Below are 230,686 nucleotides of genomic sequence, written 5' to 3' on the forward strand. Positions count from 1 at the left end.
TCCCACTCGCGAATCAGCCGGGCCCACAGCGTCGGCACCTGAGACACAACACCGATCCGTGCCCGCACGTCCTCGCCGCGTTTGGTGTCGTGAGTGGACAGACTCGTCATCGCGCGCGGCCACCGCTTCGCTCGGTCCGCGTTGTGGAGATGGAATTCGGCGACGGAGACGGCAAGCGATGCCGGGTTGCCGCCGACTTCCTGACGTGAGACCAGGCGCGCCGTCCGATAGAAGAGTCGATCTTCGACGGACTTGGCCATGACAGCGCCACACACCTGCTGGAAGCGAACTGAGGCTTCACCGCTGTTCACCAGGGATTGCGCCAACACGTTGAACGATGGTTCATGTCCGGGAGCCAATTCGTGCATGTCGCCGACGATCCGAGCGGCCAAACCGGCGAGGGGACTGTAGTCGGATCGGTACACCGGCATCCGAGCGATCGCGACGACAACTGCGTCGTTCAGTTCGGTCTCACTGCAACGACTTCCGGTTTCGCGTCGGATTGCACGCACGAGCCTGCGAACCTCCGGTGCCAGGTCACCGCGCCCGGTGTCGCGTTTGAACTGACGTTCGGTGTGATGCAACCACGTACTGTCCCCGTCGTCGCCGGTCAGATCTGCCGAGAGTTCGGTCAATTCGAGTTCGGCGGCGGGATCGACGAAAATGCCGCCCAGCTGATTGAGGGCGTCGTATCCGGTGGTGCCGTCGATCGGGAGCATCGGATCGAGTGGTTCCGTATGGCCGAGGATCTTTTCGATCACGAGCCACTGATCTGGTCCGATCAGTTCTCGCAGGCGCCCGAGATATTCCGCCGGATTCGCGAGTCCGTCCGGATGATCGATGCGAACGCCGTCGATCAGTCCTTCGTCGACCCACGACTTCACTTGCCGATGGCAGAGTTCGAAGACTTGGGGGTCCTCCTGGCGCAGCGCAGCGAGTTCGTTGACGGCAAAGAACCGTCGGTAGTTGATGATTCCGGCGTTCCACGGTACGAGTCGGTACGACTGCCGGGAGTGCACCTCCTGTGGGGATCCGAGTTCAGTACCGGCAGCGATGGGGAAGCGGTGCTCGTAGAACGCGAGAAGTGTTTCCTCGCCATCTTTCTCGACAGTCAGTGCGTCGAGATCGTCCGGGCTACCCAGTACCGGGAGTGAGAGTTTGCCGCCGGCGCCGTTGGCTCCGTTGTCCTCGGCCCAATCGACGTCGAAGAAATTCGCGTACTCCGACGACTGCCCGTGCGTGAGAACGTCCCACCACCAAGCATTTTCGCGAGGTTTGGCGACACCGACATGGTTGGGGACCAGATCGACGATCAGGCCCATCCCACGTGATCGAACGGCGCGCGAGAGCTCCACCAGGGCTTCGCGGCCACCAAGTCCTTCGGACACGGTTGTCGGATCGGTGACGTCGTAGCCATGCGTCGATCCGGACGTTGCCGTGAGGATGGGGGAGAGATAGAGATGTGAGACCCCCAATGCCTCGAAGTAGTCCACCTGTGCGGCCGCATCACGAAGAGTGAATGCATCCGGTCGCAACTGCAGTCGGTAGGTGCTGGTTATCGGGGCCATGTGCACGTCTCCCTCAAGCGGTTCTGCGAAGTACCGTCAATGCTCGCGCTTTTACATCCAATGTTGTTCCGGCTTTGATCACGGTATCGCTCTCACCGGTGGGGACCGAGGTGTCGAGTACGACGGTCCACTCCGAGGCGTAGTCCGCGTTGGGGGTGGAGAATTCGAGATCTTCGTAGTGGGCGTTGAAGCAGAGAAGGAACGAATCTCCCGTGACGCGCTCGCCACGGTAGTTCGGTTCCGGGATCGCGTCACCGTTGAGAAAGACAGCCAACGACTTGCCGAAACCGCTGTCCCAGTCGGCCGGAGTCATCTCTTCGCCAGACGGCGTGAGCCAGGCGATGTCGCGACTCTGATCGCCGCTTCGAATAGGTCGCCCCTCGAAGAATCGACGACGCCGGAAGACCGGGTTCTTGGCGCGCAAGGCAATTGCGCGCTTGGTGAACTCGACGAGGTCGGCGTTGGTTTCCGCGAGAGTCCAATCCATCCATGACAGTTCCGAATCCTGGCAGTAAACGTTGTTGTTACCCTGCTGAGTTCGGCCCATCTCGTCGCCGTGAGCAAGCATCGGGGTGCCCTGGCTGAGCATCAGCGTAGCCAGTATGTTCCGGCTCTGACGGCCACGCAGTTCGAGGATTTCCGGGTCGTCGGTGGGGCCTTCGACTCCGCAGTTCCACGATCGGTTGTGCGATTCGCCGTCGTTGTTGTTCTCACCGTTGGCTTCGTTGTGCTTCTCGTTGTACGAGACGAGGTCGTGCAGGGTGAAACCGTCGTGAGCGATGACGAAGTTGATGCTCGCGCCAGGGCGACGTCCGGTGGCCTCGTAGAGATCAGAGGATCCGGTGAGACGGGAGGCGAACTCCCCGAGCGTTGCCGGCTCACCACGCCAGTAGTCGCGGACGGTGTCGCGGTATTTGCCGTTCCATTCGGTCCACAGGCCGGGGAAGTTGCCGACCTGGTAACCGCCTTCGCCGACGTCCCACGGTTCGGCGATCAGCTTCACCTGACTGACGATCGGATCCTGCTGCACGAGATCGAAGAAGGCCGAAAGGCGGTCCACGTCGTGCAGTTCACGGGCGAGTGTCGAGGCGAGGTCGAAGCGGAAACCGTCGACGTGCATCTCCGTGACCCAGTACCGCAGAGAGTCCATGATCAATTGCAGCGTATGCGGATGACGGGCGTTGAGGCTGTTGCCCGTTCCGGTGTAGTCCATGTAGTGCTCTTCGTCGCCGTCGACCAGGCGGTAGTAGGCGGCATTGTCGATTCCGCGGAAGCTGATGGTCGGCCCCATGTGATTGCCCTCGGCGGTGTGGTTGTAGACCACGTCGAGGATCACTTCGATACCCGCCTGGTGGAAGCTGCGCACCATGGCTTTGAATTCCGCTACGGCCGCATCGGGTTTCGTGGCCGAGGAGTAGTCGGTGTGTGGAGCGAGAAAGCCGAAGGTGTTGTAACCCCAGTAGTTTCGCAGACCTTGGTCGAGAAGCACCTGATCGTGCATGAACTGGTGGACCGGCATCAGTTCGATCGCCGTGACACCCAGATCGGTGAGGTGCTCGATGATCACCGGATGAGCGAGCCCCGCGTACGTGCCGCGCAATTCCTCCGGAACTCCGGGATGCGTCGCGGTCATACCCTTGACGTGCGCTTCGTAGATGACCGTCTCGTGATACGGACGCTTCGGCGAGTGGTCGGACGCCCAATCGAAGAACGGGTTGATGACGACGGTCGACATCGTATGGCCGAGCGAATCATGTTGGGGGAAAGGGATGGTGGCGGGTTCGTCGACGAGTGGTTCCGGCTCGAAGGGTTCGGGCTCGAGGATCTCGTCCGATTCCTGATCGCCCGTGGGCGAGTCGTCTTCGAGGCCCACCTCGTCCGATTCGGCTTCCGAACTCGTTTCGTCGATAGCCTCTTGCGGCTCCACGGCGGGAGATTCGTCGTCTCCTGAAGGTTCGGGGTCCGCCGCCGATTCGACGTCGTACGAGAACAGCGAACGGTCTCCGTCGAAGTCTCCGTCGAACGCTTTTCCGTACGGGTCCAGCAGGAGCTTGCTCGGATCGCATCGCAGACCTGCAGCCGGATCGTACGGCCCGTGTACGCGGTAGCCGTATCGCTGGCCGGGGGATACCGACGGAAGGTACGCATGCCAGACGTAACCGTCGACCTCGTCCATCCGAATGCGGGTTTCGGTTCCGTCCTTGGCGATCAGGCACAGCTCGACGGCCTCGGCGACCTCGGAGAAGAGCGAGAAATTGGTCCCCGCGCCGTCGTAGGTGGCACCGAGTGGGTACGCACTGCCAGGCCATACCGGGATGGGAGTGGCTGAGGTCTCGCTCGGCGGTTGATCCATGAATCAGACCCTATCGGGTGCAGCCGATCGAATCTCGTCGACTGTCTACGGTGCCGATCACCGTTTCGCCTGGCTGCGGGCGGTTGCAAGCATTCCGGCTGTGATCTGTTCCACCTCTGCCTCCGAACACAGGTACGGAGGCATCGCGTATACGAGGTTGCGGAACGGCCGGAGCCAGACGCCGGCGTCGACGGCTGCATCGGTCGCGCTCTGCATGTCGACCGGCTGTTCGAGTTCGATCACTCCGATTCCGCCTTTGACGCGGACGTCGACGACCCCGGGAATTGTGACGGCTTCGGCGAGGCCTCGAGCGAGGCCACGTTCGAGGGTTGCGACGTCACGCCGCCAGTCCATCGCAAGCAGAAGTTCGGTCGACGCCACCGCGACGGCGCACGCGAGTGGATTGCCCATGAAGGTGGGGCCGTGCATCAGCCCGCCGCCCTCACCGGCAGTGATGGTCTCCGCGATCTCCGTGGTGCACAGCGTTGCCGCCAGACTCATGTACCCGCCGGTCAGTGCCTTGCCGACGCACATGACGTCGGGACTGACGCCGGCGTGATCGGCGGCGAACAGTTCACCGGTGCGTCCGAATCCGGTCGCGATCTCGTCGAAGACCAGGAGGACTTGGTATTTGTCGCAGAGGTTACGGAGGTCGATCAGGTATGCGGGGTCGTGGAAACGCATTCCGCCGGCGCCTTGGACTACCGGTTCGACGATCACCGCGGCGAGGTCCTCGTGATGCTCGGCCAAGAGCGATTCCAACTCCTGCACGTATTCGGGGAGATAGTCCGCCGGGGGAGTCTGCGCGAAGACCTGAGGGCGAAGGACGTCGGTCCAGAGAGAGTGCATGCCGCCGTCGGGGTCGCAGACGCTCATGGGGGTGAAGGTGTCGCCGTGATATCCGCCGCGCCAGGTCATCAAACGATTTTTCGACGGTTTTCCGAGGCTCCGCCAGTACTGCAGGCACATCTTGACTGCTACTTCGACGGCCACCGAACCGGAGTCGGAGAGGAACACCTTGTCGAGGTGAGGCGGTGTGATGTCGACGAGTAGTCGCCCGAGGCGAGCGGCGGGTTCGTGCGTCAGTCCGCCGAACATGACATGACTCATCTTGCCCAGCTGCCGTGCAGCAGCAGTGTCGAGCACGGGATTGCGGTATCCGTGAATGGCGGCCCACCACGAGCTCATTCCGTCGACCAATCGGCGGCCGTCGGAGAGCGTGAGTGTAGCCCCCTGCGCAGAGTCGACGATCAGCGGACGAGTCGACGCGGGAAATGATCCGTACGGATGCCAGAGGACATCGGCATCGATGGCGGAGACGTCATGGGGATCAAGTCCGGTTGTGAGCACGGATGCACCCTAACCATTGAGTTGAACGGTGTTCAAGTATGGTCGGAAAAGTGAACACCTCGCTGAATTGGCTCACTGCCGTCGAAGCGGACCGTAGGGCCGCTGGACTGCGCCGCGAACTCCGTCCTCGCACGGTCGACTCCCCGTTGATCGACCTGGCGTCGAACGATTACCTCGGACTCGTGCGGCACCCCGACGTGATCGAGGGTGCAACGGCGGCTCTGCGCCGTTGGGGCGCGGGCGCCACGGGTTCGCGTCTGGTCACCGGCACCACCACCGAACACGAACTGCTCGAAGTCGAACTGTCCGAGTTCGTCGGGGCGGACTCCGGACTGGTCTTCTCTTCCGGCTATACAGCCAACCTCGGCGCGGTGACGGCGCTCTCGGGTCCCGGATCGTTGATCGTCTCCGATGCGGGATCGCATGCCTCACTCGTGGATGCCTGCCGCCTGTCACGTGCCCGGGTCGCGGTAGCTCCGCATTCGGACGTGAGCTTTCTCGCCGACACGTTGCGCAGCAGAGTGGAAGAGCGAGCGCTGGTCGTCACGGATTCGGTCTTCAGCGCCGACGGAGACCTCGCGCCGCTGCGGGAGATGCATCAGGTGTGCCGCGAGTTCGGGGCGATCCTGTTGGTCGACGAGGCGCATGGCATCGGTGTGCGCGGTGCCGGTGGACGTGGACTCGTCCACGAGTCGGGCCTGGCCGGTGAACCCGACGTCGTCGTGACGGCAACACTGTCCAAGTCGCTCGCCAGCCAGGGCGGAGTCGTGCTCGGTGACAACAAGATCCGCGCGCATCTCATCGACGCGGCAAGAACGTTCATCTTCGACACCGGTCTCGCACCGGCCGCCGTGGGCGCAGCCAGGGCTGCACTCGCAGTACTCCAGCGTGAGCCGACGCGAGCGCTCGACGTCCTGGCCCGGGCATCCGAGCTGGCGGACGTCACCGGTGCTCCGTCGCCTGAATCTGCTGTCGTCTCAGTCGTTCTCGGTGATCCGCAGCGGGCGTTCGATGCCGCGTCCGCGTGCCGGGACCAGGGGTTGCATGTCGGTTGCTTCCGCCCGCCGTCGGTTCCGGAAGGAACGTCACGGCTGCGTCTGACTGCACGAGCGACGCTGTCTCCTTCCGAGATGGAACAGATCGCTCTCGTACTTCGCGAGGTATTGGCCGGAGCCCGAGCATGAGCATTTTCCTGGTGACCGGAACGTCGACCGACGTCGGAAAAACAGTGGTGACAGCCGCATTGGCATCGGTGGCCTTGCAGTCGGGAAAGTCGGTTGCGGTGCTCAAACCGGCCCAGACCGGCGTCGACGTGGACGGTGCGGGTGATCTGGCCGAGATCGAGCGTCTGACCGGCGGCGGCGTGACGCTGGTCGAGTTGGCGCGGTATCCCGAACCTTTGGCGCCGGATACTGCTGCCCGTCGAAGTGGTCTCCCGTTGTTGGCGCTCGACGACGTGGTTCGGGTCGCCTCCGACCTGGACACCACCCACGACCTGACCCTGATCGAAGGCGCCGGCGGCTTGCTGGTCCGCTTGGGCGTCGACGGGTTCACCGCTCGCGATCTTGCCGCGGCTCTGGCAGCGCCAGTGGTGCTGGTGGTTGCGTCCGGCCTGGGCACGCTCAATCACACGGCACTGACCGTGGAAGCCCTACGTGCATCCGGCGTGGACTGCGCCGGGTTGGTGATCGGTTCGTGGCCGCAGGAACCGGACCTCGCCGAGAGATGCAATCGCGAGGATCTGGTTTCGGTCAGCGGTGTTCCCCTTCTCGGGGTAATGCCTGCCGGAAGTGGGGGCGCGAGTGTCCGAGAGTTTGCTCGCACCGCTTCGATCACGCTCGGTGAACTTCATTTGACCAACTGACGACGTAACATCCGATTTGTCCGCATCGATAGCCAAGGCACAGTGGGGCGCCTTGGGTTTCGACGTCCCTCGCGTACGATTCCGGTCGGTATATTTCGACGGGTGTCTTGCGGCGACCCTGCATCCGGGGCGCCTTGGTCACCGACAGTGGTTGTCGAATTGTGAGTAGGTCAGTCGAATGTAGGTGGTGAGCACGGTCGAAAAGTCGTTGTCGTCATCGGCCGTACGTCGCGCACTGCTTATCGGCGTAGTCGTCTTCGTCTCGTGCCTGGTCGGAATTCTGAGCCGTCTGCCGGGCACGCTTGCAGTCTTCTGGCCGGCCAACGCGCTGCTACTCGGGATCCTCTTTCGGTCGCCGCGTTCCGCCACACTGCTCACCTGGATCTGCGTCGTAGTCGGTTATGTCGGAGCCGACCTGATCACCGGTGGGGCATGGGAGTCCACGGTGTGGCTCAACGCGGCCAACATCGTCGGGGTTGCGAGCGGCTTCTACGCCTTTCGCTGGGTCGACAGTGAGGACCGTCGACTGACCAGTATTCAGTCCGTCGGCTATCTCGTGTCGATGACTGTCGCCGCCGCGTCGATGGCGGCGCTCGTGGGCGGAATCGCGAACCGCGTGCTGTTCGGCGGGCAGTGGTGGGACGGCTGGTTGCTCTGGTTCTCGAGTGAGTTCGTCAACTACATGACCATCGTCCCCTTGGTGCTGACATTCCCTTCGCTTCGACGAGTGGATCGAGAACCGAAAGCTGTTGCCACGCTTGTGCGTCGATCAGTCGTTCCGACGGCGCTGCTGGCCGTCTGCATCATCTTGGAGTGGGTGATAGGCGGTGCCGGAGCGATCGCGTTTGCCATGCCGGCGCTGGTGACTGCAGCCTTGCTCACCAATGTATTTGTCACGTCGGTGCTCACCGCTGTGTCAACTGCCTGGACGTTGGTACTGACGGCCGACGGCCATCTCGGATTGTCCAGCGAGGGCGTCTCGCCGGTCAGCGCGTCGGTCCAGATCGGATTGTCGCTGCTGGCGGTAGCGCCGATCGCGGTGGCCTGCGTGATCCTCGAGCGTCGCCGCGCGCTCGAGGCACTCACCCAGGCCGTCACCCACGACGATCTCACCGGTGCGTTGCGCCGGGACGAATTCTTGCGGCGAGGCGGCAGCGTGACGGGTGCGACCGATCCGCGTCGCCACTCTGGACGTCCGGTCAGCGTCCTGATGATGGATCTGGATCACTTCAAGATGGTGAACGACAACCTCGGTCATCGTGCCGGCGATACGGCGTTGGTGAGTTTTGCCGATCAGGTGCGGCGGCACCTCGATGACAAGCATCTCTTCGCCCGATTGGGCGGCGAGGAGTTCGTCGTACTGATGGCCGGCGTCGATCTCGAGGGTGCGACCGAAACAGCCGAGATGATTCGACGCGCGCAAGCGGAGAATTCGTCGGCAGTATTGGGTGAATTCGGGCCGACGGTCAGCATCGGCGTCGCGTGTTCACCCCACGGCGACGCAGACCTGACGCAATTGGTCGATTGCGCTGACGAGGCGTTGTATCGAGCGAAGAAGTTGGACCGCAATCGAACCGTGGCGCTCACGGTCGGTAGCTGAAGAAATACGTGCGGACCCGCAGTTTGTTGCGGGTCCGCACGTGGTGGTGGAGTCGACCGATTCAGAACAGATTGATCAGCGCAGGAACACTGAACAGCGCTACGTAGTAACCCATGAACAGAACTCCGCCGTGAATCTTGAACAGGCGCCCGAGAAGACCACCGACCAGGCCGACCGTCACGGTGATCAGAAGCCCGAGGATGCCGCCCTCCCAGATGCTGATGACGACGACGAGTCCCGTGAACACCGCGATCACAGCTTCGTGACTGATGTGCTTGACCACCGCTGACGCAGCGCGGTACGCGTAGTTCATGGCAAACGGGTATGCGATGACCGTTGCCGTGACCACTGCGAGCAGTCCGTAGAGCAGGAACTCCCACTGCGTCAGGTACGTGGAGAGATTGTTGATCACTCCGGTTTCCTGATTGGTCTCGAACACCGGTGGAGCGTTGAACAGAGGGGCTGCGGGGCCTGCCGCGAGCGGGCTGAGCGGAAGGCCGAAAGCGACGAGTGGGATGAGGGTTTCCGCGATGTAGGTGGATTCCGTCGTACCGTTCTTCGCCGAGACCATTGTGGTCAGTCGGTGATAGCCGTTCTTGATCCGCGCACCTACCAGCTCACCCATCAGAACAGTCATGGCGACCGGGCTGAAGACGAAGGTTGCGCTCGACACCGTGGAAGCGGCGGCGGTGTAACCGATCTGCTTGCGATCGAGGACCTTCAGAGGATTGGGGAAGTATCCCTTCCATCCTTTGATGTCCGGGGCCAATGCAACGGTTTTGGGTTCACTGCGTTCCATGTCCTTACGGCTAGACGGGCCCAAGGTCAGTGCGAGGTCCGCGATCAGCGGCCCGACTGCGATCGCAAGGAAGTAGCTGATGTTCAGCGACACATCGTAATTCGACGTCAACGCGCGGGCGCCGAGGATCAAGATGACGAAGGGAACGAGGGCGACAACCCCGGCCCAGCGGCCTGGTGAGGCGTAGGCGATGCCGATGGCGGCGACCAGGAACAGCCACGGTGCTATCGACTGAACGGTGTCCGCGAACGGCGCGAGGATGGTCGCGAACAAAACGGCAACCGGCACAGCGACGAACGCCGAGATCACTGCTCCCGAGATCGCCTTGCGGAGTGCGATGTGCGGGATGCCGAGTGAGCGCATCATCTGCGCTTCCGGCAAGAGTGGAATCGCCATCGTGTCGCCGGGAATGCCCAGCAGCATCGTCGGCACCGCGTGAGTCATGTGTTTGGCGATCGCACCGGAGAGGAAGAACGTGAAGACCGCCGCCGGGGGAGCGCCGAGCAGAATCACGAGCAGAGTCAGCGGTGCGATCGTGGCGGTCTCGTCCGTGCCGGAGATCAATCCGATGAACGTGAACGCGACCGCACCGATGATGCCGAAGAGAACGGCAATCAGAATTTCGTTGGTCAGAACCGAACTCATGCGCGCCCACCGTCCTTCGGTGTGTTCGAGACCCGTGCGTGCTCGGCCTCGGCAGCGGCGAAGTGGTCGTACAGACCCAGCTCGCGAAGTTCCTGTCGGCTCTGCTCCGGAATGTCGGCGAGAGTGCCCAGACCCTGGCGCTGTTCACTCATCGTCGTGATGACACCGTCGATCGACTCCGCGTCGGCGGCGGCCAAGGCGACTATCCGCTTCGGCTTGATGAAGATTCCGCAGACCACGCCGGCGAGCAGGCAGGCCGCGATGCCGACCAGAAGGCTGTACGCCTGGGCCAACGACGGTTCGCTGACGACCCGTTCGAACAGTGCCTGGGCCGCGAGAAGGGCCGAGGCGCCGACGACACTGCCGACTGCAACGGAGATCGCGAGGTGTCGACCGTTGACGGTGTCACCCCAGACTTCGAGGTATGTCTGCTGCTCGGTCGGCTCGGTCGTGGTGGTCGGCGTCGTTGCCGGCTGCGGTGGTGACATCAGTCTTCTCCAGTGTCATGCATGGCGGGGTCGTACAGGGAGGGGCTTGCGAGATGAGGGGCTTGCGTTGCGGGTGTCAGGTGCGTGCTGCGCGGAGGGCGGTGACAACTCGGGACGGGCTCGAGTGGCCGATCTGTTCGGCCATCCAGCTGCTTGTATCGGTGAGCGAATCCAGGTCGATGCCGGTGTCGATCCCGAGGCCGTGGAGCATCCACACCAGATCCTCGGTGGCGAGATTTCCGGTCGCGCCCTTGGCATATGGGCACCGTCCGAGACCACCTGCGGAACTGTCGAATTCGGATACCCCAGCGGTCAACGACGCATAGACGTTCGACAGCGCCTGGCCGTAGGTGTCGTGAAAGTGCATGGCGATCTGCGATATGGGGATGCCACGTTCTCGGAGGGCGCCGAGCAAAGCGAGCACATGGCCAGGTGTGCCGACGCCGATGGTGTCGCCGAGTGAGAGTGACGTGACACCGCTGTCGATCAGGGTCTTTGCGATGTCGGCGACACGCTCGACGGGCACGGAGCCTTCCCAGGGGTCGCCGAAGCACATGGAGATGTAGCCGCGGACGGGAAGTCCCAGGGCTCGGGCGGCCGTAGTGACCTCGGCAGCCGCGGCGATCGCGCCGTCCACCGTGGAATTGAGGTTGCGTTTCGCGAATTCCTTTGTGGCGCTGACGAATACTGCAACCTCGCTTGCTCCGGCGGCGACGGCCCGCTCGAGACCCTTGCGGTTCGGGACAAGAACGACCGTACGTACCGAGTCCGGCAGGTGCAGCCGACCCATCAATTCTTCCGCGTCCGCAAGTTGCGGGATCCATCGAGGTGAGACGAAACTCGTCAATTCGACAGTGCGGGAGCCGGCCGCGACCAGGCGTTCGATGAACTGGGCTTTCGTCTCGGTCGGGATCACCGCTGTTTCCGCTTGAAGTCCGTCGCGTGGCCCGACTTCGTAGATCCGGACCGAGGTCGGCAGCCCCGGCGCCGGCACTCGATGAGGCGCCGGCTTCCACACCGGTGATCCTGCAACTGTTTCGGTCATTGTCGTCAGTTTCCGCCGCGGATCTCGGCGAGAACCTTCTCGGCATGCTCGACGCGAATGCTCTTGTCCGCGATCAGGCGTGCCACCACGGCGTCGATCTCGCTCTTCTGCGCTCCGGCGGTGGCAGCGATGTTGCGGGCGTGCAGCCCCATGTGTCCGCGCTGGACACCCTCACTGGCCAGAACGCGGACAGCAGCCAGGTTCTGCGCCAGGCCGACTGCCAGAATGATGCCGGCGAGTTCCTCGGCGCTCTCGACGCCGAGCATCTTGATTGCGGCCTGCGCTACGGGGTGCACTTTGGTGGCCCCGCCGACGAGGCCGACCGGCATGGGTAGCTCGAGGGTGCCGACGATGTTTCCGTCGGCATTCTTCTCGAAATGCGAGAGCGACGAGTAGATCCCGTCGGCGTTGACTGCATGGGAGTGGCACCCGGCTTCGACTGCGCGCGTGTCATTTCCGGTCGCCAGCACCACGGCGCTGATGCCGTTCATGATGCCCTTGTTGTGCGTCGCGGCGCGGTAGGGATCCAGCTCCGCCAAGCGTGCGGCATGGATTAGGTTGTCCACAACCTCTGCGCCGCCGATCAATTCGGCGTCGAACACGGCGCGAACGCGTGTCAGCCGCAGATCGGCCTTGTTGGTGAGGATGCGCAGGACGACGTGTCCGCCGCCGATCTCGGCGACTCGATCCGCGATTGCCTCGGCCATCGTGTTGACGGCGTTGGCGCCCATCGCATCTCGTACGTCGACATGAAGGTGGAGGACGACGTAGGCGGCCTTGTCCGAGGACACGATGCGAACCGAAATGTCCTTCACGCCACCCCCGACGCTGACCAGCTTCGGGTCCTGCTCGTTGGCGAGTGCAATGATTTCTTCACGTGCCTCGAGGAGTCGGATGCGGGCAGCTGCCGGATCCACGACGTCGACGAGTTGAATCTGGGCTTGCATGATCGGCTGCGTGCTCGAGACGTGAAAGCCCCCGAGTCCGCGTGCGATGCGAGCAGCGTTACTCGCGGCGGCGACCACCGACGGCTCCTCGGTGGCGAGGGGGATCAGGTAGTCCGTGCCGTTGATCGTGAAGTTGGTGGCCACGCCGACCGGGATGCCGATGACGCCGAGGACGTTCTCGACCATGCGATCGGCCTGATCGATGGTGAGGCCGTCGGCAGCGTCGTAGACCGCGATGTCTGCTTCGGTCAGGTCGGTCTGGCGAACGATCTCGGCGCGCCGTGCGGCGACGTCGTAGGACCGGAAATCGGCGATGCGGCTGTTGGTTGATCGGCTGCTGGTTGATGACACGGGGGGTCGTCCTCCTGAAGTGGTTCTGTGCTCCGCTTCACAGTAGGGAGGTTGATGCCTGCCAGACCACGTGCCCACAACACATCCATTGGTCGAAATTGTAGTGTCATGCACCATCGCCGCTGTCGTTGATGTCGCTTCCACCCTCTTCGGGTCCCACTTCTCGAAGTTCGTCGAGCCTCGTCGCCATGGACACGCGAAAGAAGTTCTCGTCTTCACGCCACGAGTGACCGAGGAGCGTGCGGATGCGGTCGAGACGCTGAACGACGGTGTTGGGGTGGTAGTTGAGTGCGCGGGCAGCCTTGGTCGGGCTGCCGTCGTTGCGGACCAGAGCCCGAAGGGTCGCGGTGAGATCGGTGTCCTTGTCGCGGTCGTACGCGAGTACCGGGCCGATTACTTCGTCGATGAACTGATGAAGTGATTCCGGATTTTCGCCGAACAGAACGGTGTACGGCAGATATGACGCCGTCGTGACCGCGCCGTCGGTCTTGCCCAACGCCGACAGTAGGCGGGCCGTGCGCAGCGCCGAGGTGAAGCGCGCCGGGAGCTCTTCGGGGCGTTCCGCCGTCGCCGGCGCAATGACTACTGCGTGCGGTCCTACCGAACCGGTGATCTGACGGTGAATGACCGTCGCCGCGGCTGCCGGGTTTCCCGAGCGCGAGACCACCGCGATCAATCCGGCATGCTGCGCCGCCAACCCCGCTACCGGCAGAGACTGCCCGATTGCGCGGAGCGCGGCGGTGCGGAGTTCCGGAGCGACCGACACCACGAGGACGGTGTCCAGTTCGCCGAGGGAGATGCCGAGGTTTCGGGTCCTACGTTCGAGATCGCGCCTGCGCTCGGGCGCAGTGCTCAGCAAGTCGGCGACCAGTTCGTCACGTGCACGCCGGTCCGCTGCCGCCGCCGCCGAGTGTTGCAACACGAGGATGGCAGTGACCTGAGCTGCCCGTTCCACGGTCCGGAGTTCGACGGGGCCGATCGGCGCGTCCGAATGATTCAGCAAGATGGCCCCGAGGAACGATTCTCCGGCGGTTACGGCGCTGACGAGTTGGATCACGGTCTCACTGTCGGCGACGAACGTGCATCGGCCGCTTCGGCGACTCTGGTCGATGGCCTCGGACACGGCGGGAGGAAGAGACATCGGCACCGTCGTGATCTGCTCGCCAGAGGATTTCACGAGTGGGCGTAGCTCACTGTCGACGACGACGGTGCTGCGCTCGAGAGAGCTGCTGAGAGTTCGTGCAACCTGGGCGTATCCGCCGCCGCGGAGAACGGCGTGGATCAGATCCTGGTGGACGATGTTCGATTTGTCCCGCGCGGACACGTGTTCGCGCAGCTCGTCGAGTGCTCGCCCGGTCTCGGCAGCGGATTCCTCGGCGCGGTCGAGTGCCCGCGCGGTTTGCAGGACCACCGAGGCGTGATCAGCCAGCGCCGAGAGCAGGGCGATCTGATCTGCGGTAAAACGCCGTTCCCGGCGGTCGGCGGCAAACAGGACTCCGAGGATCTGGCCGTCGGAGAGCATCGGCACGCCGAGAATCGCCACCAGACCCTCGGCGACGATCGCGGCATCGACCACTTCGTCATGGCGCGACTGCGTGTAGTCGCTGTAGTTCTGAACCCATTGGGCTGCTCGAGATTCGGCAATCGCGCTGACCAGTCCCGCGCCGGCAGGAACTTGCAGATGCTGGAGTTCCGGCGAGACCGCGCCGGCCGTCTTTCGAACATTCAGGTCACGAGTGATCACGTCGAACTCGGACAGGTACGTGACGTCGGTGCCCATGATGTCGTGTGCGCGGTTGACCAGCCTCTGCAGCAGTGTGTCCACGTCGCGAACCTGCGCGAGCTCACGTGCACTCGAATAGAGAACCGCCAATTCGTTCTCGCGACGGCGAAGTCGCCGAAATTCCGACCGACTGGCCCGGATGCGGGCCGCGGTCTCCGCGACCTCCGTTGCGCCAAAGCCGAATTCGGCAAGTACCTGTTCGACATGTTCGTCGCCGACTGCATCGGACGTCACGTCGAACAGCGCGGCAATCACGTTGGGCGCTGAGTCGGAGTCTGAATCAGGGGCGGTCACACCGAACAAACTACAGACCGGTGGATCCACCGAATTCGTCGAGCGGTGTGGATATGTGATTGTTGTTTGTTTCCAATGCATTCCGAGTCGTGCTCGTGTCTCCCGTTTCCCGTCTCAGTCTGTTCACGTCCTTCTCGAGCGCGCTGACTTCTGTCTCGAGGGCACTGATTTTGCGGTTCAACGCTTGGATGCTCGCCATGCAGACGCCGTTCGCGTCGACGGCGGAGATCCGGCGGGCGTTGGATCCCAAGCCGAAAATCGCCGCAAAGTCTTGCGCCATCGGACCCAGGTGACGGACCGACTTGTGGTCGAATCCGTAACTCCACGTACTTATTCGGAGTGCCGTCAACCGGTCGAGCACGTCCTGCGCGCTCGTCGGAACATCTACGCCGGTATGCACGCCACGTCGATGCGCGGCCCGTGCGAACACCCACTGCGCGGGGTGTCGCATCGCGGCGTTCACCCGAATACCGACCCGAGTGCCCAAAAATTCAGTGCGCTCGCCCTCGTCAGGCGGTGAGTTCACGTCGTGCGGTTTTGACGGTCTTGTCGCTCAGCAGAATTCCCGCTCCTGCGCCGAGCAGTCCGAGGCCGATTCCGACAGCGGCGCTGCCGAGGCCCAAAGCAATTCCCAACATGATTCCTCCAAAAATTGTGCGGTGAATTGAGGGGCCAGGTGTCCGACGAAAGTGCTGCCGACCTGCTCCGCGCTCATCTTTCACATTGCTCCGCCGTGCGGGCGATGACAACCCGTCTGGACCGAATTTCTCGTGGAAAACACAGGCGTGCAACACTGGGTGAAGAACTGCTGAGTCATCGGCGTCTTGTCGGCGCCGTACGAGCGGCAGTAATTGAGTAGCCATCGACCGATCTCTAACGCAGGTTTATCTGCGCGCGGCAACGATGACCAGGCAAAAGGGTGGCATGTGAACGAATCGAGCAGTGGCTTGTTTTCCGACCTCAGCGCGTCGGAGCCCGTTGTCGACGCAAAAAGCGCCGAGCAACTGGCTGCCGAGCGTGAAACTGCGGCAGCAGAACGCTCCAACACCGACACCGCTGAACAGCGGCAGTCGCGGCTGTTCAGCGGTTAAGCGCGTCAGGACTCCTTGATCACCGACAGAACATTGCCGGCGGGATCGGTGAACCACGCGATGTCGGGGCCGTTGCCACGCATGATGCCTCGCTCATCCTGGGGGAATCCGTCGTATTTGAGAAACTCCACGCCACGTGCGGTCAGTTGGTCGACGGTTGTGTCGATGTCGTCGACGACGAAGTTGAGAATTGTGTAGGTCGCCGCTTCGTGATTCGGCTTCGGATAAACGAGGATCTCGGTTCCGCCGGCAAGATGTAGGCGAATCAGTCCCATGTCTCCGTCGGTTACCTTCAACCCGAGTGTTTCGCCGTAGAACTTCTTTGCAGAGTCGATGTCTGTCACCGAAAATCCGCTGAATGCTTTCGTGTCTGTAAGCATGACTATCTCCGTTCCCAGCGGTTGCCGGACTAGGTGGTTTGGGAATCCGTCATTCCGGATTCCATCTCGGCCCTGGCTTCCTCGCTGAACTCGATGATCTGAACGTAGTTTCCGTCGGGGTCGATCGCAGTGGCGAACAAACTGCCCCCGCGGTCTTCGAGTGGAGCGTGCCATTTTCCGCCGAGCGCATCGATGCGCTGTGCGATCGACCGGGCGTCGTCGGTTTCGACGTTGAGGAACATGCGACCCGGCTGGGGGTTGGTCTCGCCGACGTCGTCGCGTCTGTCGAGCATCACGTAGAAACCGTTGAAGTCGAGCACGTCGTAGCCGGGTTCGCCGGGAGTCCGGTCGACCTTCGGGGCGAACGCCTCGGCGTACCAGTCGCGCAAGCGTTCGGGGTCGGTGCTCGAGAGCAAAATGCTGCTGATGCTGGATCCGGACATGGGTCCTCCTGCTGTCGGTCGTTACTGTCTTCGGCAATCGAGGCTCTGGCCACATCACCTCCCAGATACAGACTTCCCGCAGCGGCGAAACTCATCGCGGCTCAGGTGTGTTCCGACACCAAGATCGCTGTCGTCCCGGGCTCGAGCGCCCGAAAGATGTGCTCCTCGTCGCCGGGATAAGCAAGATAATCGCCCGGTCCGAGTTCGATCGGATTTGCAGTGGGCCCGACCTCCGCCCGTCCGGTGCCGATCACGACGTGTTCGGTGGTGCCGCGTGCATGCGGAGTCGAAATACGCGGCTCGCCCGGTTCGGCGACTATCCGATACAGATCGCGTCGTGCGTTCGGTGGGCTCGGCGCCAAGAGTGTCGCGATGTACGACGCGTTTGCCGACGCAATCGCGGGACCTTCTCCGGCTCGAATCAACTGAACGGTCTGTGCCTGAGAGTCGACGAGTTGTGAGAACGGCACGCCCAATGCGTTTCCGAGTGCCCACAGTGTTTCGAGGCTCGGATTTCCGAGTCCGGATTCGAGTTGGGAGAGTGTGGACTTGGCGATATCGGCGCGCCGGGCGACCTCCGAAAGGCTCAAGCCTGCTCGGGCACGTTCGCGTTTGAGTGCGACGGCGACCAGTTTCTGAGGAGTCTCCGCTGTATCCGTTTCATTACTGGGCATCGTTCGATTCTCCGATCGATCGTTCTACTTGACGAACGGTGTCACTTCGTTCAACATAGAATACATGCGTTCTTTATGGCGAACAGTTGATCGAGACACGGTTCGGGTGAGCGTGCTGATCTGTCTCTCCGTGGCCATCGTCGGTGTGTCCTACGGTGTGACGGCGGGATCGGCTGGATTCTCGTTGTGGCAGCTTTTGGCGTTGGCTGTACTCGTTCTGGGAGCGTCTTCGGAGTTCTTGTTCATCGGAATCATCGCGGCCGGAGGCGGCGCCGTCGCTGCAGTTGTAGCCGGCTTGCTGATCAACTCCCGAAACTTCGCCTACGGATTGGCAGCGGGATCTTTTCTCGGCGAGGCTCGCCACACGGATTCAGGCTGGCGCAGGGGCTCGGGCTGGCGCAAGTTGGTCGGCGCGCACCTGGTCAACGACGAAAGCGTCGCGGTTGCCATGGCGCAGGGCTCGGTGAAGCAGAAGCGTGCGGCCTTCTGGTTCTGTGGGATCGGGATCGCGGTGTCGTGGCCGATCGGAGCTCTCCTGGGCGGACTGCTCGGCAGAGTCGTCCGAGACCCCGGCGCGTTGGGATTGGATGCCGCGTTTCCGGTTGTCATTCTGGCCCTTGTCTTGCCTGCGCTGAAGGAAAAGGTGACGCTGCTTGCCGCCCTGATCGGTGCAGCAGTCGCGGTGGCCACGTCGCCGTTCCTGCCGTCGGGTACCGCTCCGCTCGTTGCGCTGCTGAGTATCGCGGTGACGATACCGTTCCGGGAGAAGGTTCGATGAATACCGCGTCGGTCTGGATCGGTATCGTCGTGTTCGCTTGCGGTTCTTACGCTTTGCGGGCAAGTGGCATTCTGCTCCGCGCTCGGGTGAAGCTTTCGGTTTTTGCCGAGAAAACCCTCGATCGTGCTGTCGTGGTCCTGCTGCTCGCAGTGGTTGTGACATCGACGGTCTTCACCGGGCATGACGTTGCGGGGCCGGCGCGGATGCTCGGCGTGGTGGCCGGAGGCATCTGCGCCTGGTTCAAGGCGCCGTTGGTGGTCGTGGTGATTGTCGCGGCCGGCACTACTGCAGTACTCCGACTGTCAGGAGTGTCGTAGAGCCGATTCGGTGCGCGTTGAATGTGTGGTCGAATTCAGGCGAGTGCGGATGCCGTCGATGAACAGGTCCAGGCCGAACTGGAAGCGCACTGTCGGATCGCCGTCGAGGAGGTCCTCGTCGGAACCGCCGCCGATCACCTCGGGGGAGTCGGGGGAAATGGGCGCTCGGGTCAGTGCCCCCATTTCTTCCATCTGCGCTCGGGACTGCTCGTCCACGGTATGGCCGAGTACGTAATACAGCAGGGCGTACGCCGCGAGTTGGGCGTGCTCGCGTGAGAGACCGGATTCTTGCCCGGCTTGTACGAAATGCTCGCGCACCTTGCTGTTCGTCATCCGCGAGGCGAAGGTGGCGCTGACCAACTCGGCGCCGTCGCGGTGCGCCAGTAGGGCAGACCGAAGTCTGTGTGCCAGTTCGGAATACGCTTCTTGCCACGTGTCTGCGTCGACGGGGGCGTCGAGGTCTTCGAGGATCTTGTCGACGACCGCGCCCAGCAAGGTCTGTTTGTTCGGGAAGTGCCAGTAGAGGGCGCCGGGTTGGACACCTAGTGAGGTTGCGAGCCTGCGCATCGTGAGGTCGGCAAGTCCGAACTCGTCGAGTATCGCCATGGCGCCGTCCAGCACGTCGCCCCGTCGCAACTGCACTTGTTGTTCCCCTCGTTTCGTCCCGCTGTGGACCGCTCGCAATCGGATGTCGATCGGATGTCGATCGGACCCGCCTTTGACAGTATTCCACCACGTCTCTAACGTGAACACCGTTCAACTTGTACGGTGTTCAATTTTGTTGGTTTCGAAGGAGACGTCTGTGACCCCGCCCCCGATTAGCACGGCCCCTGCGACGGTCGACATCCTCGACCAGGCGCGCGAGCAAGTTCTCGAAAGAGGAGTTGGCCTGACCGAAAGCCAGGTGCTCGACGTACTCCGACTCGACGACGACAGGCTCGAAGACCTGCTGGCTCTCGCCCACGATGTGCGTATGAAGTGGTGTGGACCGGAGGTCGAGGTCGAGGGCATCATCAGCCTGAAGACGGGCGGCTGCCCTGAGGACTGCCATTTCTGCTCGCAGTCCGGACTCTTCCAGTCGCCGGTTCGCGCGGCGTGGTTGGACATCCCGAGCTTGGTGGAAGCTGCCAAGCAGACTGCGAAGTCGGGCGCTACCGAGTTCTGCATCGTGGCCGCCGTCCGCGGACCCGACGCCCGGTTGCTCGCTCAGGTTGCCGCAGGCATCGAGGCGATCCGCAACGAGGTCGACATCCAGATCGCCTGCTCGCTCGGCATGCTCACCCAGGAGCAGGTCGACCAACTGGCCGCCATGGGTGTGCACCGGTACAACCACAACTTGGAAACTTCGAAGTCGCATTTCCCGAACGTCGTGACCACGCACTCGTGGGAAGAGCGGTGGAACACGCTTCGGATGGTTCGCGAAGCAGGCATGGAAGTGTGCTGCGGCGGAATCCTCGGCATGGGTGAATCGCTGGAGCAGCGCGCAGAATTCGCGGCCAACCTGGCTGAACTGGAGCCGGACGAGGTCCCGCTCAACTTCCTCAACCCGCGTCCGGGCACCCCGTTCGGTGATCTGGACGTGCTGCCCGCCAGCGAGGCGCTCAAGTCCGTGGCGGCATTCCGTCTCGCGCTGCCTCGCACGATCCTGCGCTTCGCGGGTGGACGCGAGATCACTCTCGGCGACCTGGGTGCCAAGCAGGGCATCCTCGGCGGAATCAACGCCGTGATCGTCGGCAACTATCTGACGACCCTCGGACGTCCCGCCGAGAAGGATCTGGATTTGTTGGTGGATCTGCAGATGCCGATCAAAGCACTGAACGACACTCTGTGAGCACTCCGGTGACCGAGCGGTACAACCCGTTCACCGGGCGTCGGATCGTCGACGGCGTCGACGATCCGACGCCGACTGCGGCGTCGATGGGGCTCGAGCCTCCTCGCTTCTGCGAGCAGTGCGGGCGCCGCATGATCGTTCAGGTCAGCCCTGACGGATGGTGGGCGAAATGCTCCCGACACGGTGTCGTCGACTCGATCGACGTCGCCCGCAGGTAGCGTCACTCTGTGTGATCTCTCTTCGGCAGATTCGTCTGCGCACCGCGATCGTGATCGCCGCAACCATTGCGGGCGTGAGCGTGCTCGTCGGTGTGCTGTGGGCGTTCTTGGCTCCGGCCGAGCACCTGTTGGTGGTGTCCGAGGGGCGCGGCGTCGCGTTGACGGGTGAGAGCCTTCATCCGTTCGACGCGAGCGCCGTGTTCATCTGGCTGGCACTGATCGTCGGTGTGCTGTCGGCGGTGGCGGCCTGGTTGGCACGCCTGAGTCGAGGTCCTTATGCCCTGGGCGGGTTGATAGTCGGTTCAGTGGCAGGTACCGGACTGATGGCACTCGTGGGTTCGGGCGTGACAAAACTGCGTTTCCCCACGGCCGACAATCCGGCGGTCGGGGAGATCATTGCGCGGGCCCCGAACGTCGGAACTTTGCTCGTGCTTCTGTTTCAGCCGCTCGCGGCGTGCGTCGTGACATTGGTTCTTGCAGTGCTCAATCCGTACGACGACCTCGGGGTGGGGGACCACCCGGAATCCGGGGATCCGGAATCTGGGGATCCGGCCACCGACACCGAACAGGCCGAAGTCGAGAGCCAGCCGAAACTTCCGTAACTGTTGCGTCGCTACGCCGCAGACGTCGACGAGCGCTTGGTTTCGGCTTTCATTCGCACGTCACCCAACAGTCGCCCGGAAATCAGCGCGCCCAACCGGCGGGTTGCGAAGCGAGTGCTGATCGAGGACACCCAGTTCGGCAGTCCCGATACGACGGTCGGCGGCGCGTAGCGTCGATCCAGTGCTCGGAAAGCGGTGTCCACCACCTGAGTTGCCGTCTGCATTCGCCCGACCGCCGCGTCTTCGGAGCCGACTACGTCGAAGAACTCGGTGCGCGTCGGACCGGGGCACACCGCCAATACAGTCAATCCGCTGCCGCGAGCTTCGGCCCAGAGTGCTTCGGTGAAGTTGAGTACGAACGCCTTGGACGCGCCGTAGACGGCCATGCCCGGTGTCGGCTGGAACGACGCTGTGCTGGCGATGTTGACCAGTGCTCCGCGGCCGGTGAGAAGGTCGGGCAGGAATGTGTGTGTCAGCTCGACCAGCGTGGCGATGTTGAGCTGAATCTCGGACGTGACGCGCTCGAGATCTTCGTCCACGAATGCCCCGTGTGTTCCGAATCCGGCGTTGTTGATCAGCGAGTCGACGGTGATGCCACGGTTTGTCAGCTCCTGGTGCAGCGATGCACCGACGCCGGGTGCGGCCAGGTCGGCGGGCAGGACTGTCACGATGATGCCGTGGGCGCCACGGAGTTCGGTGGCGAGTGCCTCGAGGCGGTCGGCCCGCCTGGCGACCAGAACCAGGTTTGCGCCGCGAGCGGCAAAGCGATGAGCGAATTCCACTCCGAGCCCAGCGCTGGCTCCGGTGATGAGGACGGTGGTTCCGGCTACGTCGATGGCCATGGTGGCTCCTTCGGTTCGGGTGATCCCAAATGTAGGCACTGACACCATAGTTGTCAATGACAACATTTTGATATGGTGCCACCATGCCCGCCCACGAACAGCCGTATCATCACGGCAGCCTGCGACAGGAACTCCTGGCGTCGGCCGAAGCAACACTCGAACGAGATGGCGTCGACAAGTTGTCGCTGAGGCAACTCGCGCGTGAGGCGGGCGTGAGCCACGCGGCTCCGGGCAAGCACTTTCGTGATCGCCAGGCTTTGCTCGATGCCTTGGCCGAAAGTGGATTCCATCGGATGACCGGTGCGCTCGAGCGGGCAGTCGCGGATGCTCCACCGACCGCGAGGGCCCGGTTCTCCTCGCTCGCCAATGCCTACGTGGATTTTGCGCTGGAGCATCCGGGCCTGCTCTCTCTGATGTACAGCAACAAGCATGCGCCGGGCGCCGCCGAAACTGTCGTCAACGCGGGGCACGCGACGATGGACCTGACCGTCCGGCTCGTTTCGGAAGCTCAGGCCGCCGGTGACATTGCCGCCGGTGATCCGGAAAGTATTGCGCTGGTTGCCTTTGCGACGTTCCACGGCGTCGCGACGCTTGCTGCGGGCGGAATGTTGGGCGACGTGCCGGTGGGCGAGGTGGTGAACGCGGCCTCGACGGTCTTCTGGGCGGGCCTTTCCAGGGCAGTCTGAGGTGGGGCGCGCAATTCCCCAGAGTTCTCACAGAACCAGCACAAGGGAAGCACAAGATTGCGGACTTACATAGGAGTCAAGAAGTTTGATTCCGAGTGGAGGTTCGGCAATGAGTGTTTCAGAGATCGCCCCCAACAGGGGAGTTGTACTTGTCACGGACATCGGATTCGAGCACGGTGCGCGCACGGCCGCCGAGTTTCTCGACGCTGGTTGGAGCGTGGCAGTCACGGCCCGGACGGTCACCGAATTGGTTCGCGTCATGGCGGGAAAACCTGCCCATCGCTTCTTTGCGATTGTCGCCGATCCGACGGATCGTTGGCAGGCCGATCGGATTCTCGATCGGGTGACGACTCGGTTCGGTGTAATCAACCGGGTCATCGATCCGGCCGGCGCCGTGACCTCGGTGTGGTTGCAGCGCGGAAGTCTCGAAGCTGTTGCCTGACAGTGCGATCGGTGTCAGCTTGGCGGCCGTAGTGCGGCGAATTCGTCGGTGACCCGCAAGGTGGAGTCGGTGAAACGGTACAGGGCGGGTGGACGTCCACCCGACTTGCCGGACGGTGCGGTGTTGCCGGTGGGAGTCAGAACGCCTCGACGCCCCAGCACGCGTTGCAAGTTGGTGGCATCGACCTGGTAACCGAGGGCAGCGCAGTAGATTTCGCGCAGTGTCGACATCGCGAACTCTTCCGGGGCCAGCCCGAATGCGATGTTGGTGTACGAGAGTTTCGCGGCAAGTCGATTGCGCGCGTGCCGTACGACGGTTCCGTGGTCGAACGACATCTCCGGCAACTTCGAAACGGGGTGCCAGGCTGTGTCCGGTGGCAGTTGTGGGTCGGCGCTGAGGGGAACGAGTCCGAGGAAGGTCGACGCGATGCGGCGCGGACCCGGCACGCGCTGTGGATCACTGAAGACGGAGAGCTGTTCGAGGTGGGCGACCTTTCGTAGGTCGACCTTCTCGGCGAGGAGTCGTCGAGCGGAGGTCGTCAGGTCCTCGTCGTCGCGCAGAGTGCCCCCGGGCAGGGACCACGTGCCCTTCTGTGGGTTGAGTGCACGCTGCCACAGCAGCACGGCCAACTCTTCACGACCTTGCGGGCAGTGATCGCCGTCACCTGCGGCGATGCTTGCGGGGAAGGTGCGAACTTGGAACACCGCTGCAAGCACTTCGTGGGTGGTGTTACTATTGGGCACGTTTTCGATCCTAAGTCGAAAACCTCGAATACGGAAATCCGGGCCAGCCCGTCCGGATTTGAACTGGGTGACGAGCCCGGGTTCACGGTGAAGGAGAACGCCATGACGACCACGACGTTATGGGAGGGATCGGCCTCGCAGATTCACGACGGCCCCGGCGGATACAACGGAGTCGAAGCGACCCCCGAGTGGGCCGCTGAGATCAAACGTCTGGCTCGCGAACGCGGCGCGACGATTCTTGCGCACAACTACCAGCTGCCTGCGATTCAGGACGTCGCCGATCATGTCGGTGACTCCCTGGCGCTGTCGCGAATCGCTGCCGAGGCGCCCGAGGACACGATTGTCTTCTGCGGTGTGCACTTCATGGCCGAGACCGCGAAGATCCTGTCGCCGTCCAAGACCGTGCTGATCCCGGACGAGCGAGCCGGCTGCTCTCTGGCCGACTCGATCAATGCCGAGCAGCTTCGTGAGTGGAAGGCCGACAACCCGAACGCGCTGGTGGTGTCGTACGTGAACACAACCGCAGAGGTGAAGGGTCTCACCGACATCTGCTGCACCTCGTCCAATGCCGTCGACGTGGTCAACTCGATCGATCCCGACCGCGAGGTTCTGTTCCTGCCGGACCAGTTCCTGGGAGCTCACGTCAAGCGCGTGACGGGCCGTACCAACATGCAGATCTGGGCTGGTGAGTGCCACGTGCACGCCGGCATCAACGGTGACGAGCTGACGGCCAAGTCCAAGTCGCACCCGGACGCCGAGCTGTTCGTGCACCCTGAATGTGGTTGCGCTACTTCGGCTCTGTACCTCGCCGGTGAAGGCGCGGTCCCCGCGGACAAGGTCAAGATTCTCTCCACCGGCGGAATGCTCGACGCGGCCCGCGTCACCAAGAGCAAGCAGGTTCTGGTCGCGACCGAGATCGGGATGCTGCACCAGTTGCGCAAGGCAGCGCCCGACGTCGATTTCCAGGCCGTCAACGACCGCGCGTCGTGCCCGTACATGAAGATGATCACGCCTGCCGCGTTGCTTCGCTGCCTTCTCGAGGGCAAGGACGAGGTCCACGTCGATCTCGAGATGGCCAAGCGTGCACAGAAGTCGGTGCAGCGCATGATCGAGATCGGTAATCCGGGCGGCGGCGAGTGACCAGCCCTGCCGGGCGTTTCGCCTGGGAGGCTCATGCCGACCTGGTCGTCGTGGGAGGCGGTGTCGCGGGCCTCACCGCTGCGCGCACCGCTTCTCTGCGGGGACTGAAAGTACTCACGGTCAGCAAGGGCGGTCCGACGGACACCGCGACTCAGTACGCGCAGGGCGGCATCGCGGTCGTCGACGATCTGAATACCGATTCCGTCGAGTCGCACGTTTCGGATACGTGTGAGGCCGGCGTCGGTTTGTGTGACGAGGAAGCTGTCTATTCCATCGTCGAAGCTGGTCACGACGCTGTTGCTGCGCTGGCCGCGTTGGGAGCGGTCTTCGATCGCGGGCGAGACGGCGAGGTGTCGCGCACCCGCGAGGGTGGGCACAGCACGCGTCGGATCATCCATGCCGGCGGCGACGCCACTGGCGCGGAAGTGCAGCGGGCTCTCAATGCTGCCGGGCTCCCCGTTCTGTTCGGTGCAGCGGCAGTCCAGGTGGTGACCAACCGGCGTGGGGTGTGCGGACTCATCGTCTCCTCGCCGGAAGGCCTCGGAGTGATCCATGCGCCCGCGGTGCTGCTCGCTACCGGCGGACTCGGTCAGCTGTATGCCTGCAGCACAAATCCGCCCGGAGCGACTGCCGACGGAATCGCGTTGGCACTCGAAGCCGGTGCGGCGATTGCGGACCTGGAGTTCGTTCAGTTCCATCCGACGGTGCTCTTCACTCCGGGCGGGGTAGGCCGCCGACCCCTGATCAGTGAGGCGGTCCGCGGCGAGGGCGCGATTCTTGTCGACACCAACGGTGATTCGGTCACCGCAGGTGTTCATCCGCTGGGTGATCTCGCCCCGCGTGACGTGGTCTCGAGGGCAATCGCAGCACGCCTACGCGCTCTCGGCACTGATCACGTCTATCTCGACGCTCGCAAGCTCGACGGTTTCGATTCGAGATTCCCGACCATCACGGCGTCCTGCCTCGAAGCGGGCATCGATCCACGCACCCAATTAATTCCGGTCGCTCCGGCCGCGCACTATTCGTGCGGCGGAGTCGCCACCGACGTCCATGGACGAACGGGAGTGCCTGGTCTCTACGCAGCAGGCGAAGTGGCTCGCACGGGATTGCACGGCGCGAATCGTCTTGCGTCCAACAGCCTTCTCGAGGGTTTGGTAGTCGGGGAGCGTGCAGGAATCGCAGCTGCCGAGCGTCGCGAGGTTCATGCCGAAGTGGTCAACGTGGTGCGCAAGCCGATGCCGATCCTGCCGCGAGAGACCGTGCAGTCCGTCATGACGGCACACGCGTCAGTGGTTCGCGACGGAGGCGGTCTCCAGATTGCGCGAGCCGCGCTTGCCGACGCCGAACAGACAGTGGCGGTGGCTGCTCCGGACCTCGAAGACGCGGCGCTCACGTTGACCGCGACTGCATTGGTCGACGTGGCCGTGGCGCGAACCGAGAGCCGTGGCTGCCATACCCGCATCGACTATCCTGAAACAGATCCGAATCAGCGTCGCAGCACTCGGATCAAGATGGGTGCCGACGGAGCGCTCGAAATACCCGACATGTTGTTGACAGGAGTTCATTGATGACCGAGCAGAAGATCCTGCCCGCGCCGCTCGACCGTGACGAGCTGCTCACATTGGTCAGGCTCGCTCTGGACGAGGATCTGCGCTATGGCCCCGACATCACTTCTACCGCAACGGTTCCCGCCGATGCGGTCGCGAAGGCGTCGGTCGTCTCACGCTCCTCGGGTACTGTCGCCGGCATCGACGTCGGACTGCTTGTTCTCGACGAGGTGATCGGCGCGGGTAACTACGAGGTCGTTGATCGGGTGGCCGACGGAACTCGGGTTGCGCCAGGTCAATCGGTGCTCACCGTTGTCGCACCCACCCGCGGACTTCTCACGGCAGAGCGCACGATGCTCAACCTCGTCTGCCATCTCTCGGGAATCGCCACGGCGACATCACAGTGGGTCGACGCCATTGCCGGCACTCATGCCAAAGTGCGGGACAGCCGAAAGACGCTGCCCGGACTGCGTTCTCTGCAGAAATATGCAGTCCACGTGGGCGGAGGCGTCAACCACCGTATGGGATTGGGCGACGCGGCGTTGATCAAGGACAACCATGTTGCTGCTGCCGGTTCGGTGGTCGCAGCACTTCGTGCGGTCCGTGAGCTCGCCCCGGACATCGAGTGCGAAGTTGAGGTCGACAACCTCACTCAGCTCGATCAGGTGCTGGCGGAGAACGTGGAACTTGTTCTGCTGGACAACTTCCCGCTGTGGCAGACGCAGATCGCGGTCCAGCGCCGAGACGCTGTTGCTCCAGAAACCAAACTCGAGTCATCCGGTGGTCTCACCATCGACGTTGCCGCAGAGTACGCCCGAACCGGCGTCGACTACCTCGCTGTCGGTGCCTTGACGCACTCGGTGACGGTCCTCGACCTCGGGCTCGACATGTAGGTGTCGCTATTGCTCGGCGTCCAGCAGTTGCGGGACGGCCGAGCGAAGCGCGTTTGTCACGGTTGCGACCGCCGGGTGAGCGTCGGAGCCCGCTCGGTGTGCAATCTTGGTCCTTCGTCGAATGGGCATCGGCGTCAGGCGCACACCTAGCGGCGGATGGATTGCTCCGAGTTCAGGAACCAGCGAAACACCCTGTCCCGCAGCGACGAGGGCGAGAACGGTGGCGAATTCGTCGATGTGGTGTCGCACTTTCGGGGTGAATCCAGCTGCCTGGCATGCGCGAATAGTCATTGCATGACAAGCAGTTCCGGGAATTGCGGTAATCCAGGGACGTTCTACGCAGTCGGTCAGCGATGCGACAGCGTCGTGGGGATCTGACTCGATGTCACTCGATGCGAGGTACACGGCTTCGCTGCACAGCGGCAATGTCGTCAGGCCCGGTTCGGTGGGGCGAGGGACGAAGTCGTAGTCGTGAATCAACGCCAAGTCCAGAGTCCCAGCTCGTAGGTCGTCGGCGACGTCCGCCGGGTCGATCTCCGAAACCATCGGTTCCAACCCGGGATGCTCGCGAGACAGGGCGATCAATGCCGCCGGGAGGATCGCCCGTGCCGCGGTCGGGAACGTTCCGATGCGCAGCGGCCCCGCCAGTCCACGACGTGCGTCGACCAATTCACCTGACGCCTGCTCCAGGCGTTGCAGGATGGCTTCGGCATGACGTGCGAGGTTCTCACCGGCGGGTGTGAGTCGGACGCGACGGCCTGTTCGTTCCAGCAGCGGCACGCCGGCTTCACGTTCGAGGACGGCCAACTGCTGCGACACCGCGGAGGGACTGAACGACAGCGCCTCGGCAACGGCAACGATGGTTCCGCGCAGCGCTAGTTCGCGCAAGAGCTTCAGTCGGCGAACATCGAGCATCAGCTCAGCTTACGCTCGACGATGGAAATGCGAACTAGACCTACAAGGTTTGTTCGGTGAGGCTGAGTTCTATGACTACGACTCGAGTTGACCTGGCCGGAATCCATGTTCCACTGATCACGCCCTTCGAGAGCGACGGTCGTATTGCAACCGATGCACTCGAACAGCTTGCGCACCAGGTCCTCTCCGAGGGTGCGGTCGGACTCGTTGCGCTGGGGACTACAGCGGAAGCCGCAACACTCACCGAACAGGAGAGAGTGACCGTTCTGGATATCTGTGCGAATGTGTGCCGTGCGAGAGGTGCGACGTTGATCGTCGGCGCGGGCAGTAACGACACGGCGGGCAGTGCGCAGGCGCTCGGGAGGCTGGCTCGGTGGCCTGAGGTCTCGGCGGCCTTGGTGCCGGTTCCCTCCTTCACGAGGCCGTCGAAAGCCGGTGTGGTGGCGCATTTCGCGCATCTGCAGTCGTCGAGCCCAGTGCCGCTGATCGTCTATCACGTGCCGTACCGAACTGCGTGCGATCTGGACAGCGGCACTGTGCAGGAGGTGGGTACTTTGCCCGGGGTTGTTGGTGTGAAGTATGCCGCGGGCGGTATCGACGCAGCTGCCGTCGAACTCCTCGCGGATCTTCCAGGCGACTTCGCCGTACTGGCGGGGGATGATCTGTTTCTCGCGCCTCTTCTGGCCTTGGGTGCGGCCGGTGGCATCTTGGCGTCCGCTCATGTGTCGACCGCTGAGTTCGTCCGCTTGGTAAAAGCTTGGGACAGTGGCGATGTGGACGGCGCCCGTGACCTCGGGCGGAGTTTGTCGAAGCTGTCCGGAGCTCTGTTTTCCGAACCGAACCCGACTGTGATCAAGGGCGTATTGCATGCGTTGGGACAGATTCCGACTCCCCATGTGCGACTGCCGTTGCTACCTGCGGGTGACGAATCGGTAGCGCGGGCGCTCGAGGTCTACCACTCTTGACTCGAACGGGTGTTCGAGTATGATTTGGGGAGGGGATCGGGGGATTCAATGAGTGTCTTGTTGTCGGATGTGGTGTCGGGTTCTGCGGTGGGGTTACGCGGACGGTTGTGGCAGTTGTCTGCTGCGGAGTTGCGTGCTGCTGCTGTCGAGGCGAGTGCGGAGATTCTGCGCCTGGAAGCCGTTCGTGTGGCGGTGGTGGACGAGTTGTCGTTGCGCCCGGATGATCAGGTGATCGCCAGCCGCGGGACGGGTGCGTGGTTGGCGGCCAACACGATGCTGCAGGTTCGGGACGGGAAGAAGATCGCCGCGCTGGGTGCGGCTTTGCGGCCGTTTCCTGCGGTGGCTGCTCGGTTCGATTGCGGGGACTGCTCGTTCGATCATGCCGTGTTGATCGTGGCGTTCTGCGAGTCACCGCCGAAAGGCATGCCGGAGGAGGCGCTCCCGAAGTGCATCGATTTGTTGTTGGCTGCTGCGTCGGGTGTGGAGGCGACGACGACGAAGGTGCGGAACGTGATCGCGACGTTGGAGCGGTTGTTCGAATCGGATGAGATCCCGCCCGCCGAGGATGTCGATCTCAATGAGTTGCGGATCGCGTCGACGCTCAATGGTCGGGTGGTGGTGCGTGGTGATTTCGACGCCCTGACCGGTGAAATGCTGCTGTCGGCGTTGTCGAATCTGACGATGCCGACCCCAGCACCGGACGGGACGCCGGATTCTAGGTCGGCGGCGAAACGCACCGCGGACGGGTTCACGGAACTGATCCGCCGGTATCTGGACTGCGCGAAAACCGGTACCGATGGTGGCCAACGCCCGCACGTGAACGTGCACATCAACGCTCGGGATCTCGCTGAGCATCGGGACTGCGCCGCAACACCCTCCATGGCTGATGGTGGAGTGGCTGTGTCTGATCTTGATGTCGGGCACATGCCCTGGCTCGGACCGCTGTCGGTGTCGCAGACCAGGCTTCTCGGGTGTGACTGTTTCCTGTCCACGGTTCTGCTCGACGATCACGGCGCGCCGTTGGATGCGAAACCCGGGAAACGGTTGGTCACCGCCGAACAGCGAGTGGCGTTGATCGCCCGGGACAAGGGCTGCGCGTTCCCGGGTTGCACATGTGTACCGGCCTGGACGGATGCGCACCATATCCGGCACTGGGCGAACGGTGGGCCGACGGTGATGAACAACCTGGTGCTGCTGTGCCGTTCACATCATCGGTTGATGCACCGGAAAGCCGGGTTCGTCGGGAAGTGGGCGATTCGGATCGGTGTCGACAACAAGCCCTGGTTCATTCCGCCGCCCTCGATCGACCCGCAGCAGCACCCACGGCCGGCGAACACCACATTCAAAACCTGACTGAGTGGTGACACCCGTTCAGGCGCACAACTTCACGCCGATAGGCTTCAACTCGGAGATACACCCGGGTTGGGGCCTGGAGGCCGTGTTGTTGTGAACGGCTGCAGATATGGGGGAGGTCATATGGTTGTGGACGTTGTGCAAGCGGTCGAGACCGATGGGCCGGAGATTCTGGCGCTGCGGCACGCGGCAGAAGACTGGTTGGCAGAACGCGGAATCATCCAGTGGCGCCCGCGTGAAGTGTCTGTCGAGCAGGTCGAGCAGCAGATTTCGAGAGGGGAGTTCTTTGTTGCGCGAGACCGGGAGCAGTCGAGGATTGTCGGTGCCCTGCGGTTGATCTGGTCAGACCCCGTGGTCTGGCCCAATTCGAACGATCCTGCCGGCTACGTGCACGGATTGGTTATCGATCGAGAATTGTCGGGCACCTCGATGGGCGAACGCTTACTCGTCTGGGCCCATCGACGGTCCGCGGACGAGAACGCGCAGTACCTGCGGCTCGATTGTGTAGAAACCAACGTGCGGTTGCGCCGCTACTACTTGGACGCCGGTTTTACCGAGGTAGGGCGTCGTGACTTCGGAGACGATGCCGACACCGGTTGGTTCAGCGTCGTGCTGTTCGAGCGCTCCCTGACCTGAGCCATTCACAGCAACTTTCCAGCCGGCTCCCAGTGCCGCCAGGGTTGGAGACGCGATCGTTGGCAGGACAGTAACTCGTGAAGGGACTTCCTGATGACCGCCGTTCTGCATCCGGCCCCGCGTCAGCGGCCGGCACCAACTGCCCATCGCGCGGAGCCCTCGCCGTCGTGGTTCCGCACGCGCAGTACAGGATTGGCGCTGACGATCCTGTTGGCAGCAACGGCAGTCCTGTATTTGTGGAATCTGACCGCGAGTGGCTACGCCAACACCTTCTACGCTGCGGCGGCGCAGGCCGGCTCCCAGAATTGGAAAGCGTGGTTCTTCGGTTCCCTCGATACCTCGAATTTCATCACTGTCGACAAACCGCCCGCTTCATTGTGGGTCATGGGTGTGTCCGGACGAATCTTCGGATTCTCGAGTGCCAGTCTTCTAGTTCCGCAGGCGTTGATGGGCGTCGGATCAGTTGCGCTCGTGTATGCGGCCGTCAAACGAGTGGCGTCGCCCGCTGCGGGTTTGGTGGCGGGAGCTGTGTTGGCAGCTACGCCCGCTGCCGCCCTGATGTTCAAGTTCGACAATCCTGATGCACTGTTGGTTCTGCTCATGACTCTTGCCGGCTACTTCGTGATTCGGGCTATGGGCACGGCGATCGGTCGTCGAGCCGCGATGTGGGTGGCGCTCGCAGGAGTAGCGCTGGGGTTTGCCTTTCTCACCAAGATGCTGCAAGGGCTGATGGTGTTGCCTGCATTCGGTGCCGCGTATTTGATCGCCGGACAGGTGCGCTTGCGGACTCGCCTGGTCCACCTGGTGATCGGTGCTGCGTCCGTTGTCATATCGGCTGGGTGGTGGGTGTTGGCAGTGTGGCTGTGGCCCGCTGATTCTCGCCCGTACATCGGCGGATCGACCAACAACAGCGTCATGGACTTGGTACTGGGATACAACGGATTGGGTCGACTTTTCGGGAGCACCGGTGGCGGTGGCGGAATGGCCGGTGGCAGTGCAGGTTCGAGCTTCGGGGGAAGTGCCGGACTCGAACGGCTGTTCGGCAGCGAGATGGGTATCCAGATTTCCTGGCTTATTCCTGCGGCTTTGATTGCGTTGGTGTTCGGCTTACTCGCCTGTGGGCGCGCACCGCGCACAGATCTTGTCCGTGCGTCGTTGATCCTTTGGGGTGGCTGGTTTCTCGTTACCGGCCTGATCTTCAGCTACATGTCCGGCACGATCCACCCCTATTACACAGTTGCGCTGGCGCCCGCCGTCGCGGGGATGATCGGGACCGGTGGATACGCTCTGTGGTTGGTCCGTGCCCGTTGGATCGGACGTTGCGGCTTGGCTGCGACGATGCTGGCCGCAGGAATCTGGAGTTGGGTGTTGTTGCACCGCAATGCCGACTGGCTGCCGATGCTGAAGTGGATTCTGTTGGCGGGCACTGTCGTCGGCGCGATCCTGGTTCTCGTGGGAGCCAAGGATCGATTCCGCAAGCTCGCTGTCGCTGGATTGATTCTTGGATCGTTGGCAGGGATAACCGGTTCTGCGTCTTACGCGATTGCCACTGCCGCAACAGCGCACGGCGGATCCATCCCGACGGCCGGACCAACCGGCGCCGTGTCCGCCTCCGGAATGGGCGGGGGAGGAGGTATGGGTGGGGGCCCAGAGCTGCAAAACGGTGACGCTCCGCCGAATTCTTCTGACGCGACTGTAAATCCGGCGTCGAACGGGCAAGAACTGAGTAGCGGCAGCGAAAGTACTTCCGAGTTGACGGCAATGCTGGTCAATGCGGGCACCACGTGGTCGGCCGCGACCAACGGCTCGCAAAGCGCAGCAACCTACGAGTTGGCCAGCAATACCGCGGTGATGGCGATCGGCGGTTGGAGTTCCGATCCCGCACCGACATTGGATCAATTCATCCAGTACGTGGCAGACGGAAAAATTCACTACTACATTGCCGGTGGCCAGGGCGGAAGCCAGCGAGAGGGCCAAAGCGGGGACAGCACGTCGAGTGCCATCCAGGAATGGGTCGAAGCCAATTTCGCATCGACGACCGTGGGAAATTCCACGGTTTACGACCTCACTGGGTATGTCGGATAGTGACGTAGTTGTTGCCGTAGGCAATGATCGAGAAATGTCTGGGCGCACCGCACACGAGTCGAACCGTCGCCGCGAGCAATGGACCTGGCGCGACGGGTTGGTGATCGTCTCGATCGTCGCCTTGGGAACTGTTGTCGCGGCGGTGACGAACGAGGACACGGGCGCGTCGATTCCCGGATGCGAGTCTGTGGAATCGCCGGGTCCGCCGGTGCGATTCAACTACGGTTTTGCCGGTGAGCCCGGTTATGGCGACCCGGACTATCCGTGGTTCTCGGGTCCGAAGGCCACCGCCATGAGCGATGCACTACTCGAATCGTTGCCTTCCGATGTGGAGGTTGTATTTGCGAGTCCGTCGCAATCGCTCGAGTTTGCGCCGATCCAGAATTACCGGGGGGCTTCGTTTCCTGACGGGGTCGACCCGATCGAGTTCAGCGGTTCTACGTCGGCGAAGGGAACCTTGACTCGCGTCGGGCGGACTGCGGATATCTCGGTTCAGGTGCGTGCATGGGATCAGCCGGTGCCGCCGTGCTTGGAGGGTCTGGTGGATCGGCGGGAGCATCTCGAAAACGGAACAGTGCTCGACATCGCCGATTTCGAGGACAGAGCCGATTTCGAAGACAAAGACGGTTCGGAAGTCGGGGGCGAGCGCGGAGTCGTCGCGTATCTCGGTGATGGATCCCGGGTTGTTGCCAGCGTCGACACGTCGACCGGAACTTCGTCGGATGCTTCCCCGCTCTTGACGATGGACGAACTGATCGCGTTAGCGACCGCGCCGGGGCTTGCGGTGACTGCGCCGGTTCCAGACTCGACGCCGCCGCCGATGGCATCCTGCTACACCGATTCTGTGAATGCCGGTCCACCTGCGTCGCGCATGGATATCGACCGACTGAATCAGTTGCTCGATGCACGTTGGAAGGATCTCGGCGCGGCAGGCGTCACTTTGGAGCGCCCGCTCGGTTCGTTGGTTCCAGATGATTACGGACAGGGAGGAGTGTGCGAGCGGATCGTCGCCTCGACAGCGGACGGCAGCAGCGATGTCGAAATATCAGTTGGTACCGCTGTGCCGGAACCGGGTGACACACTGACGTTGCCAGGCTCCACCACCGTGACTCGCCTGGTCGATCCCGATGGCTCGGGCGATGACACGGTCCGGGTTGTTCACCCCTCCGGCGAAACAGTAGTGGTGACCCAGTTCGTGACATCGGCTGGCTCCACATCGGCGTCGCCTTTGACAATCGAACAGCTCGAGTTCATCGCAACCACTCCAGGGCTGGTGATTTCGGCTCGGTGACGGTGGTGCTGGCACAATAGTGGCGAATTGTTCGTACCCAGAGACGTCGGAGGCTCAACGAATGGGCGATGCCAGCCCTGCTCGCGGTGACGATTTCTCCACCTGGTTCATCGATCAGTTCTCCGTGTACTGGCAGTCCGGCGGTGGGGCCCGCATCGAAGGACGTATTGCGGGCTATCTGTTGATCAGCGAGTCGCCAGGGGTCAGCGCCGAAGAGTTGGCGCAGGCACTCGGAGCAAGTCGCGGATCGGTGTCCACCTACATTCGTCGGTTGATCGACCGGGGGTTCGTCAAGCTCACGCGCAAGCCTCGGGATCGGACTCACTACTACGTCATGGATTCCGACGTGTGGGGCGGATTCCTCGAAACAGAGCACGTGTATCTCGAGAATCAACGCAAGCTTGCGACCGAGGCCCTGCAGTACGCAAATCCCAACGGTCCCGCGTACATTCGTGTGCTCAACATGCGCGATTACATGGGGTGGATCATCGACAATCGCATGCTGAGCAGTGAGTGGATGCGATTCAAAGCTGAACGCGACGGCAAGAAACCCGCGTCCGAATAGGACGCGGGTTTCTCGATCGCACGATGCTGATCTACATCACTTGTTCAGCTTCGCGATTGCCTCGTCGATCATCGGCACGTAGCGCTCGAGCGACCAGGGCACGGTCAGAGGGTTGATCATCGAGGAACCGGTGACGAAGGGCTGTTCGGTCGGAGCGATGACAGTTCCCCGAGCCACAGCGGGGATTGCCTGGTAAGCGGGCTGCGCTTCGATCTCGGCCCGGTTGGCCGGGTCCGAGTAGAAGGTGAAGAGCAGGTCGGACTTGTCGAGGAGGTTTGCGTTCTCGAGGCCGATGACGGCGGAGTCTGTTCCTTCAGATTCCGTCAAGGTGTAGACGACGGGATCCACCTGCAGGCCAAGTGCGCGGACCATGGCCACACGCTGCTCTTCGGCGAAAAAGACGCCGAGGGTTCCTGGGCCCGTGTTGTAGATGAAGGAGAAGCTGACGTCGGCGTAGTTCGGATGTGCTGCAGTCGATTCCGCGAACTGCGACTTGATCTTGTCGATTTCGGCTGTCGCCTTCTCGGATTCGCCCATGGCTTTGCCGATGACGTTGATCTGGTCTTCCCACGTGATGGTCCAGGGGCTCTCGGCGTAGGCGACGGTCGGCGCGAACGCGTTGAGCGAGTCGAACTGCTGCTGTGTGATGCCGGACCAGGGGGCGAGGATCAGGTCGGGTTCGAGAGCGATGATCGCCTCGATGTTGAGATCGGTTCCGCCGGTGAACTGCTCTGGCAGTTCGCCACCTTGCTTCGTGACCGCTTCGTGGACCCACGGCAGATACCCGGTGTCGTCGCTGCCCCATGCGTACTTTTCGACGCCGACGGGGATCGTGCCGAGCGCGATTACGGTCTCCGCCGACCCCATGCCGAGAGTCACGATTCGCTCGGGCTTTTCGGTGATGACGGCGTTTCCGAGCGCACTTTCGATGGTGACGGTTTCGAAGTCGCTGCTGCTCGATTCGGTTGCGGTGTCGTTGTTACTGCATCCGCCGATTACCAGGGCGGCAATGACCAATCCACTCAGCGCCACAGTTCGGCGAAGTGAGCGCACACGGGCGTATCGCATGGGGAACCTTCCGTTGTCGATGCGCCGAGGAGTGAGACTCCGACGGATCGCAGCCGACGGCCGGTTCCAGGCGCGTCAGGAAGCATAGGCTAGCCTTCGCCAAAGTTTCAAATCTGCTGAAAGTTCACGAGCCCGACAAACGGCGACATGCCAGGGGCCTCGTCGACGTTTGCCGGTCAAGCTCAGCAGGTAGGCACGTCGACGGTAATCTTCGGGTCGTCGACCAGCGGCTGGACCGGTACGCGAGCTTCGCCCTCGGCTGTGGGCTCGGTCAGATCGAACTTCAGCTCAACCGTCTGGCCTCGCGGAATGACGGCCCTGGTCATGTAGGCCGGGTGACCCTGTTCAGTTCCGTTGACGGCAAACGAAATCTGTCCACCCACGGAGACGGCATCGAGTTTGGCGCCGGCTGTCGCAAGCAGAGTGACTGCAGCCACATTGGTGCCATTGGGCAGTCGTCCGGGGTTGTCGACGATCCCGCTGACATATTCGGTCAGGTCGGCGTCGGGCGCGTTGTTGGTCAGTCGAACGGTGACCGTTGTCTTTCGGGTGTCGCCGGTGCACGTCTGGGCTGTGTAGTCGATTTCTCGTGTGAGGTAGTAGTCGAGCTTGTTGCCGGCTTGGTTGTTGATCACCACACCGGCATACGGAGCCGCATCATCGGGAATGGTGTGCCCGAGGACGGTGTCGGCAAGAACCGATTGTTCGTCGGGGTGAGAGCTCCACACTGCGATTCTGCCCTCGCTGACGCCCTTGCCCAGAGCTTCCAGCAGTGCGCTCGGCGACTTGATGTTCCCGGTCATCTTCTCCACGACACGAGCTGCGATTGTCTGCAGATACTGCTTTCGTGCCTTGTTGTCGGAAGGGAAGCGAGCGTACGCAGTCGACTCGGTCAGTTCCACGACGTTGTCGGCGGTGACCGACTCTCCGTCGGGCATCTTGATCGGTCCTACCGCTTCGAGGATGTAACTCAGGGCGATCGGATCGGTCGCTATCGCACCGTCGACCATCTCACCCCCGGACTCCTGTGACCACAGGGACTGCCAGATCTGCGCTGCGTAGGGAAAGTGCGAGCTGAGGTTGCTGTTGCGAGAATCGGTGGTCGGGCGACTGTTTCCGTACAGCTGGTTGAAGTCAGGACCAAGGTCTATCGGTTGATTGTCCAGTGTTAGTTCGGAGTTGGGGGAGAGTGTGTCCACCCGAGCGGCGCCGTCGTCGACTCGGACGATGCCGTATCCACCCAACAGGCCGCCGGTTCCTCGCGCTTCCGCATTGGTCTGGAAACCGATGAAGTAGTTGCGCGGTCCGTCGGTGCCGAGCATTGCCGGTGCGATGCGCGCCGCGGTGGCGGTGTTCGTCAGGAGGGTAGCCAGTTCGCTTGTCTGCGACTGTAATTCTGCTCTGGCATCGTTAACTCGGCCCAGGTACTTCGATTCGGGAACTTCCTGTGCCTGCGACGACAGCAATTCCGCGGCGATAGCTGTTTCGGCCAGTTTCGGTTCCGCTTCGCGTAACGGTGCGAGTGCCAAGCGCCCACCGGGCTGCACCAATTCCGTTGGTGCGAGTGAAGTTCCGGTAGTCACGGCAGGGCCGAGAACGTCACGCGTAAGCCCCTGAACGACCTCGGTCATCTGGCGCGTCGACTCGAACGGCGACCCGATGACGGGAATTGCGGCGGTGATGTTCCAGGGGAGTGAATGGGTGTTGTCGTATGCGTCCGATGCTTCGCGATCGGCTTCCGCCGCGGCAGACTCTGCGACTCCCGTATCTCCGGCCAGGAGAGCGCTCTTCGCCGACTGTGCGTGGTCGCGAGCCGCCTCCAGGTTGTCTTTCGCCTCGTATGCCGTGTACCCGAGCCATGCCACGAAACCGCCCACTACCAGCGTCGTTGCGGTGATCGCGACTGCCGTTCTACGGCTTCGGAGAAAAGCGGCCGCCCCCTTGGTTTCGCGCTCCGGGCCCCTCGGTGGGATGGTGTTGGAGCCGCTCGGTTCAGCCCCGGAATCGTCGTCGGACTTTGGTCCCACCGTGTCGTTGTTCATCCGCTGAAGCTCCTGACGTTTGAGTGCGTGAAAGCTGCGTCGACATGTCTAGCAGTGTTGGCCCAGTGGTGAAAACTTAGACGAGACAGTAGGGTTCGGTTCGGCCGTTCGTGGTGTTCGCTCCCATGGATTCACGTGATCAGCCACCGAACGTTCGTGAAAAACAAGGCTGGTGAAATGTGAGGTGACGGGTTGAGTGCTTTTCCGTTGTCTCGGGCTCAGCTCGCGCTGTGGTTCGCGCAGCAATTGAGTCCGTCAACTCCGTTCGTGGTGGCTCAGTACGTGGAACTACGCGGACCGGTTGACGTCGACGCGCTGATCGAGGCAACGAATACGGCATGTCATGAATTGGAGTCGCCGTTCGTTCGCCTCGTCGCTACCGATGCCGAGCCGGCACAGGTCGTCGATCATTCGATCGTCGACGATCTCGCATACCTCGACTTACGCAGCGACCGCGACCCGGTTCAGCGCGCGAACGAGTGGATGACAGCGGAATACTCACGGCCACTTGACGTGATGTCTGACCGCCTGATCTCGGCGACCTTGCTTCACCTGGCAGATGAGCACTACTACTGGTACTCGCACGCCCATCACCTCGTGCTCGACGGACATGCGGCGATGACACTCACCGCTCGGGTGGCCGAGCGCTATTCGCATCTGGTTCATGGCAAGACGCTGACTCCTTTCGGTGGTCTCGGGGTACGTGCACTGCATGACCTCGACGTCGACTACCGATCCTCGTCGCGGTATCGATCGGACGAGCAGTACTGGACGGAGATGTCCGAAGGCCTGCCCCGCCCGGTTCGCCTCGCCGACGGCGCCGGGCTGACGTCCATGCCGCAGCGCATGATGGTTCGGACACTGAATCCAACTCTTGCAAAACAACTTTCGGATGTCGCGACCGAGTGGACTACGTCCGAGGTGGCGGTCCTCGTCGGTGCATTCGCGTCCTATCTGGGTCGCATGACTGATTCCGATGACGTAGTCCTCAGCTTGCCGGTGTCCGGCCGCACCACGGCGACGTCGAGACGTTCAGGTGGGATGCTGTCCAACATCGTGCCTGTTCGTGCGCAACTCGAACGGGATCTGTCGCCACGAGAACTGGTGCGTCAGATCTCGGTTCAGATGACCGGTGCACTACGCCACCAGCGATTCCGCTACGAGGACATGGGCTTCCAGGAGGGTCAGGGCGGATCCCGTGAGGCGGCGGGCCCGGCCGTGAACGTCATGATGTTTCACGAAGCGATTCGGCTCGGCGACGTCGTCGGCGAGTTTCACGTCCTCACATCCGGACCCACCGAAGACCTGTTCTTCAGCATTTATCCGTCGATCGCGGGGGAGAACGTTCGCCTTTCCTTCGAAGCCAATCCGCACCTCTACAGCGAACGTGACCTGGCGATGCATCATCGTCAGTTCGTTCGGCTACTCGAGGGGTTCCTCGACTCGGCTACCCGTGCGCTCGGTGACCTCCGCATCCTCTCGACGGACGAAGTGAAGGATCTGGTCCCCGCGCTGGGTCCGCGGACGGACGGATTCGCGACGCTCGATTCGGTCATCACAGGCGGCGCAGGGCAGGGGAGTGCTGTCGCGATCCGCGAGCAAGGTGTGGACGTCACTTACGACCAGCTCGGCGCTCGCGCGGATGCACTCTGCGCCTTGCTCGTGGAGAACGGAGTCGGACGAGGCGACGTCGTCGGGATCCTCACCGAGCGCTCGACCGATTCCGTAGTTGCATTCCACGCGGTAGTGCGGGCTGGTGCTGTCCTTCTTTACGTGGATCCTCAAACACCCTCCGAGCGTGTCGCTTTCATTCTCGACGACGCCGACGTGTCGGTTGTGGTCGGTGGCGAACTCGTGGACGTGCCGGCTTGGGTGTGCGTCGTTGATCCCAGTGGCGACGAGACCGTCGAAGGGCCGGTGGATCGACGCGTGGGGGCGGGTTCATCTATCGCCGATCTGTCTCTCGACGACACCGCCTACGTGGTCTACACCTCTGGTTCTACCGGGCGACCGAAGGGTGTCGCGGTCACGCACCGAGGCATTGTGCCGTTGCTGCGTTCTCACGCACGGCGTCTGAACATCGATAGTTCCTCCCGCGTCGCGCTCCTTGCAAACACATCGTTCGACGTGGCGATCCTCGAGATTCTGCTTGCACACGGCTGCGGCGCGACCGCAGTGATCGTTCCTCCCGGATTGATCGGCGGAGTGGACCTCGAAGACTATTTGCGGCTCGAAGGTGTCACGCACCTGAACTCGACGCCATCGGTTCCGTTGACGATGGATCCTCGGGCTTTGCCGGAACTTCGAGTCCTGAACGTCGGCGGCGAGCGACCGCCGGGAGCGCTAGTGGATGCGTGGTCGAGTCACGTCGACATCGTGAATTCGTACGGGCCCAGTGAAGCAACCGTCGCGGCATTCATGAGCGAGCCGCTCGAGCCTGGTGGTGATACTCCGATCGGGCGCCCGATCGACGGCGTTTCCGCTGTGGTGTTGGATTCGTCGTTGCTGCCCACTCCGGTCGGCGCCGCGGGGGAGCTGTACGTGATGGGACACGGACTGGCGCGAGGGTACCTTTCTCCGACGCTCACCGCGGAGCGTTTTGTCGCTGCGCCCTTCGGTGCTGCCGGCGCTGGTGAGCGTATGTACCGCACCGGGGACATGGTGCGATGGAACGCTGCCGGTCAACTCGAGTTCTTGGGCCGCTCTGATCAACAAGTCAAGATCCGTGGAGTACGCGTCGAACTGGGCGAGATCGAGGCTGTGCTCCTGTCGACTCCCGGCGTTGCGCAAGCAGCGGTGGTCGAGCGATCCGGGTCGCTTGCGGCGTATGTGACCGTGGCCGAAGGCGCAGCTCATCCGTTGAGCCAGACGATGGTGCTCGATCATCTGGCTTCCCGACTTCCTCGTTCCATGCTGCCGAGTTCGGTGACCATTTTGGCAGCATTGCCCGTCACGAGCCATGGAAAGACTGACCGTTCGGCGCTCCCCGAACCGGCGTCGTCCGCGCCGGCCGAGCAGCGCGCGGCGGTCAACCGTCCGATCGAGTACGACGAGGAATTGATTGCCTCGGTGATGGCCGAGGTCCTCGGCGTCGGAGTTCTCGGACCGCACTCCGACTTGTTCGCCTGGGGCGGTAGTTCACTCGACGCCGTGTATGTTGCCGCGCGAGTGAGTTCCGCTCTCGGAAGACGGGTTGGTGTCAGGGACGTGTTCGGTGCCCCGACGCCGGCGCGCCTGGCCCGGGTGATCCGTGCGGGGCGGGCGGAGTGGATGGTGGAACCCCAACGCATTTCGGACGACCTCGTCGTGGAAATCGCACCGGCGCAACAACGCCTGTGGTTACTCAACCGTCTGGATCCCCAGTCGTCGGCGTACAACATTGCGTTCGAGGTCGCGTTCAGTGGTGCTCTGGATATCGAGGCGATGAGGGCGGCGGTAGGTGACCTGACCGATCGCCATCTCGTCTTGCGTACTGTTTTCTCGTTCGACCAGAATCACGATGCGTGGCCGATCCAGGTTGCGACCGCGACTCCGGTGACTCTGATCGAGGTTGCGTCCGAGGATTACGAGGCTGCGTCAGCGGATTTGGTTGCGGCGGGTTTCGACCTGGCGACCGATGCGCCTCTTCGCTTGATCCTCGCCTCCGGCAGCGACGCCGACCACCGCATGACCGTGGTTGCCCATCACGTCGCCCTGGACGGCCTTTCGTTCGCGACGATCGTCTCGGACCTCGTCGCGGCGTACGACGCTCGCGCCGACGGACGGTCGCCGATCTGGCCTTCGCCCGCTCTCGACTACCGCGACTATTCCGCTTGGCACAGAACCATTCTCGGTGATCCCGCGGATCCACAGAGCTTGGCAGGACGCCAGCTGGAATTCTGGTCCGACACACTCGCCGGTGTTGATCCGACTCTGGCGCTTCCCGTGGACAGATCCCGCCGGCCGGACCAACCGTCGTCGGCGCGGGACGTGGCGTTCGAGTTGCCCTCACCTATCCATGCGGCGCTGAACGAGATCGCTCGCGCGCACGACTGCACAACCTTCATGGTGTTGCACGCCTGCCTTGCGATCGCACTGAGCAAGATCACCGGTGCGTCCGATGTGGTCATCGGGACCCCGACCTCCGGACGAACGCATCCTTCGTTCGACGGTGTCGTCGGTATGTTCGTCGGGACCGTCGCGCTGCGAACGCTCCTTCGCGGCGGAGACACGTTCGGTGAGTTCTTGACTCGGGTGCGCGAGGTTGATGTGGCGGCCCTGTCCAATGCCGACACCCCTTTCGACTGGGTGGTCGACCGTGCGGTCGGTGGGGGCGTAGGTGAGAAGAATTCCTTCCTCCGAGTTGTTCTCGCTGTCGATCCGGTAGCGCCCGACTCCGAGATCGCGATGGGAACTCTGACGGCGCACGGCACTCCGCTACCCCCCGTGCACCCTCGCTTCGACCTCGAAGTGACTGTGCGCGAGGATCGTACGATTGACGGAGACGCGAGCGGTATTCGCGGTACATTCCGATATGCCGACGATTTGTTCGATGCAGGCACCGTGCAGAGCTGGGTCGAGCGGCTTCGTCGAGTGTGTGGCTCGATTACCGAGAACTCGTCAATCATGCTGCGTGACATCGATGTTCTCAGTGTTGCGGAACGCGAAGAATTGTCGGCTCGGGTGCCGGCGCCGTCGATTGTCGCGCAGTCGCTGCCTGACCTCTTCGGGGCCGTCGCAGCCCGGCATCCGAATGCAATCGCGGTGTCGAGTGGCGATACTCGTTTCACCTATGAAGAGGTGCGAGTTCGTTCGGAGGGCCTTGCCGCTGTCTTGATCGATCGAGGAATTCGAGTCGGTGATCGCGTGGCGGTCGCCCTGCCTCGATCGGTCGACCTCGTCGTAGCCATCATCGCTGTCGTTCGCGCGGGCGCGACGTACGTACCGATCGACTTGCAGTATCCCGACGCTCGTATCCACTACGTACTTGCCGATGCAGGCCCGAAAGCGATTCTGTCGACGGACGAATCTGCTGGGCGGTTCGTTGGGTACGAGCAACTTGTCATCTTCGTGGACGAGACGACTGACGCTACGGCCGACTGGCCCGTTGCACAGTCGGAGTCCGCCGCCTACGTGATCTACACTTCAGGATCAACTGGAGCTCCCAAAGGCGTAGTGGTGTCTCAGGACAACGTGTTGGCGCTGCTCGCCTCGACCCGAGAGATCTTCGACTTCAACGCCGAAGATGTGTGGACGATGTTTCATTCGTACGCATTCGACTTCTCGGTCTGGGAGATGTGGGGTTCGTTGACCACTGGCGGATCCCTCGTGATCGTGGACGGTGATGTCGCGCGCTCACCCGAAAGATTCGCGGATCTGATTGTGCGGGAACGAGTGACCGTTCTCAATCAGACCCCGGCCGCCTTCTATGCGTTGGCGGAAGTCACGCAGGAAATGCTGCTTCCGCTCCGGACGATTGTTTTCGGCGGTGATCGCCTCGACGCCGGGCGCGTGGAGGCTTGGTTCGATCGGCACCCGGACGTGCGGGGCGTCAACATGTTCGGAATCACCGAAACCACAGTCCATGTCACCAGTTTCGATCTTGTCCCCGGTGACGAGACTGTCTCGCCGATCGGGTCCCCACTACCAGGGTTGCGCAGCTACGTACTGGACGCGTCGTTGAAGCCCGTCCCTCCGGGATCTGTCGGCGAACTGTATGTTGCGGGTCCGCAGGTGGCCGAAGGCTACTTGGGTCGACCCGCGATGACGTCTTCGCGATTCGTGCCTGAACCCGGATTCGATGGATCACGGATGTACCGCAGCGGCGATCTGGTCCGTTGGCGAGCCGGCCGACTCGAATATGTTCGCCGCGCCGACGGTCAGATGGCACTGCGCGGTTACCGCATCGAACCGGGCGAGGTCGAATCCGCGCTGTTGGCTCACACGTCGGTGGAGCAGGCCGCGGTAGTGGTGAGAGAACTCGACAGCGGGCCGACTTTGGTCGGTTACATCACCCCGGGGAGCGGACACGACCTCGACGGCGTCTTGCGGACTGCTCGTTCGTTGCTGCCCGCGCACATGGTTCCGTCGGCTTTGATGGCGCTCGCGTCATTACCGGTCACGATCAACGGCAAAATCGACCGAGCATCGTTGCCGACCCCGGTGTCTCTCACGCAGCCGACTCGGCAGTCGCGAGACTTCTTCGAGCAGACAGTCGCAGCTATTCTGAGCGATTTGATGGAAGTTCCGCATGTCGATCCGGTCCGGAACCTCTTCGATCAAGGCGCCAATTCCTTGATCGCCACTCGTCTTTCGTCGCGTCTGAACTCCGCCCTGGGCTGCAACCTCGACGTCCGCGATGTGTTCGAGCACCCATCCGTCGATCAGCTCGCAGACATCGCTGCTGCGCGGATAGGTGTAGGGCGAACCGGCGCGGAGCACGCGTCTGACGTGTCCTTGGGGCCTCGTTCGGACAACACGGAAGTGCACCTGTCAGCTTCCCAGCATCGAATGTGGATTCTGAATCAGTTGGATACAGACTCCGCCGGATACAACATCCCGATCGTGTTGCGCTTGGCAGGCGAGCTGGACGTGGTTGCGGCCGAACTGGCAATTCGTGACGTGATCAATCGCCATCGCACTCTGCGGACCGTGTACCCGGTTGTCGGCGGCGGCCCGGTTCAGACGGTGCTCGACGCCGAGGATGCGCTTCCGGCCTTTCAGCTCGAGGCACTCGACGGCGGCGACGCCGAGAATTGTGTAGCAGAACTGGTGGGTTCGGGCTTCGATGTCACCGTCGATCCGCCCGTACGTGCGGCACTTCTCCAGGTTTCACCTGTCGAGCACATCCTGGCTGTCGTCGTCCATCACATTGCCGCCGACGCTCGATCACTCGAATTGTTGGTCCGCGACTTCACTGCGGCGTACATCGCCCGCTCGGCGCAGCACGCTCCGCAGTGGTCGCCGCTCGCGCTCGAATACTCCGATTACAGTGCATGGCAAAGGGAATCGGGGATTCCCGAGACGGTACGCAGCTACTGGATGCAGGCTCTCGAAGGACTTCCCGAGCAGGTGACGCTTCCCCTCGATCGTCCACGTTCGACGTTCGCCCGTGCGTCGAGCTGTCGGGTGGAGATCTCAGGTTCGGTACGAACGGGCCTTCAGACACTCGCACGATCGAACAACGCGACCATGTTCATGGTTGTACACGCCGCTCTCGCGGCGCTGTTGGCGAGGTACAACGGTAGCGATGACGTAGCTGTCGGCACTGTTGTGTCCGGACGCGTCACACCTGAACTCGACGAGCTGGTCGGCATGTTTGCCGGCACGATTGTTCTTCGAACCGAAGTCGATCCGTCGAACTCGTTCGGCCGGTTGGTCGAGCAGGTTCGTCAGCGTGACGTAGCGGCGTTCGCGCACGCAGAGATGCCCTTCGAATCGCTGGTCGATCTGATCGACCCACCGCGATCGCGTTCGCGACATCCGTTGTTCCAGGTGGCGCTCTCGTTCCGAACTGCTGAGACCGCCGCGTGGTCGATACCAGGGCTGGACATCACACAGATTGCTCCTGAAGTCAGGCACGCAAATTTCGATCTGCAGGTCAACGTCACGGACGAGGGGGTCGGGGGCGAACTCGGTCTCGAATTCGTCTACAACGCTGATCTATTCGATGATCTGACGGTATCGAGCTTTGCGGGCCGGTTCGAGCGCTTCCTGAATCAAGTGTCTGTCGACCCGAATGTCGCCGTAGGGCAAATCGACCTGTTGGACAGTGCGGAACGAGCTCTTCTCGTCCCCGCACACGGCGCGGTCGACCGGCCTGATCGATCTCGACTTTCCGGTACGACACTTGCCTCCATGCTGCGCTTCGGCGTCGAATCCGCCCCGGACGCTGTGGCGGTCGAGGGTGAGGGCAACACACTGACTTACCGGGAACTCGATGCCCAGTCGGATGTCGCAGCCGACGAGTTGCGCTCCCGGGGAGTTGGAGTCGACCAGGTCGCTGCTTGGACTGCAGATCGGTCGATTGCGTCGATCGTGCAACTGTGGGCAATCGCGAAGGTCGGTGCAGCTCCGGCATTGACGGACCCGGAACAGCCGCAGGCGCGAGTACGCGATGTCCTCGAAACACTGGGCACCGGAGCGATCGGCGGCCGCAACGCTGGTGGTGAAGACGCTGGTGGTGAAGACGCTGGTGGTGAAGACGCTGGTGGTGAGAAAGTCACCGACTCGGTGCGCGAATATTCCGAGAACCTGGCGGCCTACGTAGTTTTCACGTCAGGAACGACCGGAACCCCCAAGGCTGTGGTCGTGACCAACGGCGGGCTCGGTGTGATCGCCGAAGACCTGCCCGGTCGATTCTCGGCTGGGCCAGGTTCTCGCGTATTCCATCGCGGAGCGCCAGGATTCGACATGACGTTGCTCGAGGTGCTCATCGCGAGTGCGTCCGGGGCCACGCTCGTTCTGGCGAAGAACGAAGAACAGTTCGGCTCGGGACTCGCATCAGCACTGAGGCGCGAGCGAATTACTCATCTGTGCGCCACACCTACTGTCGTCGCCTCGATCGGCGATCCTTCGCTGCCGGACCTTTCCACGGTGATGTTCGGGGGCGAGCGACTCGGCGGCGCGTTGGCGAAGCGCTGGCAAGCCGGACGCCGAGTCATCAACGGATACGGACCTGCCGAGTCGACGATGTATTCGCTTGCTACCGAACCACTGTCGATCGAACAACTGTCGGGTGACACTCACGACGGATCGATCGGGTATCCACTGGCCGGGGTCGACGCCGTCGTGCTCGATGATCGACTCGAACCGGTGCCGCCGGGAGTCGCCGGCGAACTGTATCTCTCAGGTCGAATGCTCGCTCGCGGTTACGCCGGCCAACCGGCCCGAACTGCGGAACGATTCGTGGCAACCGGTTCAGGCGCCCGGATGTACCGGACGGGCGATCTGGTGATGTGGAAGCCGGAAAGCCCCAAATCCGAGGGAAATACGTATCGCCTGCATTATCTCGGGCGAACCGACGTGCAGGTGAAGGTCAACGGTGTCCGGATCGAACCGGGTGAGATCGAGGCAGTCATTCAGTCTGTCGCGAACGTCGACTTCTGTGTCGTCGGGGTTCGGTCGGCCGAAGGTGGAAGTCCTCTGTTGGTCGCCTACGTGAGAAGTTCAGGTGCCGAAAGAGTTGACACTGGTCAACTTCGCGCTGCCGTCTCAGAAGTCCTTCCGACGTACATGGTTCCGCATGTCATCGTCGACATCGAGGGCGAGCTTCCGATGCGGAACGGCAAGGTCGACTTCGCCCGTCTCCCGTCGCCGACACTGGATGCTTCCCGTGCAGAGGGGCCGGCCACCGCCACCGAACGTGTTGTAGCCGGAGCTTTTGGTTCCGTCCTCGGTGGGAATGAGGACGACCGCGACGCAGACTTCTTCTCGCTCGGGGGCAACTCGCTGTCGGCCGCGGAGGTTACCTCGCTCTTGAGTAGTACTCTGGGGCTGGTTGTTCCGCTCAGGACCGTATTCGAGCATCCAACAGTTGCGGCGTTGGCAGCCCGGCTCGATTCGCTCGAGCAGAACGACTCGGTGAACGATCTTGTCCGACTGGAACCGCGCCGCGACCCCACGCCCGCACCCCTGTCACGAAACCAGCGTGCGATGTGGGTACTGAATCAGCGGAACACGGCGAGCGGCGCGTACAACCTGCCGATCTGCATCGAGATCGACGGCGAACTCGACGCGGCCGCGCTGCGTCAGGCAGCAACGGATCTTGTCGGTCGTCATGATGTCCTCAGAACCCGGTATCCGGGCACTCCACCGGTTCAGGTCGTGGATCCTCTGACCTCCGTGACAATGGAAACGCGGCTGGTCGCCGACATCGAGGTCGAGGTGCTGCTGCGAGAGTTCGGCTCGCGCGGTTTCGATGTATCGGCAGACCTGCCGGTGCGCTGGATGATGCTCCAGGTGTCACCGGTCAGGCACGTTCTGGCAGTGAGCTTTCATCACATCGCAGTCGACGGGGTGTCGATGCGAACGGTGGTCGGCGACCTGCTGACCGCGTACGGCAAGCGACGAGCTGGACTGGATTCGCAATGGTCTCCGTTGCCGATCCAGTACGGGGATTTTGCCGCGTGGGAGGCAGCACGTGACGTTTCCCCTGGCGTCGAGCAGTTCTGGCGCCGAACGCTCGACGGTGTGACATCTGTGTCTCCGCTCACGGTGGATCACTCCGATGGCGGGCCGGATACCTTAGCGCAGCGAGTGAACTTCGTGATACCAGCCGTCATCACCTCGGCACTGCAGGCGCGAGCCGACCGATTGAAGGTCTCGCTGTTCGCGGTGGTTCATGCGGCGTTGTCGGTGGTGCTTGCCAAGCTGAGTGGAAATCCCGATGTCGTGATCGCGACAGCTGTCGACGGACGGCGGGCGCCTCAGCTCGACGGCGTGGTCGGCATGTTCGTGGATACGGTGCCTCTTCGCCTTCGGATCGACGGGGACGTGCCGATCGATCTTCTGTTGGGTGCAGCTTTCGATGCTGATGTGGCAGCGTTCGAAAACAGCTCTGTTCCTGCCGAGTTGGTTGGTGAGCTGCTCGGTGGACGAACTCCCCAGATTGCGCTGGGTCTGCAGAACTTCGCGATCCCTGCCGTGGAGGTTTCCGGCCTCACGATCGAGGCTCGCGAAATCGAGACCGCGACAACGAAGTTCCCCATGCATGTCTCGCTCGCACCCGCTGACGACGGTTCATTGACCGGAGCGCTCATCTATGCCGCGAGCGCATTCGATCCTTCGAGCGCCGACGCGGTTACCCGACAGCTGTCGAGAGTGCTCACCTCGATTGCCGAGGATGTACCAGTACTCGTTTCGGATCTCGTGGTGGGCGCGGCGCCCAGTTGGACTGCTGCCGAGGTCGATTCGTCCCGCACACTGACCGAGATCTTCGCCGCCACCGCGGCGCGATTCCCGAACAACATTGCTCTCGACGACGGACACCGCACGGTGACGTATGCCGAACTCGACTCTGCCTCGGATGCCCAAGCCTGGGAACTGGTGGCTCGGGGAGCAGGACCGGGTGCCGTGTACGAGATTCCGGCGGTGCGGACTATCGCGTACCTGGTCCGAATGTTGGCGATCTCGAAAACGGGAGCGGCATTCGTGCCGATCGACCCCGACCTGCCACCGGCACGTCTGAAGCAGCTGCGCACAGTCCTCTCCGATCGCAGCCCTGTTCCCGGTCGGCAGTATCCGGATTCAGTCGCGTACGTTGTTCACACGTCCGGGTCGACCGGTGAACCGAAAGGCGTTGCAGTCACCCACCGAGGACTGGGCCTGCTGACCGACGATGCTGTCCGCAAGTACGGCGTGACCTCGGACTCGGTTGTGCTGCACGGTTACAAACCGACGTTCGATGCAGCAATCCTCGAGATGATGTTGGCGATCGGCGCCGGGGCTACCTTGGCGGTCGCTCCTCGGGAGGCTTTCGGCGGAAGGGCACTCGAAGAATTCGTCGCAGAACGCGGCGTCACTCACATGTTGTCCACTCCAGCCGTACTCGACACGATGGCTCCAGAGCGGTTCGATTCGCTCGAGGTGGTGGCAGTCGGTGGCGATGTGCTCTCACCTTCCACCGCGCGTGCGTGGAGTCGCCGCGCGCGAATGCTCAATGCGTACGGACCGACGGAATGCACGGTGGTCACCACTGTCGCCGAGGTGGATCATCGGGTCACCATCGGAGTCCCGCTCGCCGGAATCGGTGCAGAGGTGCTCGATACGCGACTGCGTCCGGTGCCGTGGGCCGGGATCGGTGAGTTGTACGTCAGCGGGCCCGGGCTTGCGATGGGCTATGCCGGAGATCCTGCCGGCACCGCCACGTCGTTCATCGCAGCACCCGGCGGGCACCGCCGTTATCGGACCGGTGATCTGGTTCATCGCCGCACGGATGACAGGCTCGGATTCGTCGGACGCTCCGACCGTCAGATGAGCGTGCGAGGAATCCGCGTCGAGCCCGCCGAAATCGAATCAGCTCTGCGTCGGTGCACGGGCGTCGAGGCTGCGGCGGTTGTCCTCGTCGACGACATCGCCGTTGCGTGCGCGGTCGGCGATGGTGTGGAGGCGGATCAGCTGACAATCGAGTTGGCCGCGATGTTGCCTGCGTATCTGATGCCCGGCCGCGTGGTCGTATTGGAGTCGATCCCGCTCACGACGAACGGAAAACTGGACGCAGATGCGTTGCGGCGCCATGTGTTCGAGAGCCAGGCGCCCGATGCAGCAGTGACGGTTTCGGAGGAACTCGTCACCGCTGTCATGTCGGAACACGTGTCCGGAAGTTTCGGCGCTCTGCACAACCTGTTCGAATCAGGTGGTGATTCGTTGGCTGCGGCAGCGGTGGCAGGTCGACTCGCCTCGATCTTCGCGCGAGATGTGCCTGTTCGCGCCGTCTTCGACAATCCGTCGCCGCGAGCGATGTCTCAGTGGCTGTCGGCGAGCGCGTCCGATGGCAAACGCCGCGAACTGACTCGACGTGATCCCGGCAAGCCGGCCCCGCTGGCGCCCTCGCAACAACGACTCTGGCTGATCAATCAGCTTCAGCCGGAATCGACTGCGTACAACCTGACGTTTGCAGCGGTCCTGGCAGACGACATCGATCGTTCGGTCTTGAGCAGCGCGCTCGGCGACGTCGTCGATCACCATGCCGTATTGCGAACTGTCTGTGTTCCGGGTGAATTCGGTCCGCAACAACTTGAAATGGACTCTGTTGCATTCGATCTCACTGCGGTACACGTCGGCGATATCCGTGCGAGCGCTTCGGCATTCGCGACTGTGCCGTTCGATCTCGAACGAGATGTTCCGTTCCGTGTGCGTGTGTTCGCCGAAAAGGCAGGAGTCGACTCTGCAGGACTGACGGTCCTGGTCATCGTTGTTCACCACATCGCGATCGACGGAGCGTCGATGGGCCCGATCCTGACCGATTTCGTGGCAGCCTTCGAGGCCAGGTCGGCAGGTCTTCCCTGGGATTGCTCGTCGGGGGAGATCAGCTACGGCGACTACAGTTTCTGGGCGAGAGAGAGCTTGGGTGACCCCGAGGATTCTCTCAGCATGGCTCACCGGCAACTCGACTATTGGTCGGACGCACTTTGTGGCGTCGAGGATGTGTTGGCTCTACCCGTCGACAACCCCCGGAGTCCCGTGTCTTCACGATCCGAGGAGATGGTGACGGAAGTCCTCGACGGCGCCACCTACGACGCGTTGTCGGCGTTGGCTCGTTCGCATGGCGTCACGGTATTCATGGTCGTCCACAGCGTGATTGCCGTGCTGCTCGCTCGCGAGTGCGTCACGGACGACGTCGTGGTGGGAGCAGCTGTGAGTCTGCGGAACGATCCGGCGCTGCTGAGCGTCGCCGGAATGATGGTGGGTACTGTCGCATTGCGCACGAGGATCAACTCCACCGATCGCTTCGCTGCTGTTCTGGACGAGGTTCGCCGTGTCGATCTGGAAGCAATGGCGAACGCGGACGTCTCGTTCGACGACGTCGTTGCGAAGGTCGATCCGCCGCGCAGGATGAACGAGCATCCGCTGTTCACGGTCATGCTGGCGTACCGGCGAGCGCTGGAGTTGCCGCAGATCGACGGCATTACCGTCTTCGACATCGACAATTCAGGGGCGTCGACCGGTTACGACTTGACGTGGGACCTGGTCGACACCGGTGACAGTCTGACTATTCGATTGCTGTATGCGACGGACAAGTTCCGCGAGTCGACCGCGGAACTGTTCATGCAGCGGGTGAGACGTATCGCCGAATCAGTGACCGCGGAACCCGAGATTGTGATCGGGGAGATCGAACTGCTGTCCGGACTCGAACGCTCGGCGCTGACTGCTGCGAATCCTCGCCACGTCGAACCTCTGACGATTGCCGACATTTTCGAACGCGCTCTGCGTCAGGCGCCCGACGGCGTCGCGCTGGAAGAGAACGGCAGACGCTGGACTTACCGCGACCTGCACGAGGAGTCGTCGCACTGGACACGCGAGTTGGTGGTCCGAGGAATCGGACCCGACGACGTGGTGGCCGTTGCGCTCGGGCGCGGGCATCTGTGGATCGTTGCGTTGTGGGCAGTAGCGCGTGCAGGCGCAGCGTGGCTGTCGCTCGATCCGGCGCTGCCGACAGCGCGCCGGCAGACGATGGTCGAGGAATGCGGTTCGGTTGTCGGTTTGACAGCGGGAGGTGCATCCGAGAGTTTGCCCGAGTGCGTCGAGTGGGTGGCGATGGACGAATCCCGCACTGCTGGTGGCGCTGCCGAGGTATCGGCAACACCGGCTCACCCCGACAACCTCGCCTACGTCATCTACACGTCGGGTTCCACGGGAAGACCCAAGGGCGTGGAGGTTTCACACCGCGGAATCATGAACGTCTGCACCGCACACGCCGAGATCGCCGAGCTCGAGCGTGGCCCCCGAGTCCTGCAATTGGCGTCGTCGACCTTCGACGCGTCGGTGATCGAGATCCTTCTCGCGGCTGCAGGGTGTGGAACGCTGATTCTGACTCCCGACTTCGTCTACGGGGGAGAAGAACTCACGAATCTGCTGATAGCCGCCGACGTAACACATCTGATCGTGACGCCGACGGTCCTGGCGACAGTCGATCCGGATGCAGTGCAACCGTTGATCGTCGAATCGATGGGGGAGCCGCTCTCTGCGCGCCTTGCGTCGGCGTGGTCACCCCGACATCGCATCGTCAACGGATACGGACCGACCGAATCAACGATCGCGGCATCGATTTCCGCACGGATCACTGACGCGGACGTCACTGTCGGCACTCCAGTCCCTGGTACGACAGCATTTGTTCTCGATCAGAGGCTCCGACCGGTTCCGGATGGCGTTGCGGGAGAACTGTTCCTCGCCGGTGAGAATGTGGCACGGGGGTACGTCGCTTCCCCGGCTCTGACTTCCGAGCGCTTTGTTGCCAATCCTCATGCGGTGGGGACTCGGATGTATCGCACGGGTGACCTCGTGCGTCGTAGGCGTCACGACCGAGCGCTCGAGTACCTGGGTCGCAACGACGCGCAGGTGAAGGTGCGGGGTGTCCGCGTGGAACCGGCGGAGGTCGACGCGGCTCTGTCAAGCCATGGAGCAGTGGCCTTCTCGGTAACCGTTGTCTGTGACGACGGGCACGGATCCGCTGAGCTCCGTTCGTATGTGACGTTGGCGGAAAACGGTTCGGCGACGGAATCGGAGCTTCGCGGGTTCGTCTCCGGCCTGCTGCCGAAGCACCTGCTGCCTTCGTCGGTGACGATAGTGGGCGAGGTACCGTTGCTCGCTTCGGGGAAGATAGACGCAGCGGCACTTCCTGCTCCTTCACCGCAGCCAGGGTCGAGTGTGGATCGACCCATCTCGGATACCGAACGTCACGTGGCACAGGCATTCGAGGGCGTGACCGGCGCGATATCGGTCGGCCGCTACGACGACTTCTTCGAGCTCGGCGGGACATCGATGGGTGCAGTTCGAGTGGCGACGCGCTTGCGTGAGAGCCTGAACAGGGAATTCCCGGTTCAATGGATCTTCACCGACCGAACTGTGGCGGAGCTTGCCTCTCGGATGGATCTCGTTCATGCCGATGTCTTCGAGGGTGATTCGCTTCGTTCGGATCCGCTGGACACGGTCGTCATGCTCGGCGGCGACCCCGATGACCAACGGCCGCCGTTGTTCTGTGTGCATCCGGTCAGCGGAATCGCCTGGTGCTACGCCGGACTCGTCGGTCAGCTGCGGGGTCGACGGGTGTACGGCATCCAGGCAACGGGAGCAGGTGAATTGCCAGGCACGGTGGCGGAGTTGGCGTCGGGGTACGTCGATGCCGTACGGACGGTGCAGCCATCGGGTGAATACCATCTACTCGGTTGGTCTGCCGGCGGAACGATCGCGCTCGAGATGGCGAGCCAACTCGAAGAGGCCGGCGATCTGGTCGGTTCGGTTGTCATGCTCGACGCGCTGTTACCGGAGATGATGCCATCGGTACAAGCGGCTCCGAAACCTTCCGAACTATTCGCGCAGATCGGGCTATCCGAGGTTGAAACTGAAACTGCAGCACTGACTTTCACAGACGTTGCGACAGAGATCCGAAGGCAGACCGGTATGGATTTCCTTTCCGATACGGTACTCGAATCCGTAGTGGGTCGGGTGGAAAAACTGTCGCGAATCGTTCGGGACCACACGCCGAGGCACTATTTCGGGTCAGTGGAACTGTTTGTGGCGCAGCATGATCTGCCTGAACATCGTCACCTGGTCGAAAGGTGGTCCGAACTGGTGGGGCCGTTGCGGGCGTACCTGGTCGACTGCTCCCACTCGGAAATGTCGAGCACTGAGGTGTTGGCGGAGGTCGCCCAAGTTCTCGTCGGCTATCTCGAAGGTGTCGATTCGGATTCGAAGGATCGCAATCATACTGGGGTGCAGTAGATCTAACGGGCCGGGACTTTGGTCCGGAATTGTCACTCCCGTGGTCCCCTTGCTTCAGTTCCGCAAGTGGAATCGGTATCATTTCCCTTGTGGCAGTAAGCCATTCAGAAACTATCTCCGGAGGATCGTATGTTGGGTTCCCTTTTTTCCATCAGCTCTGAAATCGGTGTTCCGTCCGTCGACGCGCTCTTCGAGGCTGCTCGGACCATCATCGGCGCGCTCTTCGGCCTGAGCTGACACGTCGCAGCGACCTTCCCCCGCGGTGAAGAAAGTCCCTGTTCTCCGACAAGGAGGACAGGGACTTTCGTGCAGCCTGCCGGTGAGCGTTTGCGTGGCGGTGAGTGAGTGACCTACCGGCCGTTCTGTTGATACGCGATCGCTGTCAGCGATCCGACTTCGTCGTTCACGTCTGCGGTGCTGCTGAGCCCGATCTTGTGGGTCGACTGCCCGGGAGCTTTGGCCGGGACAAGAAGTTCGGATTCGGGGGCCTCGACAAAACGTAGTCCGAGGTCGACTCGGGCCTTGGTGGCCGCTGCGATGGCGGCGAATTGGCGAGCGCGAACGAAGGGCGTGTAGGTTCCGCGGCCTTCGACCCGAACATCGGTTCCGAGTTCGTCGATCAGACGTCGGGCTGCATCGAAGATCGGCCGCAGTGCCGCCTTCGGGCCGCTGTACTGCTGGTCGATGTATTGCTCGACGGTCGGCTCCACCCATCCGGACTGTTCGGCAGACTCGAATGCAATTGCCCACTGCGAATTCTGCGGCACACCGTGCTCTGCTTTCAGCCACTTGCGCACTTCGTTCTGATCGAGCGGGTCGACCCCGGACGTCCGTACGGCCTCAACCCATTCTTCGAGGGTGCGCCCGGTACGGTCGCGCATGGACGAGGTGACTGCGGCCATCATGTCGGAGGGTTCCATGTGTCTGTTCTACCGGTTGTCACTGTTCTACTGGTTGTCGCTGCTCTCTCGGTTCTCACTGTGCACGGGGAGCTCGCTCAGTCGATGCCGAGCATCGTCTTGAACGCGCGCACGCCGGTCACTTCGACGGGATACGGCGGTGCGACAAAATCTTCGCGGCTGAGGGTGAAGAGACGACGCACGGTCATGCGACCGTCGGCAGCCAACTCCTCTACTGTGCCGTCTGCGCGGTACCCGACTTTGGTGGACACCGTGATCGAGGCGGGGTTGTCCGTGAATGCCGACGACACGACGCTTCGTGCACCCAAAGAGTCGAATGCGAATGCGCAGATTGCCTGTCGGGCGAGAGTGCCGACACCCCGGCCTTGGAACCCGCGTCCGATCCACGAGCCGGTTTCACCGGTACGACTGGTAGGAAAGTCCGTCGCGGCGAACGCCTGGCAGCCGACGATTTCTCCGTCGACGACAATGGCTGTTTCGAATTTCCAGTCGGTCATGGTCATCGCTCCGCGGACCGACCAGTGGTATTGGATGAATCTTCGCGACACTTCGTCGGGAGTGCCCACCGTCCAGGGGACGAGAAACGGCATCTGTTCGGCAGGGTGAATGCCGGCTCGGACCAGCGCAGTGAGTTCGGGGAAATGATCGTCGCGCACAGGGAGCAAGGTGATGGGCCCACACGTGATCGTGACTCCGTACGGAGGCCAGATCTCTCGCAGTGGGTCAACCATCGTCTTCAGACCTTCGTTTCGTGTGCGAATCGGGTCACAGTCTGGCATGCCAGGCACGTCCGAGTGAGCGACTTCTGGTCATCGGGATTCTTTTGCCCTCGCGGTACGGAGTCGTGACATTAGTGTGTGGACGGTGACTACAGACAAACCGGTACGTCTTCGTGAAGGTAGATCGCCTGACAGGCTTTCGCGTGGTGTGGTGGCCGGATACGCAGCGGGAAGTGTCGGTACGGGTGGATTCGGTGTTCTGCCAGGTCTGGTACTGGCGTACTACCTGACCGACACGCTCGGCGTTGCCGCGGCGCTCGCGTCGCTTGTGGTCATTGTCCCGAAAATCGCCGACGTCCTGATCGATCCGCTGATCGGGTCGATCAGCGACCGAAGCTCTCATCGAACTGGTACGCGAGTGCCACTCATGCTCGCAGGCGCTCTGGGACTGCCGTTGCTCTTCATTCTCACGTTCTCGGCCCCGGTGTCGGCCGGCCCCGGAGTCGGGGCGATGTGGGTGCTCGTCTTCTTCCTGCTCGCGGCGAGTGCCTACAGCCTCTTTCAGGTGCCGTACATCGCGTTGCCGACCGAGTTGACCGGCGATTACCACGAGCGCACCCGGTTGGTATCGGTTCGAATTGCGGTGTTGGCCCTGACAATTCTGGTCATCGGCGCCGGCGGACCCGAGCTACGCGACGCTGCCGGGGGCGGAGCACGCGGTTATCTGGTCATGGCGATCGGGGTGTCGGCGCTGATGTGCGGGGCAATGATCTGGGCAGTTCGCGGAGCCGCGCGCCACACGGTGACTCACGCGGACGCGCCGGTCGGCTCGTTGCTCTCGCAGTACCGGGACGGGTTCGACGCGATACGACGTACCCGCGCGTTCCGATTGCTGGTCATCGTCTTTGTGCTCCAAGCTCTTGCCACCGCTGTGATGTTGGCGGGTGCGCAATATCTGGCGACCTATGTGATGGGCAACGAAGGTGCGCTCACCGGTCTGTTCGTTGCACTCGTCGGACCAGCTCTCGTCGTCATGCCGCTGTGGTACCGGTTCTCGCATCGGTACGGAAAGCTTCGCGGTTACGTGGTGTCTTCGGTTCTGTTCGTCGTCGCCACGGCGTTGTTGACGCTTGCGGCTGTCGACGCGGGTTCGTGGATCTACGGTGCCGTCGCGCTTGCCGGCGTCGGCTACGCCGGCATGCAGGTGTTCCCGCTGGCGATGCTTCCGGACGTCATCGAGGACGACGCGCGAATCGGTGGGCGCCAACGCGGTGGTTCGCTCAGTGGTATCTGGACCGCCGCGGAAACCGCAGGCCTTGCCCTGGGACCCGCGGTGTTCTTGGGTGTACTCGCGGTGACCGGCTTCGTCTCGAAAACTGCGGGCGAGACTGTCGTGCAACCGGAATCGGCGCTGACCGGAATTGCCCTCGGCTTCTCGGTCGTGCCGGCGATCCTGGTTGCGATCAGCCTGGTCGTATTGCGGAATTACCGCACCGAACAAGAATCCACTCACGAGAACGAAAGGTGAACGATGAGTTCCACTCGGGCCGAGGAACTTCAGGGCAAGATCGTCGAGAGCGCAAACCTCGAGAAGAGGGCGGCCGACATCTTGACTCGGTTGCGTTCGCTTCGCGAGCAGGACGCTCCGACGCACGGAGGCCGGGTTCTGTCGTACGTGTACGACAGCGGCCTCGCAGCGCTCGACGAGTTGGCAGCGGACGCAGCTCGATTGGTTCAGCCGGTCAACGGTCTCGACCCGACGGTGTTCCCGTCCACCGCGGTGATGGAGCGTGAGTTGGTTGCGTTCGCACGCGAGTTCCTCCATGGAGCTTCAGACCCAGCCGCAGATACAGACGCCGGAGGCGTAGTCGTCGGCAATGTCACCAGCGGCGGAACGGAGAGTTGTGTGTTGGCCGTCAAGGCAGCTCGCGACTTCCGTGGGCTCCCGCCGGGTGAGGGTTCGCTGGTTCTTCCGACCACCGCGCATGCCGCTTTCCACAAGGCAGCTCACCTGCTCGGACTGGAACTGATCCTGGTACCAGTAGATCCCACGTCGGGGCGCGTCGGCGCACAAGATATTGCGACGGCAGTTCGGAAAGACACGGTCTTGATCGTCGTCTCCGCGCCCAGCTACCCGTTCGCGGCGCTCGACCCGATCGCCGATGTCGCGGAAGTTGCTCGTGCACATTCGATTCCACTGCATGTCGACGCCTGCATCGGTGGGCTTGCGTTGCCGTGGTGGGGTGATCTGCCACCCTTTGATTTCCGGGTGCCCGGGGTCACCAGCATGTCGGTCGATTTCCACAAGTACGGATACTCGCCCAAAGGCGTTTCGGTCCTGCTGCACCGAGGGCGAGATCTGCATCGCAAGCAGTATTTCGGACTCACGGACTGGCCGGGGTACCCGGTGGTCAATCCCACGCTTCTCGGTTCCAAATCCGTTGCTGCTCTTGCCGGTGCTTGGGCGATTTCGCAAGTCCTCGGGCAATCCGGGTACGCCGAATTGGTGTCCCGGGCGCAGCGGGCCACTCGTGCACTGATCGGCACGGTCGAGGCAATCGAGGGTCTTCGCGTCGTGGGCTCGCCGGTGGGACCACTGTTCGCGGTCGCTACCGACGATTCCGTGCCGCTCGAACGGCGAGTGGATCCGCATCGCTGGGTGAGCGCTGTCGGTGCTCGCGGCTTCGTCCTTCAAGGGCAGCCGGCGTCGACGCAACCTGACGGGACGACGTTGCCTCGAACAACCCACCTCACCGTCACCCCGGTGACGGAATCTGTGCTCGGCGAGTTGACCAGCGCACTCGTCCTCGGTGCCGACGACGTTCGCGGCTCGGCGGCAGCCGAGGCGCCGCCGGCCCTGGCAGAGTTGGCCGGAGCATTCGAACGTGGCGATGTCACCGTCGCCGATGTTCTTGCGTTGCCCAGTGACGCCGTCGCGGCAGCGTTGACGTCGGCGGGGCTGGATCCTCGGGGCTCTTCCGATTCTCCCTTGGACATGGCGGCCGTCCTCGCGGCAGTGGAATCGCTGCCACGTGAGGTCACGAAGAGACTGCTGGTGGAATTCCTCGCCGGAATGGTGGAGCCCTGAACTCGGCGATGAATACCGAAACCGCGATGAACACTGTCCAAAACTCGGACAAATGGCGCGAAAGATTCGCGAATCGGGCGTAAGTTTTCTGTCATCGGCTAACCATCTTTTGTCGGAGGGTTGATCAGTGACTGGTGCCGCGGCCAAGATTTTGACGGTGTTCGAGGAAGTGATCGGGGTTCCGCTTCCGGTTCGCGTGCGATGTTGGGACGGTTCGGAGGCAGGGCCACCGGACGCCGCTGCGCAGGTTCACTTCCGGAATCGGCGTGCCCTACGGCGGGTCCTCTACTCTCCCAACGAATTAGGGCTGGCGAGGGCGTACGTTTCCGGCGATCTGGACGTAGACGGCGATATCTTCGCGCTCCTCGACGTTCCGGAACTGGTCACGCGGCTCGGTGAGAATCGTTTGTCGACGTTGCCGCTGCGCTCGATTGTTCGCGCCGCCGGTACTTTCGCCGGCTTGGGAGCGGTGGGTCCACCACCGTCACCCCCGGCGATCGAGATGCGTAGTAAGCGAGGCAAGCGGCACAGTAGATCACGCGATTCGGCGACTGTCTCCCATCACTACGACGTCGGGAATCGCTTCTACGAACTGTTCCTCGGGCCGAGCATGGTCTATTCGTGCGGATACTGGCCGGAAGGTGTCGAATCCCTCGAAGCTGCTCAGTACGCGAAGCTGGACTTGATTTGCCGCAAGCTCGATCTGAAGCCGGGAATGCGACTGCTCGACGTCGGCTGCGGTTGGGGATCGATGGCATTACACGCCGCCCAGAACTACGGCGTCGACGTCGTCGGAGTCTCGCTGAGCAACGAGCAGGTCGAATACGCCAAGGGGCGAGTTGCTGACGCGGGTTTGACCGATCGCATCGAGATTCGGGTGCAGGACTACCGCGACGTCGACGATGGCCCTTACGACGCGATTTCGAGCATCGGCATGTCCGAGCACGTGGGCCTGGTCAATTTGCCGGTGTACACGGCAAAACTCTACGACCTGCTCGTGCAGCAGGGTCGTCTGCTCAATCATGCCATCGCCGCGGTGAAGTCGTTGTCGGACAACGTCGATGACGGTCCCAGCTTCATCGACAGGTACATCTTCCCGGACGGTGAGATCCTTCCTTTGAGTAAAACCATTGATGCGCTGGAACTTTCGGGTTTCGAGACGCGTGACAGCGAAGCGTTGCGCGAGCATTACGCACTGACACTGCGCGCGTGGGTGCAGAACCTTCGCGAGAACTGGGACGCATCGGTCTTACAGGTCGGTGCTCCCCGGGTGCGTACCTGGTTGCTGTATCTCGCTGCCAGTGCCCTGGGTTTCGAGGAGCCGCACAGGCTTACGATTCATCAGGTTCTGGCCGTGAAACCAGGGGATCGGGGGGCCAGCGGCATGGCCCGCTCGCGTGACAGTTGGTATCGATCGATTGAAGTCCCGCAGATCGAAACCGGTCCGCGCGTCGACTGAGGCCTATACGTTGGATTTCCATGAGCACCCGGAAGGTTGTCCTCGCGGCACTGAAGGTTACGGCCGTTGCGGTATCAGCGCTGTTGCCGACCTCGCTGCTGTTCACACCGATGTCGAACGCCGAACCTGTGAACGATTTCTACGATGCGATTCCGGGCGACGTCGGTGATCCGGGTTCGGTGATTCGGACGGAACCGCTGGCTCTGGCCGGTGCCGTCGGCGGAGTGCCTGGTGTGGGGACCCGGATCCTGTATTCGAGTACCGACACCCACGGATCCAAGGTTGCTGTGTCGGGCTCGTACCTGGAGCCGGCTGCCCCGTGGTCAGGAGCGGGCCCCCGCCCGACGGTGGTGATCGGTCCGGGTACGCAGGGCCAAGGTGATCAGTGCGCGCCGTCGAGGATGTTTCCCACTGCCGGTCAGCTCCGCCTGGCGGAACCCGGGAATCCGTCGAACTACGGTGCCGGTGTGGACAGTGTCGGTGTCAACTACGAGTCAGCTTTTGCTTTCGCTTTCCTCACCCAGGGCGTTCGTGTATTCGTCACCGACTACATCGGACTCGGAACACCCGGCGTTCATACCTACGTCAATCGCGCCGAGGAAGCCCATGCGATGTTGGACGGTGCGCGCGCTGCCCGAGCCCTCGCGCGGGCAGGAGAGGACGATCCGATAGCGCTGTGGGGCCATTCGCAGGGCGGCGGCGCCACTGCCGCTGCAACCGAACTGGCACCCGAATACGCGCCTGAGTTGAATCTGGTCGGGAGTTACGCGAGCGCGCCCCCGGCAGACCTGGCAAGCGTTCTGCGTCATATCGACGGTACCGGCCTGATGGCCGCGATCGGTTACACGATCAACGGCGTCCTCGACCGCTATCCCGCCGCCCGAGAGCCGATCGAATCTCGACTCAACGACTACGGCCGGTCCGTGCTCGCCGACGTCGCCGGGCAATGCCTCATCGATTCCCGAACCAAGTACGGGAAGCAGTCGACGGCGTCGTGGACCACAGACGGACGACCACTCGCCGACGTGGTGGAATCGGTACCGGAGATCCAACAGGTGATCGAGGAACAACGCATCGGGTGGCGAACCCCGGCCTCGCCGATTCTGGTCAACGGAGCGCTCAACGACGATTTCATCCCGTACGAGCAAACCCAGCGCCTGGTTCAGGACTGGTGCGCGCGCGGGGCCGAGGCGACGTTGTTCACCGACACCCTGCCTGCGGTGAATCCGGGGAGCGGCAACAACCACCTCGCGCCGGCCGTAGCGGATTTCGGCGTCGGATTGCAGTACGTGCTGGACAGATTCAACGGCAAGCCGATAGTCGGTGCGTGCAACGCCTGAGTCGCCGTGTCACGTAACCACCGTCTCACTTCTAACAGTGGTTGACTGAGCCCGTGAACGATCGACCGCACGACCTTCCGATCAACCCGGTTCCACGGAGCGCCCTGGGTGCCGGGCCGGCGCTGAGAGTGTCGACGGGTCTGCTGCTCGGTGTGGCCGCCGGTGTCGTCACGGCGTTGGTCGGCTATCCCCGATTCGCGTTTCTGATCGGCTGGGATGTGGCGGCGATGGTGTTCACGGTGTGGACGTGGATTCTGGTCTGGCCCTTCGACGCGACGCTCACCGCAAGCCACGCAACGCGCGAAGAGCCGGCCCGAAACGTCGCGCACCTGCTGATTCTCGGTGCCGCCGTCGCGAGCCTGGTCGGTATCGCGTTCTTGCTCCTGGCGGCACCCGACGGACATCACTACCAAGTAGTGGCGGCATCGGTTGCAGTCGGCAGCGTCGTGATCTCGTGGCTGGCGGTCCACACGCTCTTCGCCCTCGGATATGCACGGCTGTACTACTCCGGCCCCGACGGCGGAATCGATTTCAATCAGGAAGAACCGCCGAGGTACAGCGATTTCGCCTACGTGGCGTACACGGTCGGGATGAGCTTCGCGATTTCCGACACCAACTTGAAGTCGTCGGACATGCGCGCGATGGCACTCGGCCACGCATTGCTGTCGTACCTGTTCGGTTCGGTGATCGTGGCGTCCGTCGTCAACTTGATTGCGGGCCTGTGATCTCTCGAGCCGTGTGACCGATCAAGCCGCTGCACGCCCGATGCTCGAGAGGAAGCCGGCGGCTCCGAAGAACAGACCGGCGAACACTCGATTGGTGGTTCGCTGCTGTTTGGGGGAGCGCATCAAGGTGAGCACCCGGGCGGCCAGGCCGGTGTATCCGGTCATCACGATCACGTCGACTGCGCACATCGTGGCGGCGATGATCAGATACTGCGGCAGCAGCGGGGCCGACGGGTCCAGGAACTGCGGGAGCACTGCGAGCATGAAAACGACGGCCTTCGGATTGCTCGCGTTCACGAGAAATCCGCGAAGCATCATCATCGGACCGGAGCTGCTCGCGGCTGCCTCGTCGGTCTCCACCTCGGTGGGCGCCGATCGCCACTGCCTGATCCCCAGGTAGACGAGGTATGCGACACCGAACCACTTGATCAAGGAAAAGGCCACGGTCGAACTGGCGAGAATTGCACCGACCCCCGCCGCGACAATTCCGATCTGCAGCAACAATCCCAACTGCAGCCCGAAGATGTTCCAGTATCCGCGTCGCAAGCCGTAGGCAAGTCCCGACGACATCGACGCAATGGCGCCGGCCCCCGGCGACAGGCTGATCACCCAACTTGCTCCGAAGAACGCCAACCAGACGTGCCAACTCATGTCGAAAGTCCTTTGATCGGGAAATACTCCCGACAACGAGCACGCACGGGATCAGAAAAGTGTAGACGGACAGTCCTGCTCACTGCTCGCGACAGTGCAATGATCGGGAGATGACGTCGTATCCCGTACTGGACCTGACACCCGACGAATTGCTGACCACAACGCGGACCGTTCGAAAGCGTCTGGATCTGACCCGTCCCGTGCCGTTGGACCTGGTGAAGGAATGCCTCCAGATCGCCCTGCAAGCGCCCTCCGGTTCGAATCGCCAGGGCTGGCAGTGGATGGTGGTGACCGATCCGGCACTGCGTGCAGCAGTCGGGCAGATCTACAAGGAAGTCACCGACGAGTACCTTGCCTCTCACGGTTCGGCGGCAAAACTCTTCGCCGATGATCCCGATCGCGCGCCGATTCAACAACGCGTGGGCACCAGCGTCGCGTGGCTCGGTGAGCACATGGGTGAGGTGCCGGTCCTTCTCATTCCGTGTATCAAGGCGGGCAAGACGCTGCCGGAGGGGAACCAAGCCGGCCTGTGGGGTTCGCTACTCCCGGCTGCGTGGAGTTACGCGCTGGCCGCGCGGGCACGTGGGCTCGGTACGGCGTGGACGACATTGCATTTGCAGCGTGAAGCGGAAGTTGCCGAGCTGCTGGGCATTCCGGCCGGATTCCATCAGGCTGCGCTCATCCCGACGGCGTACTTCACCGGCGAGACGTTCAAACCCGCCGCCCGTGAACCGGTCGACAACGTGCTGCACGTGGACCGATGGTGAGCCTGATCTACTCGGCGATCTGCTCGATCGACGGGTATGTGGCCGATGAGCAGGGGAACTTCGACTGGGCGGTTCCCGACGCGCAGGTCCACGCGTTCGTCAACGAGCTAGTGAGGGGAGTCGGCACGTACCTGCTCGGGCGCCGGATGTACGAGACGATGATTCCCTGGGAAACAATGGCGTCCGAGGATCTCGAGCGTTCTTCGGTGGCAGGAGGACCTTCGGCTCCGGGCGAGTTTGCCGGTATCGAGGCGGCGACCGCCGAGTTCGCTCAGATCTGGCGTGGAATCGACAAGATCGTGTACTCCACGACGCTGAACGAGGTGTCGACCGCACGTACCAGGATTGTCCCGAGCTTCGATGAAGACTTCATCCGTTTGCTCGAGAGTGAAGCGGTACAAGATATCTCGATCGGTGGACCGACGGTTGCGGTTAGTGCTTTCGCGGCGGGTTTGGTCGATGAAGTCAGACTGTTCCTGTGTCCGGTCAATATCGGTGGCGGATTGCGAGCTCTCCCGGAAAGCCGGCTTGATCTGCAACTGCTCGAGGAGAAAACCTTCGACGGCGGCGTCATCTATCTGCGATACGCCGTTCGCTAAGCAATCACCATCACTGCCGTGACGACGCCGAGTAGAGCGATGTAGGCGGCGGCATGGACTCGGTCCGGTATGGCACCGACGATTCGTCGGCTCAGCGCGATCGCCGGTAGGGAACCGGCGAGTAGTGCACAGACGGCCAGAAGGTCGACAGCGCCGACTCTGCCCGCCGACAGATCCGAGGCTGAACTGTGCCCTGATGAGACCGCATACACCGCAGTCGCGACGACGGCGACAGGCAAGCTCAACGGGTTGGCGCTCGCGGCGGCGTCGGCCATCGGAACTCCGCCGCGTCGCATCATCGGAACCGTCATGACGCTCCCGCCGACTCCGAGGAAACTTGCGACGGCACCGATGCCTATCCCGACAGCGCGGACGCCGTGACGGTCAAGATGTTCGCGAGGTTCAGATGGTGTCAGAAACCCTTGTCGCAGAAGACTGTCCAGGATTGTCACCAGCAGGTAGAGCACAAACAGAATCCGGACGACGCCGTCGTCTACGTGGCCCGCCGCAACCGCTCCGAGCCCGGCTCCGAGTGCGACGGGACCGATCAGAGGTCTGATGTACTCCGTCCGTAGCCGTCCTGACTTCCTGAATGCGACTGTGGCACCGAGTGAATTGACCACCATCACGGCCGCCGAGGATGCTACGGCGACATGCATCGGATCGATGACGTCCGGCCGCAGCGTCGATGCAGCGTAAACGACTGGGACAGTGACGAACCCGCCACCGAATCCGAAAAGAACGGTGGTGACTCCGGTCAAGGCGCCGAAAGCGAGCAGGATGAGGGAGTAGTGAAGCACTTGATGAACGTTAGCGATTTCTCCGTTGGCGCACATTCGAAGGTTCGCCACGTTCCATTGTGAATCGGACACAGACTCGGTAGGTTCCTCCGGTGCGCAACATCTCGATCAACGACGTCGATCACTCACCCCGCGGTGTTCTCGCAATCGGAACCGACTACCCACCCGGTCACGTGCTGGCCGCCCACGAACATCGACGAGCCCAGTTTCTCTTCGCTGTGAACGGTGCGATGAACGTCGAAACCGAAGACGGTGAGTGGACGGTTCTGCCGTCCAATGCGGTCATGATTCCCGCCGGTGTCGCTCATGCCGTGACAATGGACGGCGTCAGCACGCGAAGCCTCTACATCGAACCGTCCGCAGCGCCGTGGTTCCCGGTCAGGTGCCGAGTCGTCGCAGTATCGTCGCTCCTGCGTGAGTTACTTGTCGCTGCAGTCGACATGGATGTCGAGCTGAATGTGGAGGACGACTTACCCGCACACGGACGCAGCGCCGCGGTATTTCAGCTGATCCTGCACGAACTTCGCGATCTTGCGCCCCTACCTGTGGAACTCCCGCTGCCTCGGCACCCGGGATTGCGGGCGTTGTGCGCGCAGTATCTCGCAGCCCCGTCGATCCATGACTCGCCCACGCGGTGGGCTGACCGACTCCACGTCAGTGAACGGACACTGCACCGCTTGCTGATCTCGGAAACGGGGATGAGCGCGTCGTCGTGGATGCAGCGTGCCTGCATTCTTCACGCGCTTCCGAAACTTTCTGCCGGGGCCAGTGTGACGGCCGTTGCGTCTGAACTCGGATACTCGACGCCGGCTGCCTTCGCGGCGATGTGCACCCGAGTCTCGGGTGCACCGCCCAGTAGCTATCGGGCGCGCGTCACGACACAGACACCGGGATGATGTCGGCGACGACGTCGTGGATGAGACCGTCACGGACTTCGAAGGTTTCACGAATCTCCACGGTCATGAGGCGAGTGCCGCCGATTCCCGCGTCCAGCAGGTAGGTGGTCGAGACGATGTCCCCGGCCTCTGACATCTCGAGGTCTCGGACGCCCTGGATAACGCGGTATTGGATGCCGTGTTCGAGGTCGGCGGACATCTGTGGTCCGGAGAACCCCGTCTTGAGTCCGGCTTCGACGCGGGTCGCATCCGGGGCGAAATGAACATCGGAGACGTCATGGGAGACGAGGGCGTCGATGTAGGCGCGTGCTTGCGCCTCGCGGGGTGAATCGGCCGGGTTCGGGGCTGCCGTCGCAGCGCCTCCGGCAACCAGGATCAGGACAGCGGTGGCAGCGGCAGTTCCGGCGATATTTCGCAGTGTTCGCATGGGACATCCTAACGACGAGGAGTGGAGGAATTTCGGAAAACGGCCCTCATCGAGTAGCCGTACAGCTGCGGGGAGGATCGACGAGCGAGCAGAAAGCCGGGGCCATGACGGGCACGTAGTCGGCCCCGACGCCGTTCTCGTGAATGATCCGGCGGTAGGCGTCGACGCCGTCGGTCGGGATTCGCGCCGCAGTGGGATCGCCGAGAACATCGACCGTGTAGAGGCCGAATCGAGGTCGGTACGAACCCCATTCGTAGTTGTCGGTGATGGACCAGTAGTTGTAGCCGATCACGTCGGCACCGTCTTCTCGGGCGCGTTCCATCCAATAGATGTGATCGCGTAAGTGATTCGCGCGTGTGTATCCGTCGGCGCGCGGCGCTCCGTTGTCGGTGGGCATGCCGTTCTCGACGATGTAGAGGGGGAGTTCCGGGTACTTGCCCGAGTACCGCATCAATGCGTCGTACAGGCCTTCGGGCTGCGGCGTGACGTTGTAGAACTCGTCGAGTGCGGCGTACGCGGCAGTCGGATTGTTCAGGGCCACACCGTAGTAGTAGTCGATGCCGAGAAAGTCGAGCTTGTCGCGCACTCGATCCGTGAATACCGAATCGATCGCCTCGGACACGCCGGGAATGAAGGAGAAATTACTGCTTACGCGGGCACCGGGATCGAGAACATGGATGCGGTCGTAGATCGCCCGGTGGACTCGGACCAATGAGTCGAACATCGACGGCGCCTGGGTGAGTGCGATTCCGCCGTAGGTCAATTCGCGCTGAACGTACACAGTCGGCTCGTTGATCGTGATCCAGAGCGCCCCGATTCCGGAGTACCGCTCGACTACCTTCTCTGCGTTGACGAGCCAATCGGCTTCCGTCTTCGGATTTGTCCAGCCGCCTTGATCGACAACCCATCCCGGATACACCCAGTGGTCGAGTGTGATCATCGGAGTCATGCCCCGCGCGCGGATGTGAGCTACCACGTCGTCGTAGTAGGCGAATTCGGTCTCGTTCCAGCTCCCGGCGGCGGGCTGAACTCGCGCCCACTCGACGCCGAATCGGAAAACCTTCGATCCCAGATCGGCCGCCCGGTCGATGTCCTCGGCGTAGCGATGACGGAAGTCGACCGAGTCACCGATCTTGTCGTGGGTTCGTCCGGAATCGGAGTATCGAGACCAGTTGCTGTCCGGCGACGAACCTTCCGATTGGAACCCGGAGGTGGCAACGCCCCAGAGGAAGTCATCCGGTACCTCAGCCGAGGCGTGAGCGGGAAGGGCCAGCACCCCGAACAGGCACGTCAGTGCCATCAGCGCAGGCGCAATAGACCGTGACAGGGCTCCCATGCCTGGGAGACTAAGTCATACAAGTGTCCAGTCGCAGGCGTTTCGTCCGATCCGCCCGCGGCAGGACCGTGTCACTCAGTGACCCAGCCGCTCAGAAATTCCGCTCAGAAAACCATGGTCATCGATCCCGGGTTCCACGTCCCGGAGCGCTGAACGGTCGTTTCGTCGACCTGGGCAGGTACTGCACTCGGATCGATCGGTGTGTACTTCTCGATCGAACCCCAGTCGCGAGCCCAGTCGTTGTCGAGATACGACGGAATGGTCTGAGCGGTCAGGAGCAGATCGATCCACCCCAACGGTCCACCACCGTAGTGGTCCTGCCAGGCACTGGTCACGAGCGCGCCGGAATGGTCGGGAAGGATCCGATACTCGGGGACCTCGGCGACACCGACCCGATGATCGAAGGGGCGTTGGCATGGGAATGCCAGTCCGACAGCCCAATCCAGCATGACGGGCGCCTGTGAACCGACGACGTCGTTGAGCTTCTGGGTCTTCGGAACCCGCGGCGGGGTGACGGCCACCCATTGGTCGGGCTTGCTGTCGTAGTCGCTGACGACCAGTCGAATGCTGTTGGCTTCGACGGGAATCTGATCCAACGGCACACGCAGGTTCCGCCATGACGGCGCCGGGCCGATGTCGAGGGGCGCGATCTTTCCGAGTGTTTCGACAGCGTCTGTTTCGGCATCGTCGACGCCACGCGCTGTGCCGTACTCGACCTCGACGTTCTGGCCGTAGGTGACGATTCCGTCCTTGTCGACGGACCGAACACGACCAGCCGCGGCAATCGAGATGATGTCGCCACGTGTGGCGTTCTCGCCCACGTCGGGGAGTTGGTACCAGTCACTGGTCAGAGTGCCGGGGGAGGGCTGACCGTAACTACCCATGACGGGTGTTGTCGCCGGGTCGAGACCGAACGGCAACGCGACCGAACTGCCGTTGACTCCGGTCTGTCCGGCGCCACCGCCGGTTCCGGCCGAGTTGCCTGCGGTGTCCTCGGAGGTGTCGACGGTGTTCGCGCCGCCGGTAGCCGTGGCTTCCTTGTCTGCTCGAAGGTCGGAGGCGACGCCATTCGGATCGAATCCCGTAGCCCCACCGGCGGACAGTCCTGTGGCGACGCTGCCCGAGAGGGGCGTCAGCATCGAGGCGTTCGGATCGGTCTCGAGCAGAACGTCGTTGGCGAGTCCGCAGTGTTGGCCGAGAACGGCGTCGACGTTTGCACGGCCCACCGAATAGGCCGGGTACTGGGTGACCGCGCCCTTGGCCATGGACAGCAACTCGAAGAGGACCATGGCACCTGCGGCAACCGTCAGTGGCGAGATGGCAAGCAGTCGAGCGTGCTTCGCGGACGGTTCCTTCCCCGCGGTGTACGGCTCACGGAAGAAGTACCACGCGGCGACGCCGAGCATCAGCACCGTCAGCCCGAGGAGGACGGTGCTCGCGCCGAGTCCGCTGATGGACACAGGCTTGTCCCACCACGGAACGCTGTAGCTGGACACGTAGTAGTAGCTGTTGCTGCCGGTGAATGCCACCGCGAGGAGGAACAGGACGGCCGCCGCGAAGAGGGCCCGATTGCGCGGCGAGCGCAGGAGTTTTGTTCCCACGGCGACGGCCGTCATCATCGCCAGAACGGCGGTGAGTCCGGCAAAGATTCCGAAGTGGTGCGTCCACTTGGTCGGCGAGAACATCAGCAGTGGCAGTGCGCCGATCGTCAGCCCCACGACGCGGCGTGACGGGCCAGCGGCCAAACCGGGAATCCGGCCCCCCTTGCGCAGCATCATCGCGGTGCAGACGCCAAGGCACAGAACCATGACGAACACACCGAATCTGCGAGTCAGGGAACCGTCGACGGAGATGTTGAAGAGGTACTGATAGCGGAGGTACTCGTCGAACCAGGGCTGATTCGGTGAGATCGAGTGCACGCGTTGCATCTCGATGACGGCGGCCAGACTTTGATCGCCGAACGCGGGGATGAGAATCGAGAGTCCGGCAGCTAGCAGTGGCCCGACAGCCGCGACGTAACCGGTGGTGCGCGCACGTTCGATGATGATGCGCATGATCGGGCGTATTCCGGCGATGAGTGCGGCAAAGCAGATGAGGCCGGAAGGGCCGGCAGTCAAGGTGAATCCGGCGATCAGGATCGCGACTGCGACCGGCAGAAGTCGTCTCGTCGCGACGGCGCGTTCGATCGAGCACCAGGTCAGCAGCACGCCGAGGGCAACGATCGGTTCGGGGCGCAGTCCGTTGTTGAACGGAAGCCAGAATGCGAGGAAGACAAGCGCGCCGGTCCAGAGGGCGAGTCGATTTCCGCGAATGGCGGCGCCCAGCCGAGGCGCAACCTCCCGGCTGATGACGAGCCAGGTGATGATGCCTGCCAACAGAGCAGGCAGACGGACCCAGGGGCTTGCGGTGCTGACGTGGGCCAGGAGTCCGAGGATGTTGTAATACGGCGTTCCGAACGGGGTTTCGGGGACCGCGAACCACCGGAAGTAGTTGGACATGTAGCCCGATTGCTCGGAGGCTCTTGCCATCGTGAACTGGTAGCCGTCGTCGGTGGTGGTAGCGCCGATGAAGTGCCACAGCACCAGAGTTCCGACGACGACGCCGTCGAGGACGGTGAACTTCCACCATCGGGCGGGCAGAAATTTGCGTGTGCCCCGGCCGTCGCGGTTGTCGAGGCGGTGCAGCGCGAAGAGGGACACGACAGCCGTGAGTGCCCCGAGAATCATGGCGAGAGTCTTGATCACCGACGGGCTCGACGTGAAGCGAGAGTCCGCCTCGATCGAGACGTTCAAACCGGCTGCCGCCGAATCGAGGTCGCTGAAGACGCCGACTACCTGTGGCCGGCTGTCGCCCTCGATGACGCGCGGTTCGGAACCGGTGGCACTGAAGGTGGTTCGGGTCGGCTCGGCGGCGAGCGTGAGTGCGCATCCACTCGGCAGATCAGCGACGGGTGTCGAGAGCAACACTCGATCGCGTAGGACAACGTCGACCCGAGCGGGAGCGTCGGCGGATTCGGGGGAGACAGTGGCAACAAATCCGTAGCGGCGCGCATCGGCGGCACCCGGGGGAGCAGTCGAGACGAGCGTTCCGCCGGTGGCAGCCAACTCACTGATCGACGCGCACGGAATCGATGACTCCATGCGCAACGGTGTGTACGAGACCAATGGCGCCTCGACGCTTGTCGTCGACCCGGCCTGCGGCCAGTTGACGGCGGCGGTGTCCTGCTCGATCGGCAGGAACGGCACTGATCCGCACAAAACTATGCCGAGGATCGATGCGACAATCGCAACGATCCGTGCTCGGTTCGGTCCGCTGGATCGCTGAGGGGTCGGCAAGGCCGGAGGTGCGGTCGTGGCCACGTCACTGTCTGTCACGACTTTGGACCCTAGCTGTGCGTGACGTGTTTGTTATAAAAGCGCGAGTAATGGGATGGTCGTGTTCCCGGTGTCATTCCTCGGGGTGGGGTTGTCGGCGATCGAGGCGGGGGTGCTGTGCGCGAATTTCACGAGTCCATTCCCCTGAGCCCACTACTGCGGCGGTCGGCGGTCGCATTGTGCGTCGTCCTCGGAATTGTCCTGGTAATTGTCTGCGGGTTCGCGGCAATCGTGGATCGCGACTCGGCGGGCTACGTCGGCGCCGTGTTGTCCACGGTCCTGTCCTTCGGGTTGGCCGCGTACATGTGGAAGGTGCGCGTGATCATCACCACAGACGTCGAACGAGTGTCGATCGCGCTGTCTCCGGGGCTGCGTCAGGTATTTCGGTGGGACGAAGTTGTGTCTGCCACTGCAGTACATATCGGGATGGGCTCCGGAATCGGTTATCGAATGACCGGCCCAGGTTTGCGGGTAATTCTCGCATCTCCCGGCGACGGGGTCCGCTTTCGTCTGCATGACGGCCGTGAAATCTCGGTGGCAACACCTCGAAGGGACGAGCTGATCGAACTCGCCCGGCGGCGGGCGCCGGACCTGCAGTGAGCGTTGCAGGTGGACCGGTGAAAAACGGGGTGCGCCTATCCTGGATAATTGACATCAGTTCTGTGTTTCAGGCGCGCTGTTCAGGGCCTGTGATGCCGGACCGGTTTGCTGCCGCTTGCACAGGCACCCCGTTTGCGTACGAGAGGAACTCTCATGCTTGCCCGCACCGACCTGCGTGGTCGTACCCCATCCACGGCCGAACTTCGCGCCGCGCTTCCCCGAGGTGGAGTGGATGTGGACGCGGTACTGCATCAGGTTCGCCCGATGGTCGAAGCCGTCCGTGATCGCGGGGCAGAAGCCGCCCTCGAGTTCGGCGAGAAGTTCGACGGCGTTCGTCCGGCTTCGGTTCGTGTACCAGCAGCCGAGCTCGAGCGCGCACTTCGTGAACTCGACCCCGCAGTCAAGGAAGCCCTCGAGGTTGCGATCGAGCGCACCCGCAAGGTGCACGCCGATCAGCGTCGCAAGGACACCGTCACCGAGGTCGTTCCGGGTGGCACGGTCACCGAGCGTTGGGTTCCGGTCGAGCGCGTCGGGCTGTACGTGCCCGGCGGCAATGCCGTGTACCCGTCCAGCGTTGTCATGAACGTCGTGCCGGCTCAGACGGCCGGCGTCGGATCGCTTGTTGTCGCCTCGCCGCCCCAAGCCGACTTCGGCGGATTGCCGCACCCGACCATCCTTGCCGCAGCAGCCATGCTCGGCGTCGACGAGGTGTGGGCCGTCGGCGGCGGACAGGGCGTCGCCCTCCTTACCTACGGCGGAACCGACACCGATGGAACCGAGCTTGTCCCGGTCGACCTCATCACCGGTCCCGGCAACATCTACGTCACTGCCGCCAAGCGTCTGTGCCGCGGACTGGTCGGCATCGACGCAGAAGCCGGCCCCACCGAGATCGCGATCCTCGCCGACCACACCGCTGACCCGGTCCACGTTGCCGCCGACCTCATCAGCCAGGCCGAGCACGACGTGATGGCCGCCAGCGTTCTTGTCACGACCAGCGTCGACTTGGCCGACGCGGTCGACAAGGCTCTGGCTGCGCAGCTCGAGATCACCAAGCATCGCGAGCGCGTCACCACGGCACTGACCGGCAGCCAGTCGGGCACGGTGCTCGTTTCTGATGTTTCCGCTGGTCTGCGCGTCGTCAATGCGTATGCGGCAGAGCACCTCGAGATCCAGACCGAGGATGCAACGGGGGTGGCAGCTCAGGTCACCAGCGCTGGTGCCGTGTTCGTCGGCCCGTGGGCGCCGGTCAGTCTCGGCGACTACTGCGCCGGCTCCAACCACGTTCTGCCGACGGCCGGGTGTGCACGCCACTCCTCCGGTCTGAGTGTGCAGACGTTCCTTCGTGGAATCCACGTGATCGACTACTCCGAGTCTGCACTGAAAGACGTTGCCGGACACGTCATCACGCTGGCCAATGCGGAGGACCTGCCGGCTCACGGCGAGGCTGTGCGTCTGCGATTCGAGGCTCTGCGATGAGTAGTGCTCCTGGAGAGTCGATTTCGGTCGACGCCCTTCCGATTCGCGAGAACCTGCGTGGAAAGTCGGCGTACGGCGCACCGCAGTTGACGGTTCCGGTTCAGCTCAACACGAACGAGAACCCGCATCCGCCGACCCAGGCGCTCATCGACGATGTGGCCGAATCCGTGCGCGAAGCCGCGAAGGAACTGCACCGCTACCCCGACCGTGACGCTGTCGCATTGCGGACGGATCTGGCGGCGTACCTGGCGAAGCAGACAGGTGTACCGGTCACCGTCGACAATCTGTGGGCGGCAAACGGATCGAACGAGATTCTGCAGCAACTTCTTCAGGCGTTCGCAGGTCCGGGACGTAGCGCGATGGGTTTTGTGCCTTCGTACTCGATGCACCCGATCATCGCCGACGGTACCGATACCGAGTGGGTCGAGGTCTTCCGTCGGGACGACTTCGCACTCGACGTGGATGCTGCCGTCACCGTGATCGCGGAACGTCGACCCGACGTCGTGTTCGTGACCAGCCCCAACAACCCGACCGGACACAGCGTCGGCATTGCGGAACTGCGACGCATCCTCGACGTGGCGCCGGGCATCGTGATCGTCGACGAGGCGTACGCGGAGTTCTCCGCTGCCCCCAGCGCGATGACGCTGATCGAGGAGTTCCCAGCCAAGCTGGTTGTGACCCGCACCATGAGCAAGGCTTTCGCGTTTGCCGGTGGCCGACTCGGCTACCTCGCCGCAGCTCCCGCGTTCATCGACGCACTGTTGTTGGTGCGCTTGCCGTATCACCTCTCGGTGGTCACGCAAGCGGCGGCACGTGCCGCCCTGCGTCACGCCGACGAGACCCTCGGCAGTGTGCACGCCTTGTCCGCCGAGCGCGATCGAGTGTCGAAGGCGCTGGCGGACACCGGTTTCCGAGTGATTCCCAGTGACGCGAACTTCATCTTGTTCGGTCAGTTCACCGACAGTGCACAGGCGTGGAAGGAATACCTCGACCGCGGGGTTCTCATCCGCGACATCGGCATCCCCGGATATCTGCGGGCCACCGTGGGACTCGAAGCCGAGAACGACGCGTTCATCAAGGCCAGTGACGAAATCGCAGGCACCCAGCTGGTCGACACGAATTCAGGAGAGACGGCATGAGCGATCGCATCGCGCGGATCGAACGAACAACTCGGGAATCAAGCATCGTCGTCGAACTGAATCTGGACGGGACCGGCATCGTCGACGTCTCCACCGGCGTTCCGTTCTTCGACCACATGCTCAACGCGTTGGGTACTCACGCCAGCTTCGATCTCGACGTCAAGGCGAAGGGTGACGTCGAGATCGACGCTCACCACACCGTCGAGGACACCGCGATCGTCTTCGGCCAGGCGCTCGGCCAGGCACTCGGCGACAAGAAGGGCATCCGTCGTTTCGGCGACGCTTTCATCCCGATGGACGAAACGCTGGCGCACGCGTCGGTCGACGTCTCCGGTCGCCCTTACTGCGTGCACACCGGGGAGCCCGACTACATGGTGCATTCCGTCATCGGCGGGTACCCGGGCGTTCCGTATCACGCGGTGATCAACCGCCACGTGTTCGAGTCGATCGCATTGAATGCACGTATTGCACTGCACGTTCGGGTTCTGTACGGCCGCGATCAGCACCACATCACCGAGGCGGAGTACAAGGCCGTTGCGCGAGCTCTGCGTGAGGCTGTCGAGCCGGATCCGCGCGTGAGCGGCGTGCCGTCGACGAAGGGCACACTGTGAGCGTCCTCTTCACCTATCTGCTGTTCATCGGTGCGGGAATTGCCGTGGGCGGCGCCTACTCGATGTTCAAGGTCAACAAGCTTGCGTCGGGAATCCTTCTGGCGTTGGCGGTTCTGGCGGCGGTAGCGGGCGCACTGCGTCTGTGACGCGAAAAGTGACTGTGTCTGAGACGCAAGATCCTGTTCCATCACCGGGGTTGTTTCGCACTCCGGGTATGATCGGTGTCCTGATCATGGCGGCAACAGCTTTCGGTGGCTGGTCGTTGCTGTTGCCGGTGGTGCCGTTGCTGGTTGCGCAGTCCGGCGGATCGGATGCGCTAGCCGGATCGGTGACCGGTGTCTTCATGGCGGCCACGGTCTTGACGCAACTGCTCGTGCCTCGGTTGTTGCGGACGCAGGGCTACCGGCGCGTGCTGGCAGTCGGGTGTTTGCTCCTCGGCCCACCGTCGTTGGTGCTGTTGATCTCGGCCGACGCCGGCCCTGTCCTGGCGGTTTCCGCGGTGCGTGGCATCGGTTTCGGCATGCTGACGGTGGCCGGCAGTGCACTGGTGGCGGAGTTGGCGCCCAAACGAATTCTGGGCCGTGCCACCGGTGCTCAGGGAATCGCGATCGCAGCGTCACAAATGGCGGGGCTTCCGCTGGGGCTTGCGATCATGGAACGGTGGTCGGCGACACCGGTGTTCGTCCTCGGTGCGCTGATCCCGGCGCTCGCGCTGGTGGCCATTGCCGGGTTGCCGAAGATCTTCGCCCAGCCGACCGGGGAATCCGTTCGACTGAGTGTGTTCGCCGTCTTGGTTCCGGTGCTCGCTCTGGCGTGTGTGTCCGCCTCGTTCGGCGGATTGTCGTCTCTACTGCCGATCGCAATCTCGGAGCGTGCGGCCGTTGCTGGAGTGGTGTTGGCGACTGCCAGTGGGTCGATGTTGGTCGGCCGGTACTCGGCGGGCCTGATCGCCGATCGTCTCGGCAGTGGTCGGACACTCGCGCCGGCATTGGCGTCGTCGACCATCGGATTGGTGCTGCTCGCGATCAACGTCGACGGCGGGTCGACGCCGGTCTTGTTCTGCGCGGCGGTCCTTTTCGGGCTGGGGTTCGGGGCGGTGCAGAACGAATCCTTGGTCATGGCGTTTCAGGCTGCCGGCCCGAGGCAACTCGGATCCGCCAGCGCGATCTGGAACATCGGCTACGACGCCGGCACCGGAATCGGTGCACTGGCGTTGGGATTCGTGGCCACGACTGCCGGCTACGCATGGGTGTTCGCGGTCTCCGCGGTAGTTGTCGCGCTCCTCCCGGCACTGGCCGCGGGCGGCAAAGTGATCGGCAGCAGGGTTGCCCGATAGAGTTGGGGCATGAGCGCTTCCACGATTGCTGTACTCGATTACGGCTCCGGCAACCTGCATTCGGCCACTCGCGCACTGGCGCGCACCGGGGCGCAGGTGGAGGTGACCAACGACATGAAGGTTGCACTGGCGGCCGACGGTCTCGTGGTGCCCGGCGTCGGCGCGTTCGCGGCCTGCATGGAAGGTCTGCGTGCAGTGCAGGGTGACCGAATCATCGGCAGACGCCTGGCCGGTGGCCGACCGGTGCTGGGCATCTGCGTCGGCATGCAGATTCTGTTCGACCGGGGAGTCGAATTCGGTGTCGAGGCGGAGGGCTGTGGCGAATGGCCCGGCACCGTCGAGAGGCTGCAAGCAGAGGTTTTGCCGCACATGGGCTGGAACACCGTGGAGGCGCCGGAGTCCAGCACCCTGTTCAAGGGCATAGACGCCGATACCCGCTTCTACTTCGTCCACTCCTACGGTGTGCAGAGTTGGGAGCTCGCGCCGTCCGAGCACATTGCACCCCCGAAGCTGACATGGGCCGATCACGGCGGAAAGTTTCTCGCCGCCGTCGAGAACGGTGCGTTGTCGGCAACGCAGTTCCACCCCGAGAAATCCGGTGACGCAGGCGCCGAGTTGCTGAGCAACTGGGTGCAGAGTTTGTGACCGGGGGATCCGGACCGAACGGCGGTGACGATTTCTCCCTCGCCCGTCTGGCGTTGTTCTCGCTCGGCGCCGCTGTGGCTGCGCTGGCGGTCGCAACTGTCGTCATCGTTGTTCTCAAACCACCGCCGGGCGTCGGCCTCGTGATCGGTCTCGTGGGGGTCGCCGCTGCGATTGCGGCAATGGGCGTCGTATCCAAGCGGATGACCCGAAAAGCGTTCGGTGACCCGGAAGACGGTTCGAGGTCCTGACCTACTAGGGTTACCGCACGTGAGCCTGGTCCTTTTGCCTGCTGTAGATGTCGTCAACGGTGAAGCTGTTCGCCTCGTGCAAGGAGAGGCGGGAAGTGAGACCGGTTACGGGTCGCCCCGCGACGCTGCTCTTGCGTGGCAGAACGACGGTGCCGAATGGGTGCATCTTGTCGACCTCGACGCTGCTTTCGGGCGTGGGTCCAACAGTGAACTGTTGGCCGGCGTCATCGGCGACCTGACGGTCAAGGTGGAACTGTCCGGTGGAATCCGCGACGACGCTTCCCTGGAAGCCGCACTGGCCACCGGCTGTGCTCGCGTGAATCTCGGTACTGCCGCTATCGAGGATCCCGAGTGGTGTGCGCGTGCATTGGCCAAGTACGGCGACAAGATCGCTGTCGGCCTCGATGTTCGTCTCGTCGACGGTCAGTACCGCACCCGTGGTCGCGGCTGGGTCACCGACGGCGGCGATCTGTGGGAGACCCTCGCGCGTCTGGACCGTGACGGCTGCACTCGTTACGTCGTCACCGACGTCTCCAAGGACGGCACACTCACCGGTCCCAATCTCGAACTTCTCAGCCAGGTCTGCGCGGTCACCGACGCGCACGTCGTCGCCTCCGGTGGTGTGTCGACCATCGAGGATCTACTCGCCATTTCCAGCCTGGTTGATCAGGGTGTCGAGGGCGCGATCGTGGGCAAGGCATTGTATGCCGGTCGCTTCACTCTCCCCGAAGCACTGGCAGCAGTTTCCGGATAGATTTTCCAGATGACTCCGACGCGTGACCTCGACGAACTTCTCGCGATTGCGGGTCGGCTTCTCGACGGCGTCCACGATCAGTTCGTCTCCGGTGTCGGCGCCCCGAGTGCGGTCCGCAAGGGCTGGGGTGATTTTGCCACCGAGGTCGATCTTGCGCTCGAGAAGCGGTTGACCGCGGAGTTGTTCGAGCAGACCGGCATCGAGGTGCACGGCGAGGAATTCGGCGGTCCCGACGTCGGTTCCGGGCTCGTCTGGGTTCTCGACCCCGTTGACGGTACTTTCAACTACTCGGCCGGATTGCCCACTGCCGGAACGTTGTTGGCGCTTCTCGACGACGGTGTCCCGGTGCTCGGATTGACCTGGCTTCCATTGATCGGTCACACGTACGCGACTCGCGCCGGCGGTCCGTTGTTGGTCAATGGAATCGCCGTACCGCCGCTGGAGCCAACCGATCTGGCGTCGTCGATCGTCGGCTTGGGTGCGCTCAACGTCAACAGTCGAGGGCGGATCCCCGGCAGTTTCCGTCTCGACCTCCTCGCCGAGATCAGCAAGGTGTCCTCGCGGATCCGGATACACGGTTCAACCGGAGTCGATCTGGCCTTCACCGCGGCCGGCATCCTGGGCGGTGCGATCGTCTACGGCCGCAACGCGTGGGACAACGCGGCCGGGGTCGCGCTCGTTCGCGGTGCGGGCGGGGTGGTCACCGACCTGGCCGGCCGCCCGTGGACCGTAGAATCGGAGTCGGTGCTCGCTGCCGCTCCGGGCATCCACGGTGAGATTCTCGATATCCTCAACGCGCTCGGTGATCCGCGCGCTTCGTCCTCAGGAGGACCACAGTCATGACCCTCGCAGTTCGTGTGATTCCGTGCCTCGACGTCGACGCCGGGCGAGTGGTCAAGGGTGTCAATTTCGAGAATCTTCGCGACGCCGGAGATCCGGTGGAACTCGCGGCAGCGTACGACGCTCAGGGCGCCGACGAACTGACCTTCCTGGACGTGACCGCCTCCACGTCGGATCGCGGCACGATGCTCGACGTCGTAAGTCGCACTGCCGAGCAGGTTTTCATTCCTCTGACCGTCGGCGGTGGAGTGCGCACGGTCGCGGATGTCGATCGTCTGCTGCGTGCCGGTGCCGACAAGGTCAGCGTGAACACCGCGGCGATTGCGCGCCCGGAACTGCTGAAGGAACTGAGTGAGCGTTTCGGCTCGCAGTGCATCGTCCTCTCGGTCGATGCCCGCACCGTTCCCCAGGGGCAGCCGGACACACCGTCGGGGTGGGAGGTCACCACGCACGGGGGCAAGCGCGGCACCGGGATCGACGCTGTCGAGTGGGCCGAGCGTGGTGCAGAGTTGGGAGTGGGGGAGATCCTGCTCAACTCGATGGATGCCGACGGCACCAAGGCCGGCTTCGACCTTCTGATGATCCGCGCTGTCCGTGCAGCGGTCCACGTACCGGTGATCGCCAGTGGCGGTGCCGGCCTGGTCGAGCACTTCGCCCCGGCTGTCGAAGCGGGCGCGGACGCAGTTCTCGCAGCAAGTGTCTTCCACTTCGGCGATCTGAGCATCCCGGAGGTCAAGGATGCGATGCGTGCCGAGGGGATCGTCGTTCGCTAGGCGTTCTCGGCGCGGATTCCGTCGAACATGAGGCGGCTGATGGCTTGGTTCAACGCCGTGCAGTCGACGGACGAACCGGCTCGCAATCCTTGAATCGCACTTGCCAGCATCATGCCGTTGACAGCCTGTGCAGTGTTGTCGACATCGAGGTCGGCGCGTAGATAGCCGCATTCGACTCCGTGGTGCAGGTACGCCGCGGTCAACGATGCCGACTGGTCGAGTAGATCGAGCATCCGGCCCGTCAGATCGGCGTCGACGCCCGTCGTCTCGAACAGCAGAACCCGCGGGATGCGGGGGTCGTCGAAGAAGATGCGGGGGAGCGCCTCGGCGATCCTTCCCACTTGGGCGCGGTACTCGTCCAGTGTGCTGGCGGCGTCGGGAGCATTCTCGGTGGCCAGTGCGCTGATGATCTTTGCGACGAGGTCGTCGATGACGTGATCGATAATGTCGCGCTTGTTCTCGAAGTACCGGTAGAAGGTCCCATGGCCGATTCCGAGAGTTGTTGCGATGTCGGCAATTCCGGTTGCGTGATAGCCGCGCTGGGCGAAGCACTCGAATGATGCGTCGATGATCTCGCGGCGCAATTCCGCCTTTTTTCGTTCCGCTCTGGTCATGGCCTTCGTCACATCAGGAATGATACCGTTCTCAATAACGGAATGACGTGTCAGTTTCTGATGTGCAGTTTTTCTGATGTGCAGTTCACGAGAGGGATTCTCCGATGGCAGTGCAGTACGACGCAGTAGTAGTGGGGGCGGGCTTCGGCGGAATGGGTGCGGCCATTCAACTCAAGCGGCTGGGCCTGAACAACCTGGCGATCCTCGAGCGCGAGGACGATCTGGGTGGAACCTGGCACGTCAACCGCTATCCCGGTCTGGCTGTCGACATCGCGTCGGTCACCTACTCGTATTCGTTCGAGCCCAATCCGAACTGGTCCAGGCTTTTCGCACCGGGCGCGGAACTGAAGAAGTACGCCGATCACGTCGCGGACAAGTACGATCTGCGGAAGCACGTGACGTTCGGTGCCGTGGTCAACGGAGCCCGCTGGGACGAGGATTCCTCGCACTGGGTCGTATCCGTCGAAGGCGCGCCGGACATCACTGCCAAGTACCTCCTGACTGCGACGGGTTTCCTCTCGCAACCTCATCGGCCCGACATCTCCGGTATCGACGACTTCGCCGGCAAGATCATCCACACCACGGCCTGGGACGATTCCTACGACCTGTCCGGCACCAAGACCGCAATCATCGGAACCGGCGCCACCGCTGTGCAGTTGATCCCCGAGGTGGCGCGTCAGGCCGCAGAGTTGACCGTCTACCAACGCACCCCGATCTGGGTGGTTCCAAAGATCGACGTCCCCATTCCGAATGCAGTGCAGAAGCTGTTCTCGCGTATTCCGCTCACCCAGCGAATCGCGCGCGCTGTCAGTTCGTCGATCCTAGAAATGATCATGGTCAGCGCGGTCCTGCACTACAAGCAGGTCAAACTGTTGAACAAGGGCGCTGCAGCCGCATCACGAGCGTTTCTGCGGTCCCAGGTCCGTGACGCGCATCTCCGCGAGCAACTCACACCGGACTACGACTTCGGGTGCAAGCGACCCACATTCTCGAACAGCTATTTCCGTACCTTCACCAAAGACAACGTGCACCTCGAAACCACGTCGATCGACCACATTGCTGCAGACGGAATCGTCACGGCCGACGGCCGCAAGACCGAGATCGACACCCTGGTGCTGGCAACGGGATTCAACCTCTGGGATGTGAACTTTCCGGCCATCGAGGTTATCGGCCGTGAGGGCCGAAACCTCGGTAAGTGGTGGCGCGACAACCGTTTCCAGGCCTATGAGGGGGTCGCGGTTCCCTACTTCCCCAATTTCCTCACGCTCGCCAGTCCGTACTCGTACAGCGGGTTGTCCTACTTCACGACTATCGAATCCCAGATGCAGCACATGGATCGACTGTTCGGTGAGGTGAAACGGCGTGGCGCGGAAACATTCGAGGTCACCGAAACCGCCAACGCCGAGTTCCTGGACCGGATGACGGAGAACCTCGCGGACTCCGTCTTTTACGGCGGCAGTTGCCAGACTGCGCGGAGCTATTACTTCAATCAGCACGGCGAGGCGGCGATCCTGCGGCCCACGTCTACACGCAATGCGTTCGTCGAAGCGAAACGCTTTCCGCTCGAGGATTATTCGATCAGCTAGGCGGGCATGCCCCGTGTTCGGCTATCTCGCCGATCTGACTCCGGTCGGAACCGATATCACGGGATAACGGTTCTGCCGGTTCAGTCGGGAAGTGACCGAGATGTGCATCAGTCGGCTCACCGCGGAGGCAGCGCCTTTTCGTGGAGATCCGATCACGATGGTAAATGCGTCGTATTTGTCCGCGGTTGCGAGAATGACACCGGCCGGGTCTCCATAGGTGCAGTCGTACGTCCAGGTGTCGGCGTGCGAGGCAAGTGCCGAGGTTGTCTGCTCGCGTTGCGACACCATCTCGTCGTGCAGACGCGTTTCGAATTCTGGTGAGTCGGTTTCGACAGGTAGGTCCTCGGACGTGATGCAGTGAACGACGTGGAGGGCTGAATCCTCCTTGGCGGCAAGCGTCAGTGCGTAGCTGAGTACATTCTTGCTGGTAGCACCTGGGCCGATGCCGAGAACGACGTGGCGGGTTCGGACGCGATCGGTACTCGGGTTCGCGAGATGGCAGGTGTACTCCGGGTGCGGACCGTCATGATGCTGATGGTTCATGTCGGATCTTCTTCCACGGTGACAGCGAAGGAACTTCCATTCTAGGGCGGCCGTGCAGGGGAATTCCACGGAAGTCACAGGTGGAAGGTATAAACGTCATATGAGCCTTGATCCCGCAATCGCGGCGAAGCTGAAGCGAAACGACGCCGGACTGTTCAGCGCGGTTGCGCAGGAGAAGTCGACCGGTGATGTGCTGATGGTCGCGTGGATGGACGACGAAGCGCTCGCGCGAACACTGGAAACCCGTAAGGGGACGTACTATTCGCGCTCGCGGCAGCAGTACTGGGTCAAGGGAGAGACCTCCGGGCACACCCAGTACGTGCACGAGGTGCGCCTCGACTGTGACGGCGATTCCGTCTTGCTGATCGTCGATCAGGAGGGCGCCGCGTGCCACACCGGCACTCACACGTGTTTCGACACCGACGTCCTGCTCGCTGCTGAACAGTGACGCGAGATGGCCACTGACAAGACTCCACAACCGCTCGATTACTCGTTCACCGCTCCCATCGAGAAAGACGGTGCGTTCGCAACGTTCTTGACCGTGCCCGGCTCGGCGGAACTTCTGGGAACCAGACGCGCTGTGAAGGTGCTCGGAACCCTCGATGGTGAGCATCCCTTCGAGGCGACGCTGATGCCCTCCGGCGACGGACCGCACTGGCTTCCGCTGCGCGTGGCGCTGTGCAAGGCGATCGGCAAGAGCGCCGCTGGAGAAGAGGTAGCGGTACATCTACAGCAGCGCCTGAGCTGAAGTTTTCCCGAACCAAGGAGCGCCGTCGTGCAATTCTGTTCGACTTCGCACACGCCGCGGACGTGGAGCCGGATCGGTGGGCCGAGTACGGTCCAGGTGCCGTCGGCGTCGGGTGGGACATGGGACTGCTCGGGCTGGCTCGACACGTGGAACTGGGGATCGCGACGCCACTCGAGACACCCGAGTGGTCGGCGAGCGACGAGGCCAAGGCATTCATCGCGGGAAGCAGTGAACTGTGGGCCGAAGCTGCGATCGCATCGGGCGACGACCCGGATGCGGCTGCAGCCGCCGCTGCTCGCACGACCGCTGCATACACCGGGTAGATCACCTCTACGAGGACTAACATCGGATTAGTCTGGTTGTTGCGGGACTTCCGCGCCACGAGCGGAGACGACGATGGTGTATCGGCTCATCGAAGTAGTGACGGTGTTCGTTCACTTCGGGTTTGTCCTCTATGTGGTGCTGGGTGGGTTCGTGGCGTGGAAGTGGCGTCGTACCATCGGTTTTCACCTTCTTGCAGTCGTCTGGGGAGCCGGTTCGATAGCGGTCGGATATGACTGCCCGCTGACCAATCTCGAGAACTGGGCCCGCCGGATGGCCGGGATCGCGGAGTTGCCGTCCACCGGATTCATCTCGCACTACATCACCGGCGTGTTCTATCCGGCGAGTATCGAAGGCCTGGTACAGGCGCTCGCGGCGACAGTGGTTGTCGGATCCTGGGTAGGATACGTGCTGCTCGGACGGCATTCGAAGGCTGAGGTCAAAGCGTCTTCAGTGTCGTGATTCCGTACAAACGATCCCTGCCGTTTCCGGATGGAAACGGCAGGGAGGCGCGATCAGGATTTACGCGCGAGTCAGTGCCACCACCGGAATTGTGCGGATCCCAGCTGTCTTCTCCGCGTATTCGGCAAATCCCGGGTATCGACTGGCCTGTTCGTCGTAGATGCGGTCACGCTTCTCGCCGGTTACTTCGCTGACGGAGACCGGGTATGTTTCGGTGCCGATCTCGACCTCTGCCTGGTCGGTGGCAACGAGGTTGTAGTACCAGTCGGGATTGGTCGGGGCACCGGCCTTGGATGCAAAAACGTAGATGGTCTTCGGATCCTGCTCGTCTGCCAGATACATCATGGGACTCACGAAATCGCGTCCGGATTTGCGTCCTGTGTGGTGGACCAACACCATGGGCGCACCTTCGAAGGGGCCGCCTACCTTGCCCTCGTTCTCCCGAAATTCCGCAATGATTCCTGCGTTCCAATCGTCGGTACTCATCGTTGTCTCCCGGTCTGCGAGTGGCGAAGGGCTCTGCCGCCAAGCTTTGCACAACTGGTGAATCGACGAGAGGTCATCTTCGGCGTCCAGCATGATCTACTATCTACGTATGAACGCAGATAGTGGTGTTTGTCGCCGCAAGCTTCCCGATGATCAAGTCGACCTCGTCGTCGAGGTGTTCCGCATGCTGGCCGACGCAACCCGTGTGCAGGTCTTGTGGGCATTGGTCGACCGCGAGTGCTCGGTGAACGAACTGGCGGAACGCGTCGGCAAGCCGGCGCCCTCGGTGTCGCAGCACCTGGCGAAATTGCGCATGGCAAGGTTGGTACGAACCCGCCGCGATGGTACGACGGTGTTCTATCGCCTGGAGAACGACCATGTGCGCCAACTGGTTACGGACGCGGTCTTCAATGCGGAGCATGCCGGACCCGGATTGCCGGGGCATCACCGTAGTGAAGGTGAGCTTCGGGAGATACACCCGGAGCGCTCGGCGAACGTCGATCGGACCGATCAAGAAGAAGGTGCGTCGTGACGCACGAACCCAAGACGTCCCACGGCCACGGCCACACCCATGGCCACGGGCCGAAGGGATTTCGATCGGCAGTCCGCGAAGTGTTCTCGCCGCACAGTCACGACGCTGCCGACAGTGTCGACGACGCATTGGAATCGAGCGCAATCGGCATCCGGGCGGTCAAGATCAGTCTTGTTGCGCTCGGAGTCACCGCAGTTGCTCAGGTCGCGATCGTGGCGATCTCGGGTTCGGTGGCGCTGCTGGCGGACACCATTCACAACTTCTCCGACGCGCTCACGGCAGTCCCACTCTGGATTGCCTTCGCGCTCGGTCGGCGCGCTGCGACCAGGCGCTATACCTATGGTTTCGGGCGTGCGGAGGATTTGGCCGGACTGTTCGTGCTCGCCATGATCGCACTGTCGGCAGTGATCGCCGGTGTCGAGGCGGTGAGGCGATTGATCAACCCGGTCGAGATCGAGCACCTCGGTTGGGTAGCGGCGGCAGGTTTGATCGGTTTCATCGGAAACGAATTGGTGGCGTTGTATCGGATCAGGGTCGGCAGGCAAATCGGTTCAGCGGCCCTGGTGGCCGATGGATTGCATGCTCGGACCGACGGATTCACTTCGCTCGCAGTCCTTCTGGGGGCGGGGGGAGTTGCGCTGGGTTTCCCGTTGGCAGATCCGATCATCGGCCTTGTCATCACCGTTGCCATCGTGGCGGTGCTCAGGACTGCAGCGCGAGACGTCTTCCGGAGGTTGATGGACGGCGTCGAACCTGAGTTGGTGGACGACGCAGAGCATGCATTGATGCACGAACCTGGAGTCCTCGGTGTTCGTGATCTGAAGATGCGGTGGATCGGACACCGACTGCATGCCGATGCAGAACTCGACATCGATCCCCGGGCAACACTTGCCGAAGCTCATGCGATTGCACACAGCGCCGAGCATTCGCTCACTCACGCGGTGCCCAAACTCGCTACTGCCTTGGTGCATGCGTACCCGGCGCATGACGCGGCCAACTCCGAAGTCTGATACCGGCCGCCTTCCCGGTGATCTGTGCTTGATGTCAAGCGCAGGCGGCTTCCCAGGCGAAACCGTCTGGGTCTGTGAAGGTTTCAGACGCGCCGGCAACGGTCAGACGGTGTGATCCGGTGCCTTCCGGAGCAACCCCGGCATCCTTTGCCAAAGCGCGGCGACCATACAGTGCGAGTGTCACATTGTTTGCTGCACTGGTGAATTCGACGTACTTGCGACCGAAGCTCTTGGACACCTCGAGTCCGCGGTCGAGGTAGAACTGCTTGCTGGCCTTGACGTCTTCGGCGCCGAGCAGCAGCACGAGGCTGTCGATCGTGCGGGTGGCCGGCCCGTCGTTCTTCTTCGACGACGTGGCGATCTTCCAGATGGAACCGTCTGGAGCCTGGACGACTCCGCCGTATCCCCAGAGGGATTTCTTGACAGGCTTCAAGGCGGTGGCACCGGCTGCGAGTGCGGCGCCGACGAAGGCGTCGACGATGTTCGGTTGGGAGACGACGAGCGAAATGGTGTACCCACGAAACCCGGTTGTCGGTTCGTTCGATTCGCGTAGCTGGATTCGATCTCCGACCCCGAGAGCGTTGTAGAAGGCTTCGGCTGCGACGAGGTCGGGTACGTCGAGGATCACGGATTGCGCGGTGGTCATCTGGGCGCTCCCTGCTGATGCGTGGATTGACGACGTGTGGTCGGAAGTGGACTTCTGTGGTGTGTTCATGTGTTTCAACGTAATTGCGGGTCCCGTGGCTGTGCTTCTCGATTTCTGATCGGTTTGCTGAGACTGCTTGCAAGGTGCAGCACTCACGCAGGCCTTAGGTGGGCGATTTGTCGTGAATATCCTGTTCACCCGATGTTTTCTCGATAGGCTGGTGAGCGCTGATCGGACGTACCTCACGCCACCATGGAACGGGGAAACCAGTGATCGCACTGCGAGGAAAGTCGTTAGCCGCAGCAGTAGTGGTGTCCATGACGATGGCGTTGGCCGCGTGTACCTCCGGTGAATCGGCGCCCGAGGTGGGCGGCAATTACGGCTCTGGCGGAACCGCCGTCGACTATCGGGAGCCGGTGAAACTGAGTAGCCGAGATGGTGTTCTCGAGGTGCGCTTGTCCGCTCATCAGGGAGTGATTCCGCTCGATACCGCTTCGGCGCCCGTGTCGAATTTTCTGCTCTTCGGGTACGAGGTCATCCGCGGTACGGCGTCGGACGGATCGACCTCGGCGAGTGACGTCTATCCGGCGCCGACTCTCCGCGTCAATCCCGGAGAGCGATTGATCATTCATTACGACAACGATTTGCAGGATCTCACGATCCAGGACTTCTACGATCCGGCATTCACACCGGCGGGCGGGGACGTGCCGATCTATCCGCCGGCGCTGACGTCGGCTCCGCTGAATCTGCACACGCACGGAGTGCACGTGAGTCCGGACGGCAATGCGGACAACGTGTTGCTCAACATTCCCGCCGGCCAGGGAAACGTGTACGACTACGCGATTCCGGGGACGATGCCGAACGGTCTGTACTGGTATCACAGTCACCGGCACACCCTCACCGCCCAGCAGACGTACATGGGCCTGGCCGGGCTACTGGAAATCGGCCGGCCGGACGGCAATCTGCCTGTCGTGACGGCAAACGACGTTCCGATTCGCGATATGGCACTGCAGTACAACTTCGTATTCGACCGCAAAGGAAAGGGCCGACAGCTCAACGACGCGAACTGGCCCCAATTCGTCAGTACGTTGACGCCACCCGCCGGTACGGAACTAGCCGACGGGACGTACCGTCCGAGCCTTGCTCCGGTGAATTTCTCGGACACCACCGAGGGCGCGCAGTATTTCACCAACTGGTACACCGGACCGTTGTCCCCGGCCAATCATCGTGGACAGAATCAATTCGTTCCAGGCAATCTGCAGAGCTTCGTGGGTGAATCGACGACTGTACCGGCCGATCCCTCACTGCCGGACAACCAACGCGATGTGCAGTACACCGTGAACGGTCAGTTCCAGCCGTCGCTGAAACTGAAGCCGGGGCAGACCGAGATCTGGGTGCTTGCCAACATCAGCGACTTTGCCTACATGCCGGTCACGTTGACGGAAACCGCAACCGGCGCCCATCCGAAGTTCGCCATCGTAGGGCAGGACGGAAACCCGTTCGACGAGGTCAGGCCACCCGTGGACGGGGACGGAACCAGGCTGGTGATTCCGCCGGCCTCGCGATACGCAATCGCAGTGACGATGCCGGAGTCCGGCGATCTGGTGCTGGAGATGCCACCGCTCGAAGGTGCAAAGCCGGTGAGCAATCCAGGCATTCTCTACACCAACAACGGTACCGACAATCCGCCCGCCGAACTCGGAACCGTCACCGTCGACCCGTCGGTGATCAGTTACGCGGACGGATTCTTCACGTTCCCGACTCAGCAGTTGATCCGTGCGACGCCAGACGAGGGTGAAGGAAAGACGACCCCCTTCGAGTTCGGACAGAAGCTCGATACCTACACCTCGTTCGTGGATACCGCAGCGATGACGCCCGACGTGACCCGCAACCTCACAGTGTCCGGTGGGTTCGGAAACGAGAAGGCCAGCAACAGTGATCCGAAGGCCTTCACCTACGAATTCGCCGACAACACGTTCCCCAACATTCCGCTGATTCAACCGCGACTGAATTCCGTTGAGGAATGGAAGATCACGAACCTCAACAACGACGAACACCCGATGCATATTCACGTCAACGACTTCCAGGTAACGGAAGTTGTGGATCCCGTCGCAGGTACCACGACGGGCGTTCAGCCCTGGGGAATCGACAACGTGAACGTGCCCGCTCCGGTGACTGACGAGAATGAGAATGCTCTCGAGCCTGCGTCAGTGACGTTGCGAACGAAGTTCACCGAGTACACCGGAACCTTTGTGATTCACTGCCACCGACTCAATCACGAGGACAACGGTTTGATGGCGACTGTCAACGTGATTCCCGAGGTATCGACATATGCCGTCGCGATACCTGGTTCGGCCGGCGTGCCCGCCAAGGTGCAGATATTCGATGCCAACGGCGACAAACTGATCACTGCTGTGACGCCCTTCCCGTCGTTCGAAGGCACCCCGAGTGTTGCGATGGCGGACGTGAACGGAGACATGGTGCTTGATCTGGTCGCTGGAACAGGTGCAGGCTCGGCTCCGGAAGTGGTGGCGTACAACGCAGTCGGCGGCGTGCCGTTCACCGACGAGTTGGCAAGATTCGCCCCCTTCGATGTGGGTTTCCGCGGTGGAGTGAACGTCGGCGGTGTCGACATCGACGGAAATGCACTGGCAGACAACATCATCGTTGCATCAGGCCCAGGGATGGAGTCGCAGGTCAAGATCTACTCCACCGACCTTCCGGCGGACAAGAGGTCCGCACCCACAGAATTCGGTTCGTTCTCGCCGTACCCGGGATCGAGTAGCGGAGTCACGTTCGCAACCGGAATGGTTGACAGTCACTCCGGTCGAGCGAGCATCGTGACAGCACCCGGTGCGGGCGAGGAGCCGTTGATCAAGACGTTCCGCTACGACCTGTACGAACCGACGGCGGCTGCGCAGGGCGGCTCCGATGAACACGCAGGTCATACGGCTGGTCCGGCAACGACATCACAGTTCTTGGCATTCGATCAGGACTACCGCGACGGGGTGTCTCTGTCGACGGGTTGGGTGGCCGGCGCCGAGGGCGGAGCAAAGTCGATAGTGGCAGGCATGCTCGGAGGCGAAGGATCCGTCCGCGTCTTCTCGAGTGGATCGAGGCTCGACGGTGCACCCGAGATGTACCTCGAGAGTCCAGATCACCATTCGACGGACGTGGCGTTTCGGGAGGTTGCAGCTTTCGACCCGTTCACCGGTCCAGGTTCGGGTGTCGGAGTGGCCACGACGAGCACGACCACCGGCGCGGACCTCCTCGTAAGTGGCAGCAACGGAAAGGGTGCCGAAGTTCGGAAACTTACGCTGGGTCGCGCCGATCCGTCTGCGACCACATTGACACCGACGCTTGTGGGAACGCTCCCTCCGTATCCTGTCGGCGGGGGAGTTCTGCCGCTCGGTGGTCGATGATCAGGTTTTGAGAGTTTCTGAAAGTAGTTACATATCAACCGGTCTCGAGATCGATGTTTCTTGAAACCTGTCCGTTTTGTCTCTGGTTATCGAAAGTGTGTTCGATTAAACTTTGAGCATGGACAGTCGGGGAGCGTGGCAGCTGGATGGCGAGGGCCTCAAGGGGGAGGTTCTGGATCTGGTGCGTGTCCGGCACGAGTCGCAGTCGCGGTTGGTGTTGTTGATCGTGGAGGTGTTTTCCCGTGAGGTTCTTGGCGGGAAGGGTTTTCGGGCGATCGCGCTGTGGTTGCATGGTTCGACGAATTTGGAGATCGGTGAGTGCAGTCTGCTGGTCGGGTTGGCGCGGTTGTTGATGCTCGAACCTGTTGTCGCGGATGCGTTTCATCGCGGTGACGTGGATGCGTTGAAGGCGCGGCAGGTGGCGTCGTTTTGTCAGCATCCGCCCAAGAACATGACCCTGGCGGATGTGGACAAGGCCCGCGGGATCTTGTTGGGGTTGGCGTCGAAGAACATCGCCGATTGTGATGCGGTGCGGGCGGCGATCCGGCGGATCGAGAAGCAGTACGGCAAGCGTGAGGACGGCGTTCCGGTGGGTGAGGATTCGGAGCGTAACGAGTTCTACGCCTCGAAAGGCTTGTACGGGCGCGTGTCGGTGAAGGGTGATCTGGATGCTGTGAACGGGGCGCGGTTGATCACGTTGTTGTCGAGTCTGTCGGCTCCGACGCCGGAGAAGGACGGCGTCAAGGACACGCGTACTCCGGCATTACGACGGGCGGACGGGTTCTGCGAACTACTGCGCCGGTACGAGCGGGCGGGGTTGGGTCCGATCGAAGGCGGAGTGAAACCGCACATCACGGTGACCGCGTCGGCAAAAGATATGACGGACCTTAAAGCCTTGAAAGACCTCCTGCCGTCCACTGAGGAGTTGGGATTTGCGTGGGCGGATTGGGTGGGCCCGATCAGTATCGATACCGCGCGGATGCTGGCGTGCGACTGCACGATCACGCGGATTTTGTTGGACGAGAACGGTGTTCCGCTCGACTGCGGCAAAGAAGCGAGAACAGCGACGGTGCCGCAGCGGCGGGCGTTGACGGTTCGCGATGGTGGGTGTGCGTTTCCGGGGTGCGGGACACCGTCGGGGTGGTGCGATGCCCACCATATTGTTCACTGGAACGATGGTGGCCCAACAGATCTCGACAATCTGATCTTGTTGTGCGGTCATCACCACCGGACGATGCACCACACCGAATGGAGGGTGGAGATCGGACCCGACCGAAAAACCGTGTTCTATCCACCGATGTCGGTTGATCCGTATCAACAGCCGATCGGCGGGAACGGCCCACCGACGGCCGCCTGAACGGCCAAAACTGAAAATGCCAGCGTATGCACCGGGGAAGAATCATGCCCCGTTACATGCGCTGGCATTTCGTGTTCCGGAGAGTTCAGGGCAGCGACCAGAACTGAGTAGTCACGAGGTAGAAGACGACAACCCAGAACAACGTCACAGTGGCGACGATTGCCACCCCTTGTGCGTTGGTTTTTGCGACAGGAATCCCCTGAGGTGGACGCAGCCAACGGTGCAGGAGCCGATTCACGTAGTACGGCATCGTGAAGAAACTCATGATGAAGCTCGACAACAGGTTGCCGATCAACAATCCGAGCCAGAGTGGCAGCTTCAGCGGTGACAGCGCCAAAGTAAGCAAGACGACAGTCGGGTAGAGACCGACCCAGACCGCGATCGAGGTTTTTGTCTCCGAAGGTGGAGGGGCCTCGTTTCCGTTCTCGTCGAAGGCGAACCAACTGCCGAACGAATTGTCCACGGTTCGCAGTTCGAAGTCGTGGAACTTGCGACCCTCGGCGAGAAGTTGTTGTCGCTCAGGGGAAGTCAGCCACGTGTCGAGATGGGCAGCATTGTCGAAGCGATACAGCAGGGTCCACTCATCCTGCACACCGTCGACTGGGCGAAACAGTTCGGTGCCGCGGAATCCGTCGAAAGCACTCTCCACCTCCCGAAGGCGATCCTGCCAGGCAAGGAACTCGTCGATGCTGTCGTCACCGACTCGGTGCGTCACTACGACAGTCAGCAGTGGGTCCGGAGGCCTGATCCCGCCGCTCACTACCTGCTGCGTGGCCGGGCCGTCGAAGAACTGACGACCGCTGTCGAGGTAGTCCTGCCTCGTCGCGCTGTTGATCCACGCTTGAACATGAGCGATGGAGTCGAATCGATACACGATCACCCAATCGGGTTGGGTGGGCGTCGGAGCCGCGATTTCTGCCCCGAGGAAGCCTGCATAATCTGCGGCGGCCCGGTTGAGATCTTTCTGCCAGACCTCGAATTCTTTCTCCAGTCCGGCACGCACTCGCTGGCCGATGATGACCGTCGCGGCGCTGTCCGCCGACGTGTTCGCGGTCATCGGTTCAGGCCTGAGTAGATGCGTTCCGGGGTGAGCGGTAGTGACCGGAATCGTGACCCGGTTGCATCCTGCAGTGCGTTCGCCAATGCAGGGGCAACCGGATTGATGCAGCACTCCGCCATGCCCTTGGAGCGGAGTGGGCCGACGGAGTCTGATGACTCGACGAGGATCACCTCCGTGCGTGGGATATCTGCATATGTCGGGATCCGGTAGTTACGTAGATTCGGGTTCATCATCGCGCCGTTTGCGTCTACGTGGAAGTTCTCGGTGAGTGCGAAGCCGATGCCCTGGGCGACGCCACCTTCGATCTGTCCCCGCACCTGCGCCGGATTGATGATCACCCCAGCGTCGGTGGCTTGGACGCTGTAGAGAATGCGGATCTCGCCTGTGACGCGATGGACGGCAATCCGGAAGCCATGAGTGTTGGACACCACGCTGCGCGGAGATCCGTATGCCTTCCGCGCCTCGGTGAATCGGATCCCGCGCGGGCGTGCGGCCTCGAGTATCTCTTGCAGTGTTAATCGAGTACTACCGCAGACGATCTTGTCGTCGTCCATCGAGCACTGGTCAATCGACACGCCGGTGTGGTGCGCGGCGAAGGCAAGTAGGCGATCGCGGAGCGCATTCGACGCGCGAAGTACCGCGTTCCCAGCGACAAACAGGCCGGCGCTGGCGAAAGCGCCTGTATCGAAACCGGTTCGGTCGGTGTCCGACTGAATGATTCGTACACGTGACGGTGTTGTGCCCAGCTGATTCGCGGCGATCTGCACGTGGGCGGTAGAAGTTCCCTCACCGAATTCGACTGTGCCGATGGCAAGTTCGTATACACAGTCTTCGCCGAGGGTGAGCCAAGCCTCGGAAATGTGCTCGGTGGGTGGCGCGGTCTCGTGTAGCGAACTGGCAGTGCCGGTGCCGATCAGCCAATCCGCTCCGAGCGAGGGAACCGGTTGGCGCTTCAACGCGGCGTCGATCAGATCTATGCATTGCCCCAGTCCGTCTTCGGTGAAGATCACGTCGTCTGGGCCGTCTTCGAGTGCGACGAGCGAATCGCCCGGTCGGACGATATTGCGTCGACGCAGTTCGAGCGGATCCATGTCCAGCGCGATGGCCAATTCGGTCATGGCCGATTCCACGGCGAAAGCGGGCTGAGTCATGCCGTACCCACGTAGAGCGCCGCTCGGAACATTGTTGGTGTACACGGAATACGCATCGAACTTCTTGTTGGCGCAGCGGTAGAGCGAGACCGCCGCGCCGCCGGCAAAGAGTGTCTCTCCACCGTGGTTTCCGTACGCACCGGTGTTCGAGATGTTTCGGTACTGAAATGCCGTGAGGGTTCCGTCAGACTTGGCACCGAGCTTGATCGTGAGCTTCATCGGATGACGCGGCGACGCGGTGGTGAACTCTTCTTCTCGGGTGAACTCGAGGCAGACGGGACGACCGGTGTCGAGGGTGGCGAGCGCCACCAGATCCTCGCTGATCACTTCCTGTTTTCCTCCGAACCCGCCGCCCACGCGTTTGCAGAACACGCGTAGCTGATCCGGGCGGAGGTCGAAGAGATGGGCGAGTTTGACCTTGGCGATGGAGGGGGACTGCGAACTTGTGCGAACGTGAAGGCGTCCGTCTTCCATCCAGGAGATCGAACCGTGCGTCTCGAGGTGCGCGTGCTGAACCCGCGGCGAGAAGTAGGTGCCTTCGTGGATGACGTCGGCCTCGGCGAACCCGGCCTCGACGTCGCCCACATGACCGTGAAGTTCGAGCAGGATGTTGTGCTCGGGATCTCGAACAAAGGGATCGTCGGATCCGTGCAGGGCTGGAGCGCCGTCGGCCATGGCCTCTTCCGGATCGAACACGGAAGGCAGGATCTCGTAATCGACCTTCACCTTCCGACGGCCTTCTTCCGCAGCGACGACGGAGTCGGCGAGGACGGCCACTACACGCTGACCCACGAACCGCACGACGTTGTCGAGAATGTAGGTGTCGTCCGGATCGACAAGGTGGTCGGTATGTATTGCCGTGGTGAAGAGCTTGCGCGGCACGTCTTTCCAGGTGTAGACGCGATGGACACCGGGGACGGCGAGCGCCTCGGTGGTGTCGATGGAGGTGATGCGGGCATGTGCGTGAGGCGAGTGCAGCACTTTCAGGTGCAGCATGCCGTCGATCGCGGTGTCCATAGTGTATTCGGCTCGGCCGGTCACCACGTCGGTGGCCGCCGGCGCCCCGACGCTGGTTCCGACGGCCTGTCCCGGGAGGGCAACTTCGACAGCACCGACACCGTTGACCGCGTCTTCGATGGATCGGTAACCGGTGCAGCGGCACAGGTTTCCCTTGAGCGCTCGCGGCAAGTCTTCTTTCTGCGCGTCGGTGAGCGCCGCCGAGGTCATGATCATCCCGGCGGTGCAGAACCCACACTGAAAGCCGGGTGCATCCCGGAACTGCTGCTGAATCGGATGGAGATCTTCGGGCGTGCCGAGTCCCTCGATCGTGGTTACCGCGCGACCGTCGGCGCGAAAGGCGGGCGTGATGCAGCTGTGTATCGGTGTTCCGTCGAGCCACACTGTGCACGCCCCGCAGTCCCCGCCGTCGCACCCCTTCTTCACCCCGTGGTGTCCGAGGTGCCGAAGAAACGTCCGGAGACACTGTCCCGGGAACGGCTCCTCGTGGAACTGCCGGTCGTTCACCGTGTAGCTCATGACTGGCTCCCCGTGAGTTCGTTTCGGAGCTCGTCGGCGTAGTGGCGGGCGAGGTGGAGGCGGTGGTCTGGGGTTCCGTTGGGATCGTCGAACCAAATGTCGGCCGAAATGGAGTCGACGGCTCGTCGCAGAGAGTGCTCGTCCGGCATGGTGTCGAACGTCAGCCGGATCGGATGGGTGGTGCCGGCGGTGATGGTGAGGTGAAAGTCGTCGGCGCCAGGAGTCTGCGTCGCGATCATGAAGATCGTCGAACGGCCGAGGTGCGTGAGACTGAAGCGGCGGTGGGCGTGCCGTTTGGTGAGTGCGTGCACCGGGAACTCGATGCTCCGAAGGACTTCGCCCGGCTCCAGGACATTCTGGTGGTCACCGGTCACGAAGTCGCACGCGTCGACGGTCCTCACTGTTCCGTCGGTAGCCCATAGTGTGAACGAAGCCTCGAGTGCAACTGCCAGGGTGATCATCGGTCCGGCCGGAAGCGACATACAGATGTTGCCGCCTACGGTGGCCGAATTCCACACCTTGAAAGACGAGAGGAAGTACTCGCAGCTGACGCGAATAAGTGGACTCGCACGCCAATTGTCCGGCGGGACAAACGCATACAGTTCGGCAACGGTGCACGTAGCTCCGACACCGAAATGAGTCGGGCCGACCTCCAGTGGTGTCCAACCGAGCGCGGTGAGGTCGACCAGTCGACGCGTGTCGGGTTGTTCTGCTGAGAACAGCCACGTTCCTCCCGCGAGCCAGGCGTCGCCGGGACGCCACACGTCCCCTGGGCGATCCGGTGGTCGGCGTATCACGTCGGTAATGGTGGTGATGTCCATGCGCCTGCTCCCCTCGGGGGATGTGTCTTCTCGGAGTGGGACATTACCGAGGTGACGAGACGCATTCACACTTTTAGTACATATCGGGCACGCGAAACATGAGCGATACGTACGTGACATCGACTGGTGGGGCGGTGCATGCGCTTGCCGATTCTGGGTACGACTGCTTGAGAGGCGCGATCAGCCTCTTGCTTTCGCGCTGTTGATTCGGACGCGGCTACGCACTCGGCGGCCGCGGAGATCATGCGGGGCGGGGCGCTGTGAAACCCTTCGAGGTAAGTCGGACCGACCCTTCTGATGAGACGCTCTTTCCGCTCTCGGCCGCCCAACGGGCAACCTGGTTCGCTCAGCAATTCGATCCCGAAGTCCCGATTCTGATAGCGCACTACGTGGAGCTGCGCGGCGAGCTCGACGTCGAACTGCTGGATCGCGAAACGCGAGCGGTGGCATACGAGTTTCAATCTCCTTTGCTCAAAGTGATCGAGATCGACGGTCACCCGATGCAGTACGTGGATGAGAAGGCCGAAATCTCGGTCGGTTTGGTCGACTTCCGTGGGTCCCCCGATCCGATCGAGGATGCCCTCGGGTGGATGCGCCGAGATTGCCGGACGCAGCTCGACCTGGCAGTCGACGGAATCGTCGCGACCGCTGTGCTGCGCGTGGGTGACGCGCACTATCTGTGGTACAGCCGCATCCATCATGTTGCGCTCGACGGTTTCGGCGCCATGACCATGATGAACCGCATTGCGCATCGGTACTCGGCCTCGGCGGCGAGAAAGGACTCGCAGCCGAGTCGTGCCGCGACACTGCGCACGCTGTACGACATCGACGAGCGGTACAGAATGTCGGATCGATTCGCCGCCGACCGGGAGTACTGGGCTGAGCGCAATACCACCCTCGCTGGATCCAGCCTGGCGGAGGCTTCTGGGCCCGCGCAAACCGAGAGCCGACTCGAAAGCACACTGATCTCGGACCGAAGTTGTGCCCTTCTCTACGAATCCGAGAACCACGCTGCCCCGGTCATCGCTGCGCTCGCGTTGTACCTCGCGCGGATGACGGCGAAAGAGACTGTCCAGATTCATGTTCCGATGTCCGGACGGACTACGGCGGTGCTGCGGGACTCGGGCGGCATGATGGTGAACGTCACGCCACTGCTCATCCGTGTCGCAGCGGTCGACACCGTCGGTGAACTCTTCGCCCAGGTCCAGCATGAGCTCATGGGTGCATTGCGGCACCAGCGCTGCAGCCTCGACGACATCCGTCGGGACGCAGGCGTGACGAGCGGTCTGGAAGGCGAAGACTCATATGCCGGGCCCATGGTCAACGTCATGCTGTTTCGCCAGGAGGTGCAGTTGGGCGAGGTGGTTGGGGAGTATCACATCGTCACCTCCGGGCCGGTGGACGACCTTCTGGTCAACGTGTATCCGAGCGGCGACAGGCTGCGTGTCGACTTCCGGGCAAACCCGATCCGATACGAGGAGGCGGGTTTACGCGAGCACCACCGGAACTTTGTCGGCTTGCTGGAAGAGTTGATCGCGTCTGATTCCGGTGCCGAACTCGCAGACATTCACGGCCCGACGGCCCGAGAGGGCGAGCGACGACAACGCGAAGTCCGGCACCTCGAGTATTGGAGACATGAGCTCGCCGGGGCGCCCGAACTTTTGCAACTTCCCTTCGATCGACCCAGGCCTGCAACGCAATCGCTGGACAGTGCACAGGTTGAGGTCCTGATCGCCGCCGACACCCACGCGCGGATCACGGCGATGGCGAGTGATCTCGGGACGGACACTCGTGCGGTCTTACATGCGAGCTTTGCTCTCCTGGTGAGCCGGTTGTCCGGTGCTTCGGATGTTGTGATCGGTACGCCCGCGGGATCCGACGCGAACATCGTCGCCATCCGGAGTCGCGTCGATCTGGAGACGCCGTTCACGGCACTCTTGGGCAGTGCCGTCGAGGTCCGAAGTAATGCGCTGCCGCACAGTGGGATACGGCTCGAGCAGGTGGCGGAATCGCTCGAGGTGGAGGATGTACCTGCGTATGCGCCGGTGATACAGGTGACGTTCGAGTCCGTCGCCAGCGCTGACGAGCACCTTCCCGACCTCGGCCGCTTCGATCTCGGAGTGTCTGCAGTCGAGACTTTCGACGAGGTGGGTACGCCGTCCGGAATCACGGTGACGCTCGCGTTTGCCACCGACCTGTTCGACGCCGAGACGGTACGTGGCCTCGGTTTGCGGTTCGCGCGCGTCCTGGAATCCGTCACCACAGATCCGACAATGATGGTCGGCGACATCGATATCTTGTCCGACGACGAGCGATCCGCGATGCAGCCTGTACGCAGTGACCCTCGCGCTTCGCACCGCACCCTGGCCGATTTGTTCGACGGTGCGGCGCGCACACACCCCGACGGCGTGGCCCTGTCGTATCTCGATGCCGAGTTGACGTATCGAGAACTCGACGAGCGTTCGTCGAAGTTGGCCAGAGAATTGATCGACCGCGGCATCGGTCCGGAAAACAGTGTGGCGCTGGGTTTGACGCGTTCGATCGAATCGGTTGTCGCGATGTTGGCCGTGAGCAAAGCCGGCGCGGCATTCGTGCCGGTGGATCCGACCTATCCGGATGAACGTGTTCGCTTCATGCTGACCGATTCCGGCGCCGTACTGGGACTCACGGTCGTCGCGGAACTTCATCGCTTGCCGGATTCGGTTCCCTGGTCAGCGATCGACGACGCTGAGTTCCGTGGCCGACTTGCACGGTTGTCCGTGCGTTCCATCTCCGATGTCGATCGGGTGCGCCCGATCCGGCCCGACAATCTCGCATACGTGATCTACACGTCCGGGTCCACCGGACTCCCCAAGGGGGTGACGGTCTCGCATCGTGGACTGGAAGCGCTTGCTGCCGAACAGCGTTCGCGGTTCGGTGCGACCCAGGATGCGCGAACGTTGCACTTCTCGACCCCGAGTTTCGACGCCTCGATTTTCGAGTATCTTCTGGCTTTCGGTGCCGGAGCGACCATGGTGATTGCGCCGAGCACGATCTACGGCGGTGACGAGTTGTCTCGCTTCCTCGAATCCCAGCGTGTCACGCATGGTTTTGTCACTACTGCGGCGCTCGGAACAGTTTCTCCCGAGGGCCTTTCGGGCTTCGGCGACGTGGTGGTCGGTGGTGAGGCCTGCCCGCCGGATCTTGTGCAGCGGTGGGCTCCTGGTCGCCGGCTGTGCAATGCGTACGGGCCGACCGAGACCACCGTCATGTCGAACATCGGCGAGCCGATGGTGTCGTCGGAGAACATCACAGTGGGCGGTCCGCTCCGCGGTTTCGAGGAGATCGTGCTCGATCAGCGATTGCACCCCGTCCCCGACGGTGTTGTGGGCGAGCTGTACATCTCGGGAGACGCGCTCGCACGTGGATATCACCGAAAGTATGCGTTGACCGCAGAACGATTCGTGGCAGACCCCTTCGGCCTCCCCGGGCAGCGGATGTATCGAACGGGGGATTTGGTGCGGTGGCGCCGTGGCCGTGGACTCGAGTACGTCGGTCGTAGTGACTTCCAGGTGAAAGTTCGCGGATTTCGTATCGAACTCGGGGAAATCGACAGCGTCGTGCGGTCGTGTCCGCAGGTCGAGAATGCAGTCACCGTGGCGCGGGCGGCTCCCTCCGGGACAGCGATGATTACCACGTACGTCGTGCCTGCCGGCGGAAGTGCGCTCTCGACGGCCGAGCTGACGCGGTACGTCGCGAGCCGTGTTCCGTCGTACATGGTTCCTGCGGCATTTGTTCTACTCGACGAGTTGCCGGTAACTCCGGCGGGAAAGGTCGATCGCGCTGCGTTACCTGCACCTCGGCTCGATGCTCGGTCGGACGACTTTCGAACGCCCGAGGGCGCTGAGGAACTAGTGCTCGCCGAGATTTTTGCCGATGTTCTAGGTGTCGAGACGGTGGGTGCGGGTGACGACTTCTTCGATCTGGGCGGGAACTCACTGATTGCCACGAAGCTGATCGCTCGCGTAAATGCCGCTGAAGAAATCGATTTCGGGGTGCGGACTTTGTTCGAAGCACCGACTATCGAATCATTGGCCCGTCACGTGCGGGATGCGAAGTCATCCCGCGTTGATCGCACGCGTTCGAAGCGTCCAATCCTGCAGGCGCATTCGTACAGGGACAAGATTCCGGTGTCTGTGGCACAACGACGCCTGTGGTTCGTCAATCAGTTCGACACGTCGTCCCCGGCCTACAACATTCCGATGGTGGTCCGACTGTCAGGTGCCTTGGATGTCGCTGCGATGCAGCGCGCGGTGGGAGATGTTGTCGATCGGCATGAATCGCTCCGTACCGTCTACCCGGCGTCGGTCGACGGCCCCCATCAGGTAGTAGTGCCTTCGGAACGCGTGACGTCGAAGATCGCGTGGGAAGTATCCGTGGACGAGGAAGCCTTGGACAGGCGCATCGCCGATCTCGCTCGCGAGGGGTTCGACGTGAGCGCGAACGTGCCCCTGCGCGGCTCCCTTTTTCGGGTCACGCCGGACGATCATGTCCTTGCGCTGGTGGTTCACCATATTTCGGCGGACGGAGCATCCCTCGAGCCGCTGGCCCGCGACCTGACCCGCGCCTACGCGGCGCGGGCTGCGAAACGGGCACCGGACTGGTCGCCTTTGCCTGTGCAGTACGCCGACTACAGCCAATGGCAGATCGAACTGCTCGGCAGTGACGACGATCCGGACACGCTCGAGGCGAAGCAGTTGGACTACTGGACGTCCACCCTGGCCGGTCTACCTGACGTGATCGACCTTCCGCTGGATCGACCGAGACCGGCGGAACGATCCATGCGCGGTGAATCGGTCCGATTCTCGGTGCCCGCAGACGTGCACAGTGAACTCCTCGAACTCGCTCGGAATCACAACACGACACCGTTCATGGTGATGCACGCAGTGCTGGCGGTTCTGTTGGCACGGCTGAGCGCCTCGCCGGACATAGCGATCGGGACTCCGGTAGGAGGGCGCGCCGAGCAAGTCCTCGACGATCTGGTCGGGATGTTCGTCAACACGGTCGTCCTGCGAATCACCGTTGACACCGCCGCGACTTTCGAGGAGATCCTTTCACGAACTCGCGAAGTCGATCTGGCAGCGTTCGGACAAGCCGAGGTGCCGTTCGAGCGAGTCGTCGATGCAGTTGCGCCGGAGCGTTCGTCATCTCGCTCACCGCTCTTCCAGGTTCTGTTGGAATTCCAGAACACCGCAGATCCCCACCTCGAACTACCCGGACTGGGTGTCGATGTTGTTCCAGTCGACGTCGGTGTCGCCAAATTCGACTTGCAACTGTCGCTCACCGAGCAGCGTGGCAAAGACGGCCTCCCCATGGGTTTCGATGCCGCCTTCACCTATGCCTCCGATATCTTCGAGCGCACCACAGTCGCCGAGTTCGGCGAGCGTTTCGTCCGCCTCCTCCGGTCGGTCGTGTCGGATGGGTCTGTCCAGAAAACGGTGTAATTGATTGGTTTCTAACTACTTTCGTCCGGCAGACAGCCGTCCGTCGAACGTTATCTCGAAGGCATTCAGTGCTGCCTTCCATCGGTTGGACCAGCGCCTGCGGGCGGTGCCTTTGGGATCGAGGCTCATGATGGCCAGATACACGCATTTCAAGGCCGCGGCCTCGGTCGGAAAGTGTCCACGGGCCTTGACAGCCCTGCGGATTCGAGCGTTGACACTCTCGATGGCGTTGGTCGTGTAAATGACCTGCCGGATGGCGTTGTCGAATTGTAGGAACGGCACGAACTCAGCCCAGGCGTTAGTCCAGAGCCTGATGATCGCGGGATAGCGTTTCTCCCATTTGTCACTGAACTCTGCGAATCGGTCGAGCGCGGCCTGCTCCGACGGAGCCGTGTAGACGGGTTTGAGGTCCTTGGCGATCTCGGACCAGTCCTTGCGGGAGGCATAGGCGTAGGTGTTACGGAGAAGATGGACCACACAAGTCTGCACGATGGTCTGTGGCCACACTTGCTCGATCGAGTCGGGTAGATGCTTGAGACCATCGCACACGACGATCAGAACATCCTGCACACCACGGTTTTTCAGCTCGGACAACACCCGAAGCCAGTACTTCGCTCCCTCCCCGTCGCCGTGCTCACCGACCCACAATCCGAGGATGTCGCGGGTGCCGTCGACAGTCACCCCCATCGCGACGTAGATCGGCCGGTTAGCGACGTTGCCCTCGCGGATCTTGACGTGGATGCAGTCGATGAACAACACCGGGTACACAGGATCCAACGGCCGGTTCTGCCACTCGGCCATGCCTTCCATCACCCGCTCGGTGATCGTCGAGATCGTCTGCTTGGACACATCAGCTCCGTACACCTCGGCCAGGTGTGCAGCGATCTCACCGGTCGTCAAACCCTTGGCCGACAATGAGATCACCATGTCCTCCACGCCTGAGAGCCGACGCTGCCGCTTGGCCACGATCTTCGGCTCGAAGGAGGAATCCCGGTCACGGGGCACCTCGAGTTCGACCGGGCCGGCCTCGGTCAACACGTTCTTGGCTCGTCTGCCGTTGCGGGAGTTGCCGCTGCCCCTCCCTGCCGGGTCGCTCTTGCCGTATCCGAGGTGGTCGTCCATCTCGCCTTCGAGCGCGGACTCCACGACTAGCTTGGTCAGCTTCGACAGCAATCCACCATCTCCGGTCAACTGCAGCCCTTCGGCTCGCGCCTGCTCGACCAGCTCTTTGAGCCGCGCATCGCTGATACCCGGCTGAGCCGAGTTCGTCTCTGTCTCACGTTCAATCACGTCAGTCATAGTGGCGTATCTCCTTTCAGAGTTACACCGTTGTTCTTACAGTCCCTGTCGGATCCAACAGTGCCAGTAGGGGATACGGAAATTTTGGGCGTGCCCGAGCGTGGGTTGGTGGTGGGTGGTTGGGATGGTGTGGGGGTTGTGGTGGGGGGTTTGACGTTGGTGGATGTGTTGGATGGGCGGTTTGCTGGTGTGGGTGGTGGGGGGTTGGTGTGTGGTGGGGTGGTGTTGTCGTGGGGTGAGTTCGATGTTCGGGTGAATCGTTTTGCGCGGTTGTTGATTTCGTTGGGGGTGGGTCCGGAGTCGCGGGTGTGTGTGGCGTTGTCGCGGTCGGTGGAGTTGTTGGTGGCGGTGTTTGCGGTGGTGCGGGCTGGTGGGGTGTTTGTTCCGGTGGATGTGGGTGCGCCGGTGGAGCGGGTGGGGTTTGTGGTGGGTGTGGTGGATCCGGTGGTGGTGTTGTCGCGGGTTGGTGATGGTGGGTGTTTGCCGGTGGGGGTGGGGTTTGTTGATGTGGGTTGTGTTGATGTTTCGGGTTTTTCGGGTGGTCCGGTGGGGGTGGGGGATCGGTTGGGGGTGTTGTTGCCTGAGCATGCGGTGTATGTGATGTTCACGTCGGGGTCGACGGGTCGTCCGAAGGGGGTGGTGGTGTCGCATGCGGGGGTGGTGAATCGGTTGTTGTGGATGCAGGGGGAGTTTCCGTTGGGTGTGGGGGATGTGGTGTTGCAGAAGACGCCGGTGTCGTTCGATGTGTCGGTGTGGGAGTTGTTTTGGCCGTTGATGGTGGGTGCGCGGTTGGTGGTGGCGGATCCGGGTGGGCATCGTGATCCGGTGTATTTGGTGGGTGTGATCGAGCGGTGGGGGGTGTCGGTGGTGCATTTTGTGCCGTCGATGTTGGAGGTGTTCGTGGGGGAGTTGAGCGTGGGGGAGTTGGGGGTGGGGTGTTCGGGTTTGCGTCGGGTGTTTGTGTCGGGTGAGGGGTTGTCGTCGGTGTTGGCGGGGCGGTTTGCGGGGGTGTGTGGTGCGGAGTTGGTGAATTTGTACGGGCCGACGGAGGCGTCGGTGGATGTGACGTTTCATGTGGTGGAGGGTGTTGTGGGGGTGGGTGTTCCGATTGGTCGGCCGGTGTGGAATACGCGGGTGTTGGTGTTGGATTCGCGGTTGCGGCCGGTTCCGGTGGGTGTGGTGGGGGAGTTGTATGTGGGTGGGGTGCAGGTGGCTCGGGGGTATGAGGGTCGTGTGGATTTGACGGTGGGTCGGTTTGTGGCGGATCCGGTGTCGGGTGTGGTGGGTGCTCGGGTGTATCGGACGGGTGATGTGGTGCGGTGGGGGCGTGGTGGGGTGTTGGAGTTTGTGGGGCGCACGGATTTTCAGGTGAAGGTGCGGGGGCAGCGGGTGGAGTTGGGTGAGGTGGAGGCGGTGTTGGCTGCTCAGGTGGGGGTGGCTGGTGCGGTGGTGGTGTTGCGGTCGGGTGTGGGTGGGGATTTTTTGGTGGGGTTTGTGGTGGGTGAGGTGGGGGTGGTGGTCGATGAGGTGGTGGTGTTGGAGGGGGTGCGGAGGTCTCTTCCGGGGTTCATGGTGCCGTCGGTGGTGGTGGTGTTGGGGGAGTTTCCGGTGACGGTGCATGGGAAGTTGGACCGTAAAGCCCTCCCGGACGTCAACTTCGAACCTCAACCGCTGCAGTATGTTGCGCCACGAACGCCGGTCGAGGAGACGGTTGCCGCAATCTTCGATGATCTGCTGGGAACGTCGACGGTGGGCGTGAACGACGACTTTTTTGCCCTGGGTGGGAACTCTCTCAGTGCGGCCAGGCTGGTTGCGCGATTGAATTCTGTTCTCGGCGAACGGATCAACATTCGTGACGTCTTCGATGCTTCTACCGTTGCAGCGCTGGCTGAATTGGCGCAGTGTCGCGGAGGAGAGGGGGCCAAGCCGGCGTTGACGCCGCGGGGTATGACGACGGATATCCCACTTTCACCGGCGCAGGAGCGAATGTGGTTTGCGAATCAGTTCGCCCCCGAGTCCGCCGCCTACAACGTCGCGTGCGCGTTGAGGCTCGAAGGTGCAGTGAACGTGAGTGCGCTTCACGCTGCATTTGTCGACGTCGTCGAGCGGCACGAGTCCTTGCGCACTGTTTTTCCTCTCACTGACGACGGCCCGCGTCAAGTGATCATGTCCACCTCACAGGTGGTATCGGATCTTGCACCGATACTTGTGCAGGGAGAGGAAGAGCTGCGCGAGCGTAGCCGGCAGATCGCTTCGGATGGTTTCGACGTCACGCAGCAGGTCCCGATGCGCGCCACCTTGTTGCGGCGAGATGACCAGGTCCACTCGCATGTCCTGGTGATCGTGATTCACCACATCGCCGCCGACGGATTCTCGACGGTACCGCTGGCCCGAGATCTCATGAGCGCATACTCCTCCCGTGTGAACGGTAAGGCACCGCAGTGGGCGCCGCCCGGGATCCAGTATGCCGACTACGCGTTGTGGCAACGTGGTTGGTTGGGCTCGGAATCGGACTCTCGGTCTCTGATCTCGAAACAGCTCGGCTATTGGGCCGAGAATCTTGCGGGCGCACCTGAGGTTCTCGACATTCCGACCGATCGACCGCGCGGTGATGTGCGTTCGCTTCGACGCGGACGGATCAGGTTCGAGTTCGGTCCGAAGGTGCATGCCGGTGTGGTTGCCCTGTCGCGCAAACACAACGCCACGGTCTTCATGGTTGTGCACGCAGCCTTGGCAGTGCTGCTGGCGAGGCTCAGTGATGAGGACGACGTAGCCGTCGGAACTCCCATCGCCGGGCGTGGGGAGCGCGAACTCGACGACCTGGTGGGCATGTTCGTCAACACGTTGGTCTTGCGCACTGCAGTGGACCGCGGCGCAACTTTCGGAGACTTCCTCGACCAGGTCCGAAACGTAAATCTGAGCGCCTTCATTCACGCGGAGGTGCCGTTCGAAAGAGTCGTCGAGATCGTGAATCCTTCACGTTCGACGGCGTACTCGCCCCTGTTTCAAGTCATGTTGGAGTTCCAAGACATCGAACGGCCTGCACTCGAACTCCCCGACCTGCAGGTGACCGACGTGGGCGTCGAGATCGACACCATCAACTTCGATCTTCAGTTGACGGTGACGCGGAACGCCGGCGCAGCCGGCGAATACGACGGTCTTCGCGCCGAATTCGGATATGCCACAGATATTTTCGACGAGGAAACGGTAGCGGGCTTCGCCGACCGCCTGCAACGGATTCTCGAGCGCGTTATCACGTATCCGCAATCACGGATCGGAGATATCGAGATCCTCGACGCCTATGAGTCAGCCGAACTGGTACCCGTGCGAGGTGAGATTTCCGCCGCTGTTCAGACCCTTCCGGATTTGCTGACTGCAGCAACAGATATGGCGACCGCCCAGGATCCCGGCGCCATCGCGCTGGTGTTCGAGGAACGTGAAGTGACCTATCTCGAACTCGACGTGCGGTCGAACCGCTTGGCCCGCATGCTGATCGAATCCGGAGTGGGTCCCGAATCGGTGGTGGCGTTGTGTCTCCCACGCTCCATCGAGTCCGTTCTGGCGGTGTGGTCCATTGCCAAGACAGGTGCGGCATTCCTTCCCGTGGACCCGGGACATCCTGCTGCTCGTATCGAGCACATGCTGGGCGACTCCGGTGCAGGGTGGGGGATAACGTCTCGAGCTCACACCGCGGCATTGTCCGGCCTCGTGCCGTGGCTGGTCCTCGACGATGCCGGTTTCGAGGAACGGCTGCGGGCGTACTCGCCATCGAAAGTCACCGACGCGGATCGGAAGGCACCGATTCGCATCGACAATCCGGTCTATCTGATCTACACGTCGGGGTCGACAGGAACACCCAAGGGCGTGACGGTCACACATCGCGGGTTGAGCGACTTCGCGCTCCAGGAGCGTGAGACCTTCGCCGCCACGACCCGATCCAGAACTCTGCACTTCGCTTCGCCGAGTTTCGACGCGTCGGTTCTCGAGCTCGTGATGGCCGTTGGTGCTGGAGCCACGATGGTGATCGTGCCACCGACCGTCTACGGCGGGTCGGAACTGGCCGCGCTACTGGAGCGCGAGCGCGTCACCCATTGTTTTGTGACTCCGGCGGCCTTAACGTCCGTCGACCCAGACGGTCTCACCACTGTCGGTTGTGTCGTGACAGGTGGGGAAGCGTGTCCGCCGGAATTGGTGGCCCGCTGGGCGCCGGGCAGAAAGATGTTCAACGCCTACGGTCCTACCGAGGCAACTGTCGTGTCGAGCATCAGTGCGGCACTGGCTCCGAACGACCCGGTCACTATCGGCACACCTACTCGCGGATTCAGCGAGGTAGTGCTGGACTCGCGTCTGCGAGCGGTACCGGTAGGTGTCGCGGGGGAGTTGTATCTTGCCGGGCCGGCTCTCGCTCGCGGCTATCACCGGCGATACCCGTTGACCGCCACGCAGTTTGTCGCAGATCCCTTCGGTGCGCCGGGAACGCGGATCTATCGCACGGGCGATCGCGTGCGGTGGACGCCCGACCGACGGCTGGAGTATCTCGGGCGCACCGATGCCCAAGTCAAAGTCCGTGGGTTCCGCATCGAACTCGGGGAAGTCGAGGTGGCACTGCAGACGCACCCGCGCGTGGCCCAGGCGGTGACGGCCGTCTGGAACGGCGACGGCAGGGATCGGTTGATCGGCTACGTGGTTCCCGATCGCGGAGCGAGTGTCGATCCGCGAGACGTCCTCGCCCATGCAGGCAAGCGCCTGCCGTCGTACATGGTGCCGGCGGCGGTGGTGGTGCTCGACGCACTTCCGCTGACGGTTCACGGAAAACTCGACCGCGCAGCGCTTCCCACACCCGATTTCTCGTCCGCCGCCACACCCGACCGGCCACCGCGAACGGAAACCGAGAATCTTCTTGCCGCTCTGTTCGCGCAGGTTCTCGGTCTCGACGCGGTAGGAGTGCATGATTCGTTCTTCGAGCTCGGTGGCGACAGCATCATGTCCATCCAATTGGTGGCCCGCGCTCGCGATGCGGGTGTGATCATCTCACCCCGAGATGTTTTCGACCACAAATCCGTCGCCGCGCTTGCCGAGTCGGCGCACCTTGAGCAGGACAGGCCTGATGTACTCGCGGAGCTACCGGGATCCGCTGTCGGAACTGTTCCACTGAGCCCGGTGGCGCAGTGGATGCTCGACCGCAGCAGTGGCGGGCTGCGTGGCGGCGGAGTGAAACGGTTCTCCCAGGCGCTCTTGCTGACAGCTCCCGCTGATCTCACCCAGGACCTCCTTGTCCGTGGTCTCCAGGTGTTGCTGGACCGCCACGGAATGCTTCGAGCTCGCTTGGTTGAGAGTGACCGGGTCATGGAAGTCTTACCACCCGGCTCGATCTCGGCCGAAGGACTGATCCACCGCGTAGCTGTCGATTCGGTGGACGACGAAGGTTTCAGGGCCTTGGCGTCGGGAGAACTCGAGGCCGTGGCCGACAGCTTGGATCCCGCCACGGCTGACATGGTGCGCGTGATCTGGTTCGACCTGGCCGACAAACCTGACGTGTCGACCAGGCGGGGCCGACTACTTGTGGTGATTCATCACCTGGTTGTCGACGGCGTCTCGTGGCGCATTCTGGTCACCGACCTGGCGTCGGTGACAGCACAACTCCAGGCCGGTGTCACTCCCGGACTGCCACAGATCGGGACGTCGTTCCGGCGATGGGCGCATGGGCTTGTCGAGCACGTGGGCGACCGGAGCGTCGAACTGGACATGTGGAGAACGATCCTGGACGGCGATGACCCGTTGATCGGTTCGCGCCCACTCGATCCCACGATCGACGTCGACGACACGGTCGACACCGTTACAGTGGACATCTCGCCTTCGGCGACCAGGAACCTTCTCACCACGGTTCCTGCGGCATTCCACGCCGGCGTGAACGACGGACTCCTCACCGCTGTTGCGTTGGCCTCGATCGGGTGGCGACGGCGCCGCGGTATGGATACCGCTGCCGCCCTGATCACTCTTGAAGGACACGGCCGCGAGGAAGGGGTGGTTCCTGGCGCAGACCTCGGTCGCACCGTTGGTTGGTTCACCACGCTCTACCCGGTGCGCGTGGACCTCGGCGCAATCGACGTCGACGACGCACTGGCCGGTGGCGCCGACGCCGGGCGGGCCGTCAAAGCTGTCAAAGAGTACTTGCGTGCGATCCCCGATCATGGAATCGGATTCGGGATGTTGCGGTACCTGTCTGGCGAGAGCGACCCACTCGGCCGATTCCGTTCTCCTCAGATAAGTTTCAACTATCTGGGCCGGATCAGCTCCTCTGACGGAACACAGGACTGGCTGCCGGTGGAGGGCAATCGAAGGCTCGGCGGAACCCAGAACCCGTCCATGCCTGTGGCGTCCGTGATCGACATCAACGCGGCGGTTGAGGACCATGTCGACGGGCCCTGCCTGACAGCATCTTTCACCTTTCCCCGCGGAGTGCTCGACAGGTCTGACGTCGCGGAGTTCGCGGAACTGTGGCGTCGTGCGCTCGACGGACTCACCGTGCACGCGTCGCGACCTGATGCGGGCGGTCTGACGCCGTCGGACATTCCCCTGGTCTCGGTGGACCAACAACAGATCGAACGCTGGGAGAACGACTTCCCCGGATTGCACGATGTCTGGTCGGTGTCGCCCCTTCAGGCCGGGCTGATGTTCCATGCCTCACTGGCGGCCACGTCGACGGACGTCTACACAGCGCAGTTGTTCGTCGAGCTCGAAGGAGCGGTTGATTCCGAGCGTTTGCGCGGCGCTGCTGCCGGACTACTCGCAAACCACCCGAATCTGTGTGCAGCGTTCGTCTACGACGTACACGGCCTACCGGTGCAGTTGATTGTCGACGATGCCGTGATTCCCTGGACCGAGGTCGACCTGAGTGATCGCGGATCGGCAACCGACACAGATCTGGAGCGCCGCCTCGCCGAGGATCGCAGTGCACCCTTCGACCTCGCTTCGCCGCCACTGCTTCGGCTGACGTTGCTGCGAACCTCGCCGACGAGGTGTGTGTTGGTGGTGACGAACCATCACATCGTTCTCGACGGTTGGTCGATGCCGTTGCTGGTTCGCGAACTGTTGATGCGATACGCGGACGACAGTCTCTCGGTCGAGGGGGCCCCGGCCGATCTTCCCGAGACTCCGTCGTACCGCACCTATCTGGAATGGTTGATGCACCGCGATATGGAGACCTCGCTCGCGGCGTGGGAGGACGCCTTGGAAGGCGTCGACGAGCCGACGTTGTTGGCGCCTTCGACGCCGATCGCGGAGCAGCTGGTGCCCGAAGAGGTTGCCGTCGATCTACCCGATTCGGTGCGCGACGGACTCGGTGCGCTGGTCCAACGGAGCGGGATCACGATGAACACGGTGATCCAGGCGGCGTGGGGTGTCCTACTGTCTCGGATGCTTTCCCGTGACGACGTAGTCTTCGGCGTCACGGTTTCAGGCCGCTCACCCGAGTTGTCTGGTGTGGAAAACATGATGGGGCTGCTGATCAACACGTTGCCTGTCCGAGTGCAACTGGATCCGGACGAGACGTGTACGCAGCTGCTCGCTCGACTGCAAAGCGAGCAGACAGCTCTGCTCGATCATCACTATGTCGGACTCGGCGCGATTCAATCTGTCGTAGGGACAGGCAATTTGTTCGACACACTGTCGGTCTTCGAGTCGTATCCGATCGATACCGGGTCTGTCCAGAAAACGGTGTAATTGATTGGTTTCTAACTACTTTCGTCCGGCAGACAGCCGTCCGTCGAACGTTATCTCGAAGGCATTCAGTGCTGCCTTCCATCGGTTGGACCAGCGCCTGCGGGCGGTGCCTTTGGGATCGAGGCTCATGATGGCCAGATACACGCATTTCAAGGCCGCGGCCTCGGTCGGAAAGTGTCCACGGGCCTTGACAGCCCTGCGGATTCGAGCGTTGACACTCTCGATGGCGTTGGTCGTGTAAATGACCTGCCGGATGGCGTTGTCGAATTGTAGGAACGGCACGAACTCAGCCCAGGCGTTAGTCCAGAGCCTGATGATCGCGGGATAGCGTTTCTCCCATTTGTCACTGAACTCTGCGAATCGGTCGAGCGCGGCCTGCTCCGACGGAGCCGTGTAGACGGGTTTGAGGTCCTTGGCGATCTCGGACCAGTCCTTGCGGGAGGCATAGGCGTAGGTGTTACGGAGAAGATGGACCACACAAGTCTGCACGATGGTCTGTGGCCACACTTGCTCGATCGAGTCGGGTAGATGCTTGAGACCATCGCACACGACGATCAGAACATCCTGCACACCACGGTTTTTCAGCTCGGACAACACCCGAAGCCAGTACTTCGCTCCCTCCCCGTCGCCGTGCTCACCGACCCACAATCCGAGGATGTCGCGGGTGCCGTCGACAGTCACCCCCATCGCGACGTAGATCGGCCGGTTAGCGACGTTGCCCTCGCGGATCTTGACGTGGATGCAGTCGATGAACAACACCGGGTACACAGGATCCAACGGCCGGTTCTGCCACTCGGCCATGCCTTCCATCACCCGCTCGGTGATCGTCGAGATCGTCTGCTTGGACACATCAGCTCCGTACACCTCGGCCAGGTGTGCAGCGATCTCACCGGTCGTCAAACCCTTGGCCGACAATGAGATCACCATGTCCTCCACGCCTGAGAGCCGACGCTGCCGCTTGGCCACGATCTTCGGCTCGAAGGAGGAATCCCGGTCACGGGGCACCTCGAGTTCGACCGGGCCGGCCTCGGTCAACACGTTCTTGGCTCGTCTGCCGTTGCGGGAGTTGCCGCTGCCCCTCCCTGCCGGGTCGCTCTTGCCGTATCCGAGGTGGTCGTCCATCTCGCCTTCGAGCGCGGACTCCACGACTAGCTTGGTCAGCTTCGACAGCAATCCACCATCTCCGGTCAACTGCAGCCCTTCGGCTCGCGCCTGCTCGACCAGCTCTTTGAGCCGCGCATCGCTGATACCCGGCTGAGCCGAGTTCGTCTCTGTCTCACGTTCAATCACGTCAGTCATAGTGGCGTATCTCCTTTCAGAGTTACACCGTTGTTCTTACAGTCCCTCGATACCTCGGGGATGGGCGGGAACACCGACATTGCCGGTATGCGCGTCACCGCTGTGAATGCCCGCGACGCCACGCATTACCCGCTCACCGTGCTGTCGGTCGCGGAACCGACGCTGCAGGTCAGCCTGCGGTACCAGCCGGCGGCATTCGACCGCGCCGCGGTCGACACCATTGCACAGCGAATGTCGCGGATTCTTGCCGCCTTCGCAGCGAACGCGGATACACCGGTCGGTGAGGTCGACGTGTTTGTCGCCGGTGAGCGTGGGTTGGTGGTGGGTGGTTGGGATGGTGTGGGGGTTGTGGTGGGGGGTTTGACGTTGGTGGATGTGTTGGATGGGCGGTTTGCTGGTGTGGGTGGTGGGGGGTTGGTGTGTGGTGGGGTGGTGTTGTCGTGGGGTGAGTTCGATGTTCGGGTGAATCGTTTTGCGCGGTTGTTGATTTCGTTGGGGGTGGGTCCGGAGTCGCGGGTGTGTGTGGCGTTGTCGCGGTCGGTGGAGTTGTTGGTGGCGGTGTTTGCGGTGGTGCGGGCTGGTGGGGTGTTTGTTCCGGTGGATGTGGGTGCGCCGGTGGAGCGGGTGGGGTTTGTGGTGGGTGTGGTGGATCCGGTGGTGGTGTTGTCGCGGGTTGGTGATGGTGGGTGTTTGCCGGTGGGGGTGGGGTTTGTTGATGTGGGTTGTGTTGATGTTTCGGGTTTTTCGGGTGGTCCGGTGGGGGTGGGGGATCGGTTGGGGGTGTTGTTGCCTGAGCATGCGGTGTATGTGATGTTCACGTCGGGGTCGACGGGTCGTCCGAAGGGGGTGGTGGTGTCGCATGCGGGGGTGGTGAATCGGTTGTTGTGGATGCAGGGGGAGTTTCCGTTGGGTGTGGGGGATGTGGTGTTGCAGAAGACGCCGGTGTCGTTCGATGTGTCGGTGTGGGAGTTGTTTTGGCCGTTGATGGTGGGTGCGCGGTTGGTGGTGGCGGATCCGGGTGGGCATCGTGATCCGGTGTATTTGGTGGGTGTGATCGAGCGGTGGGGGGTGTCGGTGGTGCATTTTGTGCCGTCGATGTTGGAGGTGTTCGTGGGGGAGTTGAGCGTGGGGGAGTTGGGGGTGGGGTGTTCGGGTTTGCGTCGGGTGTTTGTGTCGGGTGAGGGGTTGTCGTCGGTGTTGGCGGGGCGGTTTGCGGGGGTGTGTGGTGCGGAGTTGGTGAATTTGTACGGGCCGACGGAGGCGTCGGTGGATGTGACGTTTCATGTGGTGGAGGGTGTTGTGGGGGTGGGTGTTCCGATTGGTCGGCCGGTGTGGAATACGCGGGTGTTGGTGTTGGATTCGCGGTTGCGGCCGGTTCCGGTGGGTGTGGTGGGGGAGTTGTATGTGGGTGGGGTGCAGGTGGCTCGGGGGTATGAGGGTCGTGTGGATTTGACGGTGGGTCGGTTTGTGGCGGATCCGGTGTCGGGTGTGGTGGGTGCTCGGGTGTATCGGACGGGTGATGTGGTGCGGTGGGGGCGTGGTGGGGTGTTGGAGTTTGTGGGGCGCACGGATTTTCAGGTGAAGGTGCGGGGGCAGCGGGTGGAGTTGGGTGAGGTGGAGGCGGTGTTGGCTGCTCAGGTGGGGGTGGCTGGTGCGGTGGTGGTGTTGCGGTCGGGTGTGGGTGGGGATTTTTTGGTGGGGTTTGTGGTGGGTGAGGTGGGGGTGGTGGTCGATGAGGTGGTGGTGTTGGAGGGGGTGCGGAGGTCTCTTCCGGGGTTCATGGTGCCGTCGGTGGTGGTGGTGTTGGGGGAGTTTCCGGTGACGGTGCATGGGAAGTTGGACCGTAAAGCCCTCCCGGACACCGATTTTGCGAGCGCTGCATATCGGATTCCTGCCACTCCTGCCGAAATCGGAATCGCCCGTGCTGTTGCCGACGTTCTCGGTCTCGACCAGGTGGGTGCCGACGACAGTTTCTTCGAACTCGGCGGGGATTCCCTCAGCGCCACTCGAGTCATCGCCCGCATCAACGCCGCATTGCACACCAATATGGGGGTCAATGCACTGTTCGACGCCCCCGTGGTCGCGGACCTGGCGGCCTCGATAGATCCAATCGACTCCGCGCCGGGCGAGCCTGGACCCGAGGAAGCTACTCGTGTGCCCCTCACGAGTAGGGCACGGCCAGAACGTATTCCGCTGTCGTTCGCGCAATCGCGGATGTGGTTCGTCAACCAGTTCGACACGTCGTCTCCGCTCTACAACATCCCCGTCGCACTACAACTGGACGGGTTCCTGGATTCGGGTGCGCTCCAAGCCGCGCTGGGTGATGTGGTGGAACGGCACGAATCTCTTCGAACGATCTTTCCTGCGTCCGCAGACGGGCCCTACCAGGTGATCGCCGAACCCGCGGTCGCTGCTCCTCGAATCCACCCCGTGCCGATTCCCGGCGAGTGGCTTTTCACGGACTTGCACGCGTTCTTCGACATCGGATTCGATGTGTCCGAAGGGTTCCCGCTGCACGTGAGGTTACTCCGAACCGGACCGGAGCAGCATGTACTCGCGATCGTTGTTCACCACATCGCCGCAGACGGCTTCTCGATGGCACCACTGGCACGCGACCTGATGAGTGCATATACCGCGCGCACGCAAGGTCGGAGCCCGGACTGGGCGCCGCTGCCGGTTCAGTACGCCGACTACACCCTCTGGCAGCGTGAGATCGTCGACGCAGACGTTGGTCCGGAAACTTCGCCCTCGGCCGAATTCGATTATTGGACAGCGAAGCTGTCGGGTATTCCGGACGTCTTGCCGCTCCCTCTCGATAGACCACGAACCTCGAAACGGTCTGCCGAGGGCGCGGTGGTTTCGATGGACTTCTCGCCCGAGATCCATCGAGCTTTGAACGAACTCGCACACCAGAACGGTTCGTCTCTGTTCATGGTGATGCATGCGGCTCTGGCGGTATTGCTGGCACGGCTCACTACAGCGGACGACGTAGTGATCGGGACTCCGGTCGCAGGTCGCGGTGCATCGGTGTTCGACGATGTGGTCGGGATGTTCGTCAACACGCTCGTCCTTCGCACACCTGTCTCATCCGGAGCAACCTTTGCCGAGGTGTTGGCCGCGGTGCGGTCAACGGATCTCGGTGCTCTGGACCATGCAGACATCCCCTTCGAGAGGTTGGTGGATTACCTCTCGCCCGACCGTTCCACCGAGCATTCACCTCTGTTTCAGGTACTCCTCGAATTCCAGACCGATACGGGACTGCGCTTCGACTTGCCGGAACTGACGGTTCGCTCGCTCGACGTCGATCTCGCGGTTGCGAAATTCGATCTGCAACTGAGTGTGATGGAGCACGTCGACGAGCACGGTGAGCCCGCTGGTATCAGCGCCGGTTTCCGTTATGCAACAGATATTTTCGATCGAATGTCGGTGGCGCGCATCGCGGCGCGCTTCGAAAGAGTGATCGGCGCCGTGACCGAGAACCAGTCGGTGGTCGTCGGTGATATCGACATGATTCTGGCCGGCGATTTCAGCGGGTTGCTGGTTGCGCCCACGCCCTCCGGCGCCGGAACAGACGAGGATTCGTTGTCGGATCTCTTCGATCGCACGGCGCTGACGTCCGGTGATGCCGTGGCGGTGCGCTGCGGCGGATTGTCGGTTACGTACCGCGAACTCGACGAGCGAGCAAACCGCCTTGCTCGACTGTTGGTGGCGCAGGGGGTGGGGCCGGAAACCTTGGTGGCAGTCGCGATGGCCCGCTCGATCGACCTGATGGTGGCATTGCTGGCGGTGGTGAAGGCGGGTGGCGGATACGTACCGGTGGACTCGACTTCTCCGGTAAACCGGGTGGACTTCGTGCTGCGTGACGCCCGGCCGAAGTGTGTGTTGACCACCCGGGCCGACGGCGACTACATACGAGACAGTGACGCAATCGCAGACAGCGAGATTCCAGTGATTGCGGTAGACGACCCGGTGATTCTCGATGCGCTGCACAGGTTTTCTCCGCTTGCGGTGACCGACCGAGATCGGCTGCTACCGCTCCGACCCGAATCGGTGGCCTACGTGATCTACACCTCGGGGTCCACCGGGCGCCCGAAGGGGGTGCAGGTTTCTCACCGCAGCGTAGTGACGTTGCTGGCAAACACCAGAGCGCTCTTCGGCTTCGGCAGCGGCGATGTGTGGACGATGTTCCATTCGGAGGCATTCGACTTCTCGGTCTGGGAAATGTGGGGCGCACTCGCACACGGTGGCCGACTGGTACTGGTCGACTACTTCACGGCCCGTTCACCAGAGGCATTCCTCGAATTGCTACGGCACGAACGTGTCACGGTGCTCAATCAAACTCCCACTGCCTTCTATCAATTGGCGGAAGCCGACCGGCTTGCCGGGGGTGTGGCCCTGTCATTGCGCTACGTGATCTTCGGCGGAGAAGCGCTCGACTTCGGACAGTTGACGCGCTGGTACGCCCGTCGCGGGACTTCGTCACCAGATCTGGTCAACATGTACGGCATCACGGAGACCACTGTGCACGTCAGCCATTTACCACTCGATCGTGTGCTGGTGCGTCAACGATCGGCCTCGGTGATCGGTCGGGCGTTACCCGGATTGCGTGTGTATGTGTTGGATCAGCGGTTGCACCCGGTGCCGCCCGGTGTGGTGGGTGAACTGTATGTCTCCGGTGATCAGGTTTCACGCGGATACCTCGGCCGGTTCGGTCTGACGTCCGCGCGGTTCATTCCCGACCTCGCGGTCAGTGGTGCGCGTATGTATCGATCCGGTGACCTGGGGCGCTGGAACGACAGCGGGCAGCTGGAGTACCTCGGACGAAACGATCTGCAGGTGCAGGTGAAGGGGTACCGAATCGAACTCGGCGAGGTGGAGGCTGCACTGCTCTCCGGAGTGGGCGTGTCTCAGTCGGCGGTGGTAGCCCGCAGAGACCGGTTGGTGGGCTACGTGGTGCCGGAGTCCGGTGCCACTATCTCTCCGGCGGCGTTGCTCGAGTATGTCTCACAGAGGTTGGCGCCCCACATGGTCCCCGCTGTCGTGACGGTTCTCGAGGGTTTGCCGCTGACGGTGAACGGAAAGCTCGACCGGAATGCATTGCCTGAACCTGACTTCGGGCGACAGGCAACCGTAAGTCGTGGCCCCGCGTCCGCGACGGAAAACATCCTTGCGAGTCTGTTCGCCGAAGTTCTGGGACTCGAAGAGGTGGGGGTCGACGATTCGTTCTTCACTCTCGGCGGTGACTCGATCATGTCCATCCAGTTGGTGACGCGCGCCAAGTCTGCCGGAGTTCTGATCACACCGCGCGAGGTGTTCGAACGCAAAACTGTTGCGGCGCTGTCCGAGACGGCCGGAACGGCTGGCAACCGTGTCGTCGTCGACGAATTACCTGGCGACGGCGTCGGTGAGATCGAATTGACGCCGATCGTCGAATGGATGCTTGACCGTGGTGGAGATTTTCGCCGGTACTCCCAATCTGTTCTGCTCTCGGTTCCTGCCACGCTCGACGAGGTCACGCTGACACTGGCCATGCAGGCTGTGCTGGACCACCACGACATCCTCCGCGCAGGCATCCGGGCGACGCATCATCCTGAATCCGCTCGGCGGATGGACGTTGCGCCTGTAGGTACGGTGCGGGCGGAGACCGTCGTACGCCACGTGAGCGTCGGGGGTTCTGCCGCGGAGACGGTCTCGACAGAACTCGACGCAGCTCTGGGGCGGCTCGACCCGGAGGCAGGTGTGATGGTGCAGGCAGTCCTGCTCGACACCGACGGACAGATTCAAAAGGACCGGCAGAGCCGGAAACAGTTGCTACTCGTGGCGCACCACCTCGTGACGGACGGCGTTTCCTGGCGAATCCTGATCCCCGATCTTGCACTTGCCTGTGCGCAGGTGCAGTCAGGCGTCGACCCGTCACTTGCTCCGGTCGGAACCTCGATGCGTCGATGGGCACATGGCCTCGTCGACGCCGCGCGCGAGCCGGATCGGGTCGCTGAAATCGACTATTGGCGAGAGGTGCTCGAGGGCCCGGATCCGACTCTGGGTGTGCGCGCCCTGACGAAGAGGGACACCGCCTCGGCCACCATTGACATCGAAGTACGAGTTCCCACGGGATTGACCGAGGCCGTGTCGACGACAGTTCCGCAGGCGATTCACGGGAGCGTCGAGGACGGATTGTTGACGGCTTTGGCACTTGCGATGGTCCGCTGGCGCATGGACCGCGGCATCGACAATCCGGAGACATTGATCAGTCTCGAGGGGCACGGACGCGAGGAACAGGTGGTTCCCGGGGCAGATCTTGCTCGCACGGTGGGATGGTTCACGACGATCTTCCCGGTGCGGATCGATCTGAGCGGAGTGGATCCGGGTGACGCCTTCGCCGGCGGCCCGGCTGCGGGCGTCGCTGCCAAGACTGTCAAGGAACAACTCCGGGCGGTGCCGGACCGCGGCATCGGCTTCGGGTTGCTGCGCTATCTGAACCGTGAAACGGCACACACTCTTTCGCAACTTCCGGTGCCTCAGATCAGCTTCAACTACCTCGGACGCGTCGGTGGAACCGACGCCGACGCTTCAGCGGGATGGGTACCGATCCGTGACGAGGACCTGCGGACGGTTGTGGCCGTCGATCTCCTACTCGCCAGCGTCCTCGAGGTCAACGTGATGACGGTCGACAGCGATACCGAGGACGGTCCGCAGCTCGTTGCCGGCTGGACGTTCCCACCGGACATTCTGGGTGCGGACGACGTTCGGCAACTGGGGCAGTGGTGGCTCGACGCACTGGCCGGGCTCGCAGAGTTCGCGGCGGGCGGCGGCGGCGGATTCACACCCTCGGACTTCGATCTGGTCGATCTTCGACAGGAGGCGATCGACGACCTCGAAAGTCGGTGTCCCGACCTGAGCGATGTCTGGCCACTCTCTCCACTGCAAGAGGGGTTGTTGTTCCACGCCGAATTGGCCGAACGATCGGTCGACGCATACCTCGTACAAGTGGCTCTCGATCTAGCCGGCGCAGTCGATTCGGAGCGCCTGCGCCGCGCCGCCGACGCGCTGCTCGGCCGGCATGAGAACCTGCGTACCGCCTTCCTTCACAGCGCCGACGGCCGTGCCGTCCAGGTGGTCCGAAGCAACGTGGCAGCGCCGTGGCAGGAAATCGACCTCACTGGTGCACCAGATCAGGAAATTGATCGAGCGCTGGCCGAGGACCGAGCGCGCCCGTTCGACATGGCACGGGCGCCGTTGATCCGATTCACCCTGATCGCTCTCGCCCCCGAAAAGCTCACGCTCGTGCTCACCAATCATCACATCCTTCTGGACGGCTGGTCCATGCCCCTGCTGATCCGGGAATTGGCGACGCTCTATGCCGCCGACGGTCAAGTGGCGGCCTTGCCTCACGCGCGCGCGTATCGCGACTATCTGACCTGGATGAGCCGCCGCGATCAGCAAGCTTCCCGAGCTGTGTGGGCGAGGACGCTGAGCGGAGTCGAAGGACCGACGCTGTTGGCTCCAGCGGTTCGATCGCGTCGACTCTCCACCATGGCGGCCGAGTGGGTGTTCGATCTGGACGAGGAATTCACAACCTCACTTCGCGGGATGGCGCGTGAACTCGGGCTGACGATCAACACGATTGTTCAGGCATCGTGGGGGATCGTCCTTGCTGCACTGACCGGGAGAGACGATGTGGTGTTCGGAGCGACGGTGTCGGGTCGACCTCCCGAGCTGACCGGGATCGAAACCATGGTCGGGCTGTTCATCAACACAATTCCGGTCCGAATCACGCTGCGCCCGAGTGAAAGTATCGGCACACTCCTCGCGCGGATCCAGGCCGAGCAAGCAGAGCTGTCGGATCACCACTGTCTCGGGCTTTCCGAGATCCACGTAGGCGCGGGGCCGGAGATCCGATTCGACACGTTGACTGTCTTCGAATCGTATCCCGTTGACCGTCAGGGGCTTTCGTCCGCTACCGATATTGCGGGGGTCCGGATCACCGATGTCGAAGCCAAGGACGCTGCCCACTACCCGCTCAGCCTCGTAGCATCGGTCGACACCAGGCTCCGCCTGAAATTCGAGTACATACCCGAGGTTTTCGGTGCCGCCGACATCGAAGAGATCGCCGGACGACTGCGGCGCGTACTCGAAGCGTGTACCCAGCCGGATCGCCCCTTGGCTGTGGTGTCGGTGCTCGCAGCCTCCGAACATGCTGAATTGGTGCCAGTCCGTGGCACGGCCGGCGGGTCGTCGCGCGTCTTCCCAGAGATCTTCGACGAGGCAGCCCAGCGTGATCCGAACGCACCGGCCGTGGAATCGGCGGACGGCAGCATGACCTACGGCGAGCTGGACATCCTCTCCAATCGCATTGCTCGCATGCTCGTCTCGCACGGCCTGGGAACCGAGGACTATGTAGCGGTCGGTATCCCACGTTCTCTCGCGTCCGTGGTGTCGATACTTGCCGTCGCCAAGACAGGCGCTGCGTTCGTGCCGATCGATCCCGACTATCCGGACGAGCGGATCAATCACATGCTGATCGATTCGAAGGTCAGCTTCGGATTGACCACCACCGCGGGCCGAGATCGATTGCCCGATATCGCGGAGTGGCTGATTATCGACGATCCGCATTTCACGAAGAAGTGCGAGGGATTCTCGGGGAGCCCGTTGACCGACAACGACCGACTCCGTCCGATCGGGTTGGATTCAGCTGCCTACGTGGTCTACACCTCGGGGTCGACCGGCGTGCCCAAGGGCGTCGTGGTCACGCAGCGAGGGCTCGGCAACTTCGCCCGAGACCAGCTCGAACGCTACGGCGCAACTCCACAATCACGCACGCTGCACTTCTCCACTCCGAGTTTCGACGGGTCGCTCTTCGAATATCTGCAGGCTTTCGGAGCCGGGGCGACGATGGTTGTCGCTCCACCCGGGATCTACGGGGGCGAGGACCTGGCGCAACTTCTGGCAGAGCACGCCGTCACGCACGCGTTCGTCACCACGGCGGCATTGGCATCGGTGGACCCGGCTGGGCTGGAACAACTTTCGGAAGTCGTATTCGGGGGCGAGGCGTGCCCGCCCGACCTCGTCGCTCGCTGGGCACCTGGCCGCCGCCTGTACAACGCGTACGGACCGACCGAAGCAACGATCATGTCCAACGTCAGCCCGCCGATGACCGCCGGAGAACCAATCACCATCGGTGGACCCGTCAGGGGCGTCAGCGAACTGGTGCTCGACACTCGACTTCAAGCGGTTCCCGTCGGGGTCCCCGGCGAGCTGTACCTGGCCGGACCAGGCGTGGCACGGGGATATCACCGAAGGGCGGGGTTGACGGCAGAACGCTTTGTTGCCAACCCGGCTGACCCAGGAACGCGGATGTACCGCACCGGCGACATCGTGCGATGGACGGCGGACATGTGTGTCGAGTACGTCGGGCGAAGCGACTTCCAGGTCAAGGTTCGAGGCTTCCGTGTCGAACTCGGTGAGATCGACAGTGTGCTCATGTCGGAGCCCAACGTCGGTTTTGCCGTTACGGTTGCCGATTCCGCCCCCACCGGAGACACCCGACTCGTGTCGTACGTCGTGCCCACGGCGGGTCGACTGGACACCAGGATCCTGAGTCGCGCCGTGGCCCGGCGCTTGCCTTCGCACATGGTGCCTGCCGTTCTCACGGTGCTGGAGAACATTCCGTTGACCGCTGTCGGAAAAGTCGACCGTTCGGCGTTGCCAAGACCCGAAATCGAGACGACCACAGGGGATTTCCGTCCCCCGGTCGGCCCGGTCGAACAGGCAGTGTCGGACGTGTTCGGCGAGGTGCTCGGCCTCGAACGAGTCGGTACCGACATCAGTTTCTTCGAGCTCGGTGGAAATTCTCTGAGCGCCACTTCGGTCGCGGCGAGGCTACGGGCGGTGCTCGGAGCTACCGTAGGCGTGCGGGATCTGTTCGAGACGCCGACGGTGGCCGAGTTGGCTACGGTGATCGGCCAGTCGGTTGCCGAAGGGTCGGAGCGACTGGGACCGCGCCCCCGACCCGACAACATCCCCTTGTCGTTTGCTCAGCAGCGGATGTGGTTCGTCAATCAACTCGACACCAGTTCTCCTGCATACAACATTCCGCTCGTGGTGCGGCTGAGCGGTGAACTCGACAAACCGGCCTTGAGATCGGCGATGTCCGATGTCATCGCCCGCCACGAATCGCTGCGAACGATGTTCCCGGTCCACGGTGACGGACCGGTCCAGCACATCCTGCCCACCGAGAGCGCCGAGCTGCCGCAACTGACCGAGACATCGGTGACCGACGAACTTCATCTCCGTGACGAGCTTGCCCGGATGGTCTCGGCCGGTTTCGACGTCGCCGCACGAATTCCCCTGCGGGCAGCGTTGTTCACCATCGATGAGCGCGAACACGTGCTTGCCGTAGTGGTGCACCACATCTCGGCTGACGGCTTCTCGATGTCTCCGTTGACCCGAGACGTGATGATTGCATACGAGGCCCACGCGTACGGCGGGGATCCCCAGTGGACGCCGCTTCCAGTCCAGTACGCCGACTTCGCGCTCTGGCAACGGGAGATTCTGGGCTCAGTCGACGACCCCGGGTCGGTGATCAGTGAGCAGTTGGCTTACTGGCGACGTGCATTGTCAGGTGCTCCCGACCTCTTGGAACTTCCGCTCGATCGAGACCGGCCGACGCAACAGAGTTTTCACGGCTCGCGGATTCACTTCTCGATCAGCAGTGATCTTCACCGCCGTATTCGGAACGTGTCGCGGCAGCACGAGTCCACTGCATTCATGACTGTGCATGCAGCGCTCGCGCTCTTGCTGGCACGTTTGGGCAGCACCGACGACATCGTGATCGGCACGCCGATCGCCGGCCGGGGAGATCGTGCCCTCGATGATCTGGTCGGCATGTTCGTCGGCACGCTCGCACTGCGCACACAGGTGGATCCGGCTCGATCGTTCCGGGAGTTGGTTGAGCATTGCCGCGAAGTCGACCTCGCCGCGTTCGCTCATTCCGACGTGCCCTTCGAGCGGGTAGTGGAGGCGGTCGGGCCGAAACGGTCGAGCGCCTATGCACCGATTTCCTCGGTGTCGCTGGAATTCCAGAACAACAAACGACCGATTCTGAAGCTACCGGGACTGGAAGTCCGTGGGATCGATCCTGAACTCGAGGTAGTGAAGGTAGACCTGGAATTCCTTCTGGCCGAGGAGTACGACGATCGCGGTGAACCGGGAGGGATGAGCGGAGCCGTCGACTTTGCCACTGATCTCTTCGACCCCGGTACGGTCGGCGGTTTTGCCGACATGTTCGTTCGTGTGCTCGAGGCCGTGACCCGGAATCCGCAGGTACCGATCGGTGACATCGACCTACTCGGCGATCTCGAACGTCGCGAGTTGACGCCGGCGCATGGGCTCCCCGAAGTACCTCCGAAATTGTGGCCTGAGTTGTTGGCGGACGCCGTGGCGATCGATCCTGACTCGGTGGCCCTGTCGCTCGAGAACCGGCAGCTTAGTTATCGCGACCTGGACGAGTGGTCGAATCGTGTTGCCCGGGAGTTGTGCGGTCGCGGTGTGGGCCCGGAGACCTTCGTGGCACTGGGAATGCCTCGCTCGATCGAATCGGTGGTGGCGATCTGGTCGGTGACCAAAGCCGGAGCGGCTTTTGTGCCTGTCGATCCGGCCTATCCGCGCGAGCGCGTCGAATACATGCTCGCCGATTGCCGAGCCTCGCTCGGTTTGACTGTTCAGACCAGCCGAACTCACCTACCCGACGTTGTTCCCTGGCTGGAACTCGACGACCCACACTTCACCCGGCGGGTAGCCGCGCTGTCGCCGGAACCGATCACCGATGACGATCGAACCGGTGAACTGAACCTCGATCATCCGGCCTACCTGATCTACACCTCGGGATCTACCGGGAAACCCAAGGGCGTGAACATTACTCATCGAGGTTTGGCGAGCTTCACGGCCGAAACTCGTGAGAGGTTCGAGGTCACTCACGACTCTCATGTCTCTCAGTTGGCATCGCCGAGTTTCGACGCTTCCATCTTCGAGTTGACGATGGCATTCAGCGCCTCGGCGCAAGTCGTGATCGTTCCGCCTGCTGTGTACGGTGGCGCCGAATTGGCCGATGTTTTCCGGCGCGAGCAGGTCACTCATGCCACCATTACACCGACCGCGCTGGCGGCGTTGGGTGACAGCGGTTTCGAGGCGCTCCGTGTTCTCGATCTGGTGGGCGAGGCCTGCCCGCCGGAGGTCGTCGCGCAATGGGCGCCGGGTCGGAGGCTGCACAACGGCTACGGCCCGACTGAAACCACCGTGCAGGCGAGCGTCAGCGATTCGATGAAACCCGGTGCGGGAGTGAACATCGGCTCGCCGGCAGTGGGCTTCGGCTTCCTGGTGCTGGACGAGCGTTTGCAGCCCGTCCCGGTGGGCGTGCCGGGGGAGTTGTACATCATCGGTCCAGGTATGGCACGTGGGTACCATAATCGGGCGTCGCTCACGTCGGAACGATTTGTCGCGTGCTCGTACGGGTCGCCGGGGCGCCGGATGTACCGCACCGGAGATGTCGTGCGTTGGCGTGAATCCGGCGGTGACAGTGCCAAAATCGTTGGCTCCGGCGATGGAGTGCATCACACGCTCGAATACATCGGGCGCAGCGACTTCCAGGTCAAGGTCCGTGGTTTTCGGATCGAACTCGGGGAAATCGATGCAGTTCTCTCACGCCATCCGTCGGTGGACTTCGCCGCGACTGTCGGCCACACGGGACCGTCGGGTGAAACGGTCCTGGTGTCGTACGTGCGTGCGTCAGCTGCTGACGCCACCGGCACTGACGAGATACGGGCGTACGCAGCCGACCGACTACCCTCGCACATGGTTCCGTCGGCAGTGGTGCTTCTCGAGCGGATTCCGATGACACCGGTGGGCAAGCTCGACCGAAAGGCCTTACCGGAACCCGAATTCGGTTCGGCTGCAGCCGAGTTCCGCGAGCCGGTCACCGACACCGAGCGCGCCGTGGTCGACTCGTTCGTCGAGGTTCTGGGTGTCGACCGGGTGAGCACTACCGACAGCTTCTTCGACCTGGGCGGGTCCTCCCTGGTGGCCACCCGAATCGTCAGCGCACTGCACTCTCGTTTCCGACGGAGAATCCCGCTTCAGTGGATGTTCCTCGACCCGACACCCGCTGGAATCGCTCGACGCCTCGACATGCCGACAGCCGACGCCGGTATGGAAGAGCTTCTCGCCGTGGTTGTTCCACTGCGGACGAAAGGGACTGGGCGACCGCTGTTCTGTGTGCACCCCGGTATCGGCCTGTCCTGGGGGTATGCCGGCTTGGTGCGGTATCTGCCCGAGGACAGACCCGTGTACGGACTTCAGCTCCCCGCTCTCAGCGACGACGGTGACTATCAGTCGATCGAACAGTTAGCCCATCGCTACGTCGAAGAGGTGGAGGCCGTTTCGCCGGACGGGCCGTACGACTTACTCGGGTGGTCCCTTGGCGGAGTCATCGCGCACGCCATGGCCGTCGAACTGCAATCGTCCGGCCGCGACGTCGCCACACTGGCGATGATGGACAGCTACCCCGACAACGGCGATGCCCCTGCGTCAGCCGAACTCGACGTCCGAGACATACTGCGAGGACTCGGCCTCGAGATCGAGACCGACCGAGATCTGACCTTCGACGAGGCGGCGGCCGTGTTGGCCCGGAGGCTCGGGCCCGAGACGGGAGTCGACGGTCGGGACCTCGAACGGATTGCCCGAGGGTACGAGACTTCGCAGAGAATCACGCACCAGTTCGTTCCCCAGGTCTACGAAGGAGATCTGCTGATCTTCCTGGCATCCGGAGAAGACGACACGATTCCGCGCGACAGGTCGCCGCAGGAATGGAGCCCACTCGTGACGGGCCGGATCGTGGAGGTGCCCGTGCGCTGCGAACACAACGAGATGATCGAACCTCCGGCCATGGCGGTCATCGGACCGGAGCTCGCCCGGGTGCTCTCGATGTTTTCCGGATACCCCGAACGGGCATGACAACTTCAAGCCACCAAGCCGCACGCCCGCGAAGCGAGCGCCACCGAGCTGTTGCCGGGCACCGCAATCGAGCACGAGGAGCGGCAATGAGAAGAATCGGACGTACTCGGGCAATGCTTGTCGTCGCCCTCGTCGCGTGGACGGGACTGTTCGGCGAAGCAGCGTTGGCCTCGGCTGACCCGGCCCCGACTTCCCCTTCAGGCGGTTCAGCTCTCGATCACGTCGAGGAGATCAACGCCCGTCAGCTGACTATGTACGTCTACTCGGCTGCGATGGACAAGGTGATTCCGCTCGAGGTGATTCGGCCGGCAGACACAAGTGCGCCCCGGCCGACCCTCTATCTACTCAATGGCGCCGGCGGAGGCGAGGACACGGCGACGTGGCAGACACGGACAGACGTCGTCGACTTCTTCGGCGACAAGAACGTCAACGTCGTCAACCCGATCGGCGGTGCCTACAGCTACTACACCGACTGGGAGAAGCCCGATCCTGTTCTCGGACTGAACAAGTGGACCACATTTCTCACCCAGGAGTTGCCACCGATCGTCGATGCCACGCTCGGGACTACGGGTACGAATGCCGTTGCCGGATTGTCGATGGCAGGTACCTCGGTTCTGAGCCTGGCCGAGGCGGCGCCATCGGTTTACCGTGCCGTCGGTGCTTTCAGCGGGTGTGCCGAGACGAGTACTCAACCCGGTCAGGACTACGTGAGATTCGTGGTCGGATTCCGCGGCGGCAACGTGGACAACATGTGGGGTCCTCCCGGCGGTCCGGGCTGGGTAGCCAACGATCCTGTGGTCAACGCCGAGAGATTGCGGGGGGTCGACCTCTACATCAGCAATGGATCGGGCCTGCCCGGCCCACACGAGAATCTGGGCGGACCGATGGTCAACGGCGACCTCGGCGTTCTGGCGAACCAGGTGATCGTGGGTGGAGTCATCGAGGCTGGGACGAACCAGTGCACCCAGCGTTTGGCCGAGCGGCTCGACTCCTTGGGTATCCCGGCCACCTATGATTTCCGGGCAACTGGCACTCACTCTTGGGGTTACTGGCAGGACGATCTTCACAACTCGTGGTCGATGATTGCCGCGTCGATCGGTGCGCGTTAGCCGGCGAACCCTGGGGTCGGTGGCTGAGTTGTTTCTCACTCCGGGACACTCTTGCCGAACCTAGCCGACCGAACTGCAGGTCAGCGGCGTTATAGTCGCCTCATGAGTTCAGAAACACTCGCTCCCCTCGACACCGACGTACTTGCGCGCAGGTTTGCGTGCCTGGGTGATCCGACGCGGCTGCGAGTGCTCCGACTTGCTGCCGGCGGTCCGATCGACGTCGACACGATTGCACACGCCGCATCACTCGAGCCGTCGGCGTTGAGTGCCCACCTCGAGGCCTTGATCGAGGTCGGTTTTGTCGAGGCTTCGGTGCGTGAAGGCACTTCGGTTGTCAGTGTTGCCGGAACGGCATACTCCGATCTGATGGCAGCGGCCGCCGTCGTGGCCGCTCGCGGTCCGGTCGAAGACACACTGGGAGTTCTTCCCGATGACGTGGTGGTGCGCCGCATGGAATCCGGCGACTGGGATGCCGTCCGCTCGATCTACCGCGAAGGAATCGACACCGGAACCGCGACGTTCACCACCTCGGTGCCATCCGCCGAGAAGCTCGACGCGCAATGGTTACCCGATCATCGATGGGTGGCCGAGATCGACGGCCGCGTCGAAGGCTGGGCGAGCCTCAGCCCGGTGTCCTCGCGAGACTGCTACCGCGGGGTCGCCGAGAACTCCATCTACATCGGTAGCGGCGCTCGCGGGCGCGGCGTGGGCAAGCTGCTGCTTCGCCGACAGGTGCAAGCCGCCGACGCCAGTGAGATCTGGACAGTGCAGTCGTCGATTTTCCCGGAGAACCGGGCAAGCGTCGCCTTGCACCAGGCCGTCGGATTCCGAGTCGTCGGCACTCGCTCGCGTATCGCTCAACTGGGTGGGCGGTGGCGTGACACGTTGTTCCTCGAACGTCGCAGCGAGGACGCTGACATCTGAGAAGAGACGCTCACCCCTTGGCAGCGCTGACTCCGGCGCGTCGCCCGTAGAAACTGCCGTCTCCGAGGGACGTTCCGGAGGCATACCCGCCAGCGCAGACACCGGCGGTGCATCGTCCAGCGGCAAACAGACCCGGGATCGGTTCGCCGGAGACGTGCATGACCTCCGAGTTGATCGACGTGCGCAAACCGCCGAGCGTGAATCCGGCGGTGAAATTGCGAAGATCGAGCGCAGCGACGGGTGAGCCGATCGGCTTGACCCACTCCTTCTTTTTTCCCAATACCGGGTCCTCACCACGGGCGGCGTGGCGGTTGTAGACCTCGACGGTCGACTGGAGGGTGCCTTCCGGCAGACCCATGTCGGATTCGAGTTCCTCGACGGTCTCGGCCACCCACTTGGGCTGGAATCTGAAGAACGGTGTGGAACTGTCGGCGGCGCAGCCCTCTTCGTAGGAAGCTTCGTCGATGATCAGGTAGGCCTGATTCTCGTTGCGCAGCAGCGTCTCCTGGCCGATTCTTCCCGGGTACGTGTCCTCGTTGACGTAGCGCTGGCCGCGTCCGTTGACGAGAATGCCGCGGATCATCAACTGGGGGTCGCCGAAGAATGCGACCTCGGTGGCGTCCATGTGCGCGAGGTCGGCCCCGAGAGCCTGCGCCATCTGGATGGACTTTCCGTCGTGCTCTTCGATAGCCGCACCGGGGCGCCCGATCAGCCGTGGGGCGTACGACTGGATCATCGCTTCGTTGTAGGCGAAGCTTCCCGTCGCCAGAACGACACCCGTGCGTGCTCGAACTGCCACTTCCTTGCCGTACTGCTTGGCGATGATGCCGACCACTCGATCTCCGTCGACGACCAGGCGCTGGACTCGCATGTCGTATTCTGCTCGTACGCCGAGGCTTTCGGCCGTCTCGATCAGTGGCTTCATCAACATGAAACCACCGCCCTTCTCCCCGGTGCGCTTGCCGCTCATCTGTGGAACGTGCCCGCGAGGGGCCGGTGTCGCGATCGTGTTGAACGGTGCCGAGTTCTCGCCGCCGGAATACATGAGTCCGTCGTCGAAGGGTGTTTCCCAGCCGGGTTGGCCGTAGAAACTCTCCTTGAACGGCACACCGTTGTCGACGAGCCAGTTGTAGTGCTCGACGCTGCCTTCGCAGTAGTCGGTGATCTTCTCCTCGTCGGCGCCGGGACCGAGTGCGGCCATCATGAACGATTTCATGTTGGCGGGGGAGTCCTCGAACCCGAGTGCCTGCTGCAACGGGGTCCCGCCGCCCAGATAGATGAATCCGCCTGCCAGCGCCGCAGCGCCGCCCCAGCCGCTCGTGCGCTCGAGCACCAACACGTCGGCGCCCGCTCGCGCGGCCTCGATCGAAGCACTCACTCCGGCAATGCCGTAGCCGGCGACGACGACGTCAGCCTCGAAGTGCCACTGCTCGATGTTTGCGGAGGACTGCGGACGGATTGAGCTGGCCTCGGCCATGGATTTGGATCCTTCGCTCTTCTGGTTGGTTGGTGGGGGAATCGGTGGGTGTGATCGATGCCCTGATGGCAGTATCTCGACCGAAAGTCAGTCGGTGTCCGTTTTCGCGGAATCGGCCGCGGCCTTCTCCTTGGCGCGCGCGGCTTTACGTCTGTCGGCCTTCACGGCGATCAGCGCATTGTTGAGCCCGGTGGCCAGCGGCCAGCCGACGTAGTGGCACAGGAAGATTGCGGCCTCTTCGAACTGCTGCTCGGTCAACTCCTCGTTGTGGAGAGCAGCGTTGATCTGGATCTTCGCCACATCGTTCTGCCCCTGGGCGGTGATGGCACCGATCAGGAGTAGTCGTCGATCACGTACCGACAGTCCCGGTCGCGTCCAGATGTCGGCAAAGAGGTGGTCGGCGGTGACCGCGAAGAAGTCGCCGGGAACGTCGGCGGGAAGCTCCCAGCCGTACACCTCGTTCATCTTCGCGACGCCACGAGCACGGGCCTCGGAGATGCGGCTTTCGTCGGTTCCACCGGCATCGGTCATGTGAGTGGTGTCGGTCATGCGTGCTCCCGAGTAGTAGATGCCGTTGAAGGTTCGGCCGGCCTGTCTTCGCTGTCATTCCCGACGCCCAGACCGGCACCGAGTCCGGCGAGCGCAAGGTGCGCGAGCGGCAGGTCGAGATTCAGCCGATCACCGAGGTCGATGGCCAAGGCCAAGTCCTTCTCCCCGAGATTGCGAACATGCCGCAGTATCGAGAACCACGGGTCGTCCTCCGAGACCGGTGCGGTGGTGTCGCGGAGCATGATCGCGCCCGCGCCACCAGTGATCGCATCGGTGTGCCTGACGACCTTTCCGAGCGTGCGGAGATCGAGTCCTGCTGCTTCGGCGAGTCGCGCGGCCTCGGTCGTGGCGGTGAACGAGACGAAGTGAAGAAGGTTGCGTGCGAGCTTCATTCGCGTTCCAGTGCCGACGTCACCGGCGTGAACCACCAGCTCGGCCCAGGATCCGAAGGGCTCGCGGACGGCTTCGAACGCCTCGTCGGAGCCGCCGATCATCACTGCCAGCCTGCCCTGCGCTGCGCCGCCGGCACCGCCACTGATCGGCGCGTCGACCAGCAGAACACCACGCTGTTGACAGATGTCAGCGAGTTCCACCGCCGTGGTGTCCGAGATAGTGGAGTGAATCGCGACGACAGTGCCTGGCTGTGCGGTCGACAGAATCCCGTGCGGCCCGCACACAACCTCGCGTACCTGCGCGTCGTCGAGCACCGTGACGGAGATGATGCTCGCCTGCGCTGCAACGTCGGCGGGCGTCGATGCTGCGCTCGCGCCCGCAGCGGTGAACGGTTCGAGCGCTTCTGCGCGGGCATCACACACCACCAGTCCGCCCGGCCAGTCCAGGAGGCGCTGCGCCATCGGCGCGCCCATGTTGCCTAGGCCGATGTATCCCAGTCTGGTTTTCGAAGCGCTGGCTTTCGGCGCCGATTGCGTCATGACCGGTACACCTGGCCTCCGTCGACGTTGAAGATCTGCCCGGTCACCCAGCCTGCGTCGTCGGAGAGAAGGAACAGGCACATGCCGACGAGATCCTCCGGCGTTCCCATGCGCTGCAACGGGATTCGCTTCACCATGTCCTTGACGATGTTGCCGGGGGTGACGGTTCGAGTCGCCTCCGTGTCGATGGGACCGGGAGCGATGGCGTTGATCCGGATGTTCGACCAGCCGAGTTCGGTCGCGAGTTGTTGTGTCAGGCTGTTGACACCGGCTTTCGCGAGTCCGTAGTAGTTCGAGTACAGCCAGGCTGCTGTGGAGGACTGGTTGACGATTGAACCGCCCTTCGCTCGCATATGAGGTACGACCGCCCGGCACACGTGCAGTGCGCCGTCCATGTTGACGCTCATGAACTTTCGGTAGTAGTCCCAGTCCACCGTCAACAGGGAATCGATCTTCATTCCGCCGTAGATGGCAGCGTTGTTCACCAGATGCTCGATGCTGCCGAACTGCTCGATCGTGAAGTCGGCAAGTGCCGCAGTCGACTCCCCGTCGGCGACGTCGACGTCCTTGAACACGGCACTTCCACCGTCTGCCGTGATCTGCTTGGCGACAGCTTCACCGAGTTCGCGATTGAGGTCCGCCACGACCACGTTGGCCCCCTCCGCGGCCAGAGCGCGGGCATACGCCTCTCCGATACCCTGCGCTGCTCCGGTGACTATCGCGGTGCGACCGTCGAAACGTCCCATGTCGACCTACTTTCGTGGTGATCATTCTGTGGTGAGGGTGTGGGGTGAGGGTGTGGAATGTCAGGAAGGTGAAGCGACGAGCTTGGTTTCGAGGTATTCCTCGAAACCCGCGAGGCCCATTTCGCGGCCGATCCCGGATTGTTTGTAGCCGCCGAACGGTGCGTCGGCCGAATACCAGACGCCGCCGTTGACGCTCAGCGTTCCGGTTCTGACACCGGCAACGACGTGCGCGACGCGATCGGGATCGGTGCCCCACACCGACCCGGACAGGCCGTAGGGGGAATCGTTGGCAATCCGGATAGCGTCGTCGTCGTTGTCGTACGGAAGGATCACGAGGACGGGCCCGAAAATCTCCTCCTGCGCTACGCGAGACGAGTTGTCCAGCCCGGCAATGAGAGTGGGTTCGACGAAGAAACCCCTCTCGCGATCGTCGGGACGGCCCCCACCCGTCACGATCGTGCCGCCCTCTTCGACCGCGAGGGTGAGGTAGCTCTCCACCCTGGCGCGCTGGCGCGCCGAGATGACCGGGCCACACACCGTTCCGCGCGCGCTGGGGTCGCCGGCTCGGATACCCGCCATCGCGGCAGATGCCGCGGCCAGAGCATCGTCGTACCGACCGCGCGGCACCAGAAGTCTGGTACTGAGCGCGCATCCCTGACCGGCATGAACGCAGACGGAGAACGCGGCAACCGAGCATGCACCTTTGATGTCCGCATCGTCGAGGACGATGAATGCGGACTTACCCCCGAGTTCGAGGAAGACCTTCTTGAGAGTTTGCGCGGCCGTGGCCATCACTGTGCGTCCGGTGGCGGTGGAACCGGTGAAGGACACGAGATCGACGCGCGGATCGCTGCACAGCTGCGCGCCTAGGGAGTGATCCGTCGACGTCACGACGTTGACTACGCCGGCCGGGATCTCGGTTTCTTCTGCAATCACCTTGGCGACCAGCGCGGCGCACCAGGGCGTGTCCGGCGCGGGTTTGAGAACGATGGTGTTGCCGGCTGCGAGGGCGGGACCGAGCTTGGCGAAATTGATCTGGTGCGGAAAGTTCCACGGTGTGATTGCGCCGACGACGCCGACGGCTTCCTTGAGCAGTCGGCGATGGGTCGGAATCCCCATGGGTGACGCGTGCCCGAGATCTTGTTCCCACGAATAGGTTTCGATCAGATCGGCCCAGTAGCGAAGATCTTCGATCGGGCCTTCGAGTTGCGGACCGCTCGTCAGCATGACCGGTGCGCCGACCTCGGCGACGGTGATCTCACGCAACTCCTCGATGTGGGACTGGAGTGCATCGCACAGTTGGCGCAGGCAGCGAGCGCGAAACCCGTGATCGCGTGCCCATTCGGTGTCGTCGAACGCACGGCGCGCAGCGGCGATGGCCGCGTCCATGTCCGCGGCGGTGCCTTCGGCCGCACGGCCGATCAGTTCCTCGGTCGCCGGGTTGAAAACTTCGAAGGTCCCGCCGGATCCGGGAACCAGTTTTCCGTCGACGAGAAGTGCAGAACTGTCTGCGGGTCGAAGCGTCATAGCGCAAACCCTCTCTTTCTGGACATGTGTCTGGACTCTAGTTCACACTTGTGGTTGAGGCAATGGTTTTTGGGGCATAAGAGATTTCGAGAGCCCAGCGGTCTCGAGAGGGTCTCGGATCTGCTTCGACGAAAAGCGCCTCGTGTCCGGTGCGGCGCCGCTACGGTTCACCGCACATTCACAACCACGTCTTCACATCCACAGGAGAGAGGTCGAAATGAACAGAGTTGACGGAAAAGTGGTGTTGGTGACCGGCGCTGCTCGAGGTCAGGGGCGCAGTCACGCCGTCCGTCTCGCGCAGGAGGGCGCGCACATCATCGCCTTCGATCTGTGCGCAGACATCGCCAGCAACGAATACCCGCTCGCCAGTCCAGCCGATCTGGAGGAAACCGCTCGCCTGGTGAAAGAGGCCGGGCAGCAGGTGGTGACGGCGCGTGTCGACGTCCGTGATCGCGCCGGACTCGAAACAGCACTTGCCGAGGCGGTAGGGCAGTTGGGCGGATTGCATGTCGTCGTGGCGAACGCCGGTATCTGTCCGCTGGGCAAACACGTGTCGACCGCCGGTTTCGTCGACGCCTTCGATGTGAACTTTCTCGGTGTCGTCAATACAGTGCACGCGTCGATGGAATACCTCGGCGAAGGGGGTTCGATCATCGCGATCGGCTCTGTTGCCGGTCTGGTGCCGCAGACCGGATTCAACGGGCAACAGGCGCTCCAGGGTCCGGGTGGCGACGGATACGGCCTGGCCAAGAAGCTGATTCAGGCCTACACCAGTTCGTTGGCGCTGACCCTCGGGCCGAGTTCCATTCGCGTCAACGCGATTCATCCGACCAATGTGAACACCGACATGTTGCAGAGCATGCCGATGTACCGGACGTTCCGTCCCGACCTCGAGAATCCGACCGCCGAGGATGCGGCTGTGACGTTCCCGTTCATGCAGGCGATGCCGACCCCGTGGGTCGAACCCGCGGACATCTCGCATGCAGTCGTGTACCTGTCCTCGGACGAGTCGCGATTCGTCACCGGCCAGCAACTGCGCGTGGACGCTGGTGCCGGGATGAAGATCGGTCTGTAGTAGAACTTTTCGCGTTGCTGCTGCCTGTTCGTGGTGAATTTTCCAAGTTTCCCCATTTCGTTGCCCTGGACAGGACGCTGTAGTAACGTCCAGACACGTGTCCAGCAAACGGGGCGATTCAAGTGGCGGGGGATCGATTGTCTACGAATCCACTCGCAGGCGCCTCACGGGCAAACAGGCGGAAACTGTGGCCAGGCTTGCCGAAGCAACAGTGAAAGTTCTACGCAAACAAGAGTTTTCCGGACTGACTGTCCGTTCGGTTGCGGCCGAAGCGGGCGTAGGAACTGCGACCGCCTACACGTATTTCGCGTCCAAGGAGCATCTCGTCGCAGAGGTTTTCTGGCGAAGACTTCAGAACTCGTCGGCGCCTGATGGCTCAGGGTTGGATCGTACCGCGCACGTGCTGTCTGTACTTCGAAATATCGCGCTGCTTCTCGCGGACGAACCGGAGGTATCGGCCGCCGTGACCAATGCACTGCTCGGATCCGACCCTGAAGTGGAACATCTTCGCGGCCGGATCGGGCTCGAGATCCATCAACGACTCGCCTCGGCGTTGGATCCGAATGGCGAACCCGAAGTGTTGGAAGCGCTCGAAATGCTTTATGCCGGGGCGCTTCTGCGGGCAGGGATCGGCTACGGAACCTACGCGCAAATCGCTGGACGCCTCGAGGCCTCAGCTCTACTGATCCTGGAGAAATCATGACAGAAGCTTTGATCGATCCGGTGGTCTTCAATCCGTACGACTACCACTTTCACGACGATCCGTATCCGACGTACAAGCGTCTGCGCGAAGAATCACCCCTGTATCACAATCCGGACGTGGGCTTTTGGGCATTGTCGCGATATGCGGACGTGGTCGACGGATTCAAGGACAACAAGCGTCTGTCGAGCGCAAACGGAGTATCACTCGACCCCGCTGCATACGGTCCACACGCACATTATGTGATGTCGTTTCTCGCTATGGATGATCCCCGCCATATGCGGTTGCGCCAGTTGGTTTCTCGCGGATTCACACCGCGGCGTGTTGCGGAGCTCGACGGCCGGATACTCGAACTGACGAAGCAACATCTGATACCCGCGCTGGGCGCGGGGGAGTTCGACTGGATTACGGAGGTGGCGGGAAAGCTGCCGATGGACGTCATCTCCGAACTCATGGGTGTCCCCGAACCCGACCGAGCCGAACTGCGGCGCAAGGCGGATCTGGTGGTGCATCGAGAGGCGGGTGTTCTCGACGTGCCGCAACCTGCGGTGGAGGCTTCGATCAGTTTGATGGGCTACTACAAGGAGATGATCGCGCAGCGTCGCCGATCGCGGACGGACGATCTGACCTCGGCCTTGCTCGACGCCGAGATCGACGGAGACAAGCTTTCGGACCAGGAGATCCTCGGATTCATGTTTCTGATGGTCGTGGCCGGAAACGAGACCACGACCAAGCTTCTCGGAAACGCTCTGTACTGGGGTTCGCACCACCGGGAGCAGATCGCACCGGTCCTCGACGATCCCGAACGAGCCTCGGAATGGGTGGAAGAGACTCTTCGCTACGACACGTCGAGTCAGATCGTGGCTCGGACTTCGGTTGTCGACCTCGAATACCACGGACGCACCATTCCGGCGGGGGAGAAGGTCCTGCTCCTGATCGGATCGGCCAACCGAGACGCCGACGTCTTCGACGATGCCGACAGCTTCCAGATCGGCCGGAGTTCGTCGGGCAAACTCGCGAGTTTCGGTGGTGGCGTGCACTTCTGCCTCGGTGCCCACCTTGCCAAGCTCGAAGCCAAGATCGCCCTGGCGGAGTTCGGGCGTCGGGTCAGCGACTACGAAGTCGTCGAGTCTGGAATCGAGCGTGTTCATTCGACAAATGTCCGGGGCTTTGCGGCCCTGCCGGTGAAAGTGCAGGTGCGCTGATGCCTCGTTTCGAACCCAATCCTGTTCGCCGGCCGGCACTGATCAGTGGTGCGTCGTCGGGAATCGGCACAGCCACCGCGTATGCCCTGGCCGAACTCGGGCATCCGGTTGCACTCGGTGCGCGTCGAGTCGCCGAATGCGAAGCCATCGCCGAGAAGATCCGCAGCAACGGTGGTGAAGCGTTCGCCCACTTCCTCGACGTCACGGACGGTGATTCGGTCGACGGGTTCGTCTCGGCCGCAGAGGCAGTCCACGGCCCCGCGGAAATCGTCGTCTCCGGTGCCGGAGACCTCGAATTCGGGGCTGCGGACGAGATGAATCCTGAGGCGTTTCTACGGCAGATCCAAGTTCACCTCGTCGGTGCGCAGCGATTGGCGCATCGTGTTCTCCCCGGTATGAGGCAACGACAGCGCGGTGACTTCGTACTGATCGGCTCGGATTGTGCCGAGCGCCAGCGTCCACTCATGGGTGCGTACGACGCAGCGAAGGCCGGGCTCGAGGCAATGGGGCGTCAGATGCGAATGGAGCTCGAGGGAACAGGCATTCGCGCGTCGATCGTGCGACCCGGGCCGACACTGACCGGCATGGGGATGGACACGACGCCGGAGATCATCGGACCGGTCGGGGAATCGTGGAGCAAGTGGGGGTTCGCCCGCCATGGTTACTTTCTGCGCGCCTCGGACATCGCCAATGCCATCGTCGCCGTTGTGTCGGCGCCGCGAGGAGCACACATCGTGCTCGTCGAAGTTCAGCCCGAGGCGCCACTGGACAAACTTCCCACTGCGAACTCACAGGAGACGACATGACGCACGGAGTGCAAGAGACGTCGCGAACACTGCCAGAGCCGCCGCGGGTGTCCGGCGGGGATCTCCCGCACGGGCATCTCGAGGAACTGCGAACCGACCCGATAGCGCTCATGCGCCGGGTGCGTGAGGAATGTGGTGACGTCGGCGCCTTTCAACTTGCCGACCGCACAGTGATCTTGCTGTCCGGAGCCGAGGCAAACGAGTTCTTCTTCCGCTCCACCGACGAGGATCTCGACCAACAAGCGGCTTACCCCTTCATGAAGCCGATATTCGGTGAAGGCGTCGTCTTCGACGCCAGCCCGGAGCGGCGTAAAGAGATGCTGCACAACTCGGCTCTGCGCGGCGAACAGATGCGCGGGCACGCCGCCACGATCGGCCGCGAAGTCGAGGCGATGGTCGCGCAGTGGGGAGACGAAGGCGAGATCGATCTGCTCGACTTCTTCGCCGAGCTGACCATCTATACCTCGTCGGCGTGCCTGATCGGCAAGAAGTTCCGCGACGAACTGGATGATAGCTTCGCCAAGCTGTATCACGAGCTCGAACAGGGAACGGATGCATTGGCTTTCGTGGATCCGTACGCGCCGATCGAGAGTTTCCGCCGCCGCGACGAGGCCCGGTCGGCGTTGGTCGCTCTGGTACAGGACATCATGAACGGGCGCATCGCGAATCCTCCGCAGGGCAAGGATGACCGCGACATGTTGGACGTGTTGGTCTCGGTCAAGGACGAGAACGGCGACCTCCGGTTCAGTGCCGACGAGATCACCGGAATCTTCATCTCGATGATGTTCGCCGGCCACCACACGACTTCCGGCACGGCAGCGTGGTCGCTGATCGAGATGTTGCGGCATCCCGACACCATGACGGACGTCGTCGACGAACTCGACAATCTGTACTCCGACGGCGCCGACATCAGTTTTCATGCCCTGCGCCAGATTCCGGTTCTCGAGGCTGTGGTCAAGGAAACCCTTCGACTGCATCCGCCGTTGATCATCCTGTTGCGGGTGGCACGTGGAGATTTCGAAGTGGGCGGCTTCGAGATCCGAGAGGGCCATCTTGTCGCCGCGACACCCGCGATCTCCAATCGAATCGCCGAGGACTTTCCCCGGCCGGACACCTTCGATCCCGGGAGGTACATCGACCCGAATCAAGAGGACATCGTCAACCGCTGGACGTGGATTCCGTTCGGAGCCGGCCGGCATCGCTGCGTCGGCGCTGCGTTCGCCCAGATGCAGCTCAAAGCGATCTTCTCGATCCTGCTGCGGGACTTCGAGTTCGAGATGGCGCAGCCGTCGGAATCCTACCGAAACGACCACAGCAAGATGGTCGTCCAGTTGCAGCAGCCGTGCGCGGTGAGGTACCGGCGCCGAACACGTCCCGGGCGTGAGGGGTGATCATGCACGTCGAAGTCGACCTCGACCTGTGCCAAGGCCATGCGGCGTGTGAGCTGGAGGCACCGGAGATCTTTGTCGTCCCGAAGCGGGGGAAGGTCAGTCTTCTGGACTCGGACCCACCCGAGTCGCTCCGCGGTGAAGCCGAGATGGCGGTCAGGTACTGCCCGACCGGCGCCCTGAGAATTGTCGATTGATTGCAGCGAATTCATGTGCTCGAGGGAGGAAGTTCAGATGACGGGTTTCGACCGCGCAGAGCTCGACGAGATGGTCCAACGCTGGATCGAGGCGAACAAAAAGGCCGAAGCCGCCGGCGATTGGAAACCGTTGGCGGACATGTATACCGAGGACGCCACGTACGGGTGGAACTACGGCCCCAAGCAGGATTTCATGGCGGTGGGGCGCGAGGAGATTCGCGAAGTCGCGCTCGGTCTCGAGATGAAGGGCCTCGAAGGCTGGGAGTATCCGTATCAAGACTTTGTGATCGACGACCGTAGCGGAAACGTGATCGGCTTGTGGAAGCAGATTTCCGATGCCAAGCGTGAGGACGGTAGCAACTACTCCGTCTACGGTATCGGTGGTAGTTGGTTCCGCTACGGCGGGGATTTCCAATGGTCGTGGCAGCGTGACTTCTTCGACTTCGGGAACGTGTCGGCACTGTTCATGGAGATGATCGGCAACAACGCTCTCTCGAAGGGGATGCAGGGCCGGATCCAGCGATCGATCTCGGGCGACCCGCTACCGGGCTGGTATCCGGTGGGCACCGCGCCGGTTTCGCTGTGGTGAGTCCGATGTCGGTGCGCGATTCCTTCGAGGCACTCTCGCAGCGCGACCTTGCCGTGCTGGTGCCCGAGTTGCTCCTGTGCGGGCAGCTGATCGATCGCTCGGGCATGGCGCATCTGATCGTCGAATTCGGGCGCGAGGGTATGGCACAGGTGGCCGTCGAGGAGTGGGAATCGGCCAGCCCCTGGTACACCCGCCGCATGCAGAAGGCTCTCGGATACGAGGGCGACGACGTCGTGACGATCTTCAAAGGACTACAACTCGACATCGGCGCTCCGCCACAGTTCATGGACTTCCGATACCGGGTCGACGATCCGCTGCACGGTGAATTCTGGCTCGATCATTGCGGAGCACTCATGGACGTCGAGCCGTTGGGCGATGAGTTCGTGACCTCGATGTGTCACGACATCGAGGATCCGACTTTCGATGCAACGGCCATCGCGACCAACCCGCGCGCCCAGATCCGGCCGATTCACCGACCACCGCGCAGGCCCACCGACCGACATCCGCACTGCGCCTGGACCGTTTCCATCGACCCGTCGCACACGCCTCCCGTGATGACCGCGCACACCGAGCAGATCGGACGCACCGCCGCGGTGACGGTCGAGCTGAGCCCGATCGATCACGGTGGGGACGGTAGGGCGGACTACTCGGGTCCGTTGTTGTCCGACCTGAGGTTTTCCGACTTCTCGCGATCAGCCTTGGTTCGTATCGCAGAGGAGATCTGCGTGCAGCATCATCTGTTGGCGTTGGGCTTTCTGGCAGCGGTTCGCCGCCGTGCCGACGAAGACAAGGCGCGCGAGATCACGCGAAAGCAATTGACCGGAATCGCGGGAGTTGCGGCACAGCGTATTCGAGATGCGCTCGGGCTTCCTTCGACGCTGGAATCGTTGGCATTGGTCCTGTCCGTGCATCCCTTGCTGAATCCGAAGCAGTATGTGGAGAGCGAGATTCGACAGGACGGCGGTGCTCTGGAGCTGCGGATCTCGCGAGAAGCTCTTGTCGACCGCGACGGCGGTTGGCCGACCTTGCTCGGCAGCGAGCACCTCGATCCCCTCCAGGCTTTGGTCCGCGGCGTGAATCCGCACTTCACCGTGAGAGTGGTGGCCGAAGATGCCGCGGGGCTCCTTCTGGCCGTCGACATCACCGAAGCTCCCGCTCCGGAATGCGTCGAAGTCGCCATCACGAAGGTCAGTACCGGCGCGGCATTCGTATTCGAAGATCGCGGAATCCCTTTGCCTCTCTTCGTCGTCTGACCGGCCGAACCCGAAGGACTCAACCTATGGCGTACACGTTTGCAGACCTGTTCGAGCATTCCGTCGATGCGATGCCCGATCGCCTCGCGCTGATCGTTTCCGGCGAGGAGGTGACATACCGTGAGCTCGACGAGCGGGCCAACCGATTGGCGCATTACTTCCAGTCCGTCGGGTTAGGTGTCGGTTCGCACATCGGTATTCAACTGCACAACTCGATCGAGGCGATGGTTGCTGTCCTCGCGGCCTTCAAGATCCGCGGGGTTCCCATCACGGTGAACTACCGCTACACGAGCGACGAATTGGTTTACCTGTACGAGAACGCGGATCTCACGGCGTTGGTTTTCCATCGTGGTTTCGCTGAGCGGGTCGCCGAGGCGTTGGTGGCCACGCCGCGGGTCAAGTACGTGATCGAGGCGGCGGACGAACTCGCTCTCGGGAACGAACCGTCGATTCCGGGGGCAGTGGCGTACGAGGATGCGCTCGGCAACCAATCCCCGCTGCGCACAGGTGAACATGCATTTCCCGAGCGTTCCGGCGACGACGTCTACGTTCTCTACACCGGCGGAACAACCGGACGACCGAAAGGCGTCGTCTGGCGGCAGGAAGACATCTGGCGCGTATTGGCCGGCGGTTACGACTTCTATTCGGGTGAGCCGATCGCCGACGAGTACCAGCAGTCGCGCGGTGGCGCCGCGGCAGCCGAACCGATGCGGTGGTGCATGCTTCCACCGCTGATCCACACCTCGGCACTGATGCCGACGTTCAACGCTCTGTTCTCCGGAAACACCGTCATCTTCGAACCGAAGTTCGATGCGGCACAGGTCTGGAAAGTCGTCGCCGAATATCGCCCGCAGGTCATGGTCATCACCGGCGACGCCATGGGCCGTCCACTGGTCGAAGCCCATCACGAATTGCAACCGGATGCGTCGAGCCTGGCCGTGCTCGCCTCCGGCGCTGCGCTCTTCTCCGGATCGGTCAAAGATGCGTTCTTCGACGTCTTTCCGAATCTGATGATCTCCGATTCGGTTGGATCGTCCGAAACAGGCTTCGGCGGAATCGGATTCGCAACCAAAGGGCTCGAGCAGCGTGGCGGACCCAAAGTGGGCGCCAACAGATTCACGGTCGTCGTCGACGACGACAACCGAGTGTTGGAGCCGGGCTCGGGCGCCGAAGGATGGCTGGCGAAACTCGGAAACGTTCCACTCGGCTACTACAACGATCCGGTGAAGTCGGCCGAGATATTCCGAGAGGTGAACGGCGCGCGGGCAGTGGTGACCGGAGACCGGGCGCGGATCGAGGACGACGGCTCGGTCACCCTCCTCGGACGGGGAAACATGGTGGTCAACACCGGCGGCGAGAAGGTCTTCGTGGAAGAAGTCGAAGCCGTGGTGAAGGCCCATCCCGACATCTACGACGCGACAGTGATCGGTGTTCCGGACGAGCGGTGGGGCAATCGGGTGGCGGCAGTGCTTCGCATCCGCGACGGTGTGGAACCGGATTTCGAATCCATCGAGAAGCACGCCCGCAGTCACCTCGCCGGCTACAAGATTCCGCGTTCCTTCTGGATCGCCGACGAGGTCGTTCGAGCGCCGAGCGGCAAGCCGGACTACCGCTGGGCCAAGGAGTTCTCACAGAACAGCGACCCGGTCCACCGGATCGACTAGCGCTCACACGCAACACCCGGCACCCGGCACCCATCCGTAAAGGAGCATCTGCAATGCCTGAGATCGACCTTCCCGACGGGTTCGACGTGACCGACCCACATCTGTACGGCGAGCGCGTCCCGCTTGCCGAGTTCGCCGAACTACGACGATGCGCTCCGGTCTGGTGGAACGCCCAGGAACCGGGTACCGGCGGATTTCACGACGGTGGTTGTTGGGTTGTCTCCCGCCACGCAGACGTCCGCGACGTCTCGTTGCGCAGCGAGGAGTTCTCGAGCAACGTCAACGGCTGCATTCCGCGGCATGAAGACAACATCTCGGCGGAGGAGTTGGAGGCGACGAAACACGTCCTCATCAACAAGGACGCCCCTGAGCACACACAGCTACGCAAGTTAGTGGCGCGCTTGTTCACTCCGCGGTCGGTGGAAGCGATGCGGGCCGGGCTGGAAGCGCGGGCAGAGGACATAGCGTTGGCTGCCGTGGCGGAAGGTAGCGGTGATTTTGTCAGCCAGGTCGCCAGCGAGTTACCCATGCAGGCGATCTCGGAGCTGATCGGTGTACCGCAGGACGGGCGCCGTCAGCTGTACGAATGGTCGAATCAGATGACGGGATACGACGACGAGTCACTCGCCGGCGAGTCTCGGATGGCGTCGGCGCAGATATTGGGATACGCCTATCAACTGGCTGAGGCGAGACGGGAGGAACCGCTCGACGACATCATCTCGCGCTTGGTGCATGCCGACATCGACGGACAGAAACTCACCCCGGAACAGTTCGGTTTCTTCGTCATCATGTTGGCTGTCGCAGGCAACGAAACGACGCGAAACGCAACGACACTCGGCATGATGGCATTTCTCGAGCATCCGGATCAGTGGGAACTGTACAAGCGCGAGCGTCCGCGCACCGCCGCGGACGAGATCATCCGCTGGGCTTCGCCACTGACGTCGATGCAACGAACAGCAGTGGTGGACACACAGATTGCCGGCACTGCGATTGCGAAGGGGCAGCGTGTCGTACTGCTCTACGGCTCGGCGAACTTCGACGAAACCGTCTTCGGGAACCCCGACGTCTTCGACATCACCCGAGACCCGAACCCGCACCTCGCGTTCGGAGGAACCGGGCCGCACTACTGCGTCGGCGCCAACCTGGCCAGAATGGAGGTCGATCTGATCTTCGGCAAGATCGCCGATCACATGCCCGACATCAGCAAGCTCGGCGATCCGAGCAGGCTCTCGTCCGGTTGGCTCAACGGGATCAAGGAATTCAAGGTCGACTACGGCAACTCCACGTCATGTCCTTCGGGGCATTGACGTGTACAGCGGAAGAGTTGCACTTGCGGGCCCGATGCGCGAACTCGGCCAGTTCTACCGGATGGGCGCCGATGTCGCAGTGGGCTTGTTCCGCACCCGCTTTCAGGTGCAGGAGTTTCTCGAGCAGAGTTGGATGATCGCCCGGGTGTCGATCGTGCCGACCGTATTGGTGGCCGTGCCGTTCACGGTCCTGGTGAGTTTCACGCTCAACATCCTGCTCCGTGAGATCGGTGCCGCCGACCTCAGCGGCGCCGGGGCCGCGCTCGGCGCCGTGACTCAGGTCGGTCCGGTGGTGACGGTGCTGATCGTGGCAGGTGCGGGCGCGACTGCCATCGCCGCCGATCTGGGATCGAGAACGATTCGTGAAGAGATCGACGCCATGGAGGTGCTCGGGATCGATCCGATCACTCGGCTGGTGATTCCTCGGGTGGTCGCGTCGACCGTGGTGGCTTTGCTGCTCAACGGACTCGTCTGCGTCATCGGCATCGCCGGCGGTTACGCCTTCTCGGTGTTTCTCCAGGGCGTGAACCCTGGCGCCTTCGTCGAGGGAATCACGTTGCTGACCGGCCTGCCCGAGGTGGCGTTGTCGATGGTCAAAGCTGCACTGTTCGGGATGCTGGCGGGATTGGTGGCCTGCTATCGCGGACTGTCGGTACGGGGTGGGCCGAAAGGCGTGGGGGAGGCCGTCAACGAAACGGTGGTGTACGCATTCATGGCGTTGTTCGTCGTCAACACCATCGTCACCGCGGTCGGCATCCGATTGACGGCGGGGTGATCGAGGTGACGCTGTCGGATTCGCTGGCACAAATCGGCAAGTTCGGACGCACGCGGGCGCGGGTGGCTCGAACGTCACGCTCGATCGACGACGTCGGGCGACAAGCTGTCTTCTTCGCGCGCGCCATCGCTCACATCCCGTGGGCAATTCGCAAACACCCGAAAGAAGTGTTGAGGCTGGTAGCCGAGATCAGCATGGGCACCGGAGCTTTGGCAGTGATCGGCGGCACGGTTGCGGTCGTAGGATTTTTGACTCTCGCCTCGGGCGGTACCATTGCGATCCAAGGTTTCAGCTCACTGGGAAATATCGGAGTCGAAGCGCTCACCGGATTCTTCTCCGCCTTCATCAACGTTCGTATCGCTGCGCCGGTCATCGCGGGAATCGGCCTGTCGGCCACGATCGGCGCAGGTTCGACCGCGCAGATCGGTGCCATGCGCATCAGTGAGGAAATCGACGCCCTCGAATCGATGGCGATCAGTTCGGTCCCGTACGTCGTCAGCACCCGCGTCACCGCAGGGATGATCGCGATCTTGCCGCTGTACTCATTGGCGCTCGTAGGATCTTTTCTGGCCGGAAGGTTCACCACGGTCGTGCTGTTCGGTCAGTCCTCCGGTCTTTACGACCACTACTTCACGACGTTCCTCGATCCGGTCGATGTCGCATGGTCCTTCGTTCAAGTGCTCGTGATGGCACTACTGGTGATGCTGATCCACACGTACTACGGATACAACGCGTCCGGGGGACCGTCGGGCGTGGGAACTGCAGTGGGCCGCGGGGTTCGGCTCTCGCTGATCTGCGTCGTGGCGGTGACCCTGCTCGTCTCACTCGCGCTCTACGGCGGTTCCGGCAACTTCAATCTGTCCGGTTAGGGGGACTGCGTGCACAGATACGGCTACAAGTTGGCTGCTCTGGGCTTGGCTGCGGCGATCGTCGGGGTCATCGCTTTGTCGGTCGCGTCTTTCAACCAGGTGTTTGTCGCTCGCGTCCCGATCACGGTGATCGCGGAGCGCGCGGGGCTCGTGATGGATCCGGGCGCGCGGGTGAAGATGGCCGGGGTGACCGTGGGCTCGGTGGAGTCCATCACGCCGACTGACGACGCCACCGCACAACTGTCGTTGTCGATCGATCCCGAAGCGCTCGAGTCGATTCCGTCAAACGTGGATGTGGCGATCACGTCGAACACGGCCTTCGGCGCGAAGTTCGTCAGCCTGTCCTCGCCGGAGCAGCCGAGCAGCGCGCGACTTGCCGCCGGGGCGACGATCGACGCATCCCGGGTGACCGTCGAGCTGAACACGGTGTTCGAGAAACTCACCACCGTGCTCCGGACAGTGGACCCGGGCAAACTCGATTCGACATTGGGTGCCCTCTCGACTGCTCTGCAAGGACGCGGCGAACGGCTCGGGGTCGCACTCGAACAAGCAGATTCCTCCTTGCTCGAATTCAACACTGCACGTGAGGCTCTCGATCATGTGTTGACTGACCTGCCAGCCGTCACACAGACCTACCGCGACGCTGTTCTCGACTTGATGGACACCCTCGACTCGCTCACGACGACGGGATCCACTGTTCTCGACGAGCAGCAGAATCTTGATCTCCTCTTGCTCAACGTGATCGGGCTGGCCCGCACCGGCGAGGACGTACTGGGAGCCAACGCCGACGGCGTCGACACCGTTCTTTCCCTGCTACGTCCGACGACCGCTCTGCTCGAGGAATACTCCCCGGTGATTCCCTGTATGTTCCACGGTCTGCAGGAGAGCAAGCGGATCGGCGACGGCGCCTACAACGGTCAACCGGGCATCAAGATGTCGATAGGTCTGATTGCCGGAACCGAACCGTACCGCTATCCCGACGACCTGCCCAAGGTGGCGGCTACCGGCGGTCCGCAGTGTATGGGTCTCCCTTTGCGTGATCCGAACGTCAATGCGCCGTACCTGGTGACCGATACCGGGGTGAATCCGTTTGCGCCCGAGCGTCAGCCGAATGGTGGGCAACCGATGAACACGGTCCCTGATCTGATGAGCTACCTGTTCGGGACGGAGATCCGATGAAAGTTCGTGGGTACACCGTCAAGTTCGGAATTTTTGTTCTGGTGATGATCCTCGTCAACGCCGGGCTGATCCTCGTGTTCGGCCAGATGCGAGGTGGCGACGCGAGGTCGTACTCGGCGGAGTTCGTCAACGCCTCCGGGCTCAGAGCCGGCGACAAGGTGCGCATCGCCGGTGTGCCGGTCGGTTCTGTCGGCTCCGTCGAATTCGGTGGGAATCACCGTGCCCACGTGAGTTTCAGTGTGGATACGGGTGACACCGTGACCGTATCGACCAGAGCCGCTGTTCGATATCAGGATCTGGTGGGTAATCGATACCTCGAATTGCTCGACGATCCGGGGATCGCGGAACCGCAACCGGAGGGCGAGAGCATCCCCGTCGATCGCACCGCACCGGCACTCGACCTCGATGCGCTACTCGGTGGTTTCAAGCCGCTGTTTCAAGCCCTGGACCCGGAGCAGGTCAACGCGTTGTCGATGTCCTTGCTCGAGGTGTTTCAAGGCCAGTCCGGAACTGTGGCATCGGTGCTGGCGCACACCGGATCGATTACGAACACTCTCGCAGACCGCGACCAACTGATCGGTCGAGTGATCGGCAACCTCGACGGTGTGCTCAGCGAAATGCGCAGCCGCGGTGGTCAGTTCAGTGACACTCTCGATCACCTACAACAGCTGGTCAGCGGGCTCGCGGCGGACCGGGAGATGATCGGGACTGCCGTCGAGAGTGTGAACACCGCATCAGGCACCTTCGCCGATCTCCTCGCCGGAGTTCGCCCGGACATCGCGGGAAACCTGTCGAAGCTGGACGCAAGCCTGAATCCGCTGATCGAGCAACAGAGTGAGCTCGATCGGATTCTCGCGTCCATGCCCTCGAACTACAAGCAGTTGATCCGAGTCGGCTCGTACGGGTCGTTCTTCAACTTCTATCTGTGCGGAATCGCACTGAAGGTCGACGGTGCCGACGGTACGCCGCTCACTGTCGACCTGGTGGATCAGACGACCGGAAGGTGCGCACCACGATGAGAGAGATGGCACAGAGCCAGGCCGTACGCGTGGGGGTCGTGGGATTGGTTGTCACGGCCGCCGTCGTATTGGCATCGCTCCAGTATCAGAATCTGCAGTTCCTGAAATCGGGTGTCGGGTACAGCGCGGTGTTCGCCGACGCCAGCGGTCTCGCGCCGGGAGACGAAGTCAACGCCGCCGGAGTGAAGATCGGAACGGTGAACCGGATCGAGGTCGAGCACGGACTCGCCCGCGTGGACTTCACACTCGACGGCTCGATCGGTTTGGGAGAAAGCACATCGGCGGCCGTCACCACGATGTCGTTGCTCGGCAAGCGAGCGGTATCACTCGATCTGGACGGTCCGGGAAGGATCGCGGTCGGCGGCGAGATCCCGGTCGAGCGAACAAGATCGGCGTACTCGCTGCCCGACGTACTCGGTGACCTCACCACGACGGTCGAGGACATCGATCTCGACCAACTCTCCGAATCGCTCGACGCAGTGGGACAGGTGATGTCCGACAGTGCGCCGAACCTGAGGCCGGCACTGGACGGTGTCGCACGGATCTCCGACAGCGTCAATAGACGCGACGACATGTTGCGCACCTTGCTGTCCGATGCAAACGACGTCGCCGGGACGTTGGCCGAGCGTGGACCACAGGTCAACGCGCTACTCGTCGACGGCAATGCCTTGTTGGGAGAACTGGATCGGCGACAGGCGGCGCTGGGGGAAGTGATCACGAACATCTCGGCGTTGTCGACCCAGCTGAGCGGACTCGTCCACGACAACGAGGCGCAGTTGCAGCCGGTCCTCGGCAAACTCGACACGGTTGTCGGCATTCTGCAGAACAACAAGGACAACCTTTCTCAGGGAATCGACGGTCTCGGTACGTACGTGGGCACGCTCGGTGACACCGTGGCCAGCGGCCCCTTCTACTACGCCTACGTTCAGAACCTGGTGCCAGCGCAATACACCCAACCGTTGATCAACGCGATGTTCGGGCTACCACCTGCGCCGCTACCGATTCCGGAGGTTCGATGATGGGTGCCTTACGAGTTCGCAAACCGGTGAACTGGCGTCGAATCGCCGTCGTTGGTGGAAGCGTCATCGGTGCGGCGATCGTCGTCGTGTCGGGATACCTTGCGGTGCAACATCTGCGCTACTACAACGTGACGGCCTACTTCGCCTCGACGACCGGTCTGTATGTCGGTGACGACGTTCGTGTCGTGGGAGTCGACGTCGGCCGCGTCACCGCGATCGCCCCACAGGGAGATCGAATGCGCGTCGAACTGAAATTGGCGCGCGAGGTTCCCGTCGCCGAGGACGCGAAAGCGGTGATCGTTGCCCAGTCGCTGGTCTCGGCCCGCTTCGTGCAATTGACGCCGGCGGTGACGGACGGCGCCGACGCACTGAATGACGGTGCGGAGATCCCACTCGACAGAACGGCCGTCCCGGTCGAGTGGGACCAGATCAAGGAACAGCTGGGCCGGGCTGCCGATGCTTTGGGTCCCGTCGGGGACGATCGCGGTCCCGCCGCCAACTTCCTCGACGGTGCCGGATCCGCATTGGCCGGCAACGGGGAAGCGCTGGGGCGCTCGGTGACCGAACTCTCGGAGGCTATGAGCACACTCGACGAAGGCGGAGCCGATCTGTTCGGCACCATCCGCGGCCTGCAGACCTTCACGACCGCACTCGCCGCAAGCGACGAACAGATCGTTCAGTTCCAAGGACGACTGGCAAATGTCTCGAGTGTGCTCGCCGAGAGCCGGACGCAATTGGCTCCGGCTCTCGCCGATCTGGACGCCGCCGTCGTCGACGTACAGCGGTTCGTCGAACAGAACCGAACCGGCTTGACGGAGCAGATCGCGAAGTTGGCCGACGTGTCCCAGGTACTGGTCGACAAGCGCGCAGGCCTCGAGAAGGTACTGCATCTGGCTCCGACAGCGTTGTCGAACTACTACAACGTCTACCGGCCGGCCCAAGGAGCGATGGTGGGTGTGCCCGCATTCCAGAACGTCGGCAACCCGATCGACTTGATCTGCGGCGGAATCGCCGGCCTGGCCAACGACACCTCGAAGAAGGGCGCGGATTTGTGCATCGAATACCTCGGCCCGTTGCTCAACACGATCAAGGCCAACTACCCGGACCTGAGCATCAATCCGACCCGGGCGCTCGGCGCTCTTCCGGACCAACTGGTGTACAGCGAGCCTGATCTGGAACCGACTGGCGCCTTGGGCTTTCCGACGGTACCGGTGGCGTCTGATCTGACCGGCTTGCTCATGCCGTCGACAGGATCACGATGACTGGCCGCCGGTGGGGAACAGTGTGTGTGGCGGCGAGCGCCGTGCTCGTTCTGACGGGTTGTCAATGGAGCGGGCTGAATTCGGTGTCGCTGCCGGGCGCGGCCGGCCGCGGTGAGGGAAGTTTCTCGGTCGTGATCGAGATGCCGGACGTCACGTCGATCAGTCCGAACTCTCCGGTCATGGTCAACGACGTGACAGTCGGGAGTATCAGTGCGATCGAGACCGACAACTGGCACGCACGGGTGACGGTTGCGCTCGACGGCTCGGTGTCGCTGCCCGCCAACGCGACTGCCAAGATCGGCCAAACCAGTCTGCTCGGATCCAAACACGTCGCGCTCGCGCCGCCCACCGAGGTGGCGCCGGAAGGGCGGTTGTCGGAAGGATCCGTGATTCCCCTTGCATCGGCCAGTGTCTATCCCACCACCGAGGAAGCGTTGACGGCACTGTCATTGGTCCTCAACGGCGGCGGGCTCGCTCAGATTCACAGCATCACCACGGAGCTGAACACGGCGCTCGGCGGACGGACCGACGCGGCTCGCGACCTGCTGAGTCAGATGGATACCGTGACCGAAACACTCGACCGCCAACGTGATGCGATGGTCACGACCATGGAGAATCTCGACGTCTTCGCCGGCGAGATCACGGCTCAGCGAGACGTTCTCGGTGAGGCGTTGGAGACCCTCGATCCGGCCTTGGCGGAACTGAGCGCCCAACGCGTCGACCTGACCACCGCCCTCGATGCGGTCGGCAGGTTCGGGGACGTCGGGACCGATCTGGTCGACCGGACCCGCGACGATCTGAAAGCCAATTTGAGCTCCTTGGAATCGACGCTGCAGAAGGTGGTCGAAACAGGACCGGACCTGATCAACAATTTGGGCAATCTGAGTACCTTCCCCTTCCCCCAGACGACCATCGACGACGGAATGCGCGGTGATTACACCAATTTGTGGGCGCTGATCGACCTCACGAGTAATCGTCTGCAGTCGGGGCTCGGTTTCGGCACTCCGTTCGGGGCGCCGCAAACACCAGTGGAGAGCGGAATCCTGGTAGATCCCTTGACCGCCCCACTCGGCACAGGACAGCCCGGCCCACTTGGCACAGCGCAGCCCGCCCAGGGAGGTGGACGATGATTCTCACGAAGCTGGTGCGAAGGCAATTGACGATCTTCGCGATCCTGGCGGTGATAGGCATGAGCGCAGCGGCTATCTCGTACCTGAGAGTTCCGACCATGCTCGGAATCGGGCGCTATTCGGTGACAGTCGAACTGCCCGACGCCGGTGGCCTGTATCGGAACGCGAACGTGACCTATCGCGGCGACACCATCGGTCAGGTCAGATCGGTGCGTCTGTCTCCGGGAGTGGTACGCGCCGAATTATCTTTGGAGAGTGCGGTTCCCGTTCCCTCCAGCGGGCTCGCAGTAGCGGTGCGAAGTGTGTCGGCCATCGGCGAGCAATACGTCGACATGCAACCGAGCACCGCGGACGGACCCTTTCTGACCGACGGAGACGTGATCGGCCCCGACGCTGTCACGATCCCGACCGAGATCGGACCGGTCCTCGATCAGGCGCAGGCGATGCTCGCATCCGTACCGCAGGACAAGTTGCGATCGGTGATCGACGAGTCCGCGGCAGCTTTCGGAGGCAGGGGAGAGGGTCTGGCTCGTCTGCTGGATTCGACCACTTCGTTCGTCGATCAGATGTCCGCTGCCACAACGCCGGCCACGACGCTCGTACAGCAGTTGGATCCGCTCCTGCAGACACAGGTGGTGACGGGCGATCAGATTCGCCAGTGGGCGTCCAGTGTCGCTCAACTCAGTGGACAGTTGGCGGTCGCCGACGGGTCCGTGCGCAATATCCTCGAGACCGGACCGGGCTTCGCGACTGAAGCCGACCTGCTGTTTCAAGGCCTCAAGCCCACTTTGCCTGTGCTGCTTGCCAATTTCACCAGCACCGCTCAGGTGGCTTTGACGTACAACGCCGGGTTGGAGCAGGTGCTCGTCATCTTGCCGCCACTGGTCGCGGCACAGGAAACCGTTGTCCAACGCGGGCAGGTGGACGGCGCCGCGAATGTCAACTTCCACCTCCAAGCGCAGGACCCTGCGGCCTGCTCGACCGGCTACCTTCCGGCCGATCAGCGACGAGACCCGACCCAGATGAGTGTCCCGGACACCCCGGCCGACTTGTACTGCAAAGTTCCGCAGAACTCGGTCTTCGCAGTTCGTGGATCCCGGAACATTCCCTGTATGGAGGTACCGGGTAAACGAGCACCGAGCCCGGAGATCTGTCGGAGCCCAGATCCGTACGTCCCCTCGGGAACCAATGCGCCCGGCGAGTTGTACACGGGGCCAGACGGAGTCGACTATCAACACACGGAATTGGCTCCTGCTGCTTCCGATTCGGGGGAGGGTGAGCCGTGGCAACAGTTGCTGATGCCGACGAATCGCTGAGGGGCGAGGTGCTGGATCCGGTCGGAGGGAAGCGCGGTGTACTCCTTGCCCTGGTCTGGATTGCACTCGTGGCTCTGAGCGTCGTTGTCGTCTTCGGTGCTCTGGCAGTTCGATCGGACCGCGCGCGAGAGTCCCAGCGTCAAGGGTTCGTCGACGGTGCTGTCGCAGGAACCCTTGCTCTGATCGACGTTCACTCTGCCACGCTCGACGAGGATCTCGCGGCGCTGAAGTCGCTGAGTACGGGAACTTTTGCAGACGAACTGAAGTCCGGTGAATCTGCGTTCGTCGCATCGATCCGTGATTTTGCCGTCGATTCCGACGGTCGTGTCGACACCGCAGCCTTGGCATCGGAATCCGGAACCTCGGGGGTGGTGCTGATCGCGGCATCGGCTCAGGTCGGCAATTCGGCGGGAGAATCTTCGGCGCGAACCTACCGTCTTCGCGTCGGTGTCGAGGAGGTTGACGGTCGGGTACTGATGTCGAGTGTGGAGTTCGTCCCGTGAAGCGCGTGGTCTTGGCGTTTGCAGCGCTGATCTTGGTGGGAGCCGGCGGGACTCTGCTCTGGAGTCACCAACGTTCGGCAGCCGCTGAAACCGCACGTGTCGAGGTGATCGGTGTGGCGCCGATGCTCGTCGAGAATCTCTTGAGCTACAACAGCGACACGGTGGACGAGGATCTTGCACATGCTGCCGAGGGCGCAAGTGGAACATTTCAGGACCGCTTCGCTGAATTCGGATCGAAAACCGTTGCACCCCAGTCGAAGGAGCAAGGAATCAGCACGAAGGCGCGAGTAGTCGACGTGGGAGTGCTCTCCGCTGCTGCAGACCGCGCGGAAGTGCTCGTGTTCGTCGATCAGATCACGACGAGTACCGCGCGGCCGGCACCAGCGTCGACGTCGAGCCGAGTCGAGGTGACACTCGATCGAGTCGACGGCACATGGCTGGTGAGTGCCATGACCCCCGTCTAGTGAAGGTTGTCGCGGCCCGCCATGATCAGCCTGGCAGTGACTTCGAGCCGGTCTGCGATCTGCGAATAGGACTCGTAACCCATGCCGGCTCGAACAAGCGCTCCGGACCAGGAGATTTCGAGTGCTTCGAGTACGTCGGGATCGTATGACGGCCCCAGCGCCTCGATGAGCCGCTCGCGGATGTTCTTGCCGATACGTCCCCGAAGGTGTTCGACGTCGGGATCATTGCCCATCATCGCCGTGGTCACGGCCGCGGCCAGCTCCGGTTCGTCGGAAACGAGGAGTGCGACGCTTCGAAGGACCGAGCAGACCTGCGCTTCTCGTTCCGCCTCGGGGGAGGGCTCGTGCGGTACCGCGTCGAGTCGGCGCCAGAACAGTTCTGCCACAAGGTGACTCTTGGACGAAAAGTAGGTGTATGCCGTGGCTGCGGCGACACCGGCTTCCGCTGCCACCATTCGCACAGTCAGATCGGCAAACCCTTTGTCGCGCAGGACCGTGATCGCTGCCGCGGTCAATCGATCGACGGTTTCGGCTTGCTGCTGTGTGAGCCGTCGACGAGTGGACTCGAACTTGGTCTTACCAGACATGTGTCCAGACACTACGGGATCAGGCCCGTGCGAGCAAAGTGTGCGCTATCGCTGCTCGTTCTCGCTCCCCGCTCGGTGTCACGTCTCGCTCCCGCTCGGTGGGACAGAATTTCGAACCCCCGCGATCGCTAAGTCCATGTGTTAGAACGATTTCTAGAACATGTTCGGAAACTGTGCCCAGAATCAGAGAGGCTGACGATGACGAAGTGGGACGAGACGTGCGACGTACTCGCTGTGGGATCAGGCGGCGGACTCACCGGCGCGTACACGGCAGCCCGCGAAGGCCTCGACGTCATTGCGATCGAAGCAACCGACAAGTACGGCGGAACAACGGCGTACTCGGGCGGCGGCGGAATGTGGTTCCCGTGCAACGCCGTTCTTCGTCGGGGCGAGGACGTCGACACCATCGAGGATGCGCTGGAGTACTACCGATCAGTGGTGGGTGATCGTACACCCGCCGACGTTCAGGAAGCCTACGTTCGAGGTGGCGCCGGGTTGATCGACTACCTCGAAGAGGACTCGAACTTCGAGTTCCAGATACTGCCGTGGCCCGACTACTTCGGTGAAGAGCCCAAGGCTCGAGCGAGCGGACGGCACATTGTTCCCAAGCCGATGAACGCGAACAAGCTGGGTGCGCTTCGTGATTCGCTTCGTCCGCCGCTGGCGACGGAACGGCTGGGGGAGGAGTTGCCGAAGTACCTCGTCGGCGGCCAGTCGTTGATCGGTCGATTCCTGTTGGCTCTTGCGGAACTCCCGAACGCCACCATGCACCTGAAGACCACTCTCGAGGAACTGGTTGTCGAGGACGGAGTGGTGGTCGGAGCCGTCGTCGACCGAGATGGTCGGCGTCGAACCATTCAGGCACGCAGAGGAGTGATCCTCGCCGCCGGTGGATTCGAGCAGAACGAGACCATGCGGGCCGAATTCGGTGTCCCCGGATCCGCTCTCGACACGATGGGCTGCCCCGGCAACCTCGGGAAGGCACACCAGGCGGCCATCGCCGCGGGCGCCGACACCGACCTCATGGGAGAGGCCTGGTGGTCGCCGGGACTCACCCATCCAGATGGGCGCTCCGCGTTTGCGCTGTGGTTCACCGGCGGAATCTTCGTGGACGACGACGGTCGCCGATTCGTCAACGAATCAGCGCCGTACGACCGCTTGGGTCGCGCCGTCATCGAACACATGCGGGCAGGGAAAGTAACCACGCCGTACTGGATGATCTACGACAACAGAGAAGGCGCAGTGCCGCCGGTGAAGGCACCCAACGTACCCATGGCACAGACGGAGCAGTATGTGGATGCGGGGTTGTGGAAGAGTGCACAGACACTCGAAGACCTCGCTGCCCAGATCGATGTTCCCGCAGCGGAACTGGTGGAGACCGTGAAGCGATTCAACGCGTTTGCGGCGACTGGCGTCGACACGGACTTCGGTCGAGGAGACACTGCGTACGACCGCGCCTTCTCCGAGGGGGCTTCGCCGCTCGTACCGATCGACCAAGGGCCGTTTCACGCTGCCGCGTTCGGCATCTCCGACCTCGGGACCAAAGGTGGTCTACGCACCGACGCGACCGGGAGGGTGCTCAAAGCCGACGGTACGGCGATTGCCGGGTTGTACGCGGCGGGGAACACGATGGCAGCGGCCAGCGGGACTACGTACCCCGGCGGTGGAAACCCGATCGGAGCGAGCATGCTGTTCAGTCACTTGGCTGCACTCGACCTCGCGAAGCTGCCGTCTTGATCATCAGTCGCTCGTCTCGGGGATGTGGTCAGGCCTTGCCGAGTCCGGCGGCGATTCCCTTGTCCAGTTGGGTGAGCATTGCTGTACCCAACGACGAAAGCTGGGCGACCTGGCGATCGTCGAGGCCCTCGAAGAGGAGACCTTGAACTGAGGCGACGTGCGGCGGCGCGGCCGCGACCACCTTTGCCATTCCCTCGTCGGTGAGCACTGCGTTGGAGCCGCGGCTGCCACGAATGACTTCCCGTTTCACCCAGCCGGCCTTCTCCATCTTCGTGATCACGTGCGAGAGGCGGGACAGGGACGCGTTCGCGCGCTGGGCCAGTACCGACAACTGGAGCTTGTGGTCGGGGGCGTCCGAGAGTGCCGCGAGTACGAAGTATTCGAAGTGTGTGAGTGCCGAATCGCGTTGTAGTTGAGTGTCGAGTGCGGCAGGCAACCGTGTCACGAGAGCGATCAGTGTCAGCCATGCTTCCTGCTGCTCGGCTGTGAGCCACTTCGTCTGAGACTGCGCGTCGGGCTGCGCGGTCGGTTCACTCATCGGTGACTTCTCCTTCGGGTCGAGCATTCTTCGTGCACGGAGCGTGCTTGTGTACAGCGTCTCAGACGCATGTCCAGAAGAATCCTGCGGGGAATAGTTGCGGGACGCAAGTGTTGAGTTCTATATTAGGTTGAATCTTCAACTTACGACGAATGTCTATCCCGAGGAGTCCGTATGTCCACCACAACCATGCCTGCGCTGTATCTCAGCCACGGTGCTCCGCCGCTGGTGGACAGCGCGTTGTGGGTCGACCAGTTGGGGGCGTGGGCCGGCGATCTTCCGCGGCCGACGGCAATCCTCGTCGTATCGGCGCACTGGGAATCAGCACCGCTGACGATCGGATCGACGACCACGGGCACCCCGCTCATCTACGACTTCGGTGGTTTTCCCGAGAGGTTCTACCGCGCGAAGTACAACTCTCCCGGCGCTCCGGAACTCGCCGCCCAGGTTGCCGCGTTGATGCCGGACAACGAACGCGTGGTTCAGCAGCCGAATCGAGGCCTGGATCACGGTGCCTACGTGCCGCTCACGGTGATGTACCCGGACGCAGACATCCCGGTACTGCAAATTTCGCTGCCAACCCTCGATCCCGAGCGTTTGCTCCATCTCGGACAGCGCCTACGGCCACTCCGTGAGCAAGGTGTACTGATCGTGGGATCCGGATTCACCACGCACGGGCTACCGTTCCTGCGCGATCCGTCACCGGAGGCGCAGGCCCCGGGATGGTCGGCGGAATTCGACGCGTGGGCAGGGGAGAGGTTCGCTGCCGGTGACGTCGATTCCTTGATCGACTTCCGCGCTCAAGCTCCCGGGATGCCGTACGCGCATCCGACCATCGAGCACTTCGCCCCGTTGTTCGTCACGCTCGGTGCGTCATCCGATCCGGAACAGGTGCCCACCCAGGTGATCGACGGATTCTGGATGGGGCTTGCGAAGCGCTCGATTCAGGTCGCCTAGAGATCTCAAATCGCGCAGAGAATCAGGTCGCCCAGGTGAGTCAGCTTCGATTGCGAAGGAACTCGAGCGCCTGGTCGCCGTGGGTGTTGGCGCGTAGTTCACTCGAGATGACTTTGAGGACGGTGCGGTCGGTGTCGATCACGAAAGTCGAGCGTTTGACCGGAGCCAACTTGCCCAGGAGTCCGCGCTTGACGCCGAACTGTTCGGCTACCTTGCCGTCGGTGTCGGCGAGTAGGGGGTAGTCGAAGGATTGTGCGGTGGCAAAGGTGGACTGAGCTTCGACCGTATCGGTGCTGATGCCCGCTCGCGAAGCGCCCACCGCGGCGAATTCGCTGCCGAGGTCACGGAAGTGGCACGCCTCGGCGGTGCACACCGGCGTCGAGGCTGCCGGGTAGAAGAAGAGGACCAGGGGTCCGTTCTCGAGCAGGCTCGTCAGCGAGCGCGGAGTCCCGTCCTGGTCGGGCAGTGAGAAATCGGGAGCGAGTTGGCCTGGTTTCATTCGGCCGAGGTTACCCGCGCACGACGGCCACATGGGGGAGCCTGGGATGATGGAGCCATGCACGGCGAGCCCACCTCCATGTCCGCACGGTCGTCCGACACCGCGATCGTCGGTGACGCGTCCGATTCCACCACGACCCGGGAGCAGTTCCGAGCTCTCGCAGCTGAGCATCGGGTCGTTCCGGTCACTCGGAAAGTGTTGGCGGACTCCGAAACTCCGCTCTCGGCGTACGAGAAGTTGGCCGGCAATCGTCCCGGCACCTTCTTGCTCGAGTCGGCCGAGAACGGTCGTTCGTGGTCGCGGTGGTCGTTCATCGGCGTCGGGAGTCCGGCTGCACTGACCGTCGTGGACGGAGAGGCGGCCTGGTACGGCAACGTTCCGGCCGGCGCTCCGGCCGGCGGCGACCCGATCGACGCGCTCGGTGCCACCCTCGAGCTGCTTCGTTCGGAGCGGCTGCCCGACCTGCCCCCGCTGACCGGCGGAATGGTCGGATTCCTCGGCTACGACGCGGTGCGGCGCCTCGAGAGATTGGGTGACTCCGCGGTCGACGACCTGCAGATCCCCGAGATGGTCATGCTGCTTGCCGCCGACATCGCCGCAGTCGATCACCACGAAGGGGCGATCACCCTCATCGCCAATGCCGTCAACTGGGACGGCACGGACGAGCGCGTCGACACGGCGTACGACGACGCAGTCGCCAGGTTGGACGCGATGACTCGTGCTCTCGCGGCGCCGGCGAAATCGACGGTGTCGACATTTTCGAAAGCGACTCCGAACTACCGCCGTCAGCGCACCACCGAGAGCTTCGGTGTCGACGTCGAAAAGTTGATCGGCGACATCGAAGCGGGCGAGGCATTCCAGGTAGTTCTCTCGCAGCGATTCGAGATCGATTGCACTGCAGCGCCGATCGACGTGTACCGGATGCTGCGAGCGTCGAACCCCAGCCCGTACATGTATCTGCTCAACGTGCCGAACGGTGATGGAGAGACGGCGTTTTCGATCGTCGGTTCGAGCCCGGAAGCACTGGTCACGGTTGCTGAGGGCGTCGCGACAACACACCCGATCGCTGGAACCAGATGGCGCGGTGCCACAGAGGAGGACGACATCCTGCTCGAGAAGGACCTCCTCGCCGACGAGAAGGAAAACTCCGAGCACCTCATGCTCGTCGATCTGGGGCGAAACGATCTGGGTCGTGTCTGTCGCCCGGGCACGGTGAAGGTGCACGACTACCGGCACATCGAGCGGTACAGCCACGTGATGCATCTCGTATCGACCGTCACCGGTCATCTGGCCGAGGGAAAGCACGCTCTCGACGCCGTCACCGCATGCTTCCCCGCTGGAACCCTCTCGGGGGCACCCAAGGTCCGAGCGATGCAGCTGATCGAAGAACTGGAACCGACCAGGCGCGGTATCTACGGCGGCATCGTCGGCTACCTCGACTTCGCCGGCGACGCCGACACCGCGATCGCGATCCGAACGGCATTGATCAAGGACGGGATCGGATACGTCCAGGCGGGCGCCGGCGTCGTCGCCGACTCGGATCCGGTCTACGAGGACACCGAGGCCCGCAACAAGGCGATGGCAGTGCTGAGCGCGATTGCGTCGGCGCACACCCTGCGCACCATCGGAGGTGACGATCAGTGAGTGAGAACGAGTCGAGTGCAGCGGAGCCTACAAGCGTTTCTCGTGGCACCGCCGTGCCGAGAACGCTTCTGCTGGCGTTGTCGGCAGCAGCTCTGTGGGGCAGCTCACGAATGACGTGGGTTCATCTGACCTCGAGCGACGGCAAGACGCTGGAGAGGACGACGGATCTCGACGGCAGCACCTGGGCGGCGGCGATGACTCCGCTCGCGCTCGCGCTTCTGGCGGCGATCGCGGCGTCGTTTGCGGTGCGAGGTTGGGCACTTCGGGTAGTCGGACTGTTGGTTGCCCTCGTCGCCGTCGCGGTAGCGGTTCCGGCAGTGCAGTTGTTGGTGTCCGGAGCCTCTGCGGACCGAGCGGTGGAGTTGGCCGAGTTGTCCGGTCACCCGGAAGATCTCTCGACGACTGTTTCGGTACTGCCTGCCTTGCTTGCGTTGGTCGGAGCGGTGGCGGCGCTCGGCGCGGCAGTACTTCTGATGCGCAAACCTCCAGTGCGAGGCGGGTTGTCGTCGAAATACGACAACCCTGCCGCGCGCCGCGAGGCCGCGGCCAAGCTTGGTCAGGGAGACAAACCTGCATCGGACGAGCCTGTGACACAACGGATGTTGTGGGATGCGCTCGACGCCGGAGAGGACCCGACAGCGACTGACGGGGACGACGGAGTTGGGGGAGACAACGGCGCGAAACCGGGGTCGTCCCACTGAGTAAGACTGAACCCTCACCTGCGTGGGTACCCCGACGGAGTAGCAAAATTTCGTCCCACTAGGCTGAGACCACCCTGATGACGTATCTCACATCGGGCTCTTGCCCAGAAAGGATTCGGGCCACGATGACCGTACTCGACTCGATTCTCGACGGGGTGCGCGCTGATGTCGCCGCCCGCGAAGCCGTACTCGACTTCGCTGCAGTCAAGGCTGCTGCGGCCGCTGCACCGCCTGCACTCGATGCTGCAGCAGCACTTCTGGAATCGAGCATCGGCGTCATCGCCGAGGTCAAGCGAGCGAGCCCGTCAAAGGGTGCGTTGGCCGACATTGCCGATCCCGCTGAGCTTGCCGCGGCGTACCAAGCCGGTGGCGCACGCATCATCAGTGTTCTCACCGAAGAGCGCCGTTTTCACGGCTCGTTGGCCGACCTGGACGCAGTCCGTAAAGCGGTCACCATTCCGGTGCTCCGCAAGGACTTCATCGTGGGGCCGTACCAGATTCACGAGGCTCGCGCTCACGGCGCCGACGTCATCTTGCTGATCGTCGCGGCACTCGAGCAGCAGGCGCTAGCCTCGTTGATCGATCGCACCGAATCTCTGGGAATGACTGCCCTCGTCGAGGTGCACACGGAGGAAGAAGCCAACCGCGCGCTCGAAGCCGGCGCCAAGGTGATCGGTGTGAACGCCCGCAATCTCAAGACTCTCGAGGTGGACAAGAACACCTTCGGTCGCATCGCTCCCGGTCTTCCGACCGAGACGATCAAGATTGCCGAGTCCGGTGTTCGCGGAACTGCCGATCTGTTGGCGTACGCCGGGGCGGGCGCCGACGCAGTGCTCGTCGGTGAAGGCCTCGTGACCAGCGGCGACCCTCGCAAGGCCGTCGCAGATCTGGTCAATGCAGGTGCGCACCCGTCCTGCCCCAAACCATCTCGATAAATCGCTTCACCCGCCCGGCGTGCTTTGATGCACCCGGGCGGTGACCAGCGACACCGTTGGGGCAGACTGGTGGGGTGACTTCACGTACTCAGGAACCAGGCTCCGGTGCAATATTCAAGGGCGGCAATCTGCCGCCGGCCAGCGCGGGACTCACCGAGCGCTCCCACGATCCCGACGCCGGAGGCCATTTCGGCGTCTACGGCGGACGGCATGTGCCGGAAGCCCTCATGGCGGTTATCGAGGAAGTCACTGCGGAGTACGAAAAGGCTCGCGCGGACGACACGTTCTTGAACGAACTCGATCGCTTGCAGCGCGATTACACCGGGCGCCCGTCGCCGATTTTCGAGGCAACGCGAATGAGCGAGTTCGCCGGCGGTGCGCGCATCCTTCTCAAGCGTGAAGATCTGAACCACACCGGTTCTCACAAGATCAACAACGTTCTCGGTCAGGTTCTGCTGGCAAAGCGTATGGGCAAGACCCGCATCATCGCCGAGACCGGAGCGGGCCAGCACGGTGTGGCATCGGCCACCGCCTGTGCACTGCTCGGTCTCGAGTGCGTCATCTACATGGGTGCTGTCGACACCGAACGTCAAGCACTGAACGTCGCACGCATGCGCCTGCTCGGCGCGGAGGTCGTTTCGGTCGAGACCGGTTCGCGCACGCTCAAGGACGCGATCAACGAAGCCTTGCGCGACTGGGTTTCCCACGCGGACAACACCTATTACTGCTTCGGTACCGCGGCAGGCCCGCACCCGTTCCCCACCATCGTTCGGGACTTCCAGCGAGTGGTCGGCCTCGAAACACGCGTCCAGGTTCAGGCACTGACCGGCCGCCTGCCCGATGCAGTCACAGCCTGCGTCGGAGGCGGCTCCAACGCAATCGGAATCTTCCACCCGTTCATCGACGATCTGTCGGTACGGCTGGTTGGCTACGAAGCAGCCGGCGACGGTGTCGAAACCGGAAGGCATGCAGCAACGTTCGCCGGCGGTACCCCTGGCGCATTCCAGGGTGCCTACTCCTACCTCCTCCAGGACCAAGACGGTCAGACCATCGAATCGCACTCGATCTCTGCTGGTCTGGACTACCCGGGCGTCGGACCCGAGCACGCTTACCTGAGCGATATCGGGCGCGCGACCTACGAACCCGTCACCGACAGTGAAGCCATGGATGCGCTGCTGCTGCTCTCGCGCCGCGAGGGCATCATCCCGGCCATCGAATCGGCCCACGCCGTCGCCGGCGCACTCCGACTGGGCAAAGAACTCGGTGAGGGCGCGATCATCGTCGTCAATCTCTCCGGTCGCGGTGACAAGGACATGGACACCGCCGCAAGCTGGTTCGGTCTTTTCGACGGCGCCTCAGGTCAGGCAGCCGCTCCGGATGATGCAGCAGACGAGAACGACAACACGGAAGGCTCGGACAAGTGAGCGAACGACCATCACGCCTCGCACCCACCTTTGCCGCGTGCAAGGCTGACAAGCGTGCCGCCCTCGTCGGTTACCTGCCTGCCGGTTATCCGACCGTTCCCGAATCGATCGACGTGTTCAAGGCGATGGTCGACGGTGGCTGCGACATCATCGAAGTCGGTGTCGCGTATTCCGATCCGGTCATGGACGGTCCGACCATCCAGCGTGCAGCCGAAACTGCACTCACCAACGGTGTTCGCCTTCGCGATATCTTCACCGTGATCGAGCAGATCAGTTCGGTCGGCGGCAAGGCCGTCGTGATGACCTACTGGAACCCGGTACTGCAGTACGGCGTCGACAAGTTCGCACGAGACCTCGCTTCCGCCGGCGGGCTCGGACTGATCACCCCCAACCTCATTCCGGAAGAAGCCGGCGCCTGGATGGAAGCATCCGAGGAGCACCACCTCGACCGGATCTTCCTTGTCGCTCCGTCCTCGACGGAAGAACGACTCGCGATGACACTCGATGCGAGTAGTGGATTCATCTACGCGGCCTCGACGATGGGTGTCACCGGCGCTCGCGACGCCGTGTCTTCGATGGCTCCGGAACTGACCGCACGAATCCGCGCGCATTCCGACATTCCCGTCGGCGTCGGATTGGGAGTTCGCTCCGGCGCACAGGCTGCCGAAATCGCGGCATACGCCGATGCCGTCATCGTCGGCTCGGCTCTGGTCTCCGCGGTCGAGAACGGCCTGGGAGCGGTTCGCTCGCTCACCGAAGAACTCGCCGAGGGCGTCCGCTCGGCTACCGTGGCGTCGTGACCTCAACTGTGGACCTGCTGGCCTATATCCCCAGCCCGCCCCAAGGCGTCTGGTACGTCGGACCGGTGGCGCTTCGCGCCTACGCGCTCTTCATCATCCTCGGCATCATCGTCGCGATCGTGTGGGGAGATCGTCGTTGGGTCGCCCGCGGCGGCGAGAAGGGGACCGTTCTCGACATCGCGATCTGGGCCGTTCCCTTCGGTCTGATCGGTGGCAGGCTCTACCACGTTTTGACCGACTGGCCCGCCTATTTCGGCGAGAACGGTCAGCCACTCGACGCACTCAAGGTGTGGCAGGGAGGCCTCGGAATATGGGGAGCAGTGTTCCTCGGCGGCATCGGTGCGTGGATCGGCTGCCGTCGACGCGGCATTCCGGTGTCCGCGCTCGGTGATGCGATTGCGCCCGGAATCTTGCTCGCGCAGGCCATCGGTCGTATCGGCAATTACTTCAACCAGGAGTTGTACGGTCGCGAGACCACCGTCCCATGGGGCCTCGAGATCTTCGAGCGTGTGAACTCTTCCGGCCAGCTCGATCAACTGGCAGGTGTCTCCAACGGAGAAGTCATTCGGGTCGTTCACCCGACGTTCCTCTACGAAGCTGTGTGGAACGTCCTGATCGTGATCCTGCTGGTCCTCGTCGACCGCCGATTCAAGATCGGCCACGGACGCCTGTTTGCTCTGTACGTCGCGGGCTATTGCCTGGGCCGGTTCGTCGTCGAACTGATGCGCGACGATTTCGCCTACGAGATCGCCGGCATTCGCGTCAACACATTCACTTCGGGGATCGTGTTCTTCGCCGCACTGGCTTACTTCTTCCTGGCGAAGAAGGGTCGTGAGGATCCGGCTGATTTGAAGTCGAAGGACTACGTCGCTGCGGTAGCTGCCGGCGAAGCAGGAGTCGCGGCGCCAGTTACCGAAACTGATTCGGCGAAGGCCGACGCGAAAGTCGCCGACGCTGAAGATTCTGAATCCGATGCTGCTGAATCCGCTTCCAGTGAGGCAAGCGCCTCCACGGCAGCGTCGGATGAGTCGTCGGACGCGGTGAAGCTGTCGAAGAAAGACAAGCCGTGACAGGTCCCTATTCGCAGGGGGGATTCCCCGAGGATCAGGGACCGGTCTACGGCGCGCCCAATCCGTACGGATATCAGCAGCCATTGCCGCCTCCATCGATGTACGGGTTCGGAGATCCCTACGCCCCGTACGGTCGGCACCCGGTAACCGGGGAACCGTATTCCGACAAGTCGAAGGCCACCGCTGGACTGTTGCAGATCTTGCTGGGCTTCTTCGGAATCTGTGGAGTCGGGCGCCTCTATATCGGAAGTGTCGGCATCGGATTGTGCCAACTGCTCGGCATGTTCTTCGCGCTGTTCATGTCGGCGTTCCTCATCGGAATTCCATTTGCGATCGGAATCTGGATCTGGGCGTTCGTCGACGGCATCGTGATACTTTCGGGCAATGCGCGGGACGGTGCTCGCCGGCCATTGCGAGGATGAGTCGCGAGCGCGAACCGAGGAAACATGTGTGGGGGACTGGCCTCGAGAAGGTCGAACCTTCTCGAAGTCCGATAACAAAAGCTATTACGTACCGTCGTCGAATCGAAGGAAAGTACGTTGCCTAACTTGAACAAGAATCCGGAACCTTCCGAGTCGGGGGACTCGTCTGGATCACAGCCGCCGGTTCCACCGCAGTTCGGGTCGCCGTTCGACTACGACGCGACGGCGGATGCGTCGTTGACGGAAACCTCGGCACCCACCGAAAAGACGCCGTCGACGGAGACCACCGGCACCGGTCCAGGCTGGGACACGTATTCGGGAGTCGGAAACGGTCCGGGGTGGGGAAACCACCCCATCTACCCGCCGCCGACCGGAACCGAATCGACCACAGCGTTTCCCGCTGCCGATTCTGATTCCACCCCGAATCAGCCGACAGCGCCGTACACGTCGCAGGAAAGTTACGCCGCCCAGAACTATCCGGCGCCTGACTACTCGAGCCCGACCCAAACCCCGACGGACGGTCCCGTCTACGGTGCACCGGCAGATCAGACTCCGAATCCCTACGCGGCTCCGCCGCAGGGCTACCCCCAGCCGGGATACTCACAGCCGGGATACTCACAGCCGGGTTACGGTCAGCCTCAGGGGTACCCACAAGCTCAGGGTTATCCTCAGCCTGGCTACGGCCTGGTCGACCCGTCCGCACCATACGGACGTGACCCGATGACCGGTGAACCGTACTCGGACAAGTCGAAGACGACTGCCGGATTGCTGGGCATTCTGCTCGGCGGATTCGGTGCAGGACGTTTCTATCTCAACCAGCCCGGCATGGCTGTCGCACAGATCGCGGTCACTTGGTTGACGTGTGGAATCGGTGGCATCTGGCCGCTCATCGACGGAATCATGATGTTGACCGGCAGTGTGCGCGATCAGTACAACCGCCCTTTGCGTAGCTGATCGAAACGACCCTCGGCAAGTGTGACCCCCTGATGCCTCGGTATCAGGGGGTCACCGTTTTGCTCTCGCGACCTGCGGTTATGGGCTGATAAACTAGCGCACGTCGGCTGCATGTCCGCGTGGAGGTCGCCGAGTGCTGTTTTCTCGAATACCTGAACCTCGGGGCCTGTACGACCCCGATCAGGAAACCGATTCGTGTGGTGTAGCCGTGGTAGCAGACACCTCTGGACGCCACCTGCATTCCATTGTCGACGATGCGCTCGCGGTCCTGGGCAATCTCTCCCATCGCGGCGCAGTTGGGCGCGAATCCAACAGCGGAGACGGCGCGGGCATTCTGATTCAGCTGCCGACGGAGTTCTTCGACGCGGTGACCGAGTTCGAGCTTCCACCACCCAACGCGATGGGTGAGAACACCTACGCGGCCGGAAACTGCTTTCTCCCGGTGGATCAGGAAGCACGTTGGCGCGCGGTAGTTCGGATACACCGGTACGCAGCGGCAGAAGGACTGCAGATTATCGGGTGGCGAGAGGTGCCGGTCGACCGAGACTGCGTCGGAACCGTTGCCGCGCAGTGCGCTCCGTACGTCAGTCAGTGTTTTGTGACGTGCGCCGAGTCGCGAGATCGTAGTGTGGGCGGAATTGCCTTGGACAGACGAGTGTTTGCGCTCAGGAGACAGGTCGAGCGGATTCACTGTGCCAACACTGCAGTGTATTTCCCCTCGTTGTCCGCCCGAACCATCGTGTACAAGGGCATGCTGACGCCGACGCAGTTATCCGGTTACTTCACCGACCTACGCGACGACCGAATGCGAACTGCGTTGGCAGTCGTGCACAGTCGATACTCCACGAACACATTTCCGTCGTGGCCACTCGCTCAGCCGTATCGCTGCATCGCCCACAACGGCGAGATCAATACGATTGTGGGAAACAGGAATTGGATGCGCGCTCGCGAGCCGATGCTGCGGAGCACACTTTTAGGTGGGGACATCGATCGCCTGTTTCCGATCTGCACCCCGGGAGGATCCGACTCTTCGTCGTTCGACGAAGTACTGGAGTTTTTGACGCTCGGGGGCCGCAGTGTGCAACACGCCATCGCGATGATGATTCCCGGAGCCTGGGAGAACGATTCTTCGATGCCCGACGAGATAAAGGCCTTCTACCAATTTCACGGTTGTCTGATGGAACCGTGGGACGGTCCGGCGTCCGTGACGTTCAGCGACGGCATTGTTGTCGGGGCCGTGTTGGATCGCAACGGTCTTCGCCCAGGGCGATGGTGGCGGATGAAGAACGACCGTATCGTGTTGGCCAGTGAGAGCGGCGTGTTCGACGCTCCCACGTCCGAGGTGTTGGAGAAGGGGCGCCTCGAACCGGGACGCATGTTTCTCGTGGACACCGCTCGCCATCGGATCGTTTCCGATGCGGAGATCAAGTCCGAACTCGCGAGCACAGCCCCCTACCGGGACTGGGTCGACGGGGGATTGGTCGACCTCGAGGACATCCCCGAGACTGCGCCTGCCCGAGGCGATCCGGCTCCGCTGTTGCAACGGCAGTTGCTCTTCGGATACCACGCCGAGGACCTGCGGGACATTCTTGTCCCGATGGCAAGCTCAGGATCGGAGCCGTTGGGATCGATGGGTGTCGACACGCCTCTCGCCGTTCTTTCGGATCGGCCGAAGCTGTTGTACGACTACTTTATTCAGCTCTTTGCTCAGGTGACCAACCCGCCTTTGGACGCGATTCGCGAGGAAGTCGTCACTACGCTTGGTGTCACCCTCGGCGCTGAGCAGAACTTGTTCGAAGCGTCGGCGCTGTCGTGCCGAAGGATTGTTCTCGACAAACCGGTGATCGGACCGGGGAAGATGGCGAAGGTCGCCGAACTATACGGCGCAAGAACTCCGAGAAGCGCTGTCCTTCGCGCAGGTTTCGATCCGAGGGGCAGTCTCACCGAAGGCGTCGAGAGGCTTCGTGAGTCCGCCCGAACAGCCGCCGCAGCCGGAATCGAGATTCTGGTGATCTCCGACCGTGGATCAGGCCCTGAGCAGGCTCCCATTCCATCATTGCTCGCAGTATCAGCCGTGCACCACGATCTGGTTCGTCATGGCCTGCGGACCAAGGTTTCCCTTGTCGTCGACTCGGGTGACGCGCGCGAAGTTCATCACATCGCGCTGCTGATCGGCTACGGTGCGGCGGCTGTCCACCCGTATCTTGCTCTCGAATCTGTCCAAGCCCTCAGCGAGCAGGACGAACTTCCCGGGATAGATCCGAAGACTGCGTCGGACAACTACCTGAGAGCAACAAATTTCGGCGTGCTCAAAGTGATGTCGAAGATGGGAATCGCTACGGTTCACTCCTACACGGGCGCACAGGTATTCGAGGCCGTGGGCTTGGGTCGAGAGTTGGTCGACGAATACTTCTGCAACACACGGAGCCGGATCGGCGGGATCGGTATCACCGAAGTCGCGCGCGAAGTTCTGATGCGCCACACGGCTGCGTTCTCGTCGTCCGCAGTGCAGCATCGTCAGTTCGACAATCGTCAGTTGACCGACAGCGGACAGTACCGGTATCGCCGCGATGGTGAATTGCATGTGTTCACACCCGAATCCGTGTTCTTCCTTCAGCACGCGACCCGGACGGGGCGAAGTGAAATCTTTCGCCGCTACAGCGATGAAGTCGATCGACTGAGCGCGCAGGGCGGAACACCGCGGGGATTGTTTCGATTTCGGTGTGAGGTTCGTCCGCCGATTCCGCTCGATCAGGTCGAACCCGTCGAGATGATTCTCGCTCGATTCAACACCGGTGCGATGAGCTACGGCTCCCTCTCTGCGGAGGCGCACGAGACGATGGCGGTTGCGATGAATGCTCTCGGCGGGCGTTCCAACACCGGTGAGGGCGGAGAGTCGCCGGAGCGGTTGCGTGACGACAAGCGTCGAAGCGCAGTCAAGCAGGTCGCGAGTGGGCGCTTCGGGGTGACCAGCGATTACCTGGTCAATGCCACCGACATTCAGATCAAGATGGCCCAAGGTGCCAAGCCCGGTGAAGGAGGGCAGCTTCCGGGGTCCAAGGTGTACCCGTGGATCGCGGAAACCCGGTACTCGACGCCTGGGGTCGGGCTCATTTCTCCGCCCCCGCACCACGACATCTATTCGATCGAGGATCTCGCCCAATTGATCTACGACCTCAGATGCGCAAACGATCGTGCGCGGATACACGTGAAGTTGGTCAGCGCAGTCGGAGTCGGGACTGTTGCGGCAGGTGTGGCCAAAGCGCACGCCGACGTGGTGCTGATCTCCGGTCACGACGGTGGGACGGGTGCTGCGGCACTCTCGTCCATCCACCACGCGGGTACGCCCTGGGAGGTCGGGCTGGCCGAAACTCAGCAGACTCTGGTGCTCAACGGGTTACGCGATCGAATCGTCGTCCAGTGTGATGGGGGTTTGCGCACGGCGCGGGACGTCGTCGTCGCCGCGTTGCTGGGGGCGCAGGAGTACGGGTTTTCCACGGCGCCACTCATCGCGGCCGGCTGCGTCATGATGCGGGTATGTCACCTCGACACCTGCCCCGTCGGAGTAGCAACGCAGAATCCCGAACTGCGCGAGCGATTCACCGGCCGGCCCGAGTACGTCGAGAACTTCTTCCGCTTCATCGCCGACGACGTACGACGGCTGTTGGCAGAACTGGGGTTTCGAAGTATCGACGACGCTCTGGGCCACGCAGACGTATTGGAAATGTCTCCGGCGGTGGCGCATTGGAAGAGTCGCACGTTGGACCTCTCACCACTCTTCGACGTTCCGGCCGCGCCGACCGGCGCGGCCTACCCGCCGTGTGTACCTGTTTCGAGCGAACTCGAACGCACCCTGATCGAGTGCGCCGCGAACTCACTCGCGGACGCTCGACCCGTGCATATCGAACTGCCAGTACACAATACGGATCGGGCGGTGGGAACGAGGCTGGGCGCAGAGGTGACCAGACGCTACGGCGCCGTTGGGCTACCTGACGGCACCATCGACGTCGTGCTCCGTGGAACGGCGGGCCAGTCACTCGGTGCGTTCCTGCCACCGGGCATCTCGCTGGTCGTTGTCGGCGATGCAAACGATTACGTGGGAAAGGGGCTCTCGGGTGGACGAATCGCGCTTCGGCCGAGTGAGGACGCACCCTTCGTGGCCGAGGAGCAGGTGATTGCCGGCAATACGCTGCTGTACGGCGCTACGAGCGGTGCGCTCTATGCCCGGGGGCGTGTCGGGGAACGATTCGCGGTGCGAAACTCGGGTGCGGTCGCTGTGGTGGAAGGCGTCGGCGACCATGCGTGTGAGTACATGACCGGGGGTCGCGTCGTCATCATCGGCCCAACCGGTAGGAACCTTGCTGCGGGAATGTCGGGCGGAATTGCCTTCGTACTCGATGTGAAGGCAGAGAAGGTCAACCGCGACATGGTCGTGCTGGAGCGGCCTTCGGCGGAAGACTGTCGTCAGCTGGTCGACATTCTCGGCGAGCATTTGGCTGCGACCGGCTCGCCGGTGGCTGCGAAACTTCTCGACGACTGGGTTGGCCAGAGTCCGAGATTCACCAAAGTCTTGCCTGTCGACTACCGGAAGGTCGTGGAAGAGAACCAACTGGTGGAGCCGGCTCATGCCTGACCCACGCGGGTTCCTCAACGTGAAACGATCCGACGCACCGACCAGACCGACCGACGTGCGCGTCGGCGACTGGGCATCGGTATACGAGTCGCTGGATCCCGTCGTGCGAAATCGAGACGTATCTGCACAGGCCTCGCGTTGCATGGACTGCGCTGTGCCGTACTGCCATTCGGCCGACATAGGGTGTCCGCTCGGCAATCTCATTCCGGAATGGAACGACCTGGTTCGGCGTGGACGGTGGTCCGAAGCCTCGGAGAATCTGCATTCCACCAACAATTTTCCCGAGTTCACCGGACATCTGTGCCCCGCACCGTGCGAAACGGCGTGCGTTCTCGCACTCGACGACGAGCACACGTCGGGGGGTGTCACCATCAAGCGCATCGAACAGGCGATCGTCGACAACGCCTGGGAGTCGGGTTCACTGGGACTACGGCCTCCGGTAGTTCACAGCGGAAACCGTGTTGCGGTTGTCGGTTCGGGACCGGCGGGACTGGCCGCGGCTCAACAACTGACACGAGCCGGACACCGTGTCACGGTGTTCGAGCGGAGTGATCGGATCGGGGGACTGCTTCGCTACGGAATTCCGGAATTCAAGTTGCCCAAGGCCCTCATCAACCGGCGGCTGGACCAACTGACCGCCGAGGGGATCAGATTCGTCACCGACTGCGCCGTCGGAGTGAACGTGAGCGCGCACGACCTCTCGACGGAATTCGAGGCGGTAGTCCTGGCGGTCGGGGCTGATCGTGCCAGAGACACCGACGTACCGGGTCGTAGTCTTCGCGGAATCCATCGTGCGATGACGTACCTGCGTGCGGCCAACCGCGAATGCGAGGGTGATGGTGCGTCGAGCATCTCGGCGCGAGGTAAGAACGTCGTGATCATCGGTGGCGGCGACACGGCCGCCGACTGCCTCGGCACGGTGCATCGCCAAGCCGCGCTCTCGGTGACGGAATTGGATTACCACGTCCCACCTCCGGCACGCCGCGATCGAGATCGCGACCCATGGCCGTTGTGGCCGCGGGTCCTGCGCACCTCGCCGGCGGACGAGGAGGGCAGTGACAAACGGTTCCGGTGGGCGGCGCAGGAATTTCTCGACGACGGTGAGGGTGCGGTCCGTGCAATCCGGATGGTTCCGGTAGCCGTGTCACGAGCGAAGAACGGACAACGGACCTTGGTGGAGACTGGAGACACGATCGATCTCGTGTGTGAGATGGTCCTGCTCGCTCTGGGTTTCGACGGCGTCGAAACCGCCCCACTGCTCACCGACCTTGATGTCGGCACCGATCCACTCGGCAGAATCGAGTGTGATGTCGGGTGGCAGACCCGCACACCCGGCGTATTCGTCTGCGGCGACGCGCATCGCGGGGCGTCGCTGGTCGTGTGGGCGATTGCCGAGGGACGGTCGGCCGCACGTGCCGTCGACATGTTTCTCACAGGCGAGTCGGCGCTTCCGGCTCCGGTTCATCCAAAGGCATTTCCGCTGTTCGTGAGCTGACCAACTGAATCGAGTAAGTACAGAAAGTGCAGGTCGCAAATGCCGGATAGAAGTGCGGTGGGGTAGCGACTAGGCTCGAGCCGTGAACCGACGGACAAAAATTGTATGCACACTTGGACCTGCGACAGCTTCTGGCGACCGCATCCGTGAGCTCGTGGAGAGCGGCATGGACGTGGCGCGCCTCAACTTCAGCCACGGCGAGCATGCCGATCACGAAGAAAACTACATTCGCGTCCGCGCCGCGTCGGACGCCACCGGAAAGGCCGTCGGTGTTCTCGCCGACCTTCAGGGGCCCAAGATTCGACTCGGTCGATTCAAGGACGAGCGGACCACCTGGGCCAACGGTGAAGAGGTTCGAATCACCGTCGACGACGTCGAGGGAACGCACGATCGCGTCGGCACCACGTACAAGGAATTGGCGCGCGACGCCAAGGCCGGCGATCGACTGCTGGTCGACGACGGCAAGGTCGGCCTGGTCGTCACGTCCATCGACGGCAACGACGTCGTCTGTCGGGTCACCGAAGGCGGTCCGGTCAGCAACAACAAGGGCCTCTCACTGCCCGGTATGAACGTCTCCGTTCCAGCCCTGTCGGGCAAGGACATCGCCGACCTCGAGTTCGCTCTCAAGTTGGGCGTCGACTTCATTGCACTCTCCTTCGTTCGCTCACCGGCGGACGTCGAATTGGTTCACGCCATCATGGATCGAGTCGGGCGCCGCGTTCCCGTCATCGCGAAGCTCGAGAAGCCCGAGGCCATCGACAATCTCGAAGCCATCGTGCTCGCGTTCGACGCCGTCATGGTCGCCCGCGGTGACCTCGGTGTCGAGTTGCCGCTCGAGCAGGTCCCGCTCGTTCAGAAGCGCGCAATCCAGATTGCTCGTGAGAACGCGAAGCCGGTCATCGTCGCGACGCAGATGCTCGAGTCGATGATCGAGAACTCACGTCCCACTCGCGCAGAGGCATCCGATGTCGCCAACGCCGTTCTCGACGGCGCCGACGCAGTCATGCTCTCGGGCGAGACTTCGGTGGGCAAGTACGTCATGGAAACCGTTCGCACCATGGCCCGCATCGTCGAGGCCGTCGAGAACGAATCAACCCGTGTCCCACCGTTGACCCACGTCCCGCGCACCAAGCGCGGTGTCATCTCGTACGCAGCACGCGACATCGGCGAACGTCTCGACGCCAAGGCCTTGGTTGCGTTCACTCAGTCCGGTGACACGGTGCGTCGACTGGCTCGTCTGCACACGCCGCTGCCGTTGCTCGCCTTCACACCGCTGCCCGCGGTGCGCAGTCAGCTGACGCTGACGTGGGGAACCGAGACGTTCCTGGTCGATGCGGTGGCCACCACCGACGAGATGGTGCGTCAGGTGGACAGTGCGTTGCTCTCCCTCGGGCGGTACGTCAAGGGCGACCTCGTGGTCATCGTTGCCGGATCCCCTCCGGGAACTGTCGGTTCCACCAACCTCATTCACGTCCACCGTATCGGCGAAGAGGACCACTGAGTGACCCACGCGAACGCGTCCACCGACCTCGGTACTCTCCTCGGTCTGTTGGATCTGGAGCAGATCGGTGAAGACGCGTTCCGTGGATACCACCCGAAACAGGTAGGTTCGCGGACGTTCGGCGGTCAGTTGGTGTCTCAGGCACTGATGGCCGCCGGGCGGACCGTCGACGGTGATCGCCCCATCCATGCGGTGAATGCCCATTTCATTCGCGGCGGAGATGTCAAGGCGCCCATCGAGTATCGGGTGGATCGTCATCGCGACGGGCGGGCGTTCGCCAACCGTCAGGTGACTGCCTATCAGGGTGAGAACGAATTGTTCGTGATGCTCGCGGCGTTCCAGGACTCCGGCAAGGGGCTCGACCATGCTGTCGAGATCCCGGATGTTCCACTTCCGGAGTCGTTGCCTCCCATCGGCGATCATTTGGTGGGGTACGAGGAAAAACTGCCGCATTTCAGTGCGGCGCTCAAGCCGATCGACATGCGGTACGCCAACGATCCGGCGTGGATCCTCAAGGGCACCGGCGAGAAACTCAACCACAATCGGGTGTGGATGCGCCCCGACGGTGATCTGCCGGACGATTCGCTCATTCACGCTGCGACGCTGGCATATTCGTCCGACACCACCGTGCTCGATTCGATTCTGACCACTCATGGTTTGTCCTGGGGTCATGATCGTATCGTCGCGGCGACGGTCAATCATTCGATCTGGTTCCATCGCCCGTTCCGGTTCACCGACTGGGTTCTGTACGCCACCGAATCGCCGGTCGCCGCAGGTTCGCGCGGTCTGGCAACCGGACGGTACTTCTCGGTGGAAGGACTGCTGTTGGCGACGGTGGTCCAAGAAGGAATGATCAGGCATTTCCCGCGTAAAGGGGAATGAGATGCGGGCCCGAGACTGAACTCGGGCCCAGAATCAAGCAGACTTGCGATATTGCGGTGAGAGTTCGTCGGCGCGGTCCCACGGAGACCAGTCGACTTTGCGTCCATCGAGTTGGGCCGCAACAACTTCCAAGCCCGCGTGCCAGCCGGCAGCGTGGGCGTACGCGGACTCTTCGTCTTCCATCGTGTGGGTGAGGGTCAGCCAGCAACCGCCGGTGCCGTCCGGTGCCAGTTCCCAATGCAGAGTATCTGCGTCCCAGAGGAATTCGAGAATTCGGTGCGGGTGGACGCTGATGACCGTCCCGCGCGTCACGTGATCTGCTGGCAGTCCGAATCGCTCGACTTGTTCCGGGGTCACCTTGAACAGCAGATCCGCGCCGGGAGTGAGATCGAAATCGACGTCCGCCGGGAACCAGGCGTCGAGGTACTCGCGTTCCGTTATCACTTTCCAGACCTTGTCCGGTGCGTGCGGAATTGCCAGTTGGAAGCTCAGTGACACCCGACCGTCATAGGTCAGGTTTATCTTGCCGTTGTCCATCGGTGCCTCCAATGCTTGGTGCCCGTGCGGTTGCCCCCATCGTGCCATCTAATTGCTTAGGATGGAATAACTGCAGGTCAGATCGTTACCTATTGATAGGTTATGTCGATTTGTCTCGTTTTGAGAGCGGCGTTCCGGATGCGTTTCGTGGCAGTGAGACAAACGCGCGGTACGCTGACCACGCACGACTGGCGCGGGTGGGAATTACCACCGGGGAGTGCACATCGCGAGGCATCGACCGCCTGGGTGCTTCACACATCTTGTGTGAAGGGGATCCATGTCTACCGAGAATCGGCCTACCGAAAACGTCTCTACCAAGAATCTGTCGACCCAGACCGCGCCCGCTCGAATAATCGACGGACGCGCAATTGCCGATGCTGCGCTCGCGGACCTGTCAGTGCGCACCAGGCAGTTTCGTGATGAGGCGGGGCACGTTCCTTGCCTGGCCGCCGTCATCGTGGGAGCGGACCCGGCCTCGAAGGCGTATGTACAGATGAAGGTCAAACGATCTGTCGCCGTCGGAATGACGTCGCGGACGGTCGAACTCCCGGTGAGTACAACCACCGAAGAACTGGTCGACGTGCTGAGAGCGTTGTCGGCGGACCCTTCGATCGACGGCATACTGCTGCAACACCCGGTGCCAGGCCGCATCGACGAACGGGCCGCGTTCGATGCCATCTCGGCCGACAAAGACGTTGACGGCGTTACCTCGGCAGCGTTCGCGGCAATGGCGTTGACCGGTGGGGGATTCGAATCATGTACACCGAGTGGCATCCTGCGCCTCCTCGACGCCACAGGCGTCGAACTCTCCGGAAAGCATGCCGTCGTGGTCGGCCGAAGCCCGATACTCGGATTGCCGATGGGAATGCTCCTCCTGCGTCGAGGCGCAACGGTGACATACTGCCATTCGCGCACCGTCGACCTGGCCGCACACGTCGCCTCGGCAGACGTCGTCATCGCGGCCGTCGGTGTTCCGGAACTGATCAAAGGGACGTGGATCAAGCCTGGGGCAGTGGTGATCGATGCGGGGTACAACGAGGGCAACGTCGGAGATGTGGAGTACGCCGCTGCGCTCCCACATGCCGGTGCGATCACACCGGTGCCGGGTGGCGTCGGCCCCATGACGGTGGCAGTCCTGCTGGAACAAACACTGGCAGCAGCAGTTCGAGCAGCGGAAGTTCGGGCATGCAGTGAGAATCATGACAGTCGTGTTGAACCGGACCCCGCAATCGCCTCGGATCGATTGTGAGACCTCGGTTTCGAGACGGAGTATTCATCCGCCCCGCGATAACCGAATTACCGCGTCGAGCACCGCTGCGCTGGAATGGCTGAGCTGAGCGCGCAATTGGGTATTCGACAGTCAGCTGTCTGCCTTGGGGATGTCGATCGTCAACTGGGACGGTGAATCGGATGTCGATACGGTGTATGCCGGACGGATGTCGACCGTGCCGACAAACGACTGCAGGATCGCACTGTTCCTGGCTGCACTGTCTATGCGCGTGATGTTTTCGCCCTCGTGAGATACGGAGTTGAGCGACGAATCCGATTGGACTCCCATCAGGTCGACTTGAAGTATCGATCGACTTCCGACGTCCACGACTGTGCTGTCACCCGCTCGGATTGCTTCACTGACGTATTCGGTTTTCCAGAACACAGATCCGCTTCCGTCGAAGCGATAGGTGATGCGGGTGAAACCATCGTGATCGATCACGTCGATCTCGGTCACATCGACGCGCGGAGTCGGTGAAGGGACCTCCGTGTCGTTCGGGAACGGGGGAGGCATGGAGATCTCGGTTGGTGGGGCATCGATCGGGGGAGTGCCGACCTGAAGGGCGCCTGTCTGTGTTGCAGCATCGAGGACGGTCTGGGTGGAAGATTCGCCGGCAGTGTCGGATTGGTCGTCAGTCTGACATCCGGGGAGCAGCGCGAAAACAGATATGGCTCCGAGCAGAGCAATCAGGCGACGACCGTTCATGGATCGAATCTAACGGCGGTCGATCTGGGGTACAGCCGAATGCCGAAACCTTGCGGTGCGGCCAGCTGCGGCAGGTGGTGCCCTCGGTGAGACTCGAACTCACACTGGACGGGTTTTGAATCCGTTTCCTCTGCCAATTGGGATACGAGGGCTTGTTGCGATGACTACATTAGAAGATGCGATTTCAATGTCAAACACCGGTACCCTCTAATCGTTCGCGTCTCGTGTCGGGGCGGTTCGATGGAGGAGGATGGTGGCCATGAATTCGCCGCAGCCGCAAGGCAATCAGCTCGCACCCCGTCGTGTTGTCGTCGCTGAAGACGAGGCGTTGATCCGCATGGATCTGGTCGAGATGCTCCGCGAAGAGGGCTACGACGTCGTCGGTGAGGCCGGTGACGGGCAGGTTGCGGTGGAGTTGGCCGAGTCGCTCAAGCCTGATCTGGTCATCATGGACGTGAAAATGCCCAGGAGAGACGGCATCGACGCCGCTTCGGAGATTGCCGCCAAACGCATCGCTCCTGTTGTCATTCTCACAGCGTTCAGTCAGCGCGAGTTGGTCGAGCGCGCACGCGATGCCGGCGCCATGGCTTACTTGGTCAAGCCGTTCTCGATCAGTGACCTCGTTCCCGCTGTCGAATTGGCGGTCAGTCGTTTCCGCGAGGTGACGGCGCTCGAGCGTGAGGTCGCTGATCTTTCGGACCGGCTCGAAGCACGCAAGCTGATCGAGCGAGCCAAGAGTGTTCTAATGGTTCGCCAAGCGCTCACCGAACCTGAGGCGTTCAAGTGGATTCAGCGCGCCGCGATGGATCGGCGCTCCACGATGAAGGCGGTCGCACAGGTCGTACTGGAAACTCTGGGCGGTGAACCGGACGCTTGAGCAAAGTGTCCGGGTTACCCGGTTGCTGCGTCGACCGTCGAAACGTCGCGCAGCGCTACAGCCGTGTAAACACTGTGCACCTTCAGATAACAGTCAGGTCACAGGGCTTTCTTGAAGGATCGCGAAACGGTTCCAAGGTCTAGCGTCTGATCCCACAGCGAGCGCCAGTTCGGGTGGCGCGAGCACCGGCTGATCTTAGGAGCGTGGGATGGCTAGACGAACACTTGTGCGTACTGCTGCAGTTCTCGGCGCGGCATCACTGGCACTTGCAGGCTGTAGCTCGGACAAGTCGGATGACTCGTCTTCGAGTGGCTCTACGTCCGGCGCTTCTGCCGCGACGACATCCGTCACGACTGATTGCACCCCGGAGCAGGCCAAGGCCGGCGCCACCCCGTCCACGGAAGCGCTGCGCATCGGCACGCTTCTTCCCGATACAGGCAGCTTGTCGTTCCTCGGGCCGCCGATGGTCGCGGGCACCCAGCTGGGAGTCAACGACGTCAATGCAGCCGGAGGCGTTCTCGGCCAACCGGTCCAGCTGATTCCCGGCGATTCGGGTGACACCACAACGGACACCGCCAATACCACCGTCGACCGCGAATTGGCTGCAGGCACTCAGGTCATCGTCGGCGCCGCGTCGTCTTCGGTCTCGCTCAAGGTGATCGACAAGATCGCCAGCGCAGGCGTCGTGATGTTCTCGCCTGCCAACACCTCGGACCAATTCGTCTGCTACCCAGACAAGGGCATGTACTTCCGCACCGCTCCGACGGACGTACTGCAGGCTCAGGCCGTCGCACAGCTCATTTCGGACGACGGTGGTCAGCGCGTAGCGATCATGGCCCTCAACGACCCGTACGGGACGGGTCTGGCGGACAACATCGAAAAGAATCTGATCGATTCGGGTGTCCCCTCCGATCAGATCGAGAAGATCATCTACGACCCGAACGCGCAGTCGTTCAACTCCGAAGTCGATCAAGTCAAGAACTTCAATCCGGATGCAGTGGCACTGGTGGGCTTCGAAGAGTCGGCGAAGATCATCACGCGCATGCACGAAGTGGGCATCGGCCCGTCGGACGGAATGGCGATGTACGGCGTCGACGGCAACATGGGCAACGCTCTCGGCGAATCCGTGGCGAAGCCGTTGCTCGACACCATGCAGGGAACGACGCCCCTGACGGACGTCGGAGCTGCCTTCCAGGATCGTCTGAAGGCTGTGAACCCCTCTCTGATCGACTTCAACTACGCCGGAGAGTCATACGACGCGGTGGTGATCTCAGCGCTCGCTGCCGAGCAGGCGAAGTCGACGGCCGGTACCGACATCGCGGCCAACATCAACAGCGTCACCGAAGGCGGCACCAAGTGCACGTCCTACGTCGAGTGCCTGCCGTTGGTGAAGGCGGGAACCGACATCGACTACGACGGCATCACCGGTGAGTTGGACTTCAACGATTCGGGGGAGCCGTCCATCGGTTCGTACGGAAAGCTCAAGTTCGGCCCTGAGAACACCCTGACCACAGAAGGATTCGTGGTGGTGGGCAAGTAAGTCGTGGGCAGGTAAGCAGCCAACGAGAATGGGCCAGGGTCTCGCGACCCTGGCCCATTCTCGTGTCTGTACTACTTCTCTTTGCTTCCAGCGAGCGTTCCCAAGTACAACTCGATCACCTTGGGGTCGTTCATCAGATTGGCGCCGGTGTCGGTGTACGCGTTCTTACCCTGATCGAGTACGTAACCGCGGTCGCAGATCTGAAGGCAGCGGCGCGCGTTCTGCTCGACCATGATGACCGAGACACCCGCAGCATTGATCTTCTTGCAGCGGATGAACACCTCGTCCTGGAACATGGGGGACAGGCCCGCGGACGGTTCGTCGAGCAGCAGCACCGACGGATCCATCATCAGGGCCCGGCCCATCGCGACCATCTGGCGTTCGCCGCCGGAGAGTGCGCCGGCCTTCACCTTTCGTCGTTCACTCAGAAGAGGGAACAGTTCACTCACGAAGGCGAATCGTTCCGCGAATGCCTTGGGACGCAGATAAATGCCCATTTCGAGGTTTTCTTCGATGGTCAGAGTCTGAAAGACGTTCTGCGTTTGAGGGACGTACCCGACTCCCTTCTGAACGAGGACGTGAGCGGGCGCAGACGTGATGTTGTCCTCGCGTAGGGTGACCGACCCTTCGCGTACCGGTATCAGTCCGAACAGTGATTTCAGGAGTGTCGATTTGCCTGCGCCGTTCGGTCCGATGATCCCGACGATTTCCCCTTCCTTCAGGAAGAAGTTGCATTCACGCAGGATGTTGACGCCGGGAATGTAGCCCGCGACGAGGCTGTCGGCGCGGAGCAGGGCACCTGCCGACAGTCGCTGATGCTCCTCGGCCGTCGCGGCGAACTCTGCAGGCGTGAGTGAACGTGCGTGGTTCTCGCTCATGGCTTCTCGTGCCTTTCGCGCGGTTCCTCGGGACTCGATTCCAGCGTCGCGGCGAGATCGGCCGGAAGGTTGTCGACGTCGGGTTCCGACAGGTCCCCGCCCGACTCGAGGGTTTCGACCTCGGCTTCAGCCAGGGCGGCGGCCAGAACGGCCGTCTCGCCCACCGGATTTCCGTTGTCGTCGAACTCGAGGGCCTGGTCATGGTGGCTGCCCAGATATGCGTCGACGACGGCTGTGTTGGACGAGAGTTCGTCCGGGGTGGATTCGGCGATGACGCTGCCCTGCGCCATGACCACCACCCAATCGCTGATGTCTCGGATCACGTCCATGTCGTGCTCGACGAACACGACGGTCATTCCGTCGTCGCGCAATGACTTGATGTGTCCGAGCAGGCTTTGCGTCAGAGCAGGATTGACCCCCGCCATCGGTTCGTCCAGCATCACCACCGAGGGCGAGGTCATGAGTGCGCGAGCCATTTCGAGCAGTTTGCGCTGCCCACCGGAGAGTGAACCGGCGAGGTCGTCGGCCTTGGTGTCGAGTTTGAATCGTGCGAGGAGTTCGTTGGCGCGGTCGGTGATCTCGCGTTCCTGGCCTTTCCAGATCCACGGGACGAGAGATGCAAAAATGCGTTCACCACGTTGGCCGGTGGCACCGAGACGTACGTTGTCCAGCACGGTGAGTTTGGAGAGCGCCTTGGTCAACTGGAACGTCCGTACCACTCCTTTCCTGGCTACCTGGTGGGGATACATGCGGCCCAGCGATTGACCGTCCATCGACCACGTACCGGTGTCCGGCCGGTCGAATCCGGTAAGGAGGTTGAAGAGCGTCGTTTTTCCGGCACCGTTTGGACCGATCAGACCCGTGATGCACCCTCGTTGAATCTCGAGGTGATCGACGTCGACGGCCTTGAGGCCGCCGAACGTCCGCGAGACGTTGTCAGCGACCAACACCGGGTCGGGTTTCGCCGATCCGGGAAGGTGAGGAACGTCGGCAAAGATCTGTGCTCTGGTATCGGCGTCAAGCATTGAGTTGCACCTCCCGCTTGTTACCCAGTATTCCCTGCGGTCTGAAGACCATCAGGAGAGCAATCATCAATCCGAGCAGGACATACCTGGTGGCCCCGACCTGTTGTTCGGTCAGCGAGAGCAGCGGATTCTCGCCGGAGATCGCCTGACGCAGCAAGGCATCAGGGATGGCGAGGAGGAACCAGAACAACATTGCGCCGACCACCGGGCCGAATACCGTTGCCGCCCCGCCCAGAATCAGTGCGCCGAACGCGAAGAACGTCTGCGCGGTCGAGTAGAAGTCCGGGTTGATGGACTTGGTCTGCAAAGCGTTGAACACCCCGGCCAGACCACCGATCACGCCGCCGAGAACCAGCGCCTGCATCTTGTACACGAACACGTTCTTGCCCAACGATCGCGCTGCGTCCTCATCTTCGCGAACCGCCTTGAGGACGCGCCCCCACGGACTGTGCGTCAACAGGTAGACGAATCCGCACAAGATCAAGACCAGCGTCCACCCCACGACCATCGACCAGAGGTCGTCTCCGTAGAACTTCACGCCGAGAAATGAGTACTGCTTGGCCGAGTCGAAGGGGCTCAGTGCGGTGAACGGGTCTGCGAAACCGAACAGGCCATTGGTGGAACCGGTCACCGAATCCGACGCGGTCGAGCGGAAGATCAGACGCAGGATCTCCGAAGCGGCGATGGTCACGATGGCGAGATAGTCGGCGCGCAGACGCAGCGTCGGGATACCGAGCACGAGCGCGAGGAGGCCGGCTGCGGTGAGTCCGACGAGGATGCCGAGCCAGAGCGGCTGGTCGTAGGTCACGGTCATGATGCCGACGCCGTAGCCGCCGAGAAGGGCAAAACCGATCTGACCGAAATTGAGCAGTCCGGCGTAGCCGAAGTGCAGGTTCAACCCGATTGCCAACAGTGCGTAGAAGATTGCCGACGGCCCGATCAGCTGGGCGAAAGAAACCTGGAAAGCTCCCATGATGTCCATATTCGTCACCCGATCCTTTGTCTGGATCCGAGGATGCCCTGGGGGCGAACCACGAGGATCACGATCAAGACGAGAAGTCCGCCGATGTATTTGAGGTCTGGGTTGATGATGAGCGTCGAGAGTTGGACCAGAAGTCCCACGATGACGCAGCCGAGTAGCGCCCCGTACGCGGTTCCCAGACCACCGAGGGTGATTCCGGCGAACATGAGCAGCAACAGTTTGAAGCCCATTTCCCACTGGACGCGTCCGCCGAGCTCGGAGATACCGAACAGCACACCGCCGAGGGCGGCCAGTCCGCCGCCGAGACCCCAGACGAACATGATCACGCGCTCGACGTTGATACCGGACGAAGCGGCGAGGTCACGATTGTCGGAGACGGCACGCATGGCCTTTCCGATGCGAGTCTTCTGCAGAAGCAGTGCGACGCCGACCAGGACGACCAGACTGACGATCATGACTATCGCGTTGGCGTCGGTCAGTGCGATCGGGCCCCAGTTCTTCTCGACCTGGCCCTGGAAGTCGTCGAACGGTTCGGCGCGGTCGGAGAAGAAGATCAGGATCAAGTAGCGCAATGAAATCGCGAGACCGATCGAGACCACCAATTGCGCGATCAACCCGGTCTTGCGCTTACGCAGTGGTTTCCAGACGATTCCGTTGGTCAGCAGGCCGATGCCGATGCCGACGAAGATCGCGAGGATCGTGGCGGGAATCAGCGGAACGCCGAAGGACGTGTTGATCACCCAGGCAGCAACGGCTCCCAACGTCACCATCTCGCCGTGAGCGAAGTTGGTCAGGCCAGTGGTGCCGTAGATCAGGCTCAAACCCACACCGGCGATCGCGATCACGAGGCCGAACCGCAGACCGTCGACCGTCGTGCGGATCAGCTTCTCGCCGAAGCTGACATTCGAGGCGGTACGTACCTCGCCGAACGAGAAGATCACGGTGTTCGCGCGGCCGGCCACCACCTCGCGTTCGACAGCGGCTTGCACACTGACCCCGTCGGGAAGTGTGTCGGCAACGATCTCGAAGGTGTAGGTGCCCGGTGCCACGGCCAGTTCCCAACGGCCGTTCGATGCCGATTCTCCGGTGGCGACTTCCGTGCCGGAAGAATCGAGTGCACGGACGGTGACGCCCTCGAGGCGTGTGCCGCCGTTGTTGAGATTGCCGCTGACGGGGACAGCGTTGTCGGGAACCGGTGCTGTCGGTGTTGCGGATGCTGTCGGGGTCGGCGGTGTAGGGGAAGTGGTCGGTTCCTGAGCCGAAGCAGTTCCGGCCAGGCTGAGTAATGCGAAGAACGTCAGTAATGCAAAGGCCAGTAGTCGGCTGAGTGTCGCGAGGGTCTGCCGTTTCACTACGGGTGGGGCCACGTACGTCCTCCGAGCGGGTCGGGAATAGCGCGTCTGGACAAAGGTGCCGCGCAGCAGAGGGATTGTTTCGCTGCTGCGATTTCCGGACTCTAACGGCTCCGTTCGCTTCAGATGGGGTTCTGAGATTTCCGGGATGTTTCGGTTCCGTATCGAAGGCCGAAGGCTGCATCAATTGTCCGATTCTTGTGTCTGTTCCTGCGTAAACAACGGCGAAGGCGTCGATGTCGGTCGCGATCCCTAGACTGATGAACCGTGAGCCCCGCAACCACAACTCGGTCCAGCACGTCCACCGCTCCAGCCGGCACCACCGGCAAGGCGGACGATCGCCCTCTCTTGATGCTTCTTGACGGGCATTCGTTGGCGTTTCGTGCCTTCTACGCGCTGCCTGCAGAGAACTTCAAGACACACAGTGGGCAGGCCACCAACGCGGTGTACGGCTTCACGTCGATGTTGATCAACCTTCTTCGTGACGAGCAGCCCACCCACCTGGCCGCGGCCTTCGACGTGTCGCGTCAGACGTTTCGCGCCGACCTGTTCCCCGAATACAAGGCGCAGCGCGCGAAGGCTCCTGACGAATTCAAGGGCCAGATCGACATCACCAAGGACGTTCTCGGCGCGCTGGGCATCCCGGTCATGGCCGAGGAAGGTTTCGAAGCCGACGACGTGATCGCCACCTTGACCACGCAGGCGGAGGCCCTCGGATACCGGGTTCTCGTCGTGACCGGTGACCGTGACTCGCTGCAACTGGTGACCGACAACGTCACTGTGCTCTACCCGAAGAAGGGTGTCTCGGAGCTCACCCGATTCACGCCGACGGCCGTAGAGGAGAAGTACAGCCTCAGCCCGGCGCAGTATCCCGATTTTGCTGCACTGCGCGGCGACCCCAGTGACAACCTCCCCGGCATCCCCGGCGTCGGCGAGAAGACCGCCACCAAGTGGATCCGTGAGTACGGCGACCTGCAGGGACTGGTCGACAACGTGGACAAGGTCCGCGGCAAGGTGGGCGACTCACTGCGGGAGAACCTCGCGAACGTCCTGCTCAATCGTCAGCTCACCGAAATGGTTCGCGACGTTCCCTTGCCGTACACGCCCGAGCAGTTGGTGTTGGCCCCGTGGGACCGCGAGAAGATTCATGCGTTGTTCGACGATCTCGAGTTCAAGGTTCTCCGCGATCGACTGTTCGCGACCCTGTCGTCGTCCGAGCCCGAAGCAGAGGAAGGGTTCGAGGTCAGCGGCGACGCACTCGCCCCGGGTGCGGTTGCCGCGTGGCTCGACGCCCACGCACGAACCGGTGAGCGTCACGGCGTGACGGTGCTCGGAACCAGAACTCCGTTCGCCGGCGACGTCACTGCACTCGCGATCGCGGCCTCCGACGGTGAATGTGCATACATCGCGGCGTCGACGGCAACACCGGAAGACGAAGCAGCTCTCGGTGATTGGCTCGCCGACGCATCGCAGCCGAAGGCGCTGCACGAAGCCAAGTGGGCGATCCATGCTCTGCGTGGGCGTGGTTGGACGCTCGGTGGACTGACCAGCGACACTGCTCTGGCCGCGTACCTCGTCCGGCCGGGCCAGCGCAGCTTCAATCTCGACGACCTCTCGCTCCGCTACCTCAAGCGTGAACTGCGCGCCGAAACATCCGGCCAGGAACAGCTTTCACTGCTCGACGACACCGAGCAGCTCGATGCCGAAGCGGCCGAGACCGCGATGATCAGCGCTCAGGCCGTTCTCGACTTGGCAGCTGCACTCGACACCGAGTTGGAGTCGATCGAGTCCAAGTCGCTCCTCTCCGACATGGAACTGCCGTTGACGATCGAGCTCGCTCAGATCGAGGCCACCGGCATCGCCGTCGACAGCGCGCATCTGCACGATCTTCAGAGCCGTTTCGCCTCCCAGGTCGCCGACGCCGCAAACTCCGCCTACGAGGTGATCGACAAGCAGATCAACCTGGGTTCGCCGAAGCAACTGCAGGTGGTCTTGTTCGAAGAACTCGACATGCCCAAGACGAAGAAGACGAAGACGGGCTACACCACCGACGCCGAGGCGTTGCAGGGTCTGTTCGACAAGACAGGACACCCGTTCCTCGAACACCTTCTCGCGCATCGTGATGCGACGCGTATGAAGGTGACCGTCGACGGTCTTCTCAAGGCCGTAGCCGAAGACGGACGCATTCACACGACGTTCAATCAGACGGTTGCCGCGACCGGACGCCTGTCGTCGACCGATCCGAACTTGCAGAACATCCCGGTGCGAAACGACGCGGGGCGCGAGATTCGCGACGGATTCGTAGTCGGGCAGGGGTTCGACGTTCTGCTCACTGCCGACTACAGCCAGATCGAAATGCGCATCATGGCGCACGTGTCAGGCGACGAGGGGCTGATCGAGGCATTCAACACCGGTGAGGACCTGCACAGTTTTGTCGGCTCGCGTGCATTCGGTGTACCGATCGAAGAGGTGACTCCTGAACTGCGTCGCCGGGTCAAGGCGATGTCGTACGGTCTGGCCTACGGGCTCAGTGCCTACGGATTGGCGTCGCAGCTGAAGATTTCGACCGAAGAAGCGAAGCAGCAGATGGATGCGTACTTCGCTCGTTTCGGCGGCGTGCGGGATTACCTCCACGCGGTGGTCGAGCAGGCACGTAAGGACGGCTACACCTCGACGCTCTACGGTCGTCGTCGCTACCTGCCGGACCTCAACAGCGACAACCGTCAGCGTCGTGAGGTTGCCGAACGTGCTGCCCTCAATGCGCCGATCCAGGGCACTGCGGCCGACATCATCAAGGTGGCGATGATCAACGTGCAGAAGGCTCTCGCCGACGCCGGATTGAAGTCGCGCATGCTGTTGCAGGTGCACGACGAATTGGTGCTCGAAGTGGTTGCCTCCGAGTTGGAGGAGGTCACCGCGCTGGTCAAGGACAAGATGGCCACAGCCATCGAGCTGTCGGTACCTCTGGATGTTTCGGTGGGAACCGGTCGAAGCTGGGACAGCGCGGCTCACTAGGGAGCAACGAAAAAGGCTGGGCCGGAATCGACTTCGATTCCGGCCCAGCCTTTTCACGCTATTCAGCAGATGCGGTCTGCTCTGCGATCTGCTTGCGGACCTCGTCCATGTCGAGTGCCTTGACCTGAGTGACGAGCTCCTCGAGCTGAGCGGCGGGAAGCGCGCCGGCCTGGTTGAACACGAGTACGCCTTCGCGGAAGGCCATGATCGTGGGGATGGAGCGGATGTTGGCGGCCGCTGCGATTCCCTGCTCGGCCTCGGTGTCGACCTTGGCGTGAACGACGTCGGCATGCTTCTCCGAAGAGGCTTCGAACGTCGGTGCGAACTGGCGGCACGGGCCGCACCAGGAGGCCCAGAAGTCCACGAGGACGACGTCGCTGCCGTTGATCGTTTCGTCGAAGTTCTGCTGGGTGAGTGTCTGGGTGGCCACAGGGGTCCTTTCCATTGTGCGGGCTGTTGGTGTGTGCAACGCCCCGGAACCGCTGATTCTTCCCTGAGCCGATTTCAGCTTGCGTTCTCGGTCGCCCGAAACGTCCGGCGGTAGGCCTGCGGCGTGGTGCAACGCAGACGAATGAAGTGCTGGCGAAGCACGGCACCGCCGCCGAATCCGACGCGTTCTGCGATGACGTCGACGGAGAGGTCGGAATTCTCGAGGAGATGTTGGGCGGCCAGTACTCGCTGATCGCTGAGCCAGCGGGCGGGGGTTGTTCCCGTTTCCGCTTGGAAACGGCGCGCGAACGTGCGCGCGGACATGTTCGCGCGGGCTGCGACCATGCCCACAGTGAGGTCGAGGGCGAGGTTCTCCGTCATCCAGTCGAGGAGCGGGGCAAGGGTTGCACTCGGCGTCGAGGCGAGGGGAGTGGCAACGTACTGGGCTTGCCCACCGTCACGATGGGGCGGCACCACCATCCTTCTCGCGATGCCATTGGCAACGCGAGAACCCTGTTCTTTTCGGACGATGTGCAGGCACAGGTCAATTCCTGCCGCGGTGCCTGCGCTGGTGAACACCGGATCTTCGTCCACGTACAACACGTCCGGATCGACCTTGGCTTCCGGATACGTCTGGGCAAGCCTCTCTGCATGCCGCCAATGCGTCGTGCATCGCCTTCCGTCCAGTAGTCCAGCCGCCCCGAGGACAAACGCTCCGGTGCACAGACTCGCCACCTTGGCGCCCCGGGCTACGGCCTCGTTGAGTTTGACCAACAGGGGATCGACACTCGAGTCGGGACTCGGTGAGCACATGTACGCGTCGCCGGCGTCGTAGGTTCCGCCGGCGGACACGACGATGAGATCGGCGTCGTCGAGAGAATCGAGGTTGTACGGAACATCGATGTTGTACCCGAACCGCGTTCGGATCGGACCCGGAACTGCGGCGATCAGAGAGAAGTCGTACGTGGGGAGGCCGTCGTCGGATCGGTCGAAGCCGAAGACTTCACATGCCACGCCGAGTTCGAACGCCTCGGTCATCGGCATCAGTGGGACCACCACTTTCGCGAGCATCTTTCGAGTGTGACAGAAAAACAGGAAAGTGGCAGAAAATCGTCCAAGTCTGGCTTTTCTGCCACTACTGCCACGTGGGACATTCCGTCAGGCTGGACACATGGCAATCATCGTCGTCAGCGTCTTGGTCCTACTGGTCCTGAACGTACTAGCTCTTGCCGGCCGAACGCCCGACACTCGTCACGACGTCAGTCCGCACGGAGACTTCACCCTTTGAGGGCAAGTCTGGCCTTTCAATACACCGCAGCTGCGGTGGTGTGGGGAGCCAGTTTCCTCTTCATGAAGATCGGGCTCGAAGGTCTGTCCTTCACGCAGGTAGTTCTGTGGCGCTTGGTCTTCGGTGCGCTCGCGCTGGTTCTCGTGTCAGCGGTCAGCCGGATCGGCCTACCGAGGGACTTTCGCGTCTGGAAACACATGGCTTTTCTCGCAGCGACACAATGCATCGTGCCGTGGCTGCTGTTCAGTTGGGCGGAGCAAAACATGTCCTCGGGACTCGCGAGCATCTACAACGCCACCACACCACTGATGACTATGGCTGTCTCCCTTGCCTTTCTGCCGGGGGAGACGCTGACGCGATACAAATCGCTGGGGTTGCTTCTCGGATTCGGTGGGGTGCTGATCGTATTGGCGCCGTGGAATCTCGGCGTCGGCGGAAGTGTCAGTTCTCAGGTCGCTTGCCTGGGAGCGACTGCATCGTACGGGATTTCGTTTGTCTACCTCAGACGTTTCGTGCTTCCTCTCGGCGTCGACACCCGCACAGTCGCGCTATTACAGATCAGTATCGGAGCTTTCGTGATGGTTCTGGCCTCACCGGTCATCGCGAATACACCGATGCACCTGACGCCGGCAATTGTCCTGTCGATGATCGCTCTGGGCGCACTGGGGACCGGGCTCGCATTCATCTGGAACACCAATGTCGTTCAGGAGTGGGGGCCGACTGCGGCGTCCACCGTCACTTATCTCAGTCCAGTGGTGGGCGTCGCTCTCGGCGCAATAGTCTTGAACGAAAGCGTTGGCTGGAATCAGCCGGTTGGTGCACTCGCGGTGATCGCGGGAATCCTGGTGACCCGACGTGCAACCCGCTCTGTCACAGCGGCGGCGTCAGTAACCATTCCGTCTTCTGTTCGCCGTCCCAGCGCCTGATCGCGCCGCAGCGCCCTTGAATCACGTCGGTGCCCAGCAGGGCGATGGCTTCACCCAGACGTGCAGGTTCGACGCGTCGGGCGAGCGTTACATGAGGCGTCCACGCGCCGGGCTCGACGTGGGCGGGAAGTGCCGTCGAGCCAACTGTTGACTCGGCTATTTCTCGGTGCAGGTGAAGGAGTGCGCGCGAAGGAATGACCGAGCGCGCCAAGACCATCTGCTTGCCGCCGAACACGACGTAGCCACCGAGTCGGACCTCGAAGTCCGGGGCCGAGAAGCGCCGCTTCAACAGTTCGTCGATCTCCGCGGGGATCTCACGGGCGACGAACAGCGTGATGTGCGGACGGTTGGACGGGCTGTGATGAGAGGCCTGACTCGGTAAACCGGCGTCGGCGAGTAGCTGCCATTGTGCTCGCACTGCCGACTCACTCACTGGATCGAGGAGCAATTCCACCGACTGGACCATGGTGAGCAATGATTGCCTGATGACAGGTGCGAGCGCAATCGGTACTTCGGCCATGCGGCTGGGGCTCATGCACGGCGACGGAATCGGCCACGAAATCGTCCCGGCGACACGGCAGATCGTGGATGCGGCGTTGTCAGCGGTTCATGCTCCGCCCGTCGAGTGGGTCGAGCTTCCGCTCGGGAGTACGGCCATAGACAGCCACGGCACGCCGATTCCCGACGAGACCATCGATGGGTTGGGGCAGCTGCAGGGTTGGATTCTCGGACCCCACGACAGTGCGTCCTATCCGGAGAGGTTTCGCGGACAACTCACACCCGGCGGCGTCATCCGGAAGAAGTTCGAGCTGTTCGCGAACATTCGGCCGGCAGCGGCGTTCCCCGGTGTCAAGGCAATGGTCCCCGACATGGATCTGGTGATCGTCCGCGAGAACACCGAGGGGTTGTACGCGGATCGGAACATGGCAGTCGGCAGCGGCGAGTTCATGCCGACGCCCGACATCGCGCTGGCCGTCGGTGTGTTCACCCGCGCTGCGTGTGAACGGATCGCACGCACTGCCTTCGCGTTGGCGTCGCGACGGCGCAATCACGTCACGATCGTCCACAAAGCCAACGTCCTCACACTGACCACCGGCCTGTTCCGTGACGCCTGCCGAACCGTCGCTGCGGAGTACCCACACGTAGTCGTCGACGACGAGCACGTCGACGCGATGGCGGCGCACCTCGTTCGACGCGGCGGAGACTTCGACGTCGTGGTGACCGAAAACATGTTCGGCGACATTTTGTCGGATCTGGCGGGCGAGCTGTCCGGTTCACTCGGAACCGCGCCGTCGATCAACGCTTCCGAGACGCAGGTCATGGCTCAGGCTGCGCACGGTGCCGCACCCGACATCGCCGGGAAGAATCGGGCGAACCCGACGGCACTGTTCCTCTCGAGTGCAATGATGCTCGACTGGCTCGGTGATGCGCGTGGCGATCGGTTGTTGTCTGCGGCAGCACGCCGCATTTCAGACGCGGTTCGCACGACCATCGCGTCGGGCATCGCGACCGCCGACCTCGGCGGTTTGGCATCGACCAGCGAATTTTCCGAAGTCGTGTACGCACACACTCTGCGTCGCTGATTCTTGTACGACAGGCCGGAATCTTGCGAAGTCGGCGACGGTGGAACTCCTGCCGTAACCTACCGTTCGACTGAATTTCGGATGGACGTTGCAAGTGCGGCGATCGACGAGTGGAGAGCAGAGTCGTGGTCGATGAAAACGCACGGGCACCAAGGCCACGTGGCGTGAGTTATGGCTCGAGCAGTGGCGGGCGTATCCGCGCCAACGTGGTGCGAGTCCTGTTGGTGGGCTTGATCGTCGCATTGTGCGGCGGATGTGTCACCAACAACGAGGGTCTCGTTCCGGAAGGGCCGCCACTTGATGTCCAGAAGGTGCCCGAGATCGCCGCACTTCTGCCGTCCAAGGTCACGGATTCGGGCAAACTGCAGGTCGGGGTCAACATTCCTTACGCGCCAAACGAATTCAAGGACGCAGACGGCAACATCGTCGGTTTCGACGTCGACCTGATGAATGCCGTTGCCGCCGTGCTCGGGGTCGAAGCTGTCTTCAACCAAGCCGACTTTGACAAGATCATCCCCGCTATTCAGTCGGGAAGCTACGACCTCGGCATGTCTTCGTTCACCGACTCCAAGGAGCGCGAGAAGACGGTCGACTTCGTCACGTACTACAGCGCGGGTATCCAGTGGGCCCAGCGGCCGGACAAGCCAGTCGATCCGAACAATGCGTGCGGGCTTCGGGTGGCGGTGCAGACCACGACCACCGAGGACATCGACGAGGTGCCTGCCAAGAGCGAGGCCTGCGTGGCCGAGGGCAAACCCCCGATCGACAAGATCAAGTACGACAGCCAGGACGACGCGGCCAACGCGCTCATTCTCGGTCGAGTCGACGCGCTGTCCGCTGATTCACCAGTGACCGGCTATGCGATCAAACGGAGCAAGGGCCGGATGGAAGCTGCGGGAGAACCCTTCGATTCGGCGCCTTACGGCTGGCCGATCGTGAAGGGCTCCGCCCTCGGTCCCGCCCTGCAGCAGGCAATGCAGTACCTGATCGACAACGGTGTCTATCAACAGATCGCGCAGACCTGGAGTGTCGAGGCCGGCGTCATCGAAGTATCCAAGATCAACGGCGCGGAAAGCTGATGAACATGACAACAACTGAGACCGGCGATCCGGTGCCGATCAAGGCGATTCCACTACGCAGACCTGGTCGTTGGATTGCCGCGGTCGTCGTCGTGGTCCTCTTCGGACTGTTCGTTTACGGCGCGGCGACCAACGAAGCCTTTGCATGGGGGACTTACGGTCAGTATCTGTTCGACAAACGCATCTCCGCTGGTGCGTGGACAACGATCCAGCTGACGGTGCTGGCAATGGTGATCGCGATCGTCCTCGGTGTGATTCTGGCAGTCATGCGACTCTCTCCCAACCCGGTGCTTCGCGCCGCGGCTTGGGGCTATCTGTGGATCTTTCGAGGAACACCTGTCTACGTGCAGTTGGTCTTCTGGGGCCTGTTCCCGTCGATTTACAAGAGCATCGATCTCGGTATTCCCTTCGTACATCAGTTTGCGCACATCAATCTCCAGGACTTGCAGGCAGCGTTTCTGTTTGCCGTGATCGGTTTGGCATTGAACGAGGCCGCCTACATGGCCGAGATCGTCCGCGCCGGCGTGAGTTCGGTCAACGAGGGCCAGACCGAAGCATCTGTTGCATTGGGTATGACGTGGAGTCAGACGATGCGACGAACCGTTCTACCGCAGGCGATGCGCGTCATCATTCCGCCGACCGGTAACGAGGTCATCAGCATGCTCAAGACCACCTCGCTCGTGACGGCGGTCCCTTACAGCTTCGAGTTGTACGGTCGAGCGCGCGATATCTCGGGCGCCAACTTCGAGCCGATTCCCCTGTTGATGGTGGCGGCGACGTGGTACCTCGCAATCACGAGTCTGCTCATGATCGGGCAGTACTACGTCGAGCGTCACTATTCGAAGGGCGCAACCCGAGCACTGACCACGCGCCAACTTCAGGCACTGGCCGACGCGCAAGGAAAAGCTACGGTAGTGGAAACGCTTCCGGATACCCCCGGAGGAGAACGCAAATGACACCCATGGTGAAAGCAGACCGAGTTTGTAAGAACTTCGGCGCATTGGAGGTCCTGAAAGGGATTTCGCTCGAAATCGACCCCGGTCAGGTCCTGTGTCTCGTCGGTCCGTCCGGATCAGGCAAGTCGACGTTCTTGCGCTGCATCAATCACCTCGAGCAGGTCAACGCCGGCCGACTGTACGTCGACGGCGACCTGGTGGGCTACTCGGAGAAGAACGGAAAACTGTACGAACTTCACCCGCGAGCAGCGGCCAAACAACGCCGCGACATCGGGATGGTGTTTCAGCACTTCAATCTGTTCCCACACCGCACCGCTCTCGAGAACATCATCGAAGCGCCGACGCAGGTGAAGCGCGTCAGTAAGAAGAAGGCTGTCGAACGAGCGAAGGACCTCCTCGATCAGGTCGGGTTGAGCGCCAAAGCCAACGCCTACCCGGCCCAGTTGTCGGGTGGTCAGCAGCAAAGAGTTGCCATCGCCCGCGCTCTCGCGATGGACCCGAAGCTCATGCTGTTCGACGAGCCGACGTCCGCGCTCGACCCCGAACTGGTCGGTGAAGTTCTCACCGTGATGAAGCAGTTGGCCAAAGAAGGTATGACGATGGTGGTCGTCACCCACGAGATGGGATTCGCCCGCGAGGTCGCCGACCAGTTGGTGTTCATGGACGGGGGAGTTGTGGTCGAGGCAGGCGAGCCGCGGGAACTCCTGGCCAATCCTCAGCACGACCGGACCAAGGCTTTCCTGTCGAAGCTGCTGTAGCCGTCAGGGTTTGACGGCGCTGAAAATTGCAGTGCCCGGAAAGAGTTGGCCGCGCAGGGGACTCCACTGTCCCCATTCGCGGTCCAACCACTCCGGCCATTCGGGCTCGATGATGTCGCGCACCTGAAGTCCGGCGGCGACGATCTCACGAACCCGGTCGCCGATGGTGCGGTGATGCTCGACGTAGGTGGGGACTCCGTTGTCATCGACCTCGACATACGGGGTGCGGTCGAAGTAGGGGAGGGTCGCGGTCAAGCCCTTCGGCCCGGGATCGTCGGGGAAGATCCATCGAATCGGATGGTTGACGGCAAAGACCCACGATCCGCCGGGACGCAGAACCCGGGCGACTTCGTTCATCACTCGCTGCGAATCGGCAACGAACGGGACGGCGCCGAACGCGGAACAGACGATGTCGAAACTCTCGTCGGCAAACGGCAGGAGTTCCGCACTTGCCTGAATCAACGGGACTGCCGGTCCGCCGGCATTCATCGCGTCCTGCCCGCGGGCGAGCATCCCCATCGAGATGTCGAGACCGACGGCCCGAGCACCATGTCCGGCGAGCCATCGGGCACACGGTGCCGAGCCGCAACCCACTTCCAATATGTCTTTGTCGACTATGTCGCCGAGCAAGTGGTGATCGCCCTCGTGCAGCCCTTCGGGGCACCAGACGAATTCACCTTCCGCGCTGTTCACGCCCAGAAACTCGCCGTGGGTTCGGTGGTAATCGTCGGCGTCGGCGTCCCACCACGCACGGCTGGCGCGGTCGCTGGCACTCGAATCGACACGGACTCGGCCGACGCCGCTGGTACCGAGAATGGAATTGGCAGCGGCATGGCGCTCGTCAGACATGAACAACACAGTAGAACGGGTGATGCGGGCGCAGGGTACCCGGGTTTGCCCGGCAAGATAGCCGACGCGTAGTCTTACTCACGCGAGTGTCTGTCATCCGACCGATTGTCTATACGAGATCTTTACCAAGGTCTCGGAATCAGTCGGACCGAGGGAGCTCGCGGTGCGCTTCCGCGGTGTGGAATGTGATCCGGTATTCGGTTGTTCGTTATTGATGCAGCTGGGTACTTCGATCTAGTACTTCACAAAGTACTTCCAACATTTGTACGCCACAGTTGCGCATCTCGTCCGACAAAATCCATCAACCGACCACAACTCGTCCGGAGCAATTCAACATATGCCCTCCACAACCGTCACCTCGCCGCAGGTTGCCATTAACGACATTGGCTCCGCCGAGGACTTCCTCGCCGCCATCGATGCCACGATCAAGTACTTCAACGATGGCGACATCGTCGAAGGAACCATCGTCAAGGTCGACCGCGACGAGGTTCTGCTCGACATCGGTTACAAGACCGAAGGCGTCATCCCTTCTCGTGAGCTCTCCATCAAGCACGACGTCGACCCCAATGAGGTCGTCTCCGTGGGAGATGCGGTCGAGGCTCTCGTCCTCACCAAGGAGGACAAAGAAGGTCGACTGATCCTGTCGAAGAAGCGCGCTCAGTACGAGCGTGCCTGGGGCACCATCGAGGAGCTCAAGGAGAAGGACGAGGCCGTCAAGGGCACCGTCATCGAGGTCGTCAAGGGCGGCCTCATCCTTGACATCGGTCTTCGTGGCTTCCTCCCCGCTTCGCTCGTCGAAATGCGTCGCGTCCGCGACCTCCAGCCGTACGTCGGCAAGGAGATCGAGGCCAAGATCATCGAGCTCGACAAGAACCGCAACAACGTGGTCCTGTCGCGCCGCGCATGGCTCGAGCAGACTCAGTCCGAGGTTCGCAGCGAATTCCTGCACCAGCTCCAGAAGGGCCAGGTCCGCAAGGGCGTCGTGTCCTCCATCGTCAACTTCGGTGCATTCGTGGACCTGGGCGGCGTAGACGGTCTGGTTCACGTTTCCGAGCTGTCTTGGAAGCACATCGATCACCCGTCCGAGGTTGTCGAGGTCGGCACCGAGGTCACCGTCGAGGTTCTCGACGTCGACCTGGACCGCGAGCGCGTCTCCCTGTCGCTCAAGGCAACGCAGGAAGATCCGTGGCGTCAGTTCGCCCGCACGCACGCCATCGGCCAGATCGTGCCCGGCAAGGTCACGAAGCTGGTTCCGTTCGGTGCGTTCGTGCGCGTCGAAGAGGGAATCGAAGGCCTCGTTCACATCTCGGAGCTCGCTGAGCGCCACGTCGAGGTTCCGGACCAGGTTGTCGGCGTCGGCGACGATGCACTCGTCAAGGTCATCGACATCGACCTCGAGCGTCGTCGTATCTCGCTGTCGCTGAAGCAGGCCAACGAGGATTACAACGCCGAGTTCGATCCGTCCAAGTACGGCATGGCTGACTCGTACGACGAGCAGGGCAACTACATCTTCCCCGAGGGCTTCGATCCCGAGACCAACGAATGGCTCGAGGGCTTCGACAAGCAGCGTGAAGAGTGGGAGAACCGCTACGCCGAGGCTGAGCGTCGCCACAAGATGCACACCGCTCAGATGGAGAAGACCGCTGCAGACGAGGCCGCTGAGGCTGCCACCGCTGCTGCCGGCTACTCCTCGGAGACGGCTGCTGCAGACGACGCCGAGGCTCCGGCTGCTGCCGGCTCCGCTCCGGCCGAGTCCGCTGGCGGATCGCTTGCCAGCGATGCACAGCTCGCCGCACTTCGCGAGAAGCTGTCGGGCAACGCATAAGGATTACCGCTTGATCTGATCAGGCGAGATCTGTGAAGAACCCCGCCCCTGCACGTGCAGGGGCGGGGTTCTTTTCTCTGCCAGGTGTCACTTGCGAGCGAAGAATCAATTCAGTGAGTGAACACAAAAATGACCGGCACCGAAGGGTTGCCGGTCATTTTGTACTTCGTGAAGAGAACTCAGTTTGCGGGAGCAGGCACCCAGTAGGTGGCGGTCGCTTCGGCTGTGCGCTTACGCATCGACGCGAAGCTGTGTCGGCCTTGGCTCACGAGCATCGTGAACCACGTACGACGGTGCTCTGCCAGGGCAAAAGCAACTTCGGGAAACTCTATGCAGTGCACGCCGTTCGGCATTCCGAGGCGGTGCTGACCGTGATGGTCGCGATCTGCTCGCATGGCGTCCACTTTCTCGAGAAGGTGCAGGTACAGGTGCGTTCGCTAGAACATAACCGCACGGTCACCGAAATTGTGGTATTTGAGCCTCGAACGCCCCGGCGTGTTCGATCAGTAGGCGTGTCTGAATCTCTCGGGCGCGGAGATGAGAGACTGTCGAGTGTGTTGAGAGTTGGCCTCACTGGAGGCATCGGAGCCGGTAAGTCGACAGTGTCGAAAATCCTCAGCGAACTGGGAGCCGTCATCGTCGACGCCGACCTGATCGCCCGAGAAGTGGTCGAGCCCGGTACTCCGGGACTTGCCGCTCTGGTCGATGCATTCGGCGACGGGATTCTGTCCGAGGACGGCAGCCTCAACCGACCCGCGCTAGCGTCGTTGGCGTTTGCCGACGACACGTCACGCGGAACTCTCAACGGCATCCTCCACCCACTGATCGGTGCGCGGACGATGGAGCAGATTTCGTCTGCGCCGTCGGATGCGGTGCTCGTTCAAGATATTCCGCTGTTGGTCGAGGGTTCGATGGCGCCGGCATTCAATCTGGTCGTCATCGTTTACGTCGACGAGGAGGAACGAGTTCGGCGCTTGGTGGGCTCGCGCGGCATGCCTGAATCCGACGCTCGTGCGCGCATCGCAGCGCAGGCAAATGACGATCAGCGTCGTGCTGTTGCCGACGTGTGGCTCGACAACAGCGGAGAGCCGGGTTCACTCGACGACGTGGTCCGCGACTTGTGGGCGAATCGACTTGTTCCCTTCGAGAAGAACCTCCGCGAGGGCACGGTAGTGCGCGCACTGCCCGAGCTGACTCCAGCCGACCCGTCGTGGCCGGCGCAGGCCGAACGAATCATCGGCCGGTTGTCGTTGGCGTCCGGTGACCGTGCGCGCCGTATCGATCACATCGGATCGACCGCAGTGCCTGGTCTCGATGCCAAGGACGTGATCGACATTCAGATCACTGTCGAGCACCTCGGCGTTGCCGACGACCTCGCGGAAGATCTGGCCGCTGCCGGGTTCCCCCGGGTCGAGCACATCGTCGCCGACGACCCGAAACCGTCGTACCTCGGTGGCGAGACCGATCCGGCGGTGTGGGCGAAGCGAATTCACGGAAGCGCCGATCCAGGGCGCCGCGCGAACATCCACATTCGGGTGGATGGTTGGCCGGGTCAGCAGTTCGCGATCCTCTTCCGTGACTGGCTTCGCGCCGACGCAGCGGCGCGTGCCGAATATGCCGAACTCAAGGTCAAGGCAGCCGAGAGTGCCGCAGGCATCGACGACTACGCCGCTGCGATCGATGCCTACCTGGGAGTCAAGACGCCGTGGTTCGACGCCGCTTTCCACCGGGCATGGGAGTGGGCCGAGAAATCAGGCTGGTCCCTCTAACCACTCAGCGCCACGTGACCGGCATGCCCACCGAGGTGAGCCAGGCGTCGAGATCGTGACCGTGGGCGGCGATGCCCTCGATAGCGCGGGCCGCGTTCAGCATCGCACGCTCTGACGTCTTCGGGTCGAGAATCCCGGCGGTGTTCGCCTCGAGCAATTCGTCGACGTCGAGCAATTCGACGCTGCGTCCGGTCTGCACGATCAGGTCGAGGTAGTGGTCCTCGGACGTCCAGACCTGGTCGCCGCGGATGAAGTCGCCGATGTCGACATAGAAATCCCAGTCTCGGATGTGTTCCGGGGTGAAGTGCAGGATCGACGCCCGAATTCCGAGTTCGGGAATGATCCAGGACTCCAGGTAGTGAAACCGGGGATGGTCGGCGTGGCGCGCCATGTACAGCCCCCACGGTTCTTCGCGGTAGTGCTCGACCGGGCGAACGAAGCCCTTGGGATCGACGTTGGTGCGAGCTGCGATGTCGAAGGTTTCGACCTTCGGCCGGTGAATGTGGGGACGTTCCTCGCTCATGGTCGAAGAACCTACCGCCGAACTGCATTTTCGGCTGAACGCGGACGAGCGGGCATTGTGTCGGTAGGTGCGCTTACCCTGGTTTCATGGCGTTTGCTTCCGAACATCCCGTGGTCGCGCATTCCGAGTTTCGGCCGGTTGGTGACATCGAGCGCTCAGACGCGCGCTTCGAGGTCGTCAGCCCGTACGAACCGGCAGGCGATCAGCCGGCAGCTATCGCCGAGCTGGAGAAACGGATCAACGAGGGGGAGAAGGACGTAGTCCTCCTCGGTGCGACCGGTACCGGCAAGTCGGCCACGACTGCGTGGTTGATCGAGAAGCTGCAGCGCCCGGCTCTGGTGATGGCTCCGAACAAGACTTTGGCGGCTCAGCTCGCGAACGAGCTTCGGGAAATGCTACCCAACAACGCGGTCGAGTACTTCGTCTCGTACTACGACTACTACCAACCCGAGGCGTACATCGCCCAGACGGACACCTACATCGAGAAGGATTCGTCCGTCAACGACGATGTCGAGCGGCTGCGCCACTCGGCGACGTCCAGCCTTCTGTCACGACGGGACGTGGTCGTGGTGGCATCGGTGTCGTGCATCTACGGCCTCGGTACACCGCAGTCGTACCTCGATCGCTCGATTCAGCTGGACGTCGGTGTGGAGGTGCCGCGGGATGCGTTCCTGCGTCTGCTCGTCGACGTTCAGTACAACCGCAACGACATGGCGTTCACGCGAGGTTCGTTCCGCGTGCGCGGCGACACGGTCGAGATCATTCCGTCGTACGAAGAGCTGGCGGTCCGCATCGAATTCTTCGGTGACGAGATCGAGGCACTGTACTACCTCCATCCACTGACTGGTGACATCGTTCGCCAGGTCGACACGGTTCGTATCTTCCCGGCGACGCACTACGTCGCCGGCCCTGAACGCATGGAGCGTGCCGCCAAGGACATCGAGGCGGAACTCGAAGAGCGACTCGCCGAGCTCGAAGGCAAGGGCAAGCTCCTCGAGGCTCAGCGTCTGCGCATGCGTACGCAGTACGACCTCGAGATGATCAAACAGGTCGGATTCTGCTCCGGCATCGAGAACTACTCGCGCCACATCGACGGCCGTGGCCCTGGAACTGCCCCCGCAACCTTGATCGACTACTTCCCGGAAGATTTCCTTCTGGTCATCGACGAGTCGCACGTGACGGTTCCTCAGATCGGCGCCATGTACGAGGGCGATATGTCGCGCAAGCGAAACCTGGTCGAGTTCGGATTCCGGCTACCGTCGGCAACAGATAACCGCCCTCTGACTTGGGAAGAATTCAGTCAGCGGATCGGTCAGACCGTCTACTTGTCGGCGACACCAGGTAAGTACGAGTTGGGTCAGTCCGGCGGTGAGTTCGTCGAGCAGGTGATCCGCCCGACCGGATTGGTCGATCCCGAGGTCATCGTCAAACCCACCAAGGGACAGATCGACGATCTCGTTCACGAAATCCGCGAGCGAGCGGAACGTGACGAGCGTGTGCTGGTCACGACGTTGACCAAGAAGATGTCGGAAGATCTGACCGATTACCTGCTCGAACTCGGTATTCGCGTCCGCTACCTGCACTCGGATATCGATACGCTCCGGCGAGTCGAGTTGCTCCGTCAGCTCCGCCTGGGGGAGTACGACGTGCTGGTCGGCATCAACCTCCTGCGCGAGGGACTCGACCTTCCCGAGGTGTCGCTGGTCGCGATTCTCGATGCCGACAAAGAAGGTTTCCTACGTAGCTCCACCAGCCTCATTCAGACGATCGGCCGAGCGGCTCGAAATGTATCCGGTCAAGTGCACATGTATGCGGACAAGATCACCGCTTCCATGGCGCAGGCCATCGAGGAAACCGAGCGACGACGCGAGAAGCAGGTCGCCTACAACGAGAAGATGGGCGTCGACCCACAACCTCTACGCAAGAAGATCGCGGACATTCTCGATCAGGTGTACGAGGAGGCAGAGGACACTGCGGCGTCCGTGGACGTCGGTGGTTCGGGTCGCAATGCGACGCGTGGTCGGCGTGCGCAGGGTGAGGCCGGTCGTGCGGTCAGTGCGGGTGTGTACGAGGGGCGCGACACCAAATCGATGCCTCGGGCCGAATTGGCAGATCTGGTCAAGGAACTCACCGATCAGATGATGAACGCTGCACGTGACCTTCAGTTCGAGTTGGCTGGGCGATTGCGAGACGAAATCTCGGATTTGAAGAAGGAGCTTCGAGGAATGGACGCCGCGGGTCTCAAGTAGGTCGCCTCGCGTGCGTTCGTGCTTTCGACCGCTACGGTTTCAGGTATGGATGCACAGACTGCAGGCAAGACCGCGCGGACTCTCGAACTTCTCCATTCCTTGGCGTACTTCGTCCCGGAGACGGAGAAGGAACTTGTCGGCGTCGGGTTGGAGCCTGGCCGAATGGTGTACTTTGCCGGGCGATCAGCTCCGCTCGGCGCTCCACCCGCGACTGTCGTCACGGCCACCTTCTTCAACTTCAATCCTGAATTGATCGCCAGTGTCATCCCACGTGCCTGGGAATTGGCAAGGCCCACAGAGGTTGTCGCCGCGCGGTATCGGGCAATCGACGCGGCGTACGTCCGCCTGTTCGGTGCAGACGTGACAGGATCGGCGGACATGGCCGAGGCCGCCGAACTCGTGTCGATCGCTGCCCAGAACATTCCTGGAGTGGACGGCCGCCCTCTGTACGCGGGTTGGGCGTCGCTCGACTGGCCGGCCGAGCCGCACCTGCGTTTCTGGCACGCGCTGACACTGCTGCGTGAGTATCGCGGTGACGGCCACATTGCGGCCCTTCAGACCGCGGGATTGAACGGCCTGGACGCGTTGATCACGCACACCGCGACGGGAATCGGGTTTCAGCGCAAATTCGCGCAGACTCGTCGCGGATGGTCGCAGGAACAGTGGGACGAGGCCGTCGAGAGTTTGAAGGACCGCGAACTGCTGGATCGTTCGTCCGGTGCGCTGACCGAGGACGGGCAGGACTTGCGTGACGTCGTCGAAGACCTGACGGACGACCTCGCTTTGGCTCCGTGGGATGCGCTGGGTGAGGAGGGTGCCAAGCGGTTGCTGGAATTGGCGACGCCGTGGCGTACCGCCCTGGTCGAGCAGGAAGTATTTCCGGCGGCGCTGTTCGGGCCCCGCTTTGGCAAACTTCGCTGAGTGGTCACCACCGAACAAATGTGTCTGTGACGAAGAATCACGTTCACTGTGGGCTTGTGGCGTGTACTGCAAATAACACTATCCGCGGCACAATCCCGCTAATGTCAGCGCAGCGGTTGTCGAGCGGGCGCAACAGCGTTGCGCCCGGTGCCGGCCGTACCGTCCGTCCCGTAACCATGGAGGAATGAATGAGTGCCTACCGGACCGTTGTCGTAGGAACCGATGGCTCCGAGTCGTCACTGAAGGCAGTCGACAGAGCTGCCGCCATCGCCAGTGGCTCGGACGCTCAGCTCGTCATCGCGTGTGCGTACTACCCGGCTGATCCCAAGGACGTGAGCGCTGCCGCTGATGCGTTGGGTAACGAGGCCTACCAGGTCACCGGTTCCGCTCCGACCTACGAGATCCTTCGCACCGCTCGTGAGCGCGCACATGCCCAGGGGGCAAAGGATGTTGTCGAGCGCGCCGTCGTCGGCGCTCCCGTCGAATCGCTTCTCGCTTTGCTCGACGAGGTGAAGGGCGACTTGCTGGTCGTCGGAAATCGCGGATTGAACACGTTGACCGGGCGTCTACTCGGATCGGTGCCTTCCGATGCCGCTCGCAAGGCGACGTCCGATGTCCTGATCGTGCACACCGTTCGCTGAACTACCGGCAATAGTCGGCCTCGGCCGCATCGACGAACACTTCAGCCAGCTGATCGGCGCTGGGGGGTGTTGTCGATGCGGCCGAGCCGTTTCCGGAGGTGACCATTGGTTCGCTTGCTCCGTTCAGCGATACCGCCCGCAGATTCGCGATGATCATCGCTCGATCCGTTCCGGCCGCGAGCTGCTGGCAGACGCCGTCACCGAGCGCCTGCAACATGTCGTCGGAAAAGGCGGGCGTGACCCCGGTAGACGCAAGCGCCGCCCGCAGCCGATCTGCCTCGTCTACCGGTTTTTCTGTCGGTGCGGCAGCAACAGCAGCGATGTCGTCGCTGCCGGCAGCAGCCGTCGAACTCGAATCATCCTCTGAGCAACCGGCTGTCACCGCCGCAAGCATCCCGATGCTGATCACCACGCGAGCGATCTTGCGGATGGGTGCGGCGGAACTTGCGGGCAGGCCAAGCACGAGGGGTCATTCCTTCAGTCGTCGACACAAATTGGAGTGACACCACCATTCGTGGTGTCACGCACGAACCTACTCCGTGATGCTCACGAATCGAAGGCCAACTCTGCTGCTTCGACGCCGTCGAGAACCGCGGGGAGCGACTCGACGTGAATGATGCCGAGCCTCTGGGTAGCGCGGGTCAATGCGACGTAGAGGTCGTTCATTCCGCGTGGTGACTCGTCGAGAATGTCGGCAGGTTCGACGATCAACACTGTGTCGAACTCGAGTCCCTTGACGTCCTTGACGGACAGGACGCTTACGGTGTCACTCGCAATGCCCGCCAGATCGGCAACGACCTCGGAACCGGCGATCACTGCGGTGATACCGGGATGCGACTCGGACTCGATGCAACGGCGCACGGTCGATTCCAATTCTTCGGCCGTGGTCTTGAGCGCCCACGGCGCGAATCCGCTGTCGCGTACCGACCGGGGCACGGATTGCTCCGGGTCGATCTCGTCGAGCACACGGTGCGCGACATCCATGATCTCCGAGGGAGTTCGGTAGTTGACGGTCAGTTCGGTGAGCTTCCAGCGCTTGGCGACGTAAGGCTCGAGAATCTTCTGCCAGGACGAAGTTCCCGCGGGATCACCGGTCTGAGCTGTATCGCCGACCAACGTCATCCAGCGATTCGGTATGCGCCGCATCAGCATTCGCCACGCCATTTCGGAGAGCTCTTGGGCTTCGTCGACGATCACGTGACCGTAGGTCCAGGTTCGGTCGCCGGCAGCGCGTTCTGCCGTGGTCTGGCGCTGGCCCTGATCGTGGCGTTGGGCGAGTTGGCTGGCGTCGATCAAGTCGTACGCCATCAAGATCTCGGGATCCATCTCGTCTTCGAGATCCTGTGGTGCAGACCCGGTGAGGATGTCGAGGGCGCCCTGGGCGTCGGCGATCTGCGCGCGCCATTCACGTTGTGCGCGTTCGCGTTCGGCGGCGTCGTCGACGCCGAGAATCTCGGCCAGTTCGTCGAGCAGGGGAGCATCGGCCGCACTGAAACCCGGTCCGACGCTCTGCAGAAGCTCGTCGCGTTGGGCGTCGTCGAGTTGCGGCGCTGCCTTGGCCAACCTCGCCGGCGACGTCCACAGTTCCGCGAGGATTTGCTGCGGCGACAATTCGGGCCACAGCTTTCCGATGGCGGACATGATGTCAGGGTCCTCACGCATCTCGTCGCGAATGTCGGCGATGTCGTCCCGACTGAGGAGTGACCCACCGTCGACGAGGTTTCCGCCGATGAGTTCGGCCATCTGCAGTGCCAACGCCTCGATGACTGCTGCCACGAAGATCGGGCGCGCCAGGTTGTGTGGGCGACGCGACGACCGAGCACGCCCGCGCGCCTTCGTGACAGTCTTTCGATCCAGCTTCAAGTCGTACGTGTCGAATCGAAGGGTAATCGGCTTCGACGGAACTTCCTGCCGATCCCGGACGGCGTTCTTGAGCACGTCGAGGATCGCGAGGGAACCCTTGATCTCACCGGCGGCGAGGGAATCCGTACGAGTCGCACGCACTCCGGGGTACAGGTCCCCGATCGTCGAGAGTAGAACTCCGGTCTCACCGAGTGAAGGAAGGACCTGGCTGATGTAGTCGAGGAACGTCGCGTTCGGCCCGATGATGAGAACACCGGCCTTGGCCAGTTGCTGGCGGTAGGTGTAGAGCAAGAAGGCGGCACGGTGAAGGGCGACTGCGGTTTTGCCGGTACCCGGACCGCCCTGGACGACCAAAACGCTCTTGTGCTCGGAGCGGATGATGGCATCCTGCTCACTCTGAATGGTCTCGACGATGTCGTTCATCTGACCCGTACGCGCTGCGTTCAGAGCGTCCAGGAGAGCGCTCTCACCGGCGACGCCGCCGGCTTCGGTCACCACGCCTGCGGCGCGGGCCGCGTCGAGGTCCAGGTATTCGTCGTTGATGCCGGTGACTGTGCGGCTCCGACTGCGAATATGGCGTCGCCGCTTCACGCCCTCAGGTGCCGCGGGCGTCGCCAGATAGAACGGGCGTGCCATCGGAGCTCGCCAGTCGAGGAGCAGCGTTTCGTAGTCGTTGTCGGTGTCCAGGATTCCCAGTCGGCCGACGTAGCGTCGCTCGTCGTCGAAGTCGATGCGTCCGAAACACATTCCGTTCTCGGCTGCGTCGTACTTGGCGAGATCCTCGGTGTACATGGCGTTGAAGGATTCGCGTTCGCTGCGTGCTTGCGGGGTTCCGCCGGTCTCGAGGAGGACCGTGCTCAAGCGAGTTTGGGCATACTTTCGAAGATCGTCGAGACGGGAGTACAACATCGTCACGTACTGCTGCTCGAGCTCTTGCTCGTTCAGTGACGGGTCCGCGTCGGGCAAAGGATCTCCTAGGCTTGATGAGAAATTCAGGCGCTGCAAAAGCGCCAAGACAGTCTAGTTCCCCCAGATGAACTGCCGCATAGATACAGGTCAGGCCACCCGAAGGTGGCCTGACCGTGTCTTTCGGTGCACTCAGTGCGTCAATTCGTCCTTCTTGGCGCGAGCCTTTTCGAGCGCCTTCTCTGCGCGCTCGCGAGCACGCTTACCCAGCACCTCGGTCTGCTCCGACGCCGTTTCGGCCCACTCGTTGCTCTTCTCGAGGGCGAGTTCGGCGAACTCCGAGCTGCGCTTGCTCGCCAGCTCTGCCAGTTCGGCGCTGCGCTCGCGTGCGGTCTCGGCCAGTTCGGAGCCGCGCTTCTGCGCGACTTCGAGGATGTCCGGGCCGCGTTCCTTGGCGACCTCTCCGAATTCCGCGGCTCGCTTGCTCGCGATCTCCGCGAACTCGGAGCTGCGCTCCTTGGCAAGTTCGAGCCAATCCGTGCCGTGTGCCTTCGCGGTTTCGGCAAGTTCGGAACCGCGTTCGGACGCCACCGACAGAGCGTGTTCGACGCGATCGCTCGTGTGATCGGTCTGCGATGCGACCAATGGAAGTGCTGCGGCGATAGACGCCTGGGCCTTCTTCGCGGCGCGGCGGCCACGCCAGCCGAGCGACGGCTTGCCCTCGGTGTCGACGGAGGCGATCATCAGTCCGCCGAGCAAGCTGACGTTCTTGATGAAGTTTGTGCGCTGCATCGCTCGCAGTGACGGATCGGTTTCGTTCCAGAAATCGTGACCGGCAAGCGTGGTCGGTACCAGGCTCCCCGCGAGCACCAACGACGCGAGCCGCGGCGCCTTGCCGGTGGCCAGCAGGGCACCGCCGCCGATCTGGACGGCGGCGTTGATCTTGACGAGTGTTTCCGGATCAGCAGGCACCTTCTGCGTCACTGCTCCTGGCAGCGTCTCGACGGATTTGTCGATCAGCGGTGACGCTTTGGCTGCTCGCTGAGCAGGGTTGCGCAAAGCATCGATTCCCCCGGCGATGAAGATCGTGGAAAGCAGTGGACGAGCAATTCGACGTACCAGCATGTTTCAAGCCTCCCGATGTAGGTTCGTTTTCCACCCTAGCGATCTCACAAGGAATTGGTCCGGTTCGGCGATCCCGGCACGCCTGACCCGGTCGCCGGATTCCTGGTCGCCGAAGCGCGCTGTACTGCGACGATGACTTCTCCACTGATCCGGACACACCGTTCTGAAGTATCCGTTACCGCGTATCCGCATACGGCGTGTTCGAAGGTGTCACAGTATGCGCACCGTTCGAGCACGATGGTGTTGTGACCACCAAGATGACTCAGAACTTCGGCTCGACCCTTCCCACCGGCTGGGGACAGCTGTCAGACGAGGAGAACGAGAGAAACTGGGCGATCTTTCGTGACCGCTTTGGGTTCACGCCCGGCATCGACGCACGATCTTGGCCCGCCATCGCCGAGCCCATCCCGTCCGTGGTCTTCGATTTGGGTGCGGCGCCAGCTGCGACTCCAGGGGCGTGGGCCGCTCGCGTGGATGCGATCAACGCCGAAGCGTTGCGCTGTTTTGTCACCGATTGGAACGACGATCCCAACTTCGTCGTTCTGGATTGGCAGCATCCGGGCTACACCTTCGACGCGGAGGCACACGCTGCTGCGAAGGAGCTTGCGGAGTGGCGTGTCCCGGTCTATCCGAACGGTGACTACTACATATTCAGTCGGGACGACTTCACGGAAGGGACCTTCGGCCATCCGTGGGAACGCACGCTGTGTGTGTTCGGGGAACGGATGGTCGAAGGACTGGGCCGGACTCTGTCGACCTGGCTTCCGCGACTTCGAGTCAACGGTGAACAGGTCGACAGCCAAGTCGGTTAGCGGGGTCCAGTACGGAACAGGTGAAACGTCACCAACCGCGTTCGCGCCACTCCGCCAGGTGCGGGCGCTCGGCGCCGAGCGTCGTGTCCTTGCCATGCCCGGGGTAGACGACGGTCGCGTCGTCGTACCTTCCGAACAGCTTGTTTTCCACGTCGTCGAGCAGAGAAGTGAACTTCTCGGGGTCGGCGGTCTTGCCTACTCCGCCGGGGAAGAGCGAGTCGCCGGTGAAGAGGTGAACCTGTCCGCTCGGTTCGGTGAGAGCCAGCGCGATGGAGCCGGGCGTGTGGCCGGACAGGTGAATGACGTCGAGGCTCAAGTTGCCAACGGTCACCTTGTCGCCGTCTTCGAGGAGCACGTCCGGGGTGACGGGAAGGACCTCTGCGTCGAGGGGGTGCGCGGCGGTCGGCACCTTGGTTGCGGCGTGAACGTCTTCGAGGGCCAACCAGTGATCGCCGTGCTGGTGGGTGGTGACGATGGAATCGAAAACAGGTGCTTCCTGTTCGATGAGCGCGATGATCTTCTCGGCTTCGTTGGCCGCATCGATCAGGAGAGATTTCCCGGTCGTGGAACAGACGACGAGGTAAGTGTTGTTGTCCATTGGGCCGACCGACATCTTCGTGATGACGGCGCCTTCGACTGTGCGCCGCTGAGGGGCAGAATCGGGGGAGACCTGACCGGTGTAGGAGTCGTCGATCACGATGGGCTGATTCGTCATGAAACGCAGGCTACCTTCGAATAGGGGCAGGTAGAGCGATGGGCTCGCCTGGTGAGAAAAACGTGTCGGTGGCTCGGCCTACGATGACGATCGCTCGAGGACTCGCGTTTGCGAGGCCACTCGAGACTTCTCCGGGGGGACGGCCCCGGACGATTGACAATGAAGGGAATTGGTGTGGCGGATCGCCTGATCGTGCGGGGTGCGCGTGAGCACAATCTGCGAGGAGTCGATCTCGACCTCCCGCGAGACAGCCTGATCGTCTTCACCGGGTTGTCGGGCTCCGGCAAGTCCAGCCTCGCGTTCGACACGATCTTCGCCGAAGGTCAGCGCCGCTACGTCGAGTCGCTCTCGGCATACGCGCGTCAGTTCCTCGGTCAGATGGACAAGCCGGATGTGGACTTCATCGAGGGATTGTCTCCTGCGGTGTCGATCGACCAGAAGTCGACCAACCGCAACCCCCGTTCGACGGTGGGCACCATTACCGAGGTCTACGACTACCTCCGACTTCTCTATGCCCGCGCAGGTTCGGCGCACTGCCCGGTGTGTGGTGAGAAGATCGCACGTCAGACGCCCCAGCAGATCGTCGACCAGGTGCTCGAGATGGAGGAGGGCATCAAGTTCCAGGTCCTCGCACCAGTGGTCCGTACTCGTAAGGGCGAGTTCGTCGATCTCTTCGATCAGCTCAACACCCAGGGCTACTCGCGAGTGCGCGTCGACGGTGTCGTCCATTCGCTGGCCGATCCGCCGAAGCTCAAGAAGCAGGAAAAGCACGACATCGAAGTAGTGGTCGACCGATTGCAGGTCAAGGCGAGTTCGAAGCAGCGCCTGACCGACTCGGTCGAGACCGCACTTCGCTTGGCTGAAGGCATCGTGGTCCTCGACTTCGTCGACCGTGAAGAAAATGCACCTGATCGTGAGCGTCGTTTCTCCGAGAAGTTGGCCTGCCCGAATGGCCACGCACTCGCGATCGACGATCTCGAACCGCGCTCGTTCTCCTTCAACTCGCCCTACGGCGCCTGCCCGGAATGCACCGGCCTCGGTATCCGCAAGGAGGTCGACCCGGATCTGGTGGTTCCCGATCCCGACCTGAGTCTCGAAGACGGAGCAATCGCGCCGTGGTCGATGGGCCAGAGTTCGGAGTACTTCGGACGTTTGCTGTCCGGCCTCGGCGACATTCTCGGATTCGACATGAAGACGCCGTGGAACAAGTTGCCGGCGAAGGCCCGTAAAGCAATCCTCGAAGGCAGCGAGGAGCAGGTTCACGTCCGGTACAAGAACCGGTACGGCCGTACCCGTTCTTACTACGCGGAGTTCGAAGGTGTGATGCCGTTCCTGCATCGCCGGCTCGAGCAGACCGAATCGGATCAGATGAAGGAACGGTACGACGGGTACATGCGCGACACCCCGTGCCCGGCGTGTGGTGGTGCTCGCCTGCGCCCGGAAATCCTGTCGGTAACTATCGCGGCTGGGGACTTCGGCAGTAAGTCCATCGCCGAGGTCTGTGAACTGTCGATCTCCGATTGCGCGGACTTCTTGAACAGCCTCACTCTCGGCTCGCGCGAAGAGGCGATTGCGGGTCAGGTCCTCAAGGAAGTTCAGGCACGACTCGGGTTCCTGCTCGACGTCGGCTTGGAATACCTTTCCCTCTCGCGTGCCGCTGGCACGTTGTCCGGTGGCGAGGCCCAGCGAATCCGCTTGGCAACGCAGATCGGTTCCGGACTCGTCGGCGTGCTGTATGTACTCGACGAGCCGTCCATCGGCCTGCATCAGCGTGACAATCGACGACTGATCGAAACCCTGACGCGCTTGCGCGACCTCGGCAACACGCTGATCGTCGTCGAGCACGACGAAGACACGATCCGCACGTCCGACTGGGTAGTCGACATCGGACCGTACGCCGGCGAGCACGGCGGCAAGGTCGTCCACAGCGGGCCATACGAAGAACTGCTGACGTGTGAAGAATCTCTGACCGGCGCCTACCTGTCAGGTCGTAGCTTCATCGAGGTTCCGGCCATTCGTCGACCGGTGGACCGCAAACGCCAGGTCACGGTCGTCGGAGCTCGCGAGCACAATCTCGACGGCATCGACGTGAGTTTCCCGCTGGGTGTTCTCACCGCTGTCACCGGTGTCTCCGGTTCGGGCAAGTCGACGTTGGTCAACGACATTCTCGCGACCGTCATGGCGAACAAGCTCAACGGTGCACGCCAGGTACCTGGGCGTCACACACGAATCAACGGTCTCGATCAGCTGGACAAGCTCGTGCAGGTCGATCAGTCTCCGATCGGCCGGACTCCACGATCGAACGCGGCGACGTACACCGGCGTGTTCGACAAGATCCGAACCCTGTTCGCGGCCACCACGGAAGCGAAAGTCCGCGGTTACCAGCCCGGCCGATTCTCGTTCAACGTCAAGGGCGGACGCTGCGAGGCGTGCTCCGGCGACGGAACGCTGAAGATCGAGATGAACTTCCTGCCGGATGTGTACGTGCCCTGCGAGGTGTGCCACGGCGCCCGGTACAACCGCGAAACGCTCGAGGTCCACTACAAGGGCAAGTCAATCGCCGAGGTACTCGACATGCCTATCGAGGAAGCAGCCGAGTTCTTCCAGCCGGTCACCTCAATTCACCGGTACCTCAAGACGCTGGTCGACGTCGGCCTGGGCTATGTCCGACTGGGTCAGCCGGCTCCGACTCTGTCCGGTGGTGAAGCGCAGCGCGTCAAGCTCGCCGCCGAATTGCAGAAGCGGTCCACCGGTCGCACGGTGTACATCCTCGACGAGCCCACCACGGGTTTGCATTTCGAGGACATCCGCAAGCTCCTGATCGTGATCAACGGTCTGGTGGACAAGGGCAACAGCGTGATCGTGATCGAGCACAATCTCGACGTGATCAAGACGTCGGACTGGGTCGTCGACATGGGACCCGAGGGTGGATCCGGCGGCGGAACCGTTGTGGCGCAAGGTACGCCGGAAGACGTTGCCGCGGTCCCCGAGAGCTACACGGGCAAGTTCCTCAGTGAGGTTCTCACCGCACAGCACGCGCCGGTCAAGGCCAAGCCGATCACCAAGAAGCGTGCGACGAAGGCAGTTGCCGCAAAGAAGGCCGCGCCACGGAAGAAAGCCGCTTCCGTGAGCTAGTAGAATGTGAGCAAGTAGAAATCGGTCAGTGATGCCGGGTCGGAATCGACCCGGCATCACTGCTTTGTCGATCAGGAAGTGCTGGTCTCGAGAATTACGTTGGCGACCTCTTCGGGGCGCGACCACATCGGCCAATGGCCGGTCGGGAGGTCGACGTACGTCACGGGGAGTTTCGCCAGTTCGGCGGCCATCGGATGACCTCCGTCGGCCATCTGGGCGATCACCGCGGAGGGGAACGTGCTGCAAACGACGGTTGACGGCACCTGGTAGCGCTTTTCGTTCGTCAGGACAATCGGCTCACGCGCGGGCCCAGCCGGTTCGGGTACCGCGTTGGCGCGGAACGTCTCCAGAGCTTTCTCGTCGAGTCCTTCGAGGCTGCTGCCGTCCGCTTCGAGCTCTGCCCACGTGGGGAGCGGAATCTCGATGACATCGGAGGCCAGATCCGGTCGCAGCGCTGCGCCGTCGGGCATGGGGCCCGAGTCGACGTAGACGATCCGAGCGACGCGATCCGGGATGCGATCGGTGACGGCGTACCCCACCGGGCCGGCGCCGCTGTGTACGACCAATACCGTGCGCTCGTCGGAGTCCGATACGGCGTCGACGACTGCACGGACGTGAGCGTCGAAGGTGACCGCTGATCGATCTGTGTCTACTGAGTCGAGCCCGGGCAGTGTCAGGCTGGTCACGCGGGTGTCGGAATGTTCGAGGTGGGGGAGTACTGCATCCCAAGCCCATGAACCGAGCCAGAATCCGGGAACAAGAACGATGTGAGTTTTCATGGACTCACAGTGCACCCGGGTTGGTGACAACAGAGTGTCACCAATTATGTCACCGTTTGGTATCGGAATCTGAGACACTGGAGAACGTGAATCGAGCTGCGAGATTGCATGCTCTCGTCGAGGAACTTCGGCGACAGGGCGATCGAGGGACTACGTGCTCCCGATTGTCCGAGGAATTCGGTGTCACCACCCGGACGATCAAGAGGGATATCGAGACGCTGATGATGTCGGGTGCGGCGATCGAAGCGCGCTCAGGTCCCGGAGGTGGATACCGACTCGTGGGTCGCGCCACGCTGCCGCCGGTGAATTTCACTGTTCCGCAGGCAGTTTCGATCGCGTTGGCCTTGACGGCGATGGGTGATGCTCCGTTTGCGCCGGATGGGCGAGCAGCGCTGGCGAAACTGCTCGATGTGATGGACGAGGAGAGTCGTCGCAAGGTCGCCGAGCTCGGTGGCCGCGTGTGGATTCGCGGTGAGGGCGGGGCTCTGACGGATTCGCGCGCGAACCGGCAGGCCGTCGAGCAGGGTCTCGAACAGAGTCGAGTCGTGTCGTTGCACTACGTGGATGGGGACGGTGCGGAGACGGTGCGGGCAGTTGAGCCGCACATTCTGGCGCAGGACCGTGGTCAGTGGTTTCTCATCGGCTGGTGTCGCGAGCGCGACGCCGTGCGGTGGTTTCGACTCGATCGAATGCGTCGGGCCACGCTGACGAACGATCACTTCACACCACGCGATTCGACCGTCTTCGGGCAACCGCCCGAAGACGCTCGGCCTGTTTCTCCCCGTAGGTGAGTGACTCAGTCGATCATGTTGCGGGCTGCGGCAACGGAATCCGTGATCAGTTCGGTCAGGGCGGTCACATCGACGTCGCTCAGCCGTTTGACGTACAGGCAGCCCTTGCCGATTTTGTGCTTGCCGAGGCGAGCGAGCGTGTCGGTGTAGTCGTCGAAGTTCAGCGACAAGTACAACGTGAGCGCGGTGGCCCTGGGGGAGAACCCGATCAGTGGGGTGTCACCTTCGTGGCCACTCGCATATCGGTAGTGCCGTGCCCCGAATCCGATGATGCTCGAGCCCCACATGACAGCAGGCTCGCCGGTTGCGGCCGACAGCAGGGAGATCAGCTCCACGGCGTCGGCGCGTTTGCGGTCGTCGACGCGTGAAATGAATGCGTCGACGTCCTCGGGCGTCGGTTGAGTCTTGTTGGCGGTTGCCAACTCAGTAGACCGGACCGGTGAACTTCTCGCCCGGTCCCTTTCCTGGCTCGTCCGGGTGCGAGGACGCCTCACGGAATGCGCGCTGCAGGGCTTGGAGGCCTTCACGGATGGGTCCGGCATGAGGGCCGAGGTATTCGACCGACGCAGTCACGAGTCCGGCAAGTGCCGTGATGACGCGACGCGCTTCGTCGAGGTCCAGGTAGGGGCTGGAAGACGGATCGGCGTCGGAGAGGCCGAGTTTTTCGGCAGCCGAACTCATCAGCATCACTGCAGCGCGGCTGATGACCTCGACCGCGGGAACTTCGGAGAGTTCGCGGACGTCGGGGTTCGCGCCGTCGGTGTTCTGTTCTGCCTCGAAGTTCTCACTCATGGATGTAAGGATTCCATCAGGCCGTGACGGTGTTGAATCGGGCCTCTCCCGGCAGCACTGGGAGCGGCACCGATTTCTTTCATCTGTGGCGACCTGTTACTCTTGTTGCAACGACCGCCTCCGACTTGTTCGGGGGCAGCAAGTGGAGTCCGACTCCCACCTCTGCACGGCAGGTGAAACTGCAGTTCAGTGGTTCCGGTCACCTGTTATCGGAGATCATTCTTCGTCAGGTTCCTCGCTCAGTCGAGGAGATAGGTTTCGGCGTGAGCTGGATCCTATGTGATCGGTCGACATCGGGCCCCGCGGATGAGCAATCATCACAGCGGGGCTTTTTTGTTGGGGTGCGGGCGGTACGGGCTGCGTGCGGTCATGAAGACCGCACCGTTCAACCTAGGAGGCCCCATCAGCACTGAGACCCGCATCAACGATCGTATCCGCGTTCCCGAGGTTCGTTTGGTCGGACCTGGCGGCGAACAGGTAGGCATCGTGCGTGTTGAAGATGCACTCCGCTTGGCCCTTGAGGCCGACCTCGACCTGGTCGAGGTAGCTCCTGACGCCCGTCCACCGGTCTGCAAGATCATGGACTACGGCAAGTTCAAGTACGAGGCTGCACAGAAGGCACGTGAGTCACGTAAGAACCAGCAGCTGACGGTCATCAAGGAGCAGAAGCTCCGACCCAAGATCGACGACCACGACTACGAGACCAAGAAGCGCAACGTCGTTCGCTTCCTCGAAGCCGGTTCCAAGGTCAAGGTCACGATCATGTTCCGCGGACGTGAGCAGTCACGCCCCGAACTCGGCTACCGCCTTCTGCAGCGTCTGGGAGCAGACGTCGCAGATCTCGGATTCGTCGAAACCTCGGCAAAGCAGGACGGCCGAAACATGACGATGGTCCTGGCACCGCACAAGGGCGCCAAGACTCGTGTCAAGGCGCAGGAGAGCGCTCAGGCGCCAGTGGCTCAGGCTGCTCCGCGTCCGGCTCCGGCCGCACCGGCTTCCAGTGAAGCAGCTCCGGAAGCACCGGCGACCGGCGATGCCGCTCCCGAGGCTCCGGCCAGCTAGTCGATTTCCCAAGATCCACCACGTAACAAGAACTGAGGACTCCATGCCCAAGATGAAGAGCCACAGCGGCGCCTCGAAGCGATTCAAGGTGTCCGGCAGCGGAAAGCTCATGCGCCAGAAGGCCGGCCGTCGCCACCTTCTCGAGCACAAGTCCAGCAGGGTTACCCGTCGTCTCGACGGTGTCGCTGTTGTCAGCCCTGACGACGCTCCGCGCATCAAGCGCATGCTCGGCATCTGAGTCGCCCCCTTACTGACCACCCGGGGCCGTACTTTCAGCCCCTAGATTGACAGGATTTTTCAAGTGGCACGCGTAAAGAGGGCGGTCAACGCCCAGAAGAAGCGTCGTTCAATTCTTGCTGCATCCAGCGGCTACCGTGGACAGCGTTCGCGTCTGTACACCAAGGCCAAGGAGCAGCAGCTCCACTCGCTCACCTACGCGTACCGCGACCGTCGTGCGCGCAAGGGCGAGTTCCGCAAGCTGTGGATCACGCGTATCAACGCTGCAGCTCGTGCAAACGACATCACGTACAACCGCCTCATCCAGGGCCTGCGTCTGGCAGAGGTCGACGTCGACCGCAAGATCCTGGCCGAGCTCGCTGTCTCCGATGCCGAGGCCTTTGCCGGCCTGGTCGCACTCGCGAAGGCCGCTCTGCCGGCTGACGTGAACGCTCCTGCCGGAGAAGCAGCCTGATTCACGCATCACAGCAACGGCCCGTGGACCCGCTCACCGAGCGGACTCCGCGGGTCGTTTCTGCTGTCAAGCTCCTGCGCACAGCAGAACGACGCAAAGCAGGACGTTTCCTCGTCGAGGGCGAGAACTCGGTCACCGAACTGTTGAACGGTGCACTCTCGAATGGCGAGGCCCGCCCGGTACACGACCTCTTCTACACCGAGGACGCAGCCGAGCGCTATCAGCACGTCATCGATCGGGCGCTGACCGCTGGAGTTCGTGTTGCTCGTGTGACCGATCGAGCAATCAAAGCTCTCAGCGATACCGTCACGCCGCCCGGACTCGTTGCCGTCAGCGATCTACTGGACGTACCGCTGAGCGCAGCCGTCCATCAGGAGACCCGCCTGCTCGCAGTGCCGGTCGAGGTCAACGAACCAGGTAACGCGGGCACCGTCATTCGCATCGCCGACGCAGTGGGTGCCGATGCGGCAATCCTCGCCGGCGACAGCGTCGATCCGCATAACGGCAAGGTCGTTCGTTCGTCGGCGGGCAGCCTGTTTCACCTGCCAGTCGTCCGCGATCGAGACACAGTGTCGGTGATCGAGCAGATTCGCGCAGCCGGCATTCAGATTCTCGCGACTGCAGCTGACGGCGAGGTCGATCTCGACGAGGCCGACGAGTTGCTGAGCAAGCCGACGGCCTGGCTGTTCGGTAACGAAGCGCACGGTCTCGATCCGGCGATCGCCGCGCAGGCTGATCATCGGGTCAGGATTCCGATCCATGGCCGCGCCGAAAGCTTGAACCTCGCGACAGCGGCGGCAATTTGCCTGTACGTAAGCGCGCGGGTGCAAAATCGCGCCACCGATCACGGCTGAAAACGCACGCGAAGACCTCACGGAATCCCATTTGCGGAAGCCTGAGACAATACAAGAGCAGAGACAATGCTCGAGCGAGTTCGAAAGCTCGCTCGCAGTACAAGAAGTAAGCAGTACAAGAAGCACGCAGTACGAGAAGTAAACCGAGAAGCGACAGGAGCGTCACAGCCGTGGCCAAAAATGAGGGCGCGACACCGCCGGAGGTCGACGCGAGTGTACTCACCGAAGAGGCGTTGACCGCTGCGGCTGAGAACGCCGAGAAGGCGCTGGCGGACGCCGCTGACCTGGATGCGCTGGCGCACGTCAAGGTGGAGCACCTGGGGGACAAGTCCCCGATCGCCCTCGCTCGCCGCGGACTCGGCAGCCTTCCGGGCAAGGAAAAGGCGGACGCCGGTAAGCGCGTCAACATCTTCCGCACTCGGATCAACAACGCGTACGACGCTCGTCGTGAGGTCCTCCTCGCCGAGCGTGACGCCGCGGTGTTGGTTGCCGAGGCAATCGACGTCACTCTGCCTTCCGATCGTCACCCCGTCGGGGCGCGTCACCCGATCAGCCTGATTTCCGAGCAGGTCGCCGACGTATTCGTCGCGATGGGTTGGGAAGTTGCCGAGGGTCCGGAGGTGGAGACCGAGCACTTCAACTTCGACGCGCTCAACTTCTTGCCGGATCACCCTGCCCGCACGATGCAGGACACCTTCCACCTGGCACCCGAGAACTCGCGCCAGGTGCTGCGTACCCACACCTCGCCGGTGCAGGTCCGCACCATGCTCTCGCGTGAGGTACCGATCTACGTGGTGTGCCCGGGCCGCACGTTCCGCACCGATGAACTCGATGCGACCCACACGCCTGTCTTCTCGCAGGTCGAAGGCCTGGCCGTCGACAAGGGCCTGACCATGGCCAACCTGCGCGGGACTCTCGACGCGTTCGCTCGTGCCCTTTTCGGCCCCGAGACGCGTACCCGTATGCGCCCCAACTACTTCCCGTTCACGGAACCGTCGGCCGAGGTCGATGTCTGGTTCGCGAACAAGAAGGGCGGCGCAGGCTGGGTCGAGTGGGGCGGCTGCGGCATGGTCAACCCGAACGTTCTGCGCGCCAGCGGTATCGATCCCGACGAGTACTCGGGTTTCGCATTCGGCATGGGCCTCGAGCGGACCCTGCAGTTCCGCAACGGTATCCCGGACATGCGCGACATCGTCGAGGGTGACGTGCGTTTCACGCTGCCCTTCGGTGTCGCAGGCTGACCGATCCGGTCCGCGGAACCTTCACAAAGACTTATCGACAAACGAGAGAGCTGAGCAGACGTGCGAGTAGCGCAATCCTGGCTGACCGAGATCCTGCAGCGGGCAACTCCGGACTGGGAGGTGACCCCGGAAGAGCTGGACGCCGGGTTCGTCCGGGTGGGACTCGAAGTCGAGGAACTCGACACACTCGAGGCGATCGACGGCCCGTTGGTCGTCGGCAAGGTCGTCTCCATCACCGAACTGACCGAGTTCAAGAAGCCGATCCGCTTCTGCCAGGTCGAGGTCGGCGAACCCGAGCCTCGCGGCATCGTCTGTGGCGCGCGTAATTTCAACGAGGGTGACCTCGTCGTCGTTGCGTTGCCCGGCGCGGTGCTGCCCGGCGGATTCGAAATCGCCACTCGCAAGACGTACGGCCAGGTGTCCGACGGCATGATCTGCTCCGTCTCGGAACTCGGTATCGGCAAAGACCATTCGGGCATCTTGGTGCTCGAGCCCGGTACCGCCGAACCCGGCGCGGACGGCAACGAGTTGCTCGGTCTCGGTGACACGATCATCGAACTGAACATCACCCCGGACCGTGGCTACTGCTTCTCGGTCCGCGGTCTCACGCGAGAACTCGCGTGCGGCTTCGATCTCGAATACGCCGATCCCGCTTCGGTTCCCGCTCACCCGGCTGAGGGTGAAGCCTGGCCGGTGCGCCTCGAACCGGAGTCCAAGGCTTCGCGTTTCGTGATGCGGAAGATCACGGGTATCGATCCGCAGGCAGTGAGCCCGTGGTGGCTGCAGCGTCGACTGCTGCTCTCGGGTGTTCGCCCGATCTCGCCGGCAGTCGACGTCACCAACTACGTGATGCTCGAACTCGGTCAGCCTCTGCACGCGTTCGATGCGACCGCAGTGCAGGGCGACCTGGTGGTCCGTCGCGCCAAGGCGGGGGAGAAGCTGACGACGCTCGACGACGTCGAACGCACGCTCGATCCCGAAGACGTTGTCATCGCCGACGATTCCGGAGTCATCTCGCTGGCTGCCGTCATGGGCGGCGCAACCACCGAGGTGGGAACGGCAACGACGGACATCCTCCTCGAAGGAGCTACCTGGGATCCGCTCGCAGTCTTCAAGACGGCGCGCCGGCACAAGCTGCCGAGTGAGGCGAGCAAGCGTTTCGAGCGCGTCGTCGATCCGGCAATTCCGCTCGCGGCCGTCGACCGCGCAGCCGCTCTGCTGGTCGAGATTGCCGGCGGACGGATCGAACCGGTCCTGACCGACGTGGGCGATGTCGCCCCTCGCGCTGCCATTCGCATGGATATCGACCTGCCCGACCGTGTCGCCGGAGTCACGTACCCCAACGGCACCGCAGCTCGCCGCCTCACCCAGGTTGGCTGCAACGTCGAGGTCGGCGTCAGCGAAGAAGGACACGGCCAGTTGGTCGCGACGCCGCCGTCGTGGCGTCCGGACCTGGTGCAGCCTGCGGACCTCGTCGAGGAAGTTCTTCGCCTCGAAGGTCTCGAGCAGATCCCGTCTGTGCTTCCCGCCGCTCCGGCCGGACGTGGGTTGACTCCGTCGCAGCGGCGAAAGCGCACGGTCTCGAAGGCCGTGGCTCACGCCGGTTACGTCGAGGTCCTTCCTCCGGTCTTCCTGCCGACGAACGTCTTCGACGTCTGGGGCCTCGACGCGGATGATCCGCGCCGCAACACCAGCAAGGTCCTCAACCCGCTCGAAGCCGATCGTCCGGAGTTGGCGACCACGCTGCTCCCGGGTCTGCTGGAGATCCTGGCTCGCAACGCTTCTCGCGGTCAGCGTGATCTGTCGCTGTACGGCATCGCGCAGGTCGTCCTGCCGGGCCCCGACACCAAGCCGGTGGATGCATTGCCGGTGGATCGTCGTCCGACGGACGAGCAGATCGCGAACCTGATCGCGTCGTTGCCGGCTCAGCCCGTGCACATCGCTGCAGTGTTGAGTGGTTTGCGTGAGCCGAGCGGCCCCTGGGGTCCTGGCCGTCAGGCCGAGGCTTCGGACACTTTTGCAGCCGTGCGGGTCATTGCAGCTGCAGCAGGCGTCGAGGTGGAACTGCGTGCGGCGCAGTACCTGCCGTGGCATCCCGGCCGTTGCGCCGAGGTTGTCGTTGACGGCAACGTAGTCGGTCATGCGGGCGAACTGCATCCGGCTGTTCTCGAGCGCGCGGGACTGCCCGCGCGCACCTGCGCACTGGAAATCGATCTCGACGCTTTGCCATTGGTCGAGAATCTGCCCGCTCCGCGCATTTCGCCGTTCCCCGCAGTGCTCCAGGACGTGGCAGTTGTTGTCGATCGCGACATTCCGGCAGCCAAGGTGCAGGAAGCTCTGCGTTCCGGCGGCGGTGAGCTTCTCGAAGACATCCGCCTCTTCGACGTCTTCGAGGGCGAGCAGGTCGGTGAAGGCCGCAAGTCGCTCGCGTTCGCATTGCGATTCCGTGGTGTCGACCGGACGCTGACCGAGGACGAGGCCAGTGCCGCGCGCGATGCAGCAGTGGAGGCGGCTTCCAAGGCTGTCGGTGCGCAGATGCGTGGCTGATTTCCTCAACTGATCACAGAGCCCACGACCGTTGCCGGTGGTCGTGGGCTCTGTCGTGTTATCGGCTTTTTGACTGAGGTGAATCGGAAAGCCACACATCTGGCGCAACGGTGTCCGTCCGTCGCCCTTGCTGGTCGAGCACGTGGCCGAGCAGTTTGCGCAAATACAGCACGATGGATCGTTCCGTGACGCAAAGACCCGGAATCTCCTTGCGCAGACGAGTTTCGAATGCATCGAGTTCTGCAGGAGAATGCAGCCACAACTGAACCACCAGGTTGTCGGCGCCGACCACAGCGAAGCAGTTTCGGACTTCCGGCGCTCGGCTCAGCACTCGTCCCGCCGTATCGAGAAGCTCGGGTTCGACGCGGCACCACAAAGTGGCGAGCACGGGAAGCCCGGCCAGCGGCCGCGCGAATTCACACCGCAGCGCCACCAACCCCGAAGACGTGAGCCGGTCGATCTGGCGTTTGCACGCAGCGGGACTGACACCGATCGCGTCGGCCAACTCCTTCATGGGAGTGCGCCCGTCGTAGGCGAGCATCGTGAGAACCTTGCGATCCTGTTCGGAAATGCCGGTCGGCCGAGCGCGCACGGCAGTACGGTTTTCGCTGGTGGTCAGCACACCCTTCTCGGACGGTGCCAGCGCATTGAGTCTCCATCGGCCACCTTCGGTGAACCAGCGTGTGATGATCGAGGTTCGTGTCGCCAGTACACCGTCGATCGTTGCGACGTCTTCCGAGATGAAGCGCGACATCGACGCCAGATCCGCGGTACCGGCTGTGACGAGCAGATCTGCTCTGCCCGTTGATGCTTCGATGGTCACGGCGTGGGCCGAGCGAGTCAGCCGTGCCGCGACGGTGTCGAGAAGAGCAGGTGAGCAATCGATTTCGATGATCGCTGTGACGATGCTGCCCAGCACCTGTGGCCCTGGAGTGACCGTGACCCAGGCCAACGACGATTCGGAGAGTCGATTCCAACGACGGGCGAGAGTCGCGGCGTCGAGTTCGAGTGGTCCGGCCAACGAAAGCCACTTCGATCGCGGTGCGAGCTGGAGCGCATTGATTATCCTCAGATCGATTTCATCTATCCCGCGACCGTTGCCGGTATCTGGTGCGCTCATAACGTCATTATCCGGCATATTTCTGCAAGATTCGGACTATCTGCGACGCTCGACGGATGATCACAGAGGAGAAGTACGCGCTGATCGGAGCGGGCCCGTCTGGATTGGCCGGCGCGCGAAACCTCGATCGGGCCGGGATAGCGTTCGACGGCTTCGAGAGCCACGACAACGTCGGTGGGCTCTGGGACATCGACAATCCGCACAGCACCGTCTACGAGTCGGCGCACCTCATCTCTTCGAAGGGCACCACCGCATTCGCCGAGTTCCCGATGGCGGATTCGGTGGCCGACTACCCGAGCCACGTGGAACTTGCCGATTATTTCCGCGACTACGCCGATACTCACGATCTTCGCAGGCACTTTGCCTTCGGCACTACCGTCGTCGACGTCTCGCCGGTCGATTCGCTGTGGCAGGTCACCACGCGCAGTCGCAGCGGTGAGACAACAGTCGCGCGGTATCGAGGCGTGATCATCGCGAACGGAACGCTGTCGAAGCCGAACATGCCGACTTTCCGGGGCGACTTCACCGGCACGTTGATGCACACGAGCCAGTACCGCAGCGCCGAGATCTTCCGCGGGAAGAAGGTACTGGTCATCGGGGCGGGCAACAGTGGATGCGACATCGCCGTCGATGCCGTCCACCAGGCCGAGTGCGTCGACCTGAGCGTTCGGCGAGGCTACTACTTCGTCCCCAAGTATCTGTTCGGCCGACCCTCGGACACCTTTAATCAGGGAAAGCCGTTGCCGCCGTGGATCAAACAACGCGTCGACACCTTGGTACTCAAGCAGTTCACGGGTGATCCGGTGCGGTTCGGATTTCCGGCACCGGACTACAAGATCTACGAATCGCATCCGGTCGTGAACTCGTTGATCCTGCACCACATCGGGCACGGTGATGTGCACGTGCGCGCCGACGTCGACCGGTTCGAGGGGAAGACGGTGCGGTTTGTCGACGGATCGTCTGCCGACTACGACCTCGTTCTCTGCGCCACGGGGTATCACCTCGACTATCCCTTCATCGCGCGCGAGGACTTGGACTGGTCGGGCGCTGCCCCGGACCTGTTCCTCAACGTCGCGAGTCGCCGCCACGACAATCTCTTTGTTCTCGGCATGGTCGAAGCATCCGGTCTCGGGTGGCAGGGCCGTTTCGAGCAGGCCGAGTTGGTGGCCAAATTGATCACCGCACGTACCGAAGCCCCCGCCGCGGCGCGGGAATTCTCGGCGGCGGCGGCCGGTCCTCCTCCAGATCTGTCCGGGGGATACAAGTACCTGAAGTTGGGACGAATGGCCTACTACGTGAACAAGGACGCCTACCGCTCGGCGATCAAGCGGCACATCGGACTGCTTGATGCCGCTCTGACGAAGGGAGGACAGTGATGCCGATCGACGACGTGGTGCTCAACTTCAACCCGGGATCGTTGATGATCCTCAACGTGGTGCTGGCCACGATCATGCTGGGGATCGCCCTCGACACCTCGGTCGACGACTTTCGTCGTGCGCTCACCAAACCCAAGGCGATGGCGGTGGGTATTGCTGCGCAGTTCCTGCTGTTGCCGGCAGTGACTTTTCTCCTGACGCTGATTCTCTCGCCGGCTCCGTCGGTAGCACTCGGCATGATCCTGGTGGCGTGCTGCCCGCCAGGGAACATCTCGAACGTCCTGACTCACCGGGCGGGCGGCGACGTCGCACTCTCGGTGTCCATGACGGCGGTGTCGAACGTCCTCGCGATCTTCCTCATGCCGCTCAATCTTGCGTTCTGGGGGAGCCGACGCCCGGAGACCGACGCTCTGTTGCAGTCCGTGAACCTGAATGCGCTCGAGATGGTCGCGCAAATCGCCCTGATCATCGGTGTGCCGTTCGTTCTCGGCATCTGGGCGGCACGAAGGTTTCCGGAGATCGCCGCGAAAGCGCAGCCTTGGGTGAAAAACGGTTCGTTGGTGGCGTTGTTGATCTTCATCGTCGCGGGGGTGTCGGGGAATGCGTCGTACTTCGTCGACTACATCGGGGTGGTACTGCTCGCGGTCTTCCTGCACGACACGGTTGCCCTCGCACTGGGATACTTCTGCGGCGCCGTCACCGGGTTGAACGAATACAGCCGTCGCGCCGTCTCTTTCGAGGTCGGCATCCGCAATGCGGGGCTGGGGCTTGGCCTGGTGTTCACGTTCTTCGACGGTCTCGGTGGCATGGCCGTCGTGGCCGGCTGGTGGGGGATCTGGGACATCATCGCCGGGTTGGCTCTGGCGACGATCTGGTCCAAGCGACGCGCCCGAAAGGCGGTACCGGCATGACCGTCGCACTCGTCACGGGCGGAAACGGGTTCCTGGGTACCGCTGTCATCGACGCACTGATCGCGCAGGGCATCACCGTCGTCTGTGTCGACCTCACGGTCAAGGACACGCCGGACGATCGCATCCGCCGCGTCAGGGCGGACGTCTGCGACCCCACAGAATTGGGGCGGGTGTTCGGTCAGTACCGACCGAACGTCGTGATCCACCTTGCGTCCATCGTGAATCCCGGCAAGAACACGACAGCAGAGCAGGAGTACCGCGTCGACGTCGACGGGACACGAAACGTGCTCGCGGCCTGCGTCGAACACGGGGTTGGACGGATCGTCGTGTCTTCGTCCGGAGCGGCGTACGGCTACCACTCCGACAGCCCACCGTGGATCACCGAGGACGTACCTGTCCGAGGCAACGACGAATTCACATACAGTCGCCACAAACGCCTGGTCGAAGAGATGCTCGCCGAATATCGCGTCGAACACCCGGAGTTGGAACAGGTTGTCTTCCGGATCGGCACGATCTTGGGTGAGAGCGTCGACAATCAGATCACCGCGTTGTTCGATCGCCGCAAGCTGCTCAAGGTTGCCGGGAGCGACAGCCCCTTCGTCTTCGTCTGGCACACCGATGTCGCGGGCGCTTTTGCGGAGGCCGTGACCGGAAACCAAGTGGGCATCTTCAATGTCGCGGGCGACGGCTCGTTGACCGTCGACGAGTTGGCTTCCCGGATGGGCAAGAGCACGGTGACGCTTCCTGCATGGTTGTTGCGAGGCGTTCTACGCGTCGGACGGCGATTGGGCGTAACGGAACACGGTCCGGAGCGCGTCGGATTTCTCCAGTACCGACCGGTTCTCGACAATCGGCGGCTCAAGGAACAGTTCGGATACGTCCCCGAATATTCGAGCGAGGAAGCGTTTGCCGCGTATCTCGCGTCACGCTGACCCCTTCGACGGACGGTCGTGGAAGGATCGGAATTGTCCGTCGGCGTTTTCGAGAAGGGACTGACAGTGTCACGAAATGATGGGCCCGAACATGATGGGTCCGAGCACGATGGGTCCGTGCACCAGGTAGTCGAGGCCGCCAGTGCACTCGACGACAAGGACTTCCTCGCGGTCGTCCGCGCAGTGGTCGAGCGTCGTCCGAGCTTGTCGGTCCTTCTTTCCGTGGTGGACACCGCTGCCGCGAGCCTCGAGCCGCACCGTGTAGAGGACGACAACACGATCACGGACGCCGAAGAAGTCGAACTGCCCGACACCGTTGTGGAGGTCGACGAGATTATCGACGTCCCGGTGGTACTTGCGACCGACCCGAGAATTCCCGAACCCGACTACACCGAAGGGGGAGTCCCCACTTTCGACCGTGTTCGGGAGAAGATAGAGGGGCGCTTCGGTACTTCCATAGGTTCGGCCGAATTGGCGCACGAGAGTCCTGCCGGAAAGTCCGTCGACGAGCAGTGGGACGAGCGCCAGAAGGCCGCAAAGGCCAAGCTCGAGGAGATCCGGCGATCCATGGGTAAGTAATTATGCATTCCGATGCACAATGATGCATACTGTGTGACATGACTGAAGGTGGTACGACCGAGAACGCACGCAAGCCGATCAGAGTCGCCGTTGCCGGCGCCAGTGGGTACGCCGGTGGTGAGGTTCTGCGTCTGCTCCTCGGGCACCCCTCCTATGTCGACGGCAGTCTGGTGATCGGTTCGCTGACCGCCGGTGGCAACGCCGGTTCGACGCTCGGTGAGCATCATCCGCACTTGCTCCCACTCTCGTCGCGGGTACTCGAAGAGACCACTGTCGAAATCCTCTCGGGTCACGACGTCGTCTTCCTCGGTCTCCCGCACGGAAATTCGGCTCAGTATGCCAAGTTGCTACCCGAATCGACGGTCATCATCGACTGCGGCGCGGACTTCCGGCTGCAGGATTCCGCAGCCTGGGAGAAGTACTACAAGAGCACTCATGCCGGTACCTGGCCATACGGTCTTCCTGAATTGCCCGGTGCCCGTGAGAAATTGGTAGGCGCAACCCGCATTGCCGTTCCGGGCTGCTACCCGACGGCTGCGAGCCTCGCGCTGGCCCCCGCCGTTGCCGCGGGGATCGTGGAGTCGCACGTGAACGTGGTTGCGGTCAGTGGCACTTCGGGCGCCGGCCGGGCGCCGAAGGCCGATCTGCTGGGTTCCGAGGTCATGGGCTCCGTCCGTGCGTACGGTGTCGGAGGTGTCCACCGCCACACCCCTGAGATCATTCAGAATCTTTCGGCCGCAGGCGGCAAGGACATCAGTGTTTCCTTCACTCCAGTCCTCGCGCCCATGCCGCGCGGCATCCTCGCGACCTGCACGGCAGCCACCACGGCCACCGAAGAGCAAGCGCGTGAAATCTACGAAAAGGCATACAACGACGAGCCGTTCATCCACGTACTGCCTGCCGGAGTCTTCCCGCAGACCGGTGCCGTGATCGGATCCAATGCCGTACAGATCGGGGTCACCGTCGACGCCGACGCCGGTCAGCTCGTTGTCATCTCGGCAATCGACAATCTCACCAAGGGCACCGCCGGTGGCGCGGTGCAATCGATGAATCTCGCCCTTGGCCTACCCGAGACCGCAGGTCTCTCTACCGTGGGAGTAGCTCCGTGAGCACCGACAATCCGCAGCAGATCGACAACGCAACCGAGCCTGACGCGACCGTTGCAGACGTGGTTCACGTCGCCGGGGGACGTCTGCTCCGCACGCAGGGCGTCACCGCACCTGCCGGATTCCGCGGTGCCGGAATTGCTGCCGGTATCAAGAAGAGTGGCAAGTCGGACCTCGCATTGGTGCTCAACGAGGGACCCGATCTGGCCGCTGCCGGCGTCTTCACCCTGAACAAGGTCAAGGCAGCTCCGGTGCTCTGGTCTCAGCAGGTCCTGACGACGGGCAAGCTGCGCGCGGTGGTGCTCAACTCGGGCGGCGCGAACGCCTGCACGGGCGCGGGTGGATTCCAGGATGCACACAAGACTGCCGAGGAAGTTGCTTCGGCACTGAGTAATTGGGGCACCGAGACGGGCGCGATCGAGGTCGCTGTCTGTTCGACCGGACTTATCGGTGACCGCTTGCCCATGGACAAGCTGATCCCCGGTGTCACCGAGGTAGTGCACGAACTGGCCGGCGGAATCTCCGGCGGCACCGACGCGGCATACGCGATCATGACCACCGATACCGTGCCGAAGCAGGCGTCGCTGCACCACGCGAACAAATGGAACGTCGGCGGAATGGCCAAGGGCGCAGGCATGCTCGCGCCTGCGCTGGCCACGATGCTGTGCGTCGTCACGACCGATGCTGTCGCAACGGCCGAGCAGCTCGATATTGCTCTGCGCGCCGCCACCCACCTGAGCTTCGATCGCCTCGACGTCGACGGCGCCACGTCCACCAACGACACAGTGCTCCTGTTGGCCTCCGGCGCCAGCGGTGTCACGCCGACGCAGGACGAACTGAACGCCGCAGTGCTGGCCGTGTGTGATGACCTCGCGGATCAGTTGATGGCAGACGCCGAGGGTGTCACCAAGCGGGTCAAGGTGACGGTTCGCGGCGCGGCGTCCGAGTCCGATGCGTTGATCGGCGCCCGGACCATCGCCCGCGACAGCCTGGTCAAGACAGCGCTTTTCGGTTCCGATCCCAATTGGGGTCGCGTTCTCGCCGCAGTGGGTATCGCTCCCATCGAGCTCGATCCCGATCGAATCAGTGTGTCCTTCAACGGGAGTCCCGTCTGCATCGACGGCGTCGGTGCTCCGGGGGCGCGTGAGGTGGACCTGAGTGGGATCGACATCGAACTCGACATCGATCTGGGAATCGGCAACGAGTCCGTGAGCATTCGCACCACGGACCTCTCGCATGCTTACGTCGAAGAGAACTCGGCGTATTCGTCATGACCGAGACGTATCCCGTGATCAGCGAGCATCAGAAAGCGCATGTCCTTGCCGACGCGCTGCCGTGGCTGCAGCGATTCCGCGACAAGGTGGTCGTGGTCAAGTACGGCGGAAACGCCATGATCGACGAGACGCTCAAAACGGCATTTGCCGCCGACATGGCGTTCCTGCGGACTGTCGGCATCCATCCCGTCGTCGTGCACGGCGGTGGCCCGCAGATCAACGCGATGCTGGCACGCCTTGGCATGAAGGGTGAGTTCCGCGGTGGTTTCCGTGTGACGACGCCCGAGGTGATGGACGTCGTGCGGATGGTGCTTTTCGGTCAGGTCGGCCGTGAACTCGTCGGCTTGATCAACGCGCACGGTCCTTACGCGGTCGGTATCTCCGGTGAAGATGCGCACCTGTTCACCGCTACTCGACGCACTGTTGCGGTCGAGGGGGAGCAGACCGACATCGGGCTGGTCGGGGACGTCACCACCGTGAACCCAGACGCGGTACTCGATCTCATTGCGGCAGGACGTATTCCGGTCGTCTCGACCATCGCACCCGACGCCGACGGTGTCGTCCACAACATCAACGCCGATACCGCTGCTGCAGCACTGGCCGAGGCGATCGGTGCCGAGAAGCTCGTTGTCCTCACCGACGTCGAGGGCCTGTACACCGATTGGCCGGACCGAGCCTCACTGGCCACCGAAATCGACACCGACGCCCTGGCCCAGTTGTTGCCGAGTCTCGACGCCGGCATGGTGCCCAAGATGGAGGCCTGCCTTCGCGCGGTGCGCGGAGGTGTGCCGTCGGCGCACGTGATCGACGGTCGGCTCGAACATTCAGTCCTACTCGAACTTTTCACCGGTGAAGGAATCGGCACGATGGTCGTGCCGGGTTCCTCGGTCGCCGGTCCCCAGCAGGGAGCTATCTCATGAGCACGATCGATCTGCAGCAGCGGTGGTCCGCTTCGCTGATGAACAATTACGGCGTACCCCGGGTTGCTCTCGTCCGCGGTGACGGCGCCGTACTCACCGACGCCGACGGCAAGCAGTACGTCGACTTCCTGGCAGGAATCGCCGTCAACATCCTCGGACACGGACATCCGGCCGTCGTCGAAGCCGTCACTACTCAGTTGTCGACACTCGGCCATGTTTCCAACCTGTACGCCAGCGAGCCGGTCGTCGAGTTGGCGGAGCAGTTGCTCGCTCATCTCGGCAACGTCACCGGGCGCGCGTTCTTCTGCAACTCCGGCACCGAGGCGAACGAGGCTGCCTTCAAGCTCGCTCGCGCCACCGGCCGGAAGAAGATCATCGCAGCCGAAGGCTCCTTCCACGGTCGCACGATGGGGGCACTCGCTCTGACGGGTCAGCCGGCCAAGCGGGCGCCGTTCGAACCGATGCCCGCCGGTGTCGAGTTCGTGCCGTACGGCGACGTCGAGGCACTCGAGCAGGCCGTCGATTCCGACACCGCCGCTGTGTTCCTCGAACCGATCATGGGTGAGGGCGGCGTCGTGGTGCCACCCGAGGGATACCTCGTCGAGGCTCGGCGGATCACCGCCGAGCGCGGTGCACTTCTCGTGCTCGACGAAGTGCAGACCGGCATCGGCCGGACCGGCTGGTTCTACGCCCATCAGGCAGTCGGCATCGTTCCGGACGTCATCACTCTTGCGAAGGGACTCGGTGGCGGAATGCCGATCGGCGCCTGCATCGCGACCGGGGCAACGGCCGAGTTGTTCGGACCGGGTAAGCACGGTACGACGTTCGGTGGCAATCCGGTGTGTGCTGCGGCGGCACTTGCCGTGCTGAAAACCATTGCAGCGGAAGACCTGATCTCACGCGCCGACAGCTTGGGTAAGTCGATCTCGGCGTGCATCGAAGATCTGGGCCATCCGTTGGTCGACTACGTACGGGGATCAGGACTGTTGCTGGGTGTCGTGCTGACCGAGGACGTCGCGCCGGCGGTGGAAAACGCAGCGCGCGAAGCCGGGTACCTTGTGAATGCAGCGCAACCCGGAGTGATCCGGTTGGCGCCGCCGCTCATCCTCACGGACGAGCAGGCCGAAACCTTCGTGGCAGCACTACCTGCCATCTTCGACAGTGCACTATCGGCTGACCAGCCGGGGGAGAAGTGACTACCGTGGTGAAACACTTTCTCAGGGACGACGATCTGACTCCTGCGCAGCAGGCCGAAGTTCTGGAACTCGCTGCGATTCTCAAGAAGGACCCGTTCGCTCGGCGTCCGCTCGAGGGTCCCCGCGGAGTCGGTGTCATCTTCGAGAAGAACTCGACGCGTACACGTTTCTCGTTCGAGATGGGCATCGCACAGATGGGCGGTCACGCTGTCGTCGTCGACGGGCGCAGCACTCAACTCGGTCGTGAAGAGACCTTGGCGGACACCGGACGCGTTCTCTCCCGCTACGTCGACGCCGTCGTGTGGCGCACGTTCGGCCAGAAGCGCCTGGAGCAAATGGCTACGGGCGCAACGATTCCCATCGTCAATGCATTGTCCGACGAATTTCATCCCTGTCAGGTTCTGGCCGATCTGCAAACGCTGATCGAACAGAAGGGTGAGCTCAAGGGGCTGAAGCTGACCTACCTGGGCGACGGCGCCAACAACATGGCTCACTCGCTGATGCTCGGCGGAGTGACCGCAGGCATCGACGTCACCATCGCAAGCCCCGCCGGCTTCGAACCGGCGGACTGGGTCGTGGCAGCAGCACGCAAACGCGCCGAGGAAACCGGCGCGACCATCACCCTGACGCAGGACCCACAGGCCGGCGTCGTCGGTGCCGACGCGTTGGTCACCGATACCTGGACCTCGATGGGTCAGGAGAACGACGGACTCGATCGGGTCGGACCTTTCCGTCCGTTCCAGATCAACAAGGAGCTGCTCGCAAAGGCAGATCCGAAGGCCGTCGTCCTGCACTGCCTGCCCGCGCATCGCGGCGAAGAAGTCACCGACGAGGTTCTCGACGGGCCGCAGAGTGTTGTCTGGGACGAGGCGGAGAACCGTCTGCACGCCCAGAAGGCATTGCTCGTGTGGCTGCTGGAACAGCGAACCCAACTGGACCCGGCGTGAGCGTCGCTCCCACTCGGGCTGGTCGCCAGTCGCGCATCATCGCGCTTCTGGCGGCTCACCCTGTCCGAAGTCAGACGGAGCTGGCGGCCTTGCTCGGTGCCGAGGGCATCGAAGCAACGCAGGCGACGCTCTCGCGTGACCTCGAAGAGCTGGGAGCGGTGAAACTGCGTGCCGCCGACGGCGGCGCCGGTGTTTACGTGGTGCCGGAGGACGGGAACCCGGTACGCGGTGTGGCCGGCGGCACCGACCGCCTCTCACGGCTGTTGGGTGAGTTGTTGGTCTCCACCGATTTCAGCGGCAACATGGCGATCCTCCGGACACCGCCGGGAGCCGCGCACTACCTCGCGAGCGCACTGGATCGGTCCTCGATGCCGGACATCGTGGGCACGATCGCCGGAGATGACACCATCTTCGTAGTGGCCCGGGAACCGCTTTCCGGAGCGGAACTCGCGGCCATGATCGAATCGCTCGCCTGACCCCTTATTCTTTGATAGAGATTTTCAACCGAAGGAGCACAAAAACCATGGCCGATCGCGTCGTACTCGCCTACTCGGGCGGGCTGGACACTTCTGTTGCCATCAGTTGGATCGG

At 62.5% G+C, this 230,686-nt stretch carries 184 protein-coding genes, 1 tRNA gene and 1 pseudogene (2 of these 186 running past the window's edge); 122 read left to right on the forward strand and 64 right to left on the reverse strand.

The features are described from left to right. The 3 genes in view from treY to G4D79_RS17975 are tightly spaced (at most 57 nt apart) and all read right to left on the reverse strand, a layout consistent with a single transcriptional unit that may run on beyond the window. Positions 1-1,568, reverse strand: partial view of a malto-oligosyltrehalose synthase gene (gene treY / locus G4D79_RS17965; protein ID WP_099698155.1) — the 5' portion only. Its footprint begins 799 nt before the window's first position; the window shows 1,568 of its 2,367 coding nt (coding positions 1-1,568); its start codon is at positions 1,566-1,568; the stop codon falls past the left edge of the window. Between the two features lie 13 nt (positions 1,569-1,581). Further along, complete coding sequence (glgX, locus tag G4D79_RS17970; protein WP_083058773.1) at positions 1,582-3,921, reverse strand: glycogen debranching protein GlgX; 2,340 nt, start codon at positions 3,919-3,921, stop codon at positions 1,582-1,584. A gap of 57 nt (positions 3,922-3,978) precedes the next feature. Continuing rightward, entirely contained in the window at positions 3,979-5,271 is a 1,293-nt protein-coding gene (locus G4D79_RS17975; RefSeq protein ID WP_099698154.1) for an adenosylmethionine--8-amino-7-oxononanoate transaminase, read from the reverse strand. Between the two features lie 38 nt (positions 5,272-5,309). Between G4D79_RS17975 and G4D79_RS17980 the strand changes: the two genes are divergently transcribed. The 3 genes from G4D79_RS17980 (at position 5,310) to G4D79_RS17990 (ending at position 8,735) form a co-directional block, all read left to right on the forward strand. Continuing rightward, positions 5,310-6,455 carry an 8-amino-7-oxononanoate synthase gene (locus G4D79_RS17980; protein ID WP_099698153.1) on the forward strand — a complete coding sequence of 382 codons (1,146 nt, stop codon included), beginning with the start codon at positions 5,310-5,312 and terminating at the stop codon, positions 6,453-6,455. Beyond that, on the forward strand, positions 6,452-7,135 hold the full coding sequence (bioD, locus tag G4D79_RS17985) for a dethiobiotin synthase (RefSeq protein ID WP_099698152.1): 684 nt from the start codon (positions 6,452-6,454) through the stop codon (positions 7,133-7,135). The genes G4D79_RS17980 and bioD overlap by 4 nt, the downstream gene beginning before the upstream one ends. A gap of 187 nt (positions 7,136-7,322) precedes the next feature. Continuing rightward, the gene (locus G4D79_RS17990; protein WP_231915827.1) at positions 7,323-8,735 is read left to right on the forward strand and encodes a GGDEF domain-containing protein; all 1,413 of its coding nucleotides are present in this window, start codon (positions 7,323-7,325) and stop codon (positions 8,733-8,735) included. Positions 8,736-8,796: 61 nt separating this feature from the next. Here the strand turns inward: G4D79_RS17990 and G4D79_RS17995 are convergent, their stop codons facing one another. The 7 genes from G4D79_RS17995 to G4D79_RS35000 all read right to left on the reverse strand — a co-directional run bounded on the left by G4D79_RS17995 (position 8,797) and on the right by G4D79_RS35000 (position 15,725). Beyond that, a complete protein-coding gene (locus G4D79_RS17995; RefSeq protein ID WP_003941745.1) occupies positions 8,797-10,179 on the reverse strand; it encodes a tripartite tricarboxylate transporter permease in 1,383 nt (460 codons plus the stop codon). After that, positions 10,176-10,667 (reverse strand): hypothetical protein, encoded by a 492-nt coding sequence (locus G4D79_RS18000; protein ID WP_003941716.1) that lies wholly within the window; start codon positions 10,665-10,667, stop codon positions 10,176-10,178. Before G4D79_RS18000 ends, G4D79_RS17995 begins: the two co-directional genes overlap by 4 nt. Before the next feature lie 76 nt (positions 10,668-10,743). Further along, entirely contained in the window at positions 10,744-11,712 is a 969-nt protein-coding gene (locus G4D79_RS18005) for a hydroxymethylglutaryl-CoA lyase (protein WP_082845755.1), read from the reverse strand. A gap of 5 nt (positions 11,713-11,717) precedes the next feature. Then, positions 11,718-13,010: a hydroxymethylglutaryl-CoA reductase, degradative gene (locus tag G4D79_RS18010; RefSeq protein ID WP_050655329.1), complete on the reverse strand. Its 1,293-nt coding sequence runs from the start codon at positions 13,008-13,010 to the stop codon at positions 11,718-11,720. Between the two features lie 106 nt (positions 13,011-13,116). Continuing rightward, entirely contained in the window at positions 13,117-15,087 is a 1,971-nt protein-coding gene (locus G4D79_RS18015) for a helix-turn-helix domain-containing protein (protein WP_235867878.1), read from the reverse strand. Positions 15,088-15,097: 10 nt separating this feature from the next. After that, the gene (locus G4D79_RS18020) at positions 15,098-15,613 is read right to left on the reverse strand and encodes a tail fiber domain-containing protein (protein ID WP_030537101.1); all 516 of its coding nucleotides are present in this window, start codon (positions 15,611-15,613) and stop codon (positions 15,098-15,100) included. Continuing rightward, a complete protein-coding gene (locus G4D79_RS35000; protein ID WP_003941742.1) occupies positions 15,597-15,725 on the reverse strand; it encodes a hypothetical protein in 129 nt (42 codons plus the stop codon). The genes G4D79_RS18020 and G4D79_RS35000 overlap by 17 nt, the downstream gene beginning before the upstream one ends. 288 nt (positions 15,726-16,013) lie before the next feature. Between G4D79_RS35000 and G4D79_RS18025 the strand changes: the two genes are divergently transcribed. Next, the gene (locus G4D79_RS18025) at positions 16,014-16,178 is read left to right on the forward strand and encodes a hypothetical protein (protein ID WP_180279628.1); all 165 of its coding nucleotides are present in this window, start codon (positions 16,014-16,016) and stop codon (positions 16,176-16,178) included. Between the two features lie 5 nt (positions 16,179-16,183). Here the strand turns inward: G4D79_RS18025 and G4D79_RS18030 are convergent, their stop codons facing one another. The 3 genes from G4D79_RS18030 to G4D79_RS18040 form a co-directional block, all read right to left on the reverse strand. Continuing rightward, positions 16,184-16,558 carry a VOC family protein gene (locus G4D79_RS18030; protein WP_007733101.1) on the reverse strand — a complete coding sequence of 125 codons (375 nt, stop codon included), beginning with the start codon at positions 16,556-16,558 and terminating at the stop codon, positions 16,184-16,186. Between the two features lie 29 nt (positions 16,559-16,587). Next, positions 16,588-17,001, reverse strand: coding sequence for a VOC family protein (locus tag G4D79_RS18035; RefSeq protein WP_030537099.1), 414 nt, complete (start codon positions 16,999-17,001; stop codon positions 16,588-16,590). Between the two features lie 101 nt (positions 17,002-17,102). Then, positions 17,103-17,675 (reverse strand): helix-turn-helix domain-containing protein, encoded by a 573-nt coding sequence (locus G4D79_RS18040; protein WP_030537098.1) that lies wholly within the window; start codon positions 17,673-17,675, stop codon positions 17,103-17,105. Positions 17,676-17,739: 64 nt separating this feature from the next. Between G4D79_RS18040 and G4D79_RS18045 the strand changes: the two genes are divergently transcribed. Further along, a complete protein-coding gene (locus tag G4D79_RS18045; RefSeq protein WP_063316277.1) occupies positions 17,740-18,453 on the forward strand; it encodes an AzlC family ABC transporter permease in 714 nt (237 codons plus the stop codon). Continuing rightward, positions 18,450-18,770 (forward strand): AzlD domain-containing protein, encoded by a 321-nt coding sequence (locus G4D79_RS18050; RefSeq protein ID WP_099698150.1) that lies wholly within the window; start codon positions 18,450-18,452, stop codon positions 18,768-18,770. The genes G4D79_RS18045 and G4D79_RS18050 overlap by 4 nt, the downstream gene beginning before the upstream one ends. Here the strand turns inward: G4D79_RS18050 and G4D79_RS18055 are convergent. Continuing rightward, positions 18,756-19,412 (reverse strand): TetR/AcrR family transcriptional regulator C-terminal domain-containing protein, encoded by a 657-nt coding sequence (locus tag G4D79_RS18055; protein WP_065456606.1) that lies wholly within the window; start codon positions 19,410-19,412, stop codon positions 18,756-18,758. The two genes, G4D79_RS18050 and G4D79_RS18055, sit on opposite strands and share 15 nt — an antisense overlap. A gap of 175 nt (positions 19,413-19,587) precedes the next feature. Between G4D79_RS18055 and bioB the strand changes: the two genes are divergently transcribed. Genes bioB through G4D79_RS18070 form a run of 3 tightly spaced genes read left to right on the forward strand, consistent with a single transcriptional unit; the run spans position 19,588 to position 21,421 of the window. After that, positions 19,588-20,601 carry a biotin synthase BioB gene (bioB, locus tag G4D79_RS18060; protein ID WP_024487821.1) on the forward strand — a complete coding sequence of 338 codons (1,014 nt, stop codon included), beginning with the start codon at positions 19,588-19,590 and terminating at the stop codon, positions 20,599-20,601. Further along, positions 20,598-20,819, forward strand: coding sequence for a hypothetical protein (locus tag G4D79_RS18065; protein WP_099698149.1), 222 nt, complete (start codon positions 20,598-20,600; stop codon positions 20,817-20,819). Before bioB ends, G4D79_RS18065 begins: the two co-directional genes overlap by 4 nt. Positions 20,820-20,830: 11 nt before the next feature. Further along, a complete protein-coding gene (locus G4D79_RS18070) occupies positions 20,831-21,421 on the forward strand; it encodes a DUF2567 domain-containing protein (RefSeq protein WP_099698148.1) in 591 nt (196 codons plus the stop codon). Positions 21,422-21,432: 11 nt separating this feature from the next. On the opposite strand, the gene G4D79_RS18075 is transcribed toward G4D79_RS18070, so the two are convergent. Next, entirely contained in the window at positions 21,433-22,263 is an 831-nt protein-coding gene (locus G4D79_RS18075; RefSeq protein WP_007733078.1) for an SDR family oxidoreductase, read from the reverse strand. An 83-nt stretch (positions 22,264-22,346) separates the two neighbouring features. On the opposite strand from G4D79_RS18075, the gene G4D79_RS18080 reads away from it, so the two are divergent. Both G4D79_RS18080 and G4D79_RS18085 read left to right on the forward strand, forming a co-directional pair. Continuing rightward, a complete protein-coding gene (locus G4D79_RS18080; RefSeq protein WP_007733070.1) occupies positions 22,347-22,949 on the forward strand; it encodes a TetR/AcrR family transcriptional regulator in 603 nt (200 codons plus the stop codon). Between the two features lie 109 nt (positions 22,950-23,058). Further along, complete coding sequence (locus G4D79_RS18085) at positions 23,059-23,391, forward strand: hypothetical protein (RefSeq protein ID WP_003941794.1); 333 nt, start codon at positions 23,059-23,061, stop codon at positions 23,389-23,391. Between the two features lie 14 nt (positions 23,392-23,405). On the opposite strand, the gene G4D79_RS18090 is transcribed toward G4D79_RS18085, so the two are convergent. Continuing rightward, entirely contained in the window at positions 23,406-24,134 is a 729-nt protein-coding gene (locus tag G4D79_RS18090; protein ID WP_007733069.1) for an NUDIX domain-containing protein, read from the reverse strand. Between the two features lie 102 nt (positions 24,135-24,236). Between G4D79_RS18090 and nadA the strand changes: the two genes are divergently transcribed. From nadA to nadC, 3 genes are read left to right on the forward strand one after another with little or no spacing between them, the layout of a single operon-like run. Beyond that, positions 24,237-25,274: a quinolinate synthase NadA gene (gene nadA, locus G4D79_RS18095; RefSeq protein ID WP_003941702.1), complete on the forward strand. Its 1,038-nt coding sequence runs from the start codon at positions 24,237-24,239 to the stop codon at positions 25,272-25,274. Further along, entirely contained in the window at positions 25,271-26,842 is a 1,572-nt protein-coding gene (locus G4D79_RS18100; RefSeq protein ID WP_099698147.1) for an L-aspartate oxidase, read from the forward strand. Before nadA ends, G4D79_RS18100 begins: the two co-directional genes overlap by 4 nt. Beyond that, complete coding sequence (gene nadC / locus G4D79_RS18105) at positions 26,842-27,714, forward strand: carboxylating nicotinate-nucleotide diphosphorylase (RefSeq protein WP_003941805.1); 873 nt, start codon at positions 26,842-26,844, stop codon at positions 27,712-27,714. The genes G4D79_RS18100 and nadC overlap by 1 nt, the downstream gene beginning before the upstream one ends. Positions 27,715-27,720: 6 nt before the next feature. On the opposite strand, the gene G4D79_RS18110 is transcribed toward nadC, so the two are convergent. Continuing rightward, complete coding sequence (locus G4D79_RS18110) at positions 27,721-28,629, reverse strand: LysR substrate-binding domain-containing protein (RefSeq protein WP_030537090.1); 909 nt, start codon at positions 28,627-28,629, stop codon at positions 27,721-27,723. Between the two features lie 71 nt (positions 28,630-28,700). Here G4D79_RS18110 and G4D79_RS18115 point away from each other — a divergent pair, with 71 nt between their 5' ends. The 6 genes from G4D79_RS18115 (at position 28,701) to G4D79_RS18140 (ending at position 35,524) form a co-directional block, all read left to right on the forward strand. Beyond that, entirely contained in the window at positions 28,701-29,594 is an 894-nt protein-coding gene (locus G4D79_RS18115; protein ID WP_099698146.1) for a dihydrodipicolinate synthase family protein, read from the forward strand. 48 nt (positions 29,595-29,642) lie between these two features. Beyond that, positions 29,643-30,947: an HNH endonuclease signature motif containing protein gene (locus tag G4D79_RS18120; RefSeq protein ID WP_099698145.1), complete on the forward strand. Its 1,305-nt coding sequence runs from the start codon at positions 29,643-29,645 to the stop codon at positions 30,945-30,947. A gap of 123 nt (positions 30,948-31,070) precedes the next feature. Further along, positions 31,071-31,583 (forward strand): GNAT family N-acetyltransferase, encoded by a 513-nt coding sequence (locus G4D79_RS18125; protein WP_099698144.1) that lies wholly within the window; start codon positions 31,071-31,073, stop codon positions 31,581-31,583. A 93-nt stretch (positions 31,584-31,676) separates the two neighbouring features. Further along, positions 31,677-33,668: a glycosyltransferase family 39 protein gene (locus G4D79_RS18130; RefSeq protein WP_099698143.1), complete on the forward strand. Its 1,992-nt coding sequence runs from the start codon at positions 31,677-31,679 to the stop codon at positions 33,666-33,668. A 34-nt stretch (positions 33,669-33,702) separates the two neighbouring features. After that, positions 33,703-34,959 carry a hypothetical protein gene (locus G4D79_RS18135; protein ID WP_099698142.1) on the forward strand — a complete coding sequence of 419 codons (1,257 nt, stop codon included), beginning with the start codon at positions 33,703-33,705 and terminating at the stop codon, positions 34,957-34,959. A 61-nt stretch (positions 34,960-35,020) separates the two neighbouring features. Next, a complete protein-coding gene (locus G4D79_RS18140) occupies positions 35,021-35,524 on the forward strand; it encodes a GbsR/MarR family transcriptional regulator (protein ID WP_003942377.1) in 504 nt (167 codons plus the stop codon). A 36-nt stretch (positions 35,525-35,560) separates the two neighbouring features. Here G4D79_RS18140 and G4D79_RS18145 read toward each other — a convergent pair whose 3' ends face one another. Beyond that, a complete protein-coding gene (locus tag G4D79_RS18145) occupies positions 35,561-36,592 on the reverse strand; it encodes an iron-siderophore ABC transporter substrate-binding protein (RefSeq protein WP_007732282.1) in 1,032 nt (343 codons plus the stop codon). Between the two features lie 182 nt (positions 36,593-36,774). Further along, on the reverse strand, positions 36,775-38,634 hold the full coding sequence (locus G4D79_RS18150; RefSeq protein WP_099698141.1) for a DUF4012 domain-containing protein: 1,860 nt from the start codon (positions 38,632-38,634) through the stop codon (positions 36,775-36,777). A gap of 192 nt (positions 38,635-38,826) precedes the next feature. On the opposite strand from G4D79_RS18150, the gene G4D79_RS18155 reads away from it, so the two are divergent. Then, positions 38,827-55,053 carry a non-ribosomal peptide synthetase gene (locus G4D79_RS18155; RefSeq protein WP_099698140.1) on the forward strand — a complete coding sequence of 5,409 codons (16,227 nt, stop codon included), beginning with the start codon at positions 38,827-38,829 and terminating at the stop codon, positions 55,051-55,053. A 350-nt stretch (positions 55,054-55,403) separates the two neighbouring features. Here the strand turns inward: G4D79_RS18155 and G4D79_RS18160 are convergent, their stop codons facing one another. Further along, entirely contained in the window at positions 55,404-55,973 is a 570-nt protein-coding gene (locus tag G4D79_RS18160) for a DUF5655 domain-containing protein (RefSeq protein ID WP_099698139.1), read from the reverse strand. Between the two features lie 77 nt (positions 55,974-56,050). Then, positions 56,051-56,704 (reverse strand): GNAT family N-acetyltransferase, encoded by a 654-nt coding sequence (locus G4D79_RS18165; protein ID WP_180279627.1) that lies wholly within the window; start codon positions 56,702-56,704, stop codon positions 56,051-56,053. A gap of 124 nt (positions 56,705-56,828) precedes the next feature. Here G4D79_RS18165 and G4D79_RS18170 point away from each other — a divergent pair, with 124 nt between their 5' ends. The 5 genes from G4D79_RS18170 (at position 56,829) to G4D79_RS18190 (ending at position 63,304) form a co-directional block, all read left to right on the forward strand. Further along, positions 56,829-58,220: an MFS transporter gene (locus G4D79_RS18170; RefSeq protein ID WP_180279626.1), complete on the forward strand. Its 1,392-nt coding sequence runs from the start codon at positions 56,829-56,831 to the stop codon at positions 58,218-58,220. Positions 58,221-58,223: 3 nt separating this feature from the next. Beyond that, positions 58,224-59,780 carry an aminotransferase class V-fold PLP-dependent enzyme gene (locus G4D79_RS18175; RefSeq protein WP_180279625.1) on the forward strand — a complete coding sequence of 519 codons (1,557 nt, stop codon included), beginning with the start codon at positions 58,224-58,226 and terminating at the stop codon, positions 59,778-59,780. A 127-nt stretch (positions 59,781-59,907) separates the two neighbouring features. Further along, the gene (locus G4D79_RS18180; protein WP_099698138.1) at positions 59,908-61,239 is read left to right on the forward strand and encodes a cyclopropane-fatty-acyl-phospholipid synthase family protein; all 1,332 of its coding nucleotides are present in this window, start codon (positions 59,908-59,910) and stop codon (positions 61,237-61,239) included. 20 nt (positions 61,240-61,259) lie between these two features. Next, complete coding sequence (locus G4D79_RS18185; RefSeq protein WP_099698137.1) at positions 61,260-62,579, forward strand: lipase family protein; 1,320 nt, start codon at positions 61,260-61,262, stop codon at positions 62,577-62,579. A 53-nt stretch (positions 62,580-62,632) separates the two neighbouring features. Then, positions 62,633-63,304, forward strand: coding sequence for a DUF1345 domain-containing protein (locus G4D79_RS18190; protein ID WP_030537075.1), 672 nt, complete (start codon positions 62,633-62,635; stop codon positions 63,302-63,304). Positions 63,305-63,325: 21 nt separating this feature from the next. On the opposite strand, the gene G4D79_RS18195 is transcribed toward G4D79_RS18190, so the two are convergent. Next, positions 63,326-63,955: a LysE family transporter gene (locus G4D79_RS18195; RefSeq protein WP_037130153.1), complete on the reverse strand. Its 630-nt coding sequence runs from the start codon at positions 63,953-63,955 to the stop codon at positions 63,326-63,328. Positions 63,956-64,065: 110 nt separating this feature from the next. On the opposite strand from G4D79_RS18195, the gene G4D79_RS18200 reads away from it, so the two are divergent. Beyond that, the gene (locus tag G4D79_RS18200) at positions 64,066-64,722 is read left to right on the forward strand and encodes a nitroreductase family protein (RefSeq protein ID WP_003942413.1); all 657 of its coding nucleotides are present in this window, start codon (positions 64,066-64,068) and stop codon (positions 64,720-64,722) included. Further along, on the forward strand, positions 64,716-65,321 hold the full coding sequence (locus tag G4D79_RS18205) for a dihydrofolate reductase family protein (protein WP_099698136.1): 606 nt from the start codon (positions 64,716-64,718) through the stop codon (positions 65,319-65,321). Before G4D79_RS18200 ends, G4D79_RS18205 begins: the two co-directional genes overlap by 7 nt. Here G4D79_RS18205 and G4D79_RS18210 read toward each other — a convergent pair. Then, positions 65,318-66,121 carry a sulfite exporter TauE/SafE family protein gene (locus G4D79_RS18210; RefSeq protein WP_223304506.1) on the reverse strand — a complete coding sequence of 268 codons (804 nt, stop codon included), beginning with the start codon at positions 66,119-66,121 and terminating at the stop codon, positions 65,318-65,320. The genes G4D79_RS18205 and G4D79_RS18210 overlap by 4 nt on opposite strands. A 92-nt stretch (positions 66,122-66,213) precedes the next feature. Between G4D79_RS18210 and G4D79_RS35260 the strand changes: the two genes are divergently transcribed. Then, positions 66,214-67,017, forward strand: coding sequence for a helix-turn-helix domain-containing protein (locus G4D79_RS35260; protein WP_064444174.1), 804 nt, complete (start codon positions 66,214-66,216; stop codon positions 67,015-67,017). Here the strand turns inward: G4D79_RS35260 and G4D79_RS18220 are convergent. The 3 genes from G4D79_RS18220 to G4D79_RS18230 all read right to left on the reverse strand — a co-directional run bounded on the left by G4D79_RS18220 (position 66,995) and on the right by G4D79_RS18230 (position 72,154). Continuing rightward, the gene (locus G4D79_RS18220; protein ID WP_064444175.1) at positions 66,995-67,444 is read right to left on the reverse strand and encodes a hypothetical protein; all 450 of its coding nucleotides are present in this window, start codon (positions 67,442-67,444) and stop codon (positions 66,995-66,997) included. The two genes, G4D79_RS35260 and G4D79_RS18220, sit on opposite strands and share 23 nt — an antisense overlap. Before the next feature lie 46 nt (positions 67,445-67,490). Further along, positions 67,491-68,744 (reverse strand): glycoside hydrolase family 1 protein, encoded by a 1,254-nt coding sequence (locus tag G4D79_RS18225; RefSeq protein ID WP_082920640.1) that lies wholly within the window; start codon positions 68,742-68,744, stop codon positions 67,491-67,493. A gap of 140 nt (positions 68,745-68,884) precedes the next feature. Next, positions 68,885-72,154: an arabinosyltransferase domain-containing protein gene (locus G4D79_RS18230; protein WP_374223437.1), complete on the reverse strand. Its 3,270-nt coding sequence runs from the start codon at positions 72,152-72,154 to the stop codon at positions 68,885-68,887. Between the two features lie 117 nt (positions 72,155-72,271). Here G4D79_RS18230 and G4D79_RS18235 point away from each other — a divergent pair, with 117 nt between their 5' ends. From G4D79_RS18235 to hisF, 11 genes are all read left to right on the forward strand, one after another. Continuing rightward, complete coding sequence (locus G4D79_RS18235) at positions 72,272-72,754, forward strand: hypothetical protein (RefSeq protein WP_235867877.1); 483 nt, start codon at positions 72,272-72,274, stop codon at positions 72,752-72,754. Positions 72,755-72,907: 153 nt separating this feature from the next. Then, the gene (hisD, locus tag G4D79_RS18240) at positions 72,908-74,230 is read left to right on the forward strand and encodes a histidinol dehydrogenase (protein WP_007732254.1); all 1,323 of its coding nucleotides are present in this window, start codon (positions 72,908-72,910) and stop codon (positions 74,228-74,230) included. After that, complete coding sequence (locus tag G4D79_RS18245) at positions 74,227-75,369, forward strand: histidinol-phosphate transaminase (protein ID WP_064689192.1); 1,143 nt, start codon at positions 74,227-74,229, stop codon at positions 75,367-75,369. The genes hisD and G4D79_RS18245 overlap by 4 nt, the downstream gene beginning before the upstream one ends. Continuing rightward, positions 75,366-75,980: an imidazoleglycerol-phosphate dehydratase HisB gene (gene hisB, locus G4D79_RS18250; protein WP_003942383.1), complete on the forward strand. Its 615-nt coding sequence runs from the start codon at positions 75,366-75,368 to the stop codon at positions 75,978-75,980. Before G4D79_RS18245 ends, hisB begins: the two co-directional genes overlap by 4 nt. After that, positions 75,977-76,126, forward strand: coding sequence for a hypothetical protein (locus G4D79_RS18255; RefSeq protein WP_007732248.1), 150 nt, complete (start codon positions 75,977-75,979; stop codon positions 76,124-76,126). Before hisB ends, G4D79_RS18255 begins: the two co-directional genes overlap by 4 nt. A gap of 68 nt (positions 76,127-76,194) precedes the next feature. Then, positions 76,195-77,316 carry an MFS transporter gene (locus G4D79_RS18260; protein ID WP_099698134.1) on the forward strand — a complete coding sequence of 374 codons (1,122 nt, stop codon included), beginning with the start codon at positions 76,195-76,197 and terminating at the stop codon, positions 77,314-77,316. A gap of 9 nt (positions 77,317-77,325) precedes the next feature. Beyond that, positions 77,326-77,961, forward strand: a complete 636-nt coding sequence (gene hisH / locus G4D79_RS18265; RefSeq protein ID WP_003942389.1) for an imidazole glycerol phosphate synthase subunit HisH — start codon at positions 77,326-77,328, stop codon at positions 77,959-77,961. Continuing rightward, positions 77,958-78,209: a hypothetical protein gene (locus G4D79_RS18270; RefSeq protein WP_099698133.1), complete on the forward strand. Its 252-nt coding sequence runs from the start codon at positions 77,958-77,960 to the stop codon at positions 78,207-78,209. The genes hisH and G4D79_RS18270 overlap by 4 nt, the downstream gene beginning before the upstream one ends. 19 nt (positions 78,210-78,228) lie before the next feature. Further along, the gene (gene priA, locus G4D79_RS18275; protein ID WP_003942371.1) at positions 78,229-78,963 is read left to right on the forward strand and encodes a bifunctional 1-(5-phosphoribosyl)-5-((5-phosphoribosylamino)methylideneamino)imidazole-4-carboxamide isomerase/phosphoribosylanthranilate isomerase PriA; all 735 of its coding nucleotides are present in this window, start codon (positions 78,229-78,231) and stop codon (positions 78,961-78,963) included. 9 nt (positions 78,964-78,972) lie between these two features. Continuing rightward, a complete protein-coding gene (locus tag G4D79_RS18280; protein WP_003942414.1) occupies positions 78,973-79,806 on the forward strand; it encodes an inositol monophosphatase family protein in 834 nt (277 codons plus the stop codon). Next, positions 79,803-80,576 carry an imidazole glycerol phosphate synthase subunit HisF gene (hisF, locus tag G4D79_RS18285; RefSeq protein WP_003942380.1) on the forward strand — a complete coding sequence of 258 codons (774 nt, stop codon included), beginning with the start codon at positions 79,803-79,805 and terminating at the stop codon, positions 80,574-80,576. Before G4D79_RS18280 ends, hisF begins: the two co-directional genes overlap by 4 nt. On the opposite strand, the gene G4D79_RS18290 is transcribed toward hisF, so the two are convergent. Beyond that, positions 80,573-81,190, reverse strand: a complete 618-nt coding sequence (locus G4D79_RS18290; protein ID WP_007732244.1) for a TetR/AcrR family transcriptional regulator — start codon at positions 81,188-81,190, stop codon at positions 80,573-80,575. The two genes, hisF and G4D79_RS18290, sit on opposite strands and share 4 nt — an antisense overlap. A gap of 104 nt (positions 81,191-81,294) precedes the next feature. Between G4D79_RS18290 and G4D79_RS18295 the strand changes: the two genes are divergently transcribed. Next, positions 81,295-82,776, forward strand: a complete 1,482-nt coding sequence (locus G4D79_RS18295; RefSeq protein WP_099698132.1) for an NAD(P)/FAD-dependent oxidoreductase — start codon at positions 81,295-81,297, stop codon at positions 82,774-82,776. 21 nt (positions 82,777-82,797) lie between these two features. Here the strand turns inward: G4D79_RS18295 and G4D79_RS18300 are convergent, their stop codons facing one another. Next, positions 82,798-83,319 carry a universal stress protein gene (locus G4D79_RS18300; RefSeq protein WP_099698131.1) on the reverse strand — a complete coding sequence of 174 codons (522 nt, stop codon included), beginning with the start codon at positions 83,317-83,319 and terminating at the stop codon, positions 82,798-82,800. A 100-nt stretch (positions 83,320-83,419) separates the two neighbouring features. Between G4D79_RS18300 and hisI the strand changes: the two genes are divergently transcribed. From hisI to G4D79_RS18320, 4 genes are all read left to right on the forward strand, one after another. Beyond that, the gene (hisI, locus tag G4D79_RS18305; RefSeq protein ID WP_003942390.1) at positions 83,420-83,767 is read left to right on the forward strand and encodes a phosphoribosyl-AMP cyclohydrolase; all 348 of its coding nucleotides are present in this window, start codon (positions 83,420-83,422) and stop codon (positions 83,765-83,767) included. A gap of 6 nt (positions 83,768-83,773) precedes the next feature. Next, the gene (locus G4D79_RS18310) at positions 83,774-84,067 is read left to right on the forward strand and encodes a DUF1905 domain-containing protein (protein WP_042449548.1); all 294 of its coding nucleotides are present in this window, start codon (positions 83,774-83,776) and stop codon (positions 84,065-84,067) included. 62 nt (positions 84,068-84,129) lie between these two features. Beyond that, positions 84,130-84,390, forward strand: a complete 261-nt coding sequence (locus tag G4D79_RS18315; RefSeq protein ID WP_223304508.1) for a hypothetical protein — start codon at positions 84,130-84,132, stop codon at positions 84,388-84,390. Between the two features lie 73 nt (positions 84,391-84,463). Continuing rightward, positions 84,464-84,850, forward strand: coding sequence for a DUF2784 domain-containing protein (locus G4D79_RS18320; RefSeq protein WP_075833371.1), 387 nt, complete (start codon positions 84,464-84,466; stop codon positions 84,848-84,850). Positions 84,851-84,910: 60 nt separating this feature from the next. Here the strand turns inward: G4D79_RS18320 and G4D79_RS18325 are convergent, their stop codons facing one another. Next, positions 84,911-85,336, reverse strand: coding sequence for a nitroreductase/quinone reductase family protein (locus tag G4D79_RS18325; RefSeq protein ID WP_029255500.1), 426 nt, complete (start codon positions 85,334-85,336; stop codon positions 84,911-84,913). A 109-nt stretch (positions 85,337-85,445) separates the two neighbouring features. On the opposite strand from G4D79_RS18325, the gene G4D79_RS18330 reads away from it, so the two are divergent. Together G4D79_RS18330 and G4D79_RS18335 are read left to right on the forward strand one after the other, a co-directional pair. After that, entirely contained in the window at positions 85,446-85,868 is a 423-nt protein-coding gene (locus G4D79_RS18330; RefSeq protein ID WP_003942406.1) for a metalloregulator ArsR/SmtB family transcription factor, read from the forward strand. Further along, positions 85,865-86,878 carry a cation diffusion facilitator family transporter gene (locus tag G4D79_RS18335; protein ID WP_007732228.1) on the forward strand — a complete coding sequence of 338 codons (1,014 nt, stop codon included), beginning with the start codon at positions 85,865-85,867 and terminating at the stop codon, positions 86,876-86,878. Before G4D79_RS18330 ends, G4D79_RS18335 begins: the two co-directional genes overlap by 4 nt. Positions 86,879-86,912: 34 nt before the next feature. Here G4D79_RS18335 and G4D79_RS18340 read toward each other — a convergent pair whose 3' ends face one another. Next, positions 86,913-87,524 carry a glyoxalase gene (locus tag G4D79_RS18340; RefSeq protein WP_099698130.1) on the reverse strand — a complete coding sequence of 204 codons (612 nt, stop codon included), beginning with the start codon at positions 87,522-87,524 and terminating at the stop codon, positions 86,913-86,915. A 317-nt stretch (positions 87,525-87,841) separates the two neighbouring features. On the opposite strand from G4D79_RS18340, the gene G4D79_RS18345 reads away from it, so the two are divergent. Further along, positions 87,842-90,946 (forward strand): multicopper oxidase family protein, encoded by a 3,105-nt coding sequence (locus G4D79_RS18345; RefSeq protein WP_214514626.1) that lies wholly within the window; start codon positions 87,842-87,844, stop codon positions 90,944-90,946. 118 nt (positions 90,947-91,064) lie between these two features. After that, the gene (locus tag G4D79_RS18350; RefSeq protein WP_099698495.1) at positions 91,065-92,303 is read left to right on the forward strand and encodes an HNH endonuclease signature motif containing protein; all 1,239 of its coding nucleotides are present in this window, start codon (positions 91,065-91,067) and stop codon (positions 92,301-92,303) included. Between the two features lie 85 nt (positions 92,304-92,388). Here G4D79_RS18350 and G4D79_RS18355 read toward each other — a convergent pair whose 3' ends face one another. Genes G4D79_RS18355 through G4D79_RS18365 form a run of 3 tightly spaced genes read right to left on the reverse strand, consistent with a single transcriptional unit; the run spans position 92,389 to position 96,871 of the window. Beyond that, entirely contained in the window at positions 92,389-93,360 is a 972-nt protein-coding gene (locus G4D79_RS18355) for an antibiotic biosynthesis monooxygenase (protein ID WP_099698494.1), read from the reverse strand. After that, positions 93,357-96,050 carry a molybdopterin-dependent oxidoreductase gene (locus G4D79_RS18360; RefSeq protein WP_099698493.1) on the reverse strand — a complete coding sequence of 898 codons (2,694 nt, stop codon included), beginning with the start codon at positions 96,048-96,050 and terminating at the stop codon, positions 93,357-93,359. Before G4D79_RS18360 ends, G4D79_RS18355 begins: the two co-directional genes overlap by 4 nt. Beyond that, positions 96,047-96,871, reverse strand: a complete 825-nt coding sequence (locus G4D79_RS18365) for an FAD binding domain-containing protein (RefSeq protein WP_007733027.1) — start codon at positions 96,869-96,871, stop codon at positions 96,047-96,049. Before G4D79_RS18365 ends, G4D79_RS18360 begins: the two co-directional genes overlap by 4 nt. A gap of 260 nt (positions 96,872-97,131) precedes the next feature. Here G4D79_RS18365 and G4D79_RS35265 point away from each other — a divergent pair, with 260 nt between their 5' ends. Then, positions 97,132-102,354 carry a non-ribosomal peptide synthetase gene (locus G4D79_RS35265; RefSeq protein WP_308252593.1) on the forward strand — a complete coding sequence of 1,741 codons (5,223 nt, stop codon included), beginning with the start codon at positions 97,132-97,134 and terminating at the stop codon, positions 102,352-102,354. Between the two features lie 15 nt (positions 102,355-102,369). Here the strand turns inward: G4D79_RS35265 and G4D79_RS18375 are convergent, their stop codons facing one another. Beyond that, positions 102,370-103,653 carry an IS256 family transposase gene (locus G4D79_RS18375; RefSeq protein WP_075832375.1) on the reverse strand — a complete coding sequence of 428 codons (1,284 nt, stop codon included), beginning with the start codon at positions 103,651-103,653 and terminating at the stop codon, positions 102,370-102,372. A 60-nt stretch (positions 103,654-103,713) separates the two neighbouring features. On the opposite strand from G4D79_RS18375, the gene G4D79_RS18380 reads away from it, so the two are divergent. Further along, positions 103,714-111,375 (forward strand): non-ribosomal peptide synthetase, encoded by a 7,662-nt coding sequence (locus G4D79_RS18380; RefSeq protein ID WP_214514282.1) that lies wholly within the window; start codon positions 103,714-103,716, stop codon positions 111,373-111,375. A 15-nt stretch (positions 111,376-111,390) separates the two neighbouring features. On the opposite strand, the gene G4D79_RS18385 is transcribed toward G4D79_RS18380, so the two are convergent. Then, positions 111,391-112,674: an IS256 family transposase gene (locus G4D79_RS18385; protein WP_075832375.1), complete on the reverse strand. Its 1,284-nt coding sequence runs from the start codon at positions 112,672-112,674 to the stop codon at positions 111,391-111,393. A 45-nt stretch (positions 112,675-112,719) separates the two neighbouring features. Between G4D79_RS18385 and G4D79_RS18390 the strand changes: the two are divergent. The 3 genes and pseudogenes from G4D79_RS18390 to G4D79_RS18400 form a co-directional block, all read left to right on the forward strand. Continuing rightward, positions 112,720-126,681, forward strand: a pseudogene (locus G4D79_RS18390) (amino acid adenylation domain-containing protein); the annotation flags it as partial. A gap of 86 nt (positions 126,682-126,767) precedes the next feature. Then, positions 126,768-127,790, forward strand: a complete 1,023-nt coding sequence (locus G4D79_RS18395; RefSeq protein WP_003944025.1) for an alpha/beta hydrolase family protein — start codon at positions 126,768-126,770, stop codon at positions 127,788-127,790. A gap of 102 nt (positions 127,791-127,892) precedes the next feature. After that, complete coding sequence (locus G4D79_RS18400; RefSeq protein WP_003944042.1) at positions 127,893-128,714, forward strand: GNAT family N-acetyltransferase; 822 nt, start codon at positions 127,893-127,895, stop codon at positions 128,712-128,714. Between the two features lie 10 nt (positions 128,715-128,724). Here the strand turns inward: G4D79_RS18400 and G4D79_RS18405 are convergent, their stop codons facing one another. The 5 genes from G4D79_RS18405 to G4D79_RS18425 all read right to left on the reverse strand — a co-directional run bounded on the left by G4D79_RS18405 (position 128,725) and on the right by G4D79_RS18425 (position 133,945). Continuing rightward, complete coding sequence (locus G4D79_RS18405; protein ID WP_047272229.1) at positions 128,725-130,191, reverse strand: FAD-dependent oxidoreductase; 1,467 nt, start codon at positions 130,189-130,191, stop codon at positions 128,725-128,727. Between the two features lie 87 nt (positions 130,192-130,278). Beyond that, positions 130,279-130,740, reverse strand: a complete 462-nt coding sequence (locus tag G4D79_RS18410; RefSeq protein ID WP_003944075.1) for a carboxymuconolactone decarboxylase family protein — start codon at positions 130,738-130,740, stop codon at positions 130,279-130,281. Next, positions 130,737-131,672 carry an NAD(P)-dependent oxidoreductase gene (locus G4D79_RS18415; RefSeq protein ID WP_063316100.1) on the reverse strand — a complete coding sequence of 312 codons (936 nt, stop codon included), beginning with the start codon at positions 131,670-131,672 and terminating at the stop codon, positions 130,737-130,739. Before G4D79_RS18415 ends, G4D79_RS18410 begins: the two co-directional genes overlap by 4 nt. Beyond that, the gene (locus G4D79_RS18420) at positions 131,669-132,418 is read right to left on the reverse strand and encodes an SDR family oxidoreductase (RefSeq protein ID WP_007728639.1); all 750 of its coding nucleotides are present in this window, start codon (positions 132,416-132,418) and stop codon (positions 131,669-131,671) included. The genes G4D79_RS18415 and G4D79_RS18420 overlap by 4 nt, the downstream gene beginning before the upstream one ends. Before the next feature lie 60 nt (positions 132,419-132,478). Next, positions 132,479-133,945 (reverse strand): aldehyde dehydrogenase, encoded by a 1,467-nt coding sequence (locus G4D79_RS18425; RefSeq protein ID WP_099698490.1) that lies wholly within the window; start codon positions 133,943-133,945, stop codon positions 132,479-132,481. A gap of 217 nt (positions 133,946-134,162) precedes the next feature. Between G4D79_RS18425 and G4D79_RS18430 the strand changes: the two genes are divergently transcribed. The 20 genes from G4D79_RS18430 to G4D79_RS18525 all read left to right on the forward strand — a co-directional run bounded on the left by G4D79_RS18430 (position 134,163) and on the right by G4D79_RS18525 (position 153,665). Beyond that, a complete protein-coding gene (locus G4D79_RS18430) occupies positions 134,163-135,020 on the forward strand; it encodes a mycofactocin-coupled SDR family oxidoreductase (protein ID WP_007728643.1) in 858 nt (285 codons plus the stop codon). Between the two features lie 136 nt (positions 135,021-135,156). Beyond that, a complete protein-coding gene (locus G4D79_RS18435; protein WP_024487471.1) occupies positions 135,157-135,723 on the forward strand; it encodes a TetR/AcrR family transcriptional regulator in 567 nt (188 codons plus the stop codon). Continuing rightward, positions 135,720-136,925: a cytochrome P450 gene (locus tag G4D79_RS18440; protein ID WP_003944019.1), complete on the forward strand. Its 1,206-nt coding sequence runs from the start codon at positions 135,720-135,722 to the stop codon at positions 136,923-136,925. The genes G4D79_RS18435 and G4D79_RS18440 overlap by 4 nt, the downstream gene beginning before the upstream one ends. Further along, the gene (locus G4D79_RS18445; protein ID WP_003944110.1) at positions 136,925-137,731 is read left to right on the forward strand and encodes an SDR family oxidoreductase; all 807 of its coding nucleotides are present in this window, start codon (positions 136,925-136,927) and stop codon (positions 137,729-137,731) included. The genes G4D79_RS18440 and G4D79_RS18445 overlap by 1 nt, the downstream gene beginning before the upstream one ends. After that, positions 137,728-139,122, forward strand: a complete 1,395-nt coding sequence (locus G4D79_RS18450) for a cytochrome P450 (protein ID WP_099698489.1) — start codon at positions 137,728-137,730, stop codon at positions 139,120-139,122. Before G4D79_RS18445 ends, G4D79_RS18450 begins: the two co-directional genes overlap by 4 nt. Positions 139,123-139,124: 2 nt before the next feature. Beyond that, positions 139,125-139,316, forward strand: a complete 192-nt coding sequence (locus G4D79_RS18455; RefSeq protein WP_020907945.1) for a ferredoxin — start codon at positions 139,125-139,127, stop codon at positions 139,314-139,316. Between the two features lie 37 nt (positions 139,317-139,353). Next, positions 139,354-139,905 (forward strand): hypothetical protein, encoded by a 552-nt coding sequence (locus tag G4D79_RS18460; RefSeq protein WP_007728648.1) that lies wholly within the window; start codon positions 139,354-139,356, stop codon positions 139,903-139,905. Positions 139,906-139,910: 5 nt separating this feature from the next. Next, a complete protein-coding gene (locus G4D79_RS18465; protein ID WP_099698496.1) occupies positions 139,911-141,158 on the forward strand; it encodes a hypothetical protein in 1,248 nt (415 codons plus the stop codon). A gap of 26 nt (positions 141,159-141,184) precedes the next feature. Then, a complete protein-coding gene (locus G4D79_RS18470) occupies positions 141,185-142,822 on the forward strand; it encodes an acyl-CoA synthetase (RefSeq protein WP_099698488.1) in 1,638 nt (545 codons plus the stop codon). A 53-nt stretch (positions 142,823-142,875) separates the two neighbouring features. Next, entirely contained in the window at positions 142,876-144,129 is a 1,254-nt protein-coding gene (locus G4D79_RS18475; protein ID WP_075833348.1) for a cytochrome P450, read from the forward strand. A 34-nt stretch (positions 144,130-144,163) separates the two neighbouring features. After that, positions 144,164-144,904, forward strand: coding sequence for an ABC transporter permease (locus tag G4D79_RS18480; protein ID WP_030536769.1), 741 nt, complete (start codon positions 144,164-144,166; stop codon positions 144,902-144,904). Beyond that, the gene (locus G4D79_RS18485) at positions 144,901-145,773 is read left to right on the forward strand and encodes an ABC transporter permease (protein ID WP_003944051.1); all 873 of its coding nucleotides are present in this window, start codon (positions 144,901-144,903) and stop codon (positions 145,771-145,773) included. Before G4D79_RS18480 ends, G4D79_RS18485 begins: the two co-directional genes overlap by 4 nt. A gap of 9 nt (positions 145,774-145,782) precedes the next feature. Further along, positions 145,783-146,952 carry an MCE family protein gene (locus tag G4D79_RS18490; protein WP_075833346.1) on the forward strand — a complete coding sequence of 390 codons (1,170 nt, stop codon included), beginning with the start codon at positions 145,783-145,785 and terminating at the stop codon, positions 146,950-146,952. Continuing rightward, positions 146,949-147,971 (forward strand): MCE family protein, encoded by a 1,023-nt coding sequence (locus G4D79_RS18495; protein WP_075833344.1) that lies wholly within the window; start codon positions 146,949-146,951, stop codon positions 147,969-147,971. The genes G4D79_RS18490 and G4D79_RS18495 overlap by 4 nt, the downstream gene beginning before the upstream one ends. A gap of 5 nt (positions 147,972-147,976) precedes the next feature. Next, a complete protein-coding gene (locus G4D79_RS18500; protein WP_063316273.1) occupies positions 147,977-148,990 on the forward strand; it encodes an MCE family protein in 1,014 nt (337 codons plus the stop codon). Further along, positions 148,990-150,252 (forward strand): MCE family protein, encoded by a 1,263-nt coding sequence (locus G4D79_RS18505; RefSeq protein WP_075833342.1) that lies wholly within the window; start codon positions 148,990-148,992, stop codon positions 150,250-150,252. The genes G4D79_RS18500 and G4D79_RS18505 overlap by 1 nt, the downstream gene beginning before the upstream one ends. Beyond that, positions 150,249-151,382, forward strand: coding sequence for an MCE family protein (locus tag G4D79_RS18510; protein WP_180279702.1), 1,134 nt, complete (start codon positions 150,249-150,251; stop codon positions 151,380-151,382). Before G4D79_RS18505 ends, G4D79_RS18510 begins: the two co-directional genes overlap by 4 nt. Beyond that, entirely contained in the window at positions 151,379-152,698 is a 1,320-nt protein-coding gene (locus G4D79_RS18515) for an MCE family protein (RefSeq protein ID WP_075833340.1), read from the forward strand. The genes G4D79_RS18510 and G4D79_RS18515 overlap by 4 nt, the downstream gene beginning before the upstream one ends. Beyond that, on the forward strand, positions 152,665-153,201 hold the full coding sequence (locus G4D79_RS18520; protein WP_223304672.1) for a hypothetical protein: 537 nt from the start codon (positions 152,665-152,667) through the stop codon (positions 153,199-153,201). The genes G4D79_RS18515 and G4D79_RS18520 overlap by 34 nt, the downstream gene beginning before the upstream one ends. After that, complete coding sequence (locus G4D79_RS18525) at positions 153,198-153,665, forward strand: hypothetical protein (protein WP_075833338.1); 468 nt, start codon at positions 153,198-153,200, stop codon at positions 153,663-153,665. The genes G4D79_RS18520 and G4D79_RS18525 overlap by 4 nt, the downstream gene beginning before the upstream one ends. Here the strand turns inward: G4D79_RS18525 and G4D79_RS18530 are convergent. Then, on the reverse strand, positions 153,662-154,252 hold the full coding sequence (locus G4D79_RS18530) for a TetR/AcrR family transcriptional regulator (protein WP_003943994.1): 591 nt from the start codon (positions 154,250-154,252) through the stop codon (positions 153,662-153,664). The genes G4D79_RS18525 and G4D79_RS18530 overlap by 4 nt on opposite strands. 198 nt (positions 154,253-154,450) lie before the next feature. Here G4D79_RS18530 and G4D79_RS18535 point away from each other — a divergent pair, with 198 nt between their 5' ends. Next, entirely contained in the window at positions 154,451-155,989 is a 1,539-nt protein-coding gene (locus tag G4D79_RS18535) for an FAD-binding protein (RefSeq protein ID WP_099698863.1), read from the forward strand. 28 nt (positions 155,990-156,017) lie between these two features. Here G4D79_RS18535 and G4D79_RS18540 read toward each other — a convergent pair whose 3' ends face one another. Further along, the gene (locus G4D79_RS18540; RefSeq protein WP_030536759.1) at positions 156,018-156,527 is read right to left on the reverse strand and encodes a MarR family winged helix-turn-helix transcriptional regulator; all 510 of its coding nucleotides are present in this window, start codon (positions 156,525-156,527) and stop codon (positions 156,018-156,020) included. 174 nt (positions 156,528-156,701) lie between these two features. Here G4D79_RS18540 and G4D79_RS18545 point away from each other — a divergent pair, with 174 nt between their 5' ends. Beyond that, on the forward strand, positions 156,702-157,484 hold the full coding sequence (locus G4D79_RS18545) for a dioxygenase (RefSeq protein WP_003944012.1): 783 nt from the start codon (positions 156,702-156,704) through the stop codon (positions 157,482-157,484). A gap of 40 nt (positions 157,485-157,524) precedes the next feature. Here G4D79_RS18545 and G4D79_RS18550 read toward each other — a convergent pair whose 3' ends face one another. Continuing rightward, the gene (locus tag G4D79_RS18550; protein ID WP_007728696.1) at positions 157,525-157,983 is read right to left on the reverse strand and encodes a peroxiredoxin; all 459 of its coding nucleotides are present in this window, start codon (positions 157,981-157,983) and stop codon (positions 157,525-157,527) included. Between the two features lie 57 nt (positions 157,984-158,040). Between G4D79_RS18550 and G4D79_RS18555 the strand changes: the two genes are divergently transcribed. From G4D79_RS18555 to G4D79_RS18610, 12 genes are all read left to right on the forward strand, one after another. Further along, positions 158,041-159,627, forward strand: coding sequence for an anthranilate synthase component I (locus G4D79_RS18555; RefSeq protein WP_007728697.1), 1,587 nt, complete (start codon positions 158,041-158,043; stop codon positions 159,625-159,627). After that, positions 159,624-160,328: a TIGR02234 family membrane protein gene (locus G4D79_RS18560; RefSeq protein WP_030536757.1), complete on the forward strand. Its 705-nt coding sequence runs from the start codon at positions 159,624-159,626 to the stop codon at positions 160,326-160,328. Before G4D79_RS18555 ends, G4D79_RS18560 begins: the two co-directional genes overlap by 4 nt. A 125-nt stretch (positions 160,329-160,453) precedes the next feature. Then, positions 160,454-161,263: an indole-3-glycerol phosphate synthase TrpC gene (trpC, locus tag G4D79_RS18565; RefSeq protein WP_003944016.1), complete on the forward strand. Its 810-nt coding sequence runs from the start codon at positions 160,454-160,456 to the stop codon at positions 161,261-161,263. Positions 161,264-161,337: 74 nt separating this feature from the next. After that, a complete protein-coding gene (gene trpB, locus G4D79_RS18570; protein ID WP_058037527.1) occupies positions 161,338-162,687 on the forward strand; it encodes a tryptophan synthase subunit beta in 1,350 nt (449 codons plus the stop codon). After that, the gene (gene trpA, locus G4D79_RS18575; RefSeq protein ID WP_003944010.1) at positions 162,684-163,487 is read left to right on the forward strand and encodes a tryptophan synthase subunit alpha; all 804 of its coding nucleotides are present in this window, start codon (positions 162,684-162,686) and stop codon (positions 163,485-163,487) included. The genes trpB and trpA overlap by 4 nt, the downstream gene beginning before the upstream one ends. Continuing rightward, entirely contained in the window at positions 163,484-164,557 is a 1,074-nt protein-coding gene (lgt, locus tag G4D79_RS18580; protein ID WP_180279703.1) for a prolipoprotein diacylglyceryl transferase, read from the forward strand. Before trpA ends, lgt begins: the two co-directional genes overlap by 4 nt. Further along, positions 164,554-164,979 (forward strand): TM2 domain-containing protein, encoded by a 426-nt coding sequence (locus tag G4D79_RS18585; RefSeq protein ID WP_030536756.1) that lies wholly within the window; start codon positions 164,554-164,556, stop codon positions 164,977-164,979. Before lgt ends, G4D79_RS18585 begins: the two co-directional genes overlap by 4 nt. 126 nt (positions 164,980-165,105) lie before the next feature. After that, positions 165,106-165,933: a TM2 domain-containing protein gene (locus G4D79_RS18590; RefSeq protein ID WP_058037526.1), complete on the forward strand. Its 828-nt coding sequence runs from the start codon at positions 165,106-165,108 to the stop codon at positions 165,931-165,933. A gap of 133 nt (positions 165,934-166,066) precedes the next feature. Further along, complete coding sequence (gltB, locus tag G4D79_RS18595; protein WP_214514283.1) at positions 166,067-170,566, forward strand: glutamate synthase large subunit; 4,500 nt, start codon at positions 166,067-166,069, stop codon at positions 170,564-170,566. Beyond that, positions 170,559-172,061, forward strand: a complete 1,503-nt coding sequence (locus G4D79_RS18600; protein ID WP_099698261.1) for a glutamate synthase subunit beta — start codon at positions 170,559-170,561, stop codon at positions 172,059-172,061. The genes gltB and G4D79_RS18600 overlap by 8 nt, the downstream gene beginning before the upstream one ends. Positions 172,062-172,143: 82 nt before the next feature. Continuing rightward, on the forward strand, positions 172,144-173,562 hold the full coding sequence (gene pyk / locus G4D79_RS18605) for a pyruvate kinase (protein ID WP_003944038.1): 1,419 nt from the start codon (positions 172,144-172,146) through the stop codon (positions 173,560-173,562). Continuing rightward, a complete protein-coding gene (locus G4D79_RS18610) occupies positions 173,563-174,444 on the forward strand; it encodes an acyl-CoA thioesterase II (RefSeq protein ID WP_003944096.1) in 882 nt (293 codons plus the stop codon). 33 nt (positions 174,445-174,477) lie between these two features. Here G4D79_RS18610 and G4D79_RS18615 read toward each other — a convergent pair whose 3' ends face one another. Beyond that, positions 174,478-174,981: an SRPBCC domain-containing protein gene (locus G4D79_RS18615; RefSeq protein WP_030536752.1), complete on the reverse strand. Its 504-nt coding sequence runs from the start codon at positions 174,979-174,981 to the stop codon at positions 174,478-174,480. Between the two features lie 277 nt (positions 174,982-175,258). Between G4D79_RS18615 and G4D79_RS18620 the strand changes: the two genes are divergently transcribed. After that, complete coding sequence (locus G4D79_RS18620; RefSeq protein WP_064689630.1) at positions 175,259-176,230, forward strand: bifunctional 5,10-methylenetetrahydrofolate dehydrogenase/5,10-methenyltetrahydrofolate cyclohydrolase; 972 nt, start codon at positions 175,259-175,261, stop codon at positions 176,228-176,230. A gap of 111 nt (positions 176,231-176,341) precedes the next feature. On the opposite strand, the gene G4D79_RS18625 is transcribed toward G4D79_RS18620, so the two are convergent. Both G4D79_RS18625 and G4D79_RS18630 read right to left on the reverse strand, forming a co-directional pair. Then, the gene (locus G4D79_RS18625) at positions 176,342-176,956 is read right to left on the reverse strand and encodes a hypothetical protein (protein WP_081557930.1); all 615 of its coding nucleotides are present in this window, start codon (positions 176,954-176,956) and stop codon (positions 176,342-176,344) included. 75 nt (positions 176,957-177,031) lie between these two features. Beyond that, positions 177,032-177,108 (reverse strand) — tRNA-Leu (locus tag G4D79_RS18630). A gap of 107 nt (positions 177,109-177,215) precedes the next feature. Here G4D79_RS18630 and G4D79_RS18635 point away from each other — a divergent pair. Beyond that, on the forward strand, positions 177,216-177,833 hold the full coding sequence (locus G4D79_RS18635; protein ID WP_003944029.1) for an ANTAR domain-containing response regulator: 618 nt from the start codon (positions 177,216-177,218) through the stop codon (positions 177,831-177,833). 208 nt (positions 177,834-178,041) lie between these two features. Further along, positions 178,042-179,373: an ABC transporter substrate-binding protein gene (locus G4D79_RS18640; RefSeq protein WP_003944031.1), complete on the forward strand. Its 1,332-nt coding sequence runs from the start codon at positions 178,042-178,044 to the stop codon at positions 179,371-179,373. A 71-nt stretch (positions 179,374-179,444) separates the two neighbouring features. Here G4D79_RS18640 and G4D79_RS18645 read toward each other — a convergent pair whose 3' ends face one another. From G4D79_RS18645 to G4D79_RS18660, 4 genes are read right to left on the reverse strand one after another with little or no spacing between them, the layout of a single operon-like run. Beyond that, entirely contained in the window at positions 179,445-180,251 is an 807-nt protein-coding gene (locus G4D79_RS18645; protein WP_007728720.1) for an ABC transporter ATP-binding protein, read from the reverse strand. Further along, positions 180,248-181,276, reverse strand: coding sequence for an ABC transporter ATP-binding protein (locus G4D79_RS18650; protein WP_099698262.1), 1,029 nt, complete (start codon positions 181,274-181,276; stop codon positions 180,248-180,250). The genes G4D79_RS18645 and G4D79_RS18650 overlap by 4 nt, the downstream gene beginning before the upstream one ends. Then, on the reverse strand, positions 181,269-182,258 hold the full coding sequence (locus G4D79_RS18655; RefSeq protein ID WP_003944088.1) for a branched-chain amino acid ABC transporter permease: 990 nt from the start codon (positions 182,256-182,258) through the stop codon (positions 181,269-181,271). Before G4D79_RS18655 ends, G4D79_RS18650 begins: the two co-directional genes overlap by 8 nt. A 5-nt stretch (positions 182,259-182,263) precedes the next feature. Then, a complete protein-coding gene (locus tag G4D79_RS18660) occupies positions 182,264-183,574 on the reverse strand; it encodes a branched-chain amino acid ABC transporter permease (RefSeq protein ID WP_235867898.1) in 1,311 nt (436 codons plus the stop codon). Between the two features lie 303 nt (positions 183,575-183,877). On the opposite strand from G4D79_RS18660, the gene polA reads away from it, so the two are divergent. Continuing rightward, on the forward strand, positions 183,878-186,625 hold the full coding sequence (polA, locus tag G4D79_RS18665) for a DNA polymerase I (protein WP_099698264.1): 2,748 nt from the start codon (positions 183,878-183,880) through the stop codon (positions 186,623-186,625). Between the two features lie 58 nt (positions 186,626-186,683). Here polA and trxA read toward each other — a convergent pair whose 3' ends face one another. Both trxA and G4D79_RS18675 read right to left on the reverse strand, forming a co-directional pair. After that, a complete protein-coding gene (gene trxA, locus G4D79_RS18670) occupies positions 186,684-187,055 on the reverse strand; it encodes a thioredoxin (RefSeq protein WP_003944106.1) in 372 nt (123 codons plus the stop codon). 74 nt (positions 187,056-187,129) lie between these two features. Beyond that, on the reverse strand, positions 187,130-188,125 hold the full coding sequence (locus G4D79_RS18675) for a helix-turn-helix domain-containing protein (RefSeq protein WP_003944097.1): 996 nt from the start codon (positions 188,123-188,125) through the stop codon (positions 187,130-187,132). Positions 188,126-188,338: 213 nt separating this feature from the next. Between G4D79_RS18675 and G4D79_RS18680 the strand changes: the two genes are divergently transcribed. Then, positions 188,339-189,268: a DMT family transporter gene (locus G4D79_RS18680; protein WP_064074468.1), complete on the forward strand. Its 930-nt coding sequence runs from the start codon at positions 188,339-188,341 to the stop codon at positions 189,266-189,268. Here the strand turns inward: G4D79_RS18680 and G4D79_RS18685 are convergent. Next, the gene (locus tag G4D79_RS18685) at positions 189,213-189,788 is read right to left on the reverse strand and encodes a 2'-5' RNA ligase family protein (protein WP_174519499.1); all 576 of its coding nucleotides are present in this window, start codon (positions 189,786-189,788) and stop codon (positions 189,213-189,215) included. The genes G4D79_RS18680 and G4D79_RS18685 overlap by 56 nt on opposite strands. Between G4D79_RS18685 and G4D79_RS18690 the strand changes: the two genes are divergently transcribed. The 4 genes from G4D79_RS18690 (at position 189,754) to G4D79_RS18705 (ending at position 193,644) form a co-directional block, all read left to right on the forward strand. Further along, complete coding sequence (locus G4D79_RS18690; RefSeq protein ID WP_039972997.1) at positions 189,754-190,851, forward strand: isocitrate/isopropylmalate dehydrogenase family protein; 1,098 nt, start codon at positions 189,754-189,756, stop codon at positions 190,849-190,851. The genes G4D79_RS18685 and G4D79_RS18690 overlap by 35 nt on opposite strands. Before the next feature lie 206 nt (positions 190,852-191,057). After that, positions 191,058-191,930: an ABC transporter substrate-binding protein gene (locus G4D79_RS18695; RefSeq protein WP_024487476.1), complete on the forward strand. Its 873-nt coding sequence runs from the start codon at positions 191,058-191,060 to the stop codon at positions 191,928-191,930. After that, positions 191,930-192,886, forward strand: a complete 957-nt coding sequence (locus G4D79_RS18700; protein WP_019748635.1) for an amino acid ABC transporter permease — start codon at positions 191,930-191,932, stop codon at positions 192,884-192,886. Before G4D79_RS18695 ends, G4D79_RS18700 begins: the two co-directional genes overlap by 1 nt. Continuing rightward, positions 192,883-193,644, forward strand: coding sequence for an amino acid ABC transporter ATP-binding protein (locus G4D79_RS18705; RefSeq protein WP_019748634.1), 762 nt, complete (start codon positions 192,883-192,885; stop codon positions 193,642-193,644). The genes G4D79_RS18700 and G4D79_RS18705 overlap by 4 nt, the downstream gene beginning before the upstream one ends. Positions 193,645-193,647: 3 nt before the next feature. On the opposite strand, the gene G4D79_RS18710 is transcribed toward G4D79_RS18705, so the two are convergent. Next, positions 193,648-194,493 (reverse strand): class I SAM-dependent methyltransferase, encoded by an 846-nt coding sequence (locus G4D79_RS18710; protein ID WP_007728737.1) that lies wholly within the window; start codon positions 194,491-194,493, stop codon positions 193,648-193,650. 337 nt (positions 194,494-194,830) lie between these two features. Between G4D79_RS18710 and rpsA the strand changes: the two genes are divergently transcribed. After that, a complete protein-coding gene (rpsA, locus tag G4D79_RS18715; protein WP_003944095.1) occupies positions 194,831-196,318 on the forward strand; it encodes a 30S ribosomal protein S1 in 1,488 nt (495 codons plus the stop codon). Positions 196,319-196,497: 179 nt separating this feature from the next. Here the strand turns inward: rpsA and G4D79_RS18720 are convergent, their stop codons facing one another. Next, positions 196,498-196,713, reverse strand: a complete 216-nt coding sequence (locus G4D79_RS18720; protein WP_003944056.1) for a hypothetical protein — start codon at positions 196,711-196,713, stop codon at positions 196,498-196,500. Positions 196,714-196,872: 159 nt separating this feature from the next. Between G4D79_RS18720 and coaE the strand changes: the two genes are divergently transcribed. Next, positions 196,873-198,087, forward strand: a complete 1,215-nt coding sequence (coaE, locus tag G4D79_RS18725; protein WP_099698265.1) for a dephospho-CoA kinase — start codon at positions 196,873-196,875, stop codon at positions 198,085-198,087. Positions 198,088-198,091: 4 nt separating this feature from the next. Here coaE and G4D79_RS18730 read toward each other — a convergent pair whose 3' ends face one another. Then, the gene (locus tag G4D79_RS18730) at positions 198,092-198,610 is read right to left on the reverse strand and encodes a DUF402 domain-containing protein (protein ID WP_003944071.1); all 519 of its coding nucleotides are present in this window, start codon (positions 198,608-198,610) and stop codon (positions 198,092-198,094) included. Between the two features lie 86 nt (positions 198,611-198,696). Between G4D79_RS18730 and uvrB the strand changes: the two genes are divergently transcribed. The 3 genes from uvrB to G4D79_RS18745 all read left to right on the forward strand — a co-directional run bounded on the left by uvrB (position 198,697) and on the right by G4D79_RS18745 (position 202,421). Next, a complete protein-coding gene (gene uvrB / locus G4D79_RS18735; RefSeq protein ID WP_099698266.1) occupies positions 198,697-200,859 on the forward strand; it encodes an excinuclease ABC subunit UvrB in 2,163 nt (720 codons plus the stop codon). A 45-nt stretch (positions 200,860-200,904) separates the two neighbouring features. Further along, positions 200,905-201,780: a hypothetical protein gene (locus tag G4D79_RS18740; protein ID WP_007728746.1), complete on the forward strand. Its 876-nt coding sequence runs from the start codon at positions 200,905-200,907 to the stop codon at positions 201,778-201,780. A gap of 188 nt (positions 201,781-201,968) precedes the next feature. Continuing rightward, positions 201,969-202,421, forward strand: coding sequence for a universal stress protein (locus G4D79_RS18745; protein ID WP_003944055.1), 453 nt, complete (start codon positions 201,969-201,971; stop codon positions 202,419-202,421). A gap of 1 nt (position 202,422) precedes the next feature. Here G4D79_RS18745 and G4D79_RS18750 read toward each other — a convergent pair whose 3' ends face one another. From G4D79_RS18750 to G4D79_RS18760, 3 genes are all read right to left on the reverse strand, one after another. Next, positions 202,423-202,884 carry a DUF732 domain-containing protein gene (locus G4D79_RS18750; RefSeq protein WP_099698267.1) on the reverse strand — a complete coding sequence of 154 codons (462 nt, stop codon included), beginning with the start codon at positions 202,882-202,884 and terminating at the stop codon, positions 202,423-202,425. Positions 202,885-202,967: 83 nt separating this feature from the next. Next, positions 202,968-205,250, reverse strand: a complete 2,283-nt coding sequence (locus tag G4D79_RS18755; protein WP_099698268.1) for an ATP-binding domain-containing protein — start codon at positions 205,248-205,250, stop codon at positions 202,968-202,970. A 132-nt stretch (positions 205,251-205,382) separates the two neighbouring features. Beyond that, a complete protein-coding gene (locus tag G4D79_RS18760) occupies positions 205,383-206,315 on the reverse strand; it encodes a DoxX family protein (protein ID WP_099698269.1) in 933 nt (310 codons plus the stop codon). Between the two features lie 245 nt (positions 206,316-206,560). Between G4D79_RS18760 and G4D79_RS18765 the strand changes: the two genes are divergently transcribed. After that, complete coding sequence (locus G4D79_RS18765) at positions 206,561-207,127, forward strand: DUF2716 domain-containing protein (RefSeq protein WP_230793111.1); 567 nt, start codon at positions 206,561-206,563, stop codon at positions 207,125-207,127. A gap of 28 nt (positions 207,128-207,155) precedes the next feature. Here G4D79_RS18765 and G4D79_RS18770 read toward each other — a convergent pair whose 3' ends face one another. After that, the gene (locus tag G4D79_RS18770; protein ID WP_030536735.1) at positions 207,156-207,842 is read right to left on the reverse strand and encodes an MBL fold metallo-hydrolase; all 687 of its coding nucleotides are present in this window, start codon (positions 207,840-207,842) and stop codon (positions 207,156-207,158) included. Between the two features lie 174 nt (positions 207,843-208,016). Between G4D79_RS18770 and uvrA the strand changes: the two genes are divergently transcribed. Beyond that, positions 208,017-210,977 carry an excinuclease ABC subunit UvrA gene (uvrA, locus tag G4D79_RS18775; protein WP_024487477.1) on the forward strand — a complete coding sequence of 987 codons (2,961 nt, stop codon included), beginning with the start codon at positions 208,017-208,019 and terminating at the stop codon, positions 210,975-210,977. Positions 210,978-211,048: 71 nt separating this feature from the next. Here uvrA and G4D79_RS18780 read toward each other — a convergent pair whose 3' ends face one another. Then, complete coding sequence (locus tag G4D79_RS18780; RefSeq protein ID WP_099698270.1) at positions 211,049-211,756, reverse strand: alpha/beta fold hydrolase; 708 nt, start codon at positions 211,754-211,756, stop codon at positions 211,049-211,051. Positions 211,757-211,842: 86 nt separating this feature from the next. Between G4D79_RS18780 and G4D79_RS18785 the strand changes: the two genes are divergently transcribed. Beyond that, entirely contained in the window at positions 211,843-212,547 is a 705-nt protein-coding gene (locus G4D79_RS18785; RefSeq protein WP_065352513.1) for a YafY family protein, read from the forward strand. A 5-nt stretch (positions 212,548-212,552) separates the two neighbouring features. Here G4D79_RS18785 and G4D79_RS18790 read toward each other — a convergent pair whose 3' ends face one another. Both G4D79_RS18790 and G4D79_RS18795 read right to left on the reverse strand, forming a co-directional pair. Beyond that, complete coding sequence (locus G4D79_RS18790; protein ID WP_030536732.1) at positions 212,553-212,969, reverse strand: DUF1801 domain-containing protein; 417 nt, start codon at positions 212,967-212,969, stop codon at positions 212,553-212,555. Between the two features lies 1 nt (position 212,970). After that, on the reverse strand, positions 212,971-213,339 hold the full coding sequence (locus tag G4D79_RS18795) for a DUF1844 domain-containing protein (protein ID WP_007736262.1): 369 nt from the start codon (positions 213,337-213,339) through the stop codon (positions 212,971-212,973). A 369-nt stretch (positions 213,340-213,708) separates the two neighbouring features. Between G4D79_RS18795 and infC the strand changes: the two genes are divergently transcribed. From infC to pheT, 6 genes are all read left to right on the forward strand, one after another. Then, a complete protein-coding gene (infC, locus tag G4D79_RS18800) occupies positions 213,709-214,401 on the forward strand; it encodes a translation initiation factor IF-3 (RefSeq protein ID WP_003944008.1) in 693 nt (230 codons plus the stop codon). Between the two features lie 43 nt (positions 214,402-214,444). After that, on the forward strand, positions 214,445-214,639 hold the full coding sequence (rpmI, locus tag G4D79_RS18805) for a 50S ribosomal protein L35 (protein WP_003944043.1): 195 nt from the start codon (positions 214,445-214,447) through the stop codon (positions 214,637-214,639). A gap of 63 nt (positions 214,640-214,702) precedes the next feature. Further along, complete coding sequence (rplT, locus tag G4D79_RS18810; RefSeq protein WP_003944011.1) at positions 214,703-215,092, forward strand: 50S ribosomal protein L20; 390 nt, start codon at positions 214,703-214,705, stop codon at positions 215,090-215,092. Between the two features lie 23 nt (positions 215,093-215,115). After that, positions 215,116-215,946, forward strand: a complete 831-nt coding sequence (locus tag G4D79_RS18815; RefSeq protein WP_099698271.1) for an RNA methyltransferase — start codon at positions 215,116-215,118, stop codon at positions 215,944-215,946. Positions 215,947-216,116: 170 nt separating this feature from the next. Then, entirely contained in the window at positions 216,117-217,187 is a 1,071-nt protein-coding gene (gene pheS / locus G4D79_RS18820) for a phenylalanine--tRNA ligase subunit alpha (protein WP_003944109.1), read from the forward strand. A 60-nt stretch (positions 217,188-217,247) separates the two neighbouring features. Continuing rightward, positions 217,248-219,734 (forward strand): phenylalanine--tRNA ligase subunit beta, encoded by a 2,487-nt coding sequence (gene pheT, locus G4D79_RS18825; protein ID WP_003944026.1) that lies wholly within the window; start codon positions 217,248-217,250, stop codon positions 219,732-219,734. Between the two features lie 58 nt (positions 219,735-219,792). On the opposite strand, the gene G4D79_RS18830 is transcribed toward pheT, so the two are convergent. Then, the gene (locus G4D79_RS18830; RefSeq protein WP_064444634.1) at positions 219,793-220,854 is read right to left on the reverse strand and encodes an Lrp/AsnC family transcriptional regulator; all 1,062 of its coding nucleotides are present in this window, start codon (positions 220,852-220,854) and stop codon (positions 219,793-219,795) included. A gap of 56 nt (positions 220,855-220,910) precedes the next feature. Here G4D79_RS18830 and G4D79_RS18835 point away from each other — a divergent pair, with 56 nt between their 5' ends. The 11 genes from G4D79_RS18835 to G4D79_RS18885 all read left to right on the forward strand — a co-directional run. Beyond that, positions 220,911-222,230 (forward strand): NAD(P)/FAD-dependent oxidoreductase, encoded by a 1,320-nt coding sequence (locus G4D79_RS18835; protein WP_099698272.1) that lies wholly within the window; start codon positions 220,911-220,913, stop codon positions 222,228-222,230. Then, positions 222,230-223,141, forward strand: coding sequence for a bile acid:sodium symporter family protein (locus G4D79_RS18840; protein ID WP_047270476.1), 912 nt, complete (start codon positions 222,230-222,232; stop codon positions 223,139-223,141). The genes G4D79_RS18835 and G4D79_RS18840 overlap by 1 nt, the downstream gene beginning before the upstream one ends. Next, the gene (locus G4D79_RS18845; RefSeq protein WP_058227020.1) at positions 223,138-224,073 is read left to right on the forward strand and encodes an SDR family oxidoreductase; all 936 of its coding nucleotides are present in this window, start codon (positions 223,138-223,140) and stop codon (positions 224,071-224,073) included. Before G4D79_RS18840 ends, G4D79_RS18845 begins: the two co-directional genes overlap by 4 nt. 117 nt (positions 224,074-224,190) lie before the next feature. Continuing rightward, positions 224,191-224,652: a hypothetical protein gene (locus tag G4D79_RS18850; RefSeq protein WP_021344370.1), complete on the forward strand. Its 462-nt coding sequence runs from the start codon at positions 224,191-224,193 to the stop codon at positions 224,650-224,652. 38 nt (positions 224,653-224,690) lie between these two features. Then, a complete protein-coding gene (argC, locus tag G4D79_RS18855) occupies positions 224,691-225,761 on the forward strand; it encodes an N-acetyl-gamma-glutamyl-phosphate reductase (protein WP_030536727.1) in 1,071 nt (356 codons plus the stop codon). Between the two features lie 20 nt (positions 225,762-225,781). Next, positions 225,782-227,032, forward strand: coding sequence for a bifunctional glutamate N-acetyltransferase/amino-acid acetyltransferase ArgJ (argJ, locus tag G4D79_RS18860; protein WP_064444684.1), 1,251 nt, complete (start codon positions 225,782-225,784; stop codon positions 227,030-227,032). Then, positions 227,029-227,952, forward strand: a complete 924-nt coding sequence (gene argB / locus G4D79_RS18865; RefSeq protein ID WP_007736229.1) for an acetylglutamate kinase — start codon at positions 227,029-227,031, stop codon at positions 227,950-227,952. Before argJ ends, argB begins: the two co-directional genes overlap by 4 nt. Beyond that, positions 227,949-229,148: an acetylornithine transaminase gene (locus tag G4D79_RS18870; RefSeq protein ID WP_099698273.1), complete on the forward strand. Its 1,200-nt coding sequence runs from the start codon at positions 227,949-227,951 to the stop codon at positions 229,146-229,148. The genes argB and G4D79_RS18870 overlap by 4 nt, the downstream gene beginning before the upstream one ends. Continuing rightward, positions 229,145-230,095, forward strand: coding sequence for an ornithine carbamoyltransferase (argF, locus tag G4D79_RS18875; protein WP_021334039.1), 951 nt, complete (start codon positions 229,145-229,147; stop codon positions 230,093-230,095). Before G4D79_RS18870 ends, argF begins: the two co-directional genes overlap by 4 nt. Further along, the gene (locus G4D79_RS18880; protein ID WP_007736224.1) at positions 230,092-230,571 is read left to right on the forward strand and encodes an arginine repressor; all 480 of its coding nucleotides are present in this window, start codon (positions 230,092-230,094) and stop codon (positions 230,569-230,571) included. The genes argF and G4D79_RS18880 overlap by 4 nt, the downstream gene beginning before the upstream one ends. Before the next feature lie 47 nt (positions 230,572-230,618). Then, positions 230,619-230,686 carry the start of an argininosuccinate synthase gene (locus G4D79_RS18885; protein WP_007736221.1) on the forward strand. Its footprint extends 1,132 nt past the window's final position, so 68 of the gene's 1,200 nt are visible here — the first part of the coding sequence; it begins with the start codon at positions 230,619-230,621; its stop codon lies off the right edge, out of view.

It is taken from the genome of Rhodococcus sp. WY5 (assembly GCF_018588185.1).
GTDB classification, from domain to species: Bacteria; Actinomycetota; Actinomycetes; order Mycobacteriales; family Mycobacteriaceae; genus Rhodococcus_F; species Rhodococcus_F qingshengii.

What these genes read in the sequence shown, in the direction of transcription:
- hisD (WP_007732254.1), top strand. Translation starts at nt 72,908, where the DNA reads ATGCTTGCCCGCACCGACCTGCGTGGTCGTACCCCATCCACGGCCGAA.
- G4D79_RS18535 (WP_099698863.1), top strand. Translation starts at nt 154,451, where the DNA reads ATGACGAAGTGGGACGAGACGTGCGACGTACTCGCTGTGGGATCAGGC.
- G4D79_RS18375 (WP_075832375.1), bottom strand. Translation starts at nt 103,653, where the DNA reads ATGACTGACGTGATTGAACGTGAGACAGAGACGAACTCGGCTCAGCCG.
- G4D79_RS18320 (WP_075833371.1), top strand. Translation starts at nt 84,464, where the DNA reads ATGGTGTATCGGCTCATCGAAGTAGTGACGGTGTTCGTTCACTTCGGG.
- G4D79_RS18465 (WP_099698496.1), top strand. Translation starts at nt 139,911, where the DNA reads ATGTCGGTGCGCGATTCCTTCGAGGCACTCTCGCAGCGCGACCTTGCC.
- nadC (WP_003941805.1), top strand. Translation starts at nt 26,842, where the DNA reads ATGACCGAGCAGAAGATCCTGCCCGCGCCGCTCGACCGTGACGAGCTG.
- G4D79_RS18310 (WP_042449548.1), top strand. Translation starts at nt 83,774, where the DNA reads ATGGCCACTGACAAGACTCCACAACCGCTCGATTACTCGTTCACCGCT.
- G4D79_RS18515 (WP_075833340.1), top strand. Translation starts at nt 151,379, where the DNA reads ATGATTCTCACGAAGCTGGTGCGAAGGCAATTGACGATCTTCGCGATC.
- G4D79_RS18530 (WP_003943994.1), bottom strand. Translation starts at nt 154,252, where the DNA reads ATGTCTGGTAAGACCAAGTTCGAGTCCACTCGTCGACGGCTCACACAG.
- G4D79_RS18425 (WP_099698490.1), bottom strand. Translation starts at nt 133,945, where the DNA reads ATGACGCTTCGACCCGCAGACAGTTCTGCACTTCTCGTCGACGGAAAA.
- G4D79_RS18455 (WP_020907945.1), top strand. Translation starts at nt 139,125, where the DNA reads ATGCACGTCGAAGTCGACCTCGACCTGTGCCAAGGCCATGCGGCGTGT.
- G4D79_RS18140 (WP_003942377.1), top strand. Translation starts at nt 35,021, where the DNA reads ATGGGCGATGCCAGCCCTGCTCGCGGTGACGATTTCTCCACCTGGTTC.
- G4D79_RS18345 (WP_214514626.1), top strand. Translation starts at nt 87,842, where the DNA reads ATGACGATGGCGTTGGCCGCGTGTACCTCCGGTGAATCGGCGCCCGAG.
- hisB (WP_003942383.1), top strand. Translation starts at nt 75,366, where the DNA reads ATGAGCGATCGCATCGCGCGGATCGAACGAACAACTCGGGAATCAAGC.
- G4D79_RS18845 (WP_058227020.1), top strand. Translation starts at nt 223,138, where the DNA reads ATGACCGTCGCACTCGTCACGGGCGGAAACGGGTTCCTGGGTACCGCT.
- G4D79_RS18770 (WP_030536735.1), bottom strand. Translation starts at nt 207,842, where the DNA reads ATGACGAATCAGCCCATCGTGATCGACGACTCCTACACCGGTCAGGTC.
- G4D79_RS18220 (WP_064444175.1), bottom strand. Translation starts at nt 67,444, where the DNA reads ATGCGAACACTGCGAAATATCGCCGGAACTGCCGCTGCCACCGCTGTC.
- G4D79_RS18040 (WP_030537098.1), bottom strand. Translation starts at nt 17,675, where the DNA reads ATGCCCAGTAATGAAACGGATACAGCGGAGACTCCTCAGAAACTGGTC.
- G4D79_RS18405 (WP_047272229.1), bottom strand. Translation starts at nt 130,191, where the DNA reads ATGGCCGAGGCCAGCTCAATCCGTCCGCAGTCCTCCGCAAACATCGAG.
- G4D79_RS18115 (WP_099698146.1), top strand. Translation starts at nt 28,701, where the DNA reads ATGACTACGACTCGAGTTGACCTGGCCGGAATCCATGTTCCACTGATC.
- hisI (WP_003942390.1), top strand. Translation starts at nt 83,420, where the DNA reads ATGAGCCTTGATCCCGCAATCGCGGCGAAGCTGAAGCGAAACGACGCC.
- G4D79_RS18150 (WP_099698141.1), bottom strand. Translation starts at nt 38,634, where the DNA reads ATGAACAACGACACGGTGGGACCAAAGTCCGACGACGATTCCGGGGCT.
- G4D79_RS18165 (WP_180279627.1), bottom strand. Translation starts at nt 56,704, where the DNA reads ATGGTTGACCCACTGCGAGAGATCTGGCCTCCGTACGGAGTCACGATC.
- G4D79_RS18300 (WP_099698131.1), bottom strand. Translation starts at nt 83,319, where the DNA reads ATGAACCATCAGCATCATGACGGTCCGCACCCGGAGTACACCTGCCAT.
- G4D79_RS35000 (WP_003941742.1), bottom strand. Translation starts at nt 15,725, where the DNA reads ATGTTGGGAATTGCTTTGGGCCTCGGCAGCGCCGCTGTCGGAATCGGC.
- G4D79_RS18045 (WP_063316277.1), top strand. Translation starts at nt 17,740, where the DNA reads ATGCGTTCTTTATGGCGAACAGTTGATCGAGACACGGTTCGGGTGAGC.
- G4D79_RS18135 (WP_099698142.1), top strand. Translation starts at nt 33,703, where the DNA reads ATGTCTGGGCGCACCGCACACGAGTCGAACCGTCGCCGCGAGCAATGG.
- infC (WP_003944008.1), top strand. Translation starts at nt 213,709, where the DNA reads ATGAAGACCGCACCGTTCAACCTAGGAGGCCCCATCAGCACTGAGACC.
- G4D79_RS18835 (WP_099698272.1), top strand. Translation starts at nt 220,911, where the DNA reads ATGATCACAGAGGAGAAGTACGCGCTGATCGGAGCGGGCCCGTCTGGA.
- G4D79_RS18470 (WP_099698488.1), top strand. Translation starts at nt 141,185, where the DNA reads ATGGCGTACACGTTTGCAGACCTGTTCGAGCATTCCGTCGATGCGATG.
- G4D79_RS18355 (WP_099698494.1), bottom strand. Translation starts at nt 93,360, where the DNA reads ATGACCGCGAACACGTCGGCGGACAGCGCCGCGACGGTCATCATCGGC.
- G4D79_RS18700 (WP_019748635.1), top strand. Translation starts at nt 191,930, where the DNA reads ATGAACATGACAACAACTGAGACCGGCGATCCGGTGCCGATCAAGGCG.
- nadA (WP_003941702.1), top strand. Translation starts at nt 24,237, where the DNA reads ATGACGACCACGACGTTATGGGAGGGATCGGCCTCGCAGATTCACGAC.
- G4D79_RS18035 (WP_030537099.1), bottom strand. Translation starts at nt 17,001, where the DNA reads ATGTCCGGATCCAGCATCAGCAGCATTTTGCTCTCGAGCACCGACCCC.
- G4D79_RS18830 (WP_064444634.1), bottom strand. Translation starts at nt 220,854, where the DNA reads ATGAGCGCACCAGATACCGGCAACGGTCGCGGGATAGATGAAATCGAT.
- G4D79_RS18330 (WP_003942406.1), top strand. Translation starts at nt 85,446, where the DNA reads ATGAACGCAGATAGTGGTGTTTGTCGCCGCAAGCTTCCCGATGATCAA.
- G4D79_RS18295 (WP_099698132.1), top strand. Translation starts at nt 81,295, where the DNA reads ATGGCAGTGCAGTACGACGCAGTAGTAGTGGGGGCGGGCTTCGGCGGA.
- G4D79_RS18145 (WP_007732282.1), bottom strand. Translation starts at nt 36,592, where the DNA reads ATGCGATACGCCCGTGTGCGCTCACTTCGCCGAACTGTGGCGCTGAGT.
- G4D79_RS18550 (WP_007728696.1), bottom strand. Translation starts at nt 157,983, where the DNA reads ATGAAACCAGGCCAACTCGCTCCCGATTTCTCACTGCCCGACCAGGAC.
- argB (WP_007736229.1), top strand. Translation starts at nt 227,029, where the DNA reads ATGACCGAGACGTATCCCGTGATCAGCGAGCATCAGAAAGCGCATGTC.
- G4D79_RS18495 (WP_075833344.1), top strand. Translation starts at nt 146,949, where the DNA reads ATGAAAGTTCGTGGGTACACCGTCAAGTTCGGAATTTTTGTTCTGGTG.
- G4D79_RS18290 (WP_007732244.1), bottom strand. Translation starts at nt 81,190, where the DNA reads ATGACCAGAGCGGAACGAAAAAAGGCGGAATTGCGCCGCGAGATCATC.
- G4D79_RS18075 (WP_007733078.1), bottom strand. Translation starts at nt 22,263, where the DNA reads ATGGCCATCGACGTAGCCGGAACCACCGTCCTCATCACCGGAGCCAGC.
- hisH (WP_003942389.1), top strand. Translation starts at nt 77,326, where the DNA reads ATGAGCGCTTCCACGATTGCTGTACTCGATTACGGCTCCGGCAACCTG.
- G4D79_RS18000 (WP_003941716.1), bottom strand. Translation starts at nt 10,667, where the DNA reads ATGTCACCACCGCAGCCGGCAACGACGCCGACCACCACGACCGAGCCG.
- G4D79_RS18540 (WP_030536759.1), bottom strand. Translation starts at nt 156,527, where the DNA reads ATGAGTGAACCGACCGCGCAGCCCGACGCGCAGTCTCAGACGAAGTGG.
- G4D79_RS18475 (WP_075833348.1), top strand. Translation starts at nt 142,876, where the DNA reads ATGCCTGAGATCGACCTTCCCGACGGGTTCGACGTGACCGACCCACAT.
- G4D79_RS18645 (WP_007728720.1), bottom strand. Translation starts at nt 180,251, where the DNA reads ATGAGCGAGAACCACGCACGTTCACTCACGCCTGCAGAGTTCGCCGCG.
- G4D79_RS18125 (WP_099698144.1), top strand. Translation starts at nt 31,071, where the DNA reads ATGGTTGTGGACGTTGTGCAAGCGGTCGAGACCGATGGGCCGGAGATT.
- G4D79_RS18510 (WP_180279702.1), top strand. Translation starts at nt 150,249, where the DNA reads ATGACTGGCCGCCGGTGGGGAACAGTGTGTGTGGCGGCGAGCGCCGTG.
- G4D79_RS18260 (WP_099698134.1), top strand. Translation starts at nt 76,195, where the DNA reads ATGATCGGTGTCCTGATCATGGCGGCAACAGCTTTCGGTGGCTGGTCG.
- uvrB (WP_099698266.1), top strand. Translation starts at nt 198,697, where the DNA reads ATGGCGTTTGCTTCCGAACATCCCGTGGTCGCGCATTCCGAGTTTCGG.
- G4D79_RS18625 (WP_081557930.1), bottom strand. Translation starts at nt 176,956, where the DNA reads ATGAACGGTCGTCGCCTGATTGCTCTGCTCGGAGCCATATCTGTTTTC.
- G4D79_RS18415 (WP_063316100.1), bottom strand. Translation starts at nt 131,672, where the DNA reads ATGACGCAATCGGCGCCGAAAGCCAGCGCTTCGAAAACCAGACTGGGA.
- G4D79_RS18795 (WP_007736262.1), bottom strand. Translation starts at nt 213,339, where the DNA reads ATGAGTGAGAACTTCGAGGCAGAACAGAACACCGACGGCGCGAACCCC.
- G4D79_RS18200 (WP_003942413.1), top strand. Translation starts at nt 64,066, where the DNA reads ATGACGTCGTATCCCGTACTGGACCTGACACCCGACGAATTGCTGACC.
- G4D79_RS18690 (WP_039972997.1), top strand. Translation starts at nt 189,754, where the DNA reads ATGACAGGTGCGAGCGCAATCGGTACTTCGGCCATGCGGCTGGGGCTC.
- hisF (WP_003942380.1), top strand. Translation starts at nt 79,803, where the DNA reads ATGACCCTCGCAGTTCGTGTGATTCCGTGCCTCGACGTCGACGCCGGG.
- G4D79_RS18160 (WP_099698139.1), bottom strand. Translation starts at nt 55,973, where the DNA reads ATGGAACCCTCCGACATGATGGCCGCAGTCACCTCGTCCATGCGCGAC.
- G4D79_RS18085 (WP_003941794.1), top strand. Translation starts at nt 23,059, where the DNA reads ATGAGTGTTTCAGAGATCGCCCCCAACAGGGGAGTTGTACTTGTCACG.
- G4D79_RS17995 (WP_003941745.1), bottom strand. Translation starts at nt 10,179, where the DNA reads ATGAGTTCGGTTCTGACCAACGAAATTCTGATTGCCGTTCTCTTCGGC.
- G4D79_RS18005 (WP_082845755.1), bottom strand. Translation starts at nt 11,712, where the DNA reads ATGACCGAAACAGTTGCAGGATCACCGGTGTGGAAGCCGGCGCCTCAT.
- trpC (WP_003944016.1), top strand. Translation starts at nt 160,454, where the DNA reads ATGACCGTACTCGACTCGATTCTCGACGGGGTGCGCGCTGATGTCGCC.
- G4D79_RS18650 (WP_099698262.1), bottom strand. Translation starts at nt 181,276, where the DNA reads ATGCTTGACGCCGATACCAGAGCACAGATCTTTGCCGACGTTCCTCAC.
- G4D79_RS18365 (WP_007733027.1), bottom strand. Translation starts at nt 96,871, where the DNA reads ATGGACATCACCACCATTACCGACGTGATACGCCGACCACCGGATCGC.
- G4D79_RS18410 (WP_003944075.1), bottom strand. Translation starts at nt 130,740, where the DNA reads ATGACCGACACCACTCACATGACCGATGCCGGTGGAACCGACGAAAGC.
- G4D79_RS18175 (WP_180279625.1), top strand. Translation starts at nt 58,224, where the DNA reads ATGAGTTCCACTCGGGCCGAGGAACTTCAGGGCAAGATCGTCGAGAGC.
- G4D79_RS18445 (WP_003944110.1), top strand. Translation starts at nt 136,925, where the DNA reads ATGCCTCGTTTCGAACCCAATCCTGTTCGCCGGCCGGCACTGATCAGT.
- G4D79_RS18620 (WP_064689630.1), top strand. Translation starts at nt 175,259, where the DNA reads ATGTCTACCGAGAATCGGCCTACCGAAAACGTCTCTACCAAGAATCTG.
- G4D79_RS18195 (WP_037130153.1), bottom strand. Translation starts at nt 63,955, where the DNA reads ATGAGTTGGCACGTCTGGTTGGCGTTCTTCGGAGCAAGTTGGGTGATC.
- G4D79_RS18400 (WP_003944042.1), top strand. Translation starts at nt 127,893, where the DNA reads ATGAGTTCAGAAACACTCGCTCCCCTCGACACCGACGTACTTGCGCGC.
- G4D79_RS18500 (WP_063316273.1), top strand. Translation starts at nt 147,977, where the DNA reads ATGGCACAGAGCCAGGCCGTACGCGTGGGGGTCGTGGGATTGGTTGTC.
- G4D79_RS18120 (WP_099698145.1), top strand. Translation starts at nt 29,643, where the DNA reads ATGAGTGTCTTGTTGTCGGATGTGGTGTCGGGTTCTGCGGTGGGGTTA.
- G4D79_RS18350 (WP_099698495.1), top strand. Translation starts at nt 91,065, where the DNA reads ATGGACAGTCGGGGAGCGTGGCAGCTGGATGGCGAGGGCCTCAAGGGG.
- G4D79_RS18440 (WP_003944019.1), top strand. Translation starts at nt 135,720, where the DNA reads ATGACAGAAGCTTTGATCGATCCGGTGGTCTTCAATCCGTACGACTAC.
- bioD (WP_099698152.1), top strand. Translation starts at nt 6,452, where the DNA reads ATGAGCATTTTCCTGGTGACCGGAACGTCGACCGACGTCGGAAAAACA.
- G4D79_RS18450 (WP_099698489.1), top strand. Translation starts at nt 137,728, where the DNA reads ATGACGCACGGAGTGCAAGAGACGTCGCGAACACTGCCAGAGCCGCCG.
- rpmI (WP_003944043.1), top strand. Translation starts at nt 214,445, where the DNA reads ATGCCCAAGATGAAGAGCCACAGCGGCGCCTCGAAGCGATTCAAGGTG.
- G4D79_RS18395 (WP_003944025.1), top strand. Translation starts at nt 126,768, where the DNA reads ATGAGAAGAATCGGACGTACTCGGGCAATGCTTGTCGTCGCCCTCGTC.
- rpsA (WP_003944095.1), top strand. Translation starts at nt 194,831, where the DNA reads ATGCCCTCCACAACCGTCACCTCGCCGCAGGTTGCCATTAACGACATT.
- G4D79_RS18245 (WP_064689192.1), top strand. Translation starts at nt 74,227, where the DNA reads ATGAGTAGTGCTCCTGGAGAGTCGATTTCGGTCGACGCCCTTCCGATT.
- G4D79_RS18675 (WP_003944097.1), bottom strand. Translation starts at nt 188,125, where the DNA reads ATGCTCGCGAAAGTGGTGGTCCCACTGATGCCGATGACCGAGGCGTTC.
- G4D79_RS18840 (WP_047270476.1), top strand. Translation starts at nt 222,230, where the DNA reads ATGCCGATCGACGACGTGGTGCTCAACTTCAACCCGGGATCGTTGATG.
- G4D79_RS18050 (WP_099698150.1), top strand. Translation starts at nt 18,450, where the DNA reads ATGAATACCGCGTCGGTCTGGATCGGTATCGTCGTGTTCGCTTGCGGT.
- G4D79_RS18480 (WP_030536769.1), top strand. Translation starts at nt 144,164, where the DNA reads ATGCGCGAACTCGGCCAGTTCTACCGGATGGGCGCCGATGTCGCAGTG.
- G4D79_RS18760 (WP_099698269.1), bottom strand. Translation starts at nt 206,315, where the DNA reads ATGCTGGTACGTCGAATTGCTCGTCCACTGCTTTCCACGATCTTCATC.
- G4D79_RS18545 (WP_003944012.1), top strand. Translation starts at nt 156,702, where the DNA reads ATGTCCACCACAACCATGCCTGCGCTGTATCTCAGCCACGGTGCTCCG.
- G4D79_RS18740 (WP_007728746.1), top strand. Translation starts at nt 200,905, where the DNA reads ATGGATGCACAGACTGCAGGCAAGACCGCGCGGACTCTCGAACTTCTC.
- G4D79_RS18730 (WP_003944071.1), bottom strand. Translation starts at nt 198,610, where the DNA reads ATGAGCGAGGAACGTCCCCACATTCACCGGCCGAAGGTCGAAACCTTC.
- G4D79_RS18655 (WP_003944088.1), bottom strand. Translation starts at nt 182,258, where the DNA reads ATGGACATCATGGGAGCTTTCCAGGTTTCTTTCGCCCAGCTGATCGGG.
- G4D79_RS18030 (WP_007733101.1), bottom strand. Translation starts at nt 16,558, where the DNA reads ATGCTTACAGACACGAAAGCATTCAGCGGATTTTCGGTGACAGACATC.
- G4D79_RS18555 (WP_007728697.1), top strand. Translation starts at nt 158,041, where the DNA reads ATGCACGGCGAGCCCACCTCCATGTCCGCACGGTCGTCCGACACCGCG.
- G4D79_RS18600 (WP_099698261.1), top strand. Translation starts at nt 170,559, where the DNA reads ATGCCTGACCCACGCGGGTTCCTCAACGTGAAACGATCCGACGCACCG.
- G4D79_RS18225 (WP_082920640.1), bottom strand. Translation starts at nt 68,744, where the DNA reads ATGGCACTGACGTGCCTGTTCGGGGTGCTGGCCCTTCCCGCTCACGCC.
- G4D79_RS18080 (WP_007733070.1), top strand. Translation starts at nt 22,347, where the DNA reads ATGCCCGCCCACGAACAGCCGTATCATCACGGCAGCCTGCGACAGGAA.
- G4D79_RS18205 (WP_099698136.1), top strand. Translation starts at nt 64,716, where the DNA reads ATGGTGAGCCTGATCTACTCGGCGATCTGCTCGATCGACGGGTATGTG.
- G4D79_RS18685 (WP_174519499.1), bottom strand. Translation starts at nt 189,788, where the DNA reads ATGGCCGAAGTACCGATTGCGCTCGCACCTGTCATCAGGCAATCATTG.
- G4D79_RS18420 (WP_007728639.1), bottom strand. Translation starts at nt 132,418, where the DNA reads ATGGGACGTTTCGACGGTCGCACCGCGATAGTCACCGGAGCAGCGCAG.
- G4D79_RS18710 (WP_007728737.1), bottom strand. Translation starts at nt 194,493, where the DNA reads ATGTCTGACGAGCGCCATGCCGCTGCCAATTCCATTCTCGGTACCAGC.
- G4D79_RS18720 (WP_003944056.1), bottom strand. Translation starts at nt 196,713, where the DNA reads ATGCGAGCAGATCGCGACCATCACGGTCAGCACCGCCTCGGAATGCCG.
- G4D79_RS18505 (WP_075833342.1), top strand. Translation starts at nt 148,990, where the DNA reads ATGGGTGCCTTACGAGTTCGCAAACCGGTGAACTGGCGTCGAATCGCC.
- G4D79_RS18325 (WP_029255500.1), bottom strand. Translation starts at nt 85,336, where the DNA reads ATGAGTACCGACGATTGGAACGCAGGAATCATTGCGGAATTTCGGGAG.
- G4D79_RS18430 (WP_007728643.1), top strand. Translation starts at nt 134,163, where the DNA reads ATGAACAGAGTTGACGGAAAAGTGGTGTTGGTGACCGGCGCTGCTCGA.
- G4D79_RS18640 (WP_003944031.1), top strand. Translation starts at nt 178,042, where the DNA reads ATGGCTAGACGAACACTTGTGCGTACTGCTGCAGTTCTCGGCGCGGCA.
- G4D79_RS18110 (WP_030537090.1), bottom strand. Translation starts at nt 28,629, where the DNA reads ATGCTCGATGTTCGCCGACTGAAGCTCTTGCGCGAACTAGCGCTGCGC.
- G4D79_RS18635 (WP_003944029.1), top strand. Translation starts at nt 177,216, where the DNA reads ATGAATTCGCCGCAGCCGCAAGGCAATCAGCTCGCACCCCGTCGTGTT.
- G4D79_RS18385 (WP_075832375.1), bottom strand. Translation starts at nt 112,674, where the DNA reads ATGACTGACGTGATTGAACGTGAGACAGAGACGAACTCGGCTCAGCCG.
- G4D79_RS18360 (WP_099698493.1), bottom strand. Translation starts at nt 96,050, where the DNA reads ATGAGCTACACGGTGAACGACCGGCAGTTCCACGAGGAGCCGTTCCCG.
- G4D79_RS18460 (WP_007728648.1), top strand. Translation starts at nt 139,354, where the DNA reads ATGACGGGTTTCGACCGCGCAGAGCTCGACGAGATGGTCCAACGCTGG.
- G4D79_RS18130 (WP_099698143.1), top strand. Translation starts at nt 31,677, where the DNA reads ATGACCGCCGTTCTGCATCCGGCCCCGCGTCAGCGGCCGGCACCAACT.
- argC (WP_030536727.1), top strand. Translation starts at nt 224,691, where the DNA reads ATGACTGAAGGTGGTACGACCGAGAACGCACGCAAGCCGATCAGAGTC.
- G4D79_RS18780 (WP_099698270.1), bottom strand. Translation starts at nt 211,756, where the DNA reads ATGAAAACTCACATCGTTCTTGTTCCCGGATTCTGGCTCGGTTCATGG.
- glgX (WP_083058773.1), bottom strand. Translation starts at nt 3,921, where the DNA reads ATGGATCAACCGCCGAGCGAGACCTCAGCCACTCCCATCCCGGTATGG.
- G4D79_RS18745 (WP_003944055.1), top strand. Translation starts at nt 201,969, where the DNA reads ATGAGTGCCTACCGGACCGTTGTCGTAGGAACCGATGGCTCCGAGTCG.
- G4D79_RS17980 (WP_099698153.1), top strand. Translation starts at nt 5,310, where the DNA reads ATGGTCGGAAAAGTGAACACCTCGCTGAATTGGCTCACTGCCGTCGAA.
- G4D79_RS18870 (WP_099698273.1), top strand. Translation starts at nt 227,949, where the DNA reads ATGAGCACGATCGATCTGCAGCAGCGGTGGTCCGCTTCGCTGATGAAC.
- G4D79_RS18340 (WP_099698130.1), bottom strand. Translation starts at nt 87,524, where the DNA reads ATGACCACCGCGCAATCCGTGATCCTCGACGTACCCGACCTCGTCGCA.
- G4D79_RS18705 (WP_019748634.1), top strand. Translation starts at nt 192,883, where the DNA reads ATGACACCCATGGTGAAAGCAGACCGAGTTTGTAAGAACTTCGGCGCA.
- G4D79_RS18615 (WP_030536752.1), bottom strand. Translation starts at nt 174,981, where the DNA reads ATGGACAACGGCAAGATAAACCTGACCTATGACGGTCGGGTGTCACTG.
- G4D79_RS18185 (WP_099698137.1), top strand. Translation starts at nt 61,260, where the DNA reads ATGAGCACCCGGAAGGTTGTCCTCGCGGCACTGAAGGTTACGGCCGTT.
- G4D79_RS18280 (WP_003942414.1), top strand. Translation starts at nt 78,973, where the DNA reads ATGACTCCGACGCGTGACCTCGACGAACTTCTCGCGATTGCGGGTCGG.